The 227,568-nt window shown below is 74.7% G+C and carries 192 protein-coding genes, 3 tRNA genes and 1 pseudogene (2 of these 196 cut by a window edge); 102 read left to right on the forward strand and 94 right to left on the reverse strand.

Annotated elements, in window-relative coordinates; all coding sequences use genetic code 11:
- Both ACN9MS_RS01790 and ACN9MS_RS01795 read left to right on the forward strand, forming a co-directional pair.
- A protein-coding gene (locus ACN9MS_RS01790; protein ID WP_426310453.1) for an ABC transporter ATP-binding protein crosses the window boundary here: on the forward strand, positions 1 to 252 show its 3' end. The gene continues 723 nt to the left of window position 1, outside the view; only the last 252 of its 975 coding nucleotides appear in the window; the start codon falls outside the window, past its left edge; the stop codon is at positions 250 to 252.
- A complete protein-coding gene (locus ACN9MS_RS01795; protein WP_426310454.1) occupies positions 249 to 1,046 on the forward strand; it encodes an ABC transporter permease in 798 nt (265 codons plus the stop codon). The genes ACN9MS_RS01790 and ACN9MS_RS01795 overlap by 4 nt, the downstream gene beginning before the upstream one ends.
- A gap of 132 nt (positions 1,047 to 1,178) precedes the next feature.
- On the opposite strand, the gene ACN9MS_RS01800 is transcribed toward ACN9MS_RS01795, so the two are convergent.
- The 3 genes from ACN9MS_RS01800 to ACN9MS_RS01810 form a co-directional block, all read right to left on the reverse strand.
- A complete protein-coding gene (locus ACN9MS_RS01800; RefSeq protein WP_426310455.1) occupies positions 1,179 to 3,881 on the reverse strand; it encodes a heavy metal translocating P-type ATPase in 2,703 nt (900 codons plus the stop codon).
- Between the two features lie 102 nt (positions 3,882 to 3,983).
- Positions 3,984 to 4,364, reverse strand: coding sequence for a heavy-metal-associated domain-containing protein (locus tag ACN9MS_RS01805; protein ID WP_426310456.1), 381 nt, complete (start codon positions 4,362 to 4,364; stop codon positions 3,984 to 3,986).
- Between the two features lie 24 nt (positions 4,365 to 4,388).
- The gene (locus tag ACN9MS_RS01810; protein WP_375824010.1) at positions 4,389 to 4,727 is read right to left on the reverse strand and encodes a metal-sensitive transcriptional regulator; all 339 of its coding nucleotides are present in this window, start codon (positions 4,725 to 4,727) and stop codon (positions 4,389 to 4,391) included.
- A 234-nt stretch (positions 4,728 to 4,961) separates the two neighbouring features.
- On the opposite strand from ACN9MS_RS01810, the gene ACN9MS_RS01815 reads away from it, so the two are divergent.
- From ACN9MS_RS01815 to ACN9MS_RS01825, 3 genes are all read left to right on the forward strand, one after another.
- Positions 4,962 to 5,444 (forward strand): hypothetical protein, encoded by a 483-nt coding sequence (locus ACN9MS_RS01815; RefSeq protein WP_378231706.1) that lies wholly within the window; start codon positions 4,962 to 4,964, stop codon positions 5,442 to 5,444.
- A 132-nt stretch (positions 5,445 to 5,576) separates the two neighbouring features.
- Complete coding sequence (locus ACN9MS_RS01820; RefSeq protein WP_426310457.1) at positions 5,577 to 6,677, forward strand: DUF2330 domain-containing protein; 1,101 nt, start codon at positions 5,577 to 5,579, stop codon at positions 6,675 to 6,677.
- Positions 6,678 to 6,816: 139 nt separating this feature from the next.
- Positions 6,817 to 7,410: an HdeD family acid-resistance protein gene (locus tag ACN9MS_RS01825; protein ID WP_426310458.1), complete on the forward strand. Its 594-nt coding sequence runs from the start codon at positions 6,817 to 6,819 to the stop codon at positions 7,408 to 7,410.
- A 49-nt stretch (positions 7,411 to 7,459) separates the two neighbouring features.
- Here ACN9MS_RS01825 and hemL read toward each other — a convergent pair whose 3' ends face one another.
- The 6 genes from hemL to hemE form a co-directional block, all read right to left on the reverse strand.
- Complete coding sequence (gene hemL, locus ACN9MS_RS01830; RefSeq protein ID WP_426310459.1) at positions 7,460 to 8,875, reverse strand: glutamate-1-semialdehyde 2,1-aminomutase; 1,416 nt, start codon at positions 8,873 to 8,875, stop codon at positions 7,460 to 7,462.
- Entirely contained in the window at positions 8,872 to 9,906 is a 1,035-nt protein-coding gene (gene hemB, locus ACN9MS_RS01835) for a porphobilinogen synthase (RefSeq protein WP_426310461.1), read from the reverse strand. The genes hemL and hemB overlap by 4 nt, the downstream gene beginning before the upstream one ends.
- Complete coding sequence (locus ACN9MS_RS01840; protein WP_426310462.1) at positions 9,903 to 10,886, reverse strand: uroporphyrinogen-III synthase; 984 nt, start codon at positions 10,884 to 10,886, stop codon at positions 9,903 to 9,905. The genes hemB and ACN9MS_RS01840 overlap by 4 nt, the downstream gene beginning before the upstream one ends.
- A complete protein-coding gene (hemC, locus tag ACN9MS_RS01845; protein WP_426310464.1) occupies positions 10,883 to 11,995 on the reverse strand; it encodes a hydroxymethylbilane synthase in 1,113 nt (370 codons plus the stop codon). Before hemC ends, ACN9MS_RS01840 begins: the two co-directional genes overlap by 4 nt.
- Positions 11,996 to 12,169: 174 nt before the next feature.
- A complete protein-coding gene (locus ACN9MS_RS01850; protein ID WP_426310465.1) occupies positions 12,170 to 13,651 on the reverse strand; it encodes a protoporphyrinogen/coproporphyrinogen oxidase in 1,482 nt (493 codons plus the stop codon).
- Complete coding sequence (gene hemE, locus ACN9MS_RS01855) at positions 13,648 to 14,682, reverse strand: uroporphyrinogen decarboxylase (RefSeq protein ID WP_426310466.1); 1,035 nt, start codon at positions 14,680 to 14,682, stop codon at positions 13,648 to 13,650. The genes ACN9MS_RS01850 and hemE overlap by 4 nt, the downstream gene beginning before the upstream one ends.
- 176 nt (positions 14,683 to 14,858) lie before the next feature.
- Between hemE and ACN9MS_RS01860 the strand changes: the two genes are divergently transcribed.
- From ACN9MS_RS01860 to ACN9MS_RS01875, 4 genes are all read left to right on the forward strand, one after another.
- Positions 14,859 to 16,280 (forward strand): glutamyl-tRNA reductase, encoded by a 1,422-nt coding sequence (locus ACN9MS_RS01860; RefSeq protein WP_426310467.1) that lies wholly within the window; start codon positions 14,859 to 14,861, stop codon positions 16,278 to 16,280.
- 227 nt (positions 16,281 to 16,507) lie between these two features.
- Positions 16,508 to 19,210, forward strand: coding sequence for a GH92 family glycosyl hydrolase (locus tag ACN9MS_RS01865; RefSeq protein ID WP_426310468.1), 2,703 nt, complete (start codon positions 16,508 to 16,510; stop codon positions 19,208 to 19,210).
- Between the two features lie 98 nt (positions 19,211 to 19,308).
- Positions 19,309 to 20,244, forward strand: coding sequence for a Ppx/GppA phosphatase family protein (locus tag ACN9MS_RS01870; protein WP_426310469.1), 936 nt, complete (start codon positions 19,309 to 19,311; stop codon positions 20,242 to 20,244).
- 123 nt (positions 20,245 to 20,367) lie between these two features.
- Entirely contained in the window at positions 20,368 to 22,734 is a 2,367-nt protein-coding gene (locus ACN9MS_RS01875; RefSeq protein ID WP_426310470.1) for a sulfatase-like hydrolase/transferase, read from the forward strand.
- Positions 22,735 to 22,739: 5 nt separating this feature from the next.
- Here the strand turns inward: ACN9MS_RS01875 and ACN9MS_RS01880 are convergent, their stop codons facing one another.
- Positions 22,740 to 23,177 carry a VOC family protein gene (locus ACN9MS_RS01880; protein ID WP_426310471.1) on the reverse strand — a complete coding sequence of 146 codons (438 nt, stop codon included), beginning with the start codon at positions 23,175 to 23,177 and terminating at the stop codon, positions 22,740 to 22,742.
- Positions 23,178 to 23,246: 69 nt separating this feature from the next.
- Positions 23,247 to 24,581 carry a CoA transferase gene (locus tag ACN9MS_RS01885; RefSeq protein WP_426310472.1) on the reverse strand — a complete coding sequence of 445 codons (1,335 nt, stop codon included), beginning with the start codon at positions 24,579 to 24,581 and terminating at the stop codon, positions 23,247 to 23,249.
- 141 nt (positions 24,582 to 24,722) lie between these two features.
- On the opposite strand from ACN9MS_RS01885, the gene ACN9MS_RS01890 reads away from it, so the two are divergent.
- Positions 24,723 to 25,976, forward strand: a complete 1,254-nt coding sequence (locus ACN9MS_RS01890; protein ID WP_426310474.1) for an SH3 domain-containing protein — start codon at positions 24,723 to 24,725, stop codon at positions 25,974 to 25,976.
- A gap of 21 nt (positions 25,977 to 25,997) precedes the next feature.
- Here the strand turns inward: ACN9MS_RS01890 and ACN9MS_RS01895 are convergent, their stop codons facing one another.
- The 3 genes from ACN9MS_RS01895 to ACN9MS_RS01905 all read right to left on the reverse strand — a co-directional run bounded on the left by ACN9MS_RS01895 (position 25,998) and on the right by ACN9MS_RS01905 (position 30,107).
- Positions 25,998 to 27,785 carry a hypothetical protein gene (locus ACN9MS_RS01895; RefSeq protein ID WP_426310475.1) on the reverse strand — a complete coding sequence of 596 codons (1,788 nt, stop codon included), beginning with the start codon at positions 27,783 to 27,785 and terminating at the stop codon, positions 25,998 to 26,000.
- A 128-nt stretch (positions 27,786 to 27,913) separates the two neighbouring features.
- Positions 27,914 to 28,369, reverse strand: a complete 456-nt coding sequence (locus tag ACN9MS_RS01900) for an NUDIX hydrolase (RefSeq protein ID WP_426310477.1) — start codon at positions 28,367 to 28,369, stop codon at positions 27,914 to 27,916.
- Positions 28,370 to 28,736: 367 nt separating this feature from the next.
- Positions 28,737 to 30,107 carry a glycoside hydrolase family 6 protein gene (locus ACN9MS_RS01905; protein ID WP_426310478.1) on the reverse strand — a complete coding sequence of 457 codons (1,371 nt, stop codon included), beginning with the start codon at positions 30,105 to 30,107 and terminating at the stop codon, positions 28,737 to 28,739.
- Positions 30,108 to 30,243: 136 nt separating this feature from the next.
- On the opposite strand from ACN9MS_RS01905, the gene ACN9MS_RS01910 reads away from it, so the two are divergent.
- Genes ACN9MS_RS01910 through ACN9MS_RS01920 form a run of 3 tightly spaced genes read left to right on the forward strand, consistent with a single transcriptional unit; the run spans position 30,244 to position 32,878 of the window.
- Entirely contained in the window at positions 30,244 to 30,657 is a 414-nt protein-coding gene (locus ACN9MS_RS01910) for a PadR family transcriptional regulator (protein WP_426310479.1), read from the forward strand.
- Positions 30,654 to 31,817 carry a hypothetical protein gene (locus ACN9MS_RS01915; protein WP_426310480.1) on the forward strand — a complete coding sequence of 388 codons (1,164 nt, stop codon included), beginning with the start codon at positions 30,654 to 30,656 and terminating at the stop codon, positions 31,815 to 31,817. Before ACN9MS_RS01910 ends, ACN9MS_RS01915 begins: the two co-directional genes overlap by 4 nt.
- Positions 31,814 to 32,878, forward strand: a complete 1,065-nt coding sequence (locus tag ACN9MS_RS01920; protein ID WP_426310481.1) for a hypothetical protein — start codon at positions 31,814 to 31,816, stop codon at positions 32,876 to 32,878. Before ACN9MS_RS01915 ends, ACN9MS_RS01920 begins: the two co-directional genes overlap by 4 nt.
- Before the next feature lie 102 nt (positions 32,879 to 32,980).
- Here ACN9MS_RS01920 and purB read toward each other — a convergent pair whose 3' ends face one another.
- Positions 32,981 to 34,477: an adenylosuccinate lyase gene (gene purB, locus ACN9MS_RS01925; RefSeq protein ID WP_426311796.1), complete on the reverse strand. Its 1,497-nt coding sequence runs from the start codon at positions 34,475 to 34,477 to the stop codon at positions 32,981 to 32,983.
- Between the two features lie 184 nt (positions 34,478 to 34,661).
- On the opposite strand from purB, the gene ACN9MS_RS01930 reads away from it, so the two are divergent.
- Both ACN9MS_RS01930 and ACN9MS_RS01935 read left to right on the forward strand, forming a co-directional pair.
- Positions 34,662 to 34,976 (forward strand): hypothetical protein, encoded by a 315-nt coding sequence (locus ACN9MS_RS01930; protein WP_426310482.1) that lies wholly within the window; start codon positions 34,662 to 34,664, stop codon positions 34,974 to 34,976.
- A gap of 20 nt (positions 34,977 to 34,996) precedes the next feature.
- Positions 34,997 to 36,652 (forward strand): esterase/lipase family protein, encoded by a 1,656-nt coding sequence (locus ACN9MS_RS01935; RefSeq protein ID WP_426310483.1) that lies wholly within the window; start codon positions 34,997 to 34,999, stop codon positions 36,650 to 36,652.
- Between the two features lie 34 nt (positions 36,653 to 36,686).
- On the opposite strand, the gene ACN9MS_RS01940 is transcribed toward ACN9MS_RS01935, so the two are convergent.
- Complete coding sequence (locus tag ACN9MS_RS01940) at positions 36,687 to 37,076, reverse strand: phage holin family protein (protein WP_426310484.1); 390 nt, start codon at positions 37,074 to 37,076, stop codon at positions 36,687 to 36,689.
- 92 nt (positions 37,077 to 37,168) lie between these two features.
- Here ACN9MS_RS01940 and hisC point away from each other — a divergent pair, with 92 nt between their 5' ends.
- The 13 genes from hisC to ACN9MS_RS02005 all read left to right on the forward strand — a co-directional run bounded on the left by hisC (position 37,169) and on the right by ACN9MS_RS02005 (position 55,230).
- Positions 37,169 to 38,266, forward strand: a complete 1,098-nt coding sequence (gene hisC / locus ACN9MS_RS01945) for a histidinol-phosphate transaminase (RefSeq protein ID WP_426310485.1) — start codon at positions 37,169 to 37,171, stop codon at positions 38,264 to 38,266.
- Between the two features lie 55 nt (positions 38,267 to 38,321).
- A complete protein-coding gene (locus ACN9MS_RS01950; RefSeq protein WP_264029743.1) occupies positions 38,322 to 38,588 on the forward strand; it encodes a DUF805 domain-containing protein in 267 nt (88 codons plus the stop codon).
- Positions 38,589 to 38,902: 314 nt separating this feature from the next.
- A complete protein-coding gene (gene pdhA / locus ACN9MS_RS01955; RefSeq protein ID WP_426311797.1) occupies positions 38,903 to 40,015 on the forward strand; it encodes a pyruvate dehydrogenase (acetyl-transferring) E1 component subunit alpha in 1,113 nt (370 codons plus the stop codon).
- Positions 40,012 to 41,004, forward strand: coding sequence for an alpha-ketoacid dehydrogenase subunit beta (locus ACN9MS_RS01960; RefSeq protein WP_426310486.1), 993 nt, complete (start codon positions 40,012 to 40,014; stop codon positions 41,002 to 41,004). The genes pdhA and ACN9MS_RS01960 overlap by 4 nt, the downstream gene beginning before the upstream one ends.
- Positions 41,005 to 41,060: 56 nt before the next feature.
- The gene (locus ACN9MS_RS01965) at positions 41,061 to 42,524 is read left to right on the forward strand and encodes a dihydrolipoamide acetyltransferase family protein (protein WP_426310487.1); all 1,464 of its coding nucleotides are present in this window, start codon (positions 41,061 to 41,063) and stop codon (positions 42,522 to 42,524) included.
- A 187-nt stretch (positions 42,525 to 42,711) separates the two neighbouring features.
- Positions 42,712 to 44,211 carry an MFS transporter gene (locus ACN9MS_RS01970; protein ID WP_426310488.1) on the forward strand — a complete coding sequence of 500 codons (1,500 nt, stop codon included), beginning with the start codon at positions 42,712 to 42,714 and terminating at the stop codon, positions 44,209 to 44,211.
- Positions 44,212 to 44,343: 132 nt separating this feature from the next.
- Positions 44,344 to 46,578, forward strand: a complete 2,235-nt coding sequence (locus ACN9MS_RS01975) for a molybdopterin oxidoreductase family protein (RefSeq protein ID WP_426310489.1) — start codon at positions 44,344 to 44,346, stop codon at positions 46,576 to 46,578.
- Positions 46,575 to 48,395 (forward strand): FAD-dependent oxidoreductase, encoded by a 1,821-nt coding sequence (locus ACN9MS_RS01980; protein WP_426310490.1) that lies wholly within the window; start codon positions 46,575 to 46,577, stop codon positions 48,393 to 48,395. The genes ACN9MS_RS01975 and ACN9MS_RS01980 overlap by 4 nt, the downstream gene beginning before the upstream one ends.
- Positions 48,396 to 48,703: 308 nt before the next feature.
- Positions 48,704 to 51,355: a nitrite reductase large subunit NirB gene (gene nirB, locus ACN9MS_RS01985; RefSeq protein ID WP_426311798.1), complete on the forward strand. Its 2,652-nt coding sequence runs from the start codon at positions 48,704 to 48,706 to the stop codon at positions 51,353 to 51,355.
- On the forward strand, positions 51,352 to 51,783 hold the full coding sequence (nirD, locus tag ACN9MS_RS01990) for a nitrite reductase small subunit NirD (RefSeq protein WP_426310491.1): 432 nt from the start codon (positions 51,352 to 51,354) through the stop codon (positions 51,781 to 51,783). Before nirB ends, nirD begins: the two co-directional genes overlap by 4 nt.
- Positions 51,780 to 53,141, forward strand: a complete 1,362-nt coding sequence (cobA, locus tag ACN9MS_RS01995; RefSeq protein WP_426310492.1) for a uroporphyrinogen-III C-methyltransferase — start codon at positions 51,780 to 51,782, stop codon at positions 53,139 to 53,141. Before nirD ends, cobA begins: the two co-directional genes overlap by 4 nt.
- Positions 53,142 to 53,266: 125 nt before the next feature.
- Entirely contained in the window at positions 53,267 to 54,358 is a 1,092-nt protein-coding gene (locus ACN9MS_RS02000; protein ID WP_426311799.1) for a uroporphyrinogen-III synthase, read from the forward strand.
- Positions 54,355 to 55,230: a sirohydrochlorin chelatase gene (locus ACN9MS_RS02005; protein ID WP_426310493.1), complete on the forward strand. Its 876-nt coding sequence runs from the start codon at positions 54,355 to 54,357 to the stop codon at positions 55,228 to 55,230. Before ACN9MS_RS02000 ends, ACN9MS_RS02005 begins: the two co-directional genes overlap by 4 nt.
- Positions 55,231 to 55,326: 96 nt before the next feature.
- Here the strand turns inward: ACN9MS_RS02005 and ACN9MS_RS02010 are convergent, their stop codons facing one another.
- Both ACN9MS_RS02010 and ACN9MS_RS02015 read right to left on the reverse strand, forming a co-directional pair.
- Positions 55,327 to 56,835: an MFS transporter gene (locus tag ACN9MS_RS02010; RefSeq protein ID WP_426310494.1), complete on the reverse strand. Its 1,509-nt coding sequence runs from the start codon at positions 56,833 to 56,835 to the stop codon at positions 55,327 to 55,329.
- Positions 56,832 to 57,872, reverse strand: coding sequence for an alcohol dehydrogenase catalytic domain-containing protein (locus ACN9MS_RS02015; RefSeq protein WP_426310495.1), 1,041 nt, complete (start codon positions 57,870 to 57,872; stop codon positions 56,832 to 56,834). Before ACN9MS_RS02015 ends, ACN9MS_RS02010 begins: the two co-directional genes overlap by 4 nt.
- Positions 57,873 to 58,020: 148 nt before the next feature.
- Here ACN9MS_RS02015 and soxR point away from each other — a divergent pair, with 148 nt between their 5' ends.
- Positions 58,021 to 58,491, forward strand: coding sequence for a redox-sensitive transcriptional activator SoxR (gene soxR, locus ACN9MS_RS02020; RefSeq protein WP_426310496.1), 471 nt, complete (start codon positions 58,021 to 58,023; stop codon positions 58,489 to 58,491).
- 10 nt (positions 58,492 to 58,501) lie between these two features.
- Here the strand turns inward: soxR and ACN9MS_RS02025 are convergent, their stop codons facing one another.
- The gene (locus ACN9MS_RS02025) at positions 58,502 to 59,224 is read right to left on the reverse strand and encodes a GNAT family N-acetyltransferase (protein ID WP_426310497.1); all 723 of its coding nucleotides are present in this window, start codon (positions 59,222 to 59,224) and stop codon (positions 58,502 to 58,504) included.
- Between the two features lie 109 nt (positions 59,225 to 59,333).
- Positions 59,334 to 59,969 carry a nitroreductase family protein gene (locus ACN9MS_RS02030; protein WP_426310498.1) on the reverse strand — a complete coding sequence of 212 codons (636 nt, stop codon included), beginning with the start codon at positions 59,967 to 59,969 and terminating at the stop codon, positions 59,334 to 59,336.
- A gap of 114 nt (positions 59,970 to 60,083) precedes the next feature.
- Between ACN9MS_RS02030 and ACN9MS_RS02035 the strand changes: the two genes are divergently transcribed.
- Both ACN9MS_RS02035 and ACN9MS_RS02040 read left to right on the forward strand, forming a co-directional pair.
- Positions 60,084 to 61,130, forward strand: a complete 1,047-nt coding sequence (locus ACN9MS_RS02035; RefSeq protein ID WP_426310499.1) for an LLM class flavin-dependent oxidoreductase — start codon at positions 60,084 to 60,086, stop codon at positions 61,128 to 61,130.
- Positions 61,127 to 62,491: an LLM class flavin-dependent oxidoreductase gene (locus ACN9MS_RS02040; RefSeq protein ID WP_426310500.1), complete on the forward strand. Its 1,365-nt coding sequence runs from the start codon at positions 61,127 to 61,129 to the stop codon at positions 62,489 to 62,491. Before ACN9MS_RS02035 ends, ACN9MS_RS02040 begins: the two co-directional genes overlap by 4 nt.
- Before the next feature lie 114 nt (positions 62,492 to 62,605).
- Here ACN9MS_RS02040 and ACN9MS_RS02045 read toward each other — a convergent pair whose 3' ends face one another.
- The 6 genes from ACN9MS_RS02045 to ACN9MS_RS02070 are packed head-to-tail and all read right to left on the reverse strand — an operon-like array spanning position 62,606 to position 68,346.
- On the reverse strand, positions 62,606 to 63,646 hold the full coding sequence (locus tag ACN9MS_RS02045; RefSeq protein WP_426310501.1) for a hypothetical protein: 1,041 nt from the start codon (positions 63,644 to 63,646) through the stop codon (positions 62,606 to 62,608).
- Positions 63,643 to 64,827 carry a vWA domain-containing protein gene (locus tag ACN9MS_RS02050; protein ID WP_426310502.1) on the reverse strand — a complete coding sequence of 395 codons (1,185 nt, stop codon included), beginning with the start codon at positions 64,825 to 64,827 and terminating at the stop codon, positions 63,643 to 63,645. The genes ACN9MS_RS02045 and ACN9MS_RS02050 overlap by 4 nt, the downstream gene beginning before the upstream one ends.
- 7 nt (positions 64,828 to 64,834) lie before the next feature.
- Complete coding sequence (locus ACN9MS_RS02055; RefSeq protein WP_426310503.1) at positions 64,835 to 65,929, reverse strand: vWA domain-containing protein; 1,095 nt, start codon at positions 65,927 to 65,929, stop codon at positions 64,835 to 64,837.
- The gene (locus ACN9MS_RS02060) at positions 65,923 to 66,426 is read right to left on the reverse strand and encodes a hypothetical protein (protein ID WP_378231623.1); all 504 of its coding nucleotides are present in this window, start codon (positions 66,424 to 66,426) and stop codon (positions 65,923 to 65,925) included. The genes ACN9MS_RS02055 and ACN9MS_RS02060 overlap by 7 nt, the downstream gene beginning before the upstream one ends.
- Positions 66,413 to 67,315 carry a DUF58 domain-containing protein gene (locus ACN9MS_RS02065; RefSeq protein WP_426310504.1) on the reverse strand — a complete coding sequence of 301 codons (903 nt, stop codon included), beginning with the start codon at positions 67,313 to 67,315 and terminating at the stop codon, positions 66,413 to 66,415. The genes ACN9MS_RS02060 and ACN9MS_RS02065 overlap by 14 nt, the downstream gene beginning before the upstream one ends.
- 32 nt (positions 67,316 to 67,347) lie before the next feature.
- Entirely contained in the window at positions 67,348 to 68,346 is a 999-nt protein-coding gene (locus ACN9MS_RS02070) for an AAA family ATPase (RefSeq protein ID WP_378231619.1), read from the reverse strand.
- Between the two features lie 235 nt (positions 68,347 to 68,581).
- Here ACN9MS_RS02070 and ACN9MS_RS02075 point away from each other — a divergent pair, with 235 nt between their 5' ends.
- The 3 genes from ACN9MS_RS02075 (at position 68,582) to ACN9MS_RS02085 (ending at position 73,666) form a co-directional block, all read left to right on the forward strand.
- On the forward strand, positions 68,582 to 69,088 hold the full coding sequence (locus tag ACN9MS_RS02075; RefSeq protein ID WP_426310505.1) for a PPOX class F420-dependent oxidoreductase: 507 nt from the start codon (positions 68,582 to 68,584) through the stop codon (positions 69,086 to 69,088).
- 64 nt (positions 69,089 to 69,152) lie between these two features.
- Positions 69,153 to 71,300, forward strand: coding sequence for a cytochrome c oxidase assembly protein (locus ACN9MS_RS02080; protein WP_426310506.1), 2,148 nt, complete (start codon positions 69,153 to 69,155; stop codon positions 71,298 to 71,300).
- 65 nt (positions 71,301 to 71,365) lie between these two features.
- On the forward strand, positions 71,366 to 73,666 hold the full coding sequence (locus ACN9MS_RS02085) for a prolyl oligopeptidase family serine peptidase (protein ID WP_426310507.1): 2,301 nt from the start codon (positions 71,366 to 71,368) through the stop codon (positions 73,664 to 73,666).
- Positions 73,667 to 73,745: 79 nt separating this feature from the next.
- Here ACN9MS_RS02085 and ACN9MS_RS02090 read toward each other — a convergent pair whose 3' ends face one another.
- The 4 genes from ACN9MS_RS02090 to ACN9MS_RS02105 form a co-directional block, all read right to left on the reverse strand.
- The gene (locus ACN9MS_RS02090; protein WP_426310508.1) at positions 73,746 to 74,294 is read right to left on the reverse strand and encodes an RNA polymerase sigma factor; all 549 of its coding nucleotides are present in this window, start codon (positions 74,292 to 74,294) and stop codon (positions 73,746 to 73,748) included.
- Positions 74,295 to 74,437: 143 nt separating this feature from the next.
- Positions 74,438 to 74,626 carry a hypothetical protein gene (locus tag ACN9MS_RS02095; protein ID WP_426310509.1) on the reverse strand — a complete coding sequence of 63 codons (189 nt, stop codon included), beginning with the start codon at positions 74,624 to 74,626 and terminating at the stop codon, positions 74,438 to 74,440.
- Positions 74,627 to 74,728: 102 nt separating this feature from the next.
- Positions 74,729 to 74,935, reverse strand: a complete 207-nt coding sequence (locus ACN9MS_RS02100; RefSeq protein WP_047231861.1) for a hypothetical protein — start codon at positions 74,933 to 74,935, stop codon at positions 74,729 to 74,731.
- Between the two features lie 186 nt (positions 74,936 to 75,121).
- Positions 75,122 to 75,859 (reverse strand): alpha/beta fold hydrolase, encoded by a 738-nt coding sequence (locus tag ACN9MS_RS02105; RefSeq protein WP_426310510.1) that lies wholly within the window; start codon positions 75,857 to 75,859, stop codon positions 75,122 to 75,124.
- Between the two features lie 50 nt (positions 75,860 to 75,909).
- Here ACN9MS_RS02105 and ACN9MS_RS02110 point away from each other — a divergent pair, with 50 nt between their 5' ends.
- A complete protein-coding gene (locus ACN9MS_RS02110; RefSeq protein ID WP_426310511.1) occupies positions 75,910 to 76,671 on the forward strand; it encodes a helix-turn-helix transcriptional regulator in 762 nt (253 codons plus the stop codon).
- On the opposite strand, the gene ACN9MS_RS02115 is transcribed toward ACN9MS_RS02110, so the two are convergent.
- The 4 genes from ACN9MS_RS02115 to ACN9MS_RS02130 form a co-directional block, all read right to left on the reverse strand.
- Positions 76,650 to 77,600 carry an alpha/beta fold hydrolase gene (locus ACN9MS_RS02115; RefSeq protein ID WP_426310512.1) on the reverse strand — a complete coding sequence of 317 codons (951 nt, stop codon included), beginning with the start codon at positions 77,598 to 77,600 and terminating at the stop codon, positions 76,650 to 76,652. The genes ACN9MS_RS02110 and ACN9MS_RS02115 overlap by 22 nt on opposite strands.
- A 29-nt stretch (positions 77,601 to 77,629) precedes the next feature.
- Positions 77,630 to 78,361 carry an alpha/beta fold hydrolase gene (locus tag ACN9MS_RS02120; RefSeq protein ID WP_426310513.1) on the reverse strand — a complete coding sequence of 244 codons (732 nt, stop codon included), beginning with the start codon at positions 78,359 to 78,361 and terminating at the stop codon, positions 77,630 to 77,632.
- A gap of 105 nt (positions 78,362 to 78,466) precedes the next feature.
- Complete coding sequence (locus ACN9MS_RS02125) at positions 78,467 to 78,832, reverse strand: VOC family protein (RefSeq protein WP_426310514.1); 366 nt, start codon at positions 78,830 to 78,832, stop codon at positions 78,467 to 78,469.
- Positions 78,833 to 78,887: 55 nt separating this feature from the next.
- Positions 78,888 to 79,583, reverse strand: coding sequence for a TetR/AcrR family transcriptional regulator (locus tag ACN9MS_RS02130; protein WP_426310515.1), 696 nt, complete (start codon positions 79,581 to 79,583; stop codon positions 78,888 to 78,890).
- A gap of 137 nt (positions 79,584 to 79,720) precedes the next feature.
- On the opposite strand from ACN9MS_RS02130, the gene ACN9MS_RS02135 reads away from it, so the two are divergent.
- The 5 genes from ACN9MS_RS02135 (at position 79,721) to ACN9MS_RS02155 (ending at position 86,916) form a co-directional block, all read left to right on the forward strand.
- Entirely contained in the window at positions 79,721 to 82,675 is a 2,955-nt protein-coding gene (locus ACN9MS_RS02135) for an MMPL family transporter (RefSeq protein ID WP_426310516.1), read from the forward strand.
- On the forward strand, positions 82,672 to 84,996 hold the full coding sequence (locus ACN9MS_RS02140; protein ID WP_426310517.1) for a hypothetical protein: 2,325 nt from the start codon (positions 82,672 to 82,674) through the stop codon (positions 84,994 to 84,996). Before ACN9MS_RS02135 ends, ACN9MS_RS02140 begins: the two co-directional genes overlap by 4 nt.
- A gap of 46 nt (positions 84,997 to 85,042) precedes the next feature.
- Positions 85,043 to 85,369, forward strand: a complete 327-nt coding sequence (locus ACN9MS_RS02145; protein WP_144425409.1) for a hypothetical protein — start codon at positions 85,043 to 85,045, stop codon at positions 85,367 to 85,369.
- A gap of 121 nt (positions 85,370 to 85,490) precedes the next feature.
- Positions 85,491 to 86,579, forward strand: a complete 1,089-nt coding sequence (locus tag ACN9MS_RS02150; RefSeq protein ID WP_426310518.1) for a hypothetical protein — start codon at positions 85,491 to 85,493, stop codon at positions 86,577 to 86,579.
- Positions 86,580 to 86,655: 76 nt separating this feature from the next.
- Positions 86,656 to 86,916, forward strand: coding sequence for a hypothetical protein (locus ACN9MS_RS02155; protein ID WP_426310519.1), 261 nt, complete (start codon positions 86,656 to 86,658; stop codon positions 86,914 to 86,916).
- 82 nt (positions 86,917 to 86,998) lie between these two features.
- On the opposite strand, the gene ACN9MS_RS02160 is transcribed toward ACN9MS_RS02155, so the two are convergent.
- From ACN9MS_RS02160 to ACN9MS_RS02170, 3 genes are read right to left on the reverse strand one after another with little or no spacing between them, the layout of a single operon-like run.
- Entirely contained in the window at positions 86,999 to 89,317 is a 2,319-nt protein-coding gene (locus tag ACN9MS_RS02160) for a heavy metal translocating P-type ATPase (RefSeq protein WP_426310520.1), read from the reverse strand.
- 50 nt (positions 89,318 to 89,367) lie between these two features.
- Positions 89,368 to 90,336 (reverse strand): heavy-metal-associated domain-containing protein, encoded by a 969-nt coding sequence (locus ACN9MS_RS02165; protein WP_426310521.1) that lies wholly within the window; start codon positions 90,334 to 90,336, stop codon positions 89,368 to 89,370.
- The gene (locus ACN9MS_RS02170) at positions 90,333 to 90,551 is read right to left on the reverse strand and encodes a heavy-metal-associated domain-containing protein (RefSeq protein WP_426310522.1); all 219 of its coding nucleotides are present in this window, start codon (positions 90,549 to 90,551) and stop codon (positions 90,333 to 90,335) included. The genes ACN9MS_RS02165 and ACN9MS_RS02170 overlap by 4 nt, the downstream gene beginning before the upstream one ends.
- Before the next feature lie 98 nt (positions 90,552 to 90,649).
- Between ACN9MS_RS02170 and ACN9MS_RS02175 the strand changes: the two genes are divergently transcribed.
- On the forward strand, positions 90,650 to 92,701 hold the full coding sequence (locus tag ACN9MS_RS02175; protein WP_426310523.1) for an NHL domain-containing thioredoxin family protein: 2,052 nt from the start codon (positions 90,650 to 90,652) through the stop codon (positions 92,699 to 92,701).
- A gap of 121 nt (positions 92,702 to 92,822) precedes the next feature.
- On the opposite strand, the gene ACN9MS_RS02180 is transcribed toward ACN9MS_RS02175, so the two are convergent.
- The 4 genes from ACN9MS_RS02180 to ACN9MS_RS02195 form a co-directional block, all read right to left on the reverse strand.
- Entirely contained in the window at positions 92,823 to 93,287 is a 465-nt protein-coding gene (locus ACN9MS_RS02180; RefSeq protein ID WP_237841373.1) for a PTS sugar transporter subunit IIA, read from the reverse strand.
- Positions 93,287 to 93,517, reverse strand: a complete 231-nt coding sequence (locus tag ACN9MS_RS02185; protein ID WP_053369276.1) for a PTS transporter subunit EIIB — start codon at positions 93,515 to 93,517, stop codon at positions 93,287 to 93,289. Before ACN9MS_RS02185 ends, ACN9MS_RS02180 begins: the two co-directional genes overlap by 1 nt.
- Positions 93,518 to 93,656: 139 nt before the next feature.
- The gene (locus ACN9MS_RS02190) at positions 93,657 to 93,902 is read right to left on the reverse strand and encodes a PTS transporter subunit EIIB (RefSeq protein WP_024839826.1); all 246 of its coding nucleotides are present in this window, start codon (positions 93,900 to 93,902) and stop codon (positions 93,657 to 93,659) included.
- Positions 93,899 to 94,771: a GntR family transcriptional regulator gene (locus ACN9MS_RS02195; RefSeq protein ID WP_426310524.1), complete on the reverse strand. Its 873-nt coding sequence runs from the start codon at positions 94,769 to 94,771 to the stop codon at positions 93,899 to 93,901. The genes ACN9MS_RS02190 and ACN9MS_RS02195 overlap by 4 nt, the downstream gene beginning before the upstream one ends.
- Positions 94,772 to 95,153: 382 nt before the next feature.
- On the opposite strand from ACN9MS_RS02195, the gene ACN9MS_RS02200 reads away from it, so the two are divergent.
- From ACN9MS_RS02200 to ACN9MS_RS02210, 3 genes are all read left to right on the forward strand, one after another.
- A complete protein-coding gene (locus ACN9MS_RS02200; RefSeq protein ID WP_426310525.1) occupies positions 95,154 to 96,551 on the forward strand; it encodes a PTS transporter subunit EIIC in 1,398 nt (465 codons plus the stop codon).
- 101 nt (positions 96,552 to 96,652) lie between these two features.
- Complete coding sequence (gene ptsP, locus ACN9MS_RS02205) at positions 96,653 to 98,281, forward strand: phosphoenolpyruvate--protein phosphotransferase (protein ID WP_426311800.1); 1,629 nt, start codon at positions 96,653 to 96,655, stop codon at positions 98,279 to 98,281.
- 184 nt (positions 98,282 to 98,465) lie between these two features.
- On the forward strand, positions 98,466 to 98,912 hold the full coding sequence (locus tag ACN9MS_RS02210) for an SRPBCC family protein (RefSeq protein ID WP_426310526.1): 447 nt from the start codon (positions 98,466 to 98,468) through the stop codon (positions 98,910 to 98,912).
- A 63-nt stretch (positions 98,913 to 98,975) separates the two neighbouring features.
- On the opposite strand, the gene ACN9MS_RS02215 is transcribed toward ACN9MS_RS02210, so the two are convergent.
- From ACN9MS_RS02215 to ACN9MS_RS02225, 3 genes are all read right to left on the reverse strand, one after another.
- Complete coding sequence (locus ACN9MS_RS02215; protein ID WP_154799629.1) at positions 98,976 to 99,245, reverse strand: HPr family phosphocarrier protein; 270 nt, start codon at positions 99,243 to 99,245, stop codon at positions 98,976 to 98,978.
- A 106-nt stretch (positions 99,246 to 99,351) separates the two neighbouring features.
- Complete coding sequence (gene ppdK / locus ACN9MS_RS02220; protein ID WP_426310527.1) at positions 99,352 to 102,093, reverse strand: pyruvate, phosphate dikinase; 2,742 nt, start codon at positions 102,091 to 102,093, stop codon at positions 99,352 to 99,354.
- Positions 102,090 to 103,070 carry a pyruvate, water dikinase regulatory protein gene (locus tag ACN9MS_RS02225; protein ID WP_426310528.1) on the reverse strand — a complete coding sequence of 327 codons (981 nt, stop codon included), beginning with the start codon at positions 103,068 to 103,070 and terminating at the stop codon, positions 102,090 to 102,092. The genes ppdK and ACN9MS_RS02225 overlap by 4 nt, the downstream gene beginning before the upstream one ends.
- Positions 103,071 to 103,157: 87 nt before the next feature.
- Between ACN9MS_RS02225 and ACN9MS_RS02230 the strand changes: the two genes are divergently transcribed.
- On the forward strand, positions 103,158 to 104,135 hold the full coding sequence (locus ACN9MS_RS02230; RefSeq protein ID WP_426310529.1) for a sugar phosphate isomerase/epimerase family protein: 978 nt from the start codon (positions 103,158 to 103,160) through the stop codon (positions 104,133 to 104,135).
- 10 nt (positions 104,136 to 104,145) lie between these two features.
- Here ACN9MS_RS02230 and ACN9MS_RS02235 read toward each other — a convergent pair whose 3' ends face one another.
- Positions 104,146 to 105,504 carry a hypothetical protein gene (locus ACN9MS_RS02235; protein WP_426310530.1) on the reverse strand — a complete coding sequence of 453 codons (1,359 nt, stop codon included), beginning with the start codon at positions 105,502 to 105,504 and terminating at the stop codon, positions 104,146 to 104,148.
- Complete coding sequence (locus tag ACN9MS_RS02240; RefSeq protein WP_426310531.1) at positions 105,501 to 106,070, reverse strand: SigE family RNA polymerase sigma factor; 570 nt, start codon at positions 106,068 to 106,070, stop codon at positions 105,501 to 105,503. Before ACN9MS_RS02240 ends, ACN9MS_RS02235 begins: the two co-directional genes overlap by 4 nt.
- A 187-nt stretch (positions 106,071 to 106,257) precedes the next feature.
- Between ACN9MS_RS02240 and ACN9MS_RS02245 the strand changes: the two genes are divergently transcribed.
- On the forward strand, positions 106,258 to 107,577 hold the full coding sequence (locus ACN9MS_RS02245; protein WP_426310532.1) for an MFS transporter: 1,320 nt from the start codon (positions 106,258 to 106,260) through the stop codon (positions 107,575 to 107,577).
- A 9-nt stretch (positions 107,578 to 107,586) separates the two neighbouring features.
- Here the strand turns inward: ACN9MS_RS02245 and ACN9MS_RS02250 are convergent, their stop codons facing one another.
- The gene (locus tag ACN9MS_RS02250; RefSeq protein ID WP_426310533.1) at positions 107,587 to 108,024 is read right to left on the reverse strand and encodes a winged helix-turn-helix transcriptional regulator; all 438 of its coding nucleotides are present in this window, start codon (positions 108,022 to 108,024) and stop codon (positions 107,587 to 107,589) included.
- Positions 108,025 to 108,210: 186 nt separating this feature from the next.
- On the opposite strand from ACN9MS_RS02250, the gene ACN9MS_RS02255 reads away from it, so the two are divergent.
- The 4 genes from ACN9MS_RS02255 to ACN9MS_RS02270 are packed head-to-tail and all read left to right on the forward strand — an operon-like array spanning position 108,211 to position 111,583.
- Positions 108,211 to 109,143, forward strand: coding sequence for an NAD(P)-dependent oxidoreductase (locus ACN9MS_RS02255; protein ID WP_426310534.1), 933 nt, complete (start codon positions 108,211 to 108,213; stop codon positions 109,141 to 109,143).
- Entirely contained in the window at positions 109,140 to 110,045 is a 906-nt protein-coding gene (locus ACN9MS_RS02260; RefSeq protein ID WP_426310535.1) for an NAD(P)-dependent oxidoreductase, read from the forward strand. The genes ACN9MS_RS02255 and ACN9MS_RS02260 overlap by 4 nt, the downstream gene beginning before the upstream one ends.
- 9 nt (positions 110,046 to 110,054) lie before the next feature.
- Complete coding sequence (locus tag ACN9MS_RS02265) at positions 110,055 to 110,720, forward strand: pentapeptide repeat-containing protein (RefSeq protein WP_426310536.1); 666 nt, start codon at positions 110,055 to 110,057, stop codon at positions 110,718 to 110,720.
- The gene (locus ACN9MS_RS02270; protein WP_426310537.1) at positions 110,720 to 111,583 is read left to right on the forward strand and encodes a carbohydrate kinase family protein; all 864 of its coding nucleotides are present in this window, start codon (positions 110,720 to 110,722) and stop codon (positions 111,581 to 111,583) included. Before ACN9MS_RS02265 ends, ACN9MS_RS02270 begins: the two co-directional genes overlap by 1 nt.
- Before the next feature lie 34 nt (positions 111,584 to 111,617).
- On the opposite strand, the gene ACN9MS_RS02275 is transcribed toward ACN9MS_RS02270, so the two are convergent.
- On the reverse strand, positions 111,618 to 112,682 hold the full coding sequence (locus ACN9MS_RS02275; RefSeq protein ID WP_426310538.1) for an ABC transporter permease: 1,065 nt from the start codon (positions 112,680 to 112,682) through the stop codon (positions 111,618 to 111,620).
- A gap of 94 nt (positions 112,683 to 112,776) precedes the next feature.
- Here ACN9MS_RS02275 and ACN9MS_RS02280 point away from each other — a divergent pair, with 94 nt between their 5' ends.
- The gene (locus ACN9MS_RS02280; RefSeq protein WP_426310539.1) at positions 112,777 to 113,370 is read left to right on the forward strand and encodes a TetR/AcrR family transcriptional regulator; all 594 of its coding nucleotides are present in this window, start codon (positions 112,777 to 112,779) and stop codon (positions 113,368 to 113,370) included.
- Between the two features lie 94 nt (positions 113,371 to 113,464).
- Here the strand turns inward: ACN9MS_RS02280 and ACN9MS_RS02285 are convergent, their stop codons facing one another.
- Together ACN9MS_RS02285 and ACN9MS_RS02290 are read right to left on the reverse strand one after the other, a co-directional pair.
- Positions 113,465 to 114,244: a response regulator gene (locus ACN9MS_RS02285; RefSeq protein ID WP_426310540.1), complete on the reverse strand. Its 780-nt coding sequence runs from the start codon at positions 114,242 to 114,244 to the stop codon at positions 113,465 to 113,467.
- The gene (locus ACN9MS_RS02290) at positions 114,241 to 115,614 is read right to left on the reverse strand and encodes a sensor histidine kinase (protein WP_426310541.1); all 1,374 of its coding nucleotides are present in this window, start codon (positions 115,612 to 115,614) and stop codon (positions 114,241 to 114,243) included. The genes ACN9MS_RS02285 and ACN9MS_RS02290 overlap by 4 nt, the downstream gene beginning before the upstream one ends.
- Positions 115,615 to 115,763: 149 nt before the next feature.
- On the opposite strand from ACN9MS_RS02290, the gene ACN9MS_RS02295 reads away from it, so the two are divergent.
- Positions 115,764 to 116,654, forward strand: coding sequence for a GAP family protein (locus tag ACN9MS_RS02295; RefSeq protein ID WP_426310542.1), 891 nt, complete (start codon positions 115,764 to 115,766; stop codon positions 116,652 to 116,654).
- 87 nt (positions 116,655 to 116,741) lie between these two features.
- Here the strand turns inward: ACN9MS_RS02295 and ACN9MS_RS02300 are convergent, their stop codons facing one another.
- From ACN9MS_RS02300 to ACN9MS_RS02330, 7 genes are all read right to left on the reverse strand, one after another.
- Entirely contained in the window at positions 116,742 to 118,211 is a 1,470-nt protein-coding gene (locus tag ACN9MS_RS02300; RefSeq protein WP_426310543.1) for a flotillin family protein, read from the reverse strand.
- 166 nt (positions 118,212 to 118,377) lie between these two features.
- Entirely contained in the window at positions 118,378 to 118,848 is a 471-nt protein-coding gene (locus ACN9MS_RS02305) for an NfeD family protein (RefSeq protein WP_426310544.1), read from the reverse strand.
- Positions 118,849 to 118,999: 151 nt separating this feature from the next.
- The gene (locus tag ACN9MS_RS02310; RefSeq protein WP_426310545.1) at positions 119,000 to 120,067 is read right to left on the reverse strand and encodes a phosphotransferase family protein; all 1,068 of its coding nucleotides are present in this window, start codon (positions 120,065 to 120,067) and stop codon (positions 119,000 to 119,002) included.
- A gap of 41 nt (positions 120,068 to 120,108) precedes the next feature.
- Entirely contained in the window at positions 120,109 to 121,725 is a 1,617-nt protein-coding gene (locus tag ACN9MS_RS02315) for a RecQ family ATP-dependent DNA helicase (protein WP_426310546.1), read from the reverse strand.
- Entirely contained in the window at positions 121,722 to 123,518 is a 1,797-nt protein-coding gene (locus ACN9MS_RS02320; protein WP_426310547.1) for a pyruvate dehydrogenase, read from the reverse strand. Before ACN9MS_RS02320 ends, ACN9MS_RS02315 begins: the two co-directional genes overlap by 4 nt.
- A gap of 221 nt (positions 123,519 to 123,739) precedes the next feature.
- Positions 123,740 to 124,723, reverse strand: a complete 984-nt coding sequence (locus tag ACN9MS_RS02325; RefSeq protein ID WP_426310548.1) for an NAD(P)/FAD-dependent oxidoreductase — start codon at positions 124,721 to 124,723, stop codon at positions 123,740 to 123,742.
- A gap of 87 nt (positions 124,724 to 124,810) precedes the next feature.
- The gene (locus ACN9MS_RS02330) at positions 124,811 to 125,701 is read right to left on the reverse strand and encodes a class I SAM-dependent methyltransferase (protein WP_426310549.1); all 891 of its coding nucleotides are present in this window, start codon (positions 125,699 to 125,701) and stop codon (positions 124,811 to 124,813) included.
- Between the two features lie 47 nt (positions 125,702 to 125,748).
- On the opposite strand from ACN9MS_RS02330, the gene ACN9MS_RS02335 reads away from it, so the two are divergent.
- Positions 125,749 to 126,324 carry a helix-turn-helix domain-containing protein gene (locus ACN9MS_RS02335; protein ID WP_426310550.1) on the forward strand — a complete coding sequence of 192 codons (576 nt, stop codon included), beginning with the start codon at positions 125,749 to 125,751 and terminating at the stop codon, positions 126,322 to 126,324.
- Positions 126,325 to 126,398: 74 nt separating this feature from the next.
- Here the strand turns inward: ACN9MS_RS02335 and ACN9MS_RS02340 are convergent, their stop codons facing one another.
- On the reverse strand, positions 126,399 to 127,664 hold the full coding sequence (locus tag ACN9MS_RS02340) for an MFS transporter (RefSeq protein WP_426311801.1): 1,266 nt from the start codon (positions 127,662 to 127,664) through the stop codon (positions 126,399 to 126,401).
- Positions 127,665 to 127,867: 203 nt separating this feature from the next.
- Between ACN9MS_RS02340 and ACN9MS_RS02345 the strand changes: the two genes are divergently transcribed.
- Positions 127,868 to 128,179, forward strand: coding sequence for a GNAT family N-acetyltransferase (locus ACN9MS_RS02345; RefSeq protein WP_426310551.1), 312 nt, complete (start codon positions 127,868 to 127,870; stop codon positions 128,177 to 128,179).
- A 109-nt stretch (positions 128,180 to 128,288) separates the two neighbouring features.
- Here the strand turns inward: ACN9MS_RS02345 and ACN9MS_RS02350 are convergent, their stop codons facing one another.
- Entirely contained in the window at positions 128,289 to 129,017 is a 729-nt protein-coding gene (locus ACN9MS_RS02350) for a hypothetical protein (RefSeq protein WP_426310552.1), read from the reverse strand.
- Positions 129,018 to 129,253: 236 nt separating this feature from the next.
- On the opposite strand from ACN9MS_RS02350, the gene ACN9MS_RS02355 reads away from it, so the two are divergent.
- Together ACN9MS_RS02355 and ACN9MS_RS02360 are read left to right on the forward strand one after the other, a co-directional pair.
- A complete protein-coding gene (locus tag ACN9MS_RS02355; RefSeq protein WP_426310553.1) occupies positions 129,254 to 131,140 on the forward strand; it encodes an FAD-binding protein in 1,887 nt (628 codons plus the stop codon).
- Entirely contained in the window at positions 131,137 to 131,997 is an 861-nt protein-coding gene (locus ACN9MS_RS02360; protein ID WP_426310554.1) for a 2Fe-2S iron-sulfur cluster-binding protein, read from the forward strand. The genes ACN9MS_RS02355 and ACN9MS_RS02360 overlap by 4 nt, the downstream gene beginning before the upstream one ends.
- A gap of 13 nt (positions 131,998 to 132,010) precedes the next feature.
- On the opposite strand, the gene pgm is transcribed toward ACN9MS_RS02360, so the two are convergent.
- Positions 132,011 to 133,705 (reverse strand): phosphoglucomutase (alpha-D-glucose-1,6-bisphosphate-dependent), encoded by a 1,695-nt coding sequence (gene pgm, locus ACN9MS_RS02365; protein WP_426310555.1) that lies wholly within the window; start codon positions 133,703 to 133,705, stop codon positions 132,011 to 132,013.
- A gap of 60 nt (positions 133,706 to 133,765) precedes the next feature.
- On the reverse strand, positions 133,766 to 134,695 hold the full coding sequence (locus ACN9MS_RS02370) for a TetR/AcrR family transcriptional regulator (RefSeq protein WP_426310556.1): 930 nt from the start codon (positions 134,693 to 134,695) through the stop codon (positions 133,766 to 133,768).
- A gap of 132 nt (positions 134,696 to 134,827) precedes the next feature.
- Between ACN9MS_RS02370 and ACN9MS_RS02375 the strand changes: the two genes are divergently transcribed.
- Both ACN9MS_RS02375 and ACN9MS_RS02380 read left to right on the forward strand, forming a co-directional pair.
- Positions 134,828 to 135,850 (forward strand): ABC transporter ATP-binding protein, encoded by a 1,023-nt coding sequence (locus tag ACN9MS_RS02375; protein ID WP_426310557.1) that lies wholly within the window; start codon positions 134,828 to 134,830, stop codon positions 135,848 to 135,850.
- Complete coding sequence (locus ACN9MS_RS02380; RefSeq protein WP_426310558.1) at positions 135,847 to 136,698, forward strand: ABC transporter permease; 852 nt, start codon at positions 135,847 to 135,849, stop codon at positions 136,696 to 136,698. Before ACN9MS_RS02375 ends, ACN9MS_RS02380 begins: the two co-directional genes overlap by 4 nt.
- A gap of 397 nt (positions 136,699 to 137,095) precedes the next feature.
- On the opposite strand, the gene ACN9MS_RS02385 is transcribed toward ACN9MS_RS02380, so the two are convergent.
- From ACN9MS_RS02385 to nrdD, 3 genes are all read right to left on the reverse strand, one after another.
- Positions 137,096 to 138,115 carry an Abi family protein gene (locus ACN9MS_RS02385; RefSeq protein WP_426310559.1) on the reverse strand — a complete coding sequence of 340 codons (1,020 nt, stop codon included), beginning with the start codon at positions 138,113 to 138,115 and terminating at the stop codon, positions 137,096 to 137,098.
- Between the two features lie 99 nt (positions 138,116 to 138,214).
- Entirely contained in the window at positions 138,215 to 138,811 is a 597-nt protein-coding gene (gene nrdG / locus ACN9MS_RS02390) for an anaerobic ribonucleoside-triphosphate reductase activating protein (RefSeq protein ID WP_426310560.1), read from the reverse strand.
- A 2-nt stretch (positions 138,812 to 138,813) separates the two neighbouring features.
- Entirely contained in the window at positions 138,814 to 141,015 is a 2,202-nt protein-coding gene (gene nrdD, locus ACN9MS_RS02395) for an anaerobic ribonucleoside-triphosphate reductase (RefSeq protein ID WP_426310561.1), read from the reverse strand.
- A gap of 258 nt (positions 141,016 to 141,273) precedes the next feature.
- Between nrdD and ACN9MS_RS02400 the strand changes: the two genes are divergently transcribed.
- From ACN9MS_RS02400 to ACN9MS_RS02420, 5 genes are all read left to right on the forward strand, one after another.
- The gene (locus tag ACN9MS_RS02400) at positions 141,274 to 142,047 is read left to right on the forward strand and encodes a YwiC-like family protein (RefSeq protein ID WP_426310562.1); all 774 of its coding nucleotides are present in this window, start codon (positions 141,274 to 141,276) and stop codon (positions 142,045 to 142,047) included.
- A gap of 100 nt (positions 142,048 to 142,147) precedes the next feature.
- Positions 142,148 to 142,537, forward strand: a complete 390-nt coding sequence (locus ACN9MS_RS02405) for a pyrophosphatase (protein ID WP_426310563.1) — start codon at positions 142,148 to 142,150, stop codon at positions 142,535 to 142,537.
- Between the two features lie 36 nt (positions 142,538 to 142,573).
- Complete coding sequence (locus ACN9MS_RS02410) at positions 142,574 to 143,104, forward strand: DinB family protein (RefSeq protein ID WP_426310564.1); 531 nt, start codon at positions 142,574 to 142,576, stop codon at positions 143,102 to 143,104.
- 132 nt (positions 143,105 to 143,236) lie between these two features.
- Positions 143,237 to 143,614 (forward strand): hypothetical protein, encoded by a 378-nt coding sequence (locus ACN9MS_RS02415; protein ID WP_426310565.1) that lies wholly within the window; start codon positions 143,237 to 143,239, stop codon positions 143,612 to 143,614.
- The gene (locus ACN9MS_RS02420) at positions 143,611 to 144,288 is read left to right on the forward strand and encodes an HAD hydrolase-like protein (protein WP_426310566.1); all 678 of its coding nucleotides are present in this window, start codon (positions 143,611 to 143,613) and stop codon (positions 144,286 to 144,288) included. The genes ACN9MS_RS02415 and ACN9MS_RS02420 overlap by 4 nt, the downstream gene beginning before the upstream one ends.
- 111 nt (positions 144,289 to 144,399) lie before the next feature.
- Here the strand turns inward: ACN9MS_RS02420 and ACN9MS_RS02425 are convergent, their stop codons facing one another.
- A complete protein-coding gene (locus tag ACN9MS_RS02425) occupies positions 144,400 to 145,185 on the reverse strand; it encodes an SAM-dependent methyltransferase (RefSeq protein WP_426310567.1) in 786 nt (261 codons plus the stop codon).
- Positions 145,186 to 145,384: 199 nt separating this feature from the next.
- On the opposite strand from ACN9MS_RS02425, the gene ACN9MS_RS02430 reads away from it, so the two are divergent.
- The 3 genes from ACN9MS_RS02430 to ACN9MS_RS02440 all read left to right on the forward strand — a co-directional run bounded on the left by ACN9MS_RS02430 (position 145,385) and on the right by ACN9MS_RS02440 (position 148,861).
- A complete protein-coding gene (locus ACN9MS_RS02430) occupies positions 145,385 to 146,218 on the forward strand; it encodes a MerR family transcriptional regulator (protein WP_426310568.1) in 834 nt (277 codons plus the stop codon).
- Between the two features lie 118 nt (positions 146,219 to 146,336).
- Entirely contained in the window at positions 146,337 to 148,442 is a 2,106-nt protein-coding gene (locus ACN9MS_RS02435; protein WP_426310569.1) for an elongation factor G, read from the forward strand.
- Between the two features lie 164 nt (positions 148,443 to 148,606).
- A complete protein-coding gene (locus tag ACN9MS_RS02440) occupies positions 148,607 to 148,861 on the forward strand; it encodes a hypothetical protein (RefSeq protein ID WP_426310570.1) in 255 nt (84 codons plus the stop codon).
- Positions 148,862 to 148,881: 20 nt separating this feature from the next.
- Here the strand turns inward: ACN9MS_RS02440 and ACN9MS_RS02445 are convergent, their stop codons facing one another.
- The 6 genes from ACN9MS_RS02445 to ACN9MS_RS02470 all read right to left on the reverse strand — a co-directional run bounded on the left by ACN9MS_RS02445 (position 148,882) and on the right by ACN9MS_RS02470 (position 155,336).
- On the reverse strand, positions 148,882 to 149,754 hold the full coding sequence (locus ACN9MS_RS02445) for a heme ABC transporter ATP-binding protein (protein ID WP_426310571.1): 873 nt from the start codon (positions 149,752 to 149,754) through the stop codon (positions 148,882 to 148,884).
- Positions 149,751 to 150,761, reverse strand: coding sequence for a FecCD family ABC transporter permease (locus tag ACN9MS_RS02450; protein WP_426311802.1), 1,011 nt, complete (start codon positions 150,759 to 150,761; stop codon positions 149,751 to 149,753). Before ACN9MS_RS02450 ends, ACN9MS_RS02445 begins: the two co-directional genes overlap by 4 nt.
- Before the next feature lie 152 nt (positions 150,762 to 150,913).
- A complete protein-coding gene (locus ACN9MS_RS02455; RefSeq protein WP_426310572.1) occupies positions 150,914 to 152,188 on the reverse strand; it encodes an ABC transporter substrate-binding protein in 1,275 nt (424 codons plus the stop codon).
- 371 nt (positions 152,189 to 152,559) lie between these two features.
- A complete protein-coding gene (locus ACN9MS_RS02460; RefSeq protein WP_426310573.1) occupies positions 152,560 to 153,228 on the reverse strand; it encodes a heme oxygenase (biliverdin-producing) in 669 nt (222 codons plus the stop codon).
- 97 nt (positions 153,229 to 153,325) lie between these two features.
- Entirely contained in the window at positions 153,326 to 154,636 is a 1,311-nt protein-coding gene (locus ACN9MS_RS02465) for an MFS transporter (RefSeq protein ID WP_426310574.1), read from the reverse strand.
- Positions 154,637 to 154,721: 85 nt separating this feature from the next.
- Positions 154,722 to 155,336, reverse strand: coding sequence for a TetR/AcrR family transcriptional regulator (locus ACN9MS_RS02470; RefSeq protein ID WP_426310575.1), 615 nt, complete (start codon positions 155,334 to 155,336; stop codon positions 154,722 to 154,724).
- A 131-nt stretch (positions 155,337 to 155,467) separates the two neighbouring features.
- Here ACN9MS_RS02470 and ACN9MS_RS02475 point away from each other — a divergent pair, with 131 nt between their 5' ends.
- The 6 genes from ACN9MS_RS02475 (at position 155,468) to bsh (ending at position 161,905) form a co-directional block, all read left to right on the forward strand.
- Positions 155,468 to 156,043, forward strand: coding sequence for a DinB family protein (locus ACN9MS_RS02475; protein ID WP_426310576.1), 576 nt, complete (start codon positions 155,468 to 155,470; stop codon positions 156,041 to 156,043).
- A 111-nt stretch (positions 156,044 to 156,154) separates the two neighbouring features.
- Positions 156,155 to 157,162, forward strand: coding sequence for a hypothetical protein (locus ACN9MS_RS02480; protein ID WP_426310577.1), 1,008 nt, complete (start codon positions 156,155 to 156,157; stop codon positions 157,160 to 157,162).
- 652 nt (positions 157,163 to 157,814) lie between these two features.
- Positions 157,815 to 158,906, forward strand: a complete 1,092-nt coding sequence (locus ACN9MS_RS02485) for a pirin family protein (protein WP_426310578.1) — start codon at positions 157,815 to 157,817, stop codon at positions 158,904 to 158,906.
- A gap of 10 nt (positions 158,907 to 158,916) precedes the next feature.
- Complete coding sequence (locus ACN9MS_RS02490) at positions 158,917 to 159,741, forward strand: DUF5926 family protein (RefSeq protein ID WP_426310579.1); 825 nt, start codon at positions 158,917 to 158,919, stop codon at positions 159,739 to 159,741.
- 323 nt (positions 159,742 to 160,064) lie between these two features.
- Positions 160,065 to 160,820 carry a glycosyltransferase family 2 protein gene (locus ACN9MS_RS02495; RefSeq protein ID WP_426311803.1) on the forward strand — a complete coding sequence of 252 codons (756 nt, stop codon included), beginning with the start codon at positions 160,065 to 160,067 and terminating at the stop codon, positions 160,818 to 160,820.
- A gap of 137 nt (positions 160,821 to 160,957) precedes the next feature.
- Complete coding sequence (gene bsh, locus ACN9MS_RS02500) at positions 160,958 to 161,905, forward strand: choloylglycine hydrolase (RefSeq protein ID WP_426310580.1); 948 nt, start codon at positions 160,958 to 160,960, stop codon at positions 161,903 to 161,905.
- A gap of 10 nt (positions 161,906 to 161,915) precedes the next feature.
- Here bsh and ACN9MS_RS02505 read toward each other — a convergent pair whose 3' ends face one another.
- A complete protein-coding gene (locus ACN9MS_RS02505) occupies positions 161,916 to 166,592 on the reverse strand; it encodes a hypothetical protein (RefSeq protein WP_426310581.1) in 4,677 nt (1,558 codons plus the stop codon).
- 172 nt (positions 166,593 to 166,764) lie between these two features.
- Here ACN9MS_RS02505 and ACN9MS_RS02510 point away from each other — a divergent pair, with 172 nt between their 5' ends.
- On the forward strand, positions 166,765 to 167,289 hold the full coding sequence (locus ACN9MS_RS02510) for an FBP domain-containing protein (protein ID WP_426310582.1): 525 nt from the start codon (positions 166,765 to 166,767) through the stop codon (positions 167,287 to 167,289).
- Between the two features lie 2 nt (positions 167,290 to 167,291).
- Positions 167,292 to 167,846: a TetR family transcriptional regulator gene (locus ACN9MS_RS02515; RefSeq protein ID WP_426310583.1), complete on the forward strand. Its 555-nt coding sequence runs from the start codon at positions 167,292 to 167,294 to the stop codon at positions 167,844 to 167,846.
- Between the two features lie 17 nt (positions 167,847 to 167,863).
- Here ACN9MS_RS02515 and ACN9MS_RS02520 read toward each other — a convergent pair whose 3' ends face one another.
- Complete coding sequence (locus ACN9MS_RS02520) at positions 167,864 to 168,985, reverse strand: diacylglycerol/lipid kinase family protein (RefSeq protein ID WP_426310584.1); 1,122 nt, start codon at positions 168,983 to 168,985, stop codon at positions 167,864 to 167,866.
- A gap of 80 nt (positions 168,986 to 169,065) precedes the next feature.
- On the opposite strand from ACN9MS_RS02520, the gene ACN9MS_RS02525 reads away from it, so the two are divergent.
- From ACN9MS_RS02525 to ACN9MS_RS02545, 5 genes are all read left to right on the forward strand, one after another.
- Positions 169,066 to 169,875: a helix-turn-helix domain-containing protein gene (locus ACN9MS_RS02525; RefSeq protein WP_426310585.1), complete on the forward strand. Its 810-nt coding sequence runs from the start codon at positions 169,066 to 169,068 to the stop codon at positions 169,873 to 169,875.
- Between the two features lie 204 nt (positions 169,876 to 170,079).
- A complete protein-coding gene (locus ACN9MS_RS02530; protein ID WP_426310586.1) occupies positions 170,080 to 171,075 on the forward strand; it encodes an ABC transporter substrate-binding protein in 996 nt (331 codons plus the stop codon).
- The gene (locus ACN9MS_RS02535) at positions 171,072 to 171,968 is read left to right on the forward strand and encodes a siderophore-interacting protein (protein ID WP_426310587.1); all 897 of its coding nucleotides are present in this window, start codon (positions 171,072 to 171,074) and stop codon (positions 171,966 to 171,968) included. The genes ACN9MS_RS02530 and ACN9MS_RS02535 overlap by 4 nt, the downstream gene beginning before the upstream one ends.
- Positions 171,969 to 172,005: 37 nt before the next feature.
- Positions 172,006 to 173,289 carry a serine--tRNA ligase gene (gene serS / locus ACN9MS_RS02540; RefSeq protein WP_426310588.1) on the forward strand — a complete coding sequence of 428 codons (1,284 nt, stop codon included), beginning with the start codon at positions 172,006 to 172,008 and terminating at the stop codon, positions 173,287 to 173,289.
- A 35-nt stretch (positions 173,290 to 173,324) separates the two neighbouring features.
- On the forward strand, positions 173,325 to 174,110 hold the full coding sequence (locus ACN9MS_RS02545) for an HAD family hydrolase (RefSeq protein ID WP_426311804.1): 786 nt from the start codon (positions 173,325 to 173,327) through the stop codon (positions 174,108 to 174,110).
- A gap of 46 nt (positions 174,111 to 174,156) precedes the next feature.
- Here ACN9MS_RS02545 and ACN9MS_RS02550 read toward each other — a convergent pair whose 3' ends face one another.
- The 3 genes from ACN9MS_RS02550 to map all read right to left on the reverse strand — a co-directional run bounded on the left by ACN9MS_RS02550 (position 174,157) and on the right by map (position 175,711).
- The gene (locus ACN9MS_RS02550) at positions 174,157 to 174,333 is read right to left on the reverse strand and encodes a helix-turn-helix transcriptional regulator (RefSeq protein WP_426311805.1); all 177 of its coding nucleotides are present in this window, start codon (positions 174,331 to 174,333) and stop codon (positions 174,157 to 174,159) included.
- A gap of 19 nt (positions 174,334 to 174,352) precedes the next feature.
- Complete coding sequence (locus ACN9MS_RS02555) at positions 174,353 to 174,829, reverse strand: hypothetical protein (RefSeq protein ID WP_426310589.1); 477 nt, start codon at positions 174,827 to 174,829, stop codon at positions 174,353 to 174,355.
- Between the two features lie 90 nt (positions 174,830 to 174,919).
- Positions 174,920 to 175,711, reverse strand: coding sequence for a type I methionyl aminopeptidase (gene map / locus ACN9MS_RS02560; RefSeq protein WP_064316124.1), 792 nt, complete (start codon positions 175,709 to 175,711; stop codon positions 174,920 to 174,922).
- A 234-nt stretch (positions 175,712 to 175,945) separates the two neighbouring features.
- On the opposite strand from map, the gene ACN9MS_RS02565 reads away from it, so the two are divergent.
- A complete protein-coding gene (locus ACN9MS_RS02565; protein WP_426310590.1) occupies positions 175,946 to 176,956 on the forward strand; it encodes a LacI family DNA-binding transcriptional regulator in 1,011 nt (336 codons plus the stop codon).
- On the opposite strand, the pseudogene ACN9MS_RS02570 reads toward ACN9MS_RS02565, so the two are convergent.
- Positions 176,953 to 177,938 (reverse strand): annotated as a pseudogene (locus ACN9MS_RS02570) (IS481 family transposase). The gene ACN9MS_RS02565 and the pseudogene ACN9MS_RS02570 sit on opposite strands and share 4 nt — an antisense overlap.
- A gap of 387 nt (positions 177,939 to 178,325) precedes the next feature.
- Here ACN9MS_RS02570 and ACN9MS_RS02575 point away from each other — a divergent pair.
- The 4 genes from ACN9MS_RS02575 to ACN9MS_RS02590 all read left to right on the forward strand — a co-directional run bounded on the left by ACN9MS_RS02575 (position 178,326) and on the right by ACN9MS_RS02590 (position 182,871).
- The gene (locus tag ACN9MS_RS02575) at positions 178,326 to 179,732 is read left to right on the forward strand and encodes an ABC transporter substrate-binding protein (protein WP_426310591.1); all 1,407 of its coding nucleotides are present in this window, start codon (positions 178,326 to 178,328) and stop codon (positions 179,730 to 179,732) included.
- Between the two features lie 182 nt (positions 179,733 to 179,914).
- Positions 179,915 to 180,898 (forward strand): carbohydrate ABC transporter permease, encoded by a 984-nt coding sequence (locus ACN9MS_RS02580; protein ID WP_253052334.1) that lies wholly within the window; start codon positions 179,915 to 179,917, stop codon positions 180,896 to 180,898.
- A complete protein-coding gene (locus ACN9MS_RS02585; RefSeq protein WP_426310592.1) occupies positions 180,895 to 181,845 on the forward strand; it encodes a carbohydrate ABC transporter permease in 951 nt (316 codons plus the stop codon). The genes ACN9MS_RS02580 and ACN9MS_RS02585 overlap by 4 nt, the downstream gene beginning before the upstream one ends.
- 99 nt (positions 181,846 to 181,944) lie before the next feature.
- Positions 181,945 to 182,871: an EamA family transporter gene (locus ACN9MS_RS02590; RefSeq protein WP_426310593.1), complete on the forward strand. Its 927-nt coding sequence runs from the start codon at positions 181,945 to 181,947 to the stop codon at positions 182,869 to 182,871.
- 60 nt (positions 182,872 to 182,931) lie between these two features.
- On the opposite strand, the gene ACN9MS_RS02595 is transcribed toward ACN9MS_RS02590, so the two are convergent.
- Both ACN9MS_RS02595 and ACN9MS_RS02600 read right to left on the reverse strand, forming a co-directional pair.
- The gene (locus ACN9MS_RS02595; RefSeq protein WP_426310594.1) at positions 182,932 to 183,582 is read right to left on the reverse strand and encodes a bacterial proteasome activator family protein; all 651 of its coding nucleotides are present in this window, start codon (positions 183,580 to 183,582) and stop codon (positions 182,932 to 182,934) included.
- 63 nt (positions 183,583 to 183,645) lie between these two features.
- Positions 183,646 to 184,623, reverse strand: coding sequence for an NAD(P)H-quinone oxidoreductase (locus ACN9MS_RS02600; RefSeq protein ID WP_426310595.1), 978 nt, complete (start codon positions 184,621 to 184,623; stop codon positions 183,646 to 183,648).
- Positions 184,624 to 184,854: 231 nt separating this feature from the next.
- Here ACN9MS_RS02600 and ACN9MS_RS02605 point away from each other — a divergent pair, with 231 nt between their 5' ends.
- The 5 genes from ACN9MS_RS02605 to ACN9MS_RS02625 all read left to right on the forward strand — a co-directional run bounded on the left by ACN9MS_RS02605 (position 184,855) and on the right by ACN9MS_RS02625 (position 190,890).
- On the forward strand, positions 184,855 to 188,787 hold the full coding sequence (locus tag ACN9MS_RS02605) for a nitrate- and nitrite sensing domain-containing protein (RefSeq protein WP_426310596.1): 3,933 nt from the start codon (positions 184,855 to 184,857) through the stop codon (positions 188,785 to 188,787).
- 36 nt (positions 188,788 to 188,823) lie between these two features.
- On the forward strand, positions 188,824 to 189,273 hold the full coding sequence (locus ACN9MS_RS02610) for a roadblock/LC7 domain-containing protein (RefSeq protein ID WP_024839165.1): 450 nt from the start codon (positions 188,824 to 188,826) through the stop codon (positions 189,271 to 189,273).
- 34 nt (positions 189,274 to 189,307) lie between these two features.
- On the forward strand, positions 189,308 to 189,694 hold the full coding sequence (locus tag ACN9MS_RS02615) for a DUF742 domain-containing protein (protein ID WP_031317001.1): 387 nt from the start codon (positions 189,308 to 189,310) through the stop codon (positions 189,692 to 189,694).
- 403 nt (positions 189,695 to 190,097) lie between these two features.
- Complete coding sequence (locus ACN9MS_RS02620) at positions 190,098 to 190,703, forward strand: GTP-binding protein (RefSeq protein ID WP_426311806.1); 606 nt, start codon at positions 190,098 to 190,100, stop codon at positions 190,701 to 190,703.
- Between the two features lie 102 nt (positions 190,704 to 190,805).
- Positions 190,806 to 190,890: transfer RNA gene (locus tag ACN9MS_RS02625), tRNA-Ser, on the forward strand.
- A 44-nt stretch (positions 190,891 to 190,934) separates the two neighbouring features.
- Here ACN9MS_RS02625 and ACN9MS_RS02630 read toward each other — a convergent pair.
- Positions 190,935 to 191,495 carry a hypothetical protein gene (locus tag ACN9MS_RS02630; RefSeq protein ID WP_426310597.1) on the reverse strand — a complete coding sequence of 187 codons (561 nt, stop codon included), beginning with the start codon at positions 191,493 to 191,495 and terminating at the stop codon, positions 190,935 to 190,937.
- 95 nt (positions 191,496 to 191,590) lie between these two features.
- On the opposite strand from ACN9MS_RS02630, the gene ACN9MS_RS02635 reads away from it, so the two are divergent.
- Positions 191,591 to 192,868: a threonine/serine ThrE exporter family protein gene (locus tag ACN9MS_RS02635; protein WP_389277309.1), complete on the forward strand. Its 1,278-nt coding sequence runs from the start codon at positions 191,591 to 191,593 to the stop codon at positions 192,866 to 192,868.
- A gap of 107 nt (positions 192,869 to 192,975) precedes the next feature.
- A tRNA-Ser gene (locus ACN9MS_RS02640) sits at positions 192,976 to 193,064 on the forward strand.
- A 110-nt stretch (positions 193,065 to 193,174) separates the two neighbouring features.
- Here ACN9MS_RS02640 and ACN9MS_RS02645 read toward each other — a convergent pair.
- Entirely contained in the window at positions 193,175 to 194,548 is a 1,374-nt protein-coding gene (locus ACN9MS_RS02645) for an FtsX-like permease family protein (RefSeq protein ID WP_426310598.1), read from the reverse strand.
- Positions 194,545 to 195,483, reverse strand: coding sequence for an ABC transporter ATP-binding protein (locus ACN9MS_RS02650; RefSeq protein ID WP_426310599.1), 939 nt, complete (start codon positions 195,481 to 195,483; stop codon positions 194,545 to 194,547). The genes ACN9MS_RS02645 and ACN9MS_RS02650 overlap by 4 nt, the downstream gene beginning before the upstream one ends.
- Before the next feature lie 229 nt (positions 195,484 to 195,712).
- Between ACN9MS_RS02650 and ACN9MS_RS02655 the strand changes: the two genes are divergently transcribed.
- The 4 genes from ACN9MS_RS02655 (at position 195,713) to ACN9MS_RS02670 (ending at position 198,262) form a co-directional block, all read left to right on the forward strand.
- Positions 195,713 to 195,785 (forward strand) — tRNA-Arg (locus ACN9MS_RS02655).
- Positions 195,786 to 195,883: 98 nt separating this feature from the next.
- Entirely contained in the window at positions 195,884 to 196,486 is a 603-nt protein-coding gene (locus ACN9MS_RS02660; RefSeq protein ID WP_426310600.1) for a GDSL-type esterase/lipase family protein, read from the forward strand.
- Positions 196,487 to 196,589: 103 nt separating this feature from the next.
- Positions 196,590 to 197,198 carry a TetR/AcrR family transcriptional regulator gene (locus ACN9MS_RS02665; RefSeq protein ID WP_426310601.1) on the forward strand — a complete coding sequence of 203 codons (609 nt, stop codon included), beginning with the start codon at positions 196,590 to 196,592 and terminating at the stop codon, positions 197,196 to 197,198.
- A gap of 38 nt (positions 197,199 to 197,236) precedes the next feature.
- Complete coding sequence (locus tag ACN9MS_RS02670; protein WP_426310602.1) at positions 197,237 to 198,262, forward strand: alpha/beta fold hydrolase; 1,026 nt, start codon at positions 197,237 to 197,239, stop codon at positions 198,260 to 198,262.
- 42 nt (positions 198,263 to 198,304) lie between these two features.
- On the opposite strand, the gene ACN9MS_RS02675 is transcribed toward ACN9MS_RS02670, so the two are convergent.
- Positions 198,305 to 198,733, reverse strand: a complete 429-nt coding sequence (locus tag ACN9MS_RS02675; protein WP_426310603.1) for a hypothetical protein — start codon at positions 198,731 to 198,733, stop codon at positions 198,305 to 198,307.
- A gap of 130 nt (positions 198,734 to 198,863) precedes the next feature.
- Here ACN9MS_RS02675 and ACN9MS_RS02680 point away from each other — a divergent pair, with 130 nt between their 5' ends.
- On the forward strand, positions 198,864 to 199,487 hold the full coding sequence (locus ACN9MS_RS02680) for a GyrI-like domain-containing protein (RefSeq protein ID WP_426310604.1): 624 nt from the start codon (positions 198,864 to 198,866) through the stop codon (positions 199,485 to 199,487).
- Positions 199,488 to 199,530: 43 nt separating this feature from the next.
- On the opposite strand, the gene ACN9MS_RS02685 is transcribed toward ACN9MS_RS02680, so the two are convergent.
- From ACN9MS_RS02685 to ACN9MS_RS02735, 11 genes are all read right to left on the reverse strand, one after another.
- Entirely contained in the window at positions 199,531 to 200,244 is a 714-nt protein-coding gene (locus ACN9MS_RS02685; protein ID WP_426310605.1) for an anaerobic ribonucleoside-triphosphate reductase activating protein, read from the reverse strand.
- Between the two features lie 157 nt (positions 200,245 to 200,401).
- Positions 200,402 to 202,444: a biotin/lipoyl-binding protein gene (locus ACN9MS_RS02690; RefSeq protein WP_426310606.1), complete on the reverse strand. Its 2,043-nt coding sequence runs from the start codon at positions 202,442 to 202,444 to the stop codon at positions 200,402 to 200,404.
- Entirely contained in the window at positions 202,437 to 203,423 is a 987-nt protein-coding gene (locus ACN9MS_RS02695; RefSeq protein WP_426310607.1) for a hypothetical protein, read from the reverse strand. The genes ACN9MS_RS02690 and ACN9MS_RS02695 overlap by 8 nt, the downstream gene beginning before the upstream one ends.
- Before the next feature lie 43 nt (positions 203,424 to 203,466).
- The gene (locus ACN9MS_RS02700; RefSeq protein WP_426310608.1) at positions 203,467 to 204,684 is read right to left on the reverse strand and encodes an ABC transporter permease; all 1,218 of its coding nucleotides are present in this window, start codon (positions 204,682 to 204,684) and stop codon (positions 203,467 to 203,469) included.
- On the reverse strand, positions 204,681 to 205,427 hold the full coding sequence (locus ACN9MS_RS02705; RefSeq protein WP_426310609.1) for an ABC transporter ATP-binding protein: 747 nt from the start codon (positions 205,425 to 205,427) through the stop codon (positions 204,681 to 204,683). Before ACN9MS_RS02705 ends, ACN9MS_RS02700 begins: the two co-directional genes overlap by 4 nt.
- Complete coding sequence (locus ACN9MS_RS02710) at positions 205,424 to 206,905, reverse strand: efflux RND transporter periplasmic adaptor subunit (RefSeq protein ID WP_426310610.1); 1,482 nt, start codon at positions 206,903 to 206,905, stop codon at positions 205,424 to 205,426. The genes ACN9MS_RS02705 and ACN9MS_RS02710 overlap by 4 nt, the downstream gene beginning before the upstream one ends.
- A gap of 197 nt (positions 206,906 to 207,102) precedes the next feature.
- The gene (locus ACN9MS_RS02715) at positions 207,103 to 211,077 is read right to left on the reverse strand and encodes a discoidin domain-containing protein (protein WP_426310611.1); all 3,975 of its coding nucleotides are present in this window, start codon (positions 211,075 to 211,077) and stop codon (positions 207,103 to 207,105) included.
- Between the two features lie 328 nt (positions 211,078 to 211,405).
- On the reverse strand, positions 211,406 to 215,122 hold the full coding sequence (locus tag ACN9MS_RS02720) for a glycoside hydrolase family 97 catalytic domain-containing protein (RefSeq protein WP_426311807.1): 3,717 nt from the start codon (positions 215,120 to 215,122) through the stop codon (positions 211,406 to 211,408).
- Between the two features lie 199 nt (positions 215,123 to 215,321).
- The gene (locus tag ACN9MS_RS02725; protein ID WP_426310612.1) at positions 215,322 to 216,224 is read right to left on the reverse strand and encodes a carbohydrate ABC transporter permease; all 903 of its coding nucleotides are present in this window, start codon (positions 216,222 to 216,224) and stop codon (positions 215,322 to 215,324) included.
- On the reverse strand, positions 216,221 to 217,123 hold the full coding sequence (locus tag ACN9MS_RS02730) for a carbohydrate ABC transporter permease (RefSeq protein ID WP_426310613.1): 903 nt from the start codon (positions 217,121 to 217,123) through the stop codon (positions 216,221 to 216,223). The genes ACN9MS_RS02725 and ACN9MS_RS02730 overlap by 4 nt, the downstream gene beginning before the upstream one ends.
- A gap of 141 nt (positions 217,124 to 217,264) precedes the next feature.
- Positions 217,265 to 218,563 carry an ABC transporter substrate-binding protein gene (locus tag ACN9MS_RS02735; RefSeq protein WP_426310614.1) on the reverse strand — a complete coding sequence of 433 codons (1,299 nt, stop codon included), beginning with the start codon at positions 218,561 to 218,563 and terminating at the stop codon, positions 217,265 to 217,267.
- A gap of 373 nt (positions 218,564 to 218,936) precedes the next feature.
- Here ACN9MS_RS02735 and ACN9MS_RS02740 point away from each other — a divergent pair, with 373 nt between their 5' ends.
- From ACN9MS_RS02740 to ACN9MS_RS02765, 6 genes are all read left to right on the forward strand, one after another.
- The gene (locus ACN9MS_RS02740; RefSeq protein ID WP_141390638.1) at positions 218,937 to 220,055 is read left to right on the forward strand and encodes an ROK family transcriptional regulator; all 1,119 of its coding nucleotides are present in this window, start codon (positions 218,937 to 218,939) and stop codon (positions 220,053 to 220,055) included.
- Positions 220,052 to 221,185: a substrate-binding domain-containing protein gene (locus tag ACN9MS_RS02745; protein WP_426310615.1), complete on the forward strand. Its 1,134-nt coding sequence runs from the start codon at positions 220,052 to 220,054 to the stop codon at positions 221,183 to 221,185. Before ACN9MS_RS02740 ends, ACN9MS_RS02745 begins: the two co-directional genes overlap by 4 nt.
- Positions 221,182 to 221,994 (forward strand): ATP-binding cassette domain-containing protein, encoded by an 813-nt coding sequence (locus tag ACN9MS_RS02750; protein ID WP_426310616.1) that lies wholly within the window; start codon positions 221,182 to 221,184, stop codon positions 221,992 to 221,994. Before ACN9MS_RS02745 ends, ACN9MS_RS02750 begins: the two co-directional genes overlap by 4 nt.
- Positions 221,991 to 223,199, forward strand: a complete 1,209-nt coding sequence (locus ACN9MS_RS02755) for a sugar ABC transporter permease (RefSeq protein ID WP_426310617.1) — start codon at positions 221,991 to 221,993, stop codon at positions 223,197 to 223,199. Before ACN9MS_RS02750 ends, ACN9MS_RS02755 begins: the two co-directional genes overlap by 4 nt.
- A complete protein-coding gene (locus ACN9MS_RS02760) occupies positions 223,199 to 224,338 on the forward strand; it encodes a LacI family DNA-binding transcriptional regulator (protein ID WP_426310618.1) in 1,140 nt (379 codons plus the stop codon). Before ACN9MS_RS02755 ends, ACN9MS_RS02760 begins: the two co-directional genes overlap by 1 nt.
- A gap of 209 nt (positions 224,339 to 224,547) precedes the next feature.
- A protein-coding gene (locus ACN9MS_RS02765; RefSeq protein WP_426310619.1) for a GH92 family glycosyl hydrolase crosses the window boundary here: on the forward strand, positions 224,548 to 227,568 show its 5' portion. Its footprint extends 2,400 nt past the window's final position; only the first 3,021 of its 5,421 coding nucleotides appear in the window; it begins with the start codon at positions 224,548 to 224,550; its stop codon lies off the right edge, out of view.

The raw sequence follows: 227,568 nt of genomic DNA on the forward strand, positions 1-227,568 counted from the left end.
GTGTCGCTGCGACGCGTCGTCGTCGGGTCGACGGCCGACCTCGCCGACCGGCCCGGCGTCGTGCGGTCCGACCGCCTCGGCGACGGCCGTCAGGAGCTCTACACGCCCGACGCCGACGCGCTCGTCCGCGAGCTCGTCACCTCGGGCGTGGACTTCCACGACCTCGAGATCCGGGGCGCGAGCCTCGAGGAGGCGTTCGAGCAGATGGTCGCGCGCGACGCGACCCCGACGACGGAGGCGCGAGCACGATGACCACCACGACCACCCGGGGCGCCGCACCTGCCGTCGCGCTGCCCGGCCCCCTGCGCCTCACCTGGCTGCACCTCAAGTACCAGTTCCTCGAGACGGTGCGCGTGCCCGTCGCGGTGCTGGGGAACCTGCTGTTCCCCGCGCTCGCGATGTTCTTCTTCGTCGTGCCGCAGGAGGCGACCGCCGGCAACCCCGTGGCCGCGACCACGGCCGTCGCGTCGCTCGGCCTGTTCGCGATCTGCTCGGCGAGCCTGTTCACGTACGGGCTCGGCGTCGCGGAGGACCGCCAGCTCCCGTTCGACCCGTTCGTGCGCTCGCTCCCCGCGGGCCCGGCGCCTCGCATGGCGGCGCGCGTGCTCAACGGCGGCATCTTCTCGCTGTTCGGACTCGTGCCGCTCATCCTCATCGGCTGGCTGTTCACGTCGGCGACGGTGACGTGGAGCCAGCTTCTGGCGGGCGTCGGGACGGTCCTGCTCGTGTCCGTGCCGTTCGTGCTGCTCGGCATGGCGATCGGGTACTCGCTGTCCGCGAAGGCGGCACTGCCGGTCGTGCAGGTGATCCTCTTCCCGCTCGCGTTCGCCGGCGGCCTGTTCCTCCCGCCGTTCCTCTTCCCCCCGTGGCTGGACGCGATCTCGATGGCCACGCCGACCCGAGCGGGTCGTGACCTGCTCGTCCAGGCCCTGACGGGCGAGCCGGCGTACGCGGGCGCGTGGTTCGTGCTCCTCGGCTGGACGGTGCTGTTCGCCGTCCTCGCGGTCGGCGCCTACCGCCGCGACGAGGGCCGCCGCTTCCGCTGACCCCCCCCACGCGCCGAGCACGACATGAGGGTCGTCGTCCCCAGGACAACGACCCTCATGTCGTGCTCGACGGCGGGTGGTGGCGTGCTCGGCGCCCGGCGAGGCGGGTCCCCCTCGGGGCGGGCTGCGGGGTCAGGCGGCGCGGCGCAGGCGCAGCGAGTTCCCGACGACGAGCACGGAGCTCGCGGCCATCGCGGCCCCCGCGATCATCGGGTTGAGCAGGCCCGCCGCCGCGAGCGGGATCGCCGCGACGTTGTACGCGAACGCCCAGAACAGGTTCTGCTGGATGATCCGCAGCGTCCGGCGCGAGAGCCGGATCGCCGTCGCGGCGCTGCGCAGGTCGCCGCGCACGAGCGTGAGGTCGCTCGCCTCGATCGCGACGTCCGTCCCTGTCCCCATCGCGAGCCCGAGGTCCGCGGTCGCGAGCGCGGCGGCGTCGTTCACGCCGTCCCCGACCATCGCGACGACGCGGCCCTCGCGCTGGAGCCGCGCGACGACGTCGACCTTCTGGTCCGGCAGCACGCGCGCGACCACGTCCGTCTCCGCGATCCCGACGGCGCGCGCCGCCTCGCGGGCCGCGCCCTCGCCGTCGCCCGTGAGCAGGTAGGGCCGCAGGCCGAGGTCCGTCAGCTCGGCGACGGCCACGGCCGACGTCGGCTTCACCGGGTCGCGCAGCACGAGCACCGCGCGCGCCCGGCCGTCCCAGGCGACGACGACGGCGCTCGCCCCCGTCGCCTCGGCGGCGGCGAACGCGTCGTCGAGCCCGGGGTCGCTCGCGACACCCTCGCGCGCGAGCCACGACGGCTGCCCGACGAGCACGCGCCGCGCGGTGAGCCCGCCGCCGTCGCCGCTCCCGAGCGAGAGACCCGAGTGCGCGGTGCGGACGACGGCCTCGACCCCGCCGCCCGGGGCGCTGCGGAAGTCGAACGCCTGCAGCGAGCCGATCGCGACGCCGTCGGCCCCCACCGGTACGTCCTCGCCGTCCGACGCCGGGACTCCGGCCACGCCGCGCGCGGCCGCCGTGATCGCCCGAGCGATCGGGTGCTCGCTCAGCGCCTCGGCCGCGCCCGCGTGCCGCAGGGCGTCGCGCGCGTCGTCGACGTCCTCGCGCGACCTGTCGGCGTCTCGTGGCGCCGGAGCGCGACCGTCCGGTGACAGCTCGTCCAGCGGCACGGTGCCCGACGGCGTCACGACCGCCTCGAGCGCCATCGCGCCCTGGGTGACCGTGCCGGTCTTGTCGAGCACGACCGTGTCCACCCGCCGCGTCGACTCCAGGATCTCCGGGCCCTTGATGAGCACGCCGAGCTGCGCGCCCCGGCCGGTCCCGACGAGCAGGGCCGTCGGCGTCGCCAGACCCAGCGCGCACGGGCACGCGATGATGAGCACCGCGACGGCGGCCGTGAACGCGAGCTGCGTGCTCGCCCCGGCGAGCAGCCAGCCGACGAGCGTCGCGACCGCGAGCGCCAGCACGACCGGCACGAACACGGCCGAGATCCGGTCCGCGAGCCGCTGCACCGGAGCCTTGCCCGTCTGCGCCTGCGTGACGAGCCGCCCGATCTGCGCGAGCGTCGTCTCCTCGCCCACGCGCGTCGCGCGGACCAGCAGGGCGCCCGCCGCGTTGACCGTCGCGCCCGTCACGTCGTCGCCCGGGCCGACGTCCACCGGCACCGGCTCGCCCGTGAGGAGCGACGTGTCGACCGCGCTCGACCCCTCCAGCACCACGCCGTCCGTCGCGACCTTCTCGCCCGGCCGCACGACGAACACGTCGCCCACCACGAGGTCCGCGACCGGGATGCGCTCGGTGACCCGCGCCCCGTCCGCACCCGAGCGGGGAGAACCGTCCGGCCCGAGGAGCACCCGCTCTGCGTCCTTCGCACCCAGCTCGAGCAGCGACCGCAGCGCGTCGCCCGCACGCCGCTTCGACCGGTGCTCCGCGTACCGGCCGGCGAGCAGGAACGTCGTGACGACGGCCGCGACCTCGAAGTACAGCTCGGGTGTCCCACCCGAACCAGCACCGTGGTCGCGGGACGGGACGAGCGTCGGCTGCATCCGCATCCCCAGCTCGCCCGCGCCACCCAGCAGCAGTGCCCACAGCGACCACAGCGACGCCGCGACCACGCCGAGCGACACGAGCGTGTCCATCGTCGACGCCCCGTGCCGCGCCGCGCGGAACGCCGCGGTGTGGAACGGCCATGCGCCCCATGTGACGACCGGCAGCGCGAGCGCCGCGACCACCCACTGCCACCCCGTGAACTGCAGCGCGGGGATCATCGAGACCGCCACCACCGGCACGGTGAGGACGGCCGCGACGCGCAGGCGCTGCAGCAGCACGGCACCCCGGTCGTGCGAGGCAGCACCCTGGATCGCCGAGGTCGAGCCCTGGTCCTGCGAGGGAGAACCGTGGTCACGTTCCGCGGTGGGGCGGCCGGACGCGCTCGGGTCGGGTCCGGCGGCGGCCTCGGCGTCCGTCCCGCCTTCTGCCGAGGTAGAGCCCAGGTCGGCCGAGGTAGATCCCTGGTCCCGCGCGGTCGAACCCTGGTCGCCAGGGGTGAGGTCGCGGCGGACGGTGACGCGGGCGGTGTAGCCGGCCTTCTCGACGGCGGCGACGAGGTCGGCGTCGGTGACGTCGGACGCGAGGACGACGTGCGCGCTCTCGAGCGGGAGGTTGACGGTGGCGGCGACGCCGTCGACGCGGTTGAGCCGCTTCTCGACGCGCGCGACGCACGACGCGCAGGTCATGCCCTCGATCGCGAGGTCGACCTCGGCGAACGGTCCGCCCGCGACGTCGCCCGGAGGGGTGGCGGCCGTCGTGGTGGGCGTGGGCTGGGCGGTCATGCGGGTGACTCCTCGACGGGTGCTCCGGCGTCGGGCCGGGAAAGTGCTGTCAGCACCCCACGAGCACGGGGACCCGCGGGGTGCTGACGGGTCGCGAGCGGGTCAGGCGCGCGGCGGGACCTGGAGGTCGTAGGTCTTCGTCGGGGTGGCGTCCCCCGTGGACGTGCTCGGGGCCGTGCCGCAGCCGCACGCGCACGCGTGCGCCTCCTGCTTCTCGGCGGCCTGCTCGGCGTACTGGGCGGCCAGCGCGTCCTCCTGGACCTCGACCGACGCGACCTCGTAGCCCGCCTCGTCCACGGCCTCGCGCAGCGCGGCCTCGTCGAGCGGGTCGTCGGAGAACACCGTGACCTCGGACGCGCCGCCGACGCGCAGCTCGACGCTCACGCTCTCGACGCCGGCGACGGCCTCGAGGTCCTTGGTGACGTGCGCGACGCAGTTGCCGCAGGTCATGCCGGTGACGCCCAGGGTGGTGACGGTGCTCATGGTGCTCCTCGGTGGTGGGGTGGGTCAGCTGCGGACGAGGCGGGCGATGGCGTCGGCGGCCTCCTTGACCTTGGCCGCGCCCTCCTCCTCGGACTGGCGGGCCGCGTCGACGACGCAGTGGCCGAGGTGGTCCTCGACGAGGCCGATGCTCACGGCCTGGAGCGCCTTCGTGACGGCGGAGACCTGCGTGAGGATGTCGATGCAGTAGACGTCCTCGTCGATCATGCGCGCGATGCCGCGGACCTGGCCCTCGATGCGGCGCATGCGCTTGAGGTACGCCTCCTTGTCGGACGCGTAGCCGTGCGGACCGGTGTGGGCCGCGTGCTCGTGCTCGACGGCGGGGGCCTCGGTGGTGTCGGTCATGCTCTCCTCCTCGTCCAGGCGCGGTGCCGCGACCGCGGGTCGATCGTCTTATACCCCACCAGGGTAACCGATGGATACCCCCCAAGGGTACGTCGCTCTCGTCGCGCGACGGCGACGGTCGTGACACTCGTCATGCCCACGCGATGACGGGTCCACCTCCCGCGGTGAGCGGGCGCACTGTCGGCGGCCCCGCGCCGCCGAGAGGCTGGAGGCACCCACTACGAGAGGCGCACCATGACCGACATCGTCACCGGGCTCCAGGAGCTCACCCAGGGCCTTCCGCCCCTGCTGCGCTGGGTCGGAGTCCTCCTGGCGGGCGCGATCCCGTACGTCGAGGCCGAGGGGGCCGCGATCCTGGGGGTCGTCGCCGGGGTGAACCCCGTCGTCGCGATCCTCGCCGCCGTGGTCGGCAACGCGATCGCCCTCGCGCTCGTCGTCTGGCTGATCGGCGCCGCCCGCACCGGCGTCACGCGCGGACGCGCCGCGGAGCAGTCGCCCAAGCGGCAGCGGATGCGGCAGGTGTTCGACCGGTACGGCGTGCCGGGCGTGAGCCTCCTCGGGCCCCTGCTCCTGCCGAGCCACGTCACCGCGGCCGCGATGGTCGGGTTCGGCGCGCCACGCGCTCGCGTCTTCGCGTGGGGGGTCGCCGCGGTGACGGCCTGGGCCGTCGTGCTCGGGGTCCTGGTGCACCTCGGCGTGAGCGCGGCCGTCGCCTGACGGCCGGCCGAGCCTGCCCGACGGCGGCCCGCGCGCCGGTCGCGCGGCCGTGGGTCACGCTGCTGTCACGGGCTCATCACGATTGCGGCGCTCACCGCGCGAGGCCGCTGGCGCGCCCCTAGCCTCCCAAGCATGGGCAGGGGAACCGGGGCAGAACGGGCGGTCCGCGCGACGGTCGTGGCGCTCGCGCTGGCGGGCGGGGCGGTCGTCGCGGCACCGCCCGCCGTCGCGTGCGCGTGCGGCGGGCTCGTCGACGGGCCCGCGTACGACACGTCGGTCTCGCAGGAGACGGCCGTGCTCCAGTGGGACGGCACGACCGAGACGATGCTGCTGGAGCTCGACGCGCTGTCGAACGCGCCGGAGGTCGGGCTGCTGCTGCCGACCCCCGCGCCGGCCGAGGTCGCGCTCGCCGACCCGCAGGTCTTCCGCGAGCTCGACGACCTCACGCAGCCCCGCGCCGTCGTCTCCGACCACCGGTGGTGGCCCGAGCTGGGGTTCGGCACCGCAGGCGCCGACGGTGCGGGCGCCGGGGGCGTCGCGGTGCTGGACGAGGTCCGGCTCGGTCCGCTCGACGTCACGACGCTCGCGGCGACGGACCCGGGCGAGCTCGGGGCGTGGCTCACCGAGCGGGGGTTCCAGCTCCCCGAGTCGATCCAGACCGCCCTCGCGCCGTACGTGAGCGAGGGCTGGTCGTTCGTCGCCGCCCGGCTCGCGCCGGAGGAGGCGGCGGCGTTCGACGGGACGCTGCAACCCCTGCGCGTCACGTTCGCGAGCGGCTCGCTCGTCTACCCCATGCGCATGTCCGCCGTCGCCGACGACACCCAGAGCACGCGCACCTACGTCCTGGCCGACCACCGGGTCGACCGCACCGACGCGACCGCCGCCGCGCAGGAGCCCACGGTGCGGTTCGCGGGGCGCGTCGACCCGGCGTCGGTGAGCTCGGACGAGCTCGCCGCGCTCCTCGCCGACGGCAGCTTCGTCACGTCGCACGAGCAGGTCTTCGCCGACCCGGGGACGGAGATCGTCTCCGACTTCGTCTTCGAGCAGGCCGCGGCCGACGTCGCGTACGCGCCGACCTTCGCGGTCGTGGCCGACAAGCGGATCGGCCCGTTCTTCGCCGGTCCCGTCCTCGCGTTCACGGCGGTGCTGGCGCTGGCCGCCCTCGTGGTCTGGTCGGGCCGACGGCGGCGCGCACCCGCGCCGGCCCTCGCCCCGCGGCCCGCGCGGGCGTGACGGTTCGGGCCGAGCGGGCGAAACGCGCGCTTCGCCGCGACACGCGGGATTTCTGGGTGTTCCATGGAGGCGAAGCGGGAGGCGACACAGGCCCCAGGCCGCCGGTGAGCCGGCCCGTCACCTAGCACGGGGAGTGACCATGACGACGCAGGACCCGATCCTCACCGCCTTCTCCAGCACCGCGAAGCAGGTCTGGTACTGGCCAGTGCTCCGCGGGGTGCTCGCCATCCTCTTCGGCATCATCGCGCTCGCGTGGCCGGACAAGACCGCGGCCGTGATCATCTGGGTGATCGGCATCTTCGCGGTCGTCGACGGCATCGTCGAGATCATCGAGGGCATCCGTCGCCGCGGCTCGGGCAGCGGCACCGCGTTCCTCGTGACCATGGGCGTGCTCAGCCTCGCCGTCGGCATCGTGCTGCTCGTGTGGCCGGGCAAGACCGCGATCGTGCTCACGTGGATCGTCGGGTTCTGGGCCGTCGTCTACGGCCTGTTCCAGACCGTCGCGAGCCTCGACCTGCGCAAGGTCCCCGGCAGCGGCTGGGGCTGGGGCGTCTTCGCCGGCCTCCTGGGCCTCGTCTTCGGCCTGCTCGTGCTGTTCAACGTCAACGCCGGCCTGGTGTCGATCGTCTGGATCCTCGCGATCTTCGCGATCCTCTGGGGCGTCATGCTCATCGCCTTCGGCGTCCAGATCCGCTCGCTCGGCAGGCAGGCGGGCAAGGCCGCGACGTACTGACGCGCGGCGGCCCGCCCCCCCGGAGCCGGGCGTGGGCGGGCCGCCCGAGTCAGGCCGGGGTCGCCTCCGCGGCGGCGCGGGCGGCCGCGGGGAAGGCGTCGAGGATGCGGGTCACCGCGGCGTCGTCGTGGGCAGCGGAGACGAACCACGCCTCGAACACCGACGGCGGCAGGCTGACGCCCGCGTCGAGCATCGCGTGGAAGAACGCCCGGTACCGGAACGTCTCCTGCGCCTGGGCCTGCGCGTAGTCGCGCACGCCGGCGCTCGCCGCGAGGTCGCCGAAGAACACCGAGAAGAGCGAGCCCGCGCGCTGCACACGGTGCGGGACGCCCGCGGCGTCGAGCGCCGAGCCCACGGCCGACGACAGCACGCCCGCGACCTCGTCGACGCGCGCGTAGACCGCGTCGTCGGCGAGGCGCAGCGTCGCGAGGCCCGCCGCGACCGCGACCGGGTTCCCGGACAGCGTGCCCGCCTGGTAGACGGGGCCGAGGGGCGCGAGCTGGTCCATCACGGCCGCCGGGCCGCCGACCGCGGCGACCGGCATCCCGCCGCCCACGACCTTGCCGAACGTGAACAGGTCCGGCGTGTATCCGTCCGCTCCCTGGCCGCGCAGGACCGCGTTCTCGAGGCCCCACCAGCCGCTCGGCCCGACGCGGAAGCCCGTGAGCACCTCGTCGAGGACGAGCAGCGCGCCGTGCGCCGCGGTGATGCGGCGCAGGCCCTCGTTGAAGCCCTCCGCGGGCGGGACGACGCCCATGTTGGCGGGCGACGCCTCCGTGATGACGGCCGCGATCTCGGAGCCGCGCTCCGCGAACGCCGCCTCGACGGCGGCGAGGTCGTTGTACGGGAGCACGAGTGTCTCGGCCGCCGTCGCCTCGGTGACCCCGGCCGAGCCGGGCAGGGCGAGCGTCGCGACGCCGGACCCGGCCTCGGCGAGCAGCGCGTCCACGTGCCCGTGGTAGCAGCCGGCGAACTTCACGACGACGTCGCGCCCGGTCACGCCGCGCGCGAGGCGGACCGCGGTCATGGTCGCCTCGGTGCCCGTGGACACGAGGCGCACGCGCTCCGCGGCGGGGACCCGACGGCGGATCTCCTCCGCGAGCTCGACCTCGCCGAGCGTCGGCGCGCCGAACGACAGCCCGCGGGCCGCGGCCTCCTGGACCGCCCGCACGACGTCCGGGTGCGCGTGGCCGAGCAGCGCCGGGCCCCACGAGCACACGAGGTCCACGTACTCGCGCCCCGCGACGTCGGTGACGTACGGGCCGCGGGCCGAGGCCAGGAACCGCGGGTCGCCGCCCACGGACCCGTACGCGCGGACCGGCGAGCTCACGCCGCCCGGCAGCACGCCCTGCGCGCGCACGAACGCGGCGTGGTTGTCCGCCCCGCCCGCGCCCGGCGCGCCGAACAGCGCCGCGTTCTCCGCCTGCACGGCCTCCGCCGTCCCGAAGCCTCCGGTGTCCGTCATGCCCGCGTCCTTCCGTCGTTCTCGTCGAGCCAGCCCGCGAGCTCCGTCGCCCAGTACGTGAGGATCACGTCCGCGCCGGCGCGCTTGATGCCCAGCACCGACTCCGTGATCGCGCCGCGCCGGTCGATCCAGCCGTTCGCGGCGGCGGCCTCGATCATCGCGTACTCGCCCGACACCTGGTACGCGGCGACCGGCACCGGCGACATCTCCGCGACCGCGGCGAGCACGTCCAGGTACGACCCCGCGGGCTTGACCATGACCATGTCGGCGCCCTCGGCGAGGTCGAGGTCGGCCTCGCGCAGGCCCTCGCGCGCGTTGCCCGCGTCCATCTGGTACGTGCGGCGGTCGCCCTGGAGCGCCGAGTCCACGGCCTCGCGGAACGGCCCGTAGAACGCGCTCGCGTACTTCGCGGAGTAGGCGAGGATGCCCACGTCGTCGAACCCGGCGGCGTCGAGCGCCTCGCGGATCACCGCGACCTGGCCGTCCATCATCCCCGACGGCGCCACGACGTCCGCGCCCGCGCGCGCCTGCGCGACGGCCATCGAGGCGTAGCGGTCGAGCGTCGCGTCGTTGTCGACGACGACGCCCCCGTCTCGACCCTCGGCCAGCACGCCGCAGTGCCCGTGGTCGGTGAACTCGTCGAGGCACGTGTCGGCCATGACGACCGGCCCTCCTCCGGCGTGCTCCCGCGCGGCCTCGACCGCGACCCGGATCCCGCGCTGGAGGATGCCGTCCTCCGCGTCCGCCTGCGTACCCGTCGCGTCGCGCTCGGCGGGGATGCCGAACAGCATGACGCCGCCGACCCCCGCGCGTGCGGCGTCGTGCACGGCGTCCGCGAGAGTCGCCTCCGTGTGCTGCACGACGCCCGGCATCGACGAGATCGGGCGCGGCGCGTCCAGGCCCTCCTTGACGAACAGCGGCAGGACGAGGTCTGACGCGTGCACGCGGGTCTCGGTGACGAGCCGCCGCACGCGGGGGCTCGTGCGCAGGCGGCGCGGCCGGTGGTGGCCGACGGGAAGCTGGTGGGTCACGAGGGATCTCCTTCGTCGGTCGGGTCGCCGGCGTCGGTCGGGTCGGCCGCCGAGGGTGCGACCGGGTCGCCTGACAGGACGGTGGTGAGCGCGGTGGCGAGCGCGGCGTCGGTCGGGCGCGCGGCCACGGCGTCGAGCCGCAGCCCGACGGCCCGCGCAGCTCGGGCGGTCGGGTCGCCGATCGCGACGCCTGCGACGTCGTCGCGCGGGCCGAGCTGCCCTGCGACCTCGCGCGCCACGCTCCCCGAGGTCAGCACGACGGCGTCCACCTCGCCCGCGCGCCAGGCCGCGACGACGTCCGGCGCGAGGGCGTGCGTGACGGTGCGGTAGACGGTGACGACGTGCGGGACGTACCCGAGGGCGTGCAGGCCGTCGTGCATCGTGGGCGCGGCGAGGTCCCCTTGCGGGAGCAGCACCAGGCCTCTACCTCGCGAGGTAGAGGCGTGGTCGGTCGAGGCGAGGGCCGCGAAGGTGGCGACGAGGCCGCGGGCCGAGTTCTCGGTCGGTTCGAGGTCCACCTGGATGCCGACGGCCTCCAGGGCGCGGCGGGTCGCGGGCCCGACGGCGGCCCAGCTGGACCGGCGAGCGGCGTCGTCCAGGTCGAGGCCCTGGCGGGCGGCGCTCGCGACGAGCTCGTCGATCGCGTTGACGCTCGTCACGACGACCCAGGCGAAGTCGCCGTGCGCGAGGCGGGCGACGGCGCCGTCCGCGGGGGCGGTGTCCTCGACCCGGGCGCGCTCGATCGCGGGGCTGACGAGGACGCGCGCGCCGGCGTCGCGGAGCGTCGCGGCGAGCCCGGCGGCGCGCTCGGGCGCGCGCGGGACGAGGACCGTGCGGCCGCTCAGCGGCGCGCTCGCGCCGTGACGGTTCGACGCCGGTCCGGCGACCTCGGCGGCGCCGCGCGGGCTCGTCCGCGCAGGCGGGGGCGGCACGACCGGCGCGGGGCCGCGCGACGGGTCGCGCAGGGGGCCCGGGCTCATTCCGCCTCGCCGCGGTAGCCGCCGTCGCGGAGCTGCTCGCGCGCGGTCTCGACGGCCCGGTCGGGTGACGGGTCGGCGTCGGCGGCCGTGGCCGGTCGCGTCGTCGCCTCGGCCGTCCCGGACCCGGCCCCGGCTCCGGTCTCGCGGAGCGGGGCGAGCCGGGCGGCGCCGTCGGCGAGGAGCGCGTCGGCGACGCGCGCGCCGAGCGCGCGGGCGGCGTCGTCCCGGGCGTCCTGCGACGGCGCGCCGACCGGGACCGTCGTGCGGCCGGAGTGCGTGAGCTGCTCGGCGCCGTCGACCCGGGCGACGACGGCCGTCAGCGCGATCTCACCGTCCTCGACCTGGGCGTGCGCGCCGACCGGCGCGGCGCAGCCGGCCTCGAGGCGCGCGAGGAGCGACCGCTCCGCGAGCACGGCGAGGCGTGTCGGCTCGTGGTCGAGGTCGTGCAGGGCCCGCGCGAGCACGGGGTCGTCGAGCGACGACGTGCGCACCTCCACCGCGAGGGCGCCCTGCCCGGCGGCGGGCGCCATGATCGCGGTGTCGATCACCTCGGACACCGCGTCGAGCCGGCCGAGCCGTGCGAGTCCCGCGTAGGCGAGCACCACGGCGTCGAGGTCGGCGTCCGGGCCGAGCGCGCGGGCCAGGCGGGTGTCGACGTTGCCGCGGATGTCCACGACGTCGAGGTCGGGCCGCACGGAGCGGAGCTGCGCGGCCCGGCGCGGCGACCCGGTGCCCACGCGGGCACCGCGCGGGAGCGTCGCGATGGTGAGGCCGCCGCGCGCGCACAGCACGTCGCGCGGGTTCTCGCGCTCCGGCGTCACGACGGTCAGGCCGGGGGCGGGCTCGGTCGGCAGGTCCTTGAGCGAGTGGACCGCGACGTCGCAGCGGCCGTCGAGCAGCGCCTCGCGCAGCGCGGTGACGAACACGCCGGTGCCGCCCATCTGGGCGAGCGACCCGGTGAGGACGTCGCCGTCGGTGCGGATCCGCACGATCTCGACGTCCCGGCCGGTCAGCTCCTCGAGGCGTCGGGCGACGTGGCCGGTCTGGGTGGTCGCGAGGGCGCTGCCGCGCGTGCCCACGCGGAGGGGAGGGGTACCTGCAGGGCTCACGGTCCCAGTCTCTCCCCACTTCGGCGGTGCACGGAAATGCGCACGTCGCAGCGGGGGAAATACGTGCGGGAGTGACGTGGTCCTGACGCTCGGTCAGGAACGTTCGGACAATGTGTCAGGACAATTCCTAGGAATTGCCGAACTCTCTTTCTCGGGATTCCGGTAAGGATTGCCTCACTCCACCACGGCGAGGTCGCGCGCGCATTCCTGCGCGTGCCCGACGATCGCCGCGAGCCCCGTGCCGGCGATCCAGCCCCCGGTCACGGCGAGCCCGGGGACGGCGTCGACGCGGGCGACGAACGCCGCGACCTCGCGCCTGAACGCGGGGGTCGGCGGGGGCAGCGCGCCGTTCCAGCGCGTCACGACGTGCCCGAGCACGCGGCCGTGGAGGTCCACGCCGAACAGTCGCGAGGCGTCGGTGACGACGCGGTCGAGGTCGGGCTCCGTCGTCGCGCCGATGCGTCCGTAGCTGAGCCGCACCACGTGGTGGCCCGGGCCGACGGCGCCGCGCACGCGGTCGCGCAGCCAGGGCCACTTGGCGGTCGAGTGGGTCAGCGCCTTGGCCTCGACGTCCGACGGCGGAGCGGCGCGGCCCGCGTCCCGGTGCGGTGGCGCGACGAGCAGGCCGGTCCCGCGCGGTGCGTCGTCGAGCTCGGGCGCACGGAGGAGGAGCGTGACGAGGCGGACGTCCGCGCCGGGCTCCGGGTCGGGCAGCAGGTCCGCCGCGGTGCCGACGAGCGGGCCGAGCGCGTCCACGAGCGCCGGGGTCGTCACGACGAGCCGCGGCGCGGCGAGCTCGAGCGGCCCGTCGGGCGTCTGCGCGCGGACGACCCAGGCACGGGAGGACCCGCCGCCCCCAGAAGGTTCACGGCCCAGGTCCCGGCGGGTGATCTCCGTGACCTCGTGGCGCAGCCGCACGTCGGCGTCCGCCGCGAGCGCCTCGACGAGCCGGTGCATGCCGCCGTCGATCCCGCGCACGGCCGAGCCCGCAGGCGCGAGCGCGCGCAGCGACGCGACGGCACGCGCGAGCGACCCCTCGCGCTCGAACGCCTCGCGGAGCCCCGGGGCGACCGCGGCGACGTCCAGCCGGTCGAGCGGGGCCGAGTGCACACCGGCCGCCACGGGGGCGACGAGGCGCTCTGTGACGCGCGCTCCCATGCGCGAGCGCGCGAACGTCTCGAGCGTGCGCAGGTCCGTGAAGCGGCGGGGCAGGACGCGGTCGAGGCTCGCGCGCAGCGCCCCGCCGACGCCGACCGCGCGGCGCACGTCGGCCGACCACGGGTGGGCCGGGATGCCGAGCACGCCCGCGCGGGGCAGCGGGTAGGAACGGCCGGCGGCGTAGCCCCAGGCGCCCGCCCCCGACGGCTCGACGACGTCGAGGCCCAGCGCGGCGACGAGGTCGCCGACGGCCGCGCCCCGGGCGGCGAAGGACTCGGCTCCCAGGTCGACGCGGACACCGTCGAGACCGGGAAGGTCGCCGCCGCGGACGGGCCCGCCGGGAACGTCGGCGGCCTCGAGCACGGCGACGCGCAGCCCCTGCTCGCGCAGGGTCCGGGCCGCGGTGAGCCCCGCGACCCCCGCGCCGACGACGACCGCGTCCACCTCCTCGGGGACGGTCCCGGGGGAGGTGCGGGACGTCGTCGGCTCGCTGCTCACCGTCGGGTCGCCTCCTCGCGCGCGTCGTCCTGTCCCGTCCAGTCTGCGCCGAGCGCGTGGACCAGGCCGACGACACGCGTCAGGACGTCCGGGTCGGTGTCCGGCGGGACGCCGTGGCCGAGGTTCACCACGTGCCCGGGCGCGGTGCGCCCGCGCCGCACGACGTCGCGCACGTGCGCCTCGAGCACGTCCCACGGCGCGGCGAGCAGCGCGGGGTCGATGTTGCCCTGGACCGGGACGGGGGCGTGCCCGTCGGCGAGGAGCCGGGCGGCGTCGTCGAGCGGCGTGCGGTAGTCGACGCCCACGGCCACGTCCTGCACCCCGGCTGCGCTGACGGCGTCGCGCATCGCGGGCAGCAGGTGGCCCGTGCCGGTGCCGAAGTGGACGACCGGCACGCCGAGGTCGGCGACGTGGGTGAGCGCGCGCGTGCTCGCCGGGGCGGCGCCCGCCGCGTAGTCCACGAGCGAGAGCGAGCCGGCCCAGGAGTCGAAGAGCTGGGCGGCGCTCGCGCCCGCCTGGACCTGGGTGCGCAGGAACGTGCCGGTGAGGTCGGCGGCCCAGTCGACGAGGCGCTGCCACGTCTCCGGGTCGCCCCGCAGCAGCGCGCGGGCCGCGAGGTGGTCGCGCGACGGCCGTCCCTCGACGAGGTAGGCCGCGAGCGTGAACGGCGCGCCGGCGAACCCGATGAGGGGGGTCGTGCCGAGCGCGTCGACGGTCAGCGCGACGGCCTCCCGGATCGGGGCGAGCGACTCCTCGGTGAGCCCGGTCTCCACGAGGCGTGCGACGTCGTCGGGCGTCCGGTACGCCTGGCCCATGACCGGGCCGACGCCGGGCGCGATGTCGACCTCGACGCCCGCGAGCCGCAGCGGCACGACGATGTCGGAGAAGAAGATGCCCGCGTCCACGCCGTGGCGGCGCACCGGCTGGAGCGTGATCTCCGAGGCGAGGTCCGGGCGCAGGCACGAGTCGAGCATGCTCACGCCCTCGCGCGCCGCACGGTACTCGGGGAGGGACCGGCCCGCCTGGCGCATGAACCACACCGGTGTGATTTCCGGGCGATTTCCCGTCGCGCCCGCGCGCAGGGCCTGCACGAGCGGGGAACGGTCCGTGCGGCCGTCGGTCAGGGGATGGCCCGAGGAAAGGGCGACAGGAATCACAGCTACCGATTCTGCCTCCCTCCCGGTGGAATGATTAAATCGGAGGCACTGTGGCTCTTCTCTCCCTCACGGCCAGCCACCACGAGCTCGACCTCGACGCCCTGGAACGACTCTCCACCGGGGCCCACTCGATCGGCGGCTCCGCGGTCGCGGCGTGCGACGTGATCACCGGTGCCGTCGTCCTCGCGACGTGCAACCGGTTCGAGCTGTACCTCGACGTGGACGCGCCCCTCGACGGGACGGGCGTGCAGCACGCGACCGAGCACGTCGCGCGCATGGTCGCCGGCGCGTCGGGCGTCACGCCCGCCGAGGCCCTCGCCTCGTTCCGCACGCGGGCCGGGACCGAGGTCGCCGAGCACCTGTTCGCGGTCGCGTCGGGCCTGGACTCGATGGTCGTGGGCGAGCGCGAGATCGCCGGCCAGGTAAAGCGTGCGCTGGAGGCCGCGCACGCCGACGGCGCGACCTCCTCGACGCTCGAGCTCCTGTTCCAGACGGCGTCCCGCACGTCCAAGAGGGTCAGCACGCAGACGACGCTCGGCGGCGCGGGCCGCTCCGTCGTCGCGCTGGGTCTCGACCTCGCAGCGGCCGAGCTGCCGCCGTGGCACCAGGTGCGGGCCGTCCTCATCGGGACCGGGTCGTACGCCGGCGCGAGCCTCGCCGCGCTGCGCGCGCTCGGGTGCGACGACGTGCGCGTCTACTCGCAGTCCGGGCGCGCCGAGGAGTTCGCCGCCGCGCGCGGGGTCGAGGCCGTGACCGACCTCGTCGAGGCGCTCGAGGACGCCGACCTCGTGGTGTCGTGCTCGGGCGCGCGCGGGCGGGCGCTCGCGGCGGACGCCGCGCGTCCGGGAGGGGACGCCGACCGCCGTGAGCAGGCCATCGAGCACGTGCTCGACGCGGCCGCCGTGGTCCGTGCGCGCGATCGCGCCGCCGTCCGCGCCGGGGTCGAGCCCGCCGCCCGCCCGACCGTCGTGCTCGACCTCGCGCTGCACCGCGACGTCGACCCGCGCGTCGCGGACGTCGAGGGCGTGCTGCTCTACGACCTCGCGACGCTCGCCGCGCACTCGCCGTCGACCGCGTCGGAGCTCGTCGGGCAGGCGCGCGCGATCGTGGACGACGCGACGCGCGCGTTCGAGGAGACGCGGCTCGGCCGGGCCGCGGACACCGCGGTCGTCGCTCTGCTCGCCGACGCGGAGCGGCGCATCGCGCTCGAGGTGGCCGACGTCGTCGCGCTGCGCGAGGCGGACGGCGACCCGGTCGAGCCGGACGAGGCCGACGAGATCGCGCGCGACGTGCGACGTCGCGTCCACGCCGACCTGCACCGCGCGATCGTCGAGGCCCGCGCCGAGGCCGTCACGGCCGCGACGGCGGAGGAGCGCGCCGTCGTCGCCGACGCGCAGGCGCTGGCCGACGAGGCAGCAGGCACGGCGCGGCCGGCGAGCCCGGGATCGCTCCCCACGCCCGCCGCACGCTGAGGAATCACCCCGGGTTCGGGTGCCGTACCCCTTCGTGTCCGACCAAGTCGTTCGTTCGGGCACGCAATTGACAGCGCAGTCATAGCCGGGAGAGAGTGGCCGGCGGACGCCCGTCGTCGACCAGGAGCACCGTCGCCCCCGCCACGAGCGGCCCGGGCGGCACCTGACCGACGGCCCCGGGGCGCCCCGGGCGACGACGCCCGGTCGCACGTCGAAGAGGACATGGCATGAGACGACCACGACTCGCCCTGCTCGCCGCGGGGCTCGCGCTCGCCGTCGCGCCGGGCACGCTGCTGCCCGCCGCCGCGGGCGCCGCCCCCGGCACCGAGGGCGCCGTCACCGCGACCGCGGGCGACGACCTCACGCTCGAGGTCAACCCGTTCGTCGGCACCGAGAGCGAGGGCAACGCCTACCCGGGCGCGACCGTGCCGTTCGGCATGGTCCAGCTCAGCCCGGACAACACGAACTCCTACGCCTCGACGTCCTACAGCACGAACGCCGGGCGGGTGTGGGGCTTCAGCCACCGGCACGTCAACAGCGCGGGCTGCCCCGCGGCGGGCGAGCTGCTCGTCACGCCGGACACGAGCGCGACGCCGCGCACGTCGCGCTCGTTCATCGCCATCAAGGACCAGAAGAACACCGAGCACGCGTCCGCCGGGTTCTACGAGGTGACGCTCGCGAACGACGTGCACGCCGAGCTCAGCGCGACCACGCGCGTCGGCGCGCACCGGTACACGTTCCCCGCCTCGACGACGTCGCACCTGTCGTTCAACGTGGGCCAGACGCTGCGCGACGCCGGCGCGAGCTCGGTGTCATGGGTCGACGACCGCACGCTCGAGGGCTGGGTCGACAACGGCGGCTTCTGCGGCGGCACGCCGGACAAGCAGCGGTACTTCTTCAGCGCGACGTTCGACCGCCCGGTCGCGTCGAGCGGCACGTGGGGGACCGACGCGCGCTACGTCGCGGGCTCCACGACGAGCGAGGTCGCGAGCGGCAGCAACGGCGCCGTCGCCGTGTTCGACACCACGACCGACCGCGACGTCGAGGTCAGCGTGGGCGTGTCGTTCGTGAGCGTCGACGGCGCGCGCGCCAACCGCGAGGCGGAGGCCACGGACGAGGGCGGCCAGGTCGCGTTCGACACCGTGCGCGAGGAGGCCCGCGACGCGTGGAACGCCGAGCTCGGGCGCGCCGCGATCGACGCGTCGCCCGACCAGCGCCGCGTGTTCTACACCCAGCTCTACAAGACCCTGCTGTCCCCGACGATCGGCAGCGACGTCGACGGGCGGTACCGCGGCACGGACCTCGACGTCCACCAGGCCGACGGCTGGGACTACTACCAGAACTTCTCGCTCTGGGACACGTACCGCACGCAGGCGACGCTGCACGCGCTCCTGCTGCCCGAGCGCGCCCAGGACATCGTGCGCTCGATGTACCAGCACCGCGTCGAGGGCGGCTGGCTCCCGCGCTGGTCGCTCGGCGCGCTGGAGACCAACATCATGGCGGGCGACCCCGTGACGCCCTGGCTCGCGGAGAACTTCGCGCTCGGCACCGTCCCCGACGACATCGCCGACGAGCTGTGGGACTACCTCGTGGAGAACGCGACGACGACGCCCCCGGCGGACGTCGCGTCGGTCGGCCGGCGCAGCACCGAGTTCTACGCCGAGCACGGCCACGTGCCGTTCTACCCGGAGAACGAGGGCGGCCTCGGCGGCCAGTTCGAGGAGTACCGCCACGGCGGCTCGGCCACGCTCGAGCTCGCGCTCGCCGACGCGAGCCTCGGTGCCGCGGCGGAGCGCACCGGCCGCGAGGGCGGCCAGGCGTTCCTCGACAAGGGTCGCAACTGGCGCAACCTGTGGAACCCGGACGTCCAGCTCTCGGGCGGGTTCCAGGGCATGGTCAACGCGAAGCGCCCGACGGGCGAGTTCGTCACCCTGCCCGAGCTGACCGACGTCACGCGCTCCGGCTTCCACGAGGGCGTGCCGTGGCAGTACCAGTGGATGGTGCCGCAGGACGTCACGGGCCTCCAGGAGGTCATGGGCGGCGAGGACGGGTTCGTCGAGCGCCTCGACTACTACTTCGACCAGCCGGCGCTCGCCGCGAACCCGGGCGTCTCCCCGAGCACGTGGGCCAAGGGCGGCAGCTCGTACTACACGACGATCCGCTACAACCCGGGCAACGAGCCGACGATCACGAACGCGTGGCTCTACGGCTACGTGGGCCAGCCGTGGAAGACGAACGACGTCCTCGCCGCGAACCTCAACCGCTTCCCGGACACCCCGGGCGGCGGCGTCGGGAACGACGACCTCGGCACGCTCGCGGCCTGGTACGTCATGGCGTCGCTCGGCTTCGAGCCGGTCATGCCCGGCTCCGGCATCCTCGCGCTCAACGCGCCCAAGGTGCAGGCCGCGACGCTCACGACCGACGCCGGGGCGACGCTGGAGATCGACGCGGCGGGCGCGAACGAGAAGCTCCCGAGCTACGTCGCGGGCCTCGAGGTCGACGGCGTCGCGCACACCGCCGCGTGGCTGGACGTCGCGGCGCTCCAGGACGGCGGGACGCTCGACTTCGACCTGTCCGACACCAGCGCGGGCCTCACGTGGGGCACCGGAGCGGCCGACCGCATCCCGTCGGTCTCCGCCGTCGCCCCGCCCGCGCCAGTCGAGGTCGAGGCGAGCGCGCGCTGCCTCGGCGGCCGGGCGTTCGTCGCGGTCCGCGCGACGAGCACGGCCGAGGCACCCGTCGACGTGACCCTCACGACGCCGTTCGGCGAGCGGACGGTGCGGCACGTGCAGCCGGGCAAGAACGCCTACCAGTCGTTCACGACGCGCGCCACGTCCGTCGAGGCGGGCACGGCGACCGTCACGGTCGTCGCCGCGGACGGCACGACGTCCAGCGTCGACGCGGCGTACGACGCGCTGGCCTGCGACTGACCGCCGGGTCGCCGCGGGTGCGCGCCGCGCACCGGACGAGGGCCGTCGTCGGGCAACCCGCCCGACGGCGGCCCTCGCCGCGCCGCTAGGCTCGCCGCGTGAGCACCACCACACGCCTGGGCGTCCTCGACATCGGCTCGAACACCGTGCACCTCGCCGTCGTGGACGCCGCGTACGCGGCGCGCCCCGTGCAGGCGGCGGGGGCGCGCACGGTCGTGCGCATCATGCGCTACCTCCGGCCGGACGGGTCGCTGTCGCCCGAGGGCGTCGCGGCGATGCTCGCCGCGGTCGACGACGCGATGGCGCTCGCGCGCGAGTCTGCGGTCGACGAGATGCTGCCCATGGCGACGTCGGCGCTGCGCGACGCGACGAACGGCCCTGAGGTGCTCGCCGCGATCGGCGAGCGGGTGGGCCAGCCGGTCCGCGTGCTGTCCGGGGAGGACGAGTCGCGCCTGACGTTCCTGGCCGCACGGCGCTGGCACGGGTGGGCCGCGGGGCGTCTCCTCGTCCTCGACATCGGCGGTGGCTCGCTCGAGATCGCGTCGGGCGTCGACGAGGAGCCCGACCTCGCCGCGTCCCTCCCGCTCGGTGCCGGGCGCATGACCATGGCGTTCCTGCCCGACGACCCGCCCGCGCCCGAGCAGGTCGAGGCGCTGCGCGAGCACGTGCGCGCGACGCTCGCGCCCACCGTCGAGGCCTTCCGGGCGCTCCCCGCGCCCGACCATGTGGTCGCGACGTCCAAGACCTTCCGCTCGCTCGCGCGGCTCGCGGGCATGCAGACCGAGGCCGTCGGCCCCGACGACCGGTGGCGCATGCGGCGCTCGCAGCTCGCCGACTGGGTGCCGCGGCTCGCGCGCATCACGGCGGAGGGGCGCACCGCCCTGCCCGGCATCACGCCCGAGCGCACGTTCCAGATCGTCGCGGGTGGGGTCGTCGCCGTCGAGACGATGCGCGCGCTCGGCGTCGACGAGGTCGAGATCTGTCCGTGGGCGCTGCGCGAGGGCGCGATCCTGCGCCGCCTCGACCACAGCTGAGGTCGTCGGTGTCGGAGACCCCCGTCGGCGGCCGAGCTCTCACTCCATCTGGGTGATGTGTGGCCGGAGGCCGCGCAGCTAGCGTCGGAGGCGTCCGTCCCCACCCGACCGAGTGGAGGGCCCATGCGCCCCGACCGGCACGCCCGCGCGATGCTCCCGATCCCTGACCGCCCGCCGGTCGGCCTGACGACGTACGACGCGAAGGACCCCGAGACGTCCTACCCCCCGATCGAGCCGTTGCTGCCGCCGGAGGGTGCGCCCAACGTCGTCGTGATCCTTCTCGACGACGTGGGCTTCGGCGCGTCGAGCGCCTTCGGAGGGCCGTGCGCCACGCCCACGGCGGAGCGCCTCGCTGCCCGCGGGCTTCGTCTCAACCGCTTCCACACCACGGCGTTGTGCGCTCCGACGCGGCAGGCGCTGCTCACGGGCCGCAACCACCACTCGGTCGGCATGGGCAGCATCACGGAGACCGCGACCTCGGCGCCCGGCAACAGCTCGGTCCGACCGAACACCAAGGCGCCCCTCGCCCTGACGCTGCGGCTCAACGGATACTCGACGGCGCAGTTCGGCAAGTGCCACGAGGTCCCGGTGTGGCAGTCGTCGCCCCTGGGCCCGTTCGACGCCTGGCCCACGGGTGGCGGTGGCTTCGAGACGTTCTACGGGTTCATCGGTGGCGAGAACAACCAGTGGGACCCGGCGCTGTACGACGGCACGACCCCCGTCGAGCCGCCGGCGACGCCCGAGGAGGGGTACCACCTCACCGAGGACCTCGTGGACCACGCCACGGTGTGGGTGCGGCAGCAGAAGGCGCTCATGCCGGACCGACCCTTCTTCGTCTACCTCGCCCCCGGCGCGACCCACGCCCCGCACCACGTGCCTCCTGAGTGGGTCGAGAAGTACCGTGGCGCGTTCGACGACGGGTGGGACGTCCAGCGCGAGCACACGTTCGCGCGGCAGAAGGAGCTGGGCGTCATCCCGCAGGACGCCGAGCTCACCGTGCGGCACGACGAGATTCCCGCGTGGGACGACATGCCGGACGAGCTCAAGCCCGTGCTCGCGCGTCAGATGGAGGTCTACGCCGGGTTCCTCGAGCACACCGACCACCACGTGGGACGACTGATCGACACGCTCGAGGAGCTGGGAGTCCTCGACGACACGCTCGTGTACTACATCGTGGGTGACAACGGCGCGTCGGCCGAGGGGACGGTCAACGGCGCGTTCAACGAGATGGCGAACTTCAACGGCATGGCTGCCCTCGAGACGCCGGACTTCATGCGCTCGAAGCTGGACGAGCTCGGCTCGCCCAGCTCCTACAACCACTACGCCGTCGGCTGGGCGTGGGCGATGGACACGCCGTTCCAGTGGACCAAGCAGGTCGCGTCGCACTGGGGCGGGACCCGCAACGGGACGATCGTGCACTGGCCGAGCCGCATCGCCGAGAAGGGCGGCCTGCGCTCGCAGTTCACCCACGTCATCGACATCGCGCCGACCATCCTCGAGGCGGCGGGTCTGCCCGAGCCGACGGTGGTCAACGGCGTGCAGCAGTCGCCGATGGAGGGGACGAGCATGCTGTACGCGCTCGACGACGCCGACGCCCCGGAGCGCCACGACCTGCAGTATTTCGAGATGTTCGCCAACCGCGGGATCTACCACCGCGGCTGGAGCGCCGTCACCAAGCACCGCACGCCGTGGGTGATGGTCGGTGGCGAGCTGCCCGCGTTCGACGACGACGTCTGGGAGCTCTACGACGGCTCGCGCGACTTCAGCCAGGCGCACGACCTCGTCGCCGAGCACCCGGACGTCCTCGCGAGGCTCCAGCGCCTGTGGCTCATCGAGGCCACGAAGTACAACGTCCTCCCGATGGACGACCGGACGTCGGAGCGCCTCGAACCGTCGATGGCCGGTCGGCCCACGCTCCTCCGGGGGACGTCGCAGATCTTCTACCCGGGCATGGGACGGCTGTCGGAGAACAGCGTCGTGAGCATGAAGAACCGGTCGTTCTCCGTCTCCGCGGACGTCGAGGTGCCGAGCACCGGCGCAGAGGGCGTGATCATCGCCCAGGGCGGCCGGTTCGGTGGCTGGAGCCTGTACGTGCACGAGGGACGGCTCACCTTCACCTACAACGTCCTCGGGATCCACCTGTTCACCGCCGTCGCGGACGAACCTGTCCCGGCCGGGAGCCACGTCGTGCGCATGGAGTTCGCGTACGACGGCGGAGGGCTCGCCAAGGGCGGGGACGTCACCCTCTTCCACGACGACGCCCCGGTGGGTCGGGGCCGGGTCGGGACGACCCAGCCCATGGTGTTCTCGGCCGACGAGACGACGGACATCGGCTACGAGTCCGGGACCTGCGTCTCCCCGGACTACACGACGCGCACGAGTCGCTTCACGGGGCGTCTGCACCGCGTCGTTCTCGACGTCGGCACGGACAGCCACGACCACCTCGTGAGCCCGGAGGAACGGATGCGGATCGCGATGGCCAAGCAGTAGCCGGGTCAGCGGGGCGGAGAGGCCGGACGCTCCGTGAGGCTGAACCAGTTGCCCGAGTCGTCGACGAACACGGCCTCGACGCCGTACGGGCGGCGCGTCGGCGGCTGCCGGAACGTCACGCCTCGGGCGCTCAGCTCGCGGTACGCACCCTCGCAGTCGTCGGTCTCCATGACGCCCGCGCCCAGGGAGCCCTTCGCGACGAGCGAGCGCAGCTGCGCGGCGGACTCGGGGTCGCGGCCCATCGCGCAGTCGGACAGGACGATCGTGCGGCTCGGGTCGCCCTCCGGACCGACGGTGAGCCAGCGGAAGCCGGCGCCCGCGCCCTCGAACTCCGCTCCCATGGACACGTCGTCGCGCAGCTCGAACCCGAGGACGTTCGTGTAGAACTCCTTCGCGGAGTCCTGGTCGAGCACGAAGACCGTGGTGTGGGACAGCGTGAGCATCGGTCTCTCCTTCGTCCGGCAGCGGCCGGTTCGTCGGTCGCGACCGTGCGGTCGCCTCGTCCTCGACGCTCACGCCGTCCACCGCGGCTCGTCGGCGCCCCACGGCCGTGCGGGCGTGGGGTAGTCGTCGACCCGGGCGTCGCCGAGGCGGTCGAGCGCGGGGCGGGTCGTCGTCGCCACGACGTCGTGGCCGTCCAGGCGCGCCGGGTGCTCGACGACGCAGCGCGGGCCAGGCGTGCGCGGTGCGTCGTGCGCGGGGTCGCGGCCGGGGGCCGCGAGCAGGGCGTGGCCGGTCCGGACGAGCGCGCCGTCGACGTCGCGGCCCCGGCCGTCGGTCGCGCGGTCCGCGAGCGCGTCGACGACGGCGGCTGCGAGGAGGTAGCCGGTCGCGTGGTCGAGCGCCTGGGCGGGCAGGGCTCCCGGCGTCGCGCCCTCGGGAGCGGTGTCGTCCCGCGCCCCCTCCACCAGGGCGATCCCGCTCGCCGCCTGGACGATCGAGTCGAAGCCGCGCCGGTCGGCCCACGGGCCGTCGTCGCCCCACGCCGTGACGCGGGCGTGCGCCGCACCCGGCGGGAGCCGCAGCCCGAAGGCCTCGACCGCCCCCGGGCGGTACCCGGTCACCAGCGCGTCGGCGCGGTCGAGCAGCTCCTGGGCGCGGGCGAGGCCGTCGTGCGTCGCGAGGTCGAGCAGCGTCGACCGCTTGCCCTGCCCGGTGTCGAGGTGCTGGACCTCGATCTCCGGGAGCCCCGGTGGGTCGACCCGCAGGACGTCCGCGCCGAGCAGGGCGAGCGTGCGCGTCGCGACCGGACCCGCGATGACGCGCGTGAGGTCGAGCACCCGGAGCCCCGCGAGCGGGCGCGGCCCGCGCGCGAGCGGGCGCGGGGGAGCGGCGTCGTCGCGCTCCGAGCGCCGCACGGGAGGGTCCGACGCCGCGGCGCGGCCGGGCGCGGACGCGCGCCACACGTCCTCCGGGCGTACGCGGACGGCGATCGCCCCCACGTCGGCCGCGCGGTCCTCGACGTCCTGGGCCGAGCGCGCGGCGAGGGCGGCGACGACGTCGTCGCGGGTCGGGGCGGTGCGGACGTCGTCGGCGAGGTCGAGGAGCGCGAGCAGCCGTGCACGGTGGTGCGGGTAGTTCGCGTGCGTGCGGACCCAGCCGTCCGCGGTCCGGAAGAAGCCCGAGAGCGGGGCGAAGCCGTCCACCGGGGCGCCGTCGACGCGGAGCAGCCGGTCGCTCGCGAAGGCTGCGGCGACCCGCTCGGGGTCGGGAGGCGCGCCGGCGTCGAACCCGCCCGCACGGGCCGCCGCGTCGCGCACGGCGACGACCGACGCGACCGCGAGGTCCAGGACGGGCAGCGTCGCCGCGAGGAGGCCGTGCCGTCTGCGTGCCGTCGCGCTTCCCACGGCACGACGCTACGCCAGACCCGCTCCGTGCGGGTGAGCGTTCACACCTGCGCGTGCGCGCCGACGAATCTCGACGTACCGTGCTGGAGGCGTGTCAACCCGACACGCCGGGCATGTCACGAACTTTTGCAGGGGGCACACATGATGCGGTACCCGCGACGCCGATCCGGCGCGGTGGGCATGGTGATGGCGACGGCGCTCGCGACGGGGCTCGGCACGATGCTGGTCGCACCCGGGGCCAGTGCGGCGGTGAGCGCGGTCGTCACGCCGCTCGGCGCGCGCACCTATGCGGTGTCCTCCTACTACGGCCCCCGCTGCATGCCGATCGCCAACGCGTCGACCTGGCACCTCGGACAGGACCTAAGCGCCGCCTCCGGCACGCGCATCAACGCCATCGCCGACGGCGTCGTGCTCCGGGCGGGCAGCGTCAGCGGGTTCGGCCAGTGGGTCGTGCTGCGCCACGCCGTCGGCGGGAAGACGGTCTCGAGCGTCTACGGGCACGTCATCGACGGCGACAAGTACGTCAAGGTCGGGCAGAAGGTCAAGGCGGGCCAGCGCATCGCGGACGTGGGCTCGACGGGGACGTCGACCGCCCCGCACCTGCACCTCGAGGTCTGGAACGGCACCTACGGGTCGGGCGCGTCGCACACCGACCCCCTCGCCTACCTGAAGAGCAAGGGCGTCGACCTCGGTCGCAGCGCGACCCGCGTCGCGGCCCGGCCGTCCGCGAAGTCGTGCACGTACTACGCGAACACGGCCGTCAACCTCCGCAAGGGCGCGGGGACGAACACCGCGGTGCTCACGCTCGTCCCGCGAGGCGCAGCGGTCGTGGGCAAGCCCGGCGACGGCAGCGGGACGTGGCGCAAGGTCACGTACGGCCGCTACACCGGGTGGGTCTCGGCAGCGTACGTCGGCCCGACCAAGCCCCCGCCCGTCAGCACGGCTCCCGTCTCCCGGCCCGTCGCGACGCGCTACGTCACCGCCGCCTCGCTCAACCTCCGGGCGTCGGCGACGACGTCGTCGTCGGTGCTCGCCCGGCTCCCGAAGGGGACGAAGCTCTCCGTCACGTCCACCTCGGGAGGCTGGCTCAAGGTCACCGCGAACGGTCGGACCGGGTGGGTCTCCGCCCAGTACACGTCGACGCGCGCGCCGTCCGCTCCGGCGAAGCCGGCGCCGGCGCCGGCGCCCCCGAAGGCCAAGACGTCGTACGTGACGGCGTCGGTGCTCAACCTCAGGGCGACGCCGTCGACGTCGGCCAAGGTGGTCACCAAGCTGTCCCGCGGCACCGCGGTCACGCATGCGGGCACCGCGTCGAAGGGCTGGCTCAAGGTGACCGTGGGCAGCCGCACGGGCTACGTCTCCACGACCTACCTCTCTGCCACGAAGCCGCGCTGAGGCGCCCGGACCACACCGGCGTCAGGGGCCGAGCGTCACCGTGCCGGGGAACCGCGCGGCGGAGCGGTCGGTCGCGGACCCGTCGCCCGCGGCGTTGATCTCCGAGATCATCATGACGAGCTCGAGGTCGGAGTCCGCGGCGCGGGCGAGGCTGGTCGCGAGCTGGTACGGGTCCGAGAGCGGCTGCATGTCGTAGTCCGTGACGATCATGCGCGTCTGCATGCCGAGGCTGTCGTTCTCGACCGCCGTGCGCACGCTGTCCGCGAGGCGGTTCATCTGCGACTCCGTGAGCGTCATCGTCACCTGCTGCCCGGACGACACCTCGCCCGACGGGGAGAAGCCGGAGAACTCCCGCGTGTTGAAGTACTGCGACGACATGTCGTCCGCGGTGACGTCGAACGAGTACGTGCGTGCCGAGACGTCCTCGTTCCCCGACGCGTCGAAGGCCTGCGACATGCGGAAGTCGCCGCGGTCGCCGTACGTCGCGGTGAGGAGCTGCTCCGTGCTGCCGTCGGGGTTGGTCGTCGCGACGAGCGAGCCCGTGTTCTTGCCGATCTCCCACTCGGCCCCGCCCACGGGAGTGTCGAAGCCGACGGTCGACGTCGAGTCGAACTCGACGCGCTCGATCTTCGTCGTGCCCGAGATGCCGGTCGACGGGTCGGCGGGGATCTCCCCGGTGACGAGGTACGCGTCGTAGGCGGCCTGGCCCTCCGGCGTCGACAGGTCGAACTCGGCGGTGCGCAGCGACGCGCCGTCGAGCGACGTCGTGTTGCCGAGCATGACCTTCACGGCGTCGAAGTCGAGGCCGAGCCCCGCGTGGTTGGCGATGGCCTCGGTGGGACCCGCGGTCACGCGCACCGTGTCGTCGCCCGTGCGCTCGATGAGGCTCGTCACGCCGTCCGCGTCCTTGACGGACGACTCGACGGCGATGTGGCGGAACGCCGCGTTGAGCTCGGTCTCCGAGTAGCTGCCGCCGTCCATCGTGACCGACGAGCCGACCGGCATGGTCCGGGGGTCGAACGGGTTGATGCTCCCGGGGTCGGTGACGCCCGCGTCGTCGGGCACCTTGACCGTGTACTCGGACGTCACGCCGGTCGTGTACCCGCCGCTGACGCCCGTGCCGCCCTTGTCGACGCCGCCCTCGACGCCGATCGAGACGTCGGACTTGGACGTGTACGTGGTGAAGCCGTCCTCCGACTTCTCGCCGACCGTGTACTCCGCACCGCCGTTCACGCCGAACGAGATCTTCGAGCCGTTCGTCGTCTTCATCCAGTCGGAGAGCGAGCCGCTGCCCGAGTACGTGGTCTCGCCGCTCTCCGGGTCGTGGGTCACGCCGAACCCGACCTTCGCGTCGGTGCCCTCCGTCGCGGGGTTGCCCAGGCTCGAGTTGTCCGTGCCGGACTCGTGGTCGCCCTTCACGGTGACCTTGGGGCCGCTGGGGCTGTCGTCGCCCGAGCCCGACCCGTCGCCCGATCCCGGCCCGCCGCCGGATCCCGGCCCGCCGCCGGGGCCGACGCTGCCGCCGCCGCCCGGGCCGCCCGTGCCGTCGGAGCTGGCGCTCTCCTGCTGGTCGGCGTTCTTGCGGACCTTGTCGGCCGCGTCGCGGAGCGTCGCGGTCGCCGCGGCCAGCGCGGGGCCCAGCTCGGCGGACCAGCGGCCGCGCAGCTCGTCGCCGTCCGGGCCGGCCCAGCGGGCGCCGCTCACGGTCGAGTCCAGCGTGCTGCGCGTCGTGGTGAGAGCCTCGGACGCCGTCGTGAGGCTCTGCGCGAGCGCGCGCAGCTCGCCGATGTCGGCACCGTAGAACCCCATGGTCGTCCCTCTGTCGCTGCGGATCGTGCACCCGGAGCGTACGTGGGCGGGCGCCACCGCGTCTCGCCCGGCTCATGGGGCGAGGTCCCCATGGCGCGCACCGCACGGCACGGGAGCGCGGCGCGTGGTCAGGCGGAGAGGACCCCCGCGAGCCGGTCGAGGACGATCCGGCCCGCCGGCGGGACGCGGTGCGCGTCGGCCGGCGTGAGCCACGCGAGCTCGGCGATCTCGGCGTTCGGCGCCGGCTCGGGGGAGCCGGGGAGCGGCTCGGCGTACAGGCAGTGCATGCGCACGACCCGACCGCCGAGTCCGTGCCCGGGGGCCTCGGCGACGAAGGCGGGGCGGACCGACGTCGGGTCGAGGCGGACGCCCAGCTCCTCGTCGATCTCGCGCACCAGGGCCTCGGCGTCCGACTCGCCGGGCTCAACCTTTCCGCCCGGCATGAAGAAGCGGTCCTTGCCGGTCGTGCGGACCGCGAGCAGCCGCCCGTCGCGGACGTTCACCCAGCCGACGGTGCGCAGCGGCGGCAGCGCGGCGGGCTCGGGGGAGGGCGGGTCGGTGCGGGGAAGGTCGAGCGACGTCACGCCCCCACTGTGCCATCTCCACCGTGCTGGCTTCGCGGCGTCGTCCGGCGACGACGACTCACGACGACCGGGACCCCCGACGGCGCGTGGCGCACCCAGCGAGCCACGCGCCGTCGGGCCTGCCCCTCGCGCGGCCCCAGTTCCGGCGAAGGGCGATCGTGCCGGACCGAGGCCCGGCAGGACGATCGTCACACCGACCGGCCGACCTTGCTCGGCGCGGACCCGTCCCGGCCCGGCCGAGCGCGGTCAGGGGTAGCGGCGCCCCCGCCTCAGGAGGCGCCGAGCACGACGTTGCTGCCGTCGTCCGGGCGACAACGGCAGCAACGTCGTGCTCGAGGGCGAGCAGGTCGTGCTCGAGGGCGTCGGGTCACCAGGACGCGTTGCGCGCCAGCTCGAGCGCGATCTCCTGCCACCACTGTCCGGCGGGCGGCCCGCCGTTGCACGACCCGTCGCTCTCGCCGGGCAGCTTGACCCACAGCAGCGCGTCGAGGTGCGTGCCGTCGTCGACGGCGCGCGGCGGGTCGCCGAGCGCACGACCCCGCGGGTTGCACCAGTCGCCGTCGCTCCCGTTGCCGTTGCGCGACGTGTCGACGACGAACGACACGTCCCCGCCGAGCAGCGCGGCGACCTGCTCGCCGTACGCTCGCGACTCGGCCGTCGTGCGGTAGTTCGACGTGTTGAGCGCGAACCCGACGGCGTCGTCGAGGCCCACCTGCTGCAGACGGGCCGCGGCGGTCGCCGGGCTCAGCCACGCGGAGTGGCCCGCGTCCACGTAGACGCGCGCACCGGCGTCGGTCAGGATGCGCGCCGCGTCGCGGAGCATGCCCACGCGGTCGCCCTGGCCGGAGCAGTCGCCGAGCTGGGCCAGGGCGTCGGGCTCGAGGACGACCCACGGTTCGCCGACGATGCCTGACGCGACCGTCTGGACCCAGCTCCGGTACGCCGCCTCGGCGGTGCCGCCGCCCGAGTGCGAGCCGCAGTCGCGGCCGGGGATCGCGTAGATCGTCAGGAGCGGCGTCGCGCCCTCGGCCGCGGCCGCGCTCGTGAACGCGGCGACCTTGGCGCGCGACACCTGCGCGTCCGCGTCGGTGACCCACGACGACTGCGGCGTGAGCGCGATCTTCGCCAGCAGGTCCCGGTCGCTGCCCGACGCCGCCTGCCAGGCCTCCCACGCCTGGTTCGTCGCGTCCACGTGGAACGTCACGTCGCCCGGCGTCTCGGGCGGGTCGGTGGGGTCGGTGGGGTCCGTGGGGTCGGGCGGGTCGGTGGGATCGGTGGGGTCTGGCGAGGCGTCGCCGCCGCACGCGACACCGTCGAGCGTGAAGCTCGCGGGCACGGCCGGAGCGGACGCGGCCGTGCCCACGAGGCCGAAGGAGGCGCTGCCGCCCGTGGCGAGCGAAGCGTTCCAGCCGACGTCGCCCACGGTGGTCCGGCCGCCGTCGCGCACGAGCGTGCCGTTCCAGAGCTGGCTGATGCTCTCGCCCGCCGGCAGGTCCCAGGCCAGCTCCCAGCCCGAGCGCGGGGCGCCGAGGTTCGTGACGGTGACGTCGGCCTGGAAGCCGCCGGACCAGGAGCTCGTGATGCGGTAGTCGACCGTGCAGGCCGTGGAGGTCGCCGCCTCGCTGGAGGCCGCGAGCGCGGCGCCGGCGGTCGCCGTGGCGCCCAGCGTCGCGAGGGTCGCGACAGCGGCGACGAGCGCCGCCGCACGGGGTCGTCGGGTGGGGGAGGTCGCTCTCATGCTCGGGGCTCCGTCGCCTCGGGGTCAGGACATCGCCACGGTAGGGACTGCCGGGGAGCGACGGAGAGGGTGCGAAACGTTTCGCCCTGCGGCGTGTCGAGATCCATGGCTTTGTTGCGAGGGTATGTTCGTCGCCATGGCATCCAAACCGCTCCAGGAACCCGCGTTCCTCGTCCTGTCCGCGCTCGCCGCCGGTCCGCTGCACGGGTACGGCATCGCACAGGACGTCGAGTCCAGCTCCGACGGCCGCGTGACGCTGCGTGCGGGGACGCTCTACGGCGCGATCGACCGGCTCGTCGCCGCCGGTCTCGTCGAGGTCGACCACGAGGAGGTCGTCGACTCCCGCCTGCGCCGCTACTACCGGCTCACCACCGAGGGCGGGTCGCGCCTCGCCGCCGAGGCCGAGCGTGCCGAGGCCCAGGCGCGCCGCGCCCTCGAGCGCCTCGGTGCCCGCCGTCGCGCGTCCGCGGTGGCGCGCGACGGCGCCGCGGCCCACCCCGCCCGCGGCCTCGCGGGAGGCCTCGCCGACGGTGGGGCGGTGCCGGCATGAGCGGGGACCGTGGGGAAGGTCTCCGCGTGGCGGGTGACGGGACGGCGGCCGCACAGGTCGCGGGGAAGCCGACGGCGGAGCCCGGCGCGACGGTACTCGTCGCGCCCGTGCTCGTGCGGGACTACTGCCGCCTCCTGCGGCTCTTCCCGTACACGTACCGGCGGGCGCACGAGGCGGAGATGCTCGGTCACCTGCTCGACGGCGCGCAGCCGGGGCAGTCGCGCCCGACCCGCGCCGAGCGGGCGGACCTGCTGCGTGCCGCGGCACGCGAGTGGGTGCTCGCGCCCCTGGGCCCGACCGAGCGGCAGCGCGCCGCCGCGGCCGTCGTCGCGCTCGTCGCCCTGACGGCGGTGCTCGCCGCCCCCGCGTCGCAGGACCTCCTGCGCGTCGGCCTCGCGCTGGGGGACGAGTCGGCCCGGGAGGTGGTGGGAACCGCCGCATCGCCGGCGTGGCTGGTCGTCGCGACGGCGCTCGTCGCGGTGCCCCTCGCCCCGGCCTGGCTGCTCTGGGCCGGGTCGGTCGTGGCCCTGGCCGCGCGCCTGCGGCGGACCGGGCTCGTGCTCGCCGCGCTCGCCGCCGGGGCGGGCGTCGTCGCGGTCGGCTCGCTCGTCGCGGCGGAGCGCGCGTTCGACGCGTTCCGGGAGGTCGGGTGGGTCGTCGCCCTCCTGGCTTCCCTCGGGGCCGTCGCCGCTCGAGCGCGGCAGACGGGGCCCGTCCTGGGCGCGCGTGCGGGTGTCGCCGCACTCTGGCTGACGGCGGTGTCGCTCGCGGTCTCCGTGCCACGAAGTGCGACGGTCGTCGCGGACGAGGGCGTCTGGGTCACCGCCCCGGGCTATCCCTTCACGCTGGCGGCGGAGGTCGTGATCCTCGTGGGGGCAGCGGTGCTGCTGGTGGCGGTCCGCCCCGTGCGGCAGGCCGCTCCCGTGCTGGCCGGGGTCTTCACCGCACTGCTCCTCAGCGGTTCGGACGTCTTCTGGTCCGGCGCGCTCGACACCACGGTCGTGAACCTGGGCAACGTGCTCGGGGTGGTCGCGCTGTCGGCCCTCGTCACGCTCGTGGCCCGGTGGGTGGTCAACCGCCTCGACGAGCTCGCTGAGTCCCGGGCCGCGCACCGCGCGCTCTTGGCGGCGGCGGGCCCCGGCACGGCGGTCGCCGCATGACCGCGGCAGACGCCCCGACCTCGGTCGCGGAGCCGCCGGTCCCTCCCGTCCTCGTGCGGGACTTCCGCCGTCTCCTGCGGCTCTTCCCGTACACCTACCGGCGGGCGCACGAGGCCGAGATGCTCGGCCACCTGCTCGACGGCGCGCAGCCGGGACAGTCGCGCCCGACCCGCGCCGAGCGCTGGGACCTGGTCTGCGCGGCGGCCCGGGAGTGGCTGCTCGCGCCGCTGGGCTCGACGCCCCGGCAGCGACGTGCCGCGACGTCGGTGCTCGCGGCCGTGCTCCCGGTGCTGCTCGCGCTCCCGACGGGGCGGACCCTGGGTTCGCTGGCGACGACCCTCACGAACCCCGCGCTCCAGCACCTCGCGCTCGGGTGGGCTCCCGCCGCGCCGGCGTGGGGGCTCTGGACGGTGGCGCTGGTGCTCGTGCTCACGGGGCGCGCCCGGGCGGCCCGCCTCGTCGGGACGGCGGGCACGGTGCTGCTCGTCGTGTCTCTCGCGACCCTCGCGATCGCAGGCGACTGGCACGACCTCTCCCGTGAGCTGGGCTGGCTCGCGCCGATGGTCGCGCTTCTGGTCGTGCTGCGCGAGCGCCAGACGGCCGACCCGGTGGTGCCGCACCGTGCGCTCGTCGCGACCGTCGGCGGGGTGCTCGTGCTGCTCCGCGTCCTCGCGGGCGTCGCGGAGTCCGTGCCGGCGCTGGCCTACCCGGTCATGTCGGTGTCGACCGGGGCCCTCGCGATCTCGGGGCCGCTCCTCCTCTTCGGGGTGGTCGCCGGTGGCGGGGCCCTCGCGCGTCCCGTCGCACGACAGTCCCTGCCCGTCGTGCTCGGCGTCCTCGCCGGTCTCTGGGTCGGACGGTTCGGTCTACTGGACGGAAGCCCGCTCAACGGTCCCGGTCCGGACGTCCTCGTCCCGCAGGTGCTCGTCGTGGTCGGCGTCATGGCGGCTGCGCGCTGGGTCGTCAACCGAGCGGACGAGCTCACCGAGGCCCGCGCCCGTACCCGGGCCGAGGCCGCTCGGCCGGACGCGCCGCACCCGGGCGAGCCGACTGCCGTCTGACACCCGCGACCTCGAGCACGACCCTGCGCCTCCGCGCGAACGACATGAGGGCCGTTATCCACCGGATGACGGCCCTCATGTCGTGTTCGGCGCGGGGCCAGGTCAGTCGAGGTAGTCCGCCACCAGGCGGGACGCGAGGCCCGTGTACGTCGCCGGGGTGAGGTCGGAGAGGCGCTGCGCGACGTCGTCGGGCAGACCGAGGCCGGCGACGAACTCGCGCAGGCGTGCGGCGTCGACGCGCTGGCCGCGCGTGAGGTCCTTGAGCCGCTCGTACGGGTTCTCCATGCCGGGCACGCCCGCGACGGACGCCGCGCGCATCGCCGACTGGATGGGCTCGCCGAGCACCTCCCAGTTCTCGTCGAGGTCCGCCGCCATGAGGTCGGCGTTCGCGGCGAGGGCCTTGAGGCCGCGGCGTACGTTGTCGATCGCCAGGAGCGAGTGGCCGAACGCGGGGCCGACGTTGCGCTGCGTCGTCGAGTCCGTGAGGTCGCGCTGGAGGCGCGAGGTGACGAGCGTCGAGCCGAGCGTGTCGAGCAGCGCGGAGGAGATCTCGAGGTTGGCCTCGGCGTTCTCGAACCGGATCGGGTTGACCTTGTGCGGCATGGTCGACGACCCGGTCGCGCCCGGCACGGGGATCTGTGTGAAGAACCCGAGCGAGATGTACGTCCACACGTCGGTCGCGAGGTTGTGGAGGATGCGGTTGAACCGCGCGACGTCCGCGTACAGCTCGGCCTGCCAGTCGTGCGACTCGATCTGCGTCGTCAGCGGGTTCCAGGTGAGGCCCAGGCCCTCGACGAAGTGCTTCGAGACCGACGGCCAGTCCACGCCCGGGACGGCGACGGTGTGCGCGCCGTACGTGCCCGTCGCGCCGTTGAGCTTGCCCAGGTACTCGGCCGCGCCGACCCGGCGGAGCTGGCGGCGCAGGCGGTGCGCGAGGACGGCGAGCTCCTTGCCGAGCGTCGTCGGCGTCGCGGGCTGGCCGTGCGTGCGCGAGAGCATCGGCACGTCGGCGAGGTCGCGCGCCATCTCCGCGAGCTGGTCGGCGAGCGCCGTCGCGGCGGGCAGCCACACCTGCTCGACGGCGCCGCGCACCATGAGCGCGTACGACAGGTTGTTGACGTCCTCGCTGGTGCACGCGAAGTGCACGAGCTCGCCGACGCCGGGGAGCACGGTCTCCGCGCCCAGGGCGTCGGGCGCGGCGGCCAGGCGGCGCTTGACGAAGTACTCGACGGCCTTCACGTCGTGCACCGTCTCGCGCTCGATCGCGGCGAGCTCGGCGATCTCCTCGCCGCCGAACGTCGCAGGGATCTGGCGCAGGTACGCGACCTCCGCGTCGGAGAGCTGGGGAGCGCCGGGCACGACCGGGCGGACCGCGTTCTCGTCGACCGCCTGGACGCCGTTGCACAGCGTGATCAGCCACTCGACCTCGACGTGGACGCGCTCGCGGTTGAGCGCCGCCTCGCTGAGGTGGTCGACGAGCGGCGCGACGGCCGCGCGGTAGCGGCCGTCGAGCGGGCCGAGCGCGATCGGCGGGGTCACCTCGGCGAGCGACACGCGGGCAGGGGCGTCTGCGGCAGGGTTCTCGGGCACGCCCCTGATTCTCCCACGCGTGCCTGACGGGGGCCCGCGCCTCCCGCAGTCCGGTCACGCGCTCCTGGCGGGCGAGCGATCGGTGGGCGTCGCGCGGGTCGTGGCCGTCCCCAACCCCGTCTCCCGAGGGGCCCGTCCACAACGACGGACGGGGTCGCCGCTTCGCGGCGAGCGACTGCGTACGGTCCCCGCCATGTCCTCCTCGTCGCCCCCGCCGCCCTCGCCGTGCGTCGCCGCGCCGTTCGGCGTCTCGCTCGCCCGGACCCGGGTCCTCACCGCCCAGGACGACGTCGCGCGAGCGGGTGCCGCGCTCGCCGCGCCCGACCTGCCGTGGGCGGGTCACGCCCGTGCGACGTACGACGACGCGGCCGCCGATCGCCGGAGCGGGCTGCTCCGGCTCGGCATGCTGCTCGACAGCTGCCTCCTGCGCCTGGACGCGCTCACCGTCCTCGCCGAGGCCGAGGTGGCGCGGATCCGGGCCGAGCTCGCCGCGGCGGGCGTGCCGTGAGCGGCCCTCGACCGGCACCCGTGGTCGTAGTGCGCGGTGGCACGGAAGCGACCACGGTCGAGACGGCGGCGGTCGTCGCGCAGGCGGTGGCCCTGGGCGCGCGGGCGGACCTCGTCGCCAGGACCGTGGCGGCGCTCCGGGACGCACGGGACTCCGTGGACCTCACGACCGCGACGCCCACGGCGTTCGGGGGACGCTTCGCGGCGCCGGCGCCGGCGCCGGCGCCGTTCCCGGCCACGTCGGGCTGGGACGTCCACGCCACGCCGTACTGGTCGGCCGAGGTGCGTGCGGCGCGCGCGGCCGCGCTCGAGGCCTTCGACCTCGCGATCGGCGTCGCGGAGCAGCAGGAGGGAGGCCTGAGGTTCCTCGCAGCGCGACTGCACCAGGCCGTCCGCGTGTACGACGACGGGGACGCTGCCGCGGCTGCCCTGTGGCAGGACCTGGCGCTCCTGGTCGGGGGCGGCATGAGCCCGACCGGGGCCGCCGCGGCGGGGCTCGGCCTCGTCCTGACCACAGGATCCGCCGGTTTCCTGCGCTCCCTCCTCCTCGGCCGACCTTCGTGGGGCGCGATCGCCTCCACCGGAGGGGCGTTCCACGCGGCCACGATCCGTGCGCTGAGCCGCGTGATCGGTCTGGCCGACGAGGACCGTGCCTGGTACCAGATGCCCACCGCCGGCAACGCCGCGTCGGTGCTGCGCGGGTTCATGCAGCCGTTGCGGGACCGGTTCCTCCCCGATCCCGAGGTCCGCCTCGTCGACACGGGCCGCGCGCTGCCGACGCCCACCGACATGCGCTCGGCCCTCGGCGCGGTGTCGGCGCTCGACACGGACTCGACGCTGAGCATCCAGAAGATCGTCAAGGACGACGGGACGCCGACCTGGCTCGTCGCCATCCCCGGCACCCAGATCTGGCTGAACAACCTTCGTACCGTCTTCAACATGACGTCCAACTACGACCTCGCGGACGACGACCTCGCGGTGCGGGCTCAGGCCGACAGCGCGCGCGCCACGATCGAGGCGATGCGGCAGGCCGGGATCGGGCCGGGCGACGACGTCGTGCTCGTGGGGCACAGCCAGGGCGGCATGGTCGCGACGACGGTCGCGGCAGCGAGCGTCGGCACGTACAACGTGCGCCATGTCGTGACAGCAGGGTCCCCCGTGTCCAACCACGGCCTGCCTCCGGGGATCAAGGCCACGCACATCGAGACGCAGGGTGAGGGTGTCTCCGACACCGACGGTGCCGAGAACCCCGCGACGCCCGACGAGGTCACGGTCACCGGCGTCCTGCCGGCACCGGACGGCGGCCCCCCGATCGAGGTTCCGCACAGCGTGCACTTCCACCAGGAGGTCTTGGACGCCGCGGTCGAGGTGGGCGACCGGGGGCTCGAGGAGCACCTGGCCGACGTCGAGCGGCTGCTCGACGGCGAGGCAGAGGAGCCCTTCGTCTACGAGGCGCGCCTGGTGCCCGACCCGGACACCACGTTCTGCATCGGGGACCTGGCGGTCCCGCGGTCGCTCACGCCCCCGTGGGCGCCGGGCACGCCGTTCCCCGGGGTGCCGACGCCCGGGTCGCCGTCGCCCGGGGTGCCGGGGTTCCCGGCCACGGGAGGGCCGGGGGCCGGTGACCTCACCGCGCCGGGCCCGGACGGCGGGGAAGGCGACGATGACGCGCGGTAGCGACGCCGGTCCCCGCGGACCGGGGCGTCCGGGGTCAGCGGTCCTGGGCCTTGGGCACGACGGCCGAGACGGCGAAGTTGATGAGCCCGATGATGAGGGCCGCGAGCAGGGCCCACCAGAACCCGCCGACGATGCGGATACCCCAGTCCGTCTGCTCGGTGATCCACGCGGTGAGCATGAGCATCAGCGCGTTGACGACGAGGGAGAACAGCCCCAGCGTGAGGATGTAGAGCGGGATGGACAGGATCTGGACGATCGGCTTGATGACGGCGTTCACCAGCGAGTAGAGCAGCGCCACCACGAGGATGATGACGAGCTGCCCGCCGGCGGTGTCGGACCCGACGATCTGGAAGTGCTCGTCGATGAACAGGCTCGTGAGCCAGATCGCGAGGCCGGTGACGAGGACGCGGACGACGAAGCTCATACCGGGCATCCTGCCACCCGGGCGGCGGGAGGGCACGGCGCCGGGCCGTGCGCCGCCGAGGCCGCGTCGGGCAGGTGGCATGATCGAGGACCGTGGCCCACGAACCCCGCGTCCCCCTGCGTCCCGCCGTCGCCGCGCTGCCGGCCTACGTCCCCGGGGCTCGCGTCGCCCCGGGCGCGGCGGCGTTCAAGCTCTCCTCCAACGAGAACCCGTACCCGCCGCTGCCGTCGGTCGTCGCGGCGATCGCCGACGCCGCGGCGGACGTGAACCGCTACCCGGACATGTACGCGACCGAGCTCACCGAGGCGCTCGCGGCCGACCTGGGCGTCGGTGCCGACCAGGTCGTGGTGGGCAACGGCTCGGTCGCGGTGCTCGCCCACGTGCTGCAGACGGTCGTCGAGCCGGGCGACGAGGTCGTGTACCCGTGGCGGTCGTTCGAGGCGTACCCGATCGCGGTCGCCGTCGCGGGCGGGACGTCGGTCCAGGTGCCGCTGCGGAGCGGGGCCGACGTCGGTCGGCTCGACCTTCCCGCCATGGCCGCCGCGATCACCGAGCGCACGCGGGTCGTGATGGTCTGCACGCCGAACAACCCGACCGGCCCGGTCGTGCACCGCGAGGAGCTCGAGACGTTCCTCGCGGCCGTCCCGTCGGACGTGCTCGTCGTGCTCGACGAGGCGTACCTCGAGTTCGTGCGCGACCCCGGGGCGCCCGACGGCCTCGCCGTTCACGCGCAGCACCCGAACGTCGTGCTGCTCCGGACGTTCTCCAAGGCCTACGGCCTGGCCGGCCTGCGCGTGGGCTACGCCGTCGCGCGCCCGCGGCTCGCGGCGGGGATCCGCGCCGTGTCGACGCCGTTCGGCGTCTCCCACGTCGCGCAGCGCGCGGCCATCGCGTCGCTCGCCGCGCGCGACGAGATGCTCCAGCGGGTCGAGCACCTCGTCACCGACCGCGCGCGCCTCGTCGAGGGCCTGCGCGACCAGGGCTGGGTGCTGCCGGAGTCGCAGGCGAACTTCGTGTGGTTCGACCTGGGTGAGCGCACGATGCAGCGGGCGGAGGAAGCCCGTGCGGCGGGGGCGATCGTGCGCCCGTTCGCGGGCGAGGGCCTGCGCGTGAGCGTCGGCGAGCCGGAGGCGACGGACCTCTTCCTTCGCGTGAGCGCCACCTGGCTCGAGGACCGTCCGGCCGGCTAGGGCACCTGACCTGCACCTGTTGCCGGGTGCCGGTCGCGCGAGAACACTCGCGTCCATGGACACCATCGATACCGACCAGCTCGTCGACGAGTACGGCTGGGCCTTCGGCACCGCCGCGTTGGTCCTCTACGTCGCGGTGGCGGTGATCTTCTTCATCGCCTACGTCCGGATCATCCAGAAGGCCGGCTACTCGGGCTGGTGGATCCTCGTCGGCCTCGTGCCGATCCTCAACGTCGTCATGTTCCTCGTGTTCGCGTTCTCGCGCTGGCCCGTGCTGCGCGAGCGCGACGCGCTGCGCGCGGGCGGCGCGTACCCGCGGTAGGGCGAGCCCCCGCTGGCGCGGGGGTCGTCCGGTGGGGATTGGAGGTTCCCTACAGCCCGCCGGGACGGATGTTGGGCGACACGTCGGCAGCCGAACCTACGGTGTCGTAGCCTACGCTTGCGTAGGCTACGGAGACGTAGGTTCCGACGGCGCCCCGACCGGGCGCCTCCTGCCCCCGAGCGGGCCGGCCGCACGGCCGGGCCGCACCGAAGGAGAGTCGCGTGACCGAGAACGACGCGAGAACCGCCGCGCGGGACGGCGCGAGCACGCCCCCCGACCTCCCCGACGTCGCCGGCGGTCCCGACGACGCCCCCCTGCTCCAGCTCGTGACGCCGGCCGGTGCTCGCGTCACGACGCCCGAGACCGACGGCTACCGCGAGCGCGTCGCCCACCTGGACGCCGCCGCCCTGCGCGGGCTCTACCGCGACATGGTGCTCACCCGCCGCTTCGACGACGAGGCGACGTCGCTCCAGCGCCAGGGCGAGCTCGGCCTGTTCGCGCAGTCGAAGGGCCAGGAGGCCGCGCAGATCGGCTCCGGCCGCGCGCTCGCGCCGCAGGACTACGTCTTCCCCTCCTACCGCGAGCACGGCGTCTCGCACGTGCGCGGCATCGACCCGACGGCGCGCCTGCGCCTCTTCCGTGGCGTCGACCACGGGGGGTGGGACCCGACGGAGCACAACGTGCACCTGTACACGCTCGTCATCGGGTCGCACGCGCTGCATGCGACCGGGTACGCGATGGGCGTCCAGCGCGACGGCCTCGTCGGGTCGGGCGACCCGGAGCGCGACACGGCCGTCGTCACGTACTTCGGCGACGGCGCGACGTCGCAGGGCGACGTCAACGAGGCGCTCGTGTTCGCCGCGGTGAACAACGCGCCCGTCGTGTTCTTCTGCCAGAACAACCAGTGGGCGATCTCCGAGCCGACGACCAAGCAGTCGCGCGTGCCGCTGTACCGCCGCGGCGGCGGGTTCGGCGTCCCGAGCGTGCGGGTCGACGGCAACGACGTGCTCGCGTGCTACGCGGTGACCGCGGAGGCCCTCGAGCGGGCGCGGTCCGGCGGCGGCCCGACCTTCGTCGAGGCGTTCACGTACCGCATGGGCGCGCACACGACGTCGGACGACCCGACCAAGTACCGCTCGCGGGCCCAGGAGGAGTACTGGCGCCGTCGCGACCCGATCGACCGGCTCGAGAACCTGCTCCGCACCGAGGACGCGTGGGACGACGCGTTCGCCGCCGACGTCGCGGCCGAGGCCGACGCGCTCGGCGAGCGGCTGCGCGACGAGGTCCGCGCGCTCGCCGCGCCCGACCCGTCCACCATGTTCGACCACGTCTACGCGACCCCGAACGCCGTGGTCGAGCGCGAGAGGGCGTGGTTCGCCGACTACCAGGAGTCCTTCGAGGAGCCGGCCGCGGAGGTGGCCCGATGAGCGAGAACAAGACCCTGACCCTCGCCCGCGCGATCAACGAGGGCCTGCGCCGGTCGCTCGAGACCGACCCGAAGGTCCTGCTCATGGGCGAGGACATCGGCGCGCTCGGCGGCGTGTTCCGCGTGACGGACGGGCTCCAGAAGGACTTCGGCGAGGACCGGGTGGTCGACACCCCGCTCGCGGAGTCCGGCATCCTCGGTACCGCGATCGGCCTCGCGCTGCGCGGCTACCGCCCGGTCTGCGAGATCCAGTTCGACGGCTTCATCTTCCCGGCGTACGACCAGATCACGACGCAGCTCGCCAAGATGGGCTACCGGTCGGGCGGCAAGCTCCAGGTGCCCGTCGTGATCCGCGTGCCGTACGGCGGCGGGATCGGCGCCGTCGAGCACCACAGCGAGAGCCCCGAGGCGCTGTTCGCGCACACGGCGGGCTTGCGCGTCGTGTCGCCGTCCACGCCGCAGGACGCGTACACGATGATCCAGGAGGCCATCGCCTCGCCCGACCCCGTGCTCTTCTTCGAGCCCAAGGGCCGCTACTGGGAGAAGGGGCCGGTCGAGACCGCCGGACGTGGCGAGGGCGCGACCGTGCTCGACCGCGCACGCGTCGTCCGCCCCGGGACCGACCTCACGCTCGTCGCCTACGGCCCGACCGTCGCGACCGCGCTGCGCGCCGCCGCCGCGGCCGAGCAGGAGGGACGCAGCGTCGAGGTCGTGGACCTGCGCTCCATCTCCCCGCTCGACACCGCGACCGTGGTGGACTCCGTGCGCCGGACCGGGCGCTGCGTCGTCGTGCACGAGGCCCCGACCTACCTGGGCTCCGGCGCCGAGGTCGCGGCCCGCGTGACCGAGGAGTGCTTCTACTCGCTGGAGGCGCCCGTGCTGCGCGTCGGCGGGTTCCACACGCCGTACCCCGTCGCCAAGATCGAGCACGACTACCTGCCGAGCCTCGACCGCGTGCTCGACGCGGTCGACCGCGCGTTCGCGTTCTGACGCGGGTCCGACGCGACCTCGACAGCGCCGACCGGGACCACCAGGAGGACCACGCAGTGCCCACCTTCGAGAAGTTCAACCTCCCCGACGCGGGCGAGGGCCTCACCGAGGCCGAGATCGTGCACTGGCACGTCGCCGTCGGCGACGCCGTGACGGTCAACCAGACGATCGTCGAGATCGAGACGGCCAAGTCGCTCGTCGAGCTCCCGTCGCCGTACACAGGCGTGGTCACGGAGATCCTCGCGCCCGAGGGGACGACGGTCGAGGTCGGCGTGCCGATCATCGTCGTGGACACCGACCCGTCCGGCGCGGCGCCGGCGCCGAGCGCTCCGGCCGCCGTCGTGCCCGACGGCGCGGACGCGGCCCCGGCGCCCGCCTCGCCTACGGGTGCCGGTTCGGCGGGCGCGGCGACCACCGCGGCCGGTGGCTCCGGCTCCGTGCTCGTGGGGTACGGGACGGTCGAGCCGGGCACGGCCCGTCGTCGCCGCCGCGCTCCGGACGCGGCCCCGGCCGCCGCGCCCGCCGCAGCCGCCCCGGCTCCTTCCCCGGCACCCGCCGCCGTGCCCGCGGCGAGCACGCCGACCCCCGCGCCCGCCGCCGTCGGGCACGTGCACCTGCCCGTGCTCGCGAAGCCGCCGGTGCGCAAGCTCGCCAAGGACCTGGGCGTCGACCTCGCGAGCGTCGCGGGCACCGGGCCGGGCGGGATCGTCACGCGCGAGGACGTGCAGGCGTACCACGAGCAGGCGAAGGCGAAGCCGCTGGCGACGTACGCCGACGACGACCAGCCGTGGCTCGCGACCGGCGCCGTCACCCCCGACGGCCGCCAGACGCGCGTCCCCGTGAAGTCGGTGCGCAAGCGCACCGCCGAGGCGATGGTGACGAGCGCGTTCACCGCGCCGCACGTCACGGTCTTCCACACCGTCGACGTCACCAAGACCATGCGGCTCGTGCACACGCTGCGCGAGGACCGGGAGTTCGCGGACGTGCGCGTCACACCCCTGCTCGTCACCGCCAAGGCGCTGCTCCTCGCCGTGCGCCGCCACCCGGAGATCAACGCGAGCTGGGACGACGCCGCGCAGGAGATCGTCTACAAGCACTACGTGAACCTGGGGATCGCGGCCGCGACGCCGCGCGGGCTCGTCGTGCCGAACATCAAGGACGCGCACCGCCTCGACCTGCACGGCCTCGCGGGCGAGATCGCCGACCTCACCGCGACCGCGCGCGCGGGCCGCACGTCGCCCACCGACATGTCCGACGGCACCATCACGATCACGAACGTCGGGGTGTTCGGCATCGACACGGGGACGCCGATCCTCAACCCGGGCGAGGCCGCGATCCTCGCGTTCGGCGCGATCCGGGAGCAGCCATGGGTCCACAAGGGCAAGATCAAGAAGCGCTGGGTCACGCAGCTCGCCCTGAGCTTCGACCACCGCCTCGTCGACGGCGAGCTCGGCGCGCGCGTCCTGGCCGACGTCGCGAAGGTCCTGGAGGACCCGGCCCGCGGCCTCGTCTGGGGCTGACGTCCCACTCCCTCCGGCCGAGGTAGAACCGGACTGCGGTTCTACCTCGCGCGACGGCGGGCTCTCACAGGGGGCTGGTCCTGGGTGTGCGGAAGACCTCACACGGGCTTAACGGCGGTCGCGCGCCGGGGAAACACGGCGTTCCTAGCGTCCTGGGTACTGACCGGGACCTGCTGAAGGAGCCGCCATGTCCGCGCCCACGAGCCCCACCACCCACGAGGGTGAGCAGTCCGCAGAGCACCCCTCCGGCACCTCGACCACCACCACCTCCGCGCCCGGCCCCACGACCGCCGTCGGGTCGACGACCGCGTCGACGGCCGGCCGCACGGCGACCGCCCCCACCCGCCGCTCGGGCCGCTGGATCGACCGCTGGGACCCGGAGGACTCGACGTTCTGGCGCGACGGCGGCCGGAGGGTCGCGACGCGCAACCTGTGGATCTCGGTGTTCGCGGAGTTCCTCGGCTTCGCGGTCTGGGCCCTGTGGTCGATCGTCGTGCCGCAGCTCCCCGCGGCGGGGTTCGCGTTCACGGTCGACCAGCAGTTCTGGCTCATCGCCGTGCCGAGCCTCGTCGGGGCGACGCTGCGCATCCCGTACACGTTCGCGGTGCCGCTGTTCGGCGGTCGCAACTGGACCGTGGTCTCCGCGCTCCTGCTCCTGCTCCCGACGACGGCGCTCGCGGTCGCGGTGCAGGACCCGGGGACGCCGTTCGGCGTGATGCTCGCGGTCGCGGCGCTCGCCGGGTTCGGCGGCGGGAACTTCGCGTCGTCGATGGCGAACATCTCGTTCTTCTACCCGGAGCGGGAGAAGGGCAAGGCGCTGGGCCTCAACGCCGCGGGCGGCAACCTGGGGACGGCGGTCGTCCAGCTCGCGGTGCCGCTCGTCATCGTCGCCGGTGCGGGCGTCGCGCTCGAGCGCGCGGGTCTCATGATGATCCCGTTCATCCTGCTCGCGGCGTTCCTCGCGTGGCGGTTCATGGACAACCTGTCCACCGCGAAGGCCGACCCGAAGTCGTTCGCCGCGGCGACGCGGAACAAGCACACGTGGATCATCTCGTTCCTCTACATCGGGACGTTCGGGTCGTTCATCGGGTACGCCGGGGCGTTCCCCATGCTGCTCAAGGGCCAGTTCCCCGAGGTGACGCTGTCGATCGCGTTCCTCGGCGCGCTCGTCGGCTCGGTGTCCCGCCCGCTCGGGGGGATCATCGCGGACCGCCTGGGCGGCACGCGCGTCACCATCGCGTCGTACGGGGTCATGGCGCTCGGGGCGTTCGGCGCGATCCAAGCGCTCCAGTCGCACAGCTTCGGCCTCTTCTTCGCGTCCTTCCTGGTCCTGTTCGTCGCGACGGGCATCGGCAACGGTTCGACGTACCGGATGATCCCGGCCGTCTTCCAGGCGAGCGCGGTCCCCGGGGGAGCCCTCGACGGCGCCCTCGCGACGGACCCCGCCGCGCTGGACGAGGCCCGGGCACGCGCCCGCAAGGCCGCGGCCGGGTGCATCGGGATCGCCGGGGCGATCGGCGCCTTCGGGGGCTTCCTCATCCCGCGCGGGTTCGCGGCGTCGACGAGCCTCGCCGGCTCGCTCGTCCCGGCCCTGTGGGTGTTCATCGGGATGTACGCGGTCATGGCGGTCGTCGCCTGGGCCGTGTACCTGCGCAAGGGGTCGGCGCTCGCGTCGGCCGGGATCTGAGCGGAGGCCACGAGAGTGCCGTCCGCTCCCACGACTGCCGCGCCGGGGACGTCTGAGGCCCCCGGCGCGGCACGGGCCGTCGCCGCCCGAGCCGCCGACACGCACTGCCCGTACTGCGCGCTCCAGTGCGGCATGCGGCTGTCCCCGCAGGACGACCGGGCGCCGTCGGCCCTGCTCCCGGTGACGGTCGCCCCGCGCGACTTCCCGACCAACCGCGGCGGCCTGTGCCAGAAGGGCTGGACGAGCGCGACGGTCCTCCGCGCGACGGACCGGATCACGAACCCGCTGCTGCGTGGGCGCGACGGCGAGCTGCACCCGGCGTCGTGGGACGAGGCGCTGGACGTCGTGGCTGCCGGGATCGCGCGCGTGCAGGCGGAGCACGGCCGGGACGCGGTCGCGGTCTTCGGCGGCGGCGGCCTGACGAACGAGAAGGCGTACGCGCTCGGCAAGTTCGCCCGCACGGTGCTGCGCACCGCGAACATCGACTACAACGGGCGCTTCTGCATGGCGTCCGCGGCGGCGGGGGCGAACCGGGCGTTCGGCGCCGACCGCGGGCTCCCGTTCCCGCTCGCCGACCTCGGCGGCGCGGACGCGGTGGTCCTGCTCGGGTCGAACCTCGCGGAGACCATGCCGCCGTCGGTGCAGCACCTCGCGGGCGTGCGATCGCGCGGCGGGCTCGTCGTCGTGGACCCGCGTCGCAGCGCGACGGCCGCGCTCACGGGCGAGCCGGGGGACGCCGTCGGGCAGCGTGCCGGAGCGCCCGACGACGGACGCTCGCCCGGGCGCACGGTCCCGGCTCCGGTCGCGGGGCCGGTGGGCGACCAGGGCGTGCACCTCCAGCCCGTGCCCGGGACCGACCTCGTCGTGCTGCTCGCTCTGCTGCACGTCGTTGTCGCGGAGGGGCTCGCGGACGCGGAGTACCTCGCCGCCCGCACGTCGGGGTTCGACGACGTCCGGCGCTCCGTCATGGCGTGGTGGCCCGAGCGCGCGGAGACGGTCTGCGGGGTCCCGGCCGAGCGGCTGCGGCACGTGGCCCGGCTGCTCGCCGCGGCGTCGCCCGCCCGCGGTGGTTCGGGTGCGTACGTGCTCACGGGGCGCGGCGTCGAGCAGTCCTCGCAGGGCACCGCGACGGTGACGGCGGCGATCAACCTCGCGCTCGCGCTGGGGCTGCCGGGCCGCGTCGGCTCCGGGTACGGCGCGATCACCGGTCAGGGCAACGGGCAGGGCGGGCGCGAGCACGGCCAGAAGGCCGACCAGCTCCCCGGGTACCGCAAGATCGACGACCCGGCGGCCCGCGCCCACGTCGCGACCGTCTGGGGCGTCGACCCGGCGACGATCCCCGGCCCGGGGATGCCCGCGGTCGAGCTGCTGCGCGCGCTCGGAGCCCGGCCGGGACCGGGCGGTCAGGGCACGACGTACGCCGAGGACGGGCGTCCGCGGGCGCTGCTCGTGCACGGGTCGAACGTCGTGGTCAGCGCACCGGACGCGGACCAGGTCGCCGCGAACCTGCGCGCCCTCGACCTGCTCGTGGTGTGCGACCTGGTGCCGTCGGAGACGGCGCTCCTCGCGGACGTCGTGCTGCCCGTGACGCAGTGGGCGGAGGAGGAGGGCACCATGACGTCGCTGGAGGGACGCGTGATCCGCCGCCGTCGCGCGGTCGACGCGCCCGGCGAGGCGCGCTCGGAGCTGTGGATCCTCGCGGAGCTCGCGCGGCGCCTGGGCTCGGACGCCTCCTTCCCGACCGATCCCGCCGTCGTCTTCGACGAGCTCGCGAGCGCCTCCGCGGGCGGCGTGGCCGACTACTCGGGCCTGAGCCACGCGCGCCTCGACGCGGACGAGCGCGACGGCGGCCCAGGGCTGTACTGGCCCGTCCCGGGCGCGGCGCACCCCGGCACGCCGCGGACGTTCCTCGACCGCTTCGCCACGCCGGACGGGCGGGCGCGGATGGTCGTCGTCGACCACGTCGGGCCGAGCGACGACGTGCGCCCCGACGCCCCGCTCTACCTCGTCACCGGCCGCGTGCTCCAGCACTACCAGTCGGGCGCGCAGACGCGTCGCGTGCCCGAGCTCGACCGCCTCGTGCCGGAGCCGTTCGTCGAGCTGCACCCGGTCCTCGGCCTGCGGCTCGGGGTCGGCGACGGGGACCGCGCCCGCCTCACGACGCGCCGCGGCGAGATCGAGGCCGTCGCGCGGTGGACCGACCGGATCCGGCCGGACACCGTCTTCATGCCCTTCCACTGGAGCGGGGAGGGCAGCGTCAACCGCGTCACGACCGACGCGACCGACCCGATCTCGGGCATGCCCGAGTTCAAGGTGTGCGCCGTGGACGTGCGGCGCGCGCCCGACACCCAGGAGGTGGGCGCATGACGCGCGTCGTCGTGGTCGGCAACGGCATGGTGGGGTCGCGGTTCGCGAGCGACCTCGTGGCGCGGTGCGGGACCTCCGCGGGGACGGCGGCCGTCGAGGTCACCGTCCTCGGTGCGGAGGAGTACGAGCCGTACAACCGCGTGCTGCTCAGCGAGGTCGTCGCGGGCAAGGTCGACGTCGCGGCGATCGGGCTGCCCGGCGCGGACGACGAGCGCGTCACCGTCCGGCGCGGCACCGAGGCCATCGCGATCGACCGCGCCGCGCGCCGCGTCGTCACGGGCGAGGGCGCGTACCCGTACGACGTCGTCGTGCTCGCCACGGGCGCTGCCGCACGGATCCCCGACCTGCCGGGTCTGACGGACCTCCCGGGCGGCCTGCCCCGCGGCGCGCACGCGCTGCGCACGCTCGACGACGCGCGCGAGATCGTCGCGGCGTCGGTCAACGCCCGGCACGCCGTGGTCGTCGGTGCGGGCGTGCTCGGGCTCGAGGTCGCGTGCGGGCTCGCGCGCCGCGGCGTCGCCGTGAGCCTCGTGCACGGGGGCGGGAGCGTCATGGACCGCCAGCTCGACCGCGCCGCGGGCGGCGTCGTCGCGCGGAGCCTCGCGGGGCTCGGCGTGCGGACCTGGACCCGTGCGCGCACCGAGGGCGTCGTCGTGGAGTCGGGCTCCGTGCGCGGCGTGACGCTCCGCGTGCCCGACGGCGGGGCGTCCGCCGGGTCGGCGGCCCGCCCGGGTGGCGACGGGGGAGCGGGGGGCGACCCGACCCGGCTCGTCGACCTCGAGGCCGACCTGCTCGTGCTCGCGTGCGGCACCGTGCCCGAGGCCGGGCTCGCGCGCGCGGCGGGCGTCGCGGTCGACCGGGGCGTCGTCGTCGGACACGACCTCGCCAGTCCCGACGACCCGAGCGTGTTCGCGATCGGCGACTGCGCCCAGCCTCCGGAGGGAGGCACCGGGCTCGTCGCCCAGGGGTGGGACCAGTCGCGACGGCTCGCGGAGCACCTCGGGGAGCGGTTCGCAGCAGCGGGCGCGGGGAGGCCGGGCGCCGCGCAGGGGGCGGCGTCGGGCCGCCCGCGCGTCCGCCTGGGAGTCGACGCCGACCGGCCGAGCATGGCGCTGCGCCTCGCCATGAACGTCGTCGCGCGCCCGCTCGGGCAGTCGCCCGTGCCGTCGGCACAGGAGCGTCCCGGGGGCGCCGCCCGCCCTGCCCGGACCGGGTCGACGGGTCGACCGCGCTCCGCTGGGCCGGGGAGTCCCGGCGTCGACGAGCGCCCGAGGGCCGGGACCGACGTCGTGCGCGTCAAGGCCGCGGGGCTCGAGATCGTGACGATGGGCGTGTGCGGCGAGCGGCGCACGCCCGACCCCGCGCACCGCTCCGTGACGCTGAGCGACCCGGCGTCGGGCCGGCACGTCGAGGTGGTCGTCGCGGACGGACTGCTCGTCGGCGCGACGTGCGTCGGTGCCCCCGAGGTGGGCGCCGACCTCACCGCCACGTACACCCGTCGGGTTCCGGTCCCCGCGGACCCGGCCCACCTGCTGCTGCGCCCTGTCGCGCAGGCTCCCGCGCCGGCGTCGTCCCCGACCCACATGCCCGACCGCACGACCGTGTGCACGTGCAACGGCGTGACCAAGGGCGACGTCGTGGGGTGCTGGCACGACGGCGCGCGGAGCGTCGACGACGTCGCGCGGGCCACGCGCGCGACGACCGGCTGCGGGGGCTGCAAGGACGTCGTGTGCGGGCTGGTCGACTGGCTCGCGCAGGCCGACCCGGAGCAGCCGCAGGGCGCGGCGGCACCGGCGCGGGTCGGCCTCAGCACCTGACGTCGGCGGGCGCTGCGGAGATCGGTGGTCGCGACCGCCGACCTCGGCACGACCTGCCGACCTCACACGGCGCTACGCGTCCGGGTGAGAACACCGTTACGGACGGGCAACGGACGGGGCACGGCCGCGAAATCGCCCGTCCGTAGCGTCGTCAGCACCTTCCCGGGGACTCTCCTCGCTCTCGTCGGACCCCGCGGACGGTGACCGATCCGCCCCGACGCCCCCAGGAGCCCGCCGTGACCGGACCTCAGACCGATCCCGCCCCCGCCCCCGGCGCGCCCCGCCACCTCGTCGTCGTCGGCGGCGGCATGGTGGCGCAGCGGCTCGTCGAGGCGCTGCGTGCGCGCGACACCGACGGCGCGTGGCGCGTCTCGCTCTTCGCCGAAGAGCCGCGCAAGCCGTACGACCGCGTCGCCCTGACGAGCTACTTCTCGGCCCGCGACGCCGAGGAGCTCACGCTCGGCGACCCGGCCCTGTGGGACGACCCGCTGGTCACGCTGCACCGCGACTGCGCGGTGACGTCGATCGACCGCGAGGCGCAGACCGTCACCGACCGCCTCGGGCGCGTGCACGCGTACGACGAGCTCGTCCTCGCCACGGGGTCGAGCGCCGCGATGCCGCCCATCCCGGGCAACGACCTCCCGGGCGTGTTCGTCTACCGCACGATCGACGACGTCGCCGCCCTGCGCGGGTGGGTCGAGGAGAAGCGCCGGACCGCCACGACCGAGGGTGGCTGGGAGCGGCCGGTGCGCGGCGCGGTGATCGGCGGCGGCCTGCTGGGCCTCGAGGCGGCGGGCGCGCTCAAGGCCCTCGGCGCGCAGGCCACGGTCATCCAGTTCGGCACGCACATGATGGACGCGCAGATCGACCTGGGCGGCGGCGAGGCCCTCAAGCGCCTCATCAACGGCATGGGCATCGCGGTCCGGTGCAACACCGGGACCAAGGAGATGAAGGTCTCCCGCAGGACCGGGCACGTGGGCCGGCTCGACTTCGCCGACGGCGGCCGGCTCGACGTGGACGTCGTCGTCGTCGCGACGGGCGTGCGACCGCGCGACGAGCTCGCGCGCTCGGCGGGGCTCGCGGTCGGGGAGCGCGGCGGCGCCGTCGTCGACCTGGCGTGCCGCACCGAGGACGAGCACGTGTGGGCCGTGGGCGAGGTCGCGTGCATCGAGGGCCGCTGCATCGGCCTGGTCGCGCCGGGCTACGCCATGGCGGAGGTCGTCGCGGACCGCCTGCTCGGCGGCGAGGCGACGTTCCCCGGCGCGGACACGGCGACCAAGCTCAAGCTCCAGGGCGTCGACGTCGCGAGCTTCGGCGACGCGTTCGGCCGCACCGAGGGCGCGATGGAGCTCGTCTGGGCCGACCCGGTCGCGGGCGTCTACAAGAAGCTCGTCCTCTCCGACGACGCGCGCACGCTCCTGGGCGGCGTGTTCGTGGGCGATGCCGCGCCGTACGCGTCGCTGCGGCCGATGCTCGGTACGGAGCTCCCGGGCGACCCGGGGCTGTTCCTGCTCCCCGAGGGGTCCGGGGGCGGGGCGCCCAGCCTCGAGCTCCCCGACGACGCCACGGTCTGCTCGTGCAACAACGTCAGCGCGGGCACGATCCGCGGCGCGGTCACCGAGCACGGGTGCACCGACCTCGCGGGCGTCAAGGCGTGCACCAAGGCCGGGACGAGCTGCGGGTCGTGCCTGCCGCTCGTCAAGAAGATCACGACGACGGAGCTCACCCGCGCGGGCGTCGAGGTCTCGAACGCGCTGTGCGAGCACTTCGACCTCTCTCGCGCGCAGCTCTTCGACGCCGTCCGCGTCGCCGACCTGCACACGTTCAGCGAGATCGTCGGGCGGTTCGGGCGCGTGCCCGAGCCGGTCACCGATACCCAGGGCGCCGTGCTCGTCCGCGACGCCGGTCGCGGCTGCGACATCTGCAAGCCCACGGTCGCGTCGATCCTCGCGTCGCTCGGCAACGGCCACATCCTCGACGGCGAGCAGGCGACGCTCCAGGACACCAACGACCACGTCATGGCGAACATGCAGAAGGACGGCACGTACTCCGTCGTCCCGCGCATCCCCGGGGGCGAGATCACGCCCGACGGACTCCTCGTCATCGGGCAGGTCGCCAAGGACTTCGGGCTCTACACGAAGATCACCGGCGGCCAGCGCATCGACATGTTCGGGGCGCGCATCGAGCAGCTCCCGCACATCTGGCGCCGGCTCGTCGAGCACGGGTTCGAGTCCGGGCACGCGTACGGCAAGTCGCTGCGGACCGTGAAGTCCTGCGTCGGGTCCACGTGGTGCCGGTTCGGCGTGCAGGACTCGGTGGGCATGGCCGTCGAGCTCGAGCTCCGGTACCGCGGCCTGCGTTCCCCGCACAAGCTCAAGCTCGGCGTCTCCGGGTGCGCGCGCGAGTGCGCCGAGGCGCGCGGCAAGGACGTCGGCGTCATCGCGACGGACAAGGGCTGGAACGTGTACGTCGGCGGCAACGGCGGGTTCACGCCCCGGCACGCGCAGCTCCTCGCCGAGGACCTGGACGACGAGGCGCTCGTCCGGACCATCGACCGCTTCCTCATGTACTACATCCGCACGGCCGACCGCCTCCAGCGCACGGCCGCGTGGGTCGAGGACTATGAGGGCGGCCTCGACGCGATCCGCGAGGTGATCGTCGAGGACTCGCTCGGCCTCGGCGCCGACCTCGACGCCGCGATGTCCCGCCACGTCGGCGACTACGAGGACGAGTGGCGCGCGGTCCTGGAGGACCCGGAGAAGCTGCGCCGCTTCGGCTCCTTCGTCAACGCGCCCGCCGAGCCCGACCCCGACCTCGCGTACGTCACCGAGCGCGGCCAGATCCGGCCCGCGACGGCGGACGAGCGCGCCGCCCTCGAGGAGGCCCGCGCCGCGGGCCTCGCCACCGTCCCCGCCGGCCCCGTGGTGATCGCCGGCACGACCCTGGAGGTCCGTCGATGAGCGTCGTGTCAGCAGAGCAGGCCGGCCCGGCGGCGGAGACGACGGAGTGGGAGCGCGTGTGCCTCCTGCGTGACCTCCTCGTCGAGCGCGGCGCCGCAGCCCTCGTGGGCGGGGTGCAGGTCGCGCTGTTCCGCCTCCCGGACGACACCGTGCGCGTGGTGCAGCAGCGCGACCCGTACTCGGGTGCGAACGTCATGTCGCGCGGCATCGTCGGTACGCGTGGGGGTGTGCCTACGGTCGCCGGCCCGATGTACAAGCAGGTCTTCGACCTCGCGACCGGCCGGTGCCTCGAGGCCGCCGGGTACGTGCCCGTCCAGGGCCTCGCCCCGGACCTGGCGACGTGGCCCGTCGAGGTGCGCGACGGCGTCGTGCACGTGGGGGACCGTGCCGTCGCCCGTCCCGACGTCGACGCGGACGGTGCGCCGTGACCACGCTCCTCGGGCTCGACCTCGCCGGGCGCACGGTCCTCGTCGCCGGCGGCGGTCCCGTCGCGGCGCGCCGCGCGCGGGCGATGGCCGACGACGGCGCGCACGTCCGCGTCGTCGCGCCCCAGGTCTGCGAGGACCTGCGCGACCTCGTCACCGCCTCGCTGCACGCCCCGCTCCTCGCACCGTCGTCCGCCCACCGGCGGCCCGACGACGGGGCCGCACCGGGTGGTCGCGTCACCTGGGCACCGCGCGAGGTCCGCGAGTCGGACGTCGAGGACGCGTGGCTCGTGCTCGCGGCGACGGACGACTCGGGGACCAACCGCGACCTCGCCGCGTGGGCGGCGGCGCGCCGCACCTGGTGCGTCAACGCCGGGGCCGCGCACGAGGGCACCGCGCGCACGCCCGCGACGACCCACAGCGGCGACGTGCTCGTCGGGGTCGTCACGGACGTCCCCCCGGCGCCCCTGTCAGCGGACGTCCGTGCTCGGGAGCGACGAGCGGCTGACGGCTCGGCCGAGCGGCGCGGTGCGGACCCGCGGCGCGCCCGCGCGGTGCGCGACGCGATCGCCGAGCACCTGCGCTCCGGCGGGGCCGACCAGCGGCGCCACCGTCCTGCCACCGGCGGGTTCGGGAGCGTGACGCTCGTCGGCGGGGGACCTGGCGCCGTCGACCTGCTCACCGTCCGGGGTCGCCGGGCGCTCGCGGAGGCGGACGTCGTCGTCGCGGACCGGCTCGGACCCGTCGACGTGCTCGACGAGCTCGCGCCCGGGGTCGAGGTGATCGACGTCGGCAAGACGCCCGGCAACCACCCCGTGCCGCAGCACGAGATCAACGCGATCCTCGTGGAGCAGGCGCAGCGCGGGCGGCGGGTCGTGCGGCTCAAGGGCGGCGACCCGTTCGTCTACGGGCGCGGCGGCGAGGAGGTGCTCGCGTGCCGCGAGGCGGGCGTGCCGGTGGACGTCGTGCCGGGCGTGTCCAGCGCGCTGAGCGTCCCGGCGCTCGCGGGCATCCCGCTCACGCACCGCGGGACGGTCGCCGCGTTCCACGTGGTCAGCGGGCACGACGGCCTCGACGCCGCCGCGCTCGCCGGGGTGCGCGACCGCACGGCTACGCTGGTGGTCCTCATGGGTGTCTCGCAGCTCGCACGCATCACGGCCCAGGCCCTCGGCGCCGGGGCCGACCCCGCGCTGCCCGTCGCGATCGTGGAGAGCGGCTCGACGCCGCGCCAGCGCGTCACGCGGGCCCCGCTCGGCGAGGTCGTGGAGCGCGCCGCCCAGGTCGGGGTCCGGGCCCCGGCGATCATCGTGGTGGGGGACGTCGCCGCCGAGGGACGGCTCGACCCGGCGACGGTCGCGTGAGCGGCACCGGCAGCACCGAGATCGGCCCGCCCGTCGCGACGTCGACCCACGGAGGGTCGACCTCGGACGCTCGGGTCGATCTCGCGTCCTACGCCGGCGCCGATCGCCCCGCCCTCGGCCAGGTCATGGCTGGCTGCACGGTGCTCGTCACGGCCGACCGCCGCAAGAGCGAGCTCGCCGCCGCCCTGCAGCGCCGGGGTGCCGAGGTCCGCCACGCGCCCGCGCTGAGCATGATCCCGCACGCCGACGACGAGCAGCTCCTCGCGGGGACGCGCGACCTCGTCGAGCACCCGCCGGACGTCGTCGTCGTGACGACGGGCATCGGCTTCCGGTCCTGGGTCGAGGCCGCGGACGCGCACGGCCTCGCCGACCGCCTGCTCGAGGTCCTCGCCGACGCGCGGATCGTCGCGCGCGGCCCCAAGGCGCGCGGCGCGATCCAGGCCGCCGGGCTCACCGCCGACTGGGTCGCCGAGTCGGAGACGTCGGCCGAGATCGCCGACGTGCTGCTCGGCGAGGGCGTCGCCGGGCTGCGCATCGCCGTCCAGCACCACGGCGCCGGGGCCGACGGCCTCGACGTCGTCTTCGCCGAGGCCGGTGCCGAGGTCGCGAGCCTCGTCGTCTACCGGTGGGGTCCGCCCCCCGACCCCGAGGCGTTGCGCGCGTCCGTCGAGGCCGCGGCCGTCGGGGAGATCGACGCCGTCGTGTTCACCTCCGCGCCCGGCGCCGAGGCGTGGCTGAGCGCGGCCGAGGAGCACGGCGTGGGCCGACTCGTCGTGTCGCGGTTCCAGGACGGGTCCATGGTCGCCGCGGCCGTCGGGCCGATCACCGCGAAGCCGCTCGAGCACCGCGGCGTCGCCCCGCTCCAGCCCGAGCGCGGACGCCTCGGCGCGCTCGTGCGGACGCTCGTCGCGCACTACGAGCAGGCCGAGACCCTCGCGCTCGCGACCGTCGCCGGCGTGCTCCAGATCCGCTCGCGGGTCGCCGTGCTCGACGGCGAGGTGCTGCCCCTCTCGCCCAGCAGCCTCGAGGTGCTGCGTCTCCTCGCCGCGCGCCGCGGCGACGTCGTCACGCGCGACGACGTGCTCGACGTCCTGCCCGGCGACTCGCGCGACCCCCACGCCGCCGAGGTCGCCGTGGCCCGCCTGCGCGAGGCGACCGGCCGGCGCGACCTCGTCAAGACCGTCGTCAAGCGCGGATACCGATTGGAGCTCGCATGAGCGCGGAGATCTTGGCCTTCCCCTCGGGAGCGTCGTCCGACTCCTCGGGGGCGTCGTCCGACCCCGGTCCGGAGGCTGCCGACGGCGGGAGGTCCGGAGCCGCGCCCGTGCTGATCGGCTGCTCGCACGGCACGAGCGACCTCACGGGTCGTGACGTGATCCGCGCGCTGCTCGACGACGTGCGCGCCGCGCGCCCCGACCTCGACGTCCGTGAGGCGTTCGTCGACGTGCAGCAGCCCGAGGTCGCGGACGTCGTGACGTCGGTCGTCGACCCGTCCGCGGCGACGGACGACCCGGACGACTCCGCGCCGGGCGACGCCTCCGTCGCGGACGGCGCGCAGCCGGGCGACGCGGTCGTCGTGCCGCTCCTGCTGTCCGCCGGGTTCCACGTGAGCGTCGACGTCGCGGCGGCGGTCGAGGACCGCGGCCTCGGCACCGGTCGTGCCGCGGCGGGCTCGCCGCTCGGCCCGGACCCACGGCTCGCCGACCTCCTCGCCGAGCGGCTGGGCGAGGTCGGCGTGCGTCCGGGCGACGCCGTCGTGCTCGCCGCTGCCGGGTCCAGCCGTCCCGGCGCGGCGCGCGACGTCGAGGAGCTCGCCGCGGACCTTCGCGAGCGCGTGCCCGGCCCGGTGACGGTCGGCTACGGCGCCATGGCCAAGCCCTCCGTGCCGGACGCGGTCGCCTCGGCCCGCGCCGACCTCGCCCCGGGTGGGCGCGTCGTCGTCGCGGCCTACCTCCTCGCGCCGGGCTTCTTCTACGACCGCGTCCTCGAGGCCGGCGGCGACGTCGTCACCGCGCCGCTCGCTCCCGACGCCCGCCTCACCGCGATCGTCCTCGACCGCTACGCCACGGCCGCGGCCACCCTCGTCTGATCGAGCGAGAACCCGGGCCTGACTGCGGAGAACGCTGGTCGCGCGAGGGAGAACCGTGGTCGGGGGACCCCGGCTCTTCCTCGCGCGACCGGGGTTCTACCTCGTGAGGACCGGGCGGGTGCGGGGGGCGAGGAGGGCGACGCCGGCGGCGAGCAGCACCGTGACGCCGAAGCAGACGACGTACGACGCGAGGCCGAGCGTCGGGTGCAGGGCCCACAGGAGCGAGCCGGTGACGGCGAGCGCGGTGGCGGCGGCGACGGCGTCGGACACCTGGAGCGCGGACGAGTTGGCGCCCTGCTCGGCGACGGGCGAGAGCTCGAGCGTCAGCACCGACAGCGTCGGGTGGGTCATGCCCATGCCGAGCCCCGCGAGGGTCCACGCGACCATGCCCACGACGGGCGGGACGGCGGTCCACGCGAGCAGCGCCGCGCCGCCGATGCCGAGCGCGACGAGCGTCCCGCCGAGGCGCACGTACCCGGCGTGCTGGAGTCCCCAGGTCGCGCGGCCGCGGAGCCAGGAACCGGTCGACCAGCCGACGGCGCCGAACGTCAGCACGGCGCCCGCGAGCGACGGCGCGAGGCCGCGTTCGTGCGAGAGCAGGAGCGGGAGCAGCACCTCGGCACCGGTGAACGCTGCGGCGACGAGACCGCGGATCGCGATGACGCTCGGCAGGCCGCGCGCGGCCCGGGTCGTGCCCCGGGGCAGGAGCCGCGGGACGGCGAGCGTGACGGCGGCGAGCGACGCGACGAGGAGAGCCGCGAGCCCGAGTCCGCGGAGCTGGCCCGCGTAGTTGAGCGCCCCGATCCCGAGGGCGGCCACGACGGCCCAGGCGAGCGACGCCTGGCGCGCGGTCCGGTCGAGGGGCGACTCGGCGTGGGCGGTCCCGTACGGCGGGACGTCCTCCGACGGGGAGGGGACGTCGTCGGACACTGGGGAGGTGACGTCGTCCGGGGCCGAGCCGCGGGCGGCGCGCATCCCCGGGCGCATGAGGATCAGCGCCGGGACGGCGAGGACCGGGACGGCGAGGAAGACCCAGCGCCAGCCGACGTGCTCCACGACCAGCCCGGCGATGGCGGGGCCGACGATGGACGGGATCACCCAGGCCGCGGCGAACGCGGCGAAGACCTTCGGGCGCCGGTCGGTGGGGAACACGCGGGCGACGAGCACGTAGAGCGCGACGATGTACAGGCCCGTCCCGACGCCCTGGAGCACGCGGCCCGCGACGAGGACCAGCATGTCCTGCGCGAGGCCGGCCACCAGAAGGCCGGCGAGGAAGAGCCCGATGCCCGTCCACAGGGGCGTCGTCGGGCCCGCGCGGTCGCTCCATCGACCGGACGCGACCATGCCGACGACGCTCGACGCGAGCGACGCGGCGAACGCGAGCGTGTACAGGGTGAGGCCGTCGAGCTCGACGGCGACGGTGGGCATGGCGGTGGCGACGGCGAGCGCCTCGAACGCGCCGAGGAACACGAACGCGACCATGCCGAAGAGCACGGTGCGCTGCGTCCCGGGGGAGAGCGTGCCGGCGGGTTCGGCGGGTTCGGCGGGCGCGTCGGGGGTGCCGTGCACCGGCGCGTCGGCGTCGGTGCGGGAGTCCGCCGTCATACGAGAACGACCTTTCCGGTGGTGGCGCGCGCTTCGAGCTCGCGGTGGGCGCGCGCTGCCTCCGCGAGGGGTACCTGGTGCGTGACGACGTGCCACGTCCCGTCCGCCGCGAGCGCGAGCGCGCGCTCCTGCAGGTCGAACAGGTCTCCCCAGGGTCGGGCCCGGGGTCCTACGGCCCACCGTACGTCGCGCGCGACCGCTCCCGCCCCGGAATTCGTGACGTTCCCGGCGTCGTGGTCGACGTCACCGGCGCGGTTCGGCGCGCCCGACGACCACCCGAAGAGCACGAGGCGCCCGTCCGGGGCGACGAGCGCGGCGGCGTCCGTGCCCGCCTCCCCGCCGACGCCGTCGAGCAGGACTGTCGCCCCGGCCGGGGCGTGCTGCCCGACGGCGGCGCGCGCCGCGTCGAGCCAGCCGTCCACCCGGTAGTCGACGACCGCGAGCCGATCGGCGCGCGCCTCCCCGGCGAGCGAGCGCACGAGCGCGACCTTCTCCGGTCCGCCCGCGAGCGCGACGACCCGCGCCCCGGCCGCGAGCGCGCTCTGCACCAGGAGCGTGCCGAGCCCGCCGGCCGCGGCGGTGACGAGCACGGTGTCGGTCGCGTCGAGGTCGGCGAGGTCGAGGATGCCGACGGCGGTGCGGCCGGTCCCGATCATCGCGATCGCGTCGGGTGCGGTGACGTGGTCCGGGATGCGGTGCAGCGCCTCGACGGGCACGACGGCGAGCCGCGCGTACCCGCCGCCGTCAGGGGTTGCGCCGAGGTGGGCGGCGACGCGGCGGCCGCGCCACGCGGCGTCGACCCCCGGCCCGACGGCGTCCACGACCCCGGCGACCTCGCGCCCGGGGATCGTCGGGAGCGCGGGGAGGGGCAGGGGGCCGCCCGCGGCCTCGCCCCGGCGCAGGGTCGTGTCGAGCAGGTGCACGCCGTGCGCCCGGACGGCGACGAGCACCTGACCCGGTCCGGGGACGGGGTCGGGGACCTGGTCGAGGACGAGGTTCTCGGGTGGTCCGAAGGCGTGCAGGCGGATGGCGTCCACGGGTGCTCCTCAGTGGGCTGCGGGCCGCGCCGGAGCGGCGGCACGCGACCCGGTCCGGCCGCGCCCTGCTAGTCTCGAACCTCAACAAATGTTGAGGTCAAGCACCCCGCGGCGCGTCCCCGTCGCGGCCGTCCGGCGAGGAGTCCGCGTGCCCGACGACGTCCCGTCCCCGAGCGACGAGCTCACCGTCGGCCAGCTCGCCGCGCGCAGCGGCGTCGCCGTGTCCGCGCTGCACTTCTACGAGCGCGAGGGGCTCATCACCAGTCGCCGGACCCCCGGCAACCAGCGGCGGTTCACGCGCGAGACGCTGCGCCGGGTCGCGTTCGTGCGCGCGTCGCAGCGCGTCGGCATCCCGCTCGCGCGCATCCGCGCCGCCCTCGCCACGCTGCCCGGCGACCGGACACCCACGGCCAAGGACTGGCACCGCCTCTCGGCCGGGTGGCACGCCGACCTCGACGCGCGCATCGAGCAGCTCACGCGCCTGCGGGACCACCTCACGGACTGCATCGGCTGCGGGTGCCTGTCGCTGCGCAAGTGCGTGCTCGTCAACCCGCACGACGCGCTCGCCGGCGAGGGCCCCGGCCCCCGGACCCTGCTCGTGGAGGGGATCGAGGACTGAGCGCCGGGCGTCAGGCCGGCGCGACCAGCGAGCCGAAGCTCGTGCGGCGGCGCAGCGCGAACCCGAGCCGCTCGTAGACGCCGATCGCGCCGACGTTCTCGGCCGCGGCGTGCAGGAACGCGCGGTCGCCCCGCTCCTGCACGTGGAACGCGACGTCGCGCACGAGGCGCGAGGCGAGGCCACGGCCGCGGTGGTCCGGATCGGTCGTCACGGCGCTGATCTCCGTCCAGCCGGCAGGGTGCAGGCGCTCGCCCGCCATCGCGACGAGCCGGCCGGCGTCGTCCCGGAACCCGACGTAGCGCCCGAGCTGGTAGGTGCGGGCCTCGAACGGCCCGGGGCGGCTGCGCTCGACGAGCGCGAGCATGTCCGGCACATCGTCGGCGCCGAGCACCACGACGTCGGGGTCCGGACGCGGGTCGAGCCGACCGGTCTCGACGAGCTGGACGCCGTCCACGCGGAACTCGAGCGTCCAGCCCTCCGGCGGCTCGACCCCCTCGGGCGGCGCGGAGAAGCGACCGCCCGGACCGACGAGCGCGGCGATCGCGTCCCAGACCCCGGGCTCGTCCCACGAGCGCACGCCCGTGATGGGCGAGACGTCGGCCGGGTAGCGCCGCGCGAGGTCGTCGCCCTCGGCGAGGTGCGCGTGGGCGCCTGTGAGGGCGCTCCACGACGGGTTGTCCAGGGCGGCGTCGTCGACGTCGGTGGCGTGGGCCTGCGTGCTCGTCGCGGTCATGCTGCTCCTCCTCGCCCGGTCGCCCGGGTGCCGTGCGTCGTCACGGTCGTCCGGCCGTGCGTGTCCTCCGGGGCGAACGCTCGCGGGCGCGCGCCTCTTCCAGAAGCGCTCAGCCCTCCCACCGGTCCCGGTGGACGACCTCCGCGAGGGGCCGACGGCGCGGCTCGGACCAGCGCCCGCGCGCCGGGTAGCCGAGCGGGACCAGGCCCATCGTCAGCGCGTCGTCGGGCAGGCCGAGCAGCGTGGCGACGTCGCGCTCGCGGACGGTGTGGAAGGTCGTGAGCGTCGTGCCGATCCCGTACGCGCGTGCGGCGAGCACGAGGTTCTGCACCGCGCCGTAGATCGAGGCGCCGAGCCGGGGGTCCGTCGAGCCCGCCGCGTTCCGCAGCACCGGCACGACCCACACCGGCGCCTCCTCCAGGTGCAGGGCCAGGTGCTCGACAGCGCGGAAGCCCGCGTCGCTCACCCCCGCGTCGTCGGTCGCGGCACCGAGGACGGCGTCACGACGGTCCCCGTACGCGGCGCGCCACCCCTCGCGGTACCACTCCGCGATCTGCGCCTTGGTCGCGGTGTCCCGCACGACGACCCACGCCCACTGCTGGCGGTTGCCCCCGCTGGGGCCGCGGACCGCGGCGTCGAGGATCGCGTCGAGCACGTCGTCCGGCACGGGCTCCGGCGAGAGGTAGCGGCGCGACGGCGTCGAGTGGAGCGCTCGAAGGATGGACAGATCCTCAGGTGTGGTCACGGTCGCCGAGGGTACGGGCTACCATCCGGCGCGTTCGCGGGTCCCGGCCGCCGTCTCGCAGGGTGGTCACACCCGCGGCGCGTCCTGATCCACAGGCCTCGGACGGGGGAGCAGATGGTCACGGAAGTGCCGGTCACGGACGTGCTGGTGGCAGTGCACGTCGACACGGGGGAGCACGACGGCGCGGAGAGTCTCCGGGCGCGCGTCGCCGCGCTCGACGGGGCGGGCGTGCACGCGCTGACCTTCGCGCCCGGGCCCGACGGCGGGCTCACGGCGATCGAGGCCGCCTCCTTCGCGGCGGCCTGGACCGAGCGCGTCGGCCTCGTGGCCGTCGTCAACCCCGTGCACGCCGAGCCGTTCCACCTGTCCAACCAGCTCTCCAGCCTCGACCGCATCTCCCGCGGCCGGGCCGGGTGGTGGCTCGACGTGGTCGACGACGTCGCGCACGCGCGGGCGCACGGCACCGATCCCGTCGGCTCCGAGGACGCGACGGCGCTCGCGCAGGACGTGGCGGAGGTCGTGGAGGCGGCTCGGCTCCTGTGGGACTCGTGGGAGGACGGCGCCCTGATCGCCGACCGTACGACCGGCCGCTTCCTCGACGCCGAGCGGGTCCGCCACGTCGACTTCGTCGGGCGGCGGTTCTCCGTCAAGGGCCCGGCCCTGCTCCCGCGACCGCCGCAGGGCCACGTGCCCGTGCTCGCCGAGGCGCGCTGGCTCCCCGCGGACGCACGCGACGTCACGGTGGTCCGCGCACCCGGCGAGACGAACACCGTGGGCGGCCCCGCGCTCGTCGACGTCGCGGTGACCGGCGAGCCGGGTCATGTCGCCGCAGCCGTGGGGCGCGTCGTCGACCAGATCGCCCGGTGGGCGGCCGCGGCGGTCGCGGGCACGACGGGCGCGTCCCTCGTGGGCCGGCAGGACCGCGGGCACCCCCGCCCGCTCGTCGTGCGGCTCGTGCCCGACCGGACGGAGGAGGCGTGGGCCGTCGTCGGGCAGGTCCTGGCGGCGCTGCACGCGCGCGGTCTCGCTGCCCCGCCGCCTGGCCCCGGCCGGACGCTGCGCGACCACCTCGGTCTCGAGCGTCCGGAGGGCCGGGCGGGCGACCCGACCGCGCGACCGGCGCCCGAGCACGAGACCACGACGATCGGAGCACGACCGTGAGCGCACCGAGGACCCGCTCGACCGCGATGTCGACCCCCGCGGGTGCGACCGGCGCGCCGCGCCAAGAGCTCCACCTCGCGGCGTTCTTCCCGTTCGGTCCGCACTACGACTGGACGTCCGTCGCCGACCCGACGACCTACTACGACGCCGAGACGTACGCCACGCTCGCGCGCTCGGCCGAGCGCGGGCTGTTCTCGGCCATGTTCCTCGGCGACAGCCAGCGGCTGCGCGAGCACCTCGGGCGCGTCAACGACACGGTCGTGACCGGTCGGCCGGACCAGCTCGTGCTCTTCGCGCACCTCGCCGCACGCACCCGGCACCTCGGGTTCGTGGCGACGCTGAACACGACGTTCGCGGCCCCGGCGGACCTCGCGGCCCGGGTCGCGACCGTCGACCGCCTCAGCGGCGGGCGCGCGGGCTGGAACGTCGTCACGACGAACGACGCCTGGACCGGGGCGAACTTCCGTCGCGGCGGCTACCTGCCCCGTTCCGAGCGCTACCGGTCGGCCGAGGAGCACCTCGCGATCGTCCACGCGCTGTGGGATGCGGAGCAGGGGACCACGGTGCGTCGCTCGGGGGCGCACCATGACGTCGTCGCGGCCGCGACCCTGCCGCCGTCGGTGCAGGGCGCTCCGGTGATCTTCCAGGCGGGCGAGTCCGACGAGGGACGCGACTTCGCCGCCCGGCACGCCGAGGGCATCTTCTCGCGGTACCTCGAGCCCGCACCGGCGGCCGCGTTCGCCGCCGACCTGCGCCGTCGGCTCGTCGCGCACGGCCGCCCCGCCGACGACCTGCGGATCTTCCCCGCGGCGAGCATCACGCTCGGAGACACCGAGGCGGAGGCGCGGGAGAAGGCGGAGTGGTTCCACCGCCGGACCCGGACGGACCGCATGGTCGTCGCGGTGATCGAGGCCGTGTGGGGGCGCGACCTCTCGTGGCTCGACCCCGACGGCCCGCTGCCCGACGTCGACCTCGTCTCGGCCGAGCAGACGCGCACCCACGGTGTCGTCAACAGCCGCGACAACCCTGTGGAGACCGCGGCCGCGTGGCGCCGGGTCAGCGCTGAGCAGGGACTGACCGTGCGCGCGCTCGTCGACTCGCTGCACGCGGCGGCCGCGTTCGTCGGGACGCCGTCGTCGGTCGCCGACCGCCTGGCGGCGTCCGTGCGGGCCGGGGAGATCGACGGCCTCAACCTCACGCCCCAGTCGGTCCCCGACGGGTTCGACGACGTCGTGGACCGGCTCGTGCCCGAGCTCCAGGAGCGCGGCGTCTACCGCACCGGCTACCCCGGGACGACGCTGCGCGAGAACCTCGGCCTGCGTGCGCCCGTCCACCACCGGCTCCGAGCCGCTGCGGGATGACGCCGGCGCGCTGCCGCTCGATGACGCCGGCCCGCTGCCGCTCGATGGCGCCGGGCGGCCGCGCCCCGTGACCCCGGCGCGGGCGGCTGCCCATCCTCTGTGAGGCCGGAGCGCTCACCAGTTCTTGGTGCCGCTCCCGCTGCCGTCGCCCGGGTCGGTGCCGGTGCCGGGCTGGTCGCCGTAGAGGTCGCGGTACTCCTGCTCGAGGCGCTCCTGCTCGTCACGCGCCTCGGAGCCCTGCTGCTCGAGCTCCTCCTGGCGCTGCTGCTCCTCGCGCTCGGCCTGGCTCTGCTGGTCGCCCTCGGAGCCCTCTTCGCCTGAGGCCTCGGACTGCTCGTCCCCCTCGGAGCCGTCGCCCTCCTGCGTGTCGCCGCCGCCCTGGTTCTCGGGCTGGGAGTCCTGCGCCTGCTGCTGCTTGTCCTGGAGGCGCTGCCTCGCGGCCTCGTCCTGCTGCTCCTGCTCGGGGGTCTGCTCGGACTCCCCGCAGTCGGGCCAGCCCCGGATCTGCTCGGCGGTCGCGTACTCCTGCTCGGCGTACTCGTACCAGTCCTGGACGTCCTGGCGCAGCTCCTCCGGGTCGGGCTCCTCGCTCCCGTCGCCGTACGGGTCGAGGACCTCCTCGTCGTACGGCAGCCCCGCGTCGCGGGCGGCGATCGCCTCCTCGACGAGGGCGAGCTCGGCCGCCTTGTCGTCCGCGTACGCCATGTCGCCGTCGCCCTGGATCTCGTACGCGAGCGAGAGGTTCGTCTGGATCATGCAGCGTTCCTCGGGGCTCTCGTTCTCCGCGAGGTCGTACGCGCGGTCGAGGGACGTGATCGCGTCGTACAGCGCCCACGAGTCCTCGGTCCGGGCAAGGGCCGTCCCGTGGTTGTAGTGCGCCTTCCACGGTTCGACGATGTTGAGGGTCCGCTGGATCCCGAAGTAGTCGGCCGCTGTCGTCGCGTCCCCGCCGTCGTAGCGGTCCTTGCCCGTCGCCGCGATCGGGGCGAGGAGCGCCAGCTTGACCCCGAGGACGAGGAGCGCGAGCACCACGGGCAGCGTGCCGACGAGCCACCACGTGCGCCGGCGCAGGCGCGCGGCGCGCAGCGCGGCGACCCCCGTGGGGCGGGGCTTGCGCGTGCCGGTCGGTGGTGTCGGGGGCGGGGTCCAGGTCATCGGCGCACCTCCGCCCGGTCGGCAGTGGGCGTGCCCGACACCGGCCGGTCGCCGTCGTCCGGCCCACCGGGCTCCCGTGCGCCCGGGACGTCCCCGCTCCGGACCGGCGCCGACGGCCGGGACGTCGTCGGGCGCACGAGCGAGCGGCTGGCCGAGCGCGACCAGAACCACGCCTCGAGACCGAGCAGCGCGACGAGCGCGAGCGCGAACGGCCAGACGACCGGGCGGTAGGCCGTGACGTCGCGTCGTCCGTCGGCCGCGACCTGCTGCGGGTCGACGCCTGCGACGAGCGACGCCGTCTCCGACGGCTCCTGTCGGTGCACGTACCGCACGCCGAGCTGGTCCGCGAGCGTGGTGAGCGACTCCTCGTCGAGCACCGAGAGCGCCTCGACCGGCTCGCCGTCCTGGCTCGGCTGCGACCAGTCGATGATGTACTCCGCGTCCTCGGGGTCCACGTCCGGGTCGTACTCCTTCATGCGCCCGCCGTCGGCCGTGCCGTAGCCGAGCACCGCGCCGCCGTCGACCAGCGGGGCCAGCTCGGCGAACGAGCGCGGCTCGCCCTCCGCCGTCTGCTCCCCGTCGGTGAGGAAGAAGACGAGGCGCACGTTCGCCGGGTGCTGCTCGGCGGACCCCTGGAGCGCGGACCGCAGCTCGTCGAGGGGCCTGTCCGTGAGCGATCCCTGCGAGTACCGCGTGATCTCGCGGTGGAACGTGTCGGCCCACGACGTGATCGCGCGCGCGTCCGTCGTCAGGGGGAGCTGGCGCGACGCCTGCGAGTCGAACGAGATGATCGAGTAGCGGGCCCCGGGGATCGACTCGGTGAGGCTCGTGATGTCGGCCCGTACGCCGTCGAGGCGCTCCTGACCGCCCTCGGGGCCGTAGTCCTCGGCCGCCATGGAGCCCGTGCGGTCGACGACGAAGAACATGTCGACGTTCGCGACCGACGTGTCGCGGTCCGTCGACGCGACCGACGGCGCGAGCCCGACGATCCCGAGCAGCACGACCGCACCGGTGCGGCGCAGCCAGGCCGCGCGCGGGGCGCCCGGTCGCGGGGCGCCGTCGGGCCCGGGGCGTCCGGCCACGACGGCCTGCCACACGGCGAGGCCGAGCAGCGGCACGACGAGCAGCGCGAGCGCCCACAGGGGCACGAGCGGCTGGAACGTCAGTCCGGCGAGGTTCATCGGCACGTCACTCCTTCACCCGCCACGCGACCACGAGCAGCAGCGCGACGCCGAGGACCGCGACGAGGAACCAGCCCGCGGGCCGGTCCGTGACGATCACCTCGGGCGACGCGTCGAGCTCGACGGCCTGCTGCGCGACGACGTCGTCGACCATGCCCTGCACCGCGGCCGGGTCGTCGGCGAGGAAGTAGAGGCCGCCGCCGTCCTCGACCGTGCTGCGGTACTCGCTCTCCTCGGGCGTGCCCTCGTAGCGCTGCGACCCGCCGAAGATCCCGTGCAGCGTGATGTCGCGTGACGCGACGAGGTCGGCCGCCTGGGGGAGCGTGTAGATCGGCTCGCCGGAGACGTAGTTGTCGGTCGCGAGGATGATCGAGCGCGAGCGCTCGGTGTCCTCCGCGTCGAACTGGAGCGCACAGCTCGCGAGCCCGTCGCCGATGAGGCTCGCGCCCGCGAGGTTCGCGGTCGTGCCGGCGCTGAACTGCGCGTACTCGAGGATCTCCGCGTCGTCCGACCCGCCGGTGTAGTCGAACGTGGACGGGTCCTTGTCGAGCGCGTCGATCCCGGCCTGGAGCTCCTCCTGCACGAGCGTGTAGTCGTCCGTGAGCGGGAAGACCGTGCGCGACGAGGAGTTGAAGATCGACAGCGCGATCCGCTCGCCCTCGAAGTTGTCGACGAGCTCCTGGAACACCTTGAGGACGGCGCCGTCGTACTCGATCATCGAGCCCGACACGTCCAGGCACAGCACGATGTCGCGCGTGCCGAGCCGGTCGACGACGACGTCCGTCTCGACCGGCCGCGCCGCCACGGCCCCGGCGCCGACGACCGCGACGAGCAGCCCCGCCGCCGTGAGCCCCTGGAGCACGCGGTAGCGGCGCACCCACGCCGCGAACGCGGGCACGCGCGCGAGGTAGTCGGAGTTCGCGACCCAGAGCACGTCGGCGTCGGCGTCGGGCGCCCGGCGCCGCCGGGCGAGCCACCAGGCGACCGCGCCCGTGGCGAGGACGGCGACGACGAGCAGGCCCCACAGCCACGGCCACAGGATCGACGAGCCCTGGGGACCGGGCACGACGGCGGTGCTCGCCGCGAGCGCGTGCCTCACCATCCGCGCACCACCGATCGCGCGCGGTCGATCGAGTCCTCGGCGTCGGTCGCCCGGGCCGCGGGGTCGTTGTCGTGGTCCGCGAACGACGGCCGGTAGTAGCGCGCGATGAGCTGCGTGAGGCGGCCGGCCTCGCCGATCTGCTGGATCTCCGAGAGCGTCATGGACGACGCGTCCTGGCCGAGCCGACCGGTCGCGAAGCCGCGCATCTCCGACGAGAGCGCGAGGTGCAGCGTGCGCTCGTCGAGCTCACCGGCACGGAAGCGCTCCGCGACGGCGTCGAGCCGCCGCTCGTACTCGGCGCGCAGCGACGCGTAGGGGTCGTACGGGCCGGTGGGGAGCAGGGGCGCGGGCGGCGGTGCGGCCTTCTCCGCCGCGCTCGCGCGCGTCAGCCAGACGACGAGGAACACGACGGCCGCCGCCGCGAGGATCAGCACGATCCCCAGGACGGTCCACCACCCCGAGTAGCCCACGGGGTCGACGAGCTCATCGACGGGCACGCTTCTGCCTTCCCAGGAGCTCGACGAACCGCTGCACCACGTCGTCCGACCCCTCGACGAGCACGCCCTCGACCTGCAGGGTGCGCAGCCGCTCCGCGACCTCGGCCCGCCGCGACGCCAGCGCCTCGACGGCGGACTCGGCGAGCGACGCCCGGCCGCGCAGGAACGCCGGCAGGCGCAGCGTCCCGTCCACGTCCGCGACCTCGCCCGCGGCGTGCGGCCCGGCGCCCGCGCCCACGGGAGAGAGGTCCGCGACCTGGACGACCATGACCTCGTGGCGCACGCGCAGCGACCGCAGGAGCTGCTCGTGCTCGGCCCCGGGGCGCGCCTCGTCGGTCACGACCACGATCAGCGAGCGGCGCCGGAACGCGGACCGGGCGCGGTCCAGCGGCCGACCCAGGTCGCTCGCGGGCGCGTCGGGTCGCCACAGGTCCTCCACCGTGCGCAGCAGCACCTCGAGGTCCTGCGTGCTCGCGCGGGGCGGGAGCTGGACCAGCCGCCGGGCGTCACCCGCGACGAGCGCGACCCGGTCACCGCGGTCGCGCGCGAGGTACGCCACGAGCGCGCAGCAGAAGCTCGCGATCTCCGCCTTGGTCTCGCCGCTCGGGGCGGTCGCGCCCATCGTGCGCCCGGTGTCGACGACGAGCACGAGGTTGAGGTTCGACTCGCGCACGAACCGGCGGATGATCGGGAGGCCCGCGCGCGCCGACGACTTCCAGTCGATGTCGCCGACGTCCTCGCCCGGCGCGTACAGGTGCAGGTCGTCGAAGTCCTGGCCGTGCCCCTTGAAGACCGACCGGTGCCGTCCCTCGAGCAGGCCGGACGCCCGGCGCGCGACCGGGAGGTCGAGCCGGGCCCGGACCTGGGCGAGACGGGAGACGTCGGGCACGTGGTGCTCTCTCGAGAGGGTGAGGGGGTCGCTCAGGGCGCCGGGACGGCGTCGAACACCGCGTCCACGAGCTGCTCCGGCGGCACGTTGTTCGCGAGCGCGTCGAACGTGCGCACCAGGCGGTGCCGCAGCACCGAGTAGCGCACGGCCTTGATGTCGTCCGGGATGACGTACGCGCGGCCCGCGAGGATCGCGAGCGCCTGGCCCACGCGCATGAGCGCGATGCCGCCGCGCGGTGACGCGCCCACGCGCACGTGGCGGTCGAGGCCGGGGATCGGGCGCGGGCCGGAGAGGCGCGTCGTGTTGATGAGGTCGACGACGTACCGCTTGATCGAGTCGTCCACGTACACGTCGTCGACGAGACCGCGCAGGAACCGGACGTCGTCGAGCGAGATCGGCTGCGCGGTGAGGGGCTGCGTCATCTGCCCGGTCGCGATGCGCTGGAGGATCTCGAGCTCCTGCGGCGGCGTCGGGTAGGTGAGCACCTCCTTCATGAGGAAGCGGTCCATCTGGGCCTCGGGCAGCACGTACGTGCCCTCCTCCTCGATGGGGTTCTGCGTCGCGAGCACCATGAACGGGTCCGGAAGCGCGAAGTTCTCGCCGCCGATCGACGTCTGCCTCTCCTGCATCGCCTCGAGCATCGCCGACTGCGTCTTGGCGGACGAGCGGTTGATCTCGTCGAGCAGCACGACGTTGGCGTGCACCGGGCCGAGCTGGGTCGTGAACTCGCCGGTCGCGTAGTTGAAGATCTGCGTGCCGACGATGTCGTTCGGCATGAGGTCGGGCGTGCACTGGATGCGGTGGAACGACCCGTCGACCGCCGCGGCGAGCGTCTGGGCCGCCGTCGTCTTGGCGAGCCCCGGTACGGACTCGAGCAGGATGTGCCCGCCGGCGAGGAGCGAGCTGACGAGCGCCGTGCGCAGCGCGTCCTGGCCGACGACGCGCTGGTCGAAGACCTGGCCGACGCGCTTGAGCAGGTGGCTCGCGCGGTCGAGGTCCTGCGTCGAGATGCTGCCGTGCCCTGCGGCCATCGATCGTCCTCCGGGTCGTGCGTGGGTCGTGCGGGTGTGGTCCCGTGCGCGGCCGGAAGGGTGGACGGAGCGTCGCGAGCCCCCGGCGAACCCGGCCCAGTATGCCAGCGCGACCCCCGCCGGACCGGGCGTCGTCCACAGGTCCGGGTGGGGAGAGGTCCCCACCCGGCGGGCGCGGCCCTGCCTTCGCGGGCATGTCGGGAATGTCCCGTGGGCGCCGCGGGGTTGGGCTGTCATGAGCACCGACGCCGTCGGCACGACCGACGCCACCGCCGCCGCCACCTCTCCGGACGCCGCCGCCGGGCTCGGCGAGCCCGCGCTCCTCGACCTCGTCGCCGCGCGCCACCAGGGAGTCCTCGCGACCGTCAAGAAGGACGGGCGACCCCAGCTCTCCAACGTCCTCTACGCGTGGGACCCCGACGCGGGCGTCGCGCGCGTCTCCGTCACCGCGGACCGCGCCAAGACCCGTAACGCCGCGCGCGACCCGCGCGTCTCGCTCCAGGTGAGCGCCGAGGACTTCTGGAGCTACGCCGTCGTCGAGGGCGACGCCGAGCTGAGTGCCGTCGCCCTGGACCCGCACGACGCCGCCGCCGACGAGCTCGTCGAGACGTTCCGCACCGCCTCCGGGAGCGAGCACCCCGACTGGGCGGAGTTCCGGCGCGCGATGGTCGTCGACCGTCGTCAGGTGCTGCGCGTGCGCGCGACCCGCGTCTACGGGATGGCGCGGCTGCCGCAGCCGTGACGCGGTGACCTGGTCGTCCACAGGCGATGACCGCAGGGGGCTGCGCGCTCGATACCCTGGTCCGGTGACCACGACTGCCCTGCGCCGCGCGCCGTCGGACGCCCGACCCGCGAACCCGTGGTGGCTCGTCCTCGCCGGACCGTTCGCCGTCGTCGTCGCCGTCGTCGCGGTGCTCGCCGCCGGCGCGTTCTCGGCCGCGTTCACCGTCCCCGCCGGCTTCCCCGACCCGGGCGCGCTCGCGCGCCTCGGCACGCCAGTCGTCACGGTCCTCACCGAGCTCGCCGTCGCGCTGACGCTCGGCTCGCTCGTCCTCGCGGCGTGCGTGCTGCCCGCCGGGACGCCGGTGCGCAAGGCGCTCGGGGTCGCGGGCGCGTCGGCGGCGACGTGGGCCGTGCTGTCGGTCGTGCAGGTCGTGCTGCGCTACTCCTCGATCTCGAGCACCCCGATCACGGGCCCGACCTTCGGCGACCAGCTCGGCCTGTTCGTCTCGCAGGTCAGCCTCGGGCGCAACTACCTCGCGATCATCGTCGTCGCGGCGCTGACGTCCGCCGCCGCGCTCGCGGTGCGCGGCGCGACGGGCGCGATGTGGACGGCCGCGCTCGCGCTCGTCGCGATCGCGATGCAGGCCAACACGGGTCACGCCGCGGGCGCGGTGAGCCACGAGCTCGCCGTCTCCTCGATGTTCCTCCACCTGGCCGGCGCCGCGCTGTGGGTCGGTGGCCTGGGCACGCTCGCCGTCGTGCGCGTGCGCGGCGGGCTGGGTCGCGCGGACTTCGCGGCGTCCGTCGCGCGGTACTCCGCGATCGCGCTGTGGTGCTACGTCGCCGTCGCCGTGTCAGGGGTCGCGAACGCGAGCATCCGCGTCGACACGCTCGCGGGCCTCACCACCGACTACGGCATCCTCCTGCTCACCAAGCTCGCGCTCCTGCTCGTCCTGGGGGCCGTCGGGTTCGCGCACCGCGAGCTCGTCGTGCGGCGGCTCGCCGCCCCGACGGCGGTCGCGCGGCCGGGCGCCGACCGTGCCTCGTCGAAGGGTTCCTCGAAGCCCGCTGGGAAGGTCTCGTCGAACGGCTCGTCGAGCACGGCGGCGACGTCGTCGTCCACGGGTGCGAAGGGCGCCGCCGCGGAGGGCACGCGCTGGCTGTTCTGGCGTCTCGTCACGGTCGAGCTCGCGATCATGGGCGCGGTGTCCGGCGTCGCCGTCGCGCTCGGGTCGACCGCGCCGCCGGTGCCGCAGGAGGAGCCTCTCGACACCTCCGCCGCGTACCAGGTGACGGGGCACGCGCTGCCGCCGGAGCCGACGCTCGCGCGCTGGTTCACCGAGTGGCGCTGGGACCTGCTGCCCGCGTTCGCGTGCGTCGCGGCGCTCGTCGTCTACCTGCGCTGGGTGCGCCGCCTCGCGAAGCGTGGCGACTCGTGGTCGGTGGGCCGCACGGTCTCCTGGTGCGTCGGCATCCTCGTCCTGTTCTGGGTGACCTCGGGCGGACCGGCCATGTACGGGCACGTGCTGTTCAGCGCGCACATGGTCCAGCACATGATCCTCGCCATGGTCGTGCCGATCTTCCTCGTGCTCGCGGCGCCCGTGACGCTGCTCCTGCGTGCGGTCCCGCCGCGCAAGGACGGGTCGCGCGGGCCGCGCGAGTGGGTGCTCGCCGTCGTGACGTCGCGCGTGGGCCAGTTCTTCGCCAACCCGATCGTCGCCGCGGTGAACTTCGCCGGCTCGATGATCGTCTTCTACTACACGCCCGCGTTCGAGTACGCCCTGACGACGTACGCCGGGCACCTCGCGATGCTCGCGCACTTCACGCTCGCGGGGTACCTGTTCGCCAACGCGCTCGTCGGGATCGACCCCGGCCCGCACCGACCGCCCTACCCGCAGCGCCTGCTCCTGCTCTTCGCGACCATGGCGTTCCACGCGTTCTTCGGCGTCGCGCTGACGTCGGGCGAGGTGCTGCTCGTGCCGGAGTGGTTCGGGCTGCTCGGCCGCGAGTGGGGTCCGAGCGCGATCGCCGACCAGCAGCGCGGCGGTGGCGTGGCCTGGGGCATCGGTGAGCTCCCGACGCTGATCCTCGCCATCGTCGTCGCGGTCATGTGGACGCGCTCCGACGAGCGCGAGGCCCGGCGGAGCGACCGCCAGGCCGACCGCGACGGCGACGCCGAGCTCCAGGAGTACAACGCCATGCTCGCCGAGATGTCGAAGCGGGACGGCTGACCTCCACCCCGCGCAGCACGACGGGGCGGGGCGAGCGAGGGCGGCCGCCGTGATAGGACGTACGGGTGAGTAACGACGCCGCCACGCCCGGTACCTCCGGCCCGCCCGAGACCCCGTTCCACGACCTGGACCAGTACCTCGCGATCCCGCGGGTCGGGGGGCTCGCGCTCTCGCCCGACGGGACGCGCCTGGTCACGACCGTGCAGACGCTCGACCCGAAGCTCACCGGGTACCGGACCGCGCTGTGGGAGGTCGACCCCGCGGGGGAGGCCCCGGCACGTCGGCTCACGCGCAGCACCAAGGGTGAGTCGAGCGCGACGTTCACAGGGGCGGGAGACGTCCTGTTCACCTCGGCCCGGCCCGATCCGGACGGCGGTTCCGACGACGACCCGAAGGCGGCGCTGTGGCTGCTGCCCGCGGCGGGCGGCGAGGCCCGCGTCGTCGCGACGGCGCCCGCGGGCGTGAGCGGTCCGCTCGCGGCGACGGGCGCGCCGGTCGTCTCCGTGGCGGCGTCGGTGCTCCCGAGCGCGCGCGACCTCGCGCACGACGCCGAGCTCCGGTCCGCGCGCAAGGACGCGAAGGTGGCGGCGATCCTCCACAGCGCGTACCCCGTGCGCCAGTGGGACCACGACCGCGGCCCGGACGAGGCGCACCGGTTCGTCGGCGACCTCACGACGCTCGTCGACGAGCCCGCGCACCCGCTCCCGGACCCGGCCGGGACGTCGGGCGTCGAGCCCGGCGACACCAGCGACCCGGCCCACGACCCCCGGCTCCTCGACCTGCGGGACGTGACCCGAGGCGTCGAGCAGGGGGCCGCACCGGGCCGCGCGCTGCACGAGCACTCCGCCGACCTGTCCGGCGACGGCACGACCCTCGTCACGACGTGGCAGGTGGCGGGGCCCGGGCCGCAGGTGCGCAACACGCTCGTCGCGATCGACACGGCGACGGGCGCCCGCCGCACGCTCGTCGACGAGCCGAGCGCGGAGGCGCACTGGCCGCGCATCTCGCCCGACGGCGCCTGGGTCGCGTTCGTGCGGGAGACCATCTCGACGCCGCACCAGGCGCCGGAGGAGAGCCTCGCCGTCGTGCCGCTGCACGCGCCGGACGGGCCGGCCGGGACCGCCGAGGGGCACGACGACTCGGCGACGACGCGCGCGGAGAACCACGCGACCCCGCGCACGCTCGTGCCGCACTGGGACCGCTGGCCGACGTCGCTGCGCTGGCTCCCCGACGGCTCGGGGCTGCTCGTCACGGCCGACGACGACGGCCGCGGGCCGGTCTTCCTCGTCGCCTTCTCGCCGGACGGGACGACGGAGAACGGCACGGCCGAGCGCGTGACGAGCGACGACGCGGTGTTCACGGACGTGCAGGTCGCGCCCGACGGCCGCACGGCGTACGCGCTGCGCACGAGCTATCTCGAGCCGTCGCACCCGGTCCGCATCGACCTCGGGGCCTTCCTCGGCTCCGGCGCGGCGGGCAGCCGCACCCCCGCGCCCGCGACGCCGCTGCGCGGCCCGGTCGCGACGCCCGACCTCCCGGGCACGCTCGTCGACGTCGAGACCGCCGCGTCGGACGACGTGCGCGTGCGCGGCTGGCTCGCGGTGCCGCACGGCGCGTCCGCGGACGACCCCGCGCCGCTGCTGCTGTGGATCCACGGCGGCCCGCTCGGGTCCTGGAACGCGTGGAGCTGGCGCTGGAGCCCGTGGCTGATGGTCGCGCGCGGGTACGCGGTGCTGCTGCCGGACCCGGCGCTGTCGACGGGGTACGGCCAGGACTTCGTGCAGCGCGGCTGGGGTTCGTGGGGCAAGGCCCCGTACACGGACCTGCTCGCGATCACCGACGCGGTGGAGGCGCGCCCCGAGGTCGACGCGACCCGCACGGCCGCGATGGGCGGGTCGTTCGGCGGGTACATGGCGAACTGGGTCGCGGGCCACACGGACCGCTTCCGCGCGATCGTCACGCACGCGAGCCTGTGGGCGCTCGACCAGTTCGGCCCGACGACGGACCACGCGTACTACTGGGCGCGCGAGATGACGCCGGAGATGGCGCTGGAGAACAGCCCGCACCGGTTCGTCCAGGACATCGTCACGCCGATGCTCGTCATCCACGGCGACAAGGACTACCGGGTCCCGATCGGCGAGGGGCTGCGGCTCTGGTACGAGCTGCTCCAGTCCTCGGGGCTGCCCGCCGGGGCCGACGGCGAGACGGTGCACCGGTTCCTGTTCTACCCGGACGAGAACCACTGGATCCTCCAGCCGCAGCACGCGAAGGTCTGGTACCAGGTGGTGCTCGCGTTCCTCGCGGAGCACGTCCTCGGCGCCACCCCGGGCGAGGGCGACGCTGCGCTGCCGACGACGCTCGGCTGAGCACGGGGTAGCCCGCACCCGACCACGAGGTTGCTGTCGCGATCGGCTCGATGACGACAGCAACCTCGTGCTCGGCGGGTCAGGGGCGGGCGCGGAGCTGGGCCAGGCCGCGGCGCGCGTGGCTCTTCACGGTGCCGAGGGGGAGACCCGTCTCGGCCGCGGCCTGCGCGTGCGTCAGGCCCTCGGCGTAGACGAGGCGCACGACCCGGCGCCGCTCGGGGGTCAGAAGGCGCAGCGCGTCCTCGAGGTCGACCCGGGCGGCGACGTCGTCGGCAGGGTCGGGGACGGCCGTCACGACCCGTCGTCGTGAGGCTGCCTCGCGTCGCCGGGCGTCGCGTGCCCGCGCCCTGAGGAGGTCGGCGGCGACGTGGTGCGCGATGCCCAGCAGCCACACGGGCACGTCGCCCCGTGCCGGGTCGAACCGGTCGCTCGAGCGCCACGCGGCGAGGAAGACGAGCTGCGTCGCGTCGTCGGCGTCGGCCGGGTCGTCCAGGCGGCGCGCGACGACGGCGCGGACGAGCGGCGCCCAGCGGGCGTAGGCGGCGGGGAGGTCGAGGGCGTCGCCGGGGGTCCCGGGCGCGCGTTCGTCCCGCCTCGCGCCCTGCCGGGCGCGGGGGACACGTGCCACGGTCCCGACCATCGCGTCACCGGTCCTCGTCGTCCTCCTCCCAGTGTCCGACGCCGCGGCGCGGGACGCGAGGTCGCGCGCGCCGGGTGCGGAGGAGGGGAACAGCGGCGGGCAGGGAGCGGCCGGCCGTGGTCAGGCGGGCGTCAGCGGTGCACCGGGCGGCGCTGGTGGACGTGCCGGTCGTGCACGGCCTTGCCGAGCTCGTAGATCGAGCCGACGAGGATCGCGGTGATGATGAGCGCCCCGAAGATCAGGAACCACTGCGACATGCCGTTCCCGACCCCCGAGACGCCGATCGTCCCGCCGGATCCGGCAGCGAGCGACGCGAACATGGCGACCTCCTCCCGAGGGGGCGGACGTGCCCTCTCGTCCGGGGTTCGTCCGCGGGCTCCCGTACGGATGCGCTCGCGCGGTCCGGACCCGGCGGTCTCGCGTCAGGCGACGGTGGACGGGAGCGGGGCGAACGCCGCACGCCAGCGGCGCACGAGGCGCCGGTCGGCCGCGCCCCGGGCCGCGGCCCACGCGCAGTGCTGGGTCGTCTCGCGGTGCTCCAGCAGGGCGTCGCGGTCGTGCTCGAGGGCCCAGAGCAGGGCCGTGCGCACCTCGGTGCGCGAGGGGGCGGAGGGCAGGGTGTCGTGCATGGTCCGTCTCGTCGTCGGTCGGTCTTCGGGCGGCCTGGTGACCGCTTCCACCCGACAAGACGGCACAAGTCGCCGTCTGTGACGCGAGTTCGGTGACTTTTTTCCGGAGAACGTGTGATGCCGGTCGCACGGTCCCGTCCCGTACGACCGGCTCACGACCGGTCGCCGTGCTGCGCGGGGCCTCGGTCAGGAGGCCGCGTCGACCAGCGCGGCCGCGAGGTCGCGCGGGCGCGAGAGCATCGGCCAGTGCCCGGTGGGCAGGTCGACGTACGTGAGGTCCGTGAGCTCGCCCAGCTCGGTGTGCAGGGGAGGGCCGGGGTTCGCGAGCTCGGCGAGCACGGCCGACGGGATCGACGAGCAGATCGCGGTCGCGGGGACGCGCAAGCGAGCCGGGTTCGTCACGTGCACCGGGCCGCGTGCGACCGGGCCGGGAGTCGGCACCGCGCGCTCGCGGAAACGCGCGAGCGTCGCGTCGTCCATGCCGTCCAGGCTCGACCCGTCCTCGGCCAGCGTCTCCCAGTCGGGCAGCGGGACCTCGGCGACGTCGGCCGGGAGGTCGGGCGAGAGGGCGGCGCCGTCGGCGAGGGGGCCGGTGTCGACGTAGACGATCCGCTCGATCCGGGCCGGGTCGCGGTCGGCGACCTGCTGCACGACCGGCCCGCCGCCGCTGTGGCCGACGAGCACGACCCGTCCGTCGAGCCCGTCGACGAGCCGCGCGACCGCGTCCACGTGGTCCGCGCGCGTGACCCGGGCGCGGTCCTGCGCGGTCGCGCCGGCGTCCAGGCCGGGGAGGGTCACGGCGTGCGGGACGAGGCCGGCGGCCTCGAGGTCGGGGACGACGTCGTCCCACGCCCAGGCGCCCAGCCAGAAGCCGGGGACGAGGACGACGTGGAGGGGCTGCTCGGTCGTGTCGTGGTTGCTCATGCACCCACCTTCGCAGGGCATGGGTGACACCTGTCTGTCACCATCGTCCGGTGAACAGGACGGAACGTCTCTACGCGATCGCGGAGGAGCTGCGGCGGGCAGGGCGGACCGGCACGACGGGTCCGCGCCTCGCGGCGGCGCTCGAGGTGAGCGAGCGGACGATCAAGCGCGACGTGGCCGCGCTGCAGCAGGCCGGTCTGACGATCTGGGCCCAGGCCGGTCCCGGTGGTGGCTACGTGCTCGACCCGAGCGCGTCGCTGCCACCGGTCAACTTCACGCCGGGCCAGGCGGTCGCCGTCGCGGTCGCGCTCGCGACGCTCCCGACCGGCAGCCCGTTCGCGGTCGACGCGCTCGCCGCGCGCGGCAAGGTGTGGGACGCGCTCGCTGCCGGCGACCGCGAGCGGGCGGAGGCGCTCGCCGCGCGCGTGTGGGTCCGCCACGAGGCCGCGGACGCGTCGCCGGACGCCCCCGCCGCAGCGGGTGGGGACGTCGTCGGGCGCGCGCGGTCGCACCTCGGGCTGCTGCGCGCCGTCGAGCAGGCGATCGCCGGGTCGCGCGTGCTCGCGATCCGCTACCGGGACGGCCGGGGCGCGACGTCGTCGCGCCGGGTCGAGCCCGTGCTGCTCGCGCACACCGACGGGCGGTGGTACCTCGTCGCCTGGTGCCGGTCGCGCGAGGCGATCCGCTGGTTCCGGCTCGAGCGCGTCGAGCGCGCCGACCTCACCGCCGAGACGTACGCGCCCCGCCCGGTCGCGGACGTCGGGGAGCCGCCCGTCGGCGCGACGGCGGTCTACGACCCCGACGCGAGGTGACGGCCCGCGTCCTCGGCCGGGCGCCGGACCAGGTCGAGGACGGCCCGTGCGAACGCCTCGGGGGCCTCGGCGGGCAGGTCGTGACCCGCGTGCGGCACCTGACGGTGCTCGCGCGGCCCGCCGAAGAACCGCGCCGTCGCGGACCCGTCGGTCGCGGGGAAGTTGCCGTCGGCGAGCCCGTCGAGGGTGATCGTCGGGACGTCGATCCGTGGCAGCGCCGCGAGGCGTCGCTCGACGTCGTCGTACGCCGGGTCGCCCGGCGCGAGCCCGAGCCGGTGGCGGTAGGAGTGGATGACGACGTCGACGTAGCCGGGGTTGTCGAAGGCCTCGGCGGTGCGTGCGAGCTCGGTCTCGGTGAACGACCTCTCGGGCGAGTTGCGCGCCCACAGCACGCGCGCGATCTCCGCGCGGTTCTGCGTCAGCCCGCGCCGGCCGCGCTCGGTCGCGAAGTACCAGAAGTACCAGAACCCGGCCTCCAGGTCGGGTCGGATCGGCGTCTGGGCGGCGGCGACGTCCTGCACGAGGTAGCCGTTGACCGAGACCAGGCCGCGGACGCGCTCGGGCCAGAGCGCCGCGACGACGCACGCGGCGCGCCCGCCCCAGTCGTACCCGGCGAGCACCGCCGCGCCGATGCCGAGCGCGTCGAGGAGCGCGACGAGGTCGGCGCCCAGCGCGGCCTGCTGGCCCGAGCGCACCGCGCCCGGCTCGCGGAACGTCGTCGGGCCGTGACCGCGCAGGTACGGGACGATGACGCGCAGCCCCTCGGCGGCGAGCAGCGGGACCACCGCGACGTAGCTGTGCACGTCGTACGGGTAGCCGTGCAGGAGCACCACGGGCGGTCCGGCGGGGTCGCCCGCCTCCATGTACCCGACGGTGAGCGGCCCGGCGTCGACCGTCGAGACGGGTCCGAGCGCGGTGGTGGTGATCATCGGGGTCTCCTCGCTGTCCCAGGTCGCCGTCAGGCCACGACCGTGCGCGACGCGGCGAGGGCGGCGAGCACCGTGCGGGCGACCCGGTCCGGCGCGGAGACCGCGACGGCGTGCGACGCGCCCTCCACCTCGTCCACGCCGCGCGCGGCGGCGCGCGCCGCCATCCAGCGGTGCGCGGCGACCGGGATGTTGCGGTCCTCGGAGCCGAACACGAACCAGGACGGCACGGCCTTCCAGACCGGCGTGCCGGCGAGCAGGCCTTGGTTCAGCGCGACGTCCGTGACGGGGCGCTGCGTCCGGGCGGCGACGTACGCGTCTTCCTCGGGGACGTCCGCGGCGAACTGCGCGTGGTACGCGTCAGGCCGGATCCACAGGTCGTCGACGTCGTCGACGAGCGACGTGCTCTCCAGCGCGCCGGCGAGCGTGCTGCCGGGGAACCGGCCGGCGAGGTCGACCGCGCTCTCGCCCGTGTCGGGGGCGAACGCGGCGACGTAGACGAGGCCGACGACGTCCCCCAGGCCCTCGGCCGCGGCCTCCGTGACGACCATGCCGCCGTAGGAGTGGCCGACGAGCACGAGCGGGCGCCCGGCGTCGCCGACGGCGTCGCGCAGGTACTGCGCGTCGGTCACGACGCTGCGCAGGGGGTTCGCGAGCGCGAGCGTGTCGACGTCGTGCGCGCGGAGCCGGGCGATCACGCCCGACCAACTCGCGGACTCGGCGAACGCGCCGTGCAGGAGCACGACGAGCGGGTTCTCGGGCATGGCTCTCTCCTCCGTCGGTCGGCGGACGGACCGGGCGAGCCGCCACGGGGCGTCCTGATGACCGTTCGACCGAGGAGGAAGGGCGGGCGTGACACGGCCGCCAGATCAGTCCCCGCGCAGGACGCAGAACTCGTTGCCCTCCACGTCGGCCAGCACGACGAACGTGTCCGTCTCGCCCTGCCCGACGTCGACGCGGCGCGCGCCGAGGCCTTCGAGCCGCGCGACGTCGGCGGCCTGGGTGGACGACGCGAAGTCGAGGTGAACGCGGTTCTTGACCGCCTTGCCCTCGGGGACCCGTTGGAAGACGAGGCTCGGCGGGCCGAGCACCGTCTCGCCGTCGCGCGGGTAGAGCACAGCCTCGCCGTGCGGTCCTGTCTCGCGCCCCGTCCAGCCGAGCGCGGCCTGCCAGAAGTCCGCCACGACGCCGGGGTCGGCGCAGTCGACGACGGCGCCGCTGAAGGTGAGTGTCATGCGGCCAGTGTGACGCGCGCCACCCACAGGGTCGCGTGGCGTCGACGGGAGCGGCTCAGGTCGCGTCAGGGTCCGGCTCGACGAGCCGCCCGACGAGCGCGGGCAGCCAGTCCGCGGCCTGCGCGCGCTGCACGGCGTCGTCGCCGTCGGGGGTGAGGAACGCGTCGCGCGCCGCGGACGTGTAGGCGCTGATGAGCACCCGCGTGGCCGCGGCGGCGTCGATCGCGAAGCGCATCCCGACGCTCGTGAGCACGCGCGTGAGGATGTCCGCGAGCTCCGTGCGGAACGAGTCCTCCTGGTCCGCGAACCGCTCCGCGACCTGCGGGTCGCGCAGCGCGAGCAGCTCGAGCTCCGCGCTCATGAGGCACCACCGGCGCTCGTCGCGCGGGTCCGCCATGACGGCCGCCACGATCGTGGCGATCGCCTCGGGGGCGATGACACCGTCGCGCACGGGGTCGTCCGGCAGGTGCTCGACAGCGGCCTCGAGGCTCCGCATCCGCATCCGGATCTCCCGCTCGGTGAGGGCGAGGAACAACGACTCCTTGGTGTCGAAGTTCGAGTAGAACGCGCCGCGGGTGAAGCCCGCCGCCTCGCACACGGCCTCGATCGACGTGCCGTTGATGCCGTGCTCGGCGAACAGCCCGTAGGCGGCGTCGAGCAGGCGCTCGCGGGTGCGCTCGCGGCGGGGGGAGAGCGGGGTCTCGCTCTCCGCGTCGCGGTCGACGCGGGTCGGGTCGAGGTCGGTGGTCACGCCGCACATGCTCCCACTCGTGGACGGGCCGTCCGCACCGGGCGGCCTTGCGATACATCAGTGTATCCGATACGGTCGCGCATCGGATACAGCGGCGTATCCTGAAATCCGTCTGCACTCTCCCCGGGAGGCCGCTCGTGTCCTCAGCGCTGTACTCGCTCGGCCGCTGGGCGGTCGGGGCGCGCCGGCTCGTCCTCGCCGCGTGGATCGGGATCCTCGTCCTCGCCGGGGCGCTCGCGGGCCTCGTGGGACAGGGCCTCGACGACGAGGTGACCATCCCCGGCACCGAGTCCCAGGCCGCCCTCGACCGCCTCGCCACCACGTTCCCGCAGGTCAGCGGCGCGACTGCCCAGGTCGTCGTCGTAGCCCCCGACGGCTCGACGATCGAGGACGACGCCGTCCGCGGCCCCGTGGAGGACGCCGTCACCGCGCTCGGTGACGTCGACGGCGTCGCCGCCGTGACCTCGCCCTACGACGACACCATGACCGCGTCGATCAGCGACGACGACGTCGCGACGCTCATGACCATCCAGCTCGACGAGGGCCAGAGCGAGGTCACCGACGCCACGAAGGACGCGCTCGGCGACGTCGTCGATGACCTGGCGGCGGCCCTGCCCGACGGCGCCCAGGCCGCTCTCGGCGGCCAGCTCTTCAGCACCGAGTTCCCGACCCTCACCGTCACCGAGGCCATCGGCCTCCTCGTCGCGCTCGTCGTGCTCGTCCTCACCTTCGGCTCGTTCGTCGCCGCCGGGCTGCCGCTCCTCAACGCCGTCGTCGGCGTCGGCGTGAGCATGGGCCTGCTGTTCGCCGCGACGGCCGTCGCGCAGATCAACTCCACGACCCCGATGCTCGCGGTCATGCTCGGTCTCGCCGTCGGCATCGACTACGCGCTCTTCATCGTGTCCCGGCACCGCGACGAGCTCGCGAGCGGGCTGAGCGTCGAGGAGGCCGCGGCCCGCTCCGTCGCGACCGCCGGCTCCGCCGTCATCTTCGCCGGCCTCACCGTGATGATCGCGCTCGTCGGCCTCGGCGTCGCCGGCATCCCGTTCCTCACCGTCATGGGCGTGGCGGCAGCCGTCGGCGTCGGCCTGGCCGTCCTCGTCTCGATCACGCTGCTGCCCGCCATGCTGGGGTTCGCGGGCGAGCGGCTCCGCCCGAAGGCCCCGCGTCGTCGTGGGCGGGGGCGTGGTCGGCGCCGGGCGGTCGCGGGGTCGGGAGCGGCGGCAGAGAGGGCGCCGTCGGATCTCGACGAGACGACGAGGCGACGGGCCGGACGAGCGGTGGCGGCCGCCGAGGACCCGACCCCGACCTCGGACCCGAAGGCAGGCGCGCAGCCGACCGTCGAGCACCGCAACCGGTTCTTCGCCGGGTGGGTGCGGACCGTCACGCGGATCCCGCTGCTGACGATCGGGCTGGTCGTGGCGGCGATCGTGCTGCTGACGCTGCCGGCGCGGGACCTCCAGCTCGCGCTGCCCGACGCGGGGACGCTGCCCGAGGACAACCAGGCGCGCGTCACCTACGACCTGGTGTCCGAGCACTTCGGGCCCGGCTTCAACGGGCCGCTCATCGTCACCGGGACCATCGTCACGTCGACGGACCCGGTCGGGCTCATGGACGACCTGGGCGACGAGATCGCGGACCTCCCGGGTGTCGCCGACGTCCCGCTCGCGACGCCCAACCTCACCGCGGACACGGGCATCGTGCAGGTCGTGCCGACGGGCGCGCCGGACTCGGAGGAGACCAAGGACCTCGTCACGGAGATCCGCTCGCAGCACGACCACTTCCTCGACGAGTACGGCGTGGACCTCGCGGTCACGGGGTTCACGGCGGTCGGGATCGACGTGTCGGCCAAGCTCGGGGCGGCGCTGCTGCCGTTCGCGTTCGTCGTCGTGGGCCTGTCGCTCGTGCTGCTGACCATGGTGTTCCGGTCGATCGCGGTGCCGATCAAGGCGACGCTCGGCTACCTGTTCTCGGTGGGCGCCGCGTTCGGCGTGGTGACGCTCGTGTTCGAGCACGGGTTCCTCGCGGACGCGCTCCACGTCACGCGGCTCGGCCCGGTCATCTCGTTCATGCCGATCGTGCTCATGGGCGTGCTGTTCGGCCTCGCGATGGACTACGAGGTGTTCCTCGTGGCGCGCATCCGCGAGGACTACGTCCACTCGGGCAAGGCGCGCCGGTCGATCTTCACGGGCTTCCAGGCGTCCGCGAAGGTCGTCACGGCGGCCGCGGTCATCATGTTCGCCGTGTTCGTGGCGTTCGTGCCCGAGGGCGACATGAGCCTCAAACCCATCGCGCTCGGGCTCGCGGTCGGCGTCCTCGTCGACGCGTTCGTCGTGCGCATGACGCTCGTGCCGGCGGTGCTCGCGATGCTCGGCGACAAGGCGTGGTGGATGCCGCGCTGGCTCGACCGGGTGCTCCCGTCGTTCGACGTCGAGGGCGAGGGGCTGTCCAAGGAGCTCGCGCTCGCGGACTGGCCGGAGCCGGGGAGCACGGACGCCGTCGTCGCGCACGACCTCGTGGTCGCCGGGGCGCACGGCCCGCTCGCCGAGCCGATCACCGTGCGCGTGCCCGACGGCGGGTCGCTCGTCGTGCACGGGACGTCGCCCGCGGCGGTGTCGGGGGTCGTGCTGGCGCTCGCGGGGCGGCTCAAGCCGGCCGCCGGAGCTCTCAAGGTGACGGGCCTCGTCCTGCCGGAGCGCGCGCTGAGCGTGCGCCGCCGCGTCGCGCTCGTCGACCTCGCGGCCGACGTCGCGGCCCTGCCCGGCGACGCGCCCGCGCCCGCCGCGCACCGCGTGCCCGCAGCGGCGAGCGTCGCCGCGCTGCTGCGCGAGGAGCCGCGGCTGCTCGCCGTGGTCGGGACGGACGCCGTCACGTCGCCGGCGGAGCGCGCCGCCCTCGCCGAGGTGCTCGCCCACGCGGTCGAGCGCGGCACGGCGGTCGTCCTCGGTGCCGTCGGACCCGCGCCGACCGACCTCGCCCCACCGGGGACGCAGGTGCTCGACCTGCACGCCCCCGACCCCGCCCACGCGGTGCCCGCCCCCACCGACCCGGCGTCCGCCGTCGGCCAGCGCACCGAGGAGGTGCCCGCATGAGCGTCTTCCCGCCCGACACGGCGCAGACCGACCCGACCACACCGGACGCACCGCCGTCCGCCGGCGCCCGGCCCCGGGTCGACGCGCGTCGCCTCTGGACCGTGGTCGCCGCCGTGGTGCTGCCGCTCGCGGTGCTGGGCCTGCTGCTGTGGGCGCTGTGGGACCCGCAGGAGCGGCTCGACACGGTCAAGGCGGCGATCGTCAACCTCGACGAGCCTGTCGAGGTCGACGGCCAGACCGTCCCGCTGGGACGCCAGCTCACGGCCGGGCTGGTGAGCGGCGGCGCGGCCTCCACGGACACCGGGCCGGTCGCCGTCCAGCCCGACCCCGGGACGACGAACTACGACTGGGTCATCACCGACGCCGACGACGCCGCGTCCGGGCTCGCCGACGGCACGTACTCCGCCGTCGTGACGATCCCGGAGGACTTCTCCGCGGCGGCCACGTCGTTCAGCGGCGACGCGTCCGACGCGACCCAGGCCTCGCTGACCGTCGAGACGGCGCCGGGCGGGCGGGTCGTCGACGAGGCGCTCGCGCGCATCGTCACGACCACCGCGACCTCCGTGCTCGGCACGACGCTCACCGAGAACTACGTCGACGGCGTGCTCGTCGGCTTCACGACCCTGAACGAGCAGCTCGGCGAGGCGGCGGACGGTGCGGACCAGCTCGCTGACGGCGCGGCACAGGCGAACGACGGCGCGACGCAGCTCGCGTCGGGCGCGGGCGAGCTCGCGACCGGCGCCGGCGCGCTCGCGTCCGGCGTGGGCGAGCTCGGCTCGGGCGCGGACCAGCTCGCGTCCGGCGCGGGCGACCTCGCGACGGGGGCGCAGGGCGTCGCCACCGGGTCGCGACAGGTCGCCGGCGGGGTCGCGCAGTCCGCGTCCGGCGCGGGCTCGCTCGCGACCGGTGCCCAGGGTCTGGCCGACGGCGTCGCGGGCGTCTCGGGCGGCGCGTCCGACCTCGCGGGCGGGCTCCGCACGCTCGACGACTCGATCTCGGCCGTCCCCCTCCCGGGCGGAGGGTCCACGTCGCTCCCGGCGCTCGGGACCCGGCTCGCGACGGGGTCGCGCGACGTCGCGGGCGGGCTCGCGCAGGTCGTCGCCGGGATCGAGCAGCAGAAGGTCCAGGCGGGGTGCGCGGCCGACCCGACGTCGCCCGCCTGCGTGGCGCTCGACCAGCAGCTCGCCGCGCTGCGGCCGCTCGCGGTCGGCGCGGCCGAGGTCGCGGCGGGGAACGCCGCCCTGGCCGGGGCGGCGTCGGGCGCGAACGGGCCCACCGGGCTCTACGCCCTCGCGGACGGGGTCGACCAGGCCGCGCAGGGCGCGGACCGGCTCGCGAGCGGGGCGGCGCAGACCGCCACGGGCGCGACGGGCGTGGCCGGGGGCGCGCGCGACCTCTCGGCCGGTCTTGCGCAGCTTGCGACCGGCGCCGACCAGGTGGCCGACGGCGCCGCGCAGCTCGCCGGCGGCGCGGGCGATCTGTCGACGGGTGCGGACGGGCTCGCGACGGGTGTCGGGGCGCTCGGGACGGGGGCTGACCAGCTCGCGACCGGGACCCAGGACCTGGCGACGGGCGCGGGCGACCTCGCGGGCGGCGTCGGGCAGCTCGCCGACGGGACGACCGAGCTCGCCCAGGGTCTCGGTGACGCGACGGAGCAGGTCCCCACCTACACGGACGCCGAGCGCGAGAACCTCTCCGCGGTCGTCGCGGACCCGGTGGCCGCTCCCGGCGTCGAGGACCTCGGCACCGGGTCGACCGGCCCGCTGTTCGCCGTCCTCGCCCTGTGGCTCGGCGCGCTCGCGATCTTCGTCGCGTTCCCGCCCGTGCCCGCGAAGCTGCTCGGGTCGACCCGGACCGCGGGGCGGCTCGCGCTGGCCGCGCTCGCGCTGCCGGCGGGGATCGCCGCCGCGACCGGTCTCGTGGTGGGCGGCGTCCTCGCCGCGGTCGAGGGCGCGAGCGTGGGCGGCTGGATCGGCCTGCTCGCGGTCGGGGCGCTCGCGTCGGTGGTCTTCGTCGCGCTCAACCAGGCGCTCGCCGCGCTGCTCGGGAACGTGGGGCGGGCGATCAGCCTGCTCGTCGCCGTGCTGCTCGTCGCAACCGGCATCGTCGCGACCGTCCCGGCCGCGCTCACCGGGCTGCGCGACCTGCTGCCCGTGGGCTCGGCGCTCCGCCTGCTCACGTCGATCATCGACCCCGGGGCGGCCGGGGGCGCGGGCGACGCCGTCGCGCTGGTGCTCTGGGGCCTCGCGTCGGTCGCGGTGACGACGCTCGTCGTCGCCCGCCGCCGGTCGGTCCGCGTGGAGCAGCTGCTCCGGGCCTGAGCCGCGGGTCTGGTGCGGAGGCCGTCGGCACGAGAAGATGCCCCGCATGACGCACGGGGGCACGGCAGCGGGACGACGGTGGACCAGGCGCGCGGGACGCCTCGCGAGCGTGCTGGGGGTCGTCGCGGCGGTCGTCGGCGCGAGCCTGCTCGTCGCGTGGGCGAACCGCTGGTACGTGGCGGAGATGTTCGCGCGGTCCGCGGGCGCGCCGGACGGTGCCGACTGGTGGTACGTGTACGACCGCTTGCACCAGGCGCACGCGACGCTCGTCGCGGCGATCGTCGCGCTCGTCGTCGCCGGGCTGCTCGGGGCCGTCGGCCGTCGGGCGCGGAGCCCGCGGCCGGGACCAGCCGTCGAGGCGCCGGGGTCCTGATCCTGCCGCGTCGCGGTCTGCGTCGGCGTGGCGCGGTGCGGGTGTGGGCGGCTGCCGTCAGACTCGCTCGGCAGGACGCGGACGGCGCGAGCCGTCCGTCGGGCGAGGGGACGGTGCACCGATGGACCAGCAGAAGGCACGGGAGATCAAGTCGCAGCTCGCGGACTACGCGCGCGAGCTCGCGGAGCGGTCGGGCCTGCCGGGCAGGTCGGACACGGCGATCGAGGCGCGCGACGTGCCCGACGCCGCGGAGGTCGTGCGCGCGCCCACCCTCGCGATCGGCCTCGCCCCGCACGACGACGGCGGGTACGCCATCGCGGTCCGGTACCGGCTGGGCGTGCCGACCGCGCGCAGCATCGCGCGCAAGGTCGCGTCGGAGGCCGGGGACACGGTCGACGTCCGGCGCACGGGCCGGATCCGCCCGCTCGCCGGTCCTGACGGGCGGGGCGGCGGGAGCGAGGGCGGTCCCGGCCTGCGCCCGCCGGTCGTCACCGCGTACGCGACCGGGGAGACCGGCCGGGTGCGGCCGCTGCGTCCGGGCGTCTCGATCGCCCACGTGGACGTCACCGCCGGGACGCTCGGAGCGTTCGTGCGCATCGGCGAGCCGCCCGTCGCGGGCGCGGACGCCGCGTCGGTCTACGCGCTCTCGAACTGGCACGTGCTCGCGGGGTCGCCGTCCGCCCGGGTCGGGGACGTCGTCGTGCAGCCCGGTCCTGCCGACGGCGGCAGCGCGCCGGACGACCGCGTCGGGACCCTCGCCGCGCTCGTCCCGCTGGAGGCGGGGGTCACGCAGACCGTCGACGCCGCCGTCGCGCTCCTCGACGACCCGACCGTGGGCCCGGAGTACCCCGTCGGCCGGGTCACGGAGACGGCGGTCGCGCTGGGCGGCGAGGCGGTCGGCAAGTCCGGCCGGACCACCGGCGTCACGACGGGCCGCGTCACGGCCATCGAGCTCGACGACGTCGTGGTCGGCTACGGCGACGGCCTCGGCGCGCTGCGGTTCGACGACCAGATCGAGGTCGAGTCGACGGGTGACGGCCCGTTCTCGCGCGGCGGCGACTCGGGGTCGATCGTGTACCGGGAGGACGGCGTGGCGCTCGGCCTCCTGTTCGCCGGGTCGGAGACGGGCGGCGCGAACGGCACGGGGCTCACGTACTGCAACCCGATCGGGACCGTGCTGGAGCGGCTCGGCGCGACGCTGCTCGCCTGACGACGCCCGGCACGGACTTCTGGCCCTGCCGCGAACGCCCCGACGGGCGCACAATGAGGTCGGGAGGTGGTTCGCCGTGGCGACCCTCGAACGAGCCCGCGAGGCCAAGGCCGCGCTCCGCGACGAGCTGGCAGGCCTCGACGGCGTGACCGGCGTCGGGATCGCGCGCGCCGACGCGTCGGGCGCGCCCGTGCGCGGACCGCGGGCGCAGGACGTCGTCGACGACTGGCTGCTGCGCGTCAACGTGACCTCCGACGACGTCGACGTCCCCGACACCGTCGACGGCGTCGAGGTCGAGGTGCGCGTCGTCGGCCAGGTGAGCGCCTCGCGCGCCTGAGCCTCACGCACGGGGCGTGCCCGGCACCGCACCAGGAGGTGCAGCACCGGGCACGGGAGGTCCGGACCGGCCGGTCCTGCGGTCAGACGCCGGCGAGCTGCACGGTCGGCGTCGTCGGGGTGGTGGTCGTCGGGTCCGGGCTCGTGGCCCGGCTGCGGAACGACCGCAGGCGCAGGCTGTTGCCCACGACGAAGACGCTGGAGAACGCCATCGCGGCGCCCGCGAGCATGGGGTTGAGCAGGCCGAGCGCGGCGAGCGGGATCGCGGCGACGTTGTAGGCGAAGGCCCAGAACAGGTTCACCTTGATGGTGCCCAGGGTGCGTCGGGACAGGCGGATCGCGTCGGCCGCGGAGCGGAGGTCGCCCCGCACGAGCGTGATGTCGGCCGCCTCGATCGCGACGTCCGTGCCCGTCCCCATGGCCAGGCCCAGGTCCGCCTGGGCGAGGGCCGCGGCGTCGTTCACGCCGTCGCCGACCATCGCGACGACCTTGCCCTCGCCCTGGAGCCGGTTGACGACGTCGACCTTGTCGCGAGGCATGACCTCGGCGATCACCTCGTCGATGCCGACCTCGGCCGCGATCCGGCGCGCGACGGCCGCGTTGTCTCCGGTGAGGAGCACCGGGGTGAGGCCGAGCGCGCGGAGCTGGCGGATCGCCTCGGCGCTCGTGGGCTTGACCGCGTCGGCCACCACGAGGATCCCGCGAGCGCGCCCGTCCCAACCGACGACGACGGCCGTGCCGCCCTGCTCCTCGGCGCGGGCCTTGGCGTCGGCGAGGTCCCGGGGGAGGTGCTGCGCCCACTCGGCGAGGAGGGACTCGCGGCCCACGAGGACGGCGTGCCCGTCGACGACGCCCTGCACGCCCTTCCCCTCGACGTTGGTGAAGTCCTCGGGCACGGGCAGCGTCCCGACCTCCTGGGCCGCGCCCCGCGCGACGGCCCGGGCGACCGGGTGCTCGGACGCGTCCTCGAGCGCCCCGGCGAGGCGCAGGAGCTCGGCACGGTCGACCCCGGTGCCGGTGACGACCTCGGTCAGCGTCATGACGCCCGTCGTCACGGTCCCCGTCTTGTCGAGCACGACCGTGTCCACGGTCCGGGTGGACTCCAGCACCTCGGGCCCCTTGATGAGGACGCCCATCTGCGCGCCGCGCCCCGTCCCGACGAGCAGCGCCGTCGGGGTGGCGAGGCCGAGCGCGCACGGGCACGCGATGATGAGCACCGCGACGGCGGCGGTGAAGGCCGCGGAGGCGGGCGCGCCCGCCCCGAGCCACGCACCGAGGGTGCCGACGGCGACCGCGATGGCGATCGGGACGAAGACCGCGGAGACGCGGTCGGCCAGCCGCTGGACCCGGGCCTTGCCGGACTGGGCGTCCTCGACGAGCCGGGCCATCTGCGCGAGCTGCGTGTCGCCGCCGACGCGCGTCGCGCGCACGACCAGCCGCCCGCCCGCGTTGACGGTCGCGCCGGTGACGGGGTCGCCCTCACCCACCTCGACGGGCACGGACTCGCCCGTGAGCATGGACGCGTCGACGGCGGACGTGCCGGCGACGACGGTGCCGTCCGTGGCGATCTTCTCTCCGGGGCGCACGACGAACTCGTCGCCCACGGCGAGCTCGGAGATCGGGATGCGGGTCTCGGCGCCGTCGCGCAGCACCGCCACGTCCTTGGCGCCGAGCTCGAGCAGGGCGCGCAGCGCGGCGCCGGCCTGCCGCTTGGACCGCTTCTCGAAGTAGCGCCCGGCGAGGATGAAGGTCGTGACCCCGGCCGCGACCTCCAGGTAGATGTTTCCGGCGCCGTCGGTGGGGGCGACGGACAGCGTGAACGGGTGGGTCATGCCCGGCTCTCCCGCGGTGCCGAGGAACAGCGCGTAGAGCGACCACAGGAACGCGGCGCTGGTCCCCACGGAGATGAGGGTGTCCATCGTCGCCGCGCCGTGGCGCAGGTTGGTCCACGCGGCGCGGTGGAACGGCCAGGCCGCCCACACGACGACGGGCGCGGCGAGCGCGAGGCTGGCCCACTGCCAGTACGTGAACTGGAGCGCGGGGACCATCGCCATCGCGACGACCGGGACCGAGAGCACCACGGCCCCGACGAGGCGCTGACGCAGCGCGGTGAGCTCGGGATCGGCGTCCTGCGCCTCGGCCGGCACCGGGACCTCGGGGTCCTCGACGCGGGGGAGCTGTGCGGTGTACCCGGTCTTCTCGACCTCGGCGATGAGCGTGGCCGCGTCGACGCCCGCCGGGACGGTGACCTTCGCCTTCTCCGTCGCGTAGTTCACGGTCGCGGTGACGCCCTCGATGCGGTTGAGCTTCTTCTCGATCCGCATGGCGCACGAGGCGCACGTCATCCCGCCGATCTCGAGCTCGACGAACGTCCCCGGTGGCGGGGCGGCCGGTGCCGTCATGAGGTCCTCCTTCCGGCCCGGCAGGGTGCCGCCGGGCATGGGGGTACAGGTCAGTGGTCGTGCGTCGCCGGGTCGTGACCGGCAGCGGGGGCGTCGTCCGGCGCGGGGGCGGGGGCGCCGTCGGTCGTCGCCTCGACGACGAACGCCGCGGTGCGCACCTGGCCCTCCACCTGGAAGTCGAGGTACAGCAGGTAGCGGCCCGGCGTGGGCGCCTCGACGCCGAACGACACGGTCGGGCCCGAGGCCTGGCCCGCCTCCGGCTCGTCGCCCTCGGGGTGCACGTGCAGGTAGGCGAGGTCGCCGTCGCGCAGCGCGACGAGGTGCCCGTAGGCGCCCAGGTAGGGCTCGAGCGTCGTGACGGGTTGCCCGTCGCGGGTGACCTCGACGGTCAGCCGGGAGACGGTCCCGGCCTCGAGCTGCCCGTCGAGCGCGACGTCGTAGCCGTCGACCGACGTCGTGGTGGAGACCTCGGCGTCGCGGGCCGGGGCGAGGTCGCCCGCGACGTCGACCGTGCGGGTCAGCGTGACGGCGCCGCCCGCGCTGGGCGCGGCGTCGGCGTAGACGCGGTAGCTCCCGGCGGCGTCCCAGGTCCAGGGCAGCGACCAGCGCCCTTCCGCGTCCATCACCGGGTGGACGTGCCGGAAGTGCGCGCCGTCGGAGCGCACGACGATCAGGTGGAGCCGCTGCTCGTGCGCGACGTCGAACTCCGTGACGGGCTCGCCCGCCGGGTCGGCCAGGGTGAAGGCCAGCTCTCCGGTCTCGCCCACGGTCCCGGGGGCCTCGACCGCGCCCAGCGTGTACCCGTCCTGCTCCAGGGACAGTCCGCGCATCATGTCCGCTCCTGTCGTGCTCTCCTGCTCGGGGGCGTCGCCCGTGGCGACGTGCTGCTCGGGGGCGTGCGAGGTGGCCGGTGCCGGGGCTGCTCCCTCGGGGACGACGGCCCCGGCGATCGCGGCGGAGGCGACGAACACGACGCCGAGCCCCGCGGCGTACAGCCCGATCCGGGCGGGGGCTCTCATGGCACCCGCACCGCCTGGTAGCCCGCCTCGTCGACGGCCGCCACGACCGCGGCGTCGTCGAGGGGCTGGTCGGCCGTGACGACGAGCCGACCGCTGGTCGCGCTGACGTCGATCGCGGTGACGCCGGGCACCTGCCCGACCTCCTCGCGCACCGACATCTCGCAGTGGCCGCAGGTCATGCCGGTCACCTGGTACTCGATCTCGACGATGCTCATCGTGTTCCTCCTCGTCGCGGATACCCCGGCGGGGTATCGAACGATGGCGAATATACCCACCAGGGGTATGTGGGTCAAGGGTCGGAGGTCGCGCGACAATGGGGAGCGTGACCACCGAGCGACTTCCCCGCGTCCGCGCATCCGAGCTCGTCGGGCGCGGCTGGCTCAACACCGGCGGCCGGGACGTGTCCCTCGCCGACCTGCGCGGGAAGGTCGTGGTCCTCGACTTCTGGACTTTCTGCTGCGTCAACTGCCTGCACGTCCTCGACGAGCTGCGCGAGCTCGAGGAGGCGCACCGCGACGTGCTGGTCATCGTCGGGGTGCACTCGCCCAAGTTCGAGCACGAGGCCGACCCGGCGGCGCTCGCGGCCGCGGTCGAGCGGTACGAGGTGCACCACCCCGTCCTCGACGACCCCGAGCTCGTCACGTGGTCGGCGTACACCGCGCGCGCCTGGCCGACGCTCGTCGTCGTCGACCCCGAGGGCTACGTCGTCGCGCAGATGGCGGGGGAGGGCCACGCGTCCGCGATCGCCGCCCTCGTCGAGGAGCTCGTCGCGGAGCACGACGCGAAGGGCACCCTGCACCGCGGCGACGGCCCGTACGTGCCGCCCGCACCGTCGTCGGGCACGCTGCGCTTCCCCGCGAAGGCGATCGAGCTGCCCGGCGGCAACCTCCTCGTCGCGGACGCCGGGCACCACTCGCTCGCTGAGCTCCTGCCCGACGGCGAGACGCTCGTCCGGCGGATAGGGTCCGGCGAGCGCGGTCTCGCCGACGGTGACCCGGACGACGCACGGTTCGCCGAGCCCAACGGGCTGTGCCTCGTCCCCGAGCAGGAGCGTGAGGCGTACGGGTTCGACGTCCTCGTGGCGGACACGGCCAACCACGCGCTGCGCGGCGTGCGCCTCGCCGACGGCCGGGTGACGACCGTCGCGGGGACGGGCGAGCAGTTCATGGTCGGCGGCGTGGAGAACGTCGTCCTGGCGGACGAGGGCGGCGCCCGACGCCTCGGGCCGTTCGATGCCTCGGCCACCTACGTCCCGCTCGACGTGAAGCTGTCGTCACCGTGGGACGTCGCCTGGTCCGACGAGCTGGGCGGCTTCGTCGTTGCGATGGCGGGCCACCACACGCTCTGGGCCTTCGACTGGTGGAAGCTCGGTCTGCTGGCGGGGACGATGAACGAGGGCCTGGAGGACGGGCCGGGTGCGTCGGCGTGGTTCGCCCAGCCGTCCGGGCTGGCCGTCGCGGTGGACGGCGCGATGTGGGTCGCGGACTCCGAGACGTCGGCCCTGCGTCGTGTGACCGGGCTGGGCGGGGGCGTCGCCGTCGTGCCCGAGGGTGTCGAGGTCCGGACCGCCGTGGGGCAGGGCCTGTTCGACTTCGGCCACCGCGACGGTCCGGCCGAGCAGGCGCTCATGCAGCACCCGCTCGGCGTCGCGACGCTGCCGGACGGGAGCGTCGTCGTCGCGGACACCTACGACGGCGCGCTGCGCCGGTTCGCGCCCGCGGCCGGTGACGCCGGGAGCGTCGGGGACGACGCTGCGGGAGTCGGCGCGGACACGCGCCTCGCCGGCGAGGTCACGACCCTGGCGACGGGCCTCGCCGAGCCGAGCGGCGTCGTCGTGCAGGTGGGCGAGGGGCCGGACGGCGAGCCGCAGGTCCACCTCCTCGTGGTCGAGTCCGCGGCGCACCGGCTCACGCGCGTCGCGCTGCCCGCCTCGCTCGCGGGCGAGGTGCTCGACGGCGGCGCGCACCGTACCCAGCGGCCCGTCACCGACATCGAGGCCGGGCCGCTGTGGCTCGACGTCCCGTTCATCCCGGCGCCGGGCCAGAAGCTCGACGACAGGTTCGGACCGTCGACGGAGCTGCGCGTGAGCGCGACGCCGCCCGAGCTGCTGCTGTCCGGGGGCGGGACCGGCGTCGAGCTCGGACGCGACCTGGTGATCAACCCCGAGATCCGCGAGGGCGTGCTGCACGTGACCGCGCGGGCGGCGTCGTGCGACGTCGTGCCTCTGGGCCCGGACGGCGAGCCCGACCCCGACGTGTTCCCCGCGTGCCACCTCGCCCAGCAGGACTGGGGAGTCCCGGTGCGGGTCGTCGACCGCGGCGAGCCGGGCGACGTCCCGTCGCTCATGCTCCCGCTGCGCGGCTGACGAGTCGACCCGGGGACGCCGAACCCGGGCTTGTCGCACCGGATTCGGCCGAACCCGGGGATATCGCCGGGTTCGGCCTCGGGGTGGCCGACAACCCCGGGTTCGGCGCGGCGCGGCGTCGTCAGGCCCAGGTGAGGAGCTCCTCGCCGTGGGCGGCCCACGCGCCCACCTCGGCGAGCGAGGTCACGTCGTCCGGGGCGGCCTCCAGCGCCACCACCGGGCACACGGCCGAGCGGCCTCCGGCACGGACGGCCTTCGGGTCCCACGAGACGAGGACGGTGCCGCGCTCGACGTGGTCGCCCTGCGCGACGTGCGTGGTGAAGCCCTCGCCGCCGAGCTGGACGGTGTTGATGCCGAGGTGGACGAGGACGGCGCGGCCGTCGTCGTGCTGGACGACGAACGCGTGCGGGTGGAGCTTGACGACCGTGCCCGTGATGGGGGCGACGGCCTCGCCGCCCTGCGCGTCGTCGGGCTCGACGGCGAGCCCCGGCCCGACGAGGCCCGCCGAGAAGACGGGGTCGTCGACGTCGGCGACGTCGATGACGGTGCCCGTGACGGGCACGAGCACCGTGAGCGGCGCGGCCATCAGCGCAGGTCCTCGATGTCGGAGGCGATGTTGTCGGCCTCGGGGCCGACGATGACCTGGATCGCGGCACCCGAGCGCACGACGGCGATCGCCCCGGCGGCGGTCAGCGTGGCGTCGTCGACGAGCGCCGGGTCCTCGACCTCGACGCGCAGGCGCGTGATGCACGCCTCCAGGTCGACGACGTTCGCGTCGCCGCCGAGGCCTCGGAGAATCTGCTCTGCCTTGCTCACGGGTGCTCCTCGTGGTCTTGGTCCGGCCGGGGCCGGGTCAGGTGTCCCGGCCGGCTGCCGTGCCGGTCGGGGTGCGCGGGGCGCGCGGGGTCGGGACGCCGTCGTCGGGGGTGGTGCGACGGCGGTGCTGGCGGGGTCCTCACATGAGGTCGGCGAGGTCGGACGCGATCGTGTCGACCTGCGGGCCGACGACGACCTGGACGACCCGGCCGTTCACCATGACGCCGAACGCTCCGGCGCGCCGCAGGAGCGCGGCGTCGACGAGCGCGGGGTCCTTGACGAGCGATCTCAGCCGGGTGGTGCACGGGTCGATCTCGTCGATGTTGGCCACCCCGCCGAGGCCGGCGAGGATCGTCGCGGCGCGCTCTGCGTCGGACTGTGTCATCGGTCGTTCCCTTCGGTCGCCCGGGCCGGCACTGGCACGGGGTCGAGGTGGTCGGTGGGCGTCGGGTCGGTGGTGGCCGCAGCGGTGGCCGGGTCCGCAGGGGCGGTGGTCGACGCCGGGGACCCGCCGGTGCGCGGCACGAGCGTCGGGCGCGCCTCGCGCAGCGGGACGAACACGCTGTACCGGTCGCCGCGGTAGCTGGACCGCGAGTACATGAGCGGCGCGTCGCCCGCGAACGTGCGGCGGACGGTGCGCATGACGGCCCGCGACGCGCGCAGCCCGAGGAGCTTCTGCTCCTGGACCGTCGCGTCGGAGGCGGTGATCGTGTCCTCGCCCCACGTCGGGGCCAGGCCGCGCTCGCGCAGGGCGCCGTACAGGCTCTCGGGGACGCCGTCGTCGAGCAGGTCCGGGGCGAGGTCGACGGGGATCCACGCCTCCTCGACGCTCATGGGCGAGCCGTCGGCGGAGCGCAGGCGTACCACGTGGTGCATGGGGTCGCCCGTCGCGCGCCCGAGCGACTCGGCGACCGACGCCGGCGCCGGTGCCGTGCCGACCTCGAGCACGTCGGTGCCCGGCTCCATGCCGCGGCGCCGCGCCTCCTCGCCGAACGTCGTGAGGCGCATCTCGAAGTCCGCGCGCGGCGGGGCGACGAACGTCCCACGGCCCTGCGAGCGCTCGAGCACGCCCTCGGTGACGAGCGCGTCGATCGCCTGGCGCACGGTCATGCGCGAGACGCCGAACTTCTCGGTCAGGCTGCGCTCGGACGGCACCGCGTCGCCGACGGAGAGCTCGCTCGCCACGAGGTCGGCGAGGTAGGCGCGCACCGTGAGGTACTTGTGCTCGCTCGCCTGCGATCGTGACCTGCTCATCGTCGTGCCGCGTCCCTTTCCTGTCGTCGGTCCCGTGTCCGTGCCAGCGTCCGTCCCTGGTCCGGGCGGGCGACCCTGCGTCGGTGCCTCGATCTCCACGGGGCAATTGTCCGCCCTGCGACCTGCGCCGACGCGGGTCGCGGACCTGTCCGTGTGTCCCGGGTCACCTCCGGGGGTTGACACATCATGAGGTCTAGACCACTCTTCCTGCAAGTGGTCCAGACAACCGGACCAGATGTCCGGCACGACGAGCCAGGAGCGACCCCCAGTCGTCCTCGGCGTGCCCGGAGACCGGCAACGACGCCCGTACGACGTCGCGCCACAGCTGCCGCTCGACGCACCTCGGCCTGCGCCCCAGGCCCACCCAGGAGGAGAACGACACATGACCACCGTCGCCGAACCGACGAGGACGAAGAAGGGGGTGCCCGGCTTCGCGCAGCTCCAGCGCGTCGGGCGCTCGCTCATGCTGCCCATCGCGTCCCTGCCCGCGGCGGCGCTGCTGCTGCGCCTGGGTCAGCCCGACATGCTCGGCGCCGACGGCGTGGCCGGCACCTTCGCGTGGATGCAGCCCGTCGCCGACGTGCTCGGCGCGGCCGGCAACGCGCTGTTCGCCAACCTGCCGATCATCTTCGCCCTCGGAGTCGCGGTCGGGTACGCGAAGAAGTCCGACGGCACGACGGGCCTCGCGGCCCTCATCGGCTACCTCGTCTTCAAGGGTGTCAGCGACTCGCTCTCGCCCTACGTGCTCGGCAAGCCCGCCGAGGGGGACGCGCAGGAGCTCATCAACTACGGCGTGCTCGGTGGCATCGTCATCGGTCTCACGGCGGCGCTGCTCTACCAGAAGTATTACCGGATCAAGCTGCCCCCGTACCTCGCGTTCTTCGGCGGGCGACGCTTCGTCCCCATCATCACCGCGGGTGTGTCGGTCCTCATCGCCGTGGTCGGTGCGCTGATCTACCCGGCCTTCGACTGGCTGATCAACGACCAGATCGGCGGGTTCGTCACGGGCTCGACCATCCTGGGCGCGTTCATCTTCGGCACGCTCAACCGCCTGCTCGTGCCGATCGGTCTGCACCACCTGCTCAACTCGCTGCCGTGGTTCCAGTTCGGCGAGTACACCTCGGCGGACGGCACGGTCGCGCAGGGAGACATCTTCCGCTTCCTCGCGGGCGACCCCACCGCCGGGACGTTCCTCACCGGCTTCTTCCCCATCATGATGTTCGCCCTCCCGGCCGCGGCGCTCGCGATCGTCCACACCGCCAAGCCGGCCCAGCGCAAGGTCGTCGCGGGCATCATGGGCTCCGCCGCGCTCGTCTCGTTCGTCACGGGCGTCACCGAGCCGCTCGAGTTCGCGTTCGTGTTCGTCGCCTACCCGCTCTACGTCATCCACGCGGTCCTCACCGGGACGTCGCTCGCCCTCGTCAACGCGCTCGGCATCCGCGACGGCTTCGGGTTCTCGGCGGGCGCGATCGACTACCTGCTGAACTTCCGGATCGCGGAGATGCCGCTCCTGCTCATCCCGATCGGCCTCGGCTACGCGGCGATCTACTACTTCCTCTTCCGCTTCGTCATCACGCGCTGGAACCTGCGCACCCCCGGCCGTGAGGACGACACCGACGGCGCCGTCGAGGTGACGGGAGCCGCGAGCGCGACCGACGCCCCGCTGGCCGACGCGCCGACGTCCGAGGCCCCGGCGACGCGACGCGACGACCGCGCCGCTGGTGGCACCGAGGCCGACGTCCCGAGCCGCACCGGCTCGGGCGGCGGAGGCACGGCGTGACCGTCGCCGACGACGCGACGCGCGCACCTGCGCGGGTCTCCGACCCGGGGCTGACCGGCGTGCCGGTCAGCCCCGGGCGGGGGGCGGGGACGGTCGTGCGCATGCCCGACCCGGTCCCCGAGCCCGCTGCGGCCCCGCTCGCCGCGGACAGCACGGACGCCGACGTGGACCTCGCGGTGACGCAGGTCCTCGCGGCGGTGACGACCGTCCAGGAGGACCTCACGGCGCGCGCCGCGCGGGCCGAGGGCACCGCGGCGGAGGTGCTGGGCGTGACCGCCGCGATGGCGGCGGACCCCGCGCTGGCGCGCGACGCCGTCGGGCGCGTGCGCGAGCAGCGCTCCACCCCGGCGCGCGCCGTGTGGGACGCGGCGGGCGTCGTCGTGGGGCAGCTCGAGGCGCTGGGCGGGCTCATGGCGGAGCGGGCACGCGACGTGCGCGACGTGCGCGACCGGATCGTCGCGACGCTGCTCGGCCTGCCGGCTCCGGGCGTGCCCGACCCGGGGTTCGCGTTCGTGCTCGTCGCCGACGACCTCGCCCCGGCGGACACTGCGCAGCTCGACCCCGGGCGCGTGCTCGCGGTCGTGACGCGCGGTGGCGGGCCGACGTCGCACACCGCGATCCTCGCGCGCTCCCTCGGCATCCCGGCCGTCGTGGCGGTCGAGGACGCCCTGACCCTGCACGACGGCGACACGGTGCTCGTGGACGGCGGGCTCGGCACGGTCGAGCGCGACCCGTCCGCCGACGACGTGGCCGCCGTCGTCGCCGCCCGCGGGGCGCGCGGCGAGCGCCGTCGGTTCGACGGGGAGGGCCGGACGGCGGACGGTCGTCGCGTCGAGCTCCTCGCCAACGTCGCGAACGGGGAGGACGCGCGGGCCGCCGCGGAGGCGGGCGCGGAGGGTGTGGGGCTCTTCCGCACCGAGGTGTGCTTCCTCGGTCGCACGGTCGAGCCGACGATCGACGAGCAGGTCGCGGCCTACCGCGAGGTGCTCGCGGCGTTCCCCGGCCGCAAGGTCGTGGTCCGCACGCTCGACGCGGGCGCGGACAAGCCGTTGCCGTTCGTCACGCCCGAGGCCGAGCCCAACCCGGCGCTCGGCGTGCGCGGCCTGCGCACCGCGCGCCGCCACCCCGAGGTGCTCGACCGCCAGCTCACGGCGATCGCGCACGCCGCAGCGGCGGAGTCGGCGGACGTGTGGGTCATGGCGCCGATGATCGCGACGCCGGACGAGGCGGAGTCGTTCGTCGCGCTGTGCGCCGACCACGGCCTCGGCACCGCGGGCGTGATGATCGAGGTGCCCGCCGCGGCCCTCGGGGCGCGCTGGGTGCTCGCCAAGGCGTCGTTCGCGAGCATCGGGACGAACGACCTCACGCAGTACACGATGGCCGCGGACCGCGAGGTCTCCGACCTCGCGCGGCTCTCGACGGCCTGGCAGCCGACGGTCCTCGCGCTCGTCGGGGCGACCGGCTCGGGCGCAGCGCTCAACGGGCGCCCGCTCGGCGTGTGCGGCGAGGCCGCGGCCGACCCGGTGCTCGCGCCGGTGCTCGTGGGGCTCGGCGTGACGTCGCTGTCCATGACGCCGCGCGCGCTCGCCGACGTCGCGGCGGTGCTGGCCGCGACGACGTCGGAGCAGTGCGAGGAGCTCGCGTTCCTCGCACTCCAGCAGCCGACGCCCGACGCCGCCCGCGCGGCCGTGCGCGCCCGCCTCCCGATCCTGGCCGAGCTGGGCCTCTAGCCCGCGCCCGACCTCTCTGCCGAACCCGGGGTTGTTCCTCACCGACTCGTCACGGTGAGGAACAACCCTGGGTTCGGCGCACCCGTGGGGACCATGTGCAACTTAAGGGTTGCGCTTGGCGCGCGGCCGGTCTAGCGTGATGTGCAACCAATCAGTTGCATGAACGGACGACGGGAGAACGGCGATGGTGGACATCCTGCACAGGGTCGGCGTCGAGGGGTCGACGCCGGAGGCGGTGTACCGGGCGCTGACGACGGTCGACGGCCTCGCGGGCTGGTGGACCGAGGACACGGCGGGGGGCGAGGGCGTCGGGGGAGTTCTCGCGTTCCGGTTCCCACCGATCGGCGGGTTCGACATGGAGGTCGTCGAGCTGCGGCCGTCGGAACGGGTGGTGTGGCGCGTCGTCGACGGGCCGGAGGAGTGGGTTGGCACCACCGTCGAGTGGGACCTGCGCCAGGACGGCGACTGGACGATCGTGCTGTTCGGTCACCGCGGCTGGGCCGAGCCGGTGGAGTTCATGCACCACTGCAGCACCAAGTGGGCGTCGTACCTCCTGAGCCTCAAGGCGCTCGCGGAGACGGGCGCCGGCGCGCCCGCGCCGCGCGACGTGCAGATCAGCGACTGGCACTGAGCGCGGGGCACGGGTCGGGCCCGCCGCGCGCGGGTCGGGCCGCGGACGACGGGCCCGACGTGCTCAGGCGACCTCGGTCTGCTCCAGGAAGGTCGCGAGCGCGTCGATCGACGCGCTCGCGTCGTCGCCCTCGTCGTCGGTCGAGAGCACGACCTCGTCCCCGGCCGCCACGCCGAGCGTCATGACGCTGAGGATGCTCGCCGCCTCGACGGCGTCGCCACCCTGCTTGGCGATCCGTACGGGCGCGGGCTGGGCGGCGGCCGCCTTGACGAACAGGGCGGCGGGGCGGGCGTGAAGGCCCTCGGTGATCGCGACGACGACGGCACGGTCCATGGTTGCTCCTCCGGCAGACAGGTGGTCTGGACCAGTGCATCCTAGGGGAAAGGCCCGCGGAAGGCGAGGGGCCAAGGACCCCCGTCCCGCGGCGTCGTCCGTGCCCTCACGCGTCCCGCGTCGTGCGGGCGCCGTCCCGCCGGTCGAGCGTCGAGCGCGCCGCTGCGAGCCGCGCGATCGGGACGCGGTACGGCGAGCACGACACGTAGTCGAGGCCGATCTCGTCGAACAGCGCGACGGACGCCGGGTCGCCGCCGTGCTCGCCGCACACCCCGACGTGGAGACCCGGCCGGGCACGGCGCCCGCGCTCGAGCCCGACGTGCACGAGCTCGCCGACCCCGTCCCGGTCGATCGTCGCGAACGGGTTCGTGCTGACCACTCCCGCCTCCAGGTACGCGGTGAGGAACGACCCCTCGGCGTCGTCGCGCGAGATGCCGAGCGCCGTCTGCGTGAGGTCGTTCGTGCCGAACGAGAAGAACTCCGCGTGCTCGGCGATGCGGTCCGCGACGAGCGCCGCGCGGGGCAGCTCGATCATCGTGCCGACGGCGTACGGCAGGGGGGCGTCCACGCCCGCGAGCTCCTCGGCCATCGTCGCGTCGACGACCTCGCGCATGCGCCGGAGCTCCTCGGAGAACCCGACGAGCGGCACCATGATCTCCACGCGCGGGTCGTGCCCGGCCGCGCGCACCGCGAGGGCCGCGCGCGCGATCGCCCGCACCTGCATCGCGGCGATCTGCGGGTGCAGCAGCGCGAGCCGCACGCCGCGCGTGCCGAGCATGGGGTTCATCTCGCTCAGCCGGCGCACCTGCGCGAGGAGGCGGCGCGCCCGGGCGAGCCGCGCCGTCGTCTCCCCGCCACCGGCCGCGGCGGCCCAACCCTCGAAGACGGCGTCCGTCCCGTGCAGCGGTGCGCCGGTGTCGCCGACCTCGTCCTCGAGCCGCTGCACGAGGAGCGACTGCTCGACGAGGTCGGGCAGGAACTCGTGCAGCGGCGGGTCGAGGAGCCGGATCGTCACGGGCAGCCCGGACATCGCGGCGAAGATCTCCTCGAAGTCGGCCTGCTGCATGGGGAGCAGGCGGTCGAGCGCGGCGTCGCGCGCGGCGTCGGTCTCGGCGAGGATCATCTCGCGCACGACGGGCAGCCGGTCGGGCGCCATGAACATGTGCTCGGTGCGGCACAGCCCGATGCCCTCGGCCCCGAGCTCGCGCGCCTTCGCGGCGTCCTCGCCCGTGTCGGCGTTCGCGCGCACGCCGAGGCGCCGCACGTCGTCCGCCCAGCCGAGCACGGCGCGGAAGTCGTCCGTGACCTGGGGTGGCACGAGCGGCAGCGCGCCCGCATAGACGTCTCCGGTCGTGCCGTCGAGCGTGATCGTGTCGTCCTCGGTGAGCACGTGGTCCCCGACGAGGACGCGGCGCCCCTCGACGTCGATCCGCAGCGCACCGGCCCCCGCGACGCACGGCTTGCCCATGCCGCGCGCGACGACCGCCGCGTGCGAGGTCATGCCGCCGTGCGCCGTGAGCACGCCCTGGGCGGCGATGACGCCCGCGATGTCGTCCGGGTTCGTCTCCCACCGCACGAGCACGACCGCCTCGCCGGCCTTGCCGCGCTCGGTCGCGGTCTCGGCGTCGAGCACCACGCGCCCGACGGCGGCCCCCGGCGACGCGTTGAGCCCGCGCGTGAGCGGGGTCGCGCCGTGGCCGGGGTCGAGCGCCGGGTGCAGGAGCTGGTCGAGCTGCGCCGGGTCCAGGCGCCGCAGAGCGGTGTCCCGGTCGATCACGCCCTCGTCGACGAGCTCGCGGGCGACGCGCAGCGCGGCCTGCGCGGTGCGCTTCCCGGTGCGGGTCTGGAGGAGGTAGAGCGCGCCGTCGTCCACCGTGAACTCGATGTCCTGCAGGTCGCCGTAGTGCTGCTCGAGCCGGTCCATCGTCGCGCGCAGCTCGCGGAACGCGTCGGGCAGCACGGTCTCCATCTCGGCGAGGGGGCGCGGCGTGCGGATTCCGGCGACGACGTCCTCGCCCTGCGCGTCCACGAGGAACTCGCCGTAGAGCTCCTTGGCGCCCGTCGACGGGTTGCGCGTGAAGCACACCCCCGTGGCCGACGTCGCGCCCTTGTTGCCGAACACCATCTGCATGACGTTGACGGCGGTGCCCAGGTCGTCGGGGATCCCGTTCGCCTTCCGGTACACCGCGGCGCGCGGGTTGCCCCACGACGCGAAGACCGCGTCGACCGACCGCCGGAGCTGCTCGCGCGGGTCCGTCGGCAGGTCCGCGCCCGTGTGCTGCCGCGCGACCCCGCGGAACGTCGCGACGAGGCCGCGCAGGTCGTCCGCGTCCAGGTCCGTGTCCTGCGCGACGCCGCGGCGCGCCTTGAGCGCGTCGAGCTCGTCGGCGAACGCGTGGGCGGGGACGCCCTCGACGACCTCGCCGTACATCTGCACGAACCGCCGGTAGGAGTCCCACGCGAAGCGCGCGTTGCCGGACTCGGCCGCGAGCCCCTCGACCGAGTCGTCCGAGATCCCGAGGTTGAGGATCGTGTCCATCATCCCCGGCATGGAGAACACGGCGCCCGAGCGCACCGACACGAGCAGCGGCCGCTCGCGCGCGCCGAGCCTCCGCCCCGTGCGCTCCTCGAGCGCGTCGAGGTGCGCGACGACCTCGTCCCACAGGCCGTCCGGCCACGACCCGCCACGCTCCATGGCCGCGACGCACGCCGCCGTCGTCACGGTGAAGCCGTCCGGCACGGGCACGCCGATGCGGCGCATCTCCGCGACCCCCGCGCCCTTGCCGCCCAGCAGGGCGCGCATGTCCGCGCGGCCTTCCGCGAGGTCGTAGACGTACCGGTCGCTCATGGCTGCTCCTCGTGGTCGGCGGCGGTGGCCGCGCTGTCTCCTGCCCGACGGCGGTCTGCCGGCCGGGTCTGCGGGTTCGCCCGGGCGAGGTCGTCGCCCGGGGGCTGTGTGGCGCCGTCGGGCGCAAGGGCACGACGGCGTGCGATCACCAGCTCGACGACACGCCCCGCGGCCTCCTCGAGCGCGAGCGTCGTCGTGTCGAGGACGGGGCAGCCGAGGCGCCGCTGGAGCCGGGAGACCTCGTCGAGCTCGTCGTGGATGCGCGCGAGGTCCGCGTACCCGCCGAGGGCCGTGCCGCCCGGGCCACCGTGGCCCGCGACGCCCATCGCGTGCACGCGGCGCTGCCGGATCTCGAGCAGGCGCTCGGGGTCGATCGTCAGGCCCACGACCTTCCAGCGCTCCGCCTCGAACAGCTCGCGCGGCGGCGCGACGCCCGGGACGAGCGGGATGTTGGCGGTGGGGTAGCCGAGGTACCCGAGGTACATCGACAGCGGGGTCTTTCCCGTCCGCGACGCCCCGACGAGCACGACCTGCGCCTCGTCGAGCCCGTCGGTGAGGTGGCCGTCGTCGTTCGCGACCGCGAACTCCATGGCGTGGATGCGGTCGAAGTAGTCCGCGGCGAGCCCGACGGGCTGCACGACGCGCGCCGGCTGCGCGCCCGTGCGCGCGGTGAACGCGTCGAGCGCGGGTGCCAGCAGGTCGGCGCACGGGACGTCGAGCGCGGCGCACGCGTCGAGGACGCGCGTGCGCAGCGCGTCGTCGACGACGGTGCAGAACACGACGGCCGCGGCGGGGTCGACGCGGAGCTGGGCGACGACGTCGTCCACGCCCTGCGCGGTGTGCAGGCGCGGGTGGCGCACGACCCGGACCGGCTGTCCCGGGAACTGCGCCTGCGTGGCGCGCGCGACGCGGGTCCCGGTGTCTCCCGTCGAGTCCGCGACCACGTGGATGTCGATGACGCGCGCCGTCGCCGCCATGGCCCCAGGCTAGGGCGCGCCGCCGGTTCTCCCCAGCCGAGCGCCCGCTGGGTGTGGGCCACAGCGGACGGGTCTAGGGTGACCGGCATGTCCGACGCACCGCCGCCGAGCGCGGCGTCCCCCGAGGCGTCCCCGGCCCGCGGGGAGGCGCAGCGCATCCACGTCACGCTCTCGACGGCCAGCGTCTACCCGCGCAAGGCCCCGTACGCCTTCGAGGCGGCGGCCGACCTCGGGTACGACGGCGTCGAGGTCATGGTGTGGTCCGACGAGACGACCCAGGACGCCACGACGCTCCGGCGGCTCGCCGCCGAGCACGACGTCCCGATCCGCAGCATCCACGCGCCCACGCTCCTGGTGAGCCAGCGCGTGTGGGGGCGTGCGCCCGGGCCCAAGCTCCGGCGCACGGTCGAGCTCGCGCAGGAGGTCGGGGCGAGCACCGTCGTCGTGCACCCGCCGTTCCGGTGGCAGTACCGGTACGCGCGCGAGTTCGAGGACCTCGTCGGCGAGCTCGACGAGACCGAGGGCGTGACCATCGCGGTCGAGAACATGTACCCCTGGCGCAGCCGCAAGCGCGAGATGCAGGCCTACCTGCCGGGCTGGGACCCGTCCGAGCACGGGTACGAGCACGTGACGCTCGACCTGTCGCACGCCGCCGTCGCGCAGCAGGACGCGCTCGCGCTCCTCGACGTGTTCGACGGGCGCCTCGCGCACGTGCACCTCGCCGACGGGTCGTCGTCGATCACGGACGAGCACCTCGTCCCGGGGCGCGGCGACCAGCCGTGCGACAAGGTGCTCACCGAGCTCGTGCAGCGCGGCTGGTCCGGGGACGTGGTCGTCGAGATCTCGACGCGCCGCGCCCGGACCGCCGCCGAGCGCCGCGAGGACCTCGCGGCGTCCCTGTTCTTCGCCCGCACCTACCTCACGCCCGGGCCGCACCCGGCCTACGAGCCGCCGCCCGGGCACCCGCACCGGCACGCCGACGCCTGGGGCGAGGAGGACGCGCGGGACGGCGCGGCGGACGCAGGCACGGACGACGACGTCGCGAAGGCTGCCGGGACGGCCTGACGCCGCCGGGTCAGAACTGCAACGACCCGAGGACCCCGCGCAGCGTCTCGAGCCCTGCCTCGTCGCCGGGGAGCGTGATCGAGACCAGGACGTCCTGTCCGCCGTCCTCGCCGTGGAGCTGGACGTCCGCGCTCAGGGCGGGGACGGCGTCGACCGCCCAGTGCGGTCCCTGGCTGGTCAGCACCTGGGCGAAGTCGGCTCCCGGGACGACGATCGTCTGCGGGTGGAACTGGTCCGCGGCGGTGCTGAACGAGCTCGTGCCCGTCGTGCCGACCTGCACGAACATGTTCCAGCGCACGTCGGACGGCGCGCCGTCGACCGGCGGGCCGGACCACTCGACCCCCCGCCCGAAGTTGCCCTCGACGTCGCGGGACGTCCATCCCGGCGGGACGGCGTAACTGAGGCTCTCGGTGGAGGCAGGCTGCCACCCTGCGGGAGTCCCGGGGACGACGACCCCGATCTCGGGATACGTGTACGTCGGGCTGAACCACTCCGGCGCTCCGTCGGGCTCGAACCACAGGTTGCCCAGGAAGGCGCGTGCCTGTTCGTCGCCCACCTCGTCGTCGGTGAACTCGAGGACGACCGTCCAGCCGGTGCCCGTACCTGCGTGCCGGACGTCCGCCTCCCAGCGGACGAGGCCCGGATCGTCGGACGGGCCGCGCGTCACCGCGACGAAGTCCGCGCCGGGGATCTCGACCGTCCAGGCCCCGGAGTCCCTGGCCGGGGCGGTCCACGACGCGGCGCCGGGGTCGACGTCGATCGTCAGGACGGCGCCGGAATCGTTCATGGGCGGCGGGACCGCGTCCGCGGGAGTGTCCGACCCCGGGGGGTTCCAGCCCTCCGGGGACATCCAGGTCACCGACGCCGGCCCGCCGAACGCCTCGCCGTCGACCTCCCACCCCCCGGGCGGCAGCGTGTACGTGAGACCGCCCTGCATCGTGTAGTCCGCGTGGTGCATCTCCACGACGCCGTGCTCGACGCCCGGCAGCTCCGGGAGCTCGCCGCCGCCCACCGGGAGGAAACGCAGGGGCTGCTCGTGCTGCTCCAGCGTCGGGTCGGGCACCGGGTCCGCCGTCGGCTCGTCCGTTGCGGGGGCGGCGGTCTGCGCCGGCGGCACGGTCAGGGCCAGGTCGGACTCGCGGGGCAGCATCCCGGGCAACAACGCCACGGCGGCGGCCAGGACACCGACGACCGCGGTCGACCCGCCCGCCGCGAGGGCGGTCCGGCGGACGCGCACGCGTCGCACCGCCCGGTGCGCGAGGGCGTCGGGGTCGAGCGTCGTCGGCACCTCGACCGCGTCCTGCGCCGCGCGCACGCGGGCGACGACCTCGATCTCCTCGACCGCCACGGGCTCGGGCGTCGTGCTCATCGCTGTCCCTCCGTTCCGTTCTCGGGGGCCACGAGGGTGCGCAGGCGGGCCAGCGCCCGGGACCCGGTGGACTTGACCGTGCCGACGGCGATGCCGAGCTCCGCGGCGGTCTCGGCCTCCGACCGGTCGAGCACGTAGCGCAGCAGGACGACCCGCCGCTGCTTGACCGGCAGGGCGAGCAGGGCGCGCACGATCCGGTCGCGGTCCTCGACCTCGGGCGGGTCGGTCGTGGACCGACGCTCGAGGCCCGCCAGGGTCTCGTGCTCCACGGACACCTCTCGTCTCGTCCGCCGCCACGTGTCGATGCGCGCCGTGGCGACGACGCGCCGCGCGTAGGCGAACGGCTCGCCGTCGCCGACCCGGGACCACGCGCGGAACGTCCGCTCGAGCGCGAGCTGGACGAGGTCGTGCGCGCGGTGCGCGTCCCCGCACAGCAGGTACGCGAAGCGGTAGAGCTCCGCGGAGCTCGCCCGCGCGAACTCGGTGAAGTGCTCCTCGGCGGTCTGCCCCACGCGCACCACCCGCACGTGGGGCGCGTCCGCCCGGTCGATCGCGACGTCGGTCATGCCCGACCGCCCCCCTGCTGCGTTCGGCGCTCCGGCCGACGTCGGTTCCTCACGAGTGCTAGACGCAGCGGAGGGCGGCAGGGGTTCCATGTTTCTCTTCCCGGGTCCGGAAGGATCGCCCAGGATCCCACGGACGGCGTTCCCCGTCGGCCGCGGGCGCGGCAGCGCTGACGTAGGCTCTGCGATCGTGGCTCGCGTCAACGGTCTCCTCGCCGACACGACGCCGCTGCGTACCTCCCCGCCGTTCCGCCGGCTGTGGTGGGGCCTGGGGATCTCGAACCTCGGCTCGCAGCTCACGGTCGTCGCCGTCGGCCTCCAGGTCTACGCGCTCACCGGCTCGTCGCTCGCGGTCGGGGTGCTCGGCATCTGCGCCCTGGTCCCGCTCGTCGTGCTCGGGCTCTACGGCGGTGCGCTCGTCGACGCGTACGACCGCCGCAAGGTCGCGCTCGCGGCGTCGACCGCCCTGTGGGTCATCACCGCGCTCATCGCGGTCCAGGCGTGGCTGCACCTGAACTCGGTGGGCGTGCTCTACGCGCTCGTCGCCGCGCAGTCGGCGGCGTTCGCGATCAACAACCCGGCGCGCTCGGCGATCATCCCGCGCCTCGTCGAACCCCGGCTCCTGCCCGCGGCCAACGCGCTCCAGACGATCGCGTGGAACGTCGCGCTCACGGTCGGCCCGCTGGGCGGCGCGTTCCTCGTCGCGCTGTGGGGCTACCAGGTCGCGTACACGATCGACGCCGTGCTCTTCACCGCGGCCCTGTGGGCGGTGTGGCGGCTCCCGGACATCCCGCCCCTCACCGGCGACGACGCCCCGCAGGCCGCGCCCGCCGGGCGGCGACGCCGGGTCGCCGGGTGGCGGTCCGTCGTCGACGGCCTGCGATATCTCGCGACGCAGCCCAACGTCCGCACGACCTTCCTCGTCGACCTCGCGGCGATGGTGCTCGCGTCGCCGCGCGTGCTGCTGCCCGCCGCGGGCGTCGTGTTCCTCGGCGGCGGGGAGGCGACCACGGGTGTCCTCACCGCGGCGTTCGCGATCGGCGCCGTGCTCGCGGGCGTGTTCTCCGGCGGGCTGTCCCGCGTGCGCTGGCAGGGCCGCGTCATCGTCTGGGCGGTCACCGCGTACGGGCTCTCGATCGTGCTGTTCGGCCTCGTGCTCGTCGGGGTCGGGGCGACCTCCCCGACGACCGTCCTCGTGGGCGGCGTCGTCGCGGCGAGCGTCGCGCTGGGCCTCGCGGGCGCGTCCGACGCCGTGAGCGCCGTCTTCCGCCAGACCATCCTCCAGACCGCGACCCCCGACGACATGCGCGGCAGGCTCCAGGGCGTGTTCATCGTCGTCGTCGCGGGCGGGCCGCGCCTCGGCGAGCTCGTGCTCGGCGCCCAGGCGACGTGGGTCGGCGAGGCGTGGGCCGCCGTCGCCGGCGGCGTGGCGTGCGTCGTCGTGCTGTGGCTCGTCGTGCGGTCGCAGCGGAGGTTCTGGCGCTACGACGCCCTCCACCCCGAGCCCTGAGCGAGGGACTCAGCCGACGCGCGCGGCGCCGATCCGCTCGATGCGGTCGCGGCCCCAGTCGCCGAGCGACCCGAGCGCCGCGTTGAGCGCGCTGCCGTGCTCCGTCAGCGAGTACTCGACGCGCGGCGGCACCTCGGGGAACACCTCGCGCACGAGCAGGTCGTCCGCCTCCATCTCGCGGAGCTGCTGCGCGAGCACCTTGTCGCTCACCCCGGGCAGCCCGCGCTTGAGCTCGGCGTACCGGCGCACGCCGTGGTCCTCGAGCTCCCAGAGGATGAGCGACTTCCACTTGCCGCTCACGACGTCCATCGCGGCGTCGAGCCCGCACACGTAGGGACCGCGTCGCGCAGTGCTCGTGGAGGGGCTCGTGGAGGGGCTCGTGGAGGTTCCCGTGGAGGTGCCGCCGGGCGTCGCCGCGCCGGGGGAGGTGCGGACCGTCGTCGTCATCGTTCGCTCCTTCGTCGCAGACCGGTTCCGTGCGGGGCAGCGCCCTGACCTGCACGCTCACCCTGAGGTGAGAACCCCACCTCGAAGTGCGTTCTTCCCGGGCGACGGTACGTCGGCGAGTGTGGACGGCAAGGGCACGCCGCGCCGCGGGCCCGTCCGAGCACCACCACCCGACCCGGAGGAACGATGTCTGACCAGCCCGCACCCGGCCCACCCTCGGCATGCTCCCTCACTATCCTCGGCCTCGGGGCGATGGGCCGCGCCCTCGCCGCCGGGACCGTCGCCGCGGGCCACCCGACCACCGTGTGGAACCGCACGCCAGGACGTGCGGAGGAGCTCGTCGGGGCCGGCGCCCGTGAGGCGGCGTCGGTGCGCGACGCCGTCACCGCCTCGCCGCTCGTCGTCGCGGTCCTGCTCGACCACGCGTCGGTGCACCAGACGCTGGACCCCGTCGCGGACGCGCTCGCGGGCCGGACCCTCGTCAACCTCGTGACGACGACGCCCGAGCAGTCGCGCGAGCTCGCCGCCTGGGCGGGCTCCCACCGGGTGACCTATCTGGACGGCGGCATCATGGCCGTCCCCGGGATGATCGGCGGGCCGGGGGCCGAGGTCCTGTACAGCGGGTCGCGAGCGGCGTTCGACGACGCCCGTCCCGTGCTCGACACGTGGGGCGGGAGCACGTGGTTCGGCGAGGACCCCGGCCTCGCGCCGCTCTACGACCTCGCGCTGCTCGCGGGCATGTACGCGATGTTCGCGGGCTTCTTCCACGGCGTCGCGATGGTCGGGACGGCGGGAGTGAGCGCGAGCGACTTCGCACGCCGGGCGGCGCCCTGGATCGCGGCGATGACGTCGGAGCTCGCGGGCTACGCCGACGTCATCGACCGCCGCGACTACGGCGGCCCCGGCCAGCAGAGCCTCGAGTTCTCGGACCCGTCCGACATGGTCCGGGCGAGCGCGGAGGCCGGGCTCGCGACCGACGTCGTCGCGGCCGTCCAGGCGCTGGTCCACCGTCAGATCGACGCCGGCCACGGCGCCGACGGGTTCGCGCGCGCCGTCGAGAGCATCCGCACCCCTGCCCATGACCCCGTCCGCACCGTCACCACCGGAGGAGCACGATGAGCACGCCCGTCACCCTGATCGGCCTGGGCCCGATGGGCCAGGCCATGGTCCGCACCCTGCTCGCCGCGGGCCACCCCGTCACCGTGTGGAACCGCACGCCGTCGCGCGCCGACGCGCTCGTGGCCGAGGGCGCGGTCCTCGCCGAGAGCCCGGCCGCGGCCGTGGCGGCGAGCGACGTCGTCCTGCTGAGCCTCACGGACTACGCGGCGATGTACGACGTCCTCGGCGAGGCGACGGACGCCCTGCGCGGCCGGACGGTCGTCAACCTCAGCTCGGACACCCCGGGGGCGACCCGCGCCGCGGCCCGGTGGGCGACCGAGCACGGCGCGACACTCCTCACGGGCGGCGTCATGACGCCCGCGCCGGGCGTCGGGACCGCCGACGCGTACGTGTACTACAGCGGTCCGGAGGCCACGTTCCGGGAGCACGAGGCCACGCTCGCTCTGCTGGGCGCGCCGCGCTACCTCGGCCAGGACCCCGGCCTCGCGCAGCTCCTGTACCAGGCGCAGCTCGACGTGTTCCTCACCGCCCTGTCGGGCGTCGCGCACGCGGCCGCGCTCGCGCAGGCAGCGGGAGTCCCGCCCACGCAGTTCGTCCCGGAGGCGCTGCGGACCCTCGTCGAGACGCCCGCGATGATCGGTGCCGACGGCGCAGCGGGCGCGGAGTTCGAGACCGGCGTCCACCCGGGGCACCTCAGCACCGCGACGATGATGGGCGCGACCGCCGCGCACGTCCTCGGCGCGAGCGAGGAGCTGGGGGTCGACACGGTGCTGCCGCGCGCGATCCTGTCCCACTACGAGGCGGCGCTCGCGGCCGGCCACGGGAGGGACAACTGGTCGGCGATCTTCGAGGTGATCAAGGCGCGCACGCCCACGGCGCAGGGCGTCGGTGGCGGGTCCTAGGCTCGGGGCGTGCCCTCGAAGAAGCCGACGACCGAGCCGCCCGCGATCGACCCGGTCGTGCTGGACGACCTCCAGCGCGGCGACGCGTACGACCTCGAGGCGGAGGCCGACCTCGAGGGATTCGAGCTCGTCGACCTCCGCCTCGACCGCCTCGACCTGCACGGTGCGAGCGTGTTCTCCACGCGCCTCGACCAGGTGCGCGCCGACGAGGCCGACCTCGGGGCGGTGACGCTCACGGAGGTGGTGCTCGGCCGGCTCGACGTGCCCGTGCTGCGCGGGACGCGCGGGCGGTGGCGCGAGGTCGAGGTGCATGGCGCGCGCCTCGGGTCGGCCGAGCTCTACGAGTCGTCGTGGGCAGGGGTCCGGTTCGTCGGCTGCAAGCTCGGGTTCGTCAACCTGCGCGGCGCGACCCTGCGCGACGTGATGTTCACCGACTGCACCATCGACGAGCTCGACCTCGTCGCGGCGGACGCGCTGCGCGTCGCGTTCGAGGGCACGCGCGTGCGCCGGCTCGACGTGCAGGCCTCCACGCTGGCGCACGTCGACCTGCGGGGCGCGGAGATCGACGAGCTGAGCGGCATCGAGTCCCTGCGAGGCGCGACGATCGACTCGACCCAGCTCGCGCGCCTCGCGGCGACGTTCGCGCACAGCCTCGGCATCACGGTGACGGACTGATGGCGCCCGCCGAGGCCGAGGTCCTCGTCGCCGGGCCGGCGTCGTGGAACCTCCTCGTCCAGCTCGACGAGCTGCCCGCGCCCACGCCGCACACGGCCTTCGCCCGGTCGCACCGCGCCACCGTGGGCGGGACGTCGGCGGGCAAGGCGCTCAACCTCGCGCGGCTCGGCCGGTCGGTGCTGCTGCGCACCGTGCTCGGCGCGGACGACGACGGCGCTCGCGTCCGGTCCGTGCTCGAGGGTGCGGGCGTCCAGGTGCTCGCGGAGCCCTCGCCCGACGGGCGTACCGAGAGCCACCTCAACCTCATGGACGACGACGGCGGGCGCGTGTCGGTCTACCTGCGCGCCCCGGGCGAGGTCCCGGCCCAGGGCGCGTCGTGGGACGTCGCGGTCGCCGCGCTCGACGCGGCGCGCGCCGTCGTGGTCGACCTCGCGGTCCCGGCGCTCCCCGTGCTCGACCTCGCGGTGTCGCGCGGCCGCGACGTCTGGGTCGACCTCCACGACTACGACGGCGAGTCCGCGTTCCACCGGCCGTGGGTCGACGCGGGGACGCACGTCTTCCTCAGCGGGGACCGGCTCGAGGACTGGCGCGGCTTCATGTCCGCGCGGGTCGACGCGGGGGCGCGGCTCGTGGTGTGCACCCACGGGTCGCGCGGCGCCGTCGCGCTCACGCCCGAGGACGGCTTCGTCGAGGTGCCCGCGGAGCGCGTGCCGCACGTCGTCGACACGAACGGCGCGGGCGACGGCTTCTTCGCGGGCTTCCTCGACGCCCACCTGCGCGGCGCGGGCGTCGCGGAGGCGATGGAGTCCGGTGCCCGGCACGCCGCGCGCGTCGTGCAGAGCCCGGACCTCGTCCCGGCCTGAGCGCCTGGCGCGGCCGTCGGCGCCGCGCGCCCCGTCAGCGCCTGGCGCCGACGGGCTCGGCCGCGGGCGCGACGTCGTCCGCCTCGCGCAGCGCGGCGGCGGTCGCCGCGCCACGGTCGCGGAAGTGACCGACGAGGGAGAGCAGGAGCCCGAGCACGGCCCATCCCGTGAGCACGAGCCAGGGGGAGGTCGTGTCCGCGGCGGGGAAGTACGAGAGGTCGCGCAGCAGCGTCGCGGACGCGCCCGGCGGGAACCACTGGCCGACGGCGCCCCACGGGCTGAGCAGGAACTCGACCGGCATCGCGGACGCCGAGAGCGGGTTCGCGACGAGCAGGAACAGGACGGGGCCGACGGCGATGCCGGGACGCCCGAGCACCGCGACGGCGCCGACGATCGTGCCGCCGATCCCGAGCAGCGTGAGCCCGACGGCGAGCGAGTCGGCGAGGTACGCCCCGTGCAGGCCGCCGAGCCCGTGCAGGATCCCCGCGATCGCGAGCCCACCGACCACCGAGTAGACCCCGAGCGCCGCGACGCGCCGCCACACCCCCACGACGGCGAGCGAGATCGCGATGCCGCCGACCATGCCACCGAGCACGAGCGGGAACGACGCCGCGGCGAGGGTGGAGCCGCGCGGGTCGTCGACCGAGAGCGGGACGCCGTCGGTCACCGTCACGGTCGGCACCGCCTCGGCGGGGACGCCCTGCGCGGTCGCGGCGGCGTCGACCTGCGCCTGGAGCGCGGGCTGGAGCCCGGCGAGGAGCTGCGCGACGGCGGGGCTCGCCGCCGAGGCGGTGAGGACCTCGGGCTGCTGGCCGAGGACGATCGCACCGTACGCGTCGCGGGACTCGACGAGGTCGACGGCCGCGTCACGGTCGGCGACGGTGACGAGCTCGATCGCGCCCTCGGCGTTCTGGTCCAGCCCGGCCTGCACCTGGGCGACCACGGCGGGGTCGCCCGCGGCCGCGACCGGGAGGTCCTTCGGCTCGGCGGTGACGGAGGGCCAGAGGAACGCGAGGACGACGACCGCGACGAGGGCGACGAGCCCGACGGCGGTCGTCACGACGCGCGGCCAGTGCGTGTGCGGGGCGGCGGAGCTCATAGGGAGACCTCTCATAAAACGAATGTTCGTTCTCTATAGAGTCGACCTGCGCATCCCTCCTGTCAAGAACGATCGTTCGGTTTAGGGTGGGCGGATGCCCCGGGTCAGTGACGAGTACCGAGCGCAGCGGCGCGACGACATCGCCGCCGCGGCCCTGCGCGTGTTCCGCCGCAAGGGCTTCGCCGCCACCTCGATGGCGGAGATCATCGCCGAGTCCGGGCTGTCCGCCGGCGCGATCTACGGCTACTACGACTCCAAGATGGCGATCGTGCACGACGTCGCGGGCCGGATCGTCGGCGCGCGCATCGCCGACGTCGAACGGCTCGCCGAGCGCGACCCGCTCCCTCCGCCGTCCGACCTCGTCGCCGTCCTGATGCACGGGGTGGTGCGCGAGATCGGCAGCACCGCGATCCTGATCCAGGTCTGGGGCGAGGCCGTGACCGACCCCCGCATCCTCGAGTTCGCCTCGGCGGTCCTCGCCCGGCTGCGCTCGGTCTTCGCCGACTACGTCGCCGCCTGGCACGAGCGCACCCACGGCCTCGTCCCCGCACGCGCGGCCGAGCTCGGCGCCGAGCAGGCGCCGCTGTTCGTCGCCGCGTGCCAGGGCTTCATCATCCAGAGCGCGCTCATGGACGACTTCGACGCCGACGCCTACCTCGACCGCACGACCCGCCACCTCCCGCGCTGACCCTCTCGCCGAGGTAGAAGAGCGGTCGCGCGAGGTAGAACCGTGGTTGGCCGAGGGAGAGCCGTGGTCCGCTCGCTCGGGGTTCTCGGGCGGGTCAGGCGAGGCCGGTGTCGCGGGCGACGATGGCCGCCTGCATGCGCGTCGGGACGCCGAGCTTGCCGAGGACGCGCGAGACGTGGGTCTTGGCCGTGGCCTCCGTGATGTAGAGATCCGTCGCGATGCCCTGGTTGGACAGGCCGCGGCCGAGCGCCGCGAGCACGTCCACCTCGCGGGGTGTGAGGTCGGCGAGCCGTGGGTCCTGAGCCGGGCCGCTCGCGTCGGCGTTCGCCCCGGCGGCGGGCGCCGGGAGGTCACCGGCCGTGCCCGACTGCGGTCCTGAGGCCGGAGCGGTGGTCCCGCCCGGGCGGATGGCCGGGTCGGGGCGCGGGGCGCCATCGGGGGCCGGGCCGCGCGCGAACGCGGCGAGCAGCCGTCGGGTGACCTCGGGGGCGAGCACGCCGTCGCCGTCGGCGACGCGGCGGACGGCGTCGAGCAGCGCGGCGGGCTCCGCTGACTTGAGGAGGAAGCCCGCGGCGCCTGCGCGGAGCGCGCCGTCGACGTACTCGTCGAGGTCGAACGTCGTGAGCACGAGGACGTCGGCGAGCCGTTCGCCCGTGATGACGCGCGTGGCCTCGATGCCGTCCACGCCGGGCATGCGCAGGTCCATCAGCACGACGTCGGGCCGCAGCGCACGGGCGTTGGTGATCGCCGCGGTGCCGTCGGCCGCCTCGCCGACGACCTCGACGTCGTCGGAGGCGTCGAGCAGGAGGCGCAGGCCCGCGCGGATCGCGGCGTGGTCGTCGGCCAGCAGCACGCGGACCGGTCGTGGCGTCATGCGCTCTCCTTCTCGGTCGGACGCTCGGCGACCGGGACGGCCGCGCGCACGACCCACCCGTCGGTCGCCGCCGGCCCGGCGTCGAACGTCCCGCCGAGGCCGTCCGCCCGTTCGCGCATGGTCAGCAGCCCGGTGCCGGCGCTCAGCGGTGCCTCGACCGGCGGCGCCGAGCCCGGCGCGCCAACGTCGCGCACCTCGAGCACGACGGCCGACCCGTCGCGCACGAGCCGCACCGTCACGGGCGATCCCGGCGCGTGCTTGAGCGCGTTGGTCACGGCCTCCTGCGCGATCCGGAACAGCGCCTGGTCGGCCGCGGCGGGCAGGTCCGACGTCGCGACGTCGTCGGGGTCGTCGAGCGTGACCGTCGTGGTCGCCCGGGCAGCGTCGAGCAGGGCGTCGAGGCCCGCGAGCCGGCCCGGCGCGGCGACGGCGTCGGGGACGTCGTCGCGCCGGCCCTCCGTGCGCAGCAGCAGGATCATCGAGCGCATCTCGTCCAGGGACGCGACGGCGCTCGCACGCACCTGCTGGAGCGCGGCCCGGTCCTTCGCCGCGTCGGGCGGGAGCGCGAGCGCGGCGCCGGAGTGGATCGCGATGGTCGACAGGTGCGACGCGATGACGTCGTGCAGGTCGCGCGCCATCGCGGCGCGCTCGGCCTGCACCGCTTCGTGCCGGTCGAGCTCGGCGATGCGCTCGAGGTCGCTCGCGCGCTGCCGCTCCAGGTCGGCCGTGCGCGCGGCGGCCTCGGCCTCGCGCGCCGCGAGGTCGGCGCGCTCGCCCGCGAGCTCGGCGAGCTCGCTCTTGGTGCGCACGTTGGTCGCCCACCACATCGGCACGAGGAGGACGGCCCCGAGCTGGAGTCCCATGTACACGAACTGCCGCACGTCGCGCGCGGCCTCGCCGGCCGCGACGGAGCCCAGGACGGCGACGGTCACGGCCACCCCCCAGAGCCACGCGCGCGCCCGCGGACCCGACCACAGCGCGGCGGCGTAGAGCAGGTCCCACAGGACGAGCGTGATCGCGAGGCTGCCGCCCCACCGGAGGTCGACGGCGGTGACGGCGACGCCCCCGAGGAGCGCCAGGATCGGGTGGGCGCGCTTGACGAGGATGAGGAGGCAGCCGACCCCGAGCAGGGCGACGCGCCACCACGCCTCCGCCGGCTCGGCGACGAACGGAGCCTGGACGATCCCCACGAGGCCCACCTCGAGGAGGAGCCACCCGAGGACGAACGTGACGACGGCGGAGAAGGCGTCGTTCCGGCGGTCCTCGATGCGCCAGACCTGGGGGAGCGACCGGACCGCCGCCTGCCAGGTGCCGGAGCGCCCGGGCGCGACGGGGCGCACCTCGTCCGTGCCGCCGTCCTCCGTGCTCACGCACCCATCCCAGCACAGCGCGCCGTTCCCCGGATCGGTCGAACGGTGTACTGCGGCGGCGTCACCGTCCCCGCGGGTGGCTCGCGGAGGGCTCCGGGTCGGTCGTTCGCCCGACGACGGGACGACGCCACGGGGCGAGGCTCGACGGCATGGACATCCCTCTCGACCTCGACGCCGTCGGCGGGCCGGGCCTCGGGCTCGCCGCGATGGCGGGCGTGCTCGTCGTGCTGGCCCTCATCGACTCCACGAGCTTCGGCACGCTGCTGATCCCCGTCTGGCTGCTCCTCGCCCCCGGCCGCCTGTGTGCGGGGCGCGTGCTCGTCTACCTCGGCACGGTCGCCGCGTTCTACCTGGCCGTCGGGATCGTCGTCCTGCTGGGTGCGGGGGCCTTCCTCGACCGGTTCGGCGACGCCCTCGACACCCGCGCCGCGGCGATCGTGCAGCTGCTGCTCGGCATCGGCCTGTTCGCGCTGAGCTTCCGGTTCGACAGCAAGCGCGCGGCCCGGCGGGCCGCGCACGCGGCCGACGCGGCGCCGGTGACGGTCGGCGCGCGACCGTCCGTCCCGGGCGACGGCACGGTCGACGCGCCCGGCGGGGAGCGAGGGACGACGCCGGCCCCGCGCCCGGGGCGGTTGTCGCGCTGGCGCGAACGCGCGCTGGGGATCGAGGCGGACGCCGCCGGTGCGGGCGCCGTCCGCGCTCGGCCCTCCGTGCTGCCGCTCATGGGGCTCGCGCTCGGAGCCGTGGCGATCGAGGTCGGGACGATGCTGCCGTACCTCGCGGCGATCGGGCTGCTGACGACGTCGGACGTCGGCTGGCCCGCGACCGGCGGCGTCCTCGCCGCCTACTGCGTCGTGATGATCGCCCCCGCGCTCCTGCTGCTGCTCGGGCGTCTCGTCGCCGCGCGCGCGGTCGACCCGCTGCTGCGCCGGCTCGACGCGTGGCTGACGAGGAACGCGACCGACATGACCGGCTGGGTGCTGGGGATCCTCGGCGTCCTGCTCGCGCTCAACGCGTTCGGCCGCCTCGGCTGGACCTGAGCAGGCCGCGCGCCCCGCACGACGACGGCCCGCCCGGAGGTTCCGGGCGGGCCGTCGTCGTGCGGCCGGCGTGATCCGGCCAGGTGGTCAGTGCGAGGTGCCGTTCGACGCCTTCTCGCCCGAGCCCGTGAGCTGCGTTCCCGCGAGGTTGGCGATGAGCTGGTTGATGTCGACTCCGGTGAGCTGCTTGATGACGCCCTGGCCCTCGCCGAGGACGGACGCGACGTTCTTCGTGACCGCGGACGCGCCGTCGGTCGAGACGACGGTCATGCCCTGGATGTTGCCGATCGGCTCGGCCGCGGCGCGCACGATCTCGGGCAGGCGCTCGATGAGCTCCTGCACCAGGGCCGCCTCGCCGTACTTCTGGAGCGCGTCGGCCTTGGCGTCCGTCGCCACGGCCTCGGCGCGGCCCTCGGCCTCGATCGCCGCGGCCCGGGCCTCACCCTCGGCCTTGATACCGGCGGCGAGGGCGACCTGGCGGTCACGCTCGGCCTCACCGGCGCGGCGCACGGCCTGCGCGGACGCCTCGGCGTCCTGGATCGCGGCCGTCTTGTTCGCCTCGGCGATGACCGTGCGCTTGTACGCGTCGGCCTCGGTCGCGGCGTTCGCGGCGTCACGGCGCGCGTTGGCCTCCTGGACCTCGGCGTACGCCTTGGCCTCGGCAGGCTTGCGGATCTCGATGTCGAGGCGCTCCTGCGTCACCCGGGCCTGCTCGGCGAGCGCCTCGCGCTCCTGCTGCGCGACGAGGCGGTCCTGCTCGGCGCGGGCGAGCTGGCCCGCGGCCTCGGCCTCGGCGTTCGCGCGGTCGGTGTCGGCCTTGATCACGGCGCGCTTGAGGTCGAGCGCCTTCTGGCGCTCGGCGATCTGCTCCGCCGCGTCGATGACGGCGAACTCCGAGGCGCGCTGCGCCTCGGCCTCGGAGACCTCGGCGACCTGGCGGGCGCGGGCCGACTCGGCGCGGCCGAGGTTCGCGAGGTAGTCCGAGCCCGGCGTCGAGATGTCGGAGATGTTGAGCAGGTCGACCTGGAGGCCCTGCTCCGAGAGGTCGGCCTTGGTGGACTCGACGACGCGGTCGGACAGGCCCTTGCGGTCGGAGATGATCTGCTCGATCGTCATGTCGCCGACGATGGAGCGCAGCGAGCCCTCGAGGGACTCCTTGATGATCTCCGTCAGCGTGCCCTGCTGGGAGAGGAAGCGCTGGGCCGCGCGACGCACGCCCTCCTCGTCACCACGGACCTTGAAGTTGATCGACGCCTTGATGGCGATCTTGATGCGGTTCTTGTCCACGCCCTCGACCGTGATGCCGATCTGGCGCTGCTCGAGCGAGATGGAGAAGCCCTGCTGGAGGATCGGCCACACGAACGTGCGGCCGCCGACGACGACCTTCTGCCCGCTGCCCGCGGCCTCCTTGCGGCCCGCGCCGCGGCCGACGATGACCAGGGCCTCGTTCGGCGGGACGCGGCGGATGCGCTTGCTGATGAAGATGACCACCGCGAAGAACGCGATGACCAGGGCGACGATCGCCAGGGTCGTGATGAGGTTCGTGTCGTCGAACATGGTCCGCGCCGGGGCGCGTCTCCTTCCGTGGGTGCGTGCAGGTCAGGGCGTGCGGCAGTGCTCGGTGGACGGGCCGGGTGGTGCCCGGCCGGCCCGCCGGTGGTGCGTGCGGGTGCGCGGCACCCACGGTCGACGCGCGGGGCGTCGCGGTCGGTCCTCGCGGACCTCAGTCGTTGGGGTAGTGGCGCTGGACGCGCACGCGGCTCCCGGACTGCTCGAGCACGACGACGCGCGCGCCCTCCGGGATGGGCTCGTCCGCCCACGCGAGACGGCGCTCCAGCTCGTGCGCGGCGTCGAGCGAGACCTCGCCGCGCGCGGGGTCGATCGCGGTCGTCGCGGTGCCCTGCACGCCGACGAGCGACGTCGGGACGCCGTCCTCCGAGTCCCGCAGGTGCTTGACCAGCGCTTGGACGAGCACCATGACGACCAGCGCCACGACGAGCGAGCCCACGTACGCCAACCACGTCGGCAGGTCGTTGGTCGTCACGATCACGCCGACGGCGCCGAAGACGACACCACCCACGCCGAGCGACGTCCCGGACACGGCGCCGTCACCCAGGTCGACGATCTCGCCCACGAGCAGCGAGAGGAGCAGGAGGGCGAGTCCGGCGATGCCGATGACGATGAACGCGATCATGCGAGGTCCCCTAGTGCGGCCGGCGGCCGCGGCGTGGAAGTGGCGTGTGGAGTTGTCGTGAACGTACGCACACCCTATCGTGACCCGACCGTGCCGAGAGGCCGCCCCAGCCGTCCGGGCATGGGGAGCACTCCCCAGGTCCGACGCGCGGTCAGGAACCGAGCTCGTCCAGCATCCGCAGGAGGTTCGCGCGAGCGGTGCCGGCGTACCCCTCGACCCAGTCGCCCTCGTAGGCGCGCGGGACGACCTCGACGGTGAGGACGCACGCGAGGTACGCGCGGTACAGGCTCAGCCGCGCCCACGCGTCGGGGTCGCCCGACCCCGGCATGCCGTCGCCCAGTCCCAGGCCCAGGCCCGGGCCGCCGCCCGCGGCGGCGTATCCCGCGAGCAGGTCGGCGTCGACCGCACCGGCGCCGAGCTGGTCCGCCCCGGCGAGCTCGAACAGCGGGTCACCCCACAGGGACCGCTCCGCGTCGAGCACGCCGACGATCGCGAGGTCGTCCGCATCGTGCGGGTGGCCCGGGTCGGTCGCGGGGCGGCCGAGCAGGACGTTCCCCGGCCACAGGTCCGCGTGCACGAGCCGGGGGACCGTCACCCGGGCGAGCAGGTCGCGGTGGCGCGCGACGGCGTCGCGCACCCGGGCCTCGGGGAGCTCCACGCCCCAGCGGCGCGCGTCGTCGAGCACGGCCCCGACCATGCGCGCGAACGCGTCGGGCCACGTCGCCGCGGCGAGGTCCGACGCCCGCGCCGGGTACCCGAACCGGTCGCCCGTGATCCGGTGCAGCCGGGCCATGAACGACCCGAGCCCGCGGCGCACGACCGCTGTGGCCGCGGCGTCGAGCTCGCGGCCGCTCCACAGGGCGCCGTCGAGGAACGTGACGACGAGCGCGTCGCCGTCCACGTGCGCGCGCGTGTGGTCGGCGTGCAGGACGCGCGGGACGGGGAGCCCGGCCGCGTGGGCCGCCCGGTAGGCGGCGTCCTCGGTGCCGAGGATGCCGTGCTCGTAGCGCAGCAGGCGCGACGTGTCCGCCCCGGTGACCTTGACGACGACACGTGCGGGGACGCCGTCGGGCAGCGCGCGCCCGGTCGGCGCGGCGAGGTCCACGGCAAAGACGCTCGCGAACATCCCGCCGCTCAGCGGCTCGACGCGGACGGCCTCGCCGAGCGATGCCACGAGAGCTGCGACCTGGTCCTGCGTGACCGACGCCTTGGTGAGCACGCGGCGATGCTACCGGCCCGCGCGCGCCGTCCCGCGCCGGGTCAGGACGGGGTGAGGAGGCCCTGCTCGGCCACGGCGTCGAGGCTCAGCGTCCGGTACCCGTGGGTCTCGAAGAGGACGGTCACCCGGTCGTCGCCCTCGTACCCCATGACCGTCCCCGTGCCGAACTCCGGGTGCTGCACCGTCGTGCCGGTCGACCAGGGGGCGGAGCGGTCGTCGGCCGACCGCTCGGCAGCCGTGCCGGCCCAGCACGTGTCGCAGCGGCCGCACGGCTCGGGCAGGTCCTCCCCGAGGTAGGCGAGCAGGAACCCGCGGCGGCACTGCGTCGTCTCGGCGTACGCGCGCATCATCTGCAGGCGCGAGTCGTCGACCCGGCGTCGGGCCTCGGCGAGGTCCCGCGCGGTGTCGGCCACCGCGGCCGGGCGCGCGTCGTCCCCGGCGAGCGCCCGCGCGTCCTCGACGAGCGCGCGCAGGCGCGAGAGACGACGGGGGAGGCGGGCCCGGCCGTGGGCCGCGCGGGTGCTCGACGTCCCGGGGCCGAGGGCACGCGCGACCTCGCGGAGGTCGTCGCGGTCGGGCACGCCCACGGCGAAGTAGCGCTGGAGGCCCAGGTCCTCCGGCCGGTAGAACAGCACCGCGACCGCGGGCTCGCCGTCGCGACCCGCGCGGCCGACCTCCTGGTAGTAGGAGTCCGGGGAGCCGGGGACGTCCGCGTGCACGACGAACCGCACGTCCGGCTTGTCGATGCCCATCCCGAACGCGGACGTCGCGACGACGACGTCCACCTCGTCCTCGGTGAAGCGTCGCTGGGCCTCGTCGCGCTCGGCCCGTCGCAGCCCACCGTGGTAGGCGGCGGTGCGCAGCCCTGCCCGCGCGAGCGCGTCCGCGACCTCGGTGGTGCGGCGCCGCGTGGCGACGTACACGATCCCGACGCCGTGCCCCGCCTCGGCGCGCACGCGCTCGACGACCGCGCGGTCCTTGTCCGCCGCCTCGACGGTCCGCACGACCTCGAGCGCGATCCCGGGGCGCGCGAACCCGCGGACGATCACCGCGGCGTCGCGCAGGTGCAGGCGCTCGGCGACGTCCTCGCGCACGGGCGGCGACGCGGTCGCGGTGAGCGCGAGCACGGGCGGCCGCGGGTCCAGGGTGTCGAGGCGCTCGCCCACCCGGAGGTACTCGGGCCGGAAGTCGTGCCCCCAGGTCGAGACGCAGTGCGCCTCGTCGACCGCGACGAGGCTGGGCCGGGCCGCGCGGACGGCGTCGAGGACCTCGTCGTTGGCGAGCTGCTCGGGCGACAGGAAGAGGAACTCCAGCTCGCCCGCCGCGGCGGCCTCGAGCGCGGCGCGCCGCTCGGCCGCGGGCACCGCCGAGCTCACGGCCGCGGCCCGCGCGTCGTCGTCGCCGAGCTCGAGCAGCGACCGCACCTGGTCCTGCTGGAGCGCGATGAGCGGCGAGACGACGAGCGTCGGCCCGGGCAGCTCGAGGCCCGGGACCTGGTAGACCGCCGACTTGCCGGCCCCGGTGGGCAGGACGAGCAGGACGTCGCGCCCGTCGAGGAGCGCGGAGATCGCCTCGCGCTGCCCGGGGCGCAGGTCGCGGTAGCCGAAGACCTCCCGGGCGGTGACGCGGACGTCGGCGAGGGTGGGCTCGTCCGTCACGGGCGAGGCACGTTGCGCAGGTTGGCGCGCGCCATCGACACGACCTCGCCCATGCCGCCGCCGAGGATCTCCTTGCTCATCGCGACCGCGAACCCGCGGACCTGGCCCGCGGTGATGTTCGGCGGGATCGAGAGCGCGCGGGGGTCGGTCACGACGTCGACGAGCGCCGGCCCGGGGCGGTGCAGCGCGTCCTGGAGGGCGCGGCGCAGGTCCTTCGGCTTCTCGACGCGCACGGCGGGGATGCCGATCGCGTTCGCGACCGCGGCGTAGTCGACCTGCGGCGACTCGGTGCCGAACATCGGCAGCCCGTCGACGAGCATCTCGAGGCGCACCATGCCGAGGCTCGCGTTGTCGAAGAGGACGACCTTGACCGGCAGGTCGTAGTGCTTGAGCGTGACCAGCTCGCCGAGCAGCATCGAGAGCCCGCCGTCGCCGGACATGGCGACGACCTGGCGACCGGGCTGCGCGGCGGCGACGCCGATCGCGTGGGGGAGCGCGTTGGCCATCGACCCGTGGATGAACGACCCGATGACGCGGCGCTTGCCGTTGGGTGTGATGTACCGCGCCGCCCACACGTTGCACATGCCCGTGTCGACGGTGAACACCGCGTCGTCGGAGGCGACCTGGTCGAGCGTGTCGGCCACGAACTCGGGGTGGATCGGCGTCGTGCGCTCGACCTTCTTGGTGTACGCCCCGACGACGCCGGTCATCGCCTTCTCGTGCTTGGCGACCATCGAGTCGAGGAACTTGCGCGACCGCGCCTTCTTCACGAGCGGCAGGAGCGCGCGCACCGTCTCGCCGACGTCGCCCACGACGGCGAGGTCGAGGCGCGTGCGCCGCCCGAGGTGGGTCGGGTCGACGTCGACCTGGGCCGTGCGGACGGACTCCGGCAGGAACTGGTCGTACGGAAAGTCGGTGCCGAGCAGGATCAGCAGGTCGCAGTCGTGCATCGCGTCGAACGCGGCGCCGTAGCCGAGCAGGCCGGACATGCCGACGTCGAACGGGTTGTCGTACTGGATGAACTCCTTGCCGCGCAGCGAGTGGCCCACGGGCGCCGCGATCTTGTCCGCGAGCGCGACGACGTCGTCGTGCGCGCCGCGCACCCCCGCGCCGGCGAAGATCGTGACCTTCTTCGCGGCGCCGATCGCGTCCGCGAGCTGCTGGACCGCGGCCGCGTCGGGGACGACGCGCGGGGGAGCGGGCCGGCACGCGACGTCGGGCACGGCGGCCGGGGCGTCGAGGTCCGCGACGTCGCCGGGCAGCGTGAGGACGGAGACGCCGCGCGCGCCGTACGCGTGGTGGATCGCGGAGTTGATGACGCGCGGCGCCTGGTCGGCGCTCGAGATCATCTCCGAGTAGACGGAGCACTCCGTGAACAGGCGGTCGGGGTGCGTCTCCTGGAAGAACCCGGTGCCGATCTGCTTGCTCGGGATGTGGCTCGCGATGGCGAGCACGGGGACACGCGACCGGTTGGCGTCGTACAGGCCGTTGATGAGGTGCAGGTTGCCCGGTCCGCACGACCCCGCGCACACCGCGAGGCTGCCCGTGACCTCGGCCTCCGCAGCCGCCGCGAACGCCGCCGCCTCCTCGTGGCGCACGTGGATCCACTCGATGCCCTTGCCCGCGTTCTCGCCCGTGTTGGACCGGTGCACCGCGTCGACCACGGGGTTGAGGCTGTCGCCGACGATGCCGTAGATCCGCCGCACCCCCGCCTCGATGAGCTGCGCGACGAGCAGGTCCGCGACCGTGCGGTTGCGCTTGTCCTGCGGGGAGCGACCGATTCCGAACGGCATGACGTACCTCCACGGGTGGGCTCGGGTTCGTCTCCATCGTGCGCCGGGCCCGCGCGGGCCGCAGCGTGAGGCGGCGTCTCGTGCGTCACGGTCGCCGCGCGCCCCCACCCGGCGCCGAGCCCGGGTTGTCGCACCCTGCGGTGCCGAACCCGGGGTTGTCCCCGGGTTCGGCACGATCCCGGGTGACGACCCCGGGTTCGGCGGGGCGGACCGCGGGGGCCTCAGACCGCGGGAACGGTGTGCGCGGCGAACGGGGTGCGGCGGCGCGCGACGGCGGCCGCGGCGTCGGCCAGCGCGAGCTCGCCGTGGATCCCCGCGCCGGCCATGACTCCCGCCGCGGCGGACGCGCCGACCTGGGCCATGAGGTCGCTCGAGTTCCCGGCCGCCCAGACGCCGGGGACGGAGGTCGCGCCGCGCGGGTCCGCGGGCACGAACCGTCCCGCCGGGTGGTCCTCGAGCGTCCCGCCGAGCTGCTCGAACAGCTCGCCGCGCGCGACGAACCGCGGCCCGACGACGACCGCGTCCACCGCGAACGACGTCCCGTCCGCGAGGACGACCGACCGCACCGAACGGCCGTCGACGTCGAGGCGCGCGACCTCACCCTCGACCACGCGCACGCCGAGCGCCGAGAGCTGCTCCCACGTGGCGAGGTCGAGCTCGGGTGCGGTGTGCTGGAAGAGCGTGACGTGCGGCGTGAGCTGGCGGAACAGCAGCACCTGGTGCGCCGCGGCGGGCCCCGTCGCGAGGACCGCGACCCGCTGCCCGCGCACCTCCCAGCCGTGGCAGAACGGGCAGTGCAGCACGCTCGACCCCCAGCCCTCGCGCACGCCGGGGACGTCGGGGAGCTCGTCGACGAGGCCCGTCGCGAGCAGCACGCGGCGCGCGCGGACGGTCCCACCGTCGTCGAGCGTGAGCGTGAAGCCCGTCTCGGCGTCGCCGGCAGCCCGGGCCACGCGTGCGTCGCGGACCTCGGCGCCGTAGCCCTCGGCCTCGGCGCGACCCGCGGCGAGCAGCTCGCGCGGCGGGACGCCCTCGCGCCCCAGCAGGTTGTGCGCGCCCTGCGCGGGCGCGTTGCGCGGCTCGCCGGCGTCGAGCACGACGACGGAGCGCAGCGACCGCGCGAGCGTCACCGCGGCGCTCAGCCCGGCGGGCCCGCCGCCGACGATCGCGACGTCGTGGACGGTGTTCTGGGCGGTGGTGTCCATGTCTCTCCTCAGCAGGGGAAGGGGGTTCGCTGCTGAGTGCATGAAATAGTCGCGAGGATCGGCCAAGACGGCGACTATTTCGTGCACTCAGCGGGGGCGGCGGGCGGCCCAGACGATGCGGCCGCCGTGGGCTCCGACGGTGTGTGCGGGTCCCGGGTCGGCAGGATTCGTCGCCGCGAGCACCGCGTCGAGCGCGGCGAGGTCGTCGGGGTCGAGGTGGTTGGCCAGGTGCTCGCGCTGGCGGGTCGTGGTCGCGTGCGCCCAGCGCGTCACGTCCGGCCCGGGCGGCACGACGGCGGCCGGCTCGCGCCGCTCGACCAGGTCCAGCCCCGCGTCGGTCACGTACGGCGACCAGTCGGGGTAGCGGTTCCAGCCCGCCTGGCTCAGCGCGTGCTCGAGGTGGGCGGCGAGGTCGGGGCGCGCGACGTCGTCGGGCAGGACGGGCGTGGTGGCGGTCATCTCGACGACGACGAGCAGGCCGCCGGGCACGAGCGCGTCGTGGGCGTCGCGCAGGACGCGCGCCGGGTCGGCGACGTGGTGCAGGGATGCCGACGCCCACACGACGTCCGCCGCGCCGACGTCCGGCCAGCCGGCGTCGAGGTCGGCCTCGACGGTGCGCACGCGGTTCTCGAGGCCGTTCCCGGCGAGGCCCGCGCGCAGCCGCTCCAGCATCTCCGCGTCCGCGTCGACCGCGACGACCTCGGCGTCGGGGAACGCGCGCGCGAGCGCCCGGGTCCCCGTGCCGGTCCCCGCGCCGAGGTCGACGACGGTCCGCGTCGGGCGCGGCGCGTGCGCGACGGCGACCGCGACGGCCTGGTCGAGCAGCGTCCCGAACACCGACGCGTCGAGCTCGAGCAGCTCGGCCAGGCCGTCCGCGTCGTGGTCGTGCGGGGCGTGGTCGTGCCCGTGATCGGGCCCATGGCCGTGGCCGTGGCCGTGGCCGTGGCCGTGACCGTGGTCGTGCCGAGGGGAGTCCATGCCTCCACCGTAGGACGATTCTGCGCCTGAGACATAGGATCTTGCTCATGACGCAAGAACCCGACCTCGACGCGGTCGTGCGGCAGCGCATCCGCGGCCTGCGCCTCGCGCGCGGCTGGACCCTCGACGCGCTCGCGGCGCGGTGCTTCCTCAGCCCGTCGACGCTCAGCCGCCTCGAGACGGGGCACCGCCGGATCGCGCTCGACCAGCTCGTGCCCATCGCCCGCGCACTGGGCACGACGCTCGACCAGCTCGTCGAGCCGGTCGACGACGAGGACGTCGTCATCCGGCCCGAGCCGCAGCGCCGGCCGGGGGAGACCACGTGGCTGTTGTCCCGCGACCGGCCCGGGACGATGGTGGCGAAGATGCGCCTGACGCCCGAGCGCGCCGTCGGGACCGAGCACCAGCGCGTCCACCCGGGCCACGAGTGGTTCACGGTCCTGTCGGGCACGGCCGTCGTCTACCTCGCGGACCGCCGGATCCTCGTGCACGAGGGGCAGGCGGCTGAGTTCTCGACGATGGTGCCGCACTCGTTCGGCGCGCACGACGGCCCGGTCGAGATCCTCACGATCTTCGACCAGGAGGGTGAGCGCGCCCACCTCTCGGGCGCCGACCCGGGCTGACGGCCACCGTGCCGAACCCGGGGTCGCTCCTCAGCCGCGGCCGCGCGTGGGGAGAGACCCAGGGGTGGGCGGCGTCAGTGTGCCGGCGCGACGTCCTCGCGGTCCGCGCTGCGGCGCAGCGACCGGAGCGCGACGAGCACGAGCACGACGGCGAGCGCCGCCGCCGCGACGACGACCTCGAACCCGGCGTGCGCGCCGCCCGCGTCGATGCGTGACCCGGCGACGGACGACCCGATCGACACCCCGACGCCGAGCGACGTCCCGACCCACGCGAGCCCCTCGGTGAGCTGGTTCGGCGCGACGAGGTTCTGCACGAGGTTGTTGCCGTTGATGAGCGTGGGCGCGATGGCGAACCCGGTCACGAACATCACCGCGGCGAGGACGGGGATCGACGTGACGAAGAAAAACAGCGAGACGCCGGCGGCGAGCGCGACGATCCCGATGACGAACCGGCGCCACAGCGGCGACACCCAGTGCCGCGCGCCGTAGACGAGGCCGGAGATGAGCGAGCCCATCGCGAAGACGGCGAGGATCAGCCCGGCCGCGCCCTTCTGCCCCTGCTCCTCGGCGAACGCGATGGTCGAGACGTCGGTCGCGCCGAACACGATGCCCATCGCCACGAAGATCACGGCGAGCACGATCATCCCCGTCGACCGCATGGCGGAGCGCTGCTTCACGCCGGCCTCGGGCACGACGACCGGCGGCTCGGTCGCGCGCTGCGACAGGAACCACAGCCCGCCGACGACCGCCGCGACGAGCGGCACGATCAGCCCGGCCGAGGGGGAGACGCTCGTGGCGAGCACCGTCGCGAGCACCGGCCCGACGACGAACACGAGCTCGTCGAGCGCGGACTCGAGCGAGTAGGCGGTGTGCAGGCGCCGCGCGTCGGGCACGGTGTGGGTCCAGCGCGCGCGGACCATCGACCCGTACGACCCCTGCGTCGCGCCGGAGATCGCCGCGAACACGTAGAGCGTCCACTCGGGCGCCCGGAGCACGGCGCACAGGATGAGCCCGCCGAGTCCGAACGTCGTCGCGGCGAGCATCGGCAGCATGACGACGCGCTGCCCGGTGCGGTCGACCAGGCGTGCGATCTGCGGCGACACGATCGCCTGCGCGACGACGAGCGCCGCCGCGACGCGCCCCGCGAGCGCGTACTCGCCGTAGATGCCCTGGATCATGAGGATCGTGCCGATGCCGACCATCGACATCGGCAGGCGCGCCACGAGCGCCGCGGCGGAGAACCGCCACGCGCCGGGCAGCGTCAGCACGGCGCGATAGGGGTTCCGGGACGTCGTCCCCGCCTCCGCGGGGGTGCCCGACGTCGTCTCGTCGGTCGTCAGGTCGTCCCGCCGGTGCTCGGGGTTCTCGGGGTCGTCAGCGCGCGACGGGGAATCCTGGACCACCGTCCCAGTGTCGCACCCGGATGCCGTCCGCCCGGTAGTGAATTCGCCGCTCGGGGCGGGACGTGACGACCGTCTCGCCACGGTGTCCGGCCCGTGCCCGCCGGTTGTCCGACGGCCGTGCGGCGGCGACGATGGGCGCCATGACCGACAGCCCCGCACCCCGCACCACGACCGTCACCGTCACCGTCACCGACGAGGGCGACCGCTTCGAGGCCCGCACCGACGACGGCGTCGTCGCCGGGTTCGCCGCGTACGTCCGCGAGCCCGGGAAGGTGATCTTCACGCACACCGAGGTCGACCCGGCGTTCGAGGGCCAGGGCATCGGCTCCGCGCTCGCCGCGGGCGCGCTCGACCAGGTCCGCGAGTCGGGAGAGCGCGTCGTGCCGCTGTGCCCGTTCGTCCGCGCCTACATCGAGCGCCACCCGGACTACGAGGACCTCACCCGGCGGTGAGGCGACGCCCGGCGGCGGCGCGACGCCCGCCGGTGAGACGACGGAGCGCCCCGGTCCATGGGACCGGGGCGCTCGCGTCCGGCAGCGGACCCGTGAGGGCTCGCGAGGGTCAGGAGATGGTGCCCGTGCCCTCGCCCTCCATGCGCTCGTCGTGCAGGAGCTCGCCCTCGGCGTCGACCGGGACGATCGTGCCGTCGAACGTGATGGGCGAGCCCGACTGGTAGCGGAAGTTCACGCCGTACGAGTACGACTGGCCGGTGCCGAACGTGTAGACCGTCGGCTCGCGGTACGCGCCCGGCGCCATGCCGTCGTCGTTCACGCCCTGCGCCTCGTACAGCGAGTCGTCGACGATCGTGTCCATGCCCTGCATGTAGGGCCAGTCGTCGTAGCGCTCGTCGATGCTCACGAGGCTCGAGCCGAGGTCGATCGGCGCGCCCTCGTTCGTGATGACGTAGTTGACGAAGACGATGTCGTCGCCCTCGGCGATGATCGGCTTGTTGTTCTCCGGGTCGACGAACAGGCCGTCCTTCGTCGCCTGCGTGACGCCCACCTGGTAGACGTCGACGCGCACCTCGCCGATGGTGAAGGTCGAGATCTGCTCGCCCGGGTTCGTGACGGGGTTCGCCCAGTCGGGCAGCTCGCCGCTCGAGCCGGTCTCCTCCGCCGCGGCGTCGTCGACCTCCTCCGCGTCCTCGACCGGCGCGGTCTCCTCGGCGGACGTCTCCTCCGGCGTCGGCGTCTCGGGCGTGCCGCCGCCGACGTTGATGGTGCACGCGGTGAGGCCGAGCGCGAGCGCGGCGGCGACGGTCAGGCGGGCGGCGGAACGGACGGGACGCATGAGGAGCTCCGGTGTTTCGGGGAGGGGTGCCGCACGGACCTTACCCAGAGTCGAGCCTCCGGATCGATGGGGAGCAGTGCCCATGAGACGGGCCGGGCTCCGGGACCTTCGCCTGTTGCGCCGCCGCCGGAGCGCGAGGACCCTTCCCCTATGCCTCGGCACCACCTCTCCCCGATCCCTGCCGCGTGCGCGGACCTGCGCGTTCGCCCCGCGACGGCCGCACCGTGGGGGCGCGCGTGACCGCCCTGCGCGTCGAGCGCGCCGACGTCGTCGTCGTGGGCGGCGGTGGTGCAGGTCTGAGCGCGGCGCTCGCGGTCGCGGAGGCCGCGGCGCGGGACGACCGGCGCGCGCCCGTGGTCGCGCTCGTGTCGAAGGTCTACCCGATGCGCTCGCACACCGTCGCCGCGGAGGGCGGGGCCGCGGGCGTGGTGGGCGACGACGACTCGCTCGAGCAGCACGTCGCCGACACCCTCGCGGGTGGCGCCGGGCTCTGCGAGGAGGACGCCGTCCGGTTCGTGGTCGAGCGTGCGGCGGGCGAGCTGTACCGACTCGAACGGTGGGGCCTGCCGTGGTCGCGCACGGACGAGGGCGCCGTGGCCGTGCGGCGGTTCGGCGGCATGAGCCGCGCGCGCACGTGGTTCGCCGCCGACAAGACCGGCTTCCACCTGCTCCACACCCTGTTCCAGACGTCGCTGCGACACTCGGGCGCCGACGGCCCTGTCCGCCGGTACGAGGAGCACCACGTGCTCGACCTGGTGGTCGACGACCCCGGCGGGCCGGACGCGCGGGTGCGCGGCGTCGTCGTGCACGACCAGCACCGCGGCGAGCCGCTGCTCCTGGAGGCGCCCGCGGTGGTCCTCGCGACGGGCGGGTCGGCGCGCGCATGGGGGACCAGCACGAACGCGGGCATCTGCACGGGCGACGGCACCGCGATGGCCCTGCGCGCGGGCGTGCCGCTGCGCGACATGGAGTTCCTCCAGTTCCACCCGACCGGCCTGCCCGGGAGCGGCATCCTGCTCACCGAGGCCGCGCGCGGCGAGGGCGGGGTGCTGCTCGACGCCGAAGGGCGCCGCTACCTCGCCGACTACGGGCTCGGCCCGGAGACGCCGGTCGGGGCGCCCGTGCCGCGCACCATGGAGCTCGGGCCGCGCGACCGGCTGTCGCAGGCGTTCTGGCACGCCGACCGCGACGGGCGCACGATCCCCACGCCCGACGGCGGCGTCGTGCTGCTCGACCTGCGGCACCTCAGCAAGGAGCGGCTCGCCGAGCGGCTCCCCCTCGTGACCGGGCTCGCCAAGCAGTTCGCGGGCGTCGACCCGGCCGCCGAGCCCGTGCCCGTCCGCCCGACGGCGCACTACACGATGGGCGGCATCCGCACCGACGCGCGGGGAGCGACCGGCGTCGCGGGGCTGTTCGCCGCGGGGGAGTGCGCGTCCACCGGCCTGCACGGCGCCAACCGGCTCGGGTCCAACTCGCTCGTCGAGACCCTGGTCGTGGGGCGTGCGGCGGGCGAGGCCGCGCTCGCGTGGTCACGCGCTGCCGGGCACCCCGGGGTCGACGGCGGGGCGGCGGGCGCGGGGGCCGGCGTCGGTCCCGCGTCGGCGGACGGTGCGGTCGTCGACCGCGCCGCCGAGATCGTCGACGGCTACCTCGCGATGCGCGGTCGGGGGGCCGAGCCGCCCGCCGCGATCCGGGCCGAGCTCGGGCGCGTGCTCGACGCCGACGCCGGGATCTACCGCGACGCCGACGGCCTGCGGCGGGCGCTCGCGGCGGTGGAGGACCTGCGCGCCCGGTACGACGACGTGCGCGTCGCCGACACGAGCGCGGTGCTCAACACCGACTGGGCGACGACCGTCGAGCTCGGGGCGACGCTGCTCGTCGCGCACGCGACCGTCGCCGCCGCGCTCGCGCGCGAGGAGTCGCGCGGCGCGCACCAGCGGCTGGACTTCCCGGAGCGGGAGCCGGCGGCGCGCCACTCGGAGGTCCGGCTGGGTGCGGACGGCGCGCTGGAGGTCGAGCACGTCCCGGTGGGTGTCGGAACCGCCGGGCACGAGGCTGCTGTCGGAAGGGGCTCGACAACGACAGGAACGTCGTTCTCGGCGGGGAGCGGGGAGGGCGCATGAGCGACGCGACGCCGAGCGAGGCTGGGCAGACGGTGCGGCTGGAGGTCGCGCGCACGTCGCCCGACGGCACGGACACCGGTCGGCGCGACGTGTTCGACGTCCCCTACGACGACCGCACCTCGGTGCTCGACGCGCTCCAGTGGGTCAAGGACCACGCGGACCCCACGCTCACGTTCCGGTGGTCGTGCAAGATGGCGGTCTGCGGCAGCTGCGGCGTCATGGTCAACGGCCGCCCGGTGCTCGGGTGCGAGACGTTCGTGCGCGGCTACCGCACGTCCGGCCTCGTCGTCGAGCCGCTCGCGCACGCCGAGGTGCTCCGCGACCTCGTCGTCGACACCGACACCTTCCTCGGCAAGCTCGCCACGGTGCAGCCGTGGCTCGTGCCCGACGGCGCGACGCGGCTCCCGCTCGCGGACGCGCCCGCGCCCGTGGCCGTGTCGGGTGCCGACGACCACGTCGCGGACCCGCCGGCGGACGGTGACGACGCGCTGCGGGCGCACGGACCGGCGTCGGGCCACCGGCAGACGCCGGGCGAGCTTGCCGCCTTCAAAGGCTTCGCCGAGTGCATCGACTGCATGCTCTGCTACGCGGCGTGCCCGCAGCTCGACGTCGCGCCGGACTTCCTCGGCCCGGCCGTCGTCGCGACGGCGCGCCGCTGGGACGAGGACTCGCGCGACGCGGGCGAGCTCGACCGCGCCGACGTCCTCGACACCGAGTTCGGCGCCTGGCCGTGCATCCAGGTCGGGGCGTGCACGCAGGTCTGTCCCAAGGGCGTGGACCCGGCCCGCGCGCTCCGCGACGCCCAGCGCGTCGCGACGGACACGTGGGACGATCGCGAGCGCCGTCGCGCGAGGTAGAACTTCGGGACGATCAGCTCCCGAGGGCCGCGGAGACGACGTCCTTCGCCTCGGCCTGGACCTGGGTCAGGTGCTCGGCGGAGACGAACGACTCGGCGTAGATCTTGTAGACGTTCTCCGTGCCCGACGGCCGGGCCGCGAACCACGCGTTCTCGGTCGTCACCTTGAGCCCGCCGATCGGAGCGTCGTTGCCAGGCGCGTCGGTGAGCTTCGCGGTGATCGGCTCGCCCGCGAGCTCGGTCGCCGTGACCTGCTCGGGCGAGAGCTTGCCGAGCGTCGCCTTCTCCTCGAGCGTCGCGGGCGCGTCGACGCGCGCGTACCAGGACTCGCCGTAGCGCTCCACGAGGTCGCGGTGGTGCTCGGAGGGGGTGCGGCCCGTCGTCGCGATGATCTCGGAGGCGAGCAGCGCGAGCAGCAGGCCGTCCTTGTCGGTGGACCAGACGCGGCCGTCCTTGCGCAGGAACGAGGCCCCGGCGGACTCCTCGCCGCCGAACCCGACGGTCCCGTCGAGCAGGCCCGGCACGAACCACTTGAACCCGACGGGCACCTCGACGAGCCGGCGGCCCAGGCCGCCCGCGACCCGGTCGACGAGCGCGGAGGACACGAGCGTCTTGCCGATCGCCGCGTCGTCACGCCAGCCCTCGCGCGCGCCGCCGTAGAGGTACTGGATCGCGACGGCGAGGTAGTGGTTGGGGTTCATGAGCCCGGCGTCGGGCGTGACGATCCCATGGCGATCGGAGTCGGCGTCGTTCCCGGTCGCGACGTCGAACGGCGCGCCGCCCTCGGCGTCGCCGGAGTCGCCCGTCATCCCGGCGACGAGCGACGCCATGGCGTACGGCGACGAGCAGTCCATGCGGATCTTGCCGTCCCAGTCGAGCGTCATGAACGCCCAGCGCGGGTCGACCTGCGGGTTGACGACCGTGAGGTCGAGCCCGTAGCGCTCTCCGATCTCGCCCCAGTACTCGACCGACGCACCGCCCAGCGGGTCGGCGCCGATGCGCACGCCGGAGTCGCGGATGGCGTCGAGGTCGAGGACGTTCGCGAGGTCGTCGACGTACGTGGTGAGGAAGTCGTGCTTGTGCACGTGCTCGGAGGTGAGCGCCTGGGTGAGCGGCACGCGGCGCACGCTCGCGACGCCGCCGCGCAGGATCTCGTTCGCGCGGTCCGCGATCCAGCCGGTCGCCTCGGACCCGGCGGGGCCGCCGTGCGGCGGGTTGTACTTGAAGCCGCCGTCGCGCGGGGGGTTGTGCGACGGCGTGACGACGATGCCGTCCGCGAGGCCCGGGCCCGTGGTGCGGACGCCGTCGACGGTCGTCGCCTCGTTGTGCAGGAGGATCGACTGCGAGACGGCGGGGGTCGGGGTGAACGAGTCGCGCGCGTCGACGTACGTCTGGACGCCTGCGGCGACGAGGACCTCGAGCGCGGTCTGCCACGCCGGGAGCGACAGCGCGTGGGTGTCGCGGCCGATGAACAGCGGGCCGTCGGTGCCCTGCGAGCGCCGGTACTCGACGATCGCTGCGGTGATCGCGATGATGTGCGCCTCGTTGAACGCGTGGTCCAGGCTCGACCCCCGGTGGCCCGACGTGCCGAACACGACCTTCTGCGCCGGGTCGTCCACGTCGGGGGCGAGGTCGTAGTAGGCGCCGACCACGGCGTCGACGTCGATGAGGTCGCTGGGCTGGGCGGGCGTGCCGGCGCGGGGATCCATGGGTCGATCCTGCCAGGGGTGACGTCCGCGCGTCAGCCGGGACCGCCGTCCGGTCGGGTTCTACTCGGTCGGTCCGGCGCTCGCGCGGTCGATCGCCATCTCGACGGCGTCGAGGAGGCGGTCGAGGCTCGCGTCGAAGGGGCCCTGCGGGGCGTCGAACCCGCCCGCGACGTAGACGCGCGTCATGACGGGGTAGCGCTCGACGTCGAACCAGTCCTCCCAGAAGCTGCCGAGCGTCGTCCAGTACTCGTCGTTGCCGACGCCGGTCGCGTCGCGCTCGGTGCGCTCGGCGACCGTCGCGCGCGCGAGGCCCTGGACGTAGTTGTCGACGAGGCCGAGCGTGTCGACGACCTGGAGCTCCGAGAGGCCGGTGTCGACGATCGTGCGCAGGCCCGCCTCCTGGGCGTCGAGCACGTGGGGCGCGAGCGGGGCGCGCCACATGTTGGTCTGGAGGATCCACGGGTGGCGCAGGTAGAGGTTCCACAGCTCGTGCGCGTACTGCGCGAGCGCGGGCCGCCACGGCGCTCCCGCGACGGGGAGGTCGAGCTCGGCGTAGGCGCGGTCGACCATGAGGTCGACGAGCTCGGTGCGGCCGGGGACGTATGTGTACAGCGACATCGCGCCGACGCCGAGCTCGGTCGCGACGCGACGCATGGAGAGCGCGTCGAGGCCACCCTCCTGCGCGACGGCGATCCCGGCCTGCACGACGTCGTCGAGCGTGAGGCGCGGCTTGCGCCCGCGCGTCGCGGGGGCAGGCGGGTCCCACAGGAGCGCGAGGCGACGCGTGATCTCCGGCGTGCGGACGACCTCGGTGAACTGGGCCCGCGCGTGCTCGGCGGCCTGCACGGCGGAGGCCACCCCGGCGTCCGCGGCCGCGACCACGCCGCGCGGGCGCTCGGGCTCCTCCGGCTCCGGGGTCGCGGGCGGGGTCTGCGGGGTGCCCGACGGCGCGTGGTTGCCGTCGCGCTCGTCGGTGCGGTCGGTCGTCACGTGCGTATCCTCCCCGACTTCGGTCGCGTCCCGCCCGGACAAGCCAGGCGGGACCAAGGCTTGCCTCTTCCCGTACACCGTATGCTAACGTGGATCGTCAATTTCGGTACGGCGTACGAAAGGGTGGCTCCGGTGATCCGAGCCCGTGGCCTGACCAAGACCTTCTACCGCAAGAAAGAGACCGTCGAGGCCGTCAAGGGCGTCGACATCGACGTCCGCGAGGGCGAGCTCGTCGCCTTCCTCGGCCCGAACGGGGCCGGCAAGTCCACGACCCTGAGGATGCTGACGAGCCTCCTCGAACCGACCGCCGGGACCGCGGAGGTCGCCGGCTACGACGTCTCGAAGCACCCGGCCCACGTCCGCTCCCGCATCGGCTTCATCGGCCAGGGCAACGGCGGCGGGTACTCCTACCGGGTGCTCGACGAGCTGCACAACCAGGGCCGCTTCTACGGTCTGCCGCCCAGCGAGTACACCCGGCGCGCGGCCGACCTCCTCGAGGCGCTCGACCTCGGCGGGCTCGAGAAGCGCACGGTGCAGTCGTTGTCCGGCGGGCAGCGGCGGCGCCTCGACGTCGCCCTCGGGCTCATGAACCACCCGCCGCTGCTGTTCCTCGACGAGCCGACGACGGGCCTCGACCCGCACGCGCGCGCCAACCTGTGGGAGCACATCGCCGCGATGCGCGAGCGGTACGGCATGACGATCGTGCTCACCACGCACTACCTCGACGAGGCCGACAGCATGGCCGAGCGCGTCGTCGTCATCGACCACGGCGAGATCATCGCCGACGCCACGCCGGACGCGCTCAAGCACAGCCACGCGGACGACGTCATCACGCTCGCGGTGGTCCCCGCGGCGGGCGGGAGCAGCCTCGCCGGCGGAGCCACGGGCGAGGGGTCGGGCGCGGTGCCCGACGTCGTCGGCCGCGTCCGCGCGTCCCTCGCCGAGGACGTGGGCGCGGTCGAGACCACGAGCGGCGCCGACGGCGTCGTGTCCGTCCGGATCTCCACGACCCACGGCGCCGACCGGCTGCCCGAGGCCATCGAGGCGCTGCGCGTCGGCGGCCTGGCCGTGCGCTCCGCCGAGCTCAAGCAGGCGAGCCTCGACGACGTGTTCCTCAACCTCACCGGGCGCAGCCTGCGAGAGGAGGCCGCATGAGCACGCGCACCGACCTCTCGACGTCGGCGAGCCGAACGACCTCCGGCGCCGACGCGGTCATGCGGACCGGGGTCGCGAAGTTCTTCGCCGACACCTGGGCCGTCTTCACGCGCGAGATCCTGCTCGTCCTGCGCGACCCGTTCACGCTGATCTTCTCGCTGCTCCAGCCGCTCATCTTCCTCGGGCTGTTCGGGCCGCTGCTCACGGGCGCGGTCGGCGGGTTCGGGGGCGGGGGTGGCGGGTCGACCGCGGAGACCCTGCAGTGGTTCGTCCCCGGCGTGATCGTCATGATCTCGCTGTTCGGCACCTCGATGAGCGGTTCGAACCTGCTCTACGAGATGATGACCGGCTCGTACGAGCGCGTCCTCGCGACGCCGCTCGATCGCTCCGCGATCCTCGTGGGCCGCTCGCTCAAGGAGTTCGCGCCGCTCGTCGTGCAGGGCCTGCTCATCGCGCTCGTCTGCGTCCCGTTCGGGTTCACCCTCTACCCGCTGCACCTGCTCGTCGGCCTCCTGCTGCTCGGGCTGTTCGGCATCGGGGTGGGCGCGCTGTCGATCGCGCTCGCGCTCGCCGCGAAGAACCGCGAGTGGCTGTTCTGGGGCGTGCAGCAGTCGCTGCTGTTCCCGCTGCTCATCCTCTCCGGGATGATGCTGCCGCTCGAGGCCGGCCCGGCGTGGATGCGCACGGCGGCGCTGTTCAACCCGCTGACCTACATCGTGGACGCGGAGCGCGCGCTGCTCGCCGGGTCGTTCGCGGACACCGACGTGCTGTGGGGCTTCGTCGCCGCGGCGGTGACGTGCGTCGTCGGGTTGTGGGTCGGTATCCGCCGCACCCGCAAGACCGTCTGACGGGACACCCGGCCTCGCTGTGGGCATGGAATGGGCCCAGTTCTCGCCGCAAAACCAGGCCTATTCCATACCCACAGCACGGGCGGGACGTTCGTCCCGGGTCGGGCGGACGTCGTGGCCGCCTGCGGGCGTTCGTCCGGGAGTGCTCCGGGGGCGGTCGTGCGCTCGCAGAGGCCCGGCTCGGTCCGGGTGGACCACGGGGCAGGAGGCCACACGTGAGCGACGCCCGGACGGTGCAGGGGACTGGGTGGCGCGTTAGACGCCGTCGAGCTGGGCGCGCGCTACGCCGTGCGGGCGCAGTCGGCGTGGGTCAGATGGCCCGCCGGCCTCGAGCCGGAGCTGCTCGACTGGGTCGCGGAGAACCGTTCCGACACGCGCTCCGGCGACCGTGCGTGGGCTAGACCGAGATCGGGTCCGGCGAATCACTCCACAACGACTGGCTCGCCCAGCCCTGGGGTGCTCCGACCGCGGCGATGGTCAGGCCGGGTGCGGAGGGGAACGACTCGAGAAGTTCGACGAGACCCCGACGCCACGTGGCGTCGTCACCGATCGACCGCAGAAGGTAGGCAATGACCGCGAGGGCGTTGTACACGCCGAAGTTCGACTTGGCGGTGTCTTCGGCGCGGAGGTGATCCAGAAGGGGCACCTTGCCCACTTTCGGACGGCTCGGCGCGTTCTGCAGCTTGCGGTTGAAGAGGCGTGCGTGGTGTGCAGCGACGTTGCGGACGTAGTTCACGCTCGCGAGCCAGCTCGCCATGAGGCGCTTGGTCGGGACTCCGAAGGCGGTGGCGATCTCCAGCGCGTCCTGCTCGTGGAGGCCCTGGTACAGGCGGGAGAGGTGGCCGAGCTCGAGAATCTCCGTAAGCGCCCAGATCGGCATCTGGCCGTCGTACTTCTCCCGGAAGTGGGCGACGAAAGCTTCGTCCGATCCGTTGCGTCGTTCGCCGACGCGGCGGAGCCACTCGGTGTGCTTGCTCGGCTGGGTCCGCCAGCCGGTCGTGTCGTCGATCTGTGCGGTGTTGAAAGCCGGGAGGAAGCTGTCGGGGTCGAGGTGCGCGAGAGGGGACCGTCGTCCGAGCACGTAGCCGATCCGCATCCGTACGGCGACTTCGATGCGTTCGACGCCGTCCAAGACGTGCAGCCGTAAGCGCCGATCGAAGTCGATGACTCGTGCGATGTGCGGTGTCGAGGCCCCTGGACGATACTCGCTCAGTACTTTGACCCGTACCCTGCCGTCTGCCTCGTCCGTAAGCTCCTCGGAGTCGCGAAAGGGGTAGAGGTATCCCGTGAGGCGGTAGTAGCCGATCCCTCGCAAGAGGCCGAGGGTGCGCTCGCGCGGTTCGATGTCGATCCCGCGGTCGGCGAGCTTGGTGGCTTGCTCGTCGATCGAGAGCCACGTCTTCGTGTAGTCGCCCATGACCCCCCAGCCGGCGAAAGAAAATCAGCCCGCTGCCTTTCGGCAACGGGCTGATCGTGATGGGTTGAGCATAGCGACGGATGCTTATGCCTGTCTAGGTCAGGATGACCGCCCGCTCCGCGTGCTCGACGGCCGTATCTCGCGAAGGCGTTGCCAGGGGATGGCGCGACCTGTGGCGAGGGACGCCCGCGCGTCGAGGACGCGCTGGTTGGTGCTGCCGCGGAACGCGAGCGTGAGGTCGCGGCGTGCGAGCTCGAACCGGCCGTCGACCAGCACGTCGACCTCGGCGAGCAGCGCGCGCTGGTCCGCCGTCCCCGCGCGCAGCTCCTCCAGGGTGTAGCCCGTCCAGCACCACACGTCCTTGCGGTCGCCGTGCTCGGCGCGCAGCCGGCGCACGAGGCGCATGCACACGCCCGTGTTGAGGAACGGCTCCCCGCCGAGCAGGGACAGGCCCTGCACGGCGGGGTGCGCCAGGTCGGCGAGGACGAGGTCCTCCAGGGCGTCGTCGTAGGAGCGCCCGTAGCGGAAGCTCCATGCGGCCTCGTTGAAGCAGCCCTCGCACGCGAACAAGCACCCGCTCACGTACAGCGAGCAGCGCACACCCTCGCCGTCGACCATGACGAACGGCTTGTAGTCCGCGACGTACCCCTGGCTGACGCGGTCCGAGCGCCAGCCAGGGCCGGGGGTGCGTGCCACGGTCACGCCGACGCTGCGCCGTCGGGCAGGTGCTTCACCCGCGCGGAGATCTCCGCGTGGCGACCGTGCACCATGGGGCGCTGCTGCGGGTTGCCGAGGTACCCGCACGTGCGCTTGACGACGTCGCACGTGCGGGGGTCGGCGTTGCCGCACGACGGGCACGCGAAGCCTCGCGCGGTGGGGTCGAAGTCGCCCGTGAACCCGCACGCGTAGCAGCGGTCGATGGGCGTGTTCGTGCCGAGGTAGCCCACGCGGTCGTACGCGTAGTCCCAGACCGCCTCCAGCGCCTTCGGGTTCTGCTGGAGCACGGGGTACTCGCAGTAGTGGATGAACCCGCCGGACGTGTACCGCGCGTACTCCTGCTCGAAGTCGAGCTTCTCGAACGGCGTCGGGTTCTTGCGGACGTCGTAGTGGAAGCTGTTCGTGTAGTAGTCCTTGTCCGTGATGTCGGGCACCGCGCCGAACCGCTCGCGGTCGAGGCGGCAGAACCGGTCGGTGAGGCTCTCGCTCGGCGTCGCGTAGACGCTGATGCGGTACCCGGTCCGCGCCGTCCAGCCCGCGGCGTGCGCGTGCAGGGACCGCAGGACGTCGAGCGTGAGCTCCTTGGCCCGCGGGTCGTGCTCCCACGCGCCGCCGTAGAACGCGGCCGCGACCTCGTAGAGCCCGATGTACCCGAGCGAGACCGTGGCGCGGCCGTCGCGGAACAGCCGGTCGACGTCGTCGTCCGGCGCGAGGCGCTCCCCGAACGCGCCGTGCACGTAGAGGATCGGCGCGTTGCCCGGCGTCGCCTCCTTGCAGCGCTCGATGCGGAAGACGAGCGCGTCGTGCACGGTCTCCAGGCGCTCGTCGAGCAGGCGCCAGAACGTGTCGAGGTCGCCGTCGGCCTCGAGCGCGATCCGCGGCAGATTGAGCGTCACGACCCCGAGGTTCATGCGGCCCTCGGAGACGTCCTCGCCGTGCTCGTCCTGCCAGCCCTGGAGGAACGACCGGCAGCCCATCGGAACCTTGAACGACCCCGTGAGCTCGACGATCTTGTCGTACGACAGCACGTCCGGGTACATGCGCTTCGTCGAGCACTCGACGGCGAGCAGCTTGAGGTCGTGGTTGGGGTCGCCGGGGTCGAGGTTCACGCCGCGGCGCAGCGTGAAGATGAGCTTGGGGAAGATCGCCGTCCGGCCTTCGCTGCCGAGCCCGCGGATGCGGATCTGGAGGATCGCGCGCTGGATCTCGCGCTCCAGCCAGCCCGTGCCGAGCCCGAACCCGACCGACGTGAACGGCGTCTGCCCGTTCGAGGTGAACAGGGTGTTGATCTCGTACTCCAACGACTGCATCGCGTCGTAGATGTCCTTGCGCGTCTTCTCGCGCGCGTAGTCCTCGTGCGCGGACTCGTCGGCGATCCAGCGGCGCGCGTCCGCGAGGTGCTTCTCCAGGTTGCGCTCGGCGTACGGGGCGAGCAGCTCGTCGATGCGGTTGACCGAGCACCCGCCGTACTGGCTGGAGGACACGTTCGCGATGATCTGGCTGATCTGCGCCGTCGCGGTCTGGATCGAGCGGGGCGGCTCCACCTGCGCGTTCCCGATCCGGAACCCGTGCTCCAGCATCGAGCGGAAGTCGATGAGGCAGCAGTTCGTCATGGGCGCGTAGGGGTGGTAGTCGAGGTCGTGGTAGTGCAGGTCGCCCTTCTGGTGCGCGTTCGCTACGTGCGGCGGCAGCATCCGCAGCCCGATCGCCTTGCCCACGGTCCCGGCCGTGAGGTCGCGCTGGGTGTTGAAGACGTCGCTGTCCTTGTTCGCGTTCTCGTTGACGACCGTGGAGTCCTTGTCCAGCAGCCGCACGATCGAGTGGTTGAGGTCGGTCGCGCGGCTGCGCGCGAAGTCGCGCTGGACGCGGTAGTCGATGTAGGCGCGGGCGACGTCGTACTCGTGCGACTCGAGCAGCACGTGCTCGACGACGCCCTGGATCTCGTAGATCTTGACCGTCCCGACGAACCGCGCGGCGATCTCCTCGTCGACGCGGTCCACGACCTCGTCGACGCGGCTCCGGTGCGCGGCGGTGAGGTCGCCGTGCACCTCCGCGAACGCCTTCGTCACGGCGGCGCGGATGCGGCCGTCGTCGAACGGCCGTCGACGGCCGTCGCGCTTGAGGACCTCCAGCGTGGCGGTCGTGCTGCGCGGTGCTGCCTGGTCGAGCTCGATGGTGGTCATCGCTCGTCCCCTCTGCCCACCGAGTTCTCGTCTCCGTCTCGCAGGGGTTGCGTGACGGACCGCACCCCAACATGTGGGGTCTGGATCACGGCTGCGCCACCATATCTAGTCCGACCACCGCGTGCGACGCGGATCCCCGGCGTGGCGGCGACCGCGGGACAGGTCGGGACCTTGGTCCTGTCGGGGCAGGTCCTGCGGCCCGGCGCGACGGGGATTTCTCGCGGTCGGGGCCGTGCGTCGCGGCGCTAGCGTCGGGTCGTGTCCCGACGTCCCCCCGGCTGGGTGCCGAACCAGCACGGCGCGTGGCCGATGCTGCTCCTGCCGTTCGTCGTCGGAACGGTCCGGGGGGTGCAGGACGCCGGGTTCCGGCCGGTGACCGTCGCGCTCGGTGCGCTGTGGCTCGTCGGCTACCTCGCCTACTTCGCCGCCGGGCTGTGGCTCAAGTCCAGGCGTCGGCCGCGCTACCGCCGCCCGATGCTCACCTACGCCGTGGTCGCCGTGACGCTCGGGCTCGTCGTGCTCGTGCTCGACCCGGCGCTCGCGCTCTGGGCTCCCGCGTTCGTCCCGTTCCTCGCGCTCGGCCTGTGGGCGTCGGCGCAGCGCACCGAGCGGTCCGTCGCGGCGGGCGGCGCGATGACGGTGGCGGCCTCGCTCATGACGGTCGTCGCGTACGCCGCGTGCCGGGCCCCGGGCTCGCCAGTGCTGGCAGTCCCCGCGGAGGTCTGGCTCGTCGCCGCGCTCCTGCTCGGCTACCTGTTCGGCACGGTGCTCTACGTCAAGACGATGATCCGCGAGCGCGGCGTGCGGTCGTACGTCGTCGCGTCGGTCGGGTACCACGCGGGGGTCACCGTCGCGGCGGGGGTGCTCGCCGTCGTGCACGACCCCACGTGGTGGTGGGCGACGGCGTTCCTCGCCGCAGCGACGGTGCGCGCCGCGGTGCTGCCGGGCCGGCCCCTGAGCCCGAAGGCCGTCGGGATCGGGGAGATCGTCGCGACGGTGCTGCTGCTCGCCGTCGCGCTCGTCGTGCGGTAGAGCCGCGGTTCGGCACGTCCCGCGCGGATCGGCACCTCGTGCTGCCGAACGTGGACCGGGGTGCCGAACGGTCGGAGGGGTCCGGTGGTTCACTGGCGCGATGGACGACGACGCGCCCCTCACCCTCGATGACCTCACGGAGCGCGTCGAGGCGGTCTCCGCGCTCTACGCGCGCAAGTTCGCCGTCGAGCGCGACCCTGACTGGTTCATGCTCAAGCTCGCCGAGGAGGTGGGGGAGCTCACCCAGGCGTTCCTCGTCGCGACCGGGCGCACCCGCCCGCGCGAGGACGTGTCGCCGGCCCGGGCGGCGGCCGCTGACGGGGCTGCCGTGCCCGACGGCGGAGCCTCGCCCCTCGCGGACGAGGTCGCCGACGTCCTGGCGCACCTGCTGCTGCTCGCGCGTTCCCAGGGCGTCGACGTCGAGGCGGCGGTGCGGCGCAAGTGGCTCGTCTGGGAGGGGGAGCTCAGCGGTCGACCGCCGCGGCGATGATCCTGCTCGTGGCGGTGTCGCCGCTAGGGTGACGCCGTGACCGACCACCGCACCGACCCACCCGTCGCCGCCGACGAGGTGACCACGCTGCGCGGCTTCCTCGACTTCCACCGTGACACGCTGCGGTGGAAGACGTCGGGGCTCGACGCGTCCGAGCTCGCGCACCGGCTCCGGCCGTCGTCGATGACGCTCGGCGGTCTGCTCAAGCATCTCGCGTTCGTCGAGTCCCAGTGGTTCTCGCAGGTGGTGCTCGACGAGCCGCTCATCGCGCCGTTCGACACCGCCGACTGGGCCGACGACCGGGACTGGGACTGGACGTCCGCCGCGGGCGACTCCCCGGCGGAGCTGCGCATGCTGTTCGACCGCGCCGTCGCGGCGTCGGACGCGATCCTCGACGCCGCGCTCGCCGACGGTGGACTGGACCGCCTGAGCGCCCGGCCCGACCGACACACGGGCGAGCGCTGGAACCTGCGCTGGATCCTCGTCCACATGATCGAGGAGTACGCCCGCCACAACGGCCACGCCGACCTGCTCCGCGAGGCGATCGACGGAACCGTCGGCGAATAGCCCCGGCCACCACGCCGCTGAGTGCATGAAATAGTCGCGGTCGGCGGGTCCTGACGCGACTATTTCATGCACTCAGCGGTGTGCCGGGTCGGCGGTTGCTGTCGGCACCTCGGGCCCGGGACGATGGGCCGCGTGACCGCTCCCGAGCAGCCCTCTTCCGTTCCCCCGCCGCGCCGCCCGCGCGTCGCGACCGTCGTCCTCGCGCTGCTCCTCCTGGTCGGCGTCGCGCTCCTGGTCGCCGCCTCCTGGGTGGCGAGCCGCCCCGCGTCGTTCGGGTGGTTCGCGTACGCCCCCGTCTCCGGCACGGCGTTCGTCCCGTCCGGCGCCTTCGGGGTCGGGCGCGCGGCGTTCCTCGCGGGCGCGGGCGCCCTGCTCGTCGGCGGCGCGGTCGGGTTCCTCGTCGGGCGTGGCACCGCGCCGACGGCGCCTGGCGCCTCCGGAGCCCCCGGCCGCGGTCCTGAGGATCACGGCACGTCGGGGCCCGCCGGCGACGCGGCGTCGGCCGGATGAGCGCGCGCGACGACCTCGTCCTGCTCGACCTCGACGGCACGCTCACCGACTCGGCGCCCGGGATCCTCGCGTCCGTGCGGCACGCGTACGGCGTGCTGCGGCTCCCGGTCCCCGCCGAGCCGGTGCTCCGCGGCTTCGTCGGTCCGCCGCTCGGGGAGTCGTTCGCTGCGCACGGCGTGCCGGTCGACCGCGTGGCCGACGCCGTGGCTGCCTACCGCGACGTGTACACGGCCGGGAACCTCCTCGACAACGCGGTCTACCCCGGCATCCCCGAGTGCCTGACGGCGCTGCGCGCCGCCGGGCTGCGCCTCGCCGTCGCGACGTCGAAGCCGGAGCCGATGGCACGGCAGATCGTCGAGCACTTCGGGCTCGACGCGCACCTCGACCGTGGGCTCGACGGCGTGTTCGGCGCGACGCTCGACGGGTCCCGCAGCACCAAGGACGACGTCGTCGCGCACGCGCTCGCCTCGCTCGACCCCGCCCGGCGCGTGGTCATGGTCGGCGACCGCGAGCACGACGTCCTCGGCGCCGCCGTCCACGGGGTCCCGTGCGTCGGGGTCGCGTGGGGCTACGCGCGCCCCGGCGAATTGGCCGCGGCGGGGGCGACTGCGGTCGTCGGGACGCCCGCCGAGCTCGCGTCGGTCCTGCTCCACCGGGCACCGCCGGCAGGCTGACGGACCGCCGCCTGCCCGGACGGCGCGGAGGGCCGGGCCGGCAGTCGGACCGACGCGAGGGCGGCGCCGGTGCTCAGGCGCGCGAGAGCACGACGACGGCGAGGGGGCTGGTCAGGCGCGGGCGACCACGAGGACGGGTGCGAGCAGCCCCGCCCTCGTCGCGGCGACGTTGTTGCTGATCCGCGTGACGAACTCCTGGCCGAACACGACGACGAGCCCGTCCTGCCCGGGACCTCCTCCGGCGGCGAGCTCCGCGCGCCGGTCCTCGACGCGCAGGACGTCGAACCCGGCGGCAGTCAGCGCGCGGCTGTAGTCGTCCGGGGTCTCGACGAACGACGACCCGGCGTCGACGGCCCACGGCATCGGGAAGGGCAGGTCGCCGGCCCCGACCCGCATCTGCTCGAAGAGCCCGAACGGGCTCCCGGGGCGCACCACGCGGTGGACCTCGGTGAAGAGCGCCGTCTTGTCCGGCACGTTCATGCCGACGTGGACGAGCATCGCGCGGTCGTTCGACGCGTCGTCGCAGGGCAGCCGGTCGCCGTCGCCCAGCGCGAACGTCACGAGGTCGGCGAGCCCCGTCCGTACGGTGAGCTCGCGCGCGGCGTCGACGAAGTCCGGGCTGAGGTCCACGCCGGTGACCCGGCAGCCGTGCCGGTGCGCGGCGAGGCGAGCCGGTCCGCCGAGACCGCTGCCGACGTCGAGCAGGGCGGTGCCCGGCGCGAGCCCGAGGAGTTCGAGGAGGGCGGCGGTCGACGTCGCGCCCCCGGCGTGCAGCTCGTCGTACGGGGCGAGCGCGTCGACCGTCACCGGTCCGTCGCCGGCTCCCGCCGCGGCGAGGAGGCGGGCCGCGAGGTCCTTCCCGGCGTAGTGCTGCCGTACCTGCTGCGTCGTGGCCATGGCGGCCTCCGTGCTCGTCGCGCGTCCACCCGCGGGGCGCTCTCTCTCGACGGTACGCCCGTCGGCCCCACCCCGCCGTGCCGGACGCCGCGTCCGCGCCACAGGTGTTGACCTTGACGTAGCGTCAACTTCTAGCGTGGTTGTCGTTGCCGCACGAGGCGACCACCGAGTCACCGGGTCCGGGGGAGGAGACGGGCAGATGAACCCCGCAGGAACGACGAGCGAGCGCACGGCCGACTGGTCCATCCAGGAGGTCGCGCGCCTCGCCGGCACGACGAGCCGCACCCTGCGTCACTACGACGCGGTAGGGCTGCTGCGCCCGAGCCGGGTCGCGTCCAACGGCTACCGCCACTACGACGCGGACGCGCTCGTGCGTCTCCAGCGGATCCTGCTCCTGCGCGACCTCGGCCTCGGGCTCCCCGCGATCCAGGAGGCGCTCGACGGCGCGTCGGACGCCGGGGGCGACGGACCGCCGTCGGGCACCGCCGAGCGCGACGCCCAGGTGCGGGCCCTGCGCGGCCACCTCGAGTGGCTGCGGGCGGAGCGGCAACGGCTGGCGCGGCAGATCGCGTCGGTCGAACGGACGATCACCACGATGGAAGGAGGCGGCGAGCTCATGGCGGACGACATGTTCGACGGGTTCGACCACACGCAGTACCAGGCCGAGGTCGAGGACCGCTGGGGCAAGGACGCGTACGCGCGCGGGCACTCCTGGTGGAGCGGCCTGAGCGACGCGGAGAAGTCGGCGTTCAAGAACCGCGTCGAGCGGCTCAACGGCGACTGGACGGCGGCGGCGGAGGCCGGCGTCGACCCGGCGTCGGACGAGGCGCAGGCGCTCGCGCGGCGCCACGTCGACTGGCTCCAGACCGTGCCCGCGAACCCGGGGCACGAGCCCGGGTCGCTGCGGGGCTACCTGCTCGGCCTCGGCGAGATGTACGTCGGGGACCCGCGGTTCGCGCTCAACTACGGCGGCGTCGAGGGCGCGACGTTCGTCCGCGACGCCCTGCGCGTCTACGTCGAGCGCAACCTCTGAGGAGCGTCGACGCGGGGGATCCCGACCCGGGACCATCGGCCCGGGCGGGATCACCGCGACGTCACTAGCCTGGAAGCCTGGCGGGACACGGCGCCCCGCCGCCCGCCAGGAGGCACCCATGGCCACGACGTCGACGTCCACCGGCCCGGCCACGACCCGCAACGTCGCCCTCGTGGGGCACAGCGGCTCGGGCAAGACCACGCTCGCGGAGGCGTTCCTCCATCGCGCGGGCGCGATCCCGCGGGCCGGCTCCGTCGCCGAGGGCACGACCGTCTGCGACCACGAGCCCGAGGAGGTCGCGCGTGGCATCTCGGTGAGCCTCGGCGTCGCGCACCTGGACTGGCGCGCGCCCGACGGCGGCACCTACCAGGTCACCCTGCTCGACACCCCCGGGTCTCCGGACTTCGCGGGCTCCGTGGACGCGGCGCTCGCGGTGGCCGACCTCGCGGTCGTGGTGGTGAGCGCCGTCGACGGGGTCCAGTCGGGCACGGAGGAGGTCTGGCGACGCTGCGACGAGGCGGGGATACCCCGCCTCGTCGTCGTCTCCCAGGAGGACCGCGCGCGGGCGAGCTTCCGCACCGTGCTCGCCGCCCTGCGCGGCGCGCTCGACGCGCCGTTCGTGCCGCTCGAGCTCCCGCTCGGCGAGGAGCAGTCGCTGCACGGCGTGGCCGACGTCCTCACCGAGCGCGCGCGGGAGTACGACGGCGACGGGCGCACCCACGAGGAGGACGTCCCCGCGGACGTCCGGGACGAGGAGCACGCGCTGCACGACGAGGTCGTGGAGGAGATCGTCACGCACGACGACGACCAGCTCGAGGCGTACCTCGCGGGTGACGAGCCCGGCGCGGCCGACCTCGAGCGCACGCTCGCGCACGAGGTGCTCACGGGGGAGGCCGTGCCGGTGCTGCTCGCGTCGGCGGTGACGGGCGTCGGCGTCGACCGGGTGCTCGACCTCGTGTGCGAGCTCGGGCCGTCGCCCGCGGACCGGGCGGCGGTCGTCGCGCTGCCCGACGGCGCGGGGTCGGGCGGCGCCGACGGCTCCCCGACGGCGCGCGCGACCACGGAGGTCGCGGCCGACCCGACGGGGGACGCGCTCGTGCACGTCTTCCGGACGGTCGTCGACCCGTTCGTGGGCCAGGTCTCGGTGTTCAAGGTGCTCTCGGGGTCTGTCGCGACGGGCGACCGCCTCGTGAGCACCGCGACCGGTGCGGAGGACCGCGTGCACGGGCTCTTCCGGCTGCGCGGGCGCGAGCACGTCGCGGTCGACCGCGTGGTCGCGGGCGACGTGGCCGCCGTCGCGAAGCTCTCGGCCGCCTCGACCGGCACGCTGCTGGGGGCGCGGCGAGCGCCCGTCTCCGCGCGTGACCTCCCCGAGCGGGCCCCGGTGTACGCGGTCGCGCTGCGACCCGTGTCCCAGTCCGACGACGACAAGCTGTCCTCCGCGCTCACCCGCCTGCGCGCGGAGGACCCGACGCTGCACGTCGACCTCACCGGGTCGCAGGCCGTGCTCGGCGGGCTCGGTGACACCCACCTCGCGGTCGCGGTCGAGCGGCTGGAACGCTCGTTCGGCGTGCGCGTCACGACCGGGCCCGTCCAGGTCGCGTACCGCGAGACCATCACGCGCGCCGTCGAGGTCGAGGGCAAGGTGAAGAAGCAGTCGGGCGGGCACGGGCAGTTCGCCGTCGTGCAGCTCCGCGTGTCGCCGCTCCCGCGCGGCGAGGGGTTCGAGTTCGTCAGCTCCGTCGTCGGCGGGTCGGTGCCGCGTCAGTACCTCCCGGCCGTCGAGCGCGGCGCGCGCGAGGCGATGGAGGGCGGCGGACCCCACGGCTACCCGGTGGTCGACCTGCGCGTCGAGGTCCTCGACGGCAAGGCGCACTCCGTCGACTCCTCCGACATGGCGTTCCGCACCGCGGGCGGGGTCGGGGTGCGCGAGGCGCTCGCGACGGCGGGGACCGTCGTGCTCGAACCCGTCTCCGCGGTGTCCGTGACCGTCCCGTCCGACGCACAGGGCGACGTCATGGGCGACCTCTCCGCACGCCGCGGGCACATCACCGCGACCGACTCCCTGCCCGACGGCCGCGTGCGCGTCGACGCGCTCGTCCCCGAGGCGGAGCTCACACGTTACGTCCTCGACCTGCGCTCGATCACCGGCGGGCGCGGGTCGTTCACGGCCACCCCCGACCGCTACGAGGTGCTCCCGGGCGGAGTCCCCGCCGCGAGGTAGGACCGTGGTCTGCCGAGGGAGACCGCGGGTGCCGGGCCCGGGCCCGATCGCTGTTCCGCAATCATTCCGTTTCCCGCACTATTGAGGAGATCGCCGCTCCGCTCACGTGTCGTCAATCGTTCGGAAACCCGTATGACGGGCGGCATGAAGGAGAGGGAGCGCCGATGACTGTTCGTGTGCACGAGGAGCACGCGGTGATGGTCGGTCGTCGGGTGCCGTGGGGCGTCTTCGTCACGCTCGATGACGGGACGGAGGTGTTCGTCGACGCGGCGAAGGTCGGGCACCTCGATCCCCGGTCCGGAGACCGGTGCGCGGTCGTCATCCTCGACGACGAACGGACACCTGCGCGAGGGAGCCTTCTCGATGCGGACCGCGAGGTCGCGCGTCGGCACCGGACCGGCGAGCAGCCACGCCGCTGACGGGACCAGGGCGTCGGGCGTCAGCGGCGCGGCACGACGATCGGCGCGCCGCCGCCGGGGTGGTCGACCACCTCGACGGGGTAGTCGTAGACGTGGCTCAGCAGCTCGGCGGTGAGGACGTCGCGCGGGCCGCCGTCGGCGACGACGCGCCCGCCGGCGAGGACCGTCACCTGGTCGGCGTACGCGGCGGCCAGCGAGAGGTCGTGCACGACGACGACCACGGCGCCTCCGGCGGCGGCGTGCGCCCGGGCGAGCTGGAGCACGAGCTCCTGGTGCTTGAGGTCGAGCGCGGCGGTCGGCTCGTCGAGCATGAGGAGCGTCGTGCGCTGCGCGAGCACGCGGGACAGCGCGACGCGCGCCTTCTCCCCGCCGGACAGCGACGTGAAGTGCCGGTCGGCCAGGTGCTCGACGTCGGTCGCGGCCAGGGCCTCGGCGACCGCCGCGTCCTCCTCGTCCTCGAACGGCGTGCCGCGCCACGGCGAGCGGCCCATGCGCACGACGTCCGCGGCGGTGAACGGGAAGCTCAGCGAGACCTGCTGGAGCATGACGGACCGGCGCAGGGCGAGCTCGGTCGGCGTCCAGGCGCGCAGGGGGCGCCCGTCGACGACGACGTCCCCGGCCCCGGGGACCAGGTCGCCCGTGAGCACGGCGAGCAGGGACGACTTCCCGGCCCCGTTCGGCCCGAGCAGCGCGCGGACCTCGCCCGCCCGGACGTCGACCGACACGTCGCGCAGGATCGGTGCCTCGCCGAGCGTGAGGGACACGCCGTGCGCGGCGGTGACCACGTCGCCGGGGGCGACGGGCCCGGGGAGGCGGGACCGTCGTCGGGCACCGGTGACGGCGGTGCGCAGCGAGCCGAGGAACGAGGAGCCCTCGTGGCGCAGGTCGCTCATGCCCAGCCTCCCTGGCGCGAGCGCGTGCGGCGCAGCAGGTAGAAGAAGAACGGCCCGCCGACGAGCGACGTGATCATGCCGAGCGGCAGCTCGACGTTCGCGACGGCGCTGCGCGCGAGGAGGTCCGCGGCGAGCAGCACGACGGCGCCGCCCAGCACGGAGGCGGGGATGAGCGTGCGGTGGCTCGGCCCGCACACCATGCGCACGAGGTGCGGCACGACGAGCCCGACGAACGCGATGATCCCGGTGAAGGCGACCCCGGCGGAGACGAGCAGCGCGACGAGCACGATGACGAGCTGGCGCAGCCGCTCGACGTCGACCCCGAGGTGCTGCGCGGCGCGCTCGCCGAGCGCGAGCAGGTCCATCTTGCGGCGCACGAGCATCGCACCGGTGACGCCGACGGCGGCGATCGGCAGGACGACCGCGACGGACTGCCACGTCGCGCCGCCGAGCGAGCCGAGCTGCCAGAAGACGATCTGCTCGCGCGCGGCCGGGTCGGCCACGAACGTGAAGAACGCGAGCATCCCGCCCGCGAACGCGTTGACCGCGATGCCGGTGAGCACGAGCGTCACGACCTCGGTGCGACCGCCGGCGCGCGCGAGCGCGTAGACGACGAACGTCGTGACGAGCCCGCCGGCGAACGCCGCCGCGGCGACCCACGTGCCGGGCACGAGCGCGCCCGCGGTGACGATGACCGCGCACGCGCCCACGGCCGCGCCCGAGGAGACCCCGATGACGCCGGGCTCGGCGAGCGGGTTGCCGAACACGCCCTGCATGAGGGCGCCCGAGCATGCGAGCGCCGCGCCCACGACGATCGCCAGGACGACGCGCGGGAACCGCACGACCCACAGCGCGTTCTCTCCCTGCGGGTGCGACGGCATCGGGCCCCAGTCGAGCCCGACGTGGTGCGCGAGCGAGCCGAGCACCTCCGCGGGCGACACGGGCACCTGGCCCGTCATGCCGGACACGACGGTGAGCACCGCGAGCGCCACGCCCAGCCCGACCATCAGCCACCGGGCGGCCCGGCGGCGCTGCTGCCCGACGGCGGGGCCCACCCGTGCGGGTCGGCCGGCCGGGCGCAGGGCGTCGTCGGTCGCGGTGACGCCCTCGGGACCGGGCGCGTCCCCGGGCGTGCCGAGGGGGCGGGTAGTGGGCGCGCTCACGACGCCGGGAGCTCCGGCGCGGGCACGCCGTAGAACGCCTCGACGAGCGACGCGATCGTGGACCCGGTGCGGGGGCCGAACGTGAGGAGGCGCGAGCCGTCCATGTCGACGACGCGGCGGGCCTCGCCCGCAGGCGTCTGCGCGAGGCCGGGGATCGCCATCATGGCGTCGAGGCCGCCCATCGACTCGAGCCCGTCGGTCATGACGAGGTAGGCGTCCGGCGCGGCGCTGATGATCGCCTCGCTCGTGACGGGCGCGTACTGCTGCGTGAGGCCGATCGCGGTCCCGGCGTCCTCGCCGCCGATCTCCTGGATCAGGTCGTCGGCGCCCGAGCCGGGCCCGAACAGCATCTTGATGTTCGCCCCGCGCAGGTAGAGGAACGCGACGCGCGGCGAACCGGTGTCCTGCGGGACGGCGCCGAGCGCCGCGCAGATCTGGCGGTCCGTGCGCTCGACGAGCGTCTCGCCCTGCTCGGGCACGCCCAGCGCGGTCGCGACGGCGCGGATCCGGTCGTCGACGCCGTCGAGCGTGCGTGCCTCGTCGAAGTACACGACGGGGATGCCCGAGCTCTCGAGCTGGCCGCGCACGTCGTCGGTGAGGATCGTCGCGTCGGTGAGGATGACGGACGGGTCGAGCCCGAGGATCGCCTCGACGTCGAGCGCGTGCCCCGCGCCCGTGACGACGGGGACGTCCGCGGCCTCGGGGAAGCCCGTCGGCAGGTCGCGGCCCACGACGTTGTCGCCCAGGCCGAGGCTGTAGACGATCTCGCCCAGCGTCCCGTAGAGGTCGACCGGGATGATGCGGCTCACGTCGGTGATCTCGACCTGACGCCCGTCGACCGACTCGACGGTGACAGGGAGCTGCGGGGTCGGTGCGTCGGCGACGGGGTGGATCGCGTCGTCGGCGAACGTCGCCGTCGTCGGTCCGGTGGGGAACGACGCCGGGTCGGCGTCGGACCCGCCGCCCGCGGCGCGCGACTCCTCGAGCGTCGTGCACGCCGGCGCGCCCGTCGTCTCGTCGGCGGACTCCGTGGGCGTCGCCTCGACCGGCGCGGCCTCCTGCCTCGCCTCCGCCGACGGCGTCGCGGGCGGCTCGTAGGGGAGCGGTGAGCACGCAGCCACGAGCCCCAGCGCGACGACGGCCCCCGCCCCGACCAGCGCCGTCACCGTCCGCCGCGCTCGACCGGGCGCGGTGCCCGACGGCCCCGAGGGTGACGTCGAGCGGCTCGTCGTCGAGCCGAGGTGCAGCGCGGAGCGGGCAGCGTGAGGCATGGGGAGTCTCCAGGAAGCGGTGCGCGGGAGGGCGCGACCCGGCGAGGCCGTCGCCCGCCCCAGATAAGACGAGCCTAACCTGACTTGAAGGCGATCCCCGACCGTCTCGCGAGTAACGCACCTCACGACCTCCGGGCCTGAGTTCGAGGCCCACGCAACGGAGAGCACCGTTTCCGCGGGCGGAGCTGCCCACGTGAGCACAGGCCAGGGTGAGAGGGCGTCGGTGAGGGTGGGTGGTGGTGCCGCGTCGTGGCGGGCCTGGCGGGAGCCGCGAGGAACGAGCGGCGGATGGTAGACGCGGCACCACCACCCATCCCGCCCACCCAAGGCGACCACACGCCGTCGGCAAGAACCAGGGTTCTGCCTCAGCGTCAGGGGTGGGCGGTGCCCAGGTCGGCGAAGAGGTCGCTGTTGAGGCGGAACGCGTGCTTGGCCTCGGCGACGGTCTCGTCGAGCTGCTCGGGGGTCAGGACGAGACCGTCGAGGCGCTCGCGGTAGACGTCCTTGAACGGCTTGGACTTGGGGATCTCGACGAACGTGTAGAACGCGAGGCCGTCGCCCGAGAGCCCGTAGTGGCGCTCGAGCATGCGCTTGATGATCTGCCCGCCGGAGAGGTCGCCGAGGTAGCGGGTGTACGCGTGCGCGGCGTAGGCGGGCAGCGACGCGCCGACCGCGCGCAGGCGCGCGACGTAGCGCTCGGTCGCGGGGTGGACGGTGATGCGCTCGGCCCAGTCGGCGCCGACGAGGAACGTGAGGTCCTTCTCGATCTCGGGGGTGCGCGTGAGCTCGTCGAAGACGAGCGTCGAGCCCTGGGCGTCGGCGCGCATCGCGGCGCTCGCGTCCTCGAGCGCGCCGTAGACGGCCCACTGCTGCGCCGCGAGGTCGGCGTACGCCGCGACGTCGAGCTGCCCGGACATGAGCCGCTCGACAAAGCCGGAGCTCTCGGCCTGCTCGTGCTCGGGGCGCGTGCCCTCGCGCAGGCGCTGGGACAGCGGCACGGTCTCGTCGGCGCGGTCGAGGTCGTGGGTGAGAGCAGTCACGGGTGGCTCCTGCGGGTCGCGTCGGGTCGGGGCGCTCGTCCTGACGTCCTGTCATGACGATGCGTCAGGAACTGTAACCCACTCAGGTGAGGCTTGCCTATCCTCTGTCCGGGATCTGGTCCACGTCCTCCGGGTCGGGGAGCCCGGCGAGGAACCGGAAGCCCAGCAGGGCGACCAGGGTGCCCAGCCCGCCGCCGACGACGAGCGGCGTCGCCAGGTCCGCGCGGGCGAGGAGCCCGCCGAGGAACGCCCCGAGCGGCATGACCCCCCACAGGAGCGTCCGCCAGGTGCCGTGCACGCGCCCGAGCAGTCGGCCGGGGATCATCGCCTGGCGCAGCGACATGACGAGCACGTTCCACACCGTGACCGCCCCGGAGCTCACCGCGAACAGGGCAGCGCCGGCGGCGACCGCGGCGCCCGAGCCCGGGAGGAGCGGGGCGAGCCCGAGGAGCACGAGGACGACCGTGGAGACGAGGTTCGCGACGGCCATGGTCGGGCCGGTCCCGAAGCGCTCCTTGGCGGGGTTCGCCACGGCCGCTGCGACGAGCGACCCGGCCGCGCCGACGAGCAGGAACGTCCCGTACCAGGCCTCGGGGACGCCCAGCACGTCGAGGACGTAGAGCACGATCGTCGCGGTCGCGGCGGAGAAGCAGAGCCCGACGACGATCGAGAGCAGCCACAGCGGGCGCAGGGTCGGGTGCGCCCACAGGTAGCGGAACCCATCCCCGAGCTGACGGAACCAGGGCGGGGCGGGCTCGGCCCCCTCGACGGCCGCGGCGCGGTGCTCGCCCGCGGCGACGGCGGGCAGGAACAGCGCGAGCGCCCCCGCGACGGCATAGGCGGCGGCGCCCGTCCCGAGCGGCACGACGACGGCGACCGCGAACAGCGCCGACGTGAGCGGCGCGGAGAGGAAGTTCTGGACGGTGATCTCGCCCGCCTCGATGCGCGAGTTCGCGCGGGGGAGGTCGGCGGGCCGCACGATCGAGGGCAGCACCGCGCGGATCGCGCCGTCGTACACGGTCTCCAGCGCGCCGTAGAGGAAGACGACGGCGTAGAGCCACCAGATCGTCAGCGTGCCCGTCGCGGCCAGGGCGACGAGCCCGAGGGCGAGGAGCGTGCGCGCGCCGTTCGCGAGCGCGAGCGCGTGCCGGCGGTCGATGCGGTCGAGCAGCACCCCGGCGGGGATCGCGAAGAACAGCCAGGGCAGGAGCGAGACGGCGGCGATGCCGGACACGAGGAAGGGGTCGTCGGTGAGCCGAGCGGCGAGCAGCGGCGACGCGACGCGCGCGATGCCGTCGCCCAGGCTGGAGCTGAGGTTCGCCGTGAAGACGTTCCGGAACGGTGCGCCGAGCCCGGCGCGCGCCCGGGCGGGGGCGTCGGGGAGCCTGCGGCGGCGGAGGGTCGGCACCTCCCGAGGCTAGGGGACGGTTGCCGCGGGCATCACGTGCATTCCCCCGCTTCTGCTCGCGGGAGAAGCGGCGAGGGCGGTCGGATCAGCGCGTGAGCGCGGGTGTGGACGCGTCGGCCCCGACGGCACGCAGCACGAAGGCTTCGGTCGCCTCGATCGCCTGCTCGCGCGCGACCGGGTCGTCGGGCACGAGCCGGCCGGAGAGGCACGCGTTGACGAGCTGCACGGTGGTGTCGATGTCCTGCTCGGGGAACTCCCCGACCTCGATCCCCGACGCCACGATGCGGCGCAGGATCGTCTCGACGAGCTCGGCGTGCTCGCGCAGCCGCTGGCGCGTCGTGCGCGACAGCACGGTGCGCAGGTCCGGGCCGGGGGCCAGGTGGAAGATGCGCTTGAGCTGGGCCTGCTGGCGGATGTAGGTGCGAAGCTGCTCGACCGGGTCGTCGACGTCCTCCAGCGCCCGCTCGAGCGTCCCGACGTACTGCTCCGTCTCGTGGGTGATGAAGCCGAGGAGCAGCGCCTCCTTGTCGGGGAAGTGGTTGTACACCGCGGTCCGGCCGACCCCCGCGGCGGCGGCGATGTCGGCGAGGGAGATGGCGTCGAAGCCGCGGTCCATCATGAGGGTCGAGAGCGCCGCGAAGAGCTTCTGCCGGGTCTGGGCGCGGTGCTCGTGGAGGGACCCTCCGATGATCTTGGGCATGCTGACATCATAGGGAGGTCGTGTCAGAACGCTAATCGGCTCCTTCGGGCCGCGGTCGGGCCGCCGCGGAGTCGCCACCAGCCGCCAGCGGGCGTCCTCGGGCACGTTCCGCCGTCTGGCACACTGCCGCCATGGACACCACCGCGTCGCCCGACGGCGTCCCCGCCACCGCCCCGGACCCGGACTTCCCGCCCGTCCCCGCGGACACCAAGGACTGGACGTGGGTCATGGAGCGCCCGTGCCCGGAGTGCGGGTTCGTGGCGGCCGAGGTGACGCCCGACCGCGTGGGGGTCGCGGTGCGCGACGCGGTCCCGCGCTACGTCGCCGCGCTGGGCCGCGAGGACGTGCGCGTCCGCCCCGACGCCATGACGTGGTCCGTGCTCGAGTACGCGGCGCACGTGCGCGACGTCTTCTCCGTGTTCGACGTGCGCGTGCAGTCGATGGTCGAGGGCGACGACCCGCAGTTCGCGAACTGGGACCAGGACGCGACGGCCGTCGAGGAGGACTACGCGCACCAGGATCCGGCGGTCGTCGCGCGCGAGCTCGCGATCGCGGGCGACCGGGTCGCGGGCCGCTTCGACGCGCTCGTCCCCGACCAGTGGGAGCGCCGCGGGCGGCGGTCGAACGGGTCCGTGTTCACGGTGCGCACGCTCGGCCAGTACTTCGTGCACGACGTCGTCCACCACCTGCACGACGTCGGCGCCTGACCGGTCGCGCGGCACCCCGGCGGCGCGGCACCCGGCCGCGCCACGTCAGGAGATGCACGGTCGTGACACGGGCGTAACATCCCGGCATTCCGGACGCCCTACGGTCCGGTCATGGACGCCACCGTCGCCGGCCTCGTGCCGGACGCGCACGCGCGAGCCCACCTTCTCGCGGTGCCTCGTTCCCGCGGAGCGGCCCGTACGCCCGTGGAGACCCTCGCGCGCGCCTGGTTCGCCGACGCGGCGTGGACCACGGCGCCGGGTGGCGGGGGAGCGGCCCGCCCCATGGTCGGCGCACGGTTCCGGGGCGTGGTGCCCGACGGCGTCATGACCCCGGGCGAGCTCCGGCTCGCCGAGGGCGCGCGCGTCGTCGGACCCTTTCCGCTCACGCCGCCGCAGACGCAGGCGCTCGACCTCGCGGGCGGCAGCGCCGAGGCGTTCGCGCTGCACGTCGACGACCCGGGGCCGCGCGGCGCGCCGGTGCCGCTCGCCGACGACCGCGACGGTCTCGCGCGGGCCTTCGCGGCGGGGCTGCCCCAGGGCGTCGAGCTCCAGGTGCTGGGCTGGGCCGTCGCGGCGGCGCGGCGCGTCGGGGGCGCCGTCGTCGCGGACGGCCGGACGGTGCTCACGCCCGACCCCGCCTCGGGGGTCGACCTCACCCTCTACAGCGCTCAGGTCCTCGGCCCCGACGACGCGCTCGGCGTCCTGCGCACGACGGTCCCGAACGCGCGCGTCGTCGCGGTCCACCCCCGCCCGGACGGCCTCGCGGAGTACGTGCTGTCGGGGGAGACCCCGTACGACGGCGCCGTCCGGCTGGCGGCGCAGCGCGTGCCGCAGGTGCCGCTCGCCCTCGGCGCCCTCGACTGGCGCGAGCACGGCCCGCACGCCTACCGCGTCACCTGGGTCCCGCAGGACCCGTACGAGCTCGAGGTCGAGCGCCCGTCGGGGCTGCACGTCATCGCGCGCTCGCGGGCCCGGGTGCTCGTCGCACGGCTCGCGGCGATGCTCCAGGGGCGCCTCGCGGGGACGCTCGTGGACGACGGCGGCTTCGTGGTGCGGGACCTCGACCTCGACGAGCGGCTCACGCCGGCGGCGACGCCGACGACGCAGTTCTGGGTCTGACCGAGGGCGTGCGCACGAGGCGCGCACCCCGGCCGAACCGGCCGTGTCGGCCAGGCGAACTGTCCACAGATTTCATCCACAGGGTTGTGGGTTCCGTGGGAATGGCGCGGGGCCGCCTGTGGACGAACCTGTGGCCTTCGCGACCGGCCAAATGACATCGGTGGGAACTCTTGCAGGCCCCCCGGGTGAGGACTACAAACGTGCCTAACGGCCCGGACGGGCGCAGACGGACGACGGTGTTCCGGCACGCAGTACGCAGGGGTCTCCCGGCCCCGCCTGGAGCGCACGACGGCCCGGCGCGAACGCCAGGGCACGGCTGACCGGAGAACGGTGGACGACCCGCGACCCCCTGCTGCGGGGCTGCGCGCGACGGCGCAGGTTCCGACCGGACCCGGAAGGCCGACCGCGATCGGCGTCAGCACGCCTGCCCGGGGCTTCCGGGCTTGGCGCGGGGGCGCCGGGCCGCCACGTCGCGAGCGGCGCCCCGACGGGCCTCCGGCCCGACCGCCCCGGGGTCGCGCGGACACGGCGAGGCCCCTCGGAATCCTGCTCCGAGGGGCCTCGTTGCCATTCTCCCGCGGGCGACCCGGGTCGCGAAGACCCGTCCGCGGGCCGGTAGGCCGGGTCCGCCCGCCGCGCCTACGCTCGTGCCATGAGCAACCTCGAGACCCGGCCCGAGGAGCGCGTCTGCTCCGCGGGGACCCCGCACGGTGAGGGCTCCGACGCGGCGCCGACGGTGGAGATCCTCGAGCACCGCGACGTCCCGCTCGGAGGTACGCGCGCCATGCGGGTGCGGCGCACGATCCCGCAGCGCGCGCGCTCGCTCGTGGGCGCGTGGTGCTTCCTCGACCACTACGGTCCGGACCCGCTGCCGGCGATCGGCGACGGCACCGACGGCATGCAGGTCCCGCCCCACCCGCACACCGGCCTCCAGACCGTCACGTGGCTCTTCGCCGGGGAGATCCTGCACCGGGACGCCGTGGGGTCGCTCCAGACGGTCCGCCCGGGCGAGCTCAACCTCATGACCGCGGGCCGTGGCATCTCCCACTCGGAGGAGTCGCCGCGCGGCGTCCGTCCGCCGGTCCTGCACGGGGTCCAGCTCTGGGTCGCGCTCCCGGGCGACCGGCTGACGGACCCGCCGGCGTTCGAGCACCACGCCGACCTGCCGGTGGTCGCGGTCGGCGGCGCCCGGGTCCAGGTCTTCGTCGGGAGCCTGCGCGTCGCGGGCGCGGAGCTGCGCTCGCCCGCGACGACGTACTCGCCGCTCGTCGGGGCGCAGGTCGACCTGGAGGCCGGCGCGCGCGTCACGCTCGACGTCGACCCGGCGTTCGAGCACGGCCTCCTCGTGGACGACGGGGCGGTGCACCTGGAGGGTGACGAGGTCCCGCCGTCGTCGCTCGGGTACGTCGCGCCGGGGCGCGCGACGCTCACGGTCGAGGCCGGGCCGGACGCGCCGGCGCGGGTCGTGCTCGTGGGCGGCGAGCCCTTCGGCGAGGACATCGTCATGTGGTGGAACTTCGTCGGCCGGTCGCACGACGACGTCGCCCGCGCCCGCGCGGACTGGCAGGCGCAGCTCGTGGTCACCGGCGGCGAGGGGCCGAACCACGGCGGGACCCGGTACGCCGACGGTGCACGCGACGGGCGCTACGGCGAGGTCGTCGGGTACGACGGCGGTCCGCTCCCCGCGCCCGCGCTGCCCGACGTCCGCCTGCGCCCCCGCACCCGTCCGGCGGGGCGCCAGTAGACTGCCGCGCATGGCCAAGAACACCACGCCCGACTTCGTGCTGCGCCCGTTCGAGGGGCTCCCCGGCGAGACCGACTGGGTCGCGATGCGCGAGGTCGTGCCCTCGGCCACCGCGACCGCCCGCACGACCGCGGAGCACGGCGCGCGCGACGTCACCGTCGTGACCGTCCTGCCGGCCGGCTGGGCCGCGCTGCACCGCCAGGACGGCGCGATCCTCCTCGCCGTCCAGACGCTCGCCGGCTCGGGCGACACGAGCCGCGACCTCGCCGCCGCGCTGCTCGAGGCGATCGACGCCGAGCCGGGCACGTCCATCGAGATGAGCGCGCTGCCCGACGCCGGCCCGCGCCTGCAGGACGTCCTCGACCTCTCGGTCCCGTTCGACGTCACCGTCCACGAGGACTTCGCGTTCTGGCTCGACCCCGCCGAGGAGATCACGCCGGACCTGCGCGCGTCGCTCGACCAGGCGGCCGAGTCGATGGTGCCCACGGTCAAGCTCGACGCCGTCCCCTCGGCGTACTGGTGCCGCATGTCGCGCGAGTTCCTGCGCTGGGCCCGCCCGGAGCCCGAGGACGCGCTCATCGACGCGATCTCTCGCCTGCACGCGCGGCGCGAGTCGGGCCTCGCGGGCGGCAAGTTCGTCGGCATGTTCCGGTCGAGCGGTCTGCTCGTCCCGGTGTGGGAGCTGGCACGCGGGACCGAGGCGGACGAGCTCGAGGGCCCGGTCGCGGAGCTCGACGCGCTCCTCACCGAGGCGCTCGCCGTCACGGAGCCGCTCGACGCCAACGAGCGCCGGGCGCGTGCGGGGATCGTGTCGCGTCAGGTGACCCTGCGCTGACGGCCCCGCCGCCGGCAGGCGGTCCGGGGAGCAGCCCGTCGACGCCCCTGTCGGCGGGCTGTCGCGTCGAGTAGGATCCGGGGGACCTGGGAACGCAGCCCGGTCGTCCTGCGAAGATCCCGAGCGGATCTGCTGGTGGAACGACGACACTTCTGCGGCCAACTCTTTGCACTACTAGGCTGGACGGCGTGAACGCGGACCATCGGTCGACTGAGTCGGGGAACAACACGGGCAGTGCTCCTGCTCCTGCGGGCGGCGCGGCGAGCACGCCGCCGCCGACGTACCTCTCGGCGTCCGGGACGCGGGCACGGACGCCGCGCCCGGTGGTCGGCGACGGCCGGACCGGCCGCGCGGTGCGACAGCGCGTCGCCGTGATCATCCCGGCGAAGGACGAGTCGCGACGCATCGCCGCGACGGTCCGCGCGGCCAAGGCGATCCCGCACGTCGACCTCGTGCTCGTCGTGGACGACGGGAGCGAGGACGACACCCAGCACGTCGCGCGCGAGGCGGGGGCCGTCGTCGTGCGCCACTCGCACAACCGCGGCAAGGCCGCCGCCATGGAGACCGGCGCGGCCGTCGTCGCCATGCGCGACGCCGCCGACCGCCCTCCGCGCCTCCTCCTCTTCATCGACGGCGACCTCGGGGAGACCGCGGTGAACACCGCCCCGCTCGTCGCGCCGGTGCTCGACGGGTACGCCGACCTCGCGATCGCGCTCCTCCCGCCGCAGCCGGGCGCGGGCGGCCGGGGGATCGTCGTCGGGGCCGCGCGCCGCGCGATCCAGTCCCTCACGGGGTGGACCCCGACGCAGCCGCTCTCGGGGATGCGCTGCCTCACGCGCGAGGCGTTCGAGGCCGCGACCCCGCTCGCGCGCGGGTGGGGCGTGGAGACCGGCATGACGATCGACCTGCTCCGCAAGGGCTACGTCGCCGTCGAGGTGCCGTGCGACCTGCGCCACCGCGCGTCGTCCAACGACCTCAAGGGCCAGCTCCACCGTGCCGCGCAGTACCGCGACGTGCTCCTGGCCGTGAACGCGCGCAAGATGCGCTCCGCCGTCGACCGGGTGCGCGCCGACCACTAGCACCTCGACGCGGAGCGTCCCGCGTCCGAGAGCTGGCGAGCAGCCTCGCCGGGCCGCACCCTGGAGGGACGAGCCCGCGCAGGGCCCGGGCGGTCCGCGTCCACCGCGCGCCGCACGACGACGACGGGGGCATCGCCATGTGCACGGGGATCAGGTTCTCGGACGGCCAGGGGAGCGTCTACCTCGCACGAAATCTCGACTGGACGAGCGGGTACGGGCAGCAGGTGGTGCTGACGCCCACCGGGTACGCGACGAGGTCGCCGTTCGGCGCGGTGCCCGGCATCCGGCACGCGACGCTCGGCATGGGCATCGTGGCGGAGGGGACGCCGCTCTACTTCGACTGCGGCAACGACGCGGGGCTCGCCGTCGCAGGGCTCAACTTCCCGGGGTACGCGGCGTACGCGCCCGGCCCGGTCGACGGCGCGGTCAACGTCGCCGCGTACGAGCTCCCGCTGTGGGTGTGCTCGCAGTTCGCGACCGTGGACGAGGTGGAGGCCGCGCTCCAGGACGTGGTGGTCGTCGACCGGCCGATCAACGACACCTACCCGAGCTCGATGCTTCACTGGATCGTCGCCGACGCGACGCGCGCCGTCGTCGTCGAGCACACGGCGGACGGCATGCACGTGTTCCACGACGACGTCGACGTCCTCACGAACCAGCCCGGGTTCGGCTGGCACCACGAGAATCTGCGCAACTACCTCAACACCTCGCCCGACTTCCCCGGGGACACGGAGCTGGGCGGGGCGGTCCTCACCCCGTTCGGCTCGGGCGCGCACATGCGCGGCGTCCCGGGCGACTACTACTCGCCGTCGCGGTTCGTCCGCGCTGCCTACGTCAACGCCCACTACCCGACCCAGGAGAGCGAGGCGCAGAACGTCAGCCGCGCCTTCCACACGCTGCAGCAGGTCGCGATGGTCGAGGGGAGCGCCGTGATGGGCTCGGGCGAGTCCGAGATCACCGTCTACACGGGGCTGTTCTCCTCGCGCACGTCGACGTACTACTGGAACACCTACGACGACCCGGCGATCCGGAGCGTCGCGATGGCCGACCTCGCGGTGGGCGGCACCGAGCTCGTCCTCACGTAGGCCGCCAGGCTCAGGGCGTCGCGCTCTCCACCCGCGAGGCGGCACCCGCCGACGCGGTCCCCTCCGCGTCCGGCGAGGCGCTCGGGGCGCCCTCCCGGGCGTCGGGGTCCTCGTCGGTCGTGGTGCCGTCGCCGACGGCGTGCAGCGCCGCCACGGTGAGCAGCGGCACCGCCGGGATGAGCGCGACGAGCGCGATGCGCACGCCGAAGTCGTTGACCAGAGAGCCCGCGACGCACACGATCCACAGCGCGAGCACGGTCGGGCGCACGAGCGGCCACGCGGCCTCGGTCCGGGCGAACCACCCCGGCGTGAACCGCCGCGGCCAGAACAGCACCAGCGCCGCCGCGACGAGCACGAGGATCGTCAGCCACACCGGCACGCCGCCCAGGACGGACCGGGCTGCGTAGCCGGCCTTGCGCAGCAGCGTCTCCCAGGCCGAGCCGTCCACGACCTGGCCGACGAACCGGCCGAGGTGCGAGCGCTCGTCGGCCGGGCGCAGCCAGTCGAGCACACCGACGGCGGCCACGAGCCCCACACCGGCGGCGGCGACGAGCAGGAAGCGCCGCCACGTGACCCGGGCCCCGGACGCCGCGAGGCCCAGCACGGCGAACGCCGGCACGACGACGAGCCCGCCGCCGAGGTCGGCCCCGAGGGTCGGCCACACGTCCACGACCATCGTCACCACGCCGATGACGCCCACGACCGTCGCGGCGACGTACCGGCGCCCGCGGGCCACGAGCCACTGGGCGAGCGCAGCAGCGAGGACGAGCGCCGCGACCGCGTACACGGAGAACGTCGGGTTGCCGAACCCGTAGAACCGCGCACCGAACGTCGGGGCGGAGCCGAGCGGGCTGGCGCGGTTCAGCGGCGTCCCGACGAGCGCGTCGAGCGTGAGCACCGCGAAGGTGATCCCGGCGACGATCCCGGGCCCGAGCCATACGGGCCGCCGGGGGGCGAGCGCGCCGAGCGCGGCGACGGCTGCCGTCGCGAGCACGGTCGAGACGACGATCGCGAGGGTCTGGTTCCCGAACCTCCACCAGCCCGTGAGCGACACGAGGAAGGCCGCGGTCGGCACGGCGGCCACGACGAGCGCGGCCCCGCGCGCCCCGTGCGCGGCCCGGGCCCAGCGGGCACGCGCCCGGTCGCCGGTCGCGCGCGCGGCCCGCGGCGCGAGCAGGAGGCACAGCCCGGCGATGACGAGGCCCGCGTACAGCGGCACGTCGACGAACGCGGTGTAGACGGCGCGCCGCACGTGGTCGCGGGTCGTGAGGTCGGCGAGCGCGTCCGCGGTCGAGGTCGCGTCCGGGGGGCGGGGCGAGCCCCAGGCCAGCGGCGTGTCCTGGATGCGGGCCGGGATCGCGGCGCCCGCGGCGTCGAGCACGGTCGCCGGGACGTCGAGGACGCGCGCGACGCCGTCGGTCCGCGTGGCCGCGCTCGTCAGGTAGCGCGCCTGCTCAGGTCCGTCGAACGACGGCCGCACGAGCGTCGCGCCGAGCACCGGCCGGGTGCCGGGCGTCCCGGCGACGTCCACGACGAGGACGGTCGTCCCGGTGGGTGCCGCGTCGAGCACGGCGCCGACCGTCGCATCCACGGCGGCGAGCCGGTCGACGCGCAGGGAGGCGCGCTCCTCGGCAGGGAGGTCCGGGTCGACCGTCGGGGTGGTCGCGTCCCCCGCGTCGACCAGGGTCACCGGGCAGGCGAACGCGTCGCTCCCGGGGACGGTCGCGCTCGCGAGGTCCCGGTAGCGCGCGACGTCCCCGCGGGAGTCCGCGAGGGCGATCGCCGCACCGGGCCCGACGGCCGTCGCGCACACGGCGCTCGTCGAGCCGCCCGGGACGTCGCTGGTGAGCGCGTCGCCGAGCACGCCCAGCCGCGCCTGGTAGCCCGAGCCCTGCTGGAGCGCGACGAGCCCGTCCCAGCCGTCGACCTGCGCCCCGCCGGTACCGTCGGTGGTGGCGACGGGCTGCGCCGTCGGGCACTCCCACGTGCCGTCGGGCGCACGCTCGGTCGCGACCTCGGCGAGCTGCCCGGCCGAGAGCGCGAGCCAGCCCCCGACGGTGCAGCGGCTCGCCGCACCCGTCGGCTGGGCGACGCCCCCGGCACCGGCGCCGTCGGTGAGCAGGCCGTGCAGGGTCGGTGTGGTGGACGCCGTGACGTCGCTCCACGTCACGCCCGTGGTCCCGACGACGACGAGCGGACGGTCGGTGGCGATGGCGTCCGCACGGGTCACGGCCGCCTCGCCGCCCGCGGGGGCCGCGCTGGACGTGGGACGCAGGCCGCCCGAGGCGAGCACCGTCGAGACGAGGAGGACGACGAGCAGGAGCCCGCCCCCGACCGTGAGGAGCATCGTGGGCATGTGCCGGATCCCCGGCTCGGGGAGCGCGGCCGCCGGGCGCTGCGGCATGGTCCGCGCGAGGAAGCCGGGCACGACCATCGCGGTCGCGACGACCACGACCATGACGCCGATGATGACGCCCGAGTCGTTGAGCACCGAGCCGACCCCCGCCACGACCACGAGCGCGATCACGAGCTCGCGCAGCAGCGGCCACCGCTCGTAGGCACGCGCGACCTCGGGCAGCCTGAAGCGCGCGGGGCGCAGCGCCGCGAGCGCGACGAGGACGACGAGCACCGCGGCGGCGGCGCCGGCCGGCTGCGCGACGGTGCGCCACGCGCCCACGGCCTTGCGGCCGATCACCTCGAGCGCGGCCCCGTCGACGACGGTCTGCACGAACCCGCCGAGGTGCGAGCTGCCGCCGGGCAGCAGCCAGTCGACGACCGCGACGACCGCGACCACGAGCACGGTGAGGCCCGCGACGACCAGCGCGCGCAGCCACGTGATCCGCACCCGGCCGACGAGCAGCGCGAGCACGGCGAACGCGGGGACGAGCGCGAGGATGCCGCCGAAGTCGGCGCCGAACGCGGGCCAGCCGTCGATGACGACCGTCACCGCCCCGACCGCGACGACGAGCCAGGCCGCGAGCCGACGTCGCCCCCGGGCGAGCGCCGCGGACGCCAGGCCGCCGGCGAGCACGAGGCCCGCGACGGCGTACACGGCGAACGTCACGTTGTTGAAGCCGTAGAAGCGCGTGAAGCCCGCGACGGCGGACGTGCCGAGCAGGGAGGCCTGCTGGAGGGTTGTGCCCGTCGCCCCGTCGACCGTGAGGACCAGCCACGTGACGCCCGCGAGCGCGGTCGGCAGCGCCCACGGGCGGCGGGGGAGGAGTCGCGACACGACCCAGGCCACGAGCGCGACCGCGACGGCGCTCACCGCGAGCGCGAGGGTGAGCGCCGGGGCGGGGGCGCTCCACACCCACCAGCGCGACAGGCTCGCGAGCGACGCCGCGACGGGGGCCGCTGCCGCGACCATGAGGACGGCGGACAGGACGCGCAGGCCGGCGGGGCCGGGGCGCGGCGGCAGCCCACGGCGCGCGGCCGCGCGCCGCACCCACAGCGCCCCGCCCAGCGCGACGACGAGCGTCGCGACGAGCAGCCCGACGAGCACGGGGTAGAGCGTGGGGATGGTGCTCGTGAGGACGTTGAGGTACTGGCGGTTCTCGACCGTGCGCGCGACGTCCATGCGCCGGACCTCGCCCAGCGACAGCGGGGCGCCGTCGAGGCCCTCGGTGCTCCCGCCCGCCTCGTCGACGACGGTCGCCGTGAGGTCGACGAGCTGGACGATGCCGTCCTTCTGCGTGCTCGGGGAGTGCAGCCAGCGGCTCGTGGGCTCGCCCTTGCGCCAGTCGACGACGACCGGGAGTCCCGGCTCGCCGACGGGCCCAGCGGGCACGCCCGCCACGAGCACGCGCGTCCCGCGGTCGACCTCGTCCATGACGCGCGAGAGCGCCTCGTCGAGCGCGTCGAGGCTCTGGCCCCGTCCGGACGAGGAGTCGACGATCTCGCCCTGGTCGACCACCGTGACGTCGCACGCGCCGAGCCCGCCCTCGGGCAGCGCGGCGAGCGCCGACGCGTACCGCTCGACGTGCCCGCTCGCGTCGGCGAGCATGACGGCCGCGCCCGGCCCGACCGCCGTCGTGCACACGCCGGTCTCGGCGAGCCGGGTCGCGGTCGTCCCGGGCGCGTGGTGCGTCGTCGGGGCGGTCGCCTCCTCCTCGGACGGCGCGGTGAGCGTCGCCCACCCGGGGACGTCGGCGGGCTGCGCCTCGGGCGCGGTCGCTCCCGACGCCGTCGTGGCGGGAGCGGGCAGCGGCGGGCAGCCGGTGGTGGGCGCCTCGGCGTCGGCCGGAGGCGTCGCCGCGGGCTCCTCGGCGGCCGGCGGGGAGGACGTGACCATCTGCCCGGCGGACAGGGTGAGCCACGCGTCCGTCGCGCACGTCGTCCGCCCGACGCCGAGCGACGCGACCGACCCCGTCCGGATCATCGACCACAGCGTGGGCGTCGCGGTGGGCGAGACGTCGCTCCAGTAGAGCCCCGCGACGGCGACCAGCACGACCGGCCGCGGGTCGTGCGTCGGCACGGCGGCGTCGCCGGCGGTCGCGGTGCCAGCCGTCGTGCCCGCCGTCGTGCCCGACGACGCCGCGGCCGCGGGGGGCGCGGCGACGGCCCCGAGGGCGGTGAGCAGGGTGAGCACGGCGGCCGTAGCGAGCGCCGTCGCACGGGTGCCCCCGCGCCGCCATCGCCGGGCGGGGAGCGTGCGGGCAGGGGGGAGCGCGGCGGCCGGGAACGTCACCGGACCAGCCTACGGGGGCACCCCGCGCATGCCCCGGCTGTCCGGACGGCGTCGTCGCAGGTCCGCGCCGGACGCTCACGCGCCCTCCACGCCCGCTGCGCGGGTATCCGCTGGACGGTCAAACTTGTATCCGTGTACAAATTGGTTCCATGTACAAATTATGGAGCCGGCCGTGCGCCCGCTGAGCCGTGCGGAAGCCCGGTCCGCGATCGTGAACACCGAACCGTCGGAGGGAAGGATCCGGCTGCCCGCGGGCTTCGACGCCCTGCGCTGGGACGATCTCGACTACCTCGGGTGGCGGGACCCCCGGGCGCCTCAGCGTGCCTTCCTCGTGGCCGAGGGCGTCGACGGCGGCGTGCTGGGTGCGGTCCTCCGCCAGAGCCCGAGCCACGCGGAGACCGCAGGGCGCGCGGTCATGTGTGCCCTCTGCCGTTTCACGAGGCGCTTCAACGAGGTGGCGCTGTTCGCCGCCCCCCGGCCGTCGTCCGACAAGCGACGACGGCTGAGCACCGTGGGCATCCTCGTCTGCACCGATCTGGACTGTTGCCGGAACGTGCTGGCCACCCCCGTCCGCGGCCCGCTCGACCCATCCGCGGAGGAGGTGGTCCGGGCTCGCCGTGCAGGGCTCCGGACGCGTACGCTCGCGTTTCTGCACGGCCTGACCGAAGGCACCCGCACGGCGCGGACGAGGAGATGACGATGGCCTACCTGCCGCGCGCGGAGCGTCGGCACACGATCGTCGTCGCAGGGGCGGCCGTCGTGCGCCGTGCCGGTCTCGGCGCCGTCACCGCGCGCGTCGTGGCCGACGAGCTCGGTGGCTCCCCCGGCCAGATCCACCATCACTTCGCGTCGACGGACGAGCTCGTCGCGCAGGCGTGGCGGCGCTACGCCGGCGAGGAGATCGCCTCCTTCCAAGTCGCGGCCCGCGGTCTGGGGTCGCGCGCCGGGCTCGAGCTCTTCTTCGAGGACCTCGTCGGTCCGACCGGCGACGGCCGGGCTCTGGCGCTCTGGGCAGAGGCCGGCGCGCACGCGCAGCTGCGGCCCGAGGTCGCTCAGGCCTACGTGGAGACGCTCGACCACCTGGTCGCCGTCCTCGCGGACGTCCTGGGTGGCCCCGGCCACCGCGACGCCGCAGCCAGGCTGCTCATGGTCGGCGTCGGGCTGGCCGGGCTGACCCGGGTGGGCGGGACCGTGGCGATCCCCCCGCGCGCGGTCATGCGATCGGCGATCGACGCCGAGACGACGTCGCGCTGACGGCGTGCGCGCCGGGTTCAGGCGGTACGCACCACCAGGGCGCCGGGGTCGACGCGCGCCTCGATCTCGACCGCGAGGCCGAGCACGTCGCCGTCGACCTGCGCCTGCTCCCCGCCCTCGACACGCACGCGGACGCGCCGGGCACGAGCGTGGTCGATGCGACCGATCTTGGCGGGCAGGTCGTTGCGCACGCCGAGGCCCTGCATGACGACCTCCCCGAAGAGCTGCGCCCAGCCCACGACCCCGCCGCGCGTGTCGATCGCGGCGATGTCCAGGATCCCGTCGTCGATCACCGCGTCGGGCAGGAGCGTGAGGCCCCCCGGGAGGCGACCGCAGTTGCCGATGAGGAGCGAGCGCAGCCGCGCGTCGACGGGCGGCGTGTCGTCGAGCTGGATGCGTGCGCGCATGCGGCGCCCGTGCAGGTGCCGGATGCCCGCGACGAAGTAGGCGACCCAGCCCACCTTCGCCTTGAGCTCGTCGTCGGTGTCCGCGACCATCGCGGCGTCGAACCCGAGGCCCGCGATGACGAGGAAGATGTGCTCCGTGCCGGCGTCCCGGGCCGGGTCGGGACCGGCGTCGTCGGGGCCCTCGGCGTAGCGCAGGACCGTGACCCACCCCACGTCGACCGGCCGGTCGGACCCGGCGATCACGACGGCCAGCGCGGCACGCGCGTCGCCCACCGGGAGGTCGAGGTTGCGCGCGAGGAGGTTGCCGGTGCCCACCGGGACCAGGCCCATGGTGCGGCCGCTGCCGACCATGCCCTCGGCGACCGCGCGGACCGTGCCGTCCCCGCCCACGGCGACGACCACGTCCGCGCCCTGCGCGAGCGCCGCGCGGGTCTGCCCGACGCCCGGGTCCTCGACCGTCGTCTCGAACCACAGCGGGTCGGGCAGCGCGGCGTCCGCGAAGGCGGCGCGCACGAGCGCCTCCAGGCCTACGACGTCGGGCTTCGACGGGTTGGCGACGAACGCGACGAGCTCGCGCGGGTCGTCCTCGACCGGAGGCTCCTCGACGCGCGGCGCGTCGTCACCGTGCGCGCGGCGCTGCCGGGTCTGCTGCGCGCGCAGGCCCAGCGCGACGACGAGTGCCACGACCGCGACGGCGAGCGCCGCGATCGCGAGCCAGAGCGTCCAGGACATGGCCCCTACGCTAGTGGCGGCAGGGCAGAGCGCGGCATCCGGCGCAGCGTCCGCGGGCATCGGGAGCGAGGAGGGACGCGGTGCAGCTGCAGCGGGTCACCTTCGGTGCGGACGGGACCGTGGGGACCAACAGGTTCGGGCCGCGGGGACCACGCCGCTGGCCGCGGCACGTGCACGACGCCCACGAGCTCCTGTGGGACGCGCGCGGACCGCTGGAGGCGGAGACCGACGACGGCTGGTTCGTCGTCCCCCCGGGCCACGGGCTGTGGATCCCGGCGGGCTGCGCGCACGAGGTGACGGCGGGGGACGGTGTCCCGTTCGCGTGCACGTTCCTCGGCGGCGACCCTCCGGAAGGGGTGGGCGCCCGGACCGTCGTCGTCACGGTGGTGCCGGCGGTGGCCGAGCTCCTCGCGCTCCTCTCGGACACCGACCTGCGGGCGGACGTGCGCCGCCGTGTCGAGGGCACGGTCCGCGACCTGGTCGCGCCCGCGGAGCCCGGCCCGGCGAGCTCGACGGCGGGGCCCGCGACGGGGCCGGCGGCGGGCCTGCCGCTCCCCGCCGACCCCGCGCTGCGCGCCGTCGCTCGCGCGGTGATCGCCCGCCCGGACGACCGCCGCACCCTCGACGAGTGGGCCGAGGGCGCGGGGATGAGCGCCCGGACCGCGTCGCGGCGGTTCCGTGAGGAGACGGGGACGACCTTCGCGCAGTGGCGGACGACCGTCCGCATGCGGGCCGCGGTCGGTCTGCTCGCGTCGGGGATGCCCGTGGGCGCGGTCGCGCGGCACGTGGGCTACGCGTCCGCGAGCGCGTTCGTCCAGTCGTTCCGCGCCACGGTCGGGACGACGCCGGGCGCGTACGCGGGCAGGGTGCCCGCGGGCCGTGCGTCCTGAGGCGGCGGCAGACTTGGACGTCTGTCTGGAACCCGACACGATCCGTCCGGTTCACGACACGGCGGGGCATCCCGTGGCTCGGTCTCGTGGTTAGGCTAGGCAAACCTCACCACGTGCGAGGTCGGGCCGACGCCCGAGCTCGGCACGGGCGACGACCACGACCGGGCGCACGGCGTCGGTCGCACACCCCGACGAAGGAGCCCCATGACCGCGCGCCCTCGCGCCCCGCGCCCCCGCCCGGCCTCGCTCACCGTGTCCCTCCTCGCCCCGGCGGCAGTCGTCGCGCTGCTCGCCGGCTGCGCCACGTCGGAACCGGCCGCGTCGGCCGGCACGGCGGACACCTCCGCCTCCGGGGGCACCCGGACGGTCGACACCGCGTTCGGCGAGGTCGAGCTGCCTGCCGACCCGCAGGCGGCGCTCGGCGTCTACACGACCGACATCGACATGCTCGTCACACTCGGCGTCCCGCTCGCGGGCAAGCAGCCGATCCGCGACGAGGGGTACACCGCGTTCCCGTCGTTCTTCGACCAGGAGGCGCTCGCCGGCCTCGAGACCTTCGAGAACTTCCCCGAGTACAACTACGAGGAGATGCTCAACGCCGCGCCGGACGTCATCCTCAACGGCCTCGGCTACGACGCGGACCTCGTCGCGAAGCTCCCCGAGATCGCGCCGACGTACAGCTACGACGGGTTCGACGGCGGCGACTGGCGCGACCGCTTCGCCGAGATCGCGGTCGCGTTCGACCGCGAGGACGAGCACGACGCCTGGGTCGAGAAGTACGAGGCGAAGGTGGCCGAGGTGCGCGCGGCGCTCGACGCCGCGGACGTGCACCCGGTCGTCGCGCCCGTGGGCTACTGGGACGGCAGCGTGACGGCGAGCTGCTACGGCATGCCGTGCCTGGTCTTCAAGGACCTCGGGCTCGAGATCCCGGAGTACGCGGACTCGTGGGACGGCACCGTGTACTCGCTCGAGCAGCTGGAGGCGCTGAGCGACGTCGACGTGATGTTCGCGTCGGACGCGCCCGGCGCGGACGGCGCGATCCCGGACCCCTTCGCCGAGATCGAGGGAAACGCGCTGTGGAGCGCGCTGCCCGCCGTGAGCTCGGGGAACGTCGTGCGGTACGACATGGAGATGAACTACGGGTCGCCCAGCGGCCAGTACGCGTTCCTCGAGGTCGTCGAGAAGGCGCTGCTCCCGTGAGCCGGTCGACAGTGACGATGCGCGTGCACCGGGCCGTCGTACGCGACGTCGAGCGCCTCACGCCCGGCATGGTCCGGGTGACGTTCGCCGGTCCCGGCGTGGCAGGCTTCGAGACGACCGGCGTGGGGGACGAGTACCTGCGGGTCATGTTCCCGCGCGACGGCGAGCCGGACCCGGTCCTGCCCGTCGCGACGGAGTCCTGGTTCGAGTACGCCGACGGCGTCGAGCCGCTGCCCCTGCGCACGTACACCGTGCGCGACGTGCCCGAGCCCGGCGTCGTCGTCGTCGACTTCGTCGTGCACGACGGCGGGGTCGCGGCAGCCTGGGCGCTGCGCGCGCGGCCCGGAGACGTCGTCGGCCTCAACTCGCCGACCGGGCTCTACGACCCGCCGGCCGGGCTGGCGTGGCAGCTCCTGCTCGCCGACGCGACGGGCCTGCCGGCCGCGGCGCGCCTGCTCGAGCAGGCGCCGGCGGGCGTGCGGACCCGTGCCGTGCTCGAGGTGACCGGTCCCGACGACGAGCAGCCGCTCGCCGTCGGGCCGCACGTCGAGGTGGCGTGGCTGCACGGCGGCAACGGCCACGGCCCGTCGCGGCTCGAGGAGGTCCTGCGCGGCGTGACCCTGCCCGACGGCGTCGGGTACGTGTGGTTCGCGGGCGAGACCAGGGTGCTGCGTGCGGTACGGAAGTACCTGCGCCACGAGCTCGGGCTGCCCGCCACCGCGTACAAGACCGTCGGGTACTGGACCGACGCCGCCGAGTCCGCGGACGCGCGGTGGGAGGCCCTGGCTCCGGCGGTCAAGGCGCGCATCGAGGCGCTGTGGGACCAGGAGGGCAAGGACGAGGAGGAGATCGTGGACGAGTACCACGAGGTCCTCGAGTCCGTCGGGCTGTGAGGGCTCGGGCGGTGGCCGGGTTCGTTAGGCTGCTGGCGTGATCGACCTCCGCCTCCTGCGCGACAACCCCGACATCGTCCGTGCCAGCCAGGTCACCCGTGGTGACGACCCCGCGCTGGTGGACGCCGCCCTCGACGCCGACGCCCGCCACCGTGCCGCGCTGAGCGAGTTCGAGAGCCTGCGTGCCGAGCAGAAGTCCCTCGGCAAGCAGGTCGCCCAGGCGCAGGGGGAGGAGAAGCAGGAGCTGCTCGCGCGCACCAAGCAGCTCGCGGCCGACGTCAAGGCACGCCAGGCCGACGCGGACGCCGCGGCGGAGGAGCTGCGCGGGCTGCTGTACCGCATCTCGAACGTCGTCGCGGGCGCGCCCGCCGGCGGCGAGGACGACTACGTCGTGCTGCGCGAGGAGGGGACGATCCGCGACTTCGCGGCGGAGGGCTTCACTCCCCGCGACCACCTCGACCTGGGCGAGGGCCTGCGCGCGATCGACACCGAGCGCGGCGCGAAGGTGTCGGGCGCGCGGTTCTACTACCTCACGGGCGTGGGCGCGCGCCTCGAGCTCGCGCTGCTCAACGCGGCCATGGACACCGCGATCGCGGCCGGGTTCACGCCCGTCATCACGCCGACGCTCGTGCGCCCCGAGGTCATGCAGGGCACCGGGTTCCTCGGCGCCCACGCGGACGAGATCTACCGCCTCGAGAAGGACGACCTCTACCTCGTCGGGACGAGCGAGGTCGCGCTCGCGGGCTACCACGCGAACGAGATCGTCGACCTCTCGGCCGGGCCGCTGCGCTACGCCGGGTGGAGCGCGTGCTACCGCCGCGAGGCCGGCTCGCACGGCAAGGACGTGCGCGGCATCATCCGCGTGCACCAGTTCCACAAGGTCGAGATGTTCTCCTACTGCGACCCCGCCGATGCCGAGGCGGAGCACCAGCGCCTGCTCGGCTGGGAGGAGCAGATGCTGCGCCTCGTCGACCTGCCGTACCGCGTCATCGACACCGCGGCGGGCGACCTCGGGTCGAGCGCCGCGCGCAAGTTCGACTGCGAGGCGTGGCTGCCCACGCAGCAGCGCTACCTCGAGCTGACCTCGACGTCGAACTGCACGACGTTCCAGGCGCGTCGCCTCAACGTGCGCGAGCGCGTCGAGGTCGACGGCAAGAACGAGACGCGCACCGTCGCGACGCTCAACGGCACGCTCGGCACGACGCGCTGGATCGTCGCGATCCTCGAGAACCACCAGCAGGCCGACGGCTCGGTCCGCGTGCCGGAGGGCCTGCGCCCGTACCTCGGGGGCCTCGAGGTCCTCGAGCCGGTGGTGGCGTGACGGGTCTCCTGTCCCCGGAGGACGCATCCGGGCCGATGCTCGTCGCGCTCGACATCGACGGCACGCTCATGTCGTACGACCAGGAGCTGTCGGACGACGTGCGCGACGCCGTCGCCGACCTGCGCGCGGCGGGCCACCACGTGGTGCTCGCGTCCGGGCGCTCGCTCCTCGCGATGACGCCCGTCGCGGAGATCCTGGGGATCGACCGCGGCTGGGTCGTCGCGTCGAACGGCGCGGTGACCGCGCGGCTCGACCCGGAGGAGCCGGACGGGTACGCGCTCGAGGACGTCGTGACGTTCGACCCGGGCCCGGCCCTGCGGCTCCTGCGCGAGCACCTGCCCGAGGCCCGGTACGCCGTCGAGGACGTCGGCGTCGGGTTCCGCATGAACGAGCTCTTCCCCGACGGCGAGCTCGACGGCGTGCACCGCGTCGTCGAGTTCGACGAGCTGTGGTCGGGCGAGGTCACGCGCGTGATCGTCCGCTCGCCGGGGTCCACGAGCGAGCAGTTCCACGAGCTCGTCGAGCGCCTCGGCCTGGACGACGTGACCTACGCCGTCGGCTGGACGGCGTGGATGGACATCGCGCCGCTGGGCGTCACCAAGGCGACCGGGCTCGAGCTCGTGCGGCGCGCGCTGCACGTCCAGCCCCACCGCACGGTCGCGGTCGGCGACGGGCGCAACGACGTCGAGATGCTCCGCTGGGCGGCGCACGGCGTCGCGATGGGCCACGCGGACGCCGTCGTGCAGGCCGCCGCCGACGAGGTCACCGGCTCGATCGAGGACGACGGCGCCGCCCACCTCCTGCGCCGCCTCCTGCCCTGACCGCGAGGGAGGACCGCAGGGCGCGAGGCTGCGTGGCCCTCCGGGCTCAGGGGCGGAAGACGTCCTCGATGCGGCAGCCGAACACCTCGGCGATGCGGAACGCGAGCGGCAGCGACGGGTCGAAGCGGCCGCGCTCGATCGAGATCACGGTCTGCCGCGACACCCCGAGACGGCTGGCGAGCTCGGCCTGCGACCAGCCGAGCACGGCGCGGCGGGCCGCCATGTCGTTGTCCACGGGCGTCCTACGACTCGCGCCGGGAGACGACGGCGTGCCGGACGAAGAAGTCGACCATCGCGACCAGCACGACCACCGCGAGGACGAAGGAGGAGCTCAGCTCCAGCCCGGTGAGACTGACCGCGGTGAGCGTGAGCCCGGCGACGACCAGCACGTCCCAGAACGCGCCGGCCGCCGCCCGCTCGGTCCACCGCCGCTCGACGTTCTCCTCGGCGTGCGGCTCGGGCGCGCTCGTGCGCGGCCGGACGACGAGGAACCAGCCGAGCGCGGTGGCGGGCGGCAGGACGCACACCGTGAAGACGGCCGCGACGAGCCAGAAGTCCTCGCGCCGGAACAGGCCGGCGGCGACGCCGACCGACGCCGCGACGGCGAGCGCGACCAGCACGGCCCCCGCCCAGGCCCACCAGGGAGCGGTGCGGTCGCCGAGCACGTGCTCGCGGTCTTGCAGCCGGCCGTCGTCGGCCGGGACGGGTGCGTCGCTCAACGGGTCTCTCCTCATGCGTAAAGTGTGCTTGACACGTCGAGCCAACCATCGCCGACGCACACTGTCAAGCGTGCTTGACGTGAGGGAAGCTCAGTCGCGCGGCTCGCGCGCGGTGAGGACGACCGGGCCGTCGGGCGTGATCGCGACGGTGTGCTCGCTGTGGGCACCGCGGGACCCGTCGGCCGAGCGCAGGGTCCAGCCGTCGGGGTCGGTGTAGATCTCGTCCGTGGTCTCGAGGAACCAGGGCTCGATCGCGATGACGAGGCCCGGCTTGAGCGGGAACCCGCGCTTGCGGCGGCCGTCGTTGGGGATGTGGGGCTCGCCGTGCATCGTGCGGCCCACGCCGTGCCCGCCGAAGTCGGTGTTCACCGAGTAGCCCGCGGCGTGCGCGACGTCGGCGATGGCGGCCGAGATGTCGCCGACCTTCTTGCCCGGCTGTGCGGCCGCGATCCCGGCCTCGAGCGCGCGCTCGGTCGTCTGGATGAGCTTCGCGTCCGCCTCGCCGAGCGCGCCCGCGCGCGGCGTCCCGACGACGAACGACAGCGCCGAGTCCGCGACCCACCCGTCGACGGACGCGGCGAAGTCGATGCTCAGCAGGTCGCCGTCGCGCAGCGCGTAGTCGTGGGGGAGGCCGTGCAGCACGGCGTCGTTGACGGACGTGCAGATCACCTTGCCGAACGGGCTCGCGCCGAACGACGGGTGGTAGTCGATGTAGCACGACTCGGCCCCGCGGTCGCGGATCATCTTGTGCGCGACCTCGTCGAGCTCGAGCAGGTTCGTCCCGACCTTGGTGGCGGCGCGCACCGTGGTGAGGACGTCGGCGACGAACCGCCCCGCGGGTCGCATCTGGTCGATCTCCCGCGGGGTCCTCAGCTCGATCATCGTGGTCCTTCCGGTTCGCAGATGGGGTGCCCGACGGCGGCGCGGCCGGCTCGAGCGGTGCCGAGCGGTGCCGCGGGACGGGCCTCCCCACGATATCGGTCCACCGCGCCGCGGTGCGGCGGGGCGAGCGCGGCGGCAGCCGCGCGGTCGTGGCGCAAGCGCTTGCATCGATCTGCTCACGATGCGGCACGGCGCCTCGCCAGCCGGTGTCCCGGCGTGGCAGCATCACCCGTCGTGGCAGGTATCGACGACGTCGCCCAGGCCGCCGGGGTGTCCACGGCGACCGTCTCGCGCGCCCTGCGCGGCCTGCCGAACGTGTCGGAGGCGACGCGCCTGCGCGTGCTCGCGGAGGCGGCGCGCCTCGGCTACGTGCCCACACCGTCGGCGTCGTCGCTGGCCACGGGCCGTACCCGCACGATCGGCGTGCTGACCCCGTGGGTCAACCGCTGGTTCTTCGCGAACGTCATCGAGGGCGCCGAGCGCGCCCTGCGCGACCTCGGCTACGACGTCCTGCTCTACACGTTCGACGTGCGCCGGACGTCCTCCCGCCGCCGGGTCGACCCGAGCGTCCTGCGCCATCGCGTGGACGGCACGCTCGTCGTGGGCCTGCCGCTGGACGACGACGAGGTGCGCTCGCTCGTCGGGCTCGCCCGGCCGCTCGCGTTCGTCGGGTCCGGGCCGGCCGACCAGGTGACGGTGCGCCTCGACGACGTCGCGACGGGCCGGGCCGCCACCCGCCACCTGCTCGACCTGGGGCACCGGGTTATCGGCCACGTGACCGGCGTGCCCGACCTCGTGTCGTCGTGGTCCCCGCCCGTCGAGCGCGCGCGGGGCTACGTGCGCGCGCTGGAGGGCGCCGGCGTCGCCGTCGAGCCCGACCTCGAGGTGAACGGCGACTTCGACGTCGCGGGCGGGCGCGAGTCGACGGCGGAGCTCCTACGCCGCCGCCCGGACGTGACGGCGGTGTTCGCGGCGTCGGACGAGATGGCGATGGGGGCGATCCTCGCGGCGCGCGACCTGGGGCTGCGGGTCCCGGAGGACCTGTCGGTGGTCGGGGTGGACGGGCACGACCTCGGGGAGCTCGTCGGCCTGACGACGATCGCCCAGGACGCGTACCAGCAGGGGTTCGACGCCGCGCTCCTCCTGCTCGAGATGATCAACGGCGCACCGGTGCCGGAGAGCATCACCTACCCGACCGAGCTGGTGCGGCGCGGTTCGACCGCACCTCCTCGCGTCCGCCGCTAGATGTACTGACCGGACAGGTTGGTCAATCGAGTGATCGGTGGCTTGTTCCCGCAGGCGGTGTGGGGGCGGTGGTGGTTGTACTCGTGGATCCATGCTGCCAGGGCAGCGCGTCGTTCGGTCTCTGAGGTGTAGCGCGGGCGTAGCCCCAGCCGTCGGCGAGGGTGCGGTGGAAGCGTTCGATCTTGCCGTTCGTCTGGGGCCGGTAGGGGCGGGTCCGGGTGTGCGTGATCTCGAGTTCGGCGCAGGTCTCGCGCCACAGGTGTGAGCGGTAGGGCGAGCCGTTGTCCGACAAGACTCGTTGGGTGGTGATGCCGCGTGCGGCGAACCAGGTCACGGCCCGGCGCAGGACGTCGGTCGCAGTGACGGCGGTCTCGTCGTCGTGGACCTCGGCATAGGCGACCCGGGAGTGGTCGTCGATCACGGTGTGCACGAACGCGTGCCCCATCTTCGGATGGCTGTAGGCATTCCTGGGCTTGCCGGGCGTTGCGGCCCGGTGGCGTCTGCCCTGCGGCCGGCCTACGAACCGCCACCCGCCGCCGTCGGGGATGTTGCCGAGCTTCTTGACGTCCACGTGCAGCATCGCGCCAGGGTGGTCGTGCTCATAGCGGCGCACCGGCTCACCGGTGGCCCGGTCGACGTGCGAGAGCCGGTTGAGCCGGCACCGGACCAGGACGCGGTGCGCAGTCGAGGGCGCGACCCTGGTCAGCGCGGCCAGCTGGACCGGGCCCAGACGCTTACGCAGCCGCAACGACACGATCCGCCTGGTCGTCGCCCGGTCGGTCTTGGCCGGCATCCGGCGCGGACGCGAAGACCGGTCCGCCATGGACTCGCCGGTCGCGTACCGGTCGGCCCACCGTTTGACCGTCGGCCACGAGCACTGGAACCGGGCCGCGACCTCCGCGATCGGGACGTGCTGGTCGATCACCAGCCGGGCGACCGTGAGCCGGGCGCGCGGGGTCAGAGCGGCATTAGCGTGGGACACGAGGGCCTCCTGTGAGCGGAGCGGATACCTAGGCAGTTCCACTCCACCGCGGGAGGCCCTCGTGCGCTACCAGATCAGATCAACGCGTCGCACTCATTCGACCAACGTCTCCGGTCAGTACAACTAGAACACGGCGGCGAGCCCGCCGCCCGCAAGGGGCCGGTCCGTGGGAGCGCGGCCAGGCGAGGGGGGCCGAGAGAGCGCGCACCCGGCGCACGTGACGGAATCGTTACGCAAACTCGCCTCTCCTGTGCTTGCGGCCCTGGGATGCAACCGCTTGCATGGTCCTAGGGCGAGAGCGCACCCGCGCTCGCGACGTCGCGATGCGCCCGGTCCTCACCGGACCGGGGTGACGACGTCCGTACCCACGACGAGGTGGAGGCTGACATGACCAGGACCACGAGGACCAGCGCGGCGCGTCGCCGCACGCTGGTGGTCGCCGCCGGCGGCGCGAGCCTCGCGCTCGTGCTCGCGGCGTGCAGCGGCGGTGGCGGCGGCGGGGGCGACGACGAGTCGCCGAGCGCCGAGGTGGACTGCGCCGACTTCGAGCAGTACGGCGACCTGTCCGGCAAGACCGTGTCGGTGTACGCGACGATCGTCGACACCGAGGCGGAGCAGCAGCAGGCGTCGTACGAGCCGTTCGAGGAGTGCACGGGCGCCACGATCGAGTACGAGGGCTCCAAGGAGTTCGAGGCCCAGCTCCCCGTCCGCATCCAGTCCGGCAGCGCGCCGGACATCGCGTACCTGCCGCAGCCCGGCCTCCTGCGCCGGATCGTGGCGGACTTCCCCGACGCGATCCAGCCGGTGGGCGAGGACGCCGCGGCGAACGTCGACCAGTACTACACCGAGTCGTGGAAGGAGTACGGCACCGTCGACGGGACGCTGTACGCGACCCCGCTCGGCGCGAACGTCAAGTCGTTCGTCTGGTACTCGCCCTCCATGTTCGAGGACGCGGGCTACGAGGTCCCCACCACGTGGGACGAGCTCATGGACCTCTCCGACCAGATCGTCGCGGACAACCCCGGCGGCGACATCAAGCCGTGGTGCGCGGGCATCGCGTCCGGTGAGGCGACCGGCTGGCCGGCCACCGACTGGATGGAGGACGTCGTCCTGCGCACGGCCGGACCCGAGGTCTACGACCAGTGGGTCAACCACGAGATCCCGTTCAACGACCCGCAGATCGCCACGGCGCTCGCCACAGTGGGCGACGTGCTGAAGAACGAGGAGTTCGTCAACGGCGGCCTCGGCGACGTGAGCACCATCGCGACGACCGAGTTCACCGAGGGTGGCTACCCGATCATCGACGGCCTGTGCTACATGCACCGCCAGGCGACGTTCTACCAGGCCAACTGGACGACCCTCGACCCCGACCTGGTGGTCGCCCCCGACGGTGACGTCTGGGCCTTCTACCTCCCGGGCGAGACCGCGGAGGACAAGCCGCTGCTCGGTGGTGGCGAGTTCGTCGCGGCCTTCACCGACCGTCCCGAGGTCCAGGCCTTCCACGCGTACCTGTCGAGCCCCGAGTGGTCCAACGCCAAGGCGAGCGTGACCCCGCAGGGCTGGATCAGCGCGAACAACGGCCTCGACCCCGAGCTGCTGCAGTCGCCCATGGACCAGCAGGCGTACGAGCTGCTCACGGACGAGAGCTACACGTTCCGCTTCGACGGCTCGGACATGATGCCCGCCGCCGTCGGCGCCGGTTCGTTCTGGACCGAGATGACGGAGTGGATCGCGAGCGACAAGTCCGACGAGGCCGTCCTCGACGCCATCGAGGCGTCCTGGCCGACGTCCTGACCCGCGGGTGACCCGGGGCCCGACCGCGCGGCACGAGCCGCGAGCCGGGCCCCGGGTCCACGCGTCGACCCCGGGGGCGGGTCGTCCGGGGGGCCGATCCCCGGACGACCCGTCCCCGGGCCGTCCCCGCTGAAACACCACGTCGTCGCCCGGCCGCCGCCGGCCACCTCAGGAGCTCTCACATGGACTGGTTGCTCGAACCCGCCGGGACGGGGGGCAAGCTCGCGGTGATGCTCGTCGCGATCCTGCTCTTCGTCGTCGTCATGGGCCTGATCCTCTTCCTCGTCGACCGGCCGCGGCGCGTGCCGGGCTGGGTCGTCGCGCTCGCGTTCGCCGGGCCCGCGGTCGTCATGCTCGCCTTCGGCCTGCTCTACCCGGGCCTGCGCACGATCCGGGACTCGTTCTACAACCGCACGGGCTCCGCGTTCGTCGGGCTCGACAACTACGTCACCGCGTTCACGCGCGACGAGTTCCAGATCGTCCTGCGCAACACCGCGATCTGGGTCATCGTCGTGCCGCTCGTGTCGACGTTCCTCGGGCTCGTCTACGCGGTGGTCGTCGACCGGTCGCGGTTCGAGAAGTTCGCCAAGACCCTGATCTTCCTGCCCATGGCGATCTCGATGGTCGGCGCGGGCATCATCTGGAAGTTCATGTACGAGTACAAGCCGGCGAGCCAGCCGCAGATCGGCCTGTTCAACCAGGTCCTCGTCTGGCTCGGGCTCGAGCCGCAGCAGTTCCTGCTCAGCGCACCGGCCAACACGTTCTTCCTCATCCTCGTCATGATCTGGATCCAGGCCGGGTTCGCGATGACGATCCTCGCGGCCGCGATCCGCGCCATCCCGGACGACATCGTCGAGGCAGCCCGCCTGGACGGCGTCGGCGGCATGCGGATGTTCCGCTACATCACGGTGCCGAGCATCCGCCCCGCGCTCGTGGTCGTCCTCACGACGATCGCGATCGGCACGCTCAAGGTCTTCGACATCGTCCGGACCATGACCGGTGGTCGCTTCGAGACGTCGGTCGTCGCGAACGAGTTCTACACGCAGGCGCTGCGGCAGGGAGAGCAGGGGCTCGGAGCCGCGCTCGCGGTCATCCTGTTCGTCCTGGTCATCCCGATCATCGTGTACAACGTGCGGCAGCTGAAGCAGGCGGAGGAGATCCGATGAGCACCCCACTGTCCGCCTCCGTCCCGGACGCCCCGCTCGTCGACGAGACCGCCGAGGAGGGCACCGGCAAGGGCATCGTCGCGGGCCTCGACGAGCGCGCGGGGAAGGTGCGTCGCAGGGTCTCGTCGCGACCGGCGTCGATCATCGCGATCGTCCTCGCGGTCCTGTGGACCATCCCGACGTTCGGGCTCCTCGTCACCTCGTTCCGCCCGCCGCGCGAGATCCGGCGGTCGGGCTGGTGGGAGGCGTTCGCCAACCCCGAGTTCACGATCGACAACTACACCGACGCGCTGTTCGGCGGGTCGACGAGCTTCGCGACCTACTTCATCAACTCCCTGGTCATCACGCTGCCCGCGGTGATCATCCCCATCACGCTCGCGTCGCTGGCGGCGTACGCGTTCGCCTGGGTGGACTTCAAGGGTCGCAACCTGCTGTTCGTCGCGGTGTTCGCGCTCCAGATCGTGCCCATCCAGGTCACGCTCGTCCCGCTGCTCACGCAGTACGTCGACTGGGGGATCGACGGGTCGTTCTGGCCGGTGTGGCTGTCGCACTCGATCTTCGCGCTGCCGCTGGCGATCTTCCTGCTGCACAACTTCATGAAGGACATCCCGCGCGAGCTGGTCGAGGCGGCGCGCGTCGACGGCGCCGGGCACGTGAAGATCTTCTTCCAGGTGCTCATGCCGCTGCTCGTGCCCGCGATCGCGGCGTTCGGGATCTTCCAGTTCCTCTGGGTCTGGAACGACCTGCTCGTCGCCCTGACGTTCGCTTCCGGTCAGGACACTGCGCCCATCACGGTGCGGCTCGCCGAGCTCTCGGGCTCGCGCGGCGCGAGCTGGCACCTGCTCCCGGCGGGTGCGTTCATCTCGATGGTCGTCCCCGTCGTCGTGTTCCTCGCGCTCCAGCGGTACTTCGTGCGCGGGCTCCTCGCCGGGTCGGTCAAGGGCTGACGCCCGCCACGCCGAGCATGCGGCGCCGGCCCGTCCCGCGCGTCGGACGGGCCGCTGCCGCATGCTCGACCGGCGCATGAGGGCGCCTAGAGTCGTCGGGTGACCCGTCGCCCCGCCGCCGCCCTCGACCGGGTCCCGGTCCCGGCGTTGTTCGTCGTCTCGGGGCTGACGCAGTACCTGGGCGCGGCGATCGCCGTCGGGCTGTTCGCCGTGGCCGGCGCGATCGAGATCGGGTGGCTGCGCATCGCGGCGTCCGCGGTGCTGCTGCTCGCGTGGCGTCGGCCGTGGCGGCACCGGTGGTCCCGGCACGACCTCGTGTGGGTCGCCGTCTTCGGCGTCGCCCTCGCCGCGATGAACCTCGCGTTCTACGTCGCGATCGACCACCTGCCGCTCGGGACGGCGGTCGCGATCGAGTTCCTCGGCCCCGTGGCGGTCGCCGCCGTCACCGGCAGCGGGTGGCGCGAACGGGGCGCGATCGCGGTCGCGGCGGCGGGCGTCCTGCTGCTCGCCGGCGTGACGATCGAGTCCGACCTCCCGCGCGCGGACGCCGTGCTGGGGCTCACCGCGATCGGCGTCGCGGCCGCGTGCTGGGCGGCGTACATCCTGCTGGGGCGGCGGGTCGCCGTCTCCGGGTCGGGCGTGACGTCGCTCGCGGTCGCGATGACCGTGGGAGCCCTCGTGTTCGCGCCGTTCCTCGCGTCCGGGGCGGTCCCCGTGCTCGGCGACTGGCGGCACGTGGTCGCGATCGTCGGGATCGCCCTCTTCTCGTCCGTCGTCCCGTACGCGCTCGAGCAGGTCATCCTGCGCCGGGTCAGCGCGGCGACGTTCTCGGTGCTGCTCGCCCTGCTCCCGGCGACGGCCGCCGTCGTCGGGGCCGTCGTGCTGCGCCAGGTGCCCACGGTGCCGGAGCTCGTCGGACTCGTCCTCGTGTCCGGAGCGATCGCCATGACCGCGGCGCGACCGGGCGGGCGCGCCGACGGGGCGCCGCCCAGGGACGACGTCCCGCTCGACCCGCCGCCGGCCTGACGAACGACCCCGCCGCGCCCGGGACGTCGTCCACGAGACCGGCGGGGCCGCTCGGGTCGGTCAGAGGTACTGGCCCGGCGACGGCCTCCCGTCGTGCTCGTCGGGACGCCCGCCGGGCTGACCCGGGACACCGCCGGGGCCGCCGGGGCCCATGGGCGGCAACGAGCCGGGAGGCAGCGCGCGGCGGATCTGCGAGAGCTGCGCCTGCGCCGCCATCTGCTGGGCGACGAGCGCCGTCTGGATGCCGTGGAACAGGCCCTCGAGCCAGCCGACGAGCTGCGCCTGCGCGACGCGGAGCTCCGCGTCGGTCGGGACCGTGTCGTCCGAGAACGGGAGCGTGATGCGGTGCAGCTCCGCCACCAGGTCGGGCGACAGGCCCTCCTCGAGCTCGGTGAGCGAGCGCTCGTGGATCTCGGCGAGGCGCGACCGCGCCGCCTCGTCGAGCGGGGCGTCCCGGACCTCGTCGAGGAGCTTCTTGATCATGCCGCCGATGCGCATCACCTTGGCCGGCTCCTCGATGACCGTCGCCGGGTTGCGGTCGGGGTCGGTCGAGTCGTCGCTCTCGACCACGCTCACGCCGGTCCCGTCGGGCATCACCACGGTGGCGCGGGCGGGCTCGTCGGAGTCGTCGGGCACGGCGTCGTCCGCGCCGGTGGCGGGCTCGGTCGGGGTGGGCTCGTCGGAGCGGGGGTCGCGCGGTTCGTCAGCCATGGCTCCAGTCTGGCGTGCACCGCCCACGCGCGCACCGACGGGACGCGCGAGGGCGGGATCGCGTCAGGGAACGAGGAGCACCTTGCCGAAGACCTCGCCCGAGTCGAGCAGCTCATGCGCCCGCGCGGCCTCCTCGAGCGGGAGGCGTGCGTGCACCACGGGGCGCACGCGCCCGTCCTCCACCATCGGCCAGACGTGCGTGAGGACCTCGTGCACGATGCGCGCCTTCTCGGCCGGGGGCCGCGCCCGGAGCGTCGTCCCGGCGACGGTGGCGCGGCGGGCGAGGAGGAGGCCCAGGTCGAGCTCTGCGCGTCGTCCCTTCTGCATGCCGATGACGACCAGGCGCCCGCCCGTGGCGAGCACCTCCAGGTTGCGCGGCAGGTAGGCGGCGCCGACGACGTCCAGCACGACGTCCGCGCCGTGCCCGCCGGAGGCGTCCCGCACCGCGGCGACGAAGTCCTCCTCGCGGTGGTCGACGGCGAGGCTCGCCCCGAGCGCGAGGCACCGGTCGGCCCGGTCGCGGCCGCCCGCGGTGACGGCCACGCGGGCGCCGAGCGCGGCGCCGACCTGCACGGCGACGGTCCCGACACCCCCCGACCCGCCGTGCACGAGCAGCCACTCGTCCGGGGCCAGGCGACCGACGTCGACGACGTTGCTCCACACCGTGCACGCCGCCTCGGGGAGCGCGGCGGCGTCCACGAGGCCCACGCCGTCGGGGACGGGCAGCACCTGCGTCGACCGGACGCGCACCTGCTCCGCGTAGCCGCCGCCGTCGAGCAGCGCGACCACGCGGTCACCCACGGACCACCCCGTCACGGACTCCCCGACGGCCGCGACCGTGCCCGAGACCTCGAGGCCGGGCCAGTCCGGTGCGCCGGCGGGCGGCGGGTAGGATCCGGCGCGTTGTAGCAGGTCAGCGCGGTTCACGCCAGCGGAAGCGACGTGGACCACGAGCTCGTCCGGTCCGGGGGTCTGGTCAGGGAGCGCGGAAACCGTTAGTTTCTCAGGGCCACCGGGGGCCGATATCGTGACGCCTCGCACATCGCCGAGACTACGCGGACGGCCCGGGAGGCGCCGGTTCGCCGACGGGGCGTCGCGGGAGCAGGACGAAAGTTCACGCTCCTCGCGGATTAGGTGTCCGGGGGATGTGCACCGATAGTTAGTACGCACGACCGGGGAGCGGAGCCCGGGAGGCGCCGCTGCCACGCGCGCCGACCGCGCCGCCGAACGGGTGGACCAGGGTGATGGAGGCAGGTTCGTATGCTCCGCAGGTTGAGCGTTCGCGGGAAGATCCTTGCGGCTCTCGCGGTGCCCGTCCTCGTCCTCTTCGCGGCCGCCGCGATCATCTCGGCACAGGCCATCGGGTCGGCGCGCGACGCCAGCCAGACGAGCGCGCTCGTCGGGGCGCTCGCGGCGCAGGACGCGGCAGGGACCGAGATCGCGGCCGAGCGCACGTACTCCTTCCTGGACGCGGTCGCCGGGACCGAGGACAGCGAGGCGCAGATGATGGCGCAGCGCGAGAAGACGGACAAGGCGCTCGACGCGCGCGACCGCGCGTACGAGAGGCTCGACACGTCGGCGCTCGACCCGCGCGTGCGGGAGGCGGTCGCCGACACGATCGCGGACCGGAACGACCTGACGGCGATCCGGCAGTCCATCGACCGGTCGTCCATCGGCCAGCTCACGCGCAACTCGCAGTACAACGCGCTCATCGACTCAGCGCTCGACGTGCCCCGTACGCTCGCCGACACCGCCCCGGACCGCGCACTCGCTCAGTACCTCGACGCCTACGTCCTCCTCGACGAGCTCCTCGCGCAGCAGGCGCTCGAGCAGCCGCTCGCCGGTGCGGTCCTCGCCGCCGCCCAGGTCGGTCAGGAGAGCAACGAGACGAGCCAGCAGGCCGCGGTCCTGGTGACCAACGGTGACGCTCTCACGGCGCGCGCGGGCACGGCCGTCCGACGGCTCCCGGGAGACTTCCGGCTCGTGCCGCCGGGTGCGACGTACAACCAGATCCGACAGAACCTCGCCGGCTCCCGGCCCAAGGCGACGCCGCCCAGCCAGGCTGCGCAGTGGCCGGACCTGTCGCAGGCGGACCGGGACCAGACGAGCCCGGTGCGTGACGACGTCCGCACCGCCACCGCGGAGAAAGCGTCCGACCTCGCGGGTGCGGCGACCACCCGAGCGGTCGTCACGATCCTCGCGACCCTCGCGGCGGTCATCGCCTCGATCCTCGTCGCGGGCTTCATCGCCCGCGCGATCGTCAACCCGCTGCGCCGCCTCACCGACGCGGCCGAGGACGTGCGTGACCAGCTCCCACGGCTCGTCGAGCAGGTCGCCGTGCCGGGCCAGGGCCCGGGCATCGACCTGGCGCCGATCACGGTGGAGTCCACGGACGAGGTCGGCCAGCTCGCGACCGCGTTCAACGACGTGAACCAGACGACCATCAAGGTCGCGCGCGAGCAGGCCGCCCTCCGCGGCTCGATCGCGGAGATGTTCGTCAACGTCGCGCGTCGCGACCAGGTGCTCCTCAACCGGCAGCTCGCGTTCCTCGACGACCTCGAGCGCTCCGAGGAGGACGCGGGCACGCTGTCCAACCTCTTCCGCCTCGACCACCTCGCGACGCGTATGCGCCGCAACGCGGAGTCCCTCCTCGTCCTCGCGGGCATCGACTCGGGTCGCCGCGTGCGTCAGCCCATGCCGGCCTCGGACGTCATCCGTACGGCGTCCTCCGAGATCGAGCTGTACGACCGCGTCCGCCTGAACCTGGTCGTCGACCCGCTCATGCTCGGGCACAACGCCCTCAACGCCGCCCACCTGCTCGCCGAGCTCCTCGAGAACGCGACGATGTTCTCGGAGCCGCACACGCCGGTCGAGGTCACGACCGGGCGCGACGAGCACTTCGTCTACGTGACGGTCCGCGACCACGGTCTCGGGATGACGCCCGACGAGATCGCGGAGGCGAACCGCAAGGTCGCCACGCACGCGGCGTCGGACGTCGTCGGCGCGCAGCGCCTGGGCCTCTTCGTCGTCGGTCGCCTCTCCGACCGTCTCGGCGCGAGGGTGCGGTTCAGCGCGGGCGGCGACGACCAGGGGACCGAGGTCGTCGTGTCCTTCCCGGCCGCCCTCTTCGTCCCCGACTCGAACGTGCCGCTCCCGCAGCCGACGGACCCGCTCGAGACGAGCACGCAGGCGGCGGCCCAGCAGCTCGCCGGCACGGGAGTCGTCCCGGCGCTCCCCGCCGCGGAGGTCGTGGCCCCGGCCGCTCCGTCGATCCCGGCACCCGCCGCGACGGCGTCGTTCCCGACCGTCGAGCCCGAGGCTCCCGTCGCGGTGCCCGTCGACCTCGACGCGCTCACGGACGGCACCACCCAGACCGGTATGCCCCGCCGTCGCTCGCGCACGGTCGACCCCGCCGCCGCGGCGCCGAGCGCGTCCTTCGCGTCGGGTCCCCAGACCGGTGCGATCGTCCTGCCCCCGCTCGCCACGCCGGCACTGCCGGAGCAGCTCCCGGCGGCGGACGAGGCGTGGAGCCCGCCCGCGGAGGTCGCCGACGCCGGCGCCGCGCTCCCGAGCAGGTCGCGCCCGGCGACGAGCCCCGTCGAGCCGGTCTCCGCCGAGATCCCCGTCCTCGACGTGAGCACGCGCAGCGCGCTCTTCTCGAGCTTCCGCCCGGTCGGCGACCGTCCGGCCACCGAGAACCCGGTGGAGCTTCCCGTCGCCCCGGACGTCACGGCGACGGACATCCCGCTCGTCTCCGAGGCACCGGCCGACACCCCGGTCCAGCAGGACGTGTGGACGCCGCAGGATCCGGCCGTCGCGCCGGCCCCGGACACCTGGGCCCCCGCGCAGGCGTGGGCGCCGGAGCAGCCCGCCGAGCAGGCGTGGACGCCCGAGCAGCCCGCTGAGCAGGCGTGGACGCCCCAGCAGCCCGCTGAGCAGGCGTGGACGCCCCAGCAGCCTGCCGAGCAGGCGTGGACGCCGGAGCCGGCTGCCGAGGCGTGGGCGCCGTCGTCCGTGGCCGACGCGCCGCTCGACGCGACCCGGGTCGTGCCCGCTGTCGCGGCCGAGCCCGTGGACGAGGCGACCGTCGCGCGCGTCCCGCTGGTCGAGCGTGCCCCTGCGGCCGCGGAGCCGGTCGCGGCCCACGCGCAGGCCCCGGTGCCGACCGTGGCCCACGCCGAGGCAGCGTCGGTCCCGGTCGTGCCGGCGGGCGACGGGGCCGAGGCGGCGGAGGACATCCCCGCGGAGCTCACCTTCGAGGCGCTTCCCCGCTTCGAGGAGCTGATGGCCGACCTGCCGACACGTCGCTCGCTGCGTGAGAGCCAGGCGCGCAAGCGCGGGCTCTTCGGTCGGCGCCCTCGGACGACCGCGACGCCGCAGGCGCGCCCGGCCGGGCCGTCCGCGGAGGCGCTGGCGTCCCGCCCCGCCGGAGCTCCCGCAGCTCCAGCTCCGGCAGCCCTGACGCCGGATCCCGTTCCTGCAGCCTCGGTCGCCGCTCCTCCGGTCGCGGCACCGACGGCCCCGTCGCAGGAGCACCAGGCCCCCGAGCGGTCATCGGCGTTCGCGCCGCGCGCCGGGCAGCCCGTGGGCGGTGCGACCTCGGCGTCGTTCGCCCCGGAGCCGTTCGCCGCCCCGGTGCAGGAGACGCGCACGCTCGCCCCGGTGCAGGACGTGCCGTCCGCGGACACCGGCTACGCGGCGCGGGAGGCGTCCTTCGCGGCCCCCGAGGTCGCACCGAGCCCGGCTCCGGCCGGGTACGGACCGCCGACACCGCTCGTCCGGCGGCAGGTGGGGGAGGCGATCGAGCCGCTGGAGCCTGGGTACATCGCCGACTCGGTCGAGGCGCGGTCGGACTGGATGGCGTCCGCGGTGCTGTACGAGGAGATGTCCACCCTGCTGCAGGGCAGCACCGACTTCCAGGAAGCGACCTTGGCGGACCCGAACGACGGCATCTACCAGCCCCTCCAGGTCGACGGCACGACGGCGGCGGGCCTGACCCGACGCTCGCGCGGCGAGGAGCGAGAGGGCTACGTCGACCGCTTCACGGCCCGCATCGACCGTGACCCGGAGCAGCTCCGGGCCCGTCTGTCGGCGTTCCAGTCGGCCACGGCCCGCGGCCGTGTCGAGGGCCAGGACGAGACGAGTTCGACCTGGACCCCCCAGGCCATGGATTATGTCCCTGATTCAGCGCCGCAGGCGCGGTGACGACATGCCGTCTGCGGCAACTGACGAGGAGGAAGAGTGAACGCGCTCAGCACCGAGGCAACCAACTTCGGGTGGCTGCTCGACAACTTCGTGCGGACGGTCCCGGGCAGCCGGCACACGCTCGTGGTGTCGGCGGACGGCCTGCTCATGGCGATGTCGGACCAGCTCGACCGCACGAGCGGTGACCAGCTCGCGGCGATCGTCTCCGGCATGTCGAGCCTGACCCGTGGGGCGGCCCGGCAGCTCAACGGAGGGAACGTCCGCCAGGCCATCATCGAGATGGACAACGGGTTCCTGTTCCTGATGAACGTCTCGAACGGGTCCGTCCTGGGCGTCGTGGCGGAGGCGAACTGCGACATCGGCCTCATCGGCTACGAGATGGCGCTCCTGGTCTCCCGCACCGAGGCGACACTGACGCCGCAGCTCATCTCGGAGATGCGGGGTAGCCTTCCGGTCGACGGCGCGACGCGAGCCCCGGTGGGATGAGGACTGATCGATGACGAACGTACCTTTCGGCAGCATGGGAGCACACGACGGGTACGAGGCGGCCACGGTCCGCCCGTACGCGGTCACGGGCGGTCGTGTGCGCTCCGCCACGTCCGACCTCCCGCTCGAGGCGCTCGTCGAGGTCATGCCGGGCGCCGTGAACAGCTTCGGGCTCCCGCCCGAGAAGCGCTCGATCCTCCAGCACGCCGCGCACACGTACGTCTCGATCGCCGAGCTCTCCGCGCTCCTGCGCCTCCCGCTCGGTGTGACGAAGGTGCTCGTCGCGGATCTTCAGGAGGACAACTACATCACCGTCCACACGTCGACCCCGCTCAACGTCCACACGGGCCACGGCAGCAACCACTCGGGTCTGTCCCTGAGCGTCTTGGAGAGTGTTCTCAATGGCATTTCCACCCTCTGACGGCTCGGGCAGCGCGCCGCAGGCAGGGCAGCCGTCCGGGGTGATCGGGGGAGCGCCCGGTGGCCAGTCGGCGGTCCGTCAGACGGCGTGGGCACCGGTGAGCGCGCCCGTCGGTGCGCCCACCCAGGCTCCGGCGGCGGCCGTCCCGGCGCGCCCCGCGGCGCCGGCGGCACCTGCGGCGCAGCCGGCGCCGACCGTCTCGGCTCCCGCCCCGACGGCGACGGCCCAGGCAGCCGCTCAGCCGCGCACCGCGCCGCAGCCCGTCGCCGCCGCGCAGCCTGTCGCGGCGCAGCCCACCGCTCCGGCCCAACCTGCCGCCCCGGCCCAGCCTGTCGCCGCCGCGCAGCCCGCCGCTCCGGCGCAGCCCGCCCCCTCCGTGGCGCCGGCGCAGCCGACCGCTGCGGTGCAGCCCCCGGCCGCGCAGCCCGCAGCAGCCGCGACGCCCGCGCGGACGGCGCCGACGGTCGTCAAGATCGTCGTCGCCGGCGGGTTCGCCGTCGGCAAGACGACGTTCATCGGGTCGATCTCCGACGTCGAGCCGCTCAACACCGAGGCTGCGATGACGGAGCACTCGGTCGGCGTCGACGACGCGGGCGGCGTGTCCGACCGCAAGACGACGACCACCGTCGCGATGGACTTCGGGCGCGTGTCCCTCCCGGGCAACCTGTGGCTGTACCTGTTCGGCACGCCGGGCCAGGACCGCTTCCTCTTCATGTGGGACGACCTGGTCCGCGGTGCGATCGGCGCCGTCGTGCTCGTCGACACCGACCGCCTCGAGCAGTGCTTCCCGGCGATCGACTACTTCGAGTCGCGCAACATCCCGTTCGTCGTGGGCGTGAACTGCTTCGACGGCGTGGCCAAGCACAAGCTCGAGGACGTGCGCGAGGCGCTGCAGATCCCCGCGCACGTGCCCATGCTCTACACGGACGCGCGCTCCCGGGCGGCGACCAAGCAGACGCTCATCGCGCTCGTCCAGCTCGCGATGCGTCAGCTCCGCGGCGCCGCCTGACGACGCGTCGCCACCCGGCACGACCGCACGACGGCGGGCCGCCCTCCTCGGGGTGGTCCGCCGTCGTCGTGCCCGGCTGGGGCGTGCCACAATGGCTCGCCGGGAGGGCTGACAGAGCGGCCTAATGTGACGGTCTTGAAAACCGTTGTGCGGCGACGCACCGGGGGTTCGAATCCCTCGCCCTCCGCTTCCGACGCGGGGCACCGGAGACCGGTGCTCCGCGTCGAGCCGTCAGTCCTCGTCTACGTCGAGCACGGCGAGAGTCCGGTCCGTCGAGGTCCCGACGACTGCGAGGTCGAACGTGTAGGGGCTGACCGACGACAATCCGTAGATCTCGTCGACCGGACCGTCGGCCGGGTCGAGGACGACGTTGGTGGACCACTGCGTGTCCGACGGCATCTGCCCGGCGAGAAGAGCGGCGACCGCTGCCGCTGCGTCGACGGACAACCGCACGTCGTGGTAGGCGAGGTGCCAGCGGAACGCTCGCACGAGGACACGCTCGGCATGGGACCGGGTGCACGGCACGAGGGCGTGAGCCCCCGGATGCTCGCCGGGGCCCGGCGGATTCTCCGGCGGCCCCCAGTCGAGGAAGGCTCGGCGCAGGAGCTCGTCGAGGACGTCCGCCTGCTCGCTAGCGCGGTCGTCCACGACGACGTAGGGCAGGTCGGCCTCCGTTCCCGCGACGTACGGGTCGAGCGCCCGGCGGAGGTCGGACGGTCCCACCCGCCAGCGCGCCGGTGCCGGGCCGGGTGCTGCGCCTGTCGCGACCGTGTCGCGCGCCTCCTCGACCATGGTCGGACGATATCGCGGCGGTCGCGGCCCGCAGCCCCGACGCGGAGGGACCTTCGGCGAGTGCCGGGCGGGAGGTCGTACGGGATCATGGCCTCGTGACGCCTGAGCCCTCCCCGGCCGACGAAGCCGGTCTCGAGCCCGTCGACCTCATCCGCCGGTCGGGCACCGTGCTGCGGATCGGCCGCCTCGCGCTCTCCGCGGGCACGGGCAGCTACCGCGTGAAGTCGCACATGACCCGTGCGGCGAGGGCGCTGGGGCTCGACCACATCGCCGCCCACGTGACGCTCACGGAGATCACCGCGACGTCGTACCGGGGCCCGATCTTCCGCACCGAGCTCACCGAGGTCCGCTCCATCGGGATCAACGCCGACCGCCTGGCGCAGCTCGAGCGGTTCTCCGCGACGCTGCCCGCGGGCGCCGACCTCGACGCCGTGGACGCGGAGCTCGACCGGATCGCTCGCCGGCCGCCGCTGTACGGCGCGCTGCTCAACGCCCTGTGGGCGGGGATCGCGTGCGCGGCCTTCGCGTTCCTCAACAACGGCGGCCTGGTCGAGTGCGGCGCGGTGCTGGTCGCCGCGGCGCTGGGCCAAGGCGTGCGGCGCGCGATGCTGCACCGCGGGATCAACCAGTTCGGCGTGACGATGCTCGCGGCGGCGGTCGCGAGCATCGCCTACCTGGTCCTCGTCCTGGCGCTGTCGGCGCTCGCGGGCGTCGACGGCGGGCACGAGGCCGGGTACGTCTCCGCGGTGCTCTTCCTCGTTCCCGGGTTCGCCCTCGTCACGGGGGCGCTCGACCTCGCCAAGCTCGACTTCTCCGCCGGGGTCGCCCGGGTGACGTACGCGCTCATGATCCTCGCCTCGGCCGCGCTGGCCGTGTGGGGCGTGTCGGCCGCGGCGGGGCTCGCCCCGGACCCGGTCCCGCCGCCCGGTCTCGCGGAGCCGCTGTTCCTCGGCCTGCGGAGCGTCGCGAGCTTCCTCGGGGTGCTCGGGTTCGCCCTGATGTTCAACAGCCCGTGGGCCATGGCGCTCGGGGCCGCGTCGATCGGGATGGTGGCGAACGTCGGGCGGCTGCTCCTCGTGGACGCCGACGTCGTGCCCCAGGCGGCCGCGGCGGCGGCCGCGCTGCTCGTCGGTCTGCTCGCAGCCACGGTCGCCCCGGCGCTGCGCGTCCCGCGCATCACGGTGTCGGTGCCGGCGGTCGTCATCATGGTCCCGGGGGTCACGGCGTACCGGGCGGTGTACGAGTTCAACACCGGCGCGACGGCGCAGGCGCTCGCCTACGCCGTCGAGGCCGGGCTGGTCATCGTCGCGCTCGCGATCGGCCTCGCCGTGGCCCGGATGCTGACGGACCGCGAGTGGACGTTCGAGCGCTAGGCGTACTGACCGGACAGGGGCGCGCGATGCCGCCGGGCCCGGCGGTTTGGTCTCGCGGCGACGCCCTTGTACCCTGGGCGACGCAGGTTCTCCCGTCGAGCCTGCGAGGAGACGTCGCATAGTCAGGTCTAGTGCGCCACCCTGCTAAGGTGGTAACGGAGCAATCCGTTCGAGGGTTCAAATCCCTCCGTCTCCGCTCAGGAAGGTCCCGGTGCTCAGCGCCCGGGGCCTTTTCTGTTGCCCGGCGGAGCGCTGTCAGCGCCCCACGGTCCGGAGACCTGCGGGGCGCTGACGCGTACGGGGTCGTTACGCGCTCCCCGTGGTCGCGAGCGCGGACCGGACGACGAACCGCGAGGCCCCCGCCCCGGCGAGCACGAGGGCTGACGCCGCCGCCACGCACACGAGGAACTGCACGACGACCTCGACGTTCGCGAACGCGTTGAGACCGATCACCGGGACCATGAACAGCAGCGCGGCGAACGTCGAGACACCGACGCTCACGACGAGCGGGACGAGCGTCTCGCGGAAGCGCGCCTGGTCGAGCGTGCGCAGGTCCGTCCCGGACAGGACGAGCGTGCGGTACTCGTTGCGCTGGTCGATGACGCGCCCCGCCTGCATGACGCCCGTCGAGACGGCGGCGAGCACGCCCGCGATGGCGAGGGTGAGGAACCCGCCGGTCTTCATGTCGGTGAGGTACTGCACCTCGTCCGGGTCGGCGCCCAGGCCGGGATCGAGGAGGGCGAAGATGCTCGTCAGTCCCGCGATGAACGTCGCGAGCGCGACCCCGCCGACGGAGCGCCACGCCGTCTTCGGGTTGTCCACGATCCGCCGCCCGGCGAGCAGCGTCGGCACGCGCCGTGCCGAGCCTGCCGTCATCTTGCCCACGAGCCAGATGACGAACGGGCCGACGACGTTCACCGTCGCGAAGCCGACCAGCAGGATGACGGTGAGGACGGTCAGGACGACCGCCACGGACCCGAAGGACAGGTTGGTCGCGATGATCAGTGCGACGAACGCGACGCCCATCGACAGCAGTCGGACAGCCTTGAGCCCGGGGGGCGTGACGCGGGCCGCGACCCCGAGCGGGGTGATCGCGACGCGGCGCAGGCTGACGAGCGCCGAGACGAGTGCGATCGCGACGACGAGCACGACCGCACCGAGCAGCGCGGGTACCCCCACCCAGAGCTCGCCGATCGCGAAGGTGCGTCCCTGGAAGCGGAGCTGCGCGACGAGGGGCAGCAGCGCGCCGTAGCCGAGCAGTCCGGCGAGGGCGCCGATCACTGCCTGTGCGGCGGCGTCGAGGGCGGTGAGGGTGGTGACCTGGCCCGTCGTCGCCCCCGCGAGGCGCAGCGCCGCGAGCCGGGCGTCACGGCGCGCGACGGCGAGGCGCGCGGCGGCCGCGCCGAGCGTCACGAGCGGGATGAGCAGCAGGAGCGACGCGACGCCCGCGAGGAGCGGGTACTGCGTGGCGTACGGGGTGATGGCCGAGTCCATGCCCTCGCGCATGCCGTCGATGCCGCCGGCGCGCTCGAGGAACGCGTGGAAGCCGCCCATGACGACGAGCAGGATCGCCGTCGTCACGCCGAAGGCGATGATCGCGAGGACGTTCGTCAGGCCCTGCGGGTCGCGCTCGTCGGCGCTGCGGCGGCGCAGGAGCCACCAGAGGTCGACGGTCCTCATCGCGCGCTCTCCCGGCCGCTCTCGTGGCTCAGCGCGGAGGGGGTGGTGGGCGCGGCCGGAGCGCCGGGCACGTACCCCGCGGCGGGGTGAACGGCCATCGCGGCCTGGGTGGCGGCGTCGTACGGGGCGGCGGGCGGCGCCGGCGGCAGGGAGGCGGGCTGCCCGACGGCGGTGCTTGCCACGGGCTGCTGCGCCGCGCCCGGCGCGGGCTGGGCCCCGGGCGCGAAGAACTCGCCGGAGATGCGACCGTCGCGCATGGTCACGGTGCGGGTGCAGTGGCGCGCGACGCCCGCGTCGTGCGTGACGACGACGAGCGCGGCGCCCGAGTCGCGGGTGGCGCGCGTGAGCACGTCGAGGACCTCGGCACCGGTCGACTGGTCGAGCGCGCCCGTGGGCTCGTCGGCGAAGACGACGCCGGGCGAGCCGACGAGCGCGCGCGCGATCGCGACGCGCTGGGCCTGGCCGCCGGAGAGCTCGCCCGGTCGGCGCTGCTCCATCCCGGCGAGGCCGAGGTGCGCGAGCCATCGTGCGGCGACGGCCGTGGCCTCCGTGCGCGCCGTGCCCGCGAGCATGAGCGGCAGGGCGGCGTTCTCGACCGCGGGCAGCTCGGGCAGGAGCTGGCCGGACTGGAAGACGAAACCGAAGTCCTGGCGGCGCAGGACGGTGCGCCGCGCCTCGGACAGCGTCGTCACGTCCTCACCCCGCCACGACACCGAGCCGGAGGTCGGGGTGATGATGCCCGCGAGGACGTGCAGGAGCGTCGTCTTGCCGGAGCCGGACGGGCCCATGATCGCGAGCGACTCGCCCGGGTGGACCGTGAGGTTCACGCCCGCGAGGGCGTGCGTCGCGGTCTGGGCGGAGCCGTAGACCTTGGTGAGCGCGCTCGCGACGAGAGGCGAGCCGCCGGGAGCGGAGGAGGGGCCGGTGAACGTCATGGATCGATCGTCCGACGGCGGCAGGTCCCGCCGCGTCGGGCTGGGGGCGGGACGTCGAGAAGCTCGCGTCCGACCCTGGGGGGACCGCCCGGCGCGCCGGGTGCGGCGAGGGTCGGACGGCGTGGCGTCCGTCACCCCGGGCCTCCGGGGGCCGGATCGGTTTGGGTTCGGGGCGGGGACACGGTAGTGTTCTCGACGGCCGGTGAGCGATCAGCGGCAAGCAGGACCAGCGCCCGTAGCTCAACGGATAGAGCATCTGACTACGGATCAGAAGGTTGGGGGTTCGAATCCCTTCGGGCGCACCTCATGACGAACGGCCTCACCCGCACGGGTGGGGCCGTTCGTCGTCTCTCCGCTGGGTGGCAGCGGGTGCCGGGCGCTGTGATCGTAGACTGCGCCGGTGCGACGTTCAGACCGTGACGTGCGGGTGTGCTTCGTGGGTGACTCGTTCGTCGCGGGGCTGGGGGACGGGTCGGCGCTGGGTTGGGTCGGACGGGTCGTGGCCGCGTCGGCCGCCCGAGGACTGCCCCTGACCGCCTACAACCTCGGGGTGCGGCGGGACACGTCGGAGCAGGTCGCGGAGCGGCTGGCCCGCGAGGTCGCGCCACGTCTCGCCCCGGCCGCGGAGCCGCGCGTGGTCGTCTCCTTCGGCGTCAACGACACCGCCCTCGGCGACGACGCCCGCCCGCGTGTCGACCTCGCGGGCTCCCGCGCGGCGCTGCGCCGCATCGCGGCGGACCTCGGCCCGGTCCCGCTGCTCCTGGTCGGTCCGGTCGCCGTGGACGACGACGACCACAACGCGCGCTCGGCCGAGCTGGACGCCGCGCTCCGCGACGAGGCGTCGGCGCTCGGCGTGCCGTACGTCCCCGTGCTCGACCGGACGGCGCGCGACGCGACGTGGCGGCACGAGGTGCGCGCGGGCGACGGCGCGCACCCGGGCGCGGCCGGCTACGCGGTCCTGGCGGGGCTGGTCGAGGAACAGGTGCTCGCGTGGATCGGCTGACGCTCACGGGGGACCTCGCGCCGGGCACGACCCCGCTGCCGGCTGCTCTGTCGGCGCGGACAGGGGTCTCCCGGTTTCCGCACGATCGTGCTACGTTCGCCGGGTGACCAAGGGCGACGAGACGCGGCAGGCGATCCTGCACCGTGGCGTGGAGACCGCGTACCGCGTCGGGCTGACCGGGCTCACCATCGGCGAGCTCGCGTCAGCCACGGGCATGTCGAAGTCCGGCCTGTACGCGCACTTCCGCTCCAAGGAGTCGCTCCAGCTCGCGGTGCTCGGCCGGGCGCGCGCCGAGTTCGTCGACACGGTGGTCGCCCCCGCGCTGCGCACCCCGCGCGGCGAGCCCCGGATGCGGGTGCTGTTCGAGGGGTGGCTCGCGTGCGACCTGCGCCAGGACCCCGGTGGTTGCCTGTTCGTCAATGCCGCCACAGAGCTCGCCGCCCAGGCGGGGCCTGTCCGGGAGCAGCTCGTGCGCGACCATCGCGACCTCTACGAGGCCGTCGCGCAGGTCTTCCGCACGTGCGTCACCGAGGGCGGCTTCCGCGCCGACGTCGATCCGCAGCAGTTCGCCTCCGACCTCTACGGCGTCATGCTCGGGGCGAACCACGCGCACGCCTTCATGGCCGACCCGCTCGCCGAGGAGCGCGCCCGGCGTGCGTTCGAGGCCCTGCTCGACGCGGCGCGCACACCGGCGCCGGTCCCCGTCCGCTGACCGCACCCGTCTGCACCACCGACCGAGAGGAACCTCCCGTGGGCGTCTCAGGCTCGAAGAAAAGCACGACCGTTCGTGCCGACCGCCGTCGTGCGGCGCGGCGGCGCAAGGCCGCTCTCCAGCTCGCGCTCGTCCGCGCGCGCCTCGCCGCACTCCAGGCCGTCTCGCCGAGCCGGGCCGCGCGCCTCGCGCTCGACCTGTGGTGCACCCCGCCCGACGGCGCCGGGCGACGTCGGGACGACCGCACGACCCCCGGCACGCTCACCACGGTGACGACCGACGCCGGTTCACGCGTCGTCGTCGAGACGTGGGCCGGGGCCGGCGCCGAGGACCGGGCGCGTCGTGACGGTGGCCCGACGGCGACCGGCTCTCCCGCCGAGGCGGGCGTCGTCTACCTGGCCCACGGGTGGGGCGGGTGGCGCGGCCAGCTCGGCGCGTTCGTCGAGCCCCTCCGGGCTGCCGGCTACCGCGTCGTCGCCTTCGACGCGCCGAGCCACGGCGACGCGGGTCCCGGCCGGCTCGGTCCCCGGCGCAGCACCATGCCCGAGCTCGCGGACGCCCTCGCAGCGGTGGTGCGCGAGCACGGCGACGCGACGGCGGTCGTCGCGCACTCGCTCGGCACCGCGACGACCGTCCTCGCGGTCCGCGACGGACTGCCCGCGGAGCGGCTCGTGCTCGTCGCGGCGATCGCGGACGTGCTGGGCGAGCTCGACGGGTTCGCCGACCTGCTCGGGCTCTCGCGCCCGACCCGCGAGCTGCTCCAGGGCCTGATCTCCGACGTCGCCGGCCGTCCGCTCGCCGAGCTGGACGTGCGCGAGACGCTGCGCAGCCACCCGGTCCCGCCCGCGCTCGTCGTGCACGACCGGGCGGACAAGGAGGTCCCGTACCCCGTCGGCGCAGCGCTCGCCGCGGTCTGGCCCGAGGGCGAGCTGCTCACGACCGAAGGGCTCGGGCACCACCGCCTGCTGCGCGACCCCGAGGTCGTGCGCGCCGTCGTGGACTACGTGACGCCCGTGCACCCCGACGAGCCGGTCGAGCACGACCTCGCGCGCCGCGGGGCATGAGCGGCTCGTCGTCCCGGTCACCGGGACGATCGCGCTCCGGCGTCAGGCGGGCGGCGCGTAGCCCGTGGCGCGCGTGAGGGCACGGGCCCGGTTCGAGCGGGAGAGCATCACGCAGCCCGGGATGAACGCGCCGAGCAGCACGGGCCCGCCGACGAGCATGACACCCCAGACGACGATCGCCAGGTAGCCCGCGGCAGAGTTCCGCGACGGGTCGCTGTCGGCGTACGCGAGGAGGACGATGCTGAGGACCGCCGCCGCGACCATGAGCACGACGGGCACCCAGATCAGCGCCCACGCCGTCGTCCGGTACCGGCGCGTGAACGCCGCCGGCGGGATGGTCGGCAGCGGAGGGTAGCCCGCGTGCGGCGATCCCGGCTGCGGGTATCCCTGGTGCGGGTGTCCGGGGTGGCCGGGCGGGGGCGGCCCCGGAGCGGGGCGCGCGGGCGGGTACGGGGGCGGCGAGGCGGTCACACCGTGTGGATACCAGTCGCCGGACGGGGGCGCCAGCGCCGTCCACGCCGGGTGGTCGCCGCGCGGTGGGCCGGACGGGCCGGTGAGGCACGGGCGGGCCGTCGTCGGGGGCGGCGGGTAGCGTCGGGCCATGCCCTCGGACAAGGTGGACCTCAAGGCGCAGCACCGCGAGCTGTACGCACCGCCGCGGGGCCGGTTCGTCGAGGTGGACGTCCCGACGCTCGCCTACCTCGCGGTCGACGGCGAGGGGGACCCGAACACCTCGCCCGCCTACGCGGCGGCGGTCGAGGCGCTCTTCTCCGTCTCCTACGCGGTGAAGTTCGCGAGCAAGCGGGAGGGGCGCGACTACGTCGTCGGGCCGCTGGAGGGCCTGTGGACGGCCGAGGACCCGAGCACGTTCGTGCGGCGGGAGAAGGACGCGTGGCGCTGGACGCTGCTGGTGCTCCAGCCCGACTGGGTCGACGAGGACCTCGTCGTCGCGGCCACGGAGACGGTCCGCGCGAAGAAGGACGCCCCGGCCGCGCTCGACCTCGTGCGGCGCACGAGCCTCACCGAGGGCCGGTCCGTGCAGACGCTGCACGTCGGGTCGTACGACGACGAGGGCCCGGTGCTCGCGGAGCTGCACGACGTCTACCTGCCCGAGCACGGGCTGACGTTCGCCGGGCCGCACCACGAGATCTACCTGAGCGACGTGCGCCGCACGGACCCGGCGAGGCTGCGCACGGTGCTGCGCCAGCCCGTCCGCCCGGCCTGAGGCTCGACGCGACGCCCCACGACGACCTGCCGACGGTCCGCCCTCACGCGGCCGAGCGGCGGCGTGCCCAGGCGAGGTCGGTGTCGTCGAGCACGTCGGCGAGGCGACGGCCCGCGAGCGTGCGGGTCCACGCGGCGGCCGCGCCGTCGGGCACGGCCTCCTGGAGCACCCACTCGCGCACGCCGAGGCGGCGCAGGTGCGTGCCGAGCGCGAGGAGCTCGGTGCGCGAGTGCACGCTCGGGTCGACCGTGGTGCGCACCTCGTGGTCGACGCCGGAGCGCAGCAGCACGGTCAGCGCCTCGAACGCGCGGCGCCCGGACGGGATCGTCCCGGTGACGACGGGGTAGCGCGAGGGCAGGTGCTTGATGTCGAGGCCCACCCAGTCCACGAACGGCAGGAGCCGCGCGAGCCGCGCGGGCCAGGGGCCGGCGGTGTGCAGCCCGACGTCGAGGCCGAGTCCGCGCACGTCGTCGATCGCCCCGAGGAGACCGGGATGGAGCGTCGGCTCGCCGCCCGAGAACACGACGCCGTCGAGCAGCCGACGGCGCGGGGAGAGGAACGCGACGACCTCGGACCACGGGACCGCGTCACCGGGCGGCGGCGACCCGTGGGCGGCGACCGCGCACAGGCCCGGGTGGTGGCAGTACCCGCAGTGCCACGGGCAGCCCTGCGTGAGGACCGTGGCGACCCGCCGCCCGGGCCAGTCCGTGACGGACAACCGGTTCACTCCGGCGACCACGAGGCCGGGGCGGGTCATCGGCGGCTCCTTCCGACGCACGACTGCCCGGGAGTCCGACGGGTCGGGGTGCCCGCCGCGCTGCCAGGACCTCGAACGTAGCGCCGCCGCCCGGTGCGCCGGACCGGTCGAAGGTCCCGACCTGTCCGGCGCACGACGGCGGCCCCGGTCGTGGCGCTCAGCCCGACGGCGGACCGCCGGACCCGCCGCCACCCTGCGGGAACCCGCCGCCGGGGAAGCCCTCGCCGGGGACGTCCCCGCCCGGGAAGCCCTCGCGCGCGTCCGACCCGTCCGAGCCGAGCCCGGTCAGCCCCGACGACTCGTCGTCCTGGACGAGCTGCTGGGCGAGGTCGGCGAGCACGACCTCGTCGCCGGCCGAGAGACCGTCCGTGATCTCGGTGAGCTCCGGCCCGACGGCGCCCGTCGTCACGGTCACGGTGCGGACATCGGCGCCGTCGAGCACCCGGACCGTGCGCGCCGACCCGTCGGCCGCCACGGCGGACGTGGGCACGACGAGCACGTCGTCCACGGCGGCGACGGCGATGGTCGCGGCCGCGGACGCCCCCTCCGGCAGCTCGCCGTCGACCGGGTCGAGCGCGACGGTCGCCGCGTAGGACGGGGTCGAGGTCTGGGAGTTGCTGAGCACCGCGATGCTGCTCACGGTCCCCGTGTACTCGGCGCCGGTCGCCGGGACGGTCGCCGTGACGGCCTGCCCGACCGCCACGACCTTCACGTCGGCGAGGTCGAGCGTGGACGACAGCACGTACCCGCCGTCGCCGAGGATCGTCACCGCGACGTCGCTCGTGCCGACCGACGTCCCGGCGGCCACGTCGACCTGCGCCACGGTCCCGGCGATCGGTGCGGTGAGCGTCCCCGCGGCAGCGGCCGCCTCCGCGACGTCCACCTGCCGCTCCGCGACCGTCACGGCGGCGCGGTCGGCGAGGATGCGCTCGGCCGTGACGGTGCCCGACGACGTCTCGCGCCCGGCCGCACCGCTCCCCGACGGCGCGGAGCCCGCGGAGGGCTGGTCGCCGCCGCCCGACGAGCCGCCCGACGCGCCGCCCGGCGCCGCGCCGGACGTCCCGCCCGAGGGTGCCCCGGAGCCGCCCGCCGACGGCGCGGCGGTGCCCGGGACGGGCGTCGTCGCGGAGCCGCCCGAGCCGGAGCCCCCTGAGCCGGAGCCCCCTGAGCCCCCGGTCCCAGCCTCCTGCGCGTCGAGGAGGGCCCGGACAGCGGCGTCGAGCGCGGCGGACCGCTCGCCGAGCGTGGCGACGGTGTCGTCGAGGTCGGCGACGAGGTCGACGAGCACGCCCTGCGCGGTGCCCGTCGTCCGCTGGGCGGCGTCGGTCGCGACCAGCGCCTCCTGCGCGGCGACGACCGCCGCGGCGCACGCGGCGAGGTCGTCGGCGGTGGCCGCCGCACCGGCGTCGGCTCCGAGGACGACGGCGCACGCGCCCTGGTCGCCCGTCGCAGCCTCGACGGCCGCCCCCGAGGCGCCGAGCGCCGTCGTGCCGGCGAGCACCGCGTCCTCGACCGACGCGTACCCGGCGAGCAGGGCGTCCTGCGCCGCCTGCACGTCCGCCTGCGCGGCGGCGAGCGCGTCGCGCGCGGCGACGACGGCCCGCTCCGCCGCGTCGGCGCTGCTCGCGTCCACGGCCACGGCACGCGTCTCGCCGGTGCTCGTGGTGCCGACGACCAGGACCGCGGAGCCCGCCGCGGAGCTCGCGCCGACGCCCCCGGTGCCGGACGCGCCGGACGCGGACGCCGTCGACACGGTGCTCGACACGGTGCTCGACGAGGTGCCCGACGAGGTGCCCGACGAGGTGCCCGACGCCTGCGCCTCGAGGTCGTCCGCCAGCACCTGCTGCGCGTCGGCGAGCGTCTGCTGCGCGTCGTCGACCGCGTCCTGGAGGTCGTCGGCGTCGAGGGTCGCGAGGACGTCGCCCGCCTCGACGCGGTCGCCCGCCGCGACGGCGACGGTCGCGACCGTGCCCGACGTGCCGAACGTCGCGTCCGCGCGAGCCGCCGACGCGACCGTGGCGCTCGTGGACACCTGCTGCGCGACGTCGCCCGTCGCGACGGTCGCGGTGCGGTACCGGGTGTCCGCGGGACGCAGCGCGTAGGCGGTGCCGCCCGCGCCCAGCACCGCGAGCGCCACGCCCGCCGCGACGAGCCGGTGGCGCCGTGACCGGCGACGCCGACGGACGACCGCGTCACGCATCGCTACCACCGGAGCCCTGGTCGCCCTGGCCGCGGTCCTGGCCGTCGCGACCGCCGGGGAAGCCCTCGCGGCCCCCGGGGAAGCCGCTCGTGCAGCCGTCGTCGCCCGGCGCGGAGACGGTCAGGCTCGTCGCGGTGAGCGTGCCGTCGTCCCCGCTCTCGCCCTGCGCGCTGACGCACTGCCCGACGACGACGTCGTCGCCCGACCCGGTGCGCTGGACGGTGTAGGCGGTCGCGCCGTCGACCGCCACGGTCTCCTCGCCGCTCTGGCCCTCGGGCGTGGTCGTGCTCACCGTGATCGTGGCGCCGTCGACGGCGGTGACGAGTCCCGTCGTCAGGCCGCCGAAGCCGCCGCCCGGGCGCCCCTCGCCGTCGGGCACGCCGGACGGCACGTCGGTCGGCGCCCCGTCGGGGCGCTCGCCGTCGGGGACCCCGCCGCCCGGGAAGCCGCCTCCCAGGCCGCCAGCGCACTCGCCGTCGACCGGATCGCTCACGGACACGGTCGCGACCGCGGCGTCCTCGGTCGTGTCGTCGCTCTCGTCCCCGGGCGTGCCGCCCGGTGAGCCGGTCAGGACCACGACGCAGGACCCGACGGCGACGTCGGCGAGCGTGCCGTCCACGGTCACGGTGACGGTCGTGGCGTCAGACCATGAGACCGCGGTCTGGGACTCGCCGTCCTGGACCTGCGCCGTCGTGCCGTCGACGGCGGCGACCTCGCCCGAGACGGCGGGCGGGCGACCGCCACCGCCCGCGAGCGCGTCGTCGGGGGCACCGTCAGGGGCCCCGTCCTCGGCGGACGAGGAGGACGTCGCGGGATCGGGGGTCGCGGCGTCGGAGGCCGAGCAGGCCGTGAGGGCGAGGACGAGCCCGACGGCTCCCGTCGCGACGAGCGCGGCGCGCGAGCGCCGGCGGGGCAGACCGACGCGTACCCGGTCGGCGGTGGGACGGGGGAGCGGGGGAGCGGTGGTGCGCGGGGTCATGGGAGTCTCCGGTTCGGGAAGGTGGGGCGCTGGGGGCACGCGGTCACTCGCTGCGCAGCGCGTCGATGGGCGCGAGCCGCGCGGCGCGGACGGCGGGGTAGACGCCGAACACGAGCCCGATGGCGAGCGCGACGGCGATCGAGCCGCCGACCGCGAGGGGCGAGACGACGATCGACGAGCCCAGGGCGGCGGGGAGCGTGAGCGCGGCGACGACGCCGAGGAGCGCGCCGACGAGGCCTCCGGTGACGCCGAGGATCGACGCCTCCGTGAGGAACTGGCGGCGGATCGCGCCGGGCGGAGCGCCGAGCGCCTTGCGCAGGCCGATCTCGCGCGTCCGCTCCGTGACGGACACGAGCATGATGTTCATGACGCCGATGCCGCCGACGAGCAGGGACAGGCCCGCGACCCCGGCGAGCAGGACGGTCAGGGTGCGGTAGACCGACGTCGCGGTGGACACGAGCGAGTCCTGGGAGTCGATCGTGAAGTCGGCCGCGTCCGCGCTGCTCGCGCCGTGCAGCGCGAGGAGCAGGGACTGGGCCTCCTGGTGGGCCGCGGAGATCGCGTCGGTGTCGGTCGCCTTGAGGTAGATGGTGCTGACGGACGTGTCGGTGCCACCCGTGACGGCCGACGTCATCGCCGTGAGGGATACCACCGCCGTGTCGTCGAGGTTCGTCGACGCGCTCGACCCGGCCGCCTCGAGCACGCCGACGACGTCGAACGTCGTGCCGGCGATGCTCACCGTGCGGCCGACGACGTCCGCCCGGCCGAACAGCTCGGTCGCCGTCTCGGGACCCAGGACGACCTCGTCGGTCGACGCGGGGTCGACGAACTCCCCGGACGCGAGCTCGCGCGAGCGCACCTCGAGCCAGTCGCCCGTGACGCCCGCGACGGTCGTGGTCCAGTTGGCGTCGCCCGCCTCGAGCGACTGCGACGACTCCTTCTCCGCGGTGACGGCGGCGACGTCGGGCACCGCGACCTGCGAGGCGAGGGCCTCGGCGTCGGCGACGGTGAGCGTCGAGGCGGAGCCGAACCCGCCGCGGATCCCCGCGGAGTCCGTGGACGACCCCGGGGTGACGATGAGCAGGTTCGACCCGAGCGCGCTGATGTCCTCGGACACGTCCTTCTGCGTCCCCAGCCCGAGCCCGACCGTGAGGATCACGGCGGCGATCCCGATGAGGATGCCGAGCACCGTGAGGAGCGAGCGCATCGTGTGCGCGCGGATCGCGTGCCACGCCGTGGCGGCGGTCTCGGTCCAGCTCATGCCGAGACCACCCGCTCGTCCGACGTCACGAGCCCGTCGAGCACGCGCACGACCCGCCGGGACCGCTGCGCGACCTCGTGCTCGTGCGTGATGAGGACGATCGTGCGGCCCTGCGCGTGCAGCGCGTCGAGGAGGTCGAGCACGTCCGCCGTCGACCGTGAGTCGAGGTTGCCCGTCGGCTCGTCCGCGAGGACGAGCGCCGGCTCGCCGACGAGCGCCCGCGCGACCGCGACGCGCTGCTGCTGCCCGCCCGAGAGCTGGCCGGGGCGGTTGGCGGTGCGGTCCGCGAGCCCGACGCGCGCGAGCGCCTCCGCGGCCCGGTCACGGCGCTCCGCCGGGGCGACGCCCCGGTAGACGAGCGGGAGCTCGACGTTGCGCAGCGCCGACAGCGACGGCAGCAGGTTGAACTGCTGGAACACGAACCCGATCTGCTCGTTGCGCACGCTCGCGAGGTCGGTCTCGTCCATGTCGGCCACGTCGTCGCCCGCGAGCCGGTACGTGCCCGAGGTGAGCGTGTCGAGGCAGCCGAGCACGTTCATGAGCGTCGACTTGCCCGAGCCGGACGGCCCGACGATCGCCACGTACTCGCCGCGCTCGATCCGCAGGTCGACGCCGCGCAGCGCCTCGAACTCGAGGTCGCCCGTGCGGTAGGTCTTGCGCGCGCCGCGCAGGTCGATGACGGGCGCGGGTCCCGGTGACGTGGCCGGGTCCGCGTGCCCGACGGCGGTGGCCGCCGCGGTCACGAGTTCCCGCCCTGGCCGGGACGGGCGCCCATCTGGGACGGGTCGAACCCCTCGGGGAGGCCCTGCCCGCCGCCGGGAAGCTGGGACGGGTCGAAGCCCTCCGGGAAGCCCTGCCCGCCCGTGCCGCCCTGCTCGCCGACCTGCCCCCGGCCCGCGCCGGGCGTGAACGCCGTGTACTGCACGGTGTCGCCCTCGGCGAGGCCCGAGACGATCTCGACGGACTGGCCCGACGTCTCGCCCGTCTCGACGACCCGCTCGGAGGTGGACCCGTCGTCAGCCACGAGCGTGACCACGGACGCGCCGTCGTCGTTCGTCGAGACCGCGGCGGCGGGGACGGAGAGCACGTCGGTGCGGCGCTCGGTGACGATCGAGACGTCGACGCTCACGCCGTCGTACAGGTCCTCGGGGCTGCCGGTGACCGCGACCGAGACCGGGTACGCGACCGCGCCCTGGGTCGTGGACGGCAGGCGGCCGATCTCGCTCACCGTGCCGAACACGGTGTCGGCGAGGTCGTCCGAGGTCATCTCGACCTGGTCGCCCGTCTCGATCGCCGCGACGTCGGCCTCGCCCACGCTCACGTCGACGGCCCACGCGTCGGTGCCCACGATCGTGACGGCGGCGGTGTCGGACGAGCCCGACGACGTGCTGCTGCCGGACCCGCCGGTCGACGCCCCGGGCACCGTGCCGGTGCCGCCGGGCGAGCCCGACCCGGTCGACGCGGACGAGCCCGTCGAGCCGACGGTGTCGCCGACGGCGACGCCGACCGACGTCACGAGGCCGGCCGCCGGGGCGGTGAGGGTCGCGTCGGCCATGGCCGCGGCGGCGTCGTCGGTGGCCTGCTGCGCGACCGCGACGGCGGACTCGCGCGCCTCGAGCGCGGCCCCGGCGGCGTCGCTGCCGTCGTCCGACTCCTGCGCGTCGGCGAGGTCGGCCCGCGCCTGCGCGAGGTCGGCGTTCGCCTGCGCGAGCGCCGCGTCGAGCTGGAGGGTGTCGATGGTGGCGAGCGTCTGGCCCGCCTCGACCGTGTCGCCCGCGGCGACCTCGACCGTCAGCACGGTGCCCGCCGCCGCGAACGAGACGTCCTCCTGGACGCTCGGCGTGAGCGTGCCCGTGGTCGTCACGGTCTGCTCGAACGTGGCGGTGGCCGCCTGCGCGGTGACGGGCTGCGCGGCGCCCGCCTCCAGCGCCGACGACGCACGGGGCCGCAGGACCGTGAGGTACACGACGAGTGCGGCGACGAGGACGACGGCGACCGCACCCACGACGAGCGCACGACGGCGCGGGCGCGGGCCGCGGAGCCGACGCGCGAGGCGCTCGCGGCGCGTGCCGACGGCGCCCGGGGAGGCCCCGTCGGACGTCGTGCCGTCGCCGGGACCGTCCCCGGACCCGGGGTCGGTGCCCGCCGAGGCGCCGGGCGGGTGGTCGGGGGAGGTCCCCCTCGGTGCGGTCGTGGACGACCGTGCGCGCTGCTGGAGCACCCTCGTCTCCCTGAGTCGGTGCCACCCGGGCGGCGGCGGTCGATGGGGAGGCTAGGGAGGCAGGTTGGGGCGAACGTAGCGCGCGGCTGTGCGCGGGCTATGAGCACGTGGTCCTCGACATGGCCGAACCCGGGGTCGCTCCTCGATCCGGAGGTGGATCGGGGAGCGACCCCGGGTTCGGAGTGATCCGCAGCGGGTCAGCCGCAGGTCGGTCGGCCGTGCTCCGGGGTCGCGACGGTCTCGCGCTCGTCGGCGTCGTCCGCCGGCGCGGCGGTGACCTCGACCGCGCCGGCCGCGTCGCCGCGGACGGCGAACGACTGGTACGCGTTCTTGCCGGGCGCCACGGACGGGAAGCTCTTCGAGCCCCACGGCGTGGCGACCTCGACGTCGAGGCGCGCGTCGTCGTCGTTCACGACCCGCACCGCGACGTACGGCTTGCCGCCGAGGCACCGGACCTCGGCCGTCGCGGTGACCGCCACGCCTGCGGGCGACGACGGGTCGGCCGCGCCGGGCGCGAGCACCCGCAGCGCGGTGAGCCCTGGGTCGCCGTCCTGCCACGACGTGCTCAGCGCGACGTACCGCGCCGTGCGGTCGACGGCGAGCGTGCCGCGCACGCCACCGGCGCCGATCGCGCCGACGTCGGTGAAGGTCAGGCCGTCGTCGCTCACGGAGACGACCGACTCCGGAGCTCCGCCGCGCTCCCACGCGGCGACGACGGTGCCGATCTCGCGCGGCGCGCCCAGGTCGGTGACCATGCGGCCGTCCGGTCCGGGGACCCACGTCGTGGCGGCGTCGCCGTCCACGGCGAGCGAGGGCGACGTCATGCCCTCGGGCAGCACCGACGCGGGGAACGTGAGGGTGCTCAGCGCGCGGTCCGCGACCGGGAACGGCGTCGCGTCCCGGAACGTGACCCGCGTGCCCGACGCCGTCGCCCCGACCGTGCGGGTCGCGCCCGTCTCGGCGTGGCGCAGCTCGACCGGCGTGCCGTCGCCGCTCACGCGGAACGAGCGGGCGTCGGCGACGGCGACCGTGACCCCGGCGGGGGTCTGCCCGGCGGGCGTGGCGACCGTCGCGCGCGGCGCGAGGACGACCGCGTCGCCCGCGGGGACGGTGACCGCGAGCGTCGAGGCGTCCGCCCCGACGGTCTGCGTGCCCGCGTAGACGGGGACGGCGCCGCCGTCGTGCGGGACGGTGAGCGTCGTCGCGACGTCCGCGCCCGTGAGGTTGAACGCCACGACGTACCCGTCGACGGCGCTCACGAGCACCGCCGGGTCCTCGGCCGTGGGCACGCGGGCCCCGGCCTGCGCGGCGGTCGCCGCGGCGTCGCCCGGGACCATCTCGACGAGCCGGGGACCGGTCGCGCCGTCGGTGAGCCGCACGACGTGCCGCGTGTCGCTCGCGCGCGACACGGTCACGGGCGCGTCCGAGCCGCGCACGACGAACCCGGCCTCGCCCTCGACGTTGAGCCAGTCGCCCTCGCTGCGCAGCACCTGGTCGCCCGTGTACCGGAAGGACGCGGCGTCCTGCCACGTCTGCCCGTCGAGCGACGTCTGGACGCGGTACTCCTGGCCCGCGGCGACCTCCCAGCCGAGCTGTACCTGGCTGACCGCGGTGGGCGCGCCGAGGTCGACCTGGACCCACGAGTCGGGCTTCGTACGGTCCGCGACCGACACGGCCCAGCGGGTCGTGGCCGAGCCGTCGGTCACGGCGCTCGCGGGGTTCGACCCGTTGGCGCTCGACGCCGTGGCCGGCTTGCCGGCGGCGACGTCGGCCCCCGTCGGGGAGAACGCGCGCAGGTGGTAGAGCGAGTAGCCGTACGCCGCGTCGCCGCGCACGCCCTGCATGCGGACGTAGCGCGTGGTGACCGGGGCGGGCTCGTCCGCGCCCTCGGGCGTGAGGTCGACGGTGTCGAGGCGGGCGACGTTCACGTCCGCCGGGGCCTTGCCGTAGGCGGTCGCCGTGGTCCACGTCTGGCCGTCGGTCGACGTCTGGACGAGGTAGCGCGCGCCCGCGCTCGCCTCCCACGCGAACCGCACGCCGCCCACGGTGGTCTCCTCGCCGAGGTCGACCTGGATCCACGAGTCGGGGCGCGTGCGCTGCGAGACGGCGACCGCCCACCGCGTCGACGGGTTGCCGTCGGTGACGCGCGCGGCCTGACGACCGCCCGCGGCGTCCTCGCTCGACGCCGTCGCGACCTTGCCGGCCGCGAGGTCGGTCGCGGACCCCTCGTCGGCGCCGTAGGCGTGGAACGCGAACATCGAGTACCCGTACTGCGGGTGGCCCTGCTGGCCGAGGAGCCGCACGTACCGCGCCGTGACGGGCGCGAACGCGAGGTCGTCGACGCGCGCGGCCTTGGCGTCCGCCGGGTCGGCGGGCCGGGTGACGGGGAGCGTCGCGGTGGTCTCGCCCTCGGCGGTCGTGTAGGTGCGCGAGCCGTCGAGCCCGGAGTACCCGTTCATGTCGAGGTTGCGGACGGACAGGCTCGCGTCCTCCGTGCCGGCGCCGGTCGACGCGTAGACGGCGGCCCCGGTCGGGAGCGTCGCCTGGCCCGCGTAGCCGCTGCCGACGCGGAACACCGACGACGTGCCCTCGAAGCCGTCGCGCGGCTCCGTGTAGGTCGTCACGTGCCGCTCGTCGACGGTCGCGCCGGTGGTGGGGTAGAGGTACGGGGTCGAGCCCGAGACGTGGAAGAGCCACGAGTCGTGCGACGGGACCCACGGGAACTTGACGAAGCCCTTGCGGCTCGACGCCGCGGCCCAGGCGTCCGCGGTCTGCTGGACCGTCAGCCCCGGGCCGGCACCGAAGTCGCGCACCCCGGCGAGGCGCTCGAAGAACTCGTCCTGCGGCGTCGGCTCGACCGGGCCCTCGGGGGACTCGGCGGCCTCGACGTGCAGCAGGTAGGAGATGGCGATCTCCGCGCGCGCCTCGGGCTCGTACTTGGGCTCGCCCGAGAACTTCGCGAGCCGGTAGACCGGGGCGTACGACTGGTAGTCCGCGAGCGCGGCGGCGAGGTTCGCCTCGGCACGCGCGGCGTCGGGGTCGCGCAGCACCTGGCCGAGGAACGCCATCGGGATCGCGTCGCGCCCGTAGAGGAACTCGCGGTCGGCGACCATCGGCATGAACGGCTCGCCCGCGTCGGACATGACGAGCTTGATCGACTCCCACAGCTCCGCCGAGTTGGGCTGGTGCGTGAGGATCTCCGGCAGCGGCTCGTCGCGCAGCAGGAAGTGGATCGCGTTGCGCCCGCCCGAACGCCAGATGTCGGACTGGTAGTGCGGGCCGAACGACCCGTGGTTCTCCACGAGGTACGTGTCGTGGATGGTCTGCATGGTGTTCGTCGACACGGGCTTGCCCGCGACGACGGCCGGGTTGTTGCGGTCGGCCGTCGGCTGGCCCGCCGCGTTGCGGCCCCAGTCGGCGAGCTGCTCGGCCCAGCGCGCCGCGTCGGGGGCGTCGGGGGCCCAGGCGAGGCCGGGGGCGAGCGCCTGCGTGTAGACGCCGGCCTCCTCCTGCGCGGTGTCGCCCTCGTGCTTGCCCGTCGGCCAGTCGGCGGTCCAGGAGCCCGAGAGCGGGTCCTTGCCGAAGTCGAGGTCAGCCGTGTACGACGACTGGCTCGTCGCGATGGTGGTCAGGTTCGCCTGCGTCGTCGCGTCGAGCTCGTCCCACAGGAGGGTCCCGGCCGCGAGGAAGTACGACTGGAACGTCGAGTCCCAGAACAGCCTCTTGCCCCACGTGCCCGCGGGGTCGACGAACCGGTTGGTGGCCGCGTAGTGCCGGATCGTGGCGAGCGTGTGCGCGCGGAGCGTCTCCTCCGAGACGCCTGCGAGCTCGGCGTCGTACTCGCCGTGGGTCAGGAGCACGGCGTTGCCCAGCACGACGGCGAAGTTGAAGTCCTTGAGCTGGTACACCCCGGCGGACTCGTCCCAGACCGACTCGACCCATCGGGTGTGGCGCAGCAGCGCGCCGTAGTAGTCGGCGGCCGTCGCGTCGGGGGCGCCGAACGCGGGGGCGGCGTCGATCCCCGCCGTGGCGGCCGCGGGGGAGGCGGCCGACGGCGCTCCCTGCGCGACCGCAGGGGTGAGCAGCAGGGCCCCGGCGGTCGCGAGCGCGACGGCGGCGGTGGCGCGGCGGCGTGCGCGCCGTCCTGGCGGTGGGGCGGGCGTGCGGGTCATGGGGCCTCCGGGCGTCGTCGAGCGGCAACGGTGCTGGTGCTCGGGCGGGTCGTGCGGGTGGGGTGGGGTGGTGCGGGTTCGCGCGGGGAGCGCCGGTCCAGGGTCGGACGACCGGCGCCCCCGCGCGGGTCGGGGGGCGCTGCTCAGGCAGGGCGGGGGGTGCTCACGCGGTGGGTCCTCTCAGGTCGTGCGACGTCGCACGCGGCGGCGCGGGGCCACCTGACAGCGCTGTCGAAAGTGAGTATAGGCGGGGTTCTCCCGGGAGTGAAGGGAGCGCCGCGGACTTCGCCCGGTCGGCCGCCGTGACGACCGACCGGGCGGTCCTCTCTCAGCCGCAGTCGACGGCGGGCACGTCGACCGAGACGTGCGCGTCCACGGGCTCTCCGCCCAGCTCGCCGTGGGCGGTGACGACCGCGGTCGTCGCCTCGACGGCCCGCGCCCGCGTCGCGAACGACTGGTAGCCGGACGCGCCGGGCACGACGTCGGAGACCGTGCGCTCGCCGAACGCGGTCGCCAGGTCGAGCGAGAGCCCGACCGGGACGTCCTCGCCGTTGAGCGCGCGCAGGGCGACGTACGCCTTGCCCGCCAGGCACCGCGGCTGCACCTCGACCCGGACGTCGGCGGCGGTGCCGGCAGCGCCCCCGGCCGACCCGACGACGACCCCGCGGTCGGGCACGAGCCGCACGTGGTCCACGTTCACGTTGCCCGTGTCGCCGCGGTCGTAGCGCAGGCCGACGCGCGTCGTCCCCTCGCCCACGGTCACGCGGACCGGCTCCGTGAAGCCCCAGCGACGCCAGCGCTCGGCGTCCTGGCCGAGGTTCGGGAACGGGACGGGCCCGGCGGACACGCCGTCGACCGTGAGCGAGAGCTGGCGGTCGAGCGGGGCGACGACCATGCCGTTGGCGTAGCGGAAGCTCACCTCGTAGGTGGTTCCCGGCGCGACGTCCGCGACGGCCACGGCGAACGCCGCACCCTCGCGGCTGAGGGTCCGCACGAAGCCGGTCCCCGTGTAGCCGGGGTGCTCGGTCGTCGTGATCGCGCCCCCGCTCAGGGTCCCGGCCTCGGCCTCGAGGACGAGCTCCTCACGCTGGGCCGCGACGAGCCCGCCCAGGGTCTCGACCGCGGCCCCGGCGGGCAGCGCGGCGAGCGCGGCGGTCGCCCGGTCGAGGGCCCTGCCCACGGCCGCGTCGTCGTCGCGCGTCGCAGCACGCACCGCGGCGGCCAGCGGCGCGCGCGCGGCGGCGGCGTCGCTCTCCGCGAGGTCTCCCGCCTCCTCGGCCGCGTGCAGCGTGGCGAGCACGCGCGGCAGCCCGACCCGCTCGCCGAGCCACGGCGCGACCGCGGCGTCGAGCGTCGCGAGCGCGGAGCCGCCGACCTGCTCGCTCGAGCGCGTGAGCAGGACCGTCCGCACGCTCTGGGCTGCGACCCGGGCGGCGCCCAGGTCGGCGTCGGCCGCCGCGGCGACGAGCGCCCCGACGCGGGTCGAGAGCAGCCCCGCCGTCGTGGCGTCGAGACCGCCGTCCGCGCGGGCGGCGGCCACGAGGGCCTCCAGGGCGGCGCCGTCCGGGTACGGCAGGAGCGCCGCCCGGGCGGGCTCGCCCGACGCGCCGTCCACCCCTGCGACGGCGAGCTCGTTGTGCTCCGCGTAGGAGACGTCGGCCGCGTCGAGCGTGAACGAGAGCTCCCGGGTCTGGCCGCCGCCGACCCGCGCGGTCGTGCCCGCGACCGTCTCGCCGTCGAGGACCAGGTGCGCCTCGGCGACCGTGGTCCCCGCGTTGGCGACCTCGGCCGAGACGTGCACGGTGCCGGTTGCCGGGTCGAACGTGGCCTCCGGTGCGCCCGCGAGGTCGAGACGAGCCCGCTCGTACGGCGCCAGCGCGGCGTGGTCCTCCGCGGTGGCCGGCCGGAGCCGGACCGCCTGCCCGCCCGCCCCGACGAGCGACGCGCTGAGGACGTCGTCCGAGGTCACGAGGGACCGCGTGACCTCGACCGCGGTGGGGTTGCCCTTCCAGCTCGCGTCCTGGGCGTCGGCCCAGACCTCCGCGACGTACGTGACGCCGTCGTCGAGCATGTCCAGCGGGACGTCGAGCGTGCGGTCGACCTCGTCGGTCACGACGCCCACGTACCAGGTGTCGCCGCTGCGGCGGGCGGTCGTGACGTGGTCGCCGATCTGCGCGTCCACGCGCGAGTCGTCCCACGTCGCGGGCATGCCGCGCAGGTACTCGAACGCCTCCGCGTGCTTCGCGTAGTTCTCCGGCGTGTCCGCGAGCATCTGGAGCGGGCTGTAGAAGGTCGTGTAGAGCGCGAGCTGGGTGGCCGTGGTCGTCTGCACCCGCGTGTTGAGCCCCGCCGGGTCCCACAGCACGTCGAGGACCCCCGGCGTGTAGTCGGCCGGGCCGCCGATCCAGCGCGTGAACGGCAGGATGGTCGCCTGCTCCGGCGGGTTGCCGTTCGCGCCCATGTAGTTCTGCTGCTCCATGCCCGCGACGCCCTCGCCGGTCATCATGTTGGGCCAGGTGCGGTCCTTGCCCGTGGGCTTGATCGCCTCGTGCGCGTTGACGGAGATGCCGTGCCGGGCCGCCGCCTCGACGACGCGCTGGTAGTGCTTGACGGCCTCCTGGTCGTAGTGGCTGCGGTTGACGCCGCCGAGCTGGAAGCGGGTCGCGTAGCCCGTCTTGATCGCGTGGATCCCCCACTCCTCGTACTGGGAGAAGATCCGCTCGAGGTTCTGGTCGTAGTAGTCGACGTAGCCGCGGGTCTCGTTGTGCGCGACGAACCCGACACCCTTCTCGGCGCCGTAGCGCAGCACCTCGTCGAGGTCGACGTCGGGCATCGGCGTCGTGAAGTCCTGGTTGGTCCAGGAGCCGCCGGCGTTGGTGTTCCAGCCCTCCGCGAGCACGTACCGCGCCCCCGCGTCTGCCGCGAGGTCGATGTAGTCCTTGATCCGTGCGGTCGTGGCGCCGTGCTTGGCGCCCGCGGTCCACGTCGTGTGGCGGCGCTGGAGCTCCCACCACACGCCGGTGTACGTCCCCGCCTCGATCCAGTCGGCCGTGTCGGCGGTGCCGTCGCCGTCGGAGTCGACGTCGCAGACGGCGCAGGGCGGGTTGAGGTTCTGCACCAGGTGCGACTCGGCGAGGTCGCCCGCCGCGCGTCCCACCTGCACCGTGCGCCAGGGCGTCACGACGTCCTTCTCGCGGGCGTCGAGCACCGCCTTGGTGCCGTCCGGCAACGCGACGAGCTCGCTCACCAGGGTCCCGGGCGTCGCCCCGCGGACGAGCGTCATGCTCGCGTAGTCCGTGAGGTCGGCCTCGTGGACCGCGAGGAACAGGTCGTCGCCGCGGGAGAGCGTGAGGGGCGTCTGCGCGTCGGGGACGTCCCCGACCGGTGCCGTCCGGTAGTGCTTCTCGTCCGCGTTCCAGTCCTTGCCGGCGCGGATGAAGTACGCGGTGAGGTCAGCCGGCAGCGCGAACTCGGTCCGCTCGGCCGTCACGGCGAACGGGCCGCCCGCGAGCGCGTCCTGGCGGGGCAGGACGTAGCGGAACCCGACGCCGTCGTCGAACACCCGGACCACGACGTCGAGCGCCAGGCCGGAGGAGTGGCGCGCGTGCACGGTCAGCTCGTTCGCGTGGTTGCGCACCGACGATCTCGTGCCCCACGCCGGGGTCCAGGTCTCGTCGATCTCGTCGCGCTCGACGGACTCGACCGTCATCCCGGACGTGAGGTCGGCGTCGGGGCCTCGCAGCACGAGGCCGAGACCGGAGGCGCCGACGACGGTCGTCGTGCCGTCCCGCACGACGTCGTAGGTGAGACGCCCGTCGACGACGCCGACCGTGAGGCCGAGGCTGCCGTCGGGCGACGAGACCTCGTGCCCGTCGAGCCGGTCGGCGGCCGGCGCGGCGGTGAGGGCGACCGGTGCGCCGGGCGCGGCGAGCGCAGGGGTCGCGGCGCCGACGGGCGCGACGAGCGCGAGCGCGAGGGCGGCGCCGGACAGCAGCCTGCCGCGGCGTCGTGCGGTGGGTGGGGGCGGGGTGGGGTCGTGCGACATGCGGTACACGGGGCTCCTTGAGACGTCGTCGTCCTGGGGGCCGTGGGCGGTCCGCGGTGGTGCGCGGGCGCCGCGCGGCGCGGCGGTCACGGGGTGCGTGGCCGCCGTCGTGCGGTGGGTGGTGGTACGACGGAGGGGCGGGCCGGACCTGGTACGACCAGGTCCCGCCCGCCCCCCGCGCGCTCGGTCCGACCGGAGGTCAGCCCTTGACCGAGCCGGACATGAGGCCCCCGACGAAGTACTTGCCGAGGACGATGTACACGAGCAGCGTCGGCAGCGACGCGAAGAGCGCGCCGGCCATGGAGACGCCGTAGTTCTGCAGCAGGGCGCCGTTCGCGAGGTTGTTCAGCGCGAGGGTCACGGGGCCGTTCTGGCTGGAGGAGAAGAACACGGCGAAGAGGAAGTCGTTCCACGCCGACGTGAACTGCCAGATGAGCACGACCACGAAGCTCGGGATCGAGATCGGCAGGATGATCGACCAGTACGTGCGCAGCATCCCGGCGCCGTCGACGCGGGCGGCCTCCACGAGCTCGTGCGGCACGGTCATGTAGTAGTTGCGGAAGATGAGCGTCGTGATCGGGATGCCGTAGATCACGTGCAGCAGGATCAGCGACGGCACGCCGCTCGGGATGCCCAGGCCCAGCACGAGCTGGTTGAGCGGGATCATCACGGCCTGGTAGGGGATGAACATCCCGAAGAGGATGAGCGTGAAGACGACGTTCGCGCCCTTGAAGGACCAGCGTGAGAGCACGAACCCGTTGAGCGAGCCGAGGAACGCGGCGATGATCGCGGACGGCACGACCATCTGCACCGTGCGCCAGATCGCGGGCGACAGCGCGGTCCACGCGGTCTGCCAGTTCTCGAGGGTCCACACCTGCGGGAGCGACCACGCGCGCGCCGGGGAAGCGTCGCCCGCGCCCTTGAAGCTCGTCACGAACAGCACGTACACGGGGATGAGGACGATGACGAGGAAGAAGACCAGCGCCGCGTACTTGAGCGTGCGGCCGACGGAGAAGCGCTCGCGGGGCCGGCGTCGCGCGGCGTCGCGCGGGGTGCCGAGGACGTCGGGAGCGGGGACGGCTGGCGTCGAGGTGGTCGTCATCGCTTCTCCTGACGATTGGTGCGGATCAGGTAGGGCACGATGACCACGGCCACGATGATCAGCAGGATCGAGCCGACCGCCGCCGCGTTGGCGTAGTCGAAGCTCGACTTGAACACGTACATGTCGACGGCCGGCACCTTGGTCTGGTAGTTCGCGGGCTTCGAGATCGACATGATGAGGTCGAACGCCTTGAGCGACATGTGGCCGATGATGATGAGCGCCGACAGCGCGATGGGCGAGAGCTGCGGGAAGAGCACGTGGCGGTACAGCTTCCACTCGCTCGCGCCGTCCATGCGGGCGGCCTCGCGCAGCTCGTCGGGGATGCCGCGGAACCCGGCGAGGAACAGGGCCATCACGTAGCCCGAGAGCTGCCAGATGGCGGGGATCGCGATGGCCGTGATGCCCCACGTGACGTTGTTCCACCAGTTGTTCTGCAGGAAGTCGAGGCCGACGATCTGGAACAGCCGGTTGAGGCCGCTGGCCTGCTCGCCCTGGTTCGAGTTGAGCAGCCAGCGCCACACGACACCGGAGGCGACGAACGACACGGCCATGGGGAACAGGTAGATCGAGCGGAAGATCCCCTCTCCCTTGACCGGCTTGTCCAGCATCCAGGCCCAGACGAAGCCCATGACGAGCGTCCCGACGAGGAAGACGACGGTGTAGAGGACGAGGTTCTTCAGCGAGTGCTGGAACGCCTCGCTGCCGAGCAGGTCGGTGTAGTTCTCGAACCAGACGACCACCGACGGCTTCTGGCCGGTGGCCTGCGCCGCGGTGTGGTTGTCGGTGATCGACGTCCGGAAGTTCGCGCCGATGAGGCCGTAGACGAACACGCCGACGAGGATCAGCGAGGGGGCGAGCAGCAGCAGCGCTGGGCCGGCTCGTCGCAGTGACTTGAGCATGGTGGGTCTTCCCGGTCGTGGGGGCGTGGGCCGCGGGCGCTCGCGAGCGTCGGCGTCCCGGGGAGGGGTCCGGTCGCGCGGGGCCGCCGCGCGCCGTCGGGGTTGCTCCCGACGACGCGCGGCGGATCCGGTGGACGGGTCTCAGCCCTCGGTGGCGGTGACGAGCTCGGACTGGAAGGTCGCGAGGTCGGAGCCGCCGGACGTGAACTTGCTCGTCGCGTCGGAGATCGCGTTGAGCGTCGCGACGGGCGCGGCGGCACCGTGCGCGAGCGAGGACACGATGGTGTCCTGGCCGAACGACTCGATCGCGGTCTGCTGGTACTCGGAGAACTCCGACGGGTCGGCGTCGGTACGGGCCGGGATGGAGCCCTTGGCCTTGTTGAACGCGACCTGGCCCTCGAGCGAGCCGACGGTCTCGAGCCACGCCTTGGCGCCGTCGGGGTGCGGCGCGCCCACCGGGAGGGTGAACGAGTCGGCGAGGAAGTCGAACACGCCGTCGGTGCCCGGGACGGGAGCCGCGGTGAAGTCGGTGCCGAGCGTCTTGCCCTGCTCCTCGAACGCCGCGACGGCCCAGTCGCCCATGACGTTGAACGCGGCGTTGCCGTCGATCACCATCTGGGTCGCCTCGGGCCAGTCGAGCCCGTCACGGTCGGTGTTGGTGTAGCCCATGAGCTTCTCGAAGTCCTCGAGAGCCGCCGTCACCTCGGCGCCCGACCAGTCGGTCGAGCCGTCCCACAGGCCGTTGTACGCCTCCGCGCCGAGGTCGGCGAGGAGCACGGTCTCGAGCAGGTGGACCTGGGTCCACGTGGTCGCGACCGAGAGCGGCGTGACGCCCGCGGCCTTGAGCTTGTCGAGGTCGGCCATCCAGGCGTCGAGGTCCGCGTACGTCGCGGCCGGGTCGATGCCGTTGGCCTCGAGGACCGTCGGGTTGGCCCACACGACGTTCGCGCGGTGGATGTTCGACGGGATCGAGTAGATCGCGCCGTCGTCGGACTTGAGACGGTCGACGAGGTCGGCCGGGAAGACGTCCGTGAGGCCGAACTCGTCGTAGAGCGACGAGACGTCCTCGATCTGCGCGGCGTCGATGTAGTCCTGGAGCTCCGCGCCGGCGTGCGCCTGGAACGTGTCCGGCGGGTCCTGCGCCTGGAGGCGGGACTGGAGGAGGTCCTTCGCGGCCGAGCCTGCGCCGCCGGCGACCGCGCCGTTGATGAACTCCACGTCGGGGTGCTGCTCGTTGAAGACGCCGACCAGCGCGTCGAGACCCGCCTTCTCGGAACCTGCGGCCCACCAGGTGAAGACCTCGACCTCGTCGCCGCCCCCCGAAGCGCCCCCGTCGCCGGTTCCCCCGTCACCGGAACCACCGCCGCTGCACGCGGCGAGTGCGAGACCCACGAGGGCGGCCGTCGCCACCGTCGCGCTCGTCCTGCGATCGATTCGCATCGTGATTTCCCTACGCCTTCTTCGGTCGTGGGGGACCGGCGGGACGACCACGTCGCACCGGCCGGGCGCACCGGCGCGCCCTCGAACCCGCTGCCCATACAACGTCCCGCCGCGCCTTGATGTCAAGAAATGAACGCAAGCGTCGCTGAATCGTGATCTTCGCGTCAGATCGTGGATCCAACCTGCGGTTCCGTCGAGACTCGCTCATTCTGACAGCGCTGTCCAGTCGTCGCGGAGGGCCCGCGACGTGTCCAGCCCCCGGGGCGTCCCACCTGGACGGGGGTGCCCCGGCGGTATCCTGACCTGCGTGCGCGCTGACCGGGTGACCCCGGGCTCGCAGACTTCACTGCGTGAGGCCAACCGAGCTCGGATCGTGAGCGCCGTCCAGCAGCGTGGCTCCCTCACGCAGATCGAGCTGGCCGGCGTCACCGGGCTGTCCCCGGCCACCGTCTCCAACATCGTCAAGGAGCTCACCGGCGCGGGCGTGCTGCACACCTCGCCCTCCACGCGCAGCGGGCGCCGCGCGCTCCAGGTCACCCTCGCGCGCAACCTCGGGCTCGTCGCGGGCGTCCACTTCGGCACCCGGTCGATGCGGGTCGCGCTCGCCGACGCGTCCATGCGCGTCCTCGCCGACCAGCGCATGCCGCTCGCCCCCGACCACCGCGCCGACACCGGGCTCCAGCGCGCCGCGCTCCTGGTCGAGGAGATGGTCGCGTCGGTCGACGCCGCCCCGGACGAGCTGCTCGCCGTCGGCGTCGGCGTGCCCGCGCCCGTCGACGTGCGCGCGGGCCGCATCGCGACCGTCGGGATGATGCGCGGCTGGGACGGCGTCGTCGTGCCCGAGATGCTGGAGGCCGAGCTCGGCGCGCCCGTGACCGTGGACAACGACGCCAACCTCGGCGCGCTCGCCGAGACCCGGTTCGGCGCCGCCGTCGGGCACGACGCCGTCGCGTACCTGCGGGTCTCCCACGGCGTGGGCGGCGGGCTGGTCCTCGGGGGGCGGGTCGTGCACGGGCGCGCGGGCGTCGCGGGCGAGATCGGGCACGTGACGATCGACGAGAACGGCCCGGTGTGCCGCTGCGGCAACCGCGGCTGCCTCGAGATGTACGTCGGTGCCGGGGTCCTGCTGTCCATGCTCTCCGAGAGCCGTGGTCCTCTCACCCTGCGCGACGTCATCGCGCGCGCGCAGGAGGGCGACCCCGGGTGCCGGCGCGTCCTGTTCGACGCCGGCCAGCACCTGGGGGTCGCGGCCGCCAACCTGTGTAACCTGGTCGACCCCGAGATCGTCGTCGTCGGGGGACAGCTCGCCGAGGCGGGCGAGGCCCTGCTGGGCCCCCTGCGCACCGCGCTCGAGCAGCGCACGGTGCCGAGCACCGCGGGCCCCGTCCAGGTCGTCGCGTCCGAGCTCGGGTCCGCCGCCGAGGTGCGCGGCGCGCTCGCCGTCGCGCTCGACCTCGCTCGCGTCAGCGGGTCGCTGGGGGTGAGCGCATGACCGGGACCACCGTCGCCCGGACGGGACCCGCCCGCCGCCGGGCGCACGGCGTCGTGACGGCCGCGCTCGCGGTCGTCGTCGTCGCGCTGCTCACGCTCGCCGGGTGCGCGGCGCCCGAGGAGCCGGCCGGCCCGTCCGAGGGGACCATCGGCCTCCTGCTGCCCGAGGCCAAGACCGCGCGGTACGAGACGTCCGACCGCCCGACCTTCGTCGGCGTGGTCGAGCAGCGCTGCGCCACGTGCGAGGTCCTGTACGCCAACGCGGCCCAGGACGCCGCGAACCAGCAGCAGCAGGCCGAGTCGATGCTCGCGCGCGGCGCCGACGTCCTCGTCCTCGACGCCGTGGACGCCGTCGCCGCGGTGAGCATCGTCGCGGAGGCCCAGCGGCTCGGGGTGCCCGTCATCGCCTACGATCGCTTCGTCGAGGGCGCGAACTACTACGTGTCGTTCGACAACGAGCTCATCGGGTACCTCATGGGGGAGGCGCTCGTCGGCGCGGTGCTCGACCGCGCGGAGCAGGACCCGCCCCCCGACGGGCGGCGGCCGGGGGTCCTGTTCGTCCAGGGCTCGCCGACCGACCCGAACGCGGCGGAGTACGCGGCGGGTGCCCACCGAGCCTTCGACGGAGAGGACATCGACGTGCTCGCCGAGTACGACACCCCCGACTGGAGCCCCGACAAGGCGACCGAGTGGGTCGAGGGGCAGCTCACGCAGTACGCCGGCCGCGTCGACGGCGTCTTCGCGGCGAGCGACGGCATCGCGGGCGGCGCGATCGCCGCGATGAAGGCCGCGGGCCTCGACCCCGTCCCGCCCACCACGGGTCAGGACGGCGAGCTCGCGGCGGTCCAGCGCATCGTCTCCGGCGACCAGTACATGACCGTCTACAAGGCCACCGCCCAGCAGGCGCGCACGGCCGCCGAGCTCGCGGTCCGCGTGCTGCGCGGCGAGGACCCGCGCGCCACCGCGAGCATCGACGGCGTGCCGAGCCTCCTCCTCGCGCCGCGCGCGGTCGGGATCGACGACGTGCAGCGCGTCATCGTCGACGGCGGCGTCCACACGGTCGACGAGATCTGCACCCCGTACTACGTCGACGCGTGCGTCGAGGCCGGGCTCGTGGAGGCCGCCCCGTGAGCGCACCCGTCCTGTCCCTGCGCGGGGTCTCCAAGAACTTCGGCGGCGTCCGCGCGCTCGTCGACGTCGACGTCGACGTGCACGAGCACGAGGTGCTCGCCGTCGTGGGAGACAACGGCGCGGGCAAGTCGACGCTCGCCGGCGTCGTCGCGGGCGCGTTCCGGCCCGACGCGGGCGAGGTCCTGCTCGACGGCGCGCCCGTCGTCCTCGACTCGCCCGCGGCCGCGCGGGCGCACGGCATCGCGGCGGTGTTCCAGCAGCTCGCGCTCGTCGACGACCTCGACGTCGTCGAGAACGTGTTCCTCGGACAGGAGACGCTGCGCGGCCCGTTCCTCGACGAGATCGCCATGGAGCGCGAGGCGTGGGGCCTGCTCGACCAGCTCGCCGCGACCGTCCCGTCGGTGCGCCAGCCCGTGCGCACGCTGTCCGGCGGGCAGCGTCAGGTCGTCGCCGTGGCCCGGGCTCTGCTCGGCGCGCCGCGCGTCCTCGTGCTCGACGAGCCGACGGCGGCCCTCGGCGTCCGCCAGACGGCCGAGGTGCTCAACCTCATCGAGAAGCTGCGCGAGCGCGGCCACGCGGTCGTCCTCATCAGCCACCAGGCGGGCGACCTCCAGGCCGTCGCGGACCGCATCCTCGTGCTGCGGCTCGGGCGCGTGCACGGCGAGTTCGCGGGCGACACGTCCTACGAGGACCTGCTCGCCGCCATGACCGGCGCGGTCCGGCCCGCCCGGACCAGCGGCACGACCCGATCGTCGACCGGCCCGGGGCACGAGCGGCGCTCCGGCGGCACCGGGGCGGTGCACCGATGAGCGTCCCCGGCCGCACCTCCGGCGCCGCGCTCGACCGCTCGGGCGTGCTGTCCGGCAACGTCGTGCGCCAGCTCCGCGGCGCTCACCTCGGCATGCTGCCGATCGTCGGCGCGCTGCTGCTCATCTGGGTCGTGCTCGGCGCGATCAACCCCGCGTTCCTCTCGGCCGAGAACCTCGTCAACCTCACGCTCCAGAGCGCCCCCACGGGGATCATCGCGCTCGGGGTCGTGCTCGTGCTGCTCGTCGGGCAGATCGACCTGTCCGTCGGCTCCGTGAGCGGGCTCGCGGCGGCGGTGCTCGCGGTCGGGATGGTCAACCTCGACTGGCCCGTGGGGTTCGCGATCCTCGCGGCGCTCGCCGTCGGCGTCGTGGTCGGGCTCGGGTACGGGCTGTTGTCCACGCGCCTCGGGCTCGCGTCGTTCGTCTTCACGCTCGCCGGGCTGCTCATCCTCGCGGGCGTGCAGCTCCGGGTGCTCGGCCCGTCGGGCTCGATCAACATCCCGTTCGAGTCCTGGCTCGTGCGCACCGTGCAGCAGGGCTTCCTCGCGCCGGCTGCCGCCTGGGGCCTGGTGGTCGTGGTCGTGGCCGGGTACGCCGCGCTGCGCGTCGTCGACCACCTGCGCCGCGTGCACGCCGAGCTGCCGAGCCCCGGGCTCGGCCGGATCGCGATCCGCACCGCGGTCCTCGCCGCGGTCCTGGTCGGCACGGTCGCGTACCTGGGGACCGCGCGGGGGATCGGCTACACGGTCGTGCTGTTCGTCGCGCTCGTCGTGGTGGTGGACGTCCTGCTGCGCCGCACCCGGTGGGGCCGGTCCGTGCGCGCGGTGGGCGGGAACCGTCGCTCCGCGCTCCTCGCGGGCGTCGCGGTGCGCCGGACCGTCGTCTCGTGCTTCGTCGCGTGCTCCACGTTCGCCGCGCTGGGGGGCATCCTCGCGGCCGGGCGCCTCGCCGCCGCGAACCAGGGCACGGGCGCGGCGGACACCTACCTCACCGCGATCGCCGCGGCGGTCATCGGTGGGACGAGCCTGTTCGGCGGGCGGGGGAGCGCGTGGTCCGCGCTGCTCGGCGTGCTGGTCATCCAGTCGATCGCCAACGGGCTCACGCTGCTCAATCTCGACACGGCGACGCGGTACATCGTGACCGGAGCGGTGCTCCTGCTCGCTATCGTCGTCGACATGCTCATCCGCGGTCGACGGGAGGTCTGATGATGGTGATGCAGGGGGAGAGCACGGGCACGCTCCCGCCGGGCGGGAGCGCTGCCACGGCGCCGGGTTCCGGGACGGGCACCCCGGCGGACACGACGGTGCGCCCGCACGCGGGGCGAGGAGGCCGCCGGCCCACCCTCGCGGCCGTCGCGGAGGTCGCGGGCGTCAGCCTCAAGACGGCGTCGCGCGTCCTCAACGACGAGCCGAACGTGGCACCACAGACGCGGGCCAAGGTGCAGGAGGCCGCGCAGCGGCTCGGCTTCCGGCGCAACGCGGTGGCCGCGGACCTGGCGCGCGGCGGTTCGTCACGGCTCGTCGGCTTCGTCACCGGCGACCTCGCGAACCCGTTCTACTCCGCGCTCGCGAGCGGGATCGAGCGCGAGCTGCGCCATCACGGGCTCCAGCTCATCACCACGAGCTCCGACGAGGAGCCCGAGCGCGAGCGCTCGCTCACGGAGGCGCTCGTCGAGCGCCGCGTCGGCGCGCTCGTGGTGACGCCCACGTCGACGGACCACTCGTCGTTGCGCCGCGAGCTCGACGACGGCCTGCCTGTCGTGTTCATCGACCGTCCCGCGCAGGGCGTCGACGCGGACACCGTCGTCATCGACAACCGCGGCGGCGTGCGCGACGCCGTGACGCACCTGCTCGCGCACGGGCACCGACGCATCGCGCTCGTCGGGGACGTGTCGCGGCTGTGGACGTTCCAGGAGCGCCGCGACGAGTTCGTCGCCACGCTGCGCGGCGCGGGCGTCGAGGACCCGTCGCGGTACGTGCGCGACGGCGCCCACGACGCGGAGCTCGCGCACGCGTTCGTGGCGGAGCTCCTGGCCCTGCCGGAGCCGCCCACGGCGTTCGTCACGGCGAACAACAAGATCACGGTCGGCGCGCTCCACGCGCTGCGCGACCGCGTGGCCGCGGGGGGCCGCGCGGACGTCGCGCTCGTGGGGTTCGACGACTTCGAGCTCGCGGACCTGCTGGACGTGACCGTCGTGGGGTACGACGTCGTCGAGATGGGACGCCAGGCCGCGGCGCTCGCGGTGTCGCGGGCCGAGAACCCGGAGCTCGCCCCGCGCCTGGTCGTGGTGCCCACGCGGCTCGTGGTCCGCGGCACGGGCGAGATCCCCGGTCCCGGCGCGTAGCGGGGCGTCGACTGCGGGCGTCCCCGGCCGTCGACGGCACGCCGGTGGCCGGCCCTCGCGGGCGTCCTGTTCCGGCGTCAGGTCGCGTTGACAAAGCCCGCTGGCGCCACATAAGTTCAGGTCGCCCCTGACAACGCTTCCCCCCTGCGCGTTGTCAGGGGCACCCCTGCAGCCTGACAGCGCTGTCACGATCGAAGGAGATCGCGAGCATGACCAGACCACAACCGCCCGGACGCGTGGTCGCCACGCGCTCCGGCAGCCGCCGCGCGCGGCCCCTCGGCCTCGCGCTCGCCGCTGCCCTCACCGTCCCCCTCGCCGTCCCTCTCGGAGCCCTCACCGCTGCGCCCGCCGCCGCGGCCGAGCCGGGCGACTTCTCGTCGTCCTTCGAGTCGGGAGACCCGGCCGCGCTCGCCACCACGGTGGCCGAGCGCGACGGCGCGCCCTGGCAGGCGAACGTCGGGTCGTTCACGAGCGGCCTCCCCGGCAGCGTGCTCGGGAAGCTCAAGGCCGTCACGGCGAGCGCCCAGAACCTGCCGAACGAGGGCGCGGCGAACCTCGCCGACGGGAGCTCCGGCACCAAGTGGCTCGCGTTCGCCTCGACCGGCTGGGTCCGGTACGAGTTCGCCGAGCCCGTGTCGTTCGTCGCCTACTCGATGACGTCGGGCGACGACTCGGCAGGCCGTGACCCGAAGACCTGGACGATCGAGGGATCGAACGACGGCTCCACGTGGACCCCGCTCGACCAGCGCACCGACGAGGACTTCCCGAACCGGCAGCAGACGCGCAGCTTCGAGCTCGACGAGCCCACCGAGGCCTACACCTACCTGCGCCTCAACGTCACGGCGAACTCGGGCGACTCCATCGTCCAGCTCGCCGGGTGGGACCTCTCGGCCGACCTGAGCGCCGGCCCCTCGGCCGCGCCCATGAACACCAAGGTCGGCACCGGGCCGCGCGTGAACTTCACCAACAAGGCGGGCGTCGGGTTCTCCGGCCTGCACTCGCTGCGGTACGACGGCTCGCACCTCGCCGACGGCGAGACCTACGCGACGAACGTGCTCTACGACGACGTCGACGTCGTCGTCGGCGAGGACACGCGCCTGAGCTACACGATCTTCCCCGAGCTGCTCGACGACCTGCAGTACCCGTCGACGTACGCGTCCGTGGACGTGCTGTTCACCGACGGCACCTTCCTGTCCGACCTCGGCGCGCGCGACGCGCACGAGACCGTCGCGACCGCGCAGGCGCAGGGCGAGGGCAAGATCCTCTACGCCGACCAGTGGAACTCCGTGCGGATCGACCTCGGCGACGTCGCCGCGGGCAAGACCGTCGACCAGCTGCTGCTCGGCTACGACAACCCGGGCGGTCACGCCGGCACCAAGTTCGCGGGCTGGCTCGACGACGTCGCGATCACCGCGAGCCCGGCGACGATCGACGGCTCGAGCCTCGCCAACTACGTGGACACGCGCCGCGGCACGCTCGCGTCGGGCAGCTTCTCGCGCGGGAACAACATCCCGGCGACGGCGACGCCGAACGGCTTCAACTTCTGGACGCCGTACACCAACGCCTCCTCGCAGAGCTGGCTGTACGAGTACCACAAGGCCAACAACGCCAACAACAAGCCCGTGCTCCAGGGTTTCGGCATCTCGCACGAGCCCAGCCCCTGGATGGGTGACCGCAACCAGCTCACGTTCCTCCCGTCGACGGTGTCCGGCACGCCGAACGCCACGCTCTCGACGCGCGGACTCGAGTTCGACCACGCCGACGAGCTGGCGCGCCCGGACTACTACGGGGTCACGTTCACCAACCAGTCCGCGATCGAGGCGACGCCGACCGACCACGGCGCGGTGCTGCGCTTCTCCTACCCCGGGAACACCGGGCACGTGCTCGTGGACAAGGTGGACGGCTCGTCCAAGCTGACGTTCGACCAGGCCACGGGGACGATCTCCGGCTGGGTCGAGAACGGCTCGGGCCTGTCCGTGGGCCGCACGCGCATGTTCGTCGCCGGCACCTTCGACCGTAGTCCGACGGCGGTCGGGACGGCGGCGGGCAACCGTGCGGACGCGCGCTTCGCGACGTTCGACACGTCGTCCGACAAGACGGTCGAGCTGCGCGTCGCGACGTCGTTCATCAGCCTCGACCAGGCGCGCAAGAACCTCGACCTGGAGGTGACGGGCAAGACCTTCACCGAGGTCAAGGCCGCCGCCGCCCAGGCGTGGAACGACCGTCTGGGCGTCATCGAGGTCGAGGGCGCGAGCGAGGACCAGCTCGTCACGCTGTACTCCAACCTCTACCGCCTCAACCTGTACCCGAACTCGCAGTTCGAGAACACGGGCACGGCACAGGCGCCGGTGTACAAGTACGCGAGCCCGGTCTCGGCGACCACCGGATCGGCGACGGACACGCAGACCAACGCCAAGATCGTCGACGGCAAGATCTACGTGAACAACGGGTTCTGGGACACGTACCGCACGGCGTGGCCGGCGTACTCGCTCCTGTACCCCGAGCTCGCGGGCGAGCTCATCGACGGGTTCGTCCAGCAGTACCGCGACGGCGGCTGGATCGCGCGCTGGTCCTCCCCGGGCTACGCCGACCTCATGACGGGCACGAGCTCCGACGTCGCGTTCGCGGACGCGTACCTCAAGGGCTCGCTCCCGACGGACTCCGCGCTCGAGGCGTACGACGCCGCGCTGCGCAACGCGTCCGTCGCGCCGCCGAACAACGCCGTGGGCCGCAAGGGCCTGCAGACGTCGCCGTTCCTCGGGTTCACCCCGGAGTCCACGCACGAGTCCGTGTCGTGGGGCCTGGAGGGGCTGATCAACGACTTCGGCATCGGCAACATGGCGGCCGCCCTCGCGGAGGACCCGGCCACGCCGGACGAGCGCCGCGAGACGCTGCGCGAGGAGTCCTCGTACTTCCTCGAGCGTGCCACGCACTACGTCGAGCTGTTCGACCCCGAGGTGGACTTCTTCGTGCCGCGGCACGAGGACGGCACGTGGGCCGTCGACCCGGAGACCTACAACCCCGAGGCGTGGGGCGGCGGGTACACCGAGACGAGCGGCTGGAACTTCGCGTTCCACGCGCCGCAGGACGGCCAGGGCCTGGCGAACCTCTACGGCGGCAAGCAGGGCCTCGAGGACAAGCTCGACCTGTTCTTCTCCACCCCGGAGAAGGGCGCCGGCAACGGCGGCATCCACGAGCAGCGCGAGGCGCGCGACGTCCGCATGGGCATG

Source organism: Cellulosimicrobium sp. E-16, assembly GCF_049913115.1.
Classification (GTDB): domain Bacteria; phylum Actinomycetota; class Actinomycetes; order Actinomycetales; family Cellulomonadaceae; genus Cellulosimicrobium.

What these genes read in the sequence shown, in the direction of transcription:
- ACN9MS_RS01795 (WP_426310454.1), top strand. Translation starts at nt 249, where the DNA reads ATGACCACCACGACCACCCGGGGCGCCGCACCTGCCGTCGCGCTGCCC.
- ACN9MS_RS01800 (WP_426310455.1), bottom strand. Translation starts at nt 3,881, where the DNA reads ATGACCGCCCAGCCCACGCCCACCACGACGGCCGCCACCCCTCCGGGC.
- ACN9MS_RS01805 (WP_426310456.1), bottom strand. Translation starts at nt 4,364, where the DNA reads ATGAGCACCGTCACCACCCTGGGCGTCACCGGCATGACCTGCGGCAAC.
- ACN9MS_RS01810 (WP_375824010.1), bottom strand. Translation starts at nt 4,727, where the DNA reads ATGACCGACACCACCGAGGCCCCCGCCGTCGAGCACGAGCACGCGGCC.
- ACN9MS_RS01815 (WP_378231706.1), top strand. Translation starts at nt 4,962, where the DNA reads ATGACCGACATCGTCACCGGGCTCCAGGAGCTCACCCAGGGCCTTCCG.
- ACN9MS_RS01820 (WP_426310457.1), top strand. Translation starts at nt 5,577, where the DNA reads ATGGGCAGGGGAACCGGGGCAGAACGGGCGGTCCGCGCGACGGTCGTG.
- ACN9MS_RS01825 (WP_426310458.1), top strand. Translation starts at nt 6,817, where the DNA reads ATGACGACGCAGGACCCGATCCTCACCGCCTTCTCCAGCACCGCGAAG.
- hemL (WP_426310459.1), bottom strand. Translation starts at nt 8,875, where the DNA reads ATGACGGACACCGGAGGCTTCGGGACGGCGGAGGCCGTGCAGGCGGAG.
- ACN9MS_RS01840 (WP_426310462.1), bottom strand. Translation starts at nt 10,886, where the DNA reads ATGAGCCCGGGCCCCCTGCGCGACCCGTCGCGCGGCCCCGCGCCGGTC.
- hemE (WP_426310466.1), bottom strand. Translation starts at nt 14,682, where the DNA reads ATGCGCCAGGCGGGCCGGTCCCTCCCCGAGTACCGTGCGGCGCGCGAG.
- ACN9MS_RS01865 (WP_426310468.1), top strand. Translation starts at nt 16,508, where the DNA reads ATGAGACGACCACGACTCGCCCTGCTCGCCGCGGGGCTCGCGCTCGCC.
- ACN9MS_RS01875 (WP_426310470.1), top strand. Translation starts at nt 20,368, where the DNA reads ATGCGCCCCGACCGGCACGCCCGCGCGATGCTCCCGATCCCTGACCGC.
- ACN9MS_RS01880 (WP_426310471.1), bottom strand. Translation starts at nt 23,177, where the DNA reads ATGCTCACGCTGTCCCACACCACGGTCTTCGTGCTCGACCAGGACTCC.
- ACN9MS_RS01890 (WP_426310474.1), top strand. Translation starts at nt 24,723, where the DNA reads ATGATGCGGTACCCGCGACGCCGATCCGGCGCGGTGGGCATGGTGATG.
- ACN9MS_RS01895 (WP_426310475.1), bottom strand. Translation starts at nt 27,785, where the DNA reads ATGGGGTTCTACGGTGCCGACATCGGCGAGCTGCGCGCGCTCGCGCAG.
- ACN9MS_RS01905 (WP_426310478.1), bottom strand. Translation starts at nt 30,107, where the DNA reads ATGAGAGCGACCTCCCCCACCCGACGACCCCGTGCGGCGGCGCTCGTC.
- ACN9MS_RS01910 (WP_426310479.1), top strand. Translation starts at nt 30,244, where the DNA reads ATGGCATCCAAACCGCTCCAGGAACCCGCGTTCCTCGTCCTGTCCGCG.
- ACN9MS_RS01915 (WP_426310480.1), top strand. Translation starts at nt 30,654, where the DNA reads ATGAGCGGGGACCGTGGGGAAGGTCTCCGCGTGGCGGGTGACGGGACG.
- ACN9MS_RS01920 (WP_426310481.1), top strand. Translation starts at nt 31,814, where the DNA reads ATGACCGCGGCAGACGCCCCGACCTCGGTCGCGGAGCCGCCGGTCCCT.
- ACN9MS_RS01930 (WP_426310482.1), top strand. Translation starts at nt 34,662, where the DNA reads ATGTCCTCCTCGTCGCCCCCGCCGCCCTCGCCGTGCGTCGCCGCGCCG.
- ACN9MS_RS01940 (WP_426310484.1), bottom strand. Translation starts at nt 37,076, where the DNA reads ATGAGCTTCGTCGTCCGCGTCCTCGTCACCGGCCTCGCGATCTGGCTC.
- ACN9MS_RS01950 (WP_264029743.1), top strand. Translation starts at nt 38,322, where the DNA reads ATGGACACCATCGATACCGACCAGCTCGTCGACGAGTACGGCTGGGCC.
- ACN9MS_RS01960 (WP_426310486.1), top strand. Translation starts at nt 40,012, where the DNA reads ATGAGCGAGAACAAGACCCTGACCCTCGCCCGCGCGATCAACGAGGGC.
- ACN9MS_RS01970 (WP_426310488.1), top strand. Translation starts at nt 42,712, where the DNA reads ATGTCCGCGCCCACGAGCCCCACCACCCACGAGGGTGAGCAGTCCGCA.
- ACN9MS_RS01975 (WP_426310489.1), top strand. Translation starts at nt 44,344, where the DNA reads ATGCGGCTGTCCCCGCAGGACGACCGGGCGCCGTCGGCCCTGCTCCCG.
- ACN9MS_RS01980 (WP_426310490.1), top strand. Translation starts at nt 46,575, where the DNA reads ATGACGCGCGTCGTCGTGGTCGGCAACGGCATGGTGGGGTCGCGGTTC.
- nirB (WP_426311798.1), top strand. Translation starts at nt 48,704, where the DNA reads ATGGTGGCGCAGCGGCTCGTCGAGGCGCTGCGTGCGCGCGACACCGAC.
- nirD (WP_426310491.1), top strand. Translation starts at nt 51,352, where the DNA reads ATGAGCGTCGTGTCAGCAGAGCAGGCCGGCCCGGCGGCGGAGACGACG.
- ACN9MS_RS02000 (WP_426311799.1), top strand. Translation starts at nt 53,267, where the DNA reads ATGGCTGGCTGCACGGTGCTCGTCACGGCCGACCGCCGCAAGAGCGAG.
- ACN9MS_RS02005 (WP_426310493.1), top strand. Translation starts at nt 54,355, where the DNA reads ATGAGCGCGGAGATCTTGGCCTTCCCCTCGGGAGCGTCGTCCGACTCC.
- ACN9MS_RS02010 (WP_426310494.1), bottom strand. Translation starts at nt 56,835, where the DNA reads ATGACGGCGGACTCCCGCACCGACGCCGACGCGCCGGTGCACGGCACC.
- ACN9MS_RS02025 (WP_426310497.1), bottom strand. Translation starts at nt 59,224, where the DNA reads ATGACCGCGACGAGCACGCAGGCCCACGCCACCGACGTCGACGACGCC.
- ACN9MS_RS02035 (WP_426310499.1), top strand. Translation starts at nt 60,084, where the DNA reads ATGGTCACGGAAGTGCCGGTCACGGACGTGCTGGTGGCAGTGCACGTC.
- ACN9MS_RS02045 (WP_426310501.1), bottom strand. Translation starts at nt 63,646, where the DNA reads ATGACCTGGACCCCGCCCCCGACACCACCGACCGGCACGCGCAAGCCC.
- ACN9MS_RS02050 (WP_426310502.1), bottom strand. Translation starts at nt 64,827, where the DNA reads ATGAACCTCGCCGGACTGACGTTCCAGCCGCTCGTGCCCCTGTGGGCG.
- ACN9MS_RS02055 (WP_426310503.1), bottom strand. Translation starts at nt 65,929, where the DNA reads ATGGTGAGGCACGCGCTCGCGGCGAGCACCGCCGTCGTGCCCGGTCCC.
- ACN9MS_RS02070 (WP_378231619.1), bottom strand. Translation starts at nt 68,346, where the DNA reads ATGGCCGCAGGGCACGGCAGCATCTCGACGCAGGACCTCGACCGCGCG.
- ACN9MS_RS02075 (WP_426310505.1), top strand. Translation starts at nt 68,582, where the DNA reads ATGAGCACCGACGCCGTCGGCACGACCGACGCCACCGCCGCCGCCACC.
- ACN9MS_RS02095 (WP_426310509.1), bottom strand. Translation starts at nt 74,626, where the DNA reads ATGTTCGCGTCGCTCGCTGCCGGATCCGGCGGGACGATCGGCGTCTCG.
- ACN9MS_RS02100 (WP_047231861.1), bottom strand. Translation starts at nt 74,935, where the DNA reads ATGCACGACACCCTGCCCTCCGCCCCCTCGCGCACCGAGGTGCGCACG.
- ACN9MS_RS02105 (WP_426310510.1), bottom strand. Translation starts at nt 75,859, where the DNA reads ATGAGCAACCACGACACGACCGAGCAGCCCCTCCACGTCGTCCTCGTC.
- ACN9MS_RS02115 (WP_426310512.1), bottom strand. Translation starts at nt 77,600, where the DNA reads ATGATCACCACCACCGCGCTCGGACCCGTCTCGACGGTCGACGCCGGG.
- ACN9MS_RS02120 (WP_426310513.1), bottom strand. Translation starts at nt 78,361, where the DNA reads ATGCCCGAGAACCCGCTCGTCGTGCTCCTGCACGGCGCGTTCGCCGAG.
- ACN9MS_RS02125 (WP_426310514.1), bottom strand. Translation starts at nt 78,832, where the DNA reads ATGACACTCACCTTCAGCGGCGCCGTCGTCGACTGCGCCGACCCCGGC.
- ACN9MS_RS02140 (WP_426310517.1), top strand. Translation starts at nt 82,672, where the DNA reads ATGAGCGTCTTCCCGCCCGACACGGCGCAGACCGACCCGACCACACCG.
- ACN9MS_RS02145 (WP_144425409.1), top strand. Translation starts at nt 85,043, where the DNA reads ATGACGCACGGGGGCACGGCAGCGGGACGACGGTGGACCAGGCGCGCG.
- ACN9MS_RS02150 (WP_426310518.1), top strand. Translation starts at nt 85,491, where the DNA reads ATGGACCAGCAGAAGGCACGGGAGATCAAGTCGCAGCTCGCGGACTAC.
- ACN9MS_RS02160 (WP_426310520.1), bottom strand. Translation starts at nt 89,317, where the DNA reads ATGACGGCACCGGCCGCCCCGCCACCGGGGACGTTCGTCGAGCTCGAG.
- ACN9MS_RS02165 (WP_426310521.1), bottom strand. Translation starts at nt 90,336, where the DNA reads ATGAGAGCCCCCGCCCGGATCGGGCTGTACGCCGCGGGGCTCGGCGTC.
- ACN9MS_RS02170 (WP_426310522.1), bottom strand. Translation starts at nt 90,551, where the DNA reads ATGAGCATCGTCGAGATCGAGTACCAGGTGACCGGCATGACCTGCGGC.
- ACN9MS_RS02175 (WP_426310523.1), top strand. Translation starts at nt 90,650, where the DNA reads ATGGGGAGCGTGACCACCGAGCGACTTCCCCGCGTCCGCGCATCCGAG.
- ACN9MS_RS02180 (WP_237841373.1), bottom strand. Translation starts at nt 93,287, where the DNA reads ATGGCCGCGCCGCTCACGGTGCTCGTGCCCGTCACGGGCACCGTCATC.
- ACN9MS_RS02190 (WP_024839826.1), bottom strand. Translation starts at nt 93,902, where the DNA reads ATGACACAGTCCGACGCAGAGCGCGCCGCGACGATCCTCGCCGGCCTC.
- ACN9MS_RS02195 (WP_426310524.1), bottom strand. Translation starts at nt 94,771, where the DNA reads ATGAGCAGGTCACGATCGCAGGCGAGCGAGCACAAGTACCTCACGGTG.
- ACN9MS_RS02200 (WP_426310525.1), top strand. Translation starts at nt 95,154, where the DNA reads ATGACCACCGTCGCCGAACCGACGAGGACGAAGAAGGGGGTGCCCGGC.
- ptsP (WP_426311800.1), top strand. Translation starts at nt 96,653, where the DNA reads ATGCCCGACCCGGTCCCCGAGCCCGCTGCGGCCCCGCTCGCCGCGGAC.
- ACN9MS_RS02210 (WP_426310526.1), top strand. Translation starts at nt 98,466, where the DNA reads ATGGTGGACATCCTGCACAGGGTCGGCGTCGAGGGGTCGACGCCGGAG.
- ACN9MS_RS02215 (WP_154799629.1), bottom strand. Translation starts at nt 99,245, where the DNA reads ATGGACCGTGCCGTCGTCGTCGCGATCACCGAGGGCCTTCACGCCCGC.
- ppdK (WP_426310527.1), bottom strand. Translation starts at nt 102,093, where the DNA reads ATGAGCGACCGGTACGTCTACGACCTCGCGGAAGGCCGCGCGGACATG.
- ACN9MS_RS02225 (WP_426310528.1), bottom strand. Translation starts at nt 103,070, where the DNA reads ATGGCGGCGACGGCGCGCGTCATCGACATCCACGTGGTCGCGGACTCG.
- ACN9MS_RS02230 (WP_426310529.1), top strand. Translation starts at nt 103,158, where the DNA reads ATGTCCGACGCACCGCCGCCGAGCGCGGCGTCCCCCGAGGCGTCCCCG.
- ACN9MS_RS02235 (WP_426310530.1), bottom strand. Translation starts at nt 105,504, where the DNA reads ATGAGCACGACGCCCGAGCCCGTGGCGGTCGAGGAGATCGAGGTCGTC.
- ACN9MS_RS02240 (WP_426310531.1), bottom strand. Translation starts at nt 106,070, where the DNA reads ATGACCGACGTCGCGATCGACCGGGCGGACGCGCCCCACGTGCGGGTG.
- ACN9MS_RS02250 (WP_426310533.1), bottom strand. Translation starts at nt 108,024, where the DNA reads ATGACGACGACGGTCCGCACCTCCCCCGGCGCGGCGACGCCCGGCGGC.
- ACN9MS_RS02255 (WP_426310534.1), top strand. Translation starts at nt 108,211, where the DNA reads ATGTCTGACCAGCCCGCACCCGGCCCACCCTCGGCATGCTCCCTCACT.
- ACN9MS_RS02260 (WP_426310535.1), top strand. Translation starts at nt 109,140, where the DNA reads ATGAGCACGCCCGTCACCCTGATCGGCCTGGGCCCGATGGGCCAGGCC.
- ACN9MS_RS02270 (WP_426310537.1), top strand. Translation starts at nt 110,720, where the DNA reads ATGGCGCCCGCCGAGGCCGAGGTCCTCGTCGCCGGGCCGGCGTCGTGG.
- ACN9MS_RS02275 (WP_426310538.1), bottom strand. Translation starts at nt 112,682, where the DNA reads ATGAGCTCCGCCGCCCCGCACACGCACTGGCCGCGCGTCGTGACGACC.
- ACN9MS_RS02280 (WP_426310539.1), top strand. Translation starts at nt 112,777, where the DNA reads ATGCCCCGGGTCAGTGACGAGTACCGAGCGCAGCGGCGCGACGACATC.
- ACN9MS_RS02285 (WP_426310540.1), bottom strand. Translation starts at nt 114,244, where the DNA reads ATGACGCCACGACCGGTCCGCGTGCTGCTGGCCGACGACCACGCCGCG.
- ACN9MS_RS02295 (WP_426310542.1), top strand. Translation starts at nt 115,764, where the DNA reads ATGGACATCCCTCTCGACCTCGACGCCGTCGGCGGGCCGGGCCTCGGG.
- ACN9MS_RS02300 (WP_426310543.1), bottom strand. Translation starts at nt 118,211, where the DNA reads ATGTTCGACGACACGAACCTCATCACGACCCTGGCGATCGTCGCCCTG.
- ACN9MS_RS02305 (WP_426310544.1), bottom strand. Translation starts at nt 118,848, where the DNA reads ATGATCGCGTTCATCGTCATCGGCATCGCCGGACTCGCCCTCCTGCTC.
- ACN9MS_RS02320 (WP_426310547.1), bottom strand. Translation starts at nt 123,518, where the DNA reads ATGCCGTTCGGAATCGGTCGCTCCCCGCAGGACAAGCGCAACCGCACG.
- ACN9MS_RS02325 (WP_426310548.1), bottom strand. Translation starts at nt 124,723, where the DNA reads ATGGACACCACCGCCCAGAACACCGTCCACGACGTCGCGATCGTCGGC.
- ACN9MS_RS02330 (WP_426310549.1), bottom strand. Translation starts at nt 125,701, where the DNA reads ATGGACTCCCCTCGGCACGACCACGGTCACGGCCACGGCCACGGCCAC.
- ACN9MS_RS02335 (WP_426310550.1), top strand. Translation starts at nt 125,749, where the DNA reads ATGACGCAAGAACCCGACCTCGACGCGGTCGTGCGGCAGCGCATCCGC.
- ACN9MS_RS02345 (WP_426310551.1), top strand. Translation starts at nt 127,868, where the DNA reads ATGACCGACAGCCCCGCACCCCGCACCACGACCGTCACCGTCACCGTC.
- ACN9MS_RS02350 (WP_426310552.1), bottom strand. Translation starts at nt 129,017, where the DNA reads ATGCGTCCCGTCCGTTCCGCCGCCCGCCTGACCGTCGCCGCCGCGCTC.
- ACN9MS_RS02360 (WP_426310554.1), top strand. Translation starts at nt 131,137, where the DNA reads ATGAGCGACGCGACGCCGAGCGAGGCTGGGCAGACGGTGCGGCTGGAG.
- pgm (WP_426310555.1), bottom strand. Translation starts at nt 133,705, where the DNA reads ATGGATCCCCGCGCCGGCACGCCCGCCCAGCCCAGCGACCTCATCGAC.
- ACN9MS_RS02380 (WP_426310558.1), top strand. Translation starts at nt 135,847, where the DNA reads ATGAGCACGCGCACCGACCTCTCGACGTCGGCGAGCCGAACGACCTCC.
- ACN9MS_RS02385 (WP_426310559.1), bottom strand. Translation starts at nt 138,115, where the DNA reads ATGGGCGACTACACGAAGACGTGGCTCTCGATCGACGAGCAAGCCACC.
- nrdD (WP_426310561.1), bottom strand. Translation starts at nt 141,015, where the DNA reads ATGACCACCATCGAGCTCGACCAGGCAGCACCGCGCAGCACGACCGCC.
- ACN9MS_RS02405 (WP_426310563.1), top strand. Translation starts at nt 142,148, where the DNA reads ATGGACGACGACGCGCCCCTCACCCTCGATGACCTCACGGAGCGCGTC.
- ACN9MS_RS02420 (WP_426310566.1), top strand. Translation starts at nt 143,611, where the DNA reads ATGAGCGCGCGCGACGACCTCGTCCTGCTCGACCTCGACGGCACGCTC.
- ACN9MS_RS02425 (WP_426310567.1), bottom strand. Translation starts at nt 145,185, where the DNA reads ATGGCCACGACGCAGCAGGTACGGCAGCACTACGCCGGGAAGGACCTC.
- ACN9MS_RS02430 (WP_426310568.1), top strand. Translation starts at nt 145,385, where the DNA reads ATGAACCCCGCAGGAACGACGAGCGAGCGCACGGCCGACTGGTCCATC.
- ACN9MS_RS02435 (WP_426310569.1), top strand. Translation starts at nt 146,337, where the DNA reads ATGGCCACGACGTCGACGTCCACCGGCCCGGCCACGACCCGCAACGTC.
- ACN9MS_RS02440 (WP_426310570.1), top strand. Translation starts at nt 148,607, where the DNA reads ATGACTGTTCGTGTGCACGAGGAGCACGCGGTGATGGTCGGTCGTCGG.
- ACN9MS_RS02445 (WP_426310571.1), bottom strand. Translation starts at nt 149,754, where the DNA reads ATGAGCGACCTGCGCCACGAGGGCTCCTCGTTCCTCGGCTCGCTGCGC.
- ACN9MS_RS02450 (WP_426311802.1), bottom strand. Translation starts at nt 150,761, where the DNA reads ATGGTCGGGCTGGGCGTGGCGCTCGCGGTGCTCACCGTCGTGTCCGGC.
- ACN9MS_RS02455 (WP_426310572.1), bottom strand. Translation starts at nt 152,188, where the DNA reads ATGCCTCACGCTGCCCGCTCCGCGCTGCACCTCGGCTCGACGACGAGC.
- ACN9MS_RS02470 (WP_426310575.1), bottom strand. Translation starts at nt 155,336, where the DNA reads ATGCCCAAGATCATCGGAGGGTCCCTCCACGAGCACCGCGCCCAGACC.
- ACN9MS_RS02475 (WP_426310576.1), top strand. Translation starts at nt 155,468, where the DNA reads ATGGACACCACCGCGTCGCCCGACGGCGTCCCCGCCACCGCCCCGGAC.
- ACN9MS_RS02480 (WP_426310577.1), top strand. Translation starts at nt 156,155, where the DNA reads ATGGACGCCACCGTCGCCGGCCTCGTGCCGGACGCGCACGCGCGAGCC.
- ACN9MS_RS02485 (WP_426310578.1), top strand. Translation starts at nt 157,815, where the DNA reads ATGAGCAACCTCGAGACCCGGCCCGAGGAGCGCGTCTGCTCCGCGGGG.
- ACN9MS_RS02490 (WP_426310579.1), top strand. Translation starts at nt 158,917, where the DNA reads ATGGCCAAGAACACCACGCCCGACTTCGTGCTGCGCCCGTTCGAGGGG.
- bsh (WP_426310580.1), top strand. Translation starts at nt 160,958, where the DNA reads ATGTGCACGGGGATCAGGTTCTCGGACGGCCAGGGGAGCGTCTACCTC.
- ACN9MS_RS02515 (WP_426310583.1), top strand. Translation starts at nt 167,292, where the DNA reads ATGGCCTACCTGCCGCGCGCGGAGCGTCGGCACACGATCGTCGTCGCA.
- ACN9MS_RS02520 (WP_426310584.1), bottom strand. Translation starts at nt 168,985, where the DNA reads ATGTCCTGGACGCTCTGGCTCGCGATCGCGGCGCTCGCCGTCGCGGTC.
- ACN9MS_RS02530 (WP_426310586.1), top strand. Translation starts at nt 170,080, where the DNA reads ATGACCGCGCGCCCTCGCGCCCCGCGCCCCCGCCCGGCCTCGCTCACC.
- ACN9MS_RS02545 (WP_426311804.1), top strand. Translation starts at nt 173,325, where the DNA reads ATGCTCGTCGCGCTCGACATCGACGGCACGCTCATGTCGTACGACCAG.
- ACN9MS_RS02550 (WP_426311805.1), bottom strand. Translation starts at nt 174,333, where the DNA reads ATGGCGGCCCGCCGCGCCGTGCTCGGCTGGTCGCAGGCCGAGCTCGCC.
- map (WP_064316124.1), bottom strand. Translation starts at nt 175,711, where the DNA reads ATGATCGAGCTGAGGACCCCGCGGGAGATCGACCAGATGCGACCCGCG.
- ACN9MS_RS02575 (WP_426310591.1), top strand. Translation starts at nt 178,326, where the DNA reads ATGACCAGGACCACGAGGACCAGCGCGGCGCGTCGCCGCACGCTGGTG.
- ACN9MS_RS02580 (WP_253052334.1), top strand. Translation starts at nt 179,915, where the DNA reads ATGGACTGGTTGCTCGAACCCGCCGGGACGGGGGGCAAGCTCGCGGTG.
- ACN9MS_RS02585 (WP_426310592.1), top strand. Translation starts at nt 180,895, where the DNA reads ATGAGCACCCCACTGTCCGCCTCCGTCCCGGACGCCCCGCTCGTCGAC.
- ACN9MS_RS02595 (WP_426310594.1), bottom strand. Translation starts at nt 183,582, where the DNA reads ATGGCTGACGAACCGCGCGACCCCCGCTCCGACGAGCCCACCCCGACC.
- ACN9MS_RS02615 (WP_031317001.1), top strand. Translation starts at nt 189,308, where the DNA reads ATGGGAGCACACGACGGGTACGAGGCGGCCACGGTCCGCCCGTACGCG.
- ACN9MS_RS02630 (WP_426310597.1), bottom strand. Translation starts at nt 191,495, where the DNA reads ATGGTCGAGGAGGCGCGCGACACGGTCGCGACAGGCGCAGCACCCGGC.
- ACN9MS_RS02645 (WP_426310598.1), bottom strand. Translation starts at nt 194,548, where the DNA reads ATGAGGACCGTCGACCTCTGGTGGCTCCTGCGCCGCCGCAGCGCCGAC.
- ACN9MS_RS02650 (WP_426310599.1), bottom strand. Translation starts at nt 195,483, where the DNA reads ATGACGTTCACCGGCCCCTCCTCCGCTCCCGGCGGCTCGCCTCTCGTC.
- ACN9MS_RS02680 (WP_426310604.1), top strand. Translation starts at nt 198,864, where the DNA reads ATGCCCTCGGACAAGGTGGACCTCAAGGCGCAGCACCGCGAGCTGTAC.
- ACN9MS_RS02685 (WP_426310605.1), bottom strand. Translation starts at nt 200,244, where the DNA reads ATGACCCGCCCCGGCCTCGTGGTCGCCGGAGTGAACCGGTTGTCCGTC.
- ACN9MS_RS02690 (WP_426310606.1), bottom strand. Translation starts at nt 202,444, where the DNA reads ATGCGTGACGCGGTCGTCCGTCGGCGTCGCCGGTCACGGCGCCACCGG.
- ACN9MS_RS02695 (WP_426310607.1), bottom strand. Translation starts at nt 203,423, where the DNA reads ATGACCCCGCGCACCACCGCTCCCCCGCTCCCCCGTCCCACCGCCGAC.
- ACN9MS_RS02700 (WP_426310608.1), bottom strand. Translation starts at nt 204,684, where the DNA reads ATGAGCTGGACCGAGACCGCCGCCACGGCGTGGCACGCGATCCGCGCG.
- ACN9MS_RS02715 (WP_426310611.1), bottom strand. Translation starts at nt 211,077, where the DNA reads ATGACCCGCACGCCCGCCCCACCGCCAGGACGGCGCGCACGCCGCCGC.
- ACN9MS_RS02720 (WP_426311807.1), bottom strand. Translation starts at nt 215,122, where the DNA reads ATGTCGCACGACCCCACCCCGCCCCCACCCACCGCACGACGCCGCGGC.
- ACN9MS_RS02725 (WP_426310612.1), bottom strand. Translation starts at nt 216,224, where the DNA reads ATGACGACCACCTCGACGCCAGCCGTCCCCGCTCCCGACGTCCTCGGC.
- ACN9MS_RS02730 (WP_426310613.1), bottom strand. Translation starts at nt 217,123, where the DNA reads ATGCTCAAGTCACTGCGACGAGCCGGCCCAGCGCTGCTGCTGCTCGCC.
- ACN9MS_RS02735 (WP_426310614.1), bottom strand. Translation starts at nt 218,563, where the DNA reads ATGCGAATCGATCGCAGGACGAGCGCGACGGTGGCGACGGCCGCCCTC.
- ACN9MS_RS02745 (WP_426310615.1), top strand. Translation starts at nt 220,052, where the DNA reads ATGACCGGGACCACCGTCGCCCGGACGGGACCCGCCCGCCGCCGGGCG.
- ACN9MS_RS02755 (WP_426310617.1), top strand. Translation starts at nt 221,991, where the DNA reads ATGAGCGTCCCCGGCCGCACCTCCGGCGCCGCGCTCGACCGCTCGGGC.
- ACN9MS_RS02760 (WP_426310618.1), top strand. Translation starts at nt 223,199, where the DNA reads ATGATGGTGATGCAGGGGGAGAGCACGGGCACGCTCCCGCCGGGCGGG.